Here is a 228,754-nt window from a genome sequence, read left to right as displayed (position 1 = left end):
CGGTCATGCCCGGCGGCACCACGTAACTGGCGACCAGGTCGGAGAAGTCGTAGTCGTCGCGCGACTGCGTGTAGACGTAGCTCTTCAGGTCCTTGTAGAAGATCGCCGCGGCCACGTAGGCCTTTTCGTCGAAGTATTTCTCGTACGACAGGTCCAGCGCGGTCGCGCGCCACGGATCCAGCAACGGGTTGCCGCCGCTGCCGCCGGGCCTGCCGGTGGAGGTGTCGACGCCGAATTCCAGGCCGGCGCGCATCTGGTCCACGCGCGGGCGCGCGACCTGCTTGGCGGCGGCGAAGCGCAGGGTCTGCTGGTGCGGGAACGTGAAGGCCAGGTTCAAGCTCGGCAGCCAGTCGTTGTAGGTCTTGCCGGAATCGATCGGCAGCACGTTCTGGCCGGCCGGGCGCGAACGGTCGAAATAGTTGGACTGCGAGCTCTGGTCGGTGTGCTGCATCTGCACGCCGATGTTGCCGCGCACGCTCACTTCGCCGATATCGGTATTGATGTTGGCGCGCAACCAGGCGGTGGTGATCTTCTCCTGCACGGTCCACGACTTCGGAATCAGGTAGTCGAGGTCGGTGACCGGGTCGAAGGTCATGTAGCGCCCGACCGCGGCCGGGACGTTCCAGGCCGGGATGTAGCCGATGCCGGCGAAGCCCAGGTTGACCGGGTCGTACTGCAGGTCGCCGGCGATGCTGGCGTCGCCCTGCGCGCCGAGCAGGATGTTGCCCTCGGCCTGGGTCTTCTGCTTGCGCCGGTCGGCGTAGTTCACGCCCACGTCGATATCCGAGAACCACGACAAGGCCTGCGGCGCGGGCAGCGTCGCCGACAGGCGGCCGCCCTTCAGGCGGTCCTCGATCTGCGGCACCTTGCCGTAGCCGGAGCCGTAGATGGTGTTGGTCAGGAACAGCGCATCGGGGTTGGAGTAATCCAGCCCGGGTGAGATCTGCGAGAAGCCGTTGGGGTTGACGGTGACGCCGACGGTATCCAGTTGCGGCATCGGGGTCAGCTGCAGGTTGTTCTCCAGGTTCAACTCGTCGCGGGTGGCCTTGGAATAGTTCAGGTCGGCGACGAGCCTGACGTCGCCGACGTTGATCTCGTTGTTCCAGCCGAACGCGTCGATCTTGTCCTTGCGCTTGTTGTACATGCCGCGCACCAGCGGATACACGCCGCTGGCGGTGCCGCCGGTGAAGGTGTTGTCGGCATTCAGCTGCGGATTGCCGATCAGCAGGCCGGGGGTGTAGTTGCCGTTGTAGTTGCTGAGGTTGACCTCGAACTGGTTGGCGGTGTCGATCTGCTCGGCTTCGGTGTGGAACGCATCGAAGGTGCTGGTCCAGGCGTTGGACGGGCGGAACTGCACGGTGGCCATCACGCCGTCGCGCTTGTTGTTGCCGGTGCGGCGCAAGGCCTTGATGCCGTCGGAGAAGTAGGTGCCTGGGGCCAGGCCGGGGCGGTTGCCGGCGTCGGTATGCTCAGTGGTCCACGGCTCGTACAGGCCGACCTGGTTCTCCTGGATCGGGTTGTCGCTGTGCGCGTAGCCGATCGAGATGCCCAGGGTCTTGTCGAGGAACTGGTCGATGTAGCTGGCGCTGAAGCGGTTGCCGTACGCGTCGACATCGGCCGCCTTGCCCAGCGAGGTCTTCTGCAGGCGGCCGCTGACCGCGATCACCCGGTCCGGGAAGCTCAACGGGCGCACGGTCTGCATATCGATGGTGCCCGACAGGCCCTGGCCGACCAGCGCCGCGTCCGGGGTCTTGTACACGGTCACGCCATTGACCAGTTCCGATGGGTATTGGTCGAACTCGACGCTGCGGTTGTCGCCGGTGCTGACCACCTCGCGGCCGTTGAGCAGGGTGGTGGCGAAGTCGGGCGACAGGCCGCGGACGCTGATCACCTGGGCGCGACCGGCCACGCGCTGCGCGGCCAGGCCGGGCAGGCGGCCCAGCGATTCGGCGATGCTCACGTCCGGCAGCTTGCCGATGTCCTCGGCCGAGATCGCCTCGACGATGGACGTGGCGTCCTGCTTGACCGCGATCGCGCTCTCGATGCCGCGACGGATGCCGGTCACCTGGACCTTGTCCAGTTCGGTGACCGGATTCTGCGCCGGCGCGGTGGCGGTGCCGGTCTGCGTTGCGGACTGTGCGGTAGCCAGCATCGGCGTCATGGCGATGGCCAACGCCAGCGTCAGCGCATTGCGCTTGTGGTTCAACATTTTCCCCTCCCAGGCAATGTTGTCTTGCGAATTTTCTGGCCCGGCCAAATCGCCGGATGTAGGTATCGCGCTGCCGACGATGCGGTAACGCGACTGCGACGTATGGTAGACACGGCAGTCCATCGCGAACGTCGGCTGCATACGTATTCACTGGGTTTCATCACGGTGGAATCGATTCCACGATTGCGATGTCTTGTTCGCGATGGCCACGCGCATGCGTGCTCGGTATCGCAGGGTCGTCATGCGGAAGGTGCCATCGCCAGGTCGCGGTCCAGGCGTCCGTCGCGCAACTGGAAGCCCAGCCTGGAATCGCCGATCACCGGGTCGCCGAGGCGCTGCACGCGGTAGCTCGGCTTGCCGTCGTCCAGCTGCAGCGCGACCTGCAGCACCTTGCCCGGGGAGTTCACGCTGGCCACGGTCCTGGATTCTGCGCGCAGCAGCGGTGCAACGCACAACAACGCCGCTGCAAACAGGAGCGGCAGGCACGGCGCGCGGCGCACGCGTGGCATGGCATGAAGCTGCGGCATATCCCCTCCCAAGGCGGCCGTGGCACGTGCGGCGACTATAGCGAGGCACTGCGGCGCCACTGCGGCGCGGGCGATGAATACGTATGCAGATGTGCGCGCCACGGTGCGGCGCGTCTACCATGTCTGCAGCGCTTCTCGAAGAAGAGGCCGCGACCGCGGCGCCGGCATGCCGGTGCTGCGAACCCACAATGCAGGCAAAGAGGGAGGGAGGCCGACGGGCGCGAGCCGGTCCGCCGCTTCGATGCTGAAGATGATCTGCTTGGCCGCCACCTTGGGTGCCGCGGTGTCGGCGTCTGCGTGGCAGACGTCGTTGCAATGGCGCGGCCAGACTGCGCAGGCCGCGGCCGCTGCCGACGGCGGCTTCGTGCTGACCTCGGCGCAGGGCACGCGCACGCTGGTGGCGCAGCCGCTGCGCAGCGAAACCGCCAGCCCGCTGTTCGATGCGCTGTTCGCGCTGGCGCAGCAGGAACTGCGCGACGACCAGGTGGACGCGATCCGCGATCCGGCCTTCGACCACGGCAAGCCGTTGCCGTGCGATTGCTATCAGACCGGCGAACGCTGGCCCTATGTGTGGACCCGCGACGTCAGCTACGCGGCCGATCTCGCGCTGGCGCGGCTGGACCCGGAGCGTACCCGGCGCTCGCTGCGTTTCAAGCTTTCGGCGATGCGCGGCGCGGACGCGCGGCCGGGCCTGTTCGTGGCCCAGGATACCGGCTCCGGCGGCAGCTGGCCGGTGAGCAGCGACCGCGTGGTCTGGTTCCTAGCCGCGCGGCATCTGCTCGACGACGCGGCGTTCGCCGCCGAGACCCGTGCCGCGCTCGCGGCGACCCTGGCGCAGGACCGCGAATTCGCATTCGATTCGCGGATCGGCCTGTACCGCGGCGAGACCTCGTTCCTGGACTGGCGCGAACAGACCTATCCGGCCTGGACCCGCAACGACGTGCGCTTCATCGCCGAGTCGTACGCGCTGTCCACCAACGTGCTGCACTATCAGGCGCTGCGCCTGGGCGAGCGGCTGGCGCGCGAGCAGGGCGACGACGTGCCCGCGGCGCGCTACGCCGGCTGGGCTGACGCGCTGAAACAGGCGATCGCGCAGCGCTTCTGGCGCGAGGACCGCGGCACCTACGTCAGCTATCTCGGCAGCGCCGCGCATCCAGTCGCCTACGAGAGCTACGACCTGCTCGGCCTGTCGCTGGCGGTGCTGGCCGACGTGCTGCCGCGCGAACGCGCGCGCCAGGCGCTGGCGCGCTATCCGGCGGTCGAGGCGGGTAGCCCGGTGGTGTGGCCGCAGCAGCAGGACGTGCCGATCTACCACAATCGCGCGATCTGGCCGTTCGTCAGCGCTTATGCGCTGCGCGCGGCGCGGCATACCGACGACAGCGCGCGCATCGCCTTCGAAGTGCGCTCGCTGCTGTGTGGCGCCGCATTGGCCGGTTCGAACATGGAGAACTACGAATTCCTGAGCCAGGCCGCACATGTGGACGATGGCCCGCTCAGCGGACCGGTGGTCAATTCGCCGCGCCAGCTGTGGTCGGTGGCCGGCTATCTGGCGATGGTGATCGAAGGCGTGTTCGGCGTGGAGGACGATGGCCAGGTCGCGCCCAAGCTGCCGGTGAGCCTGGTGCCGATGCTGTTCGGCGAGCGCGACGAGATCGCGTTGCAACTGCGCGACCGGCGCATCGTGCTGCGGCGGCCGGCGCAGGCGCAGCTGCACGGCGACCTGCTGGTAGCTGGCGACACGCGTACCGCTGACGGCGTGACCACCGTGCAACTGGTCGCGCGCGACACGGCGAGTGCGCCGGTGCCGCTGCTCGCGGCCAAGGATGCATTCGCCCCGCTGACGCCACCGGCGCCGCGCGTCGACCGCGACGCGCAGGGCTGGCGCGTCGCGGCGGCCGCCGACACGGTGCTGTACGTCGATGGCCAGCGCCAGCCGGGCGCTGCCGACGGTGCGCGCTTGCCGCTGCGCGAGCAGGTGCAGTGCCTGAGCCTGACCCGGCGCGGCGCGCAGTGGGAGTCATTGCACAGTCCCAGCGTCTGCGTCGGCGACGAGGTGCGCCTGGCCGGTGGCGACGATTGGCGCTGGACCACGCCGCGCGATGGCGACTACCGGCTGAGCCTGCGCTACGTCAATGCGCATGGCCCGATCAATACCGGCGTCACCGCCGCGGTGAAACAGTTGCAGCTGCAGTGCGGCGACGCCGCGCCGCAACGCATGCCGGTGGTGATGCCACACAGCGTCGGCGAACAGGAGTCCACTACGGCGGTGTTCGCGCTGAAGGCCGGGCAGGCCTGCCGCATCCGGGTGGTGCCTGCGGCGAACATGAGCGCGCTGCAGCACTTCGCGCGCTACACCGGCGGCCAGGGCGGCGCCGACGGCGTGGTCAACGCCGCAGACGTCGCCGCACTGCTGATCGCGCCGGCCGGCGCAGCGCAGGTGCGCCGATGAGCGCCATGCCCATGCCGCGCGCCAAGCCGGCGCTGTCGTTCTGGCAGATCTGGAACATGTGCTTCGGCTTCCTCGGCATCCAGTTCGGCTTCGCGCTGCAGAACGCCAATGCCAGCCGCATCTTCCAGACCCTGGGCGCGGACATGGAGCAGGTGCCGGGCTTGTGGATCGCCGCGCCGCTGACCGGCTTGATCGTGCAGCCGATCGTCGGCCATCTGTCCGACCGCACCTGGAACCGCTTCGGCCGGCGCCGCCCGTACTTCATGGTCGGCGCGCTGTTCACCACGCTGGCGTTGCTGGCGATGCCAAACTCGCCGGCGCTGTGGGTGGCCGCGGGCACGCTGTGGATCCTGGATGCGTCGATCAATATCTCGATGGAGCCGTTCCGCGCCTTCGTCGGCGACCAGTTGCCGCAGCGCCAGCGCGCCAGCGGCTATGCGATGCAGAGCTTCTTCATCGGCGTCGGCGCGGTGGTGGCGAGCATGCTGCCATGGCTGCTGGCGCACTGGGGGGTGAGCAATACCGCCGCGCCCGGCCATGTGCCGGCCACGGTGCGCTATGCGTTCTACCTGGGCGGCGCGGTGCTGTTCCTGTCCATCGGCTGGACCGTGCTGCGCACCCGCGAGTATCCGCCCGAGACCTTGCAGGGGTTCGACGATGCAGCGCCACCGCTTGTCGCCGAGCATGCGGCGACCATGCCGCGTTCCGATGGCGTCGCGGCGCTCTGGTTCGCGCTCGGCCTCGCCGGCGCGGCGGCGATCTTCTGGAGCGGCGGCGACCGCATGCTGTACGTGCTGGCAGGATTGTTCGTCGGCTATGGGCTGTTGCAATGGCTGGCGCCGCGGCTGCGCCCCGAGCACATGCTGGCGGCGATCATGCGCGACGTGCAGGCGATGCCGCAGGCGATGCGGCGCCTGGCCTGGGTGCAGTTCTTCTCGTGGTTCGCGCTGTTCGCGATGTGGATCTACACCACCGCGGCGGTGACGCAGACGCACTACGGCGCCAGCGACGTCACCTCAGCAGCGTACAACGACGGCGCCAACTGGGTCGGCGTGCTGTTCGGCGCGTACAACGGCTTCGCTGCGCTGGCGGCGATCGTCATCCCGCTGCTGGTGCGCGCGTTCGGCCTGCGCGTCAGCCACCTGCTCAACCTGTGCCTGGGCGCGGCCGGCCTGCTGTCGTTCCTGTGGATCCGCGATCCGCAGTGGCTGCTGCTGTCGATGCTCGGCGTCGGCTTCGCCTGGGCCTCGATCCTGTCGCTGCCGTACGCCTTGCTGTCTGACAGCGTGCCGGCGGCGAAGATGGGCGTGTACATGGGCATCTTCAATTTCTTCATCGTGATCCCGCAGCTGGTCGCGGTCAGCGTGCTGGGCTTCGTGCTCAGCCACTGGCTCGGCGGCCGGCCGCTTTACGCGCTAGGCATCGGCGGCGCCAGCCTGCTGCTGGCGGCGCTGTGCGTGCTGCGGGTTCCCGCCGAACATGGAGCAAGGCAATGACCTATCGGATGTCGCTGCTGGCGCTGGCCCTGCTGGGCGCCTGCGCGCAACCGGCGCGGGCGCAGTCGGCGGAGTACTACGGCACGCTGGAGCCGTTCGCCAGCGAGGCGGTGTATTTCGTGGTCACCGACCGTTTCGTCAACGGCGATCCCGGCAACGACCATCGCGACCAGGGCGGCGCGCACCGCACCTTCGACATCCCGCTGCCGGCGCCGCCGGGCGAGAGCGACAACATCGGCTACCTGGGCGGCGACTTCAAGGGCGTGGTCGACAATGCTGGCTATATCCGCGGCCTGGGCTTCGGCGCGGTGTGGATCACGCCGATCGTCGACAATCCGGACGAGGCCTTCACCGGCGGCAAACCGATCACATGGGGCAGCAACCTGAGCGATCGCGGCAAGACCGGCTACCACGGCTACTGGGGCGTCAATTTCTACAGGCTGGACGAGCACCTGCCCAGCCCAGGCCTGGATTTCGCCGGCTTCACCCAGGCGATGCATGCGCAGCGCCTGAAGGTGGTGCTGGACATCGTCGGCAACCACGGCTCGCCGGCCTATTCGATGCCGAAGCGGCAACCGCTGTTCGGCCAGGTGTTCGATCGCGACGGCAAACTGGTCGCCGACCACCAGAACCTGCCACCGGCCAAGTTGGATCCGGCGCACAACCCGCTGCATGCGTTCTACAACACCGGCGGCGGCCTGGCCGAACTGTCGGACTTCAACGAACGCAATCCGGCGGTGATGGAGTATCTGGTCGGCGCCTATTCGCAATGGCTGGGGCAGGGCGCCGACGCCTTCCGCATCGATACCATCGGCTGGATGCCGGACAGCTTCTGGCATGAATTCGTGCGCCGCATTCGCGCGCAGCGGCCGGGCATGTTCATGTTCGGCGAGGCCTTCGATTACGACGCGCGCAAGATCGCCGGACACACCTGGGCGCGCAATGCCGGGGTCAGCGTGCTGGATTTCCCGCTGAAGCAGGCGCTGGCCTCGGTGTTCGGGCATGCGCGCGGCGGCTTCGAGCAGTTGCAGACGCCGCTGTACCTGGAGCGCGGCCCGTACGCCAATCCGTACGAGTTGATGACCTTCTACGACAACCACGACATGGCGCGGCTCGACGCCAGCGACGCCGGCTTCATCGATGCGCACAACTGGCTGTTCACCGCGCGCGGCATCCCGGTGATCTACTACGGCTCGGAAACCGGCTTCATGCGCGGCCGCGCCGAGCATGCCGGCAACCGCAACTACTTCGGCCAGGAGCGGATAGACGCCGCGCCGCAGGGCCCGATCTTCGCGCCGTTGCAGCGCATCGCGCAGCTGCGCCAGCGCAGCCCGGCATTGCAGCGTGGGCTGCAGCTCAACCTGCGCCTGGCCGGCGACGAAGCGGTGTTCTATCGCGTGTACCAGCATGCGGGCAGCACCCAGACCGCGCTGGTGCTGCTGAACAAGAGCGATGCGCCGAAGACGCTGGAGGCGAGCCGCTACCTGCAGCCTGGCACCTGGCGCGACGGCTTCGACGGCAGCGCGATCGAGGTCGCGGACGCCTTGCGTGCCGAAGTGCCGGCGCATGGCGTGCGGGTGTTCCTGTCCGATGCGCCGATCGTGCGCCCGGATCTGCGCGCGCGGCTCGCTTGGCTGATGGCGGCCAAGGACGGCGTGGCGCCGCCGCAGTAGCTTGATGCTTGCCCTCGTAGGAGCGGCTTTAGCCGCGACACTCCATCGGGTAGAGCGTCACGGCTAAGCCGCTTCTACGAGAAGCCGGGCACTGCAGGAGAGCTTGAGCCTCGATGCAGATTGCCGCATCGCTGTGGTCTCCGACTCCGTTCGTCGCGATTGAAGTCGCTCCCACAGTGACTTGCGGCGAGCTCGCTGGGTGCACTGTGGGAGGGACTTCAATCCCGACTGCTCCAAAACTGGATAACAGGACTGGCCGTTCATCGCGGCGAATACGAACGGCATGCGCGGGTCTGTCAGGCACGCCAGAGCGGGACGCCACGGGGCCTGCCTGCCCGCAGGCCGCCATGCCGTCAACTGCGCAGCGACGAGCCGCGCAACGCCAGCGTCACCGGCAGGGTGCGGCTGTCGACCGGCTGCCCGGCGATCTGCGCCAGCAGGGTCTCGACCAGCACCGCGCCGGCCAGCTTGGTGTCCTGCTGCACGGTCGATAGCGCCGGCGCCACGCAGGCGGCGATGGGGATGTCGTCGAAGCCGGCCAGGGCCACGTCCTCGGGCACGCGCAGGCCGTGTTCGCGCAACGCCTTCAGCGCGCCGATTGCGATCAGGTCGCTGGCGGCGAACACCGCGTCGAAGCGTTCGCCGCCGCCCAGCAGCGCCTGCGCCGCCTCGTAGCCGGATTGCTCGGTGGTGATTGCGTCCACCTGCAGCCCGGGCACGAGGTCCGACCCGGCCGCGCGCAGGGCCTGGGCATGGCCGCGGTAGCGCTCGAGGAATTCGGGATAGTGGTTCGAGGCGTCGCCGAGGAAGGCGACGCGCCGGCAGCCCTGCTCCAGCAGGTGCGCGGTGATGTCGTGGCCGCCCTGGAAGTTGTCGCTGCCGATCGACACCCCAGGCTGTCCGGGCAGCACCGCGCCCCAGCGCACGAAGTGGGTGCCTTGCTCGACCAGATGCTGCAGCCGCTGCTGCGCCTGCAGGTAGTCGCCGTAGCCGAGCAGGATCAGGCCGTCGGCCTTCTGGCTGTCGCCGTAGTCGGCGCGCCAGTTGTCCGACAGCTGCTGGAACGACACCAGCAGGTCGTAGCCGTGGCGCGCGCAGGCGCGGGTGATCGAGCCCAGCATCGCGTGGAAGAACGGGTTGATCAGCGAATCGTCGGTGGTCGGGTCTTCGAAGAACAGCAACGCCAACGTGCCGGCATTGCGCAGGCGCAGGCTGGAGGCGTGCTTGTCGACCTTGTAGTTCAGCTCGTTGGCGATCGCCAGGATCTTGCGCCGGGTCTGCTCGTTGACCGCCGGGCTGCCGCGCAGGGCGCGCGACACGGTGGGCTGCGACACGCCCGCCAGATAGGCGATATCGAGCGATGTGGCCTTGCCTTTGATGACGGCGCTCGCATTGCAGGGAAACAGTCCGAAGCATGCCATGGCGTACGGGATAGCACTTGCTGCGGCGCAGCGTTGGGGCGAGACCAGGGATCAGGGACCGGGGACCCGGAAGAGCGCAGTGCATGCAACTTTCGTTGTTGCCGTGCTGGCAGGCTTTCAATCGATTGCCATGCACACCGTCAGCCACAGCCAAGCGCTTGTCCGGGTCCCCGGTCCCCGGTCCCGACACCAAGCGTCCAGCCCGCCAAATCCCCAACGCCGCCGAATTGGTTTACCATTCCACAACTATTCAACGCGGAATGACGGGTGGCCCGCGGCAACGCCGGCCGAGCGTGCGACATGAGCACTACCATCGCCCCAGCATGAAACCCGCCCAAGGCTGTCCGAGCAGGCGCCCTTGTGGCGCCTTCTTTGTATCCCGCGCCTAGCGCCGCCGGCTTCCGGCGCGCGGCGGGAAACGCCCGCTCCGCATCGCTTTCCTTCTTGCCGACTCCCATGATCACGATCACGCTTCCCGACGGCAGCCGCCGCGAATTCGAACACCCCGTCAGCCCCATGGACGTGGCCCAGTCCATCGGCCCGGGCCTGGCCAAGGCGACCATCGCCGGCCAGGTCGACGGCCGCCTGGTCGACGCCAGCGACCTGATCGACCACGACGCCAGCCTGCGCCTCATCACCGCCAAGGACGCCGAGGGCGTGGAGATCATCCGCCACTCCTGCGCGCACCTGGTCGGTCACGCGGTCAAGCAACTGTACCCCGAGGTCAAGATGGTGATCGGTCCGGTCATCGCCGAAGGCTTCTACTACGACATCTACAGCGAGCGCCCGTTCACCCCCGAGGACATGGCGGCGATCGAGCAGCGCATGCAGCAGCTGATCGCGCAGGACTACGACGTGGTCAAGAAGGTCACTCCGCGCGCCGAGGTGATCGAGCTGTTCCGGCAGCGCGGCGAGGACTACAAGCTGCGCCTGATCGAGGACATGTCCGACGACATCACCGCGATGGGCCTGTACTACCACCAGGAATACGTGGACATGTGCCGCGGCCCGCACGTGCCCAACACGCGCTTCCTCAAGGCGTTCAAGCTGACCCGCATCTCCGGCGCCTACTGGCGCGGCGACGCCAAGAACGAGCAGCTGCAGCGCATCTACGGCACCGCCTGGGCCGACAAGAAGCAGCTCGACGCCTACATCCTGCGCATGGAAGAGGCCGACAAGCGCGACCACCGCAAGATCGGCAAGGCCCAGGACCTGTTCCACCTGCAGGAAGAGGCGCCCGGCCTGGTGTTCTGGCACCCCAAGGGCTGGTCGCTGTGGCAGGTGGTCGAGCAGTACATGCGCAAGGTCTACCGCGACAGCGGCTACGGCGAGGTGCGTTGCCCGCAGATCCTGGACGTGTCGCTGTGGCAGAAGTCCGGTCACTGGGACAACTACCAGGACGCGATGTTCTTCACCGAGTCGGAGAAGCGCACCTACGCGGTCAAGCCGATGAACTGCCCCGGCCACGTGCAGGTGTTCAACCAGGGCCTGCACAGCTACCGCGACCTGCCGATCCGCTATGGCGAGTTCGGCGCCTGCCACCGCAACGAGCCCTCCGGCGCGCTGCACGGCATCCTGCGCGTGCGCGGCTTCACCCAGGACGACGGACACGTGTTCTGCCTGGAGTCGCAGATCGAGGCGGAGGTCACCGCGTTCCATCAGCAGGCGCTGGCGGTGTACGCCGCGTTCGGCTTCGACGACATCCAGATCAAGATCGCGCTGCGCCCGGAAAAGCGCCTCGGCGACGACGTGACCTGGGACAAGGCCGAGGCGGCGCTGCGCAGCGCCCTGGGCGTGTGCGGGGTGGAATGGCAGGAACTGCCGGGCGAGGGCGCCTTCTACGGCCCCAAGATCGAGTACCACCTGAAGGACGCGATCGGCCGCACCTGGCAGCTGGGCACGATGCAGGTGGACTTCATGATGCCTGGCCGCCTCGGCGCCGAATACGTGGACGAGAACAGCCAGAAGAAGCACCCGGTCATGCTGCACCGGGCCATCGTCGGCTCGATGGAGCGCTTCATCGGCATCCTGATCGAGCACCATGCCGGCGCGTTCCCGGCCTGGCTGGCGCCGGTGCAGGCGATGGTGATGAACATCACCGATGCCCAGGCCGACTACGTAGACAGCGTGCGGAAACTCCTTGCAAATCAAGGCTTCCGCATCGAGGCCGATTTGCGGAACGAAAAAATCGGCTATAAGATTCGCGAACACACGCTGCAGCGGGTGCCGTACCTGTTGGTGGCGGGCGACCGCGAGAAGGAAAACGGCGCCATTGCAGTACGCACGCGATCGGGGGAGGATCTGGGAACCATGTCGGTTGCCGCCTTCGCCGAACGGCTGCTCGCCGAGCAGCTGGCGTAAGACAACCCCGATGCGGGCGGAGCCTCCGTCCGCGTCGGTCCGATTCCCCTGGGAGATTGCAACATCAGTACCCCTGACAACAAACAGAACCGCAAGAACCAAGAGATCCGTGTCCCGCGCGTTCGCGTGATCGGCAAGGACGGCGAGATGGTCGGCGTGCTGACGCGCGACGAAGCGTTGGCGCTGGCCGAAGAGGATGGGCTCGACCTGGTCGAGATCCAGCCGCAGGCCGATCCGCCGGTCTGCAAGATCATGGACTTCGGCAAGTTCAAGTTCGAGCAGCAGAAGAAGGCGAACGAAGCCAAGAAGAAGACCAAGCAGGTCGAGATCAAGGAAATCAAGTTCCGTCCGGTCACGGACGAAGGCGATTACCAGATCAAGCTGCGCAACATGCGCCGCTTCCTCGAAGAGGGCGACAAGGTCAAGGTCAACATCCGCTTCCGTGGCCGCGAAATGAGCCACCAGGAACTCGGGCGCGAAATGGCGTCGCGGATCGAAGCCGACCTCGGCGAAGACATCGTCATCGAATCGCGTCCGCGCCTGGAAGGCCGGCAGATGGTGATGATGATCGCGCCGAAGAAGCGCTGACCGCAGCAGCTCAGGATCGCGCCCCCGCCCATGTGCGGGAGCGCGGCCGCTGCCGGGCGCCTGCTGGCGCCCTTCGCGTTTTCCGATGTCGCTTGCCGCCGCCGTCAGGCGGTGGAGGTGCGTGGCTGCCCGCTGTCCAGAGTAAGTCGCCTGCTGCGCCCATCGGGTGTCGCGCGCAAGGCGGGGCCAGTATCCGCTCGAGACAGCAGCGCACTGCGAGCGCTCCCTGTCCGATGGTGCGCAAGCACCCGCCGATGCCGCAGCCTTTCCGAATCCCGAATCCCGAATCCCGAATCCCGGCGCGCCAGCGCCCAGATCGAAATGCATGATTTGCAAGGCATTCCAAGCCCTGGCATAATGCGCGGCCCAGTGCATCGGGTTTGCCGTGAAAGCGGCAATAGGACCCGCCCTGATTCTTTGAGGATCAAGGGCTTACAAGCCGGTACGGGCACGGATGGAAAGCGTGGCGCAAGCCACCGCCCTGACCAGTGACAAAACACCATCAAGGACATTGCAATGCCCAAGATCAAGACCAACCGGGCGGCGGCCAAGCGTTTCCGCAAGACCGCCTCCGGCAAGTACAAGTGCGGCCACGCCAACCGTAGCCATATCCTCACCAAGAAAGCGACCAAGCGGAAGCGCAACCTGCGGCAGACGAACCATGTTCGTGCCGAGGACGCTGGCCGTCTTGACCGTATGCTGCCTTACCTCTGAGGACTGAACCATGGCTCGAGTAAAACGTGGCGTCCAGGCACGCCGTCGTCACAAGAAAGTTCTGAACCTGGCCAAGGGCTACTACAACGCCCGTCGCAAGGTCTTCCGCGTCGCCAAGCAGGCGGTGATCAAGGCGCAGCAGTACGCCTACATCGGCCGCAAGCAGAAGAAGCGCGTGTTCCGTTCGCTGTGGATCACCCGCATCAATGCGGCGGCCCGCATCAACGGCCTGAGCTACAGCCGTTTCATGAACGGCCTGCTCAAGGCCGGCATCACCCTGGACCGCAAGGTGCTGGCGGACATCGCCGTGCACGACGCGCAGGGCTTTGCCGCCCTGGCGGAGAAGGCAAAGGGCGCGCTGGCGGCATAATGCAGGTCCCTCTGCAACGGCCCGCACATCCATGTGCGAACTGTTGAACAACAGCAGGGAAATAGCAGACATGCAGGGGAAGGGCGCGAGTCCTTCCCCTTTTTGCGTTTTGTGCATCCCGATAGCGAGTGTTGCGCGCGATCGGGTGTCTCCCGAGCGCCGTATCCGGATCGGGTGGTCGGCTGAATTGAGGCGCGAGTGCAATGAGTGAAATCCAATCCCTGAGCGAGCAGGCGCTGGCGGACATCGCCGCCGCGCAGAGTCCCGAAGCGCTGGAGCAGCTGCGGGTCGCGCTGCTGGGCAAGAGCGGCAGCATCACCGCGCAGCTGAAGCAGCTCGGCGCATTGCCGCCGGAGCAGCGCAAGCTGGCCGGCGAGGCGATCAACCAGGCGCGCGATGCGGTGTCCGCGGCGCTGGCCGAACGCCGCGCGCTGCTGGAAAACGCGGCGCTGGACGCGCGCCTGGCGGCCGAGCGCATCGACGTGACCCTGCCGGGCCGGCGCGGCGAGCGCGGCGGACTGCATCCGGTCACGCGCACGCTGGAGCGCATCACCGAGATCTTCGCGCGGCTGGGCTACGAGCTGTCCGACGGCCCGGAGATCGAGGACGACTGGCACAACTTCGAGGCGCTGAATTTTCCGCCGCACCATCCGGCGCGGGCGATGCACGACACCTTCTACTTCGGCGACGGCCGCCTGCTGCGCACGCATACCTCCGGCGTGCAGGTGCGCTACATGGCCGAGCATGCGCCGCCGCTGCGCATGATCGCCGCCGGCAAGGTCTACCGCAGCGACAGCGACCAGACCCATTCGCCGATGTTCCACCAGGTCGAAGGCCTGCTGGTCGACGAGCATTCGACCTTCGCCGACCTCAAGGGCACCTTGTCCGAGTTCGTGCGCGCGTTCTTCGAGCGCGATTTCGAGATGCGCTTCCGTCCCAGCTACTTCCCGTTCGTCGAACCCGGCGCGGAAGTGGACATCGCCTGGCAGCAGCCCGACGGCAGCACCCGCTGGCTGGAAGTGCTCGGTTGCGGCATGGTCCATCCGAACGTGCTGCGCAGCGTCGGCATCGATCCGGAACGCTACACCGGCTTCGCCTTCGGCATGGGCGTGGAGCGCTTCGCGATGCTGCGCTACGGCGTCAACGACCTGCGCGCGTTCTTCGAGAACGATGTGCGGTTCCTCAGGCAGTTTGCCTGAGGGCCGGGATTGGGGATTCGGGATTTGGGATTCGCGAAAGCGGGTCCGTCCTGGTTTCTGGTCCCGCATGAAGCCGCTGTTACGAATCTCCAATCCCGAATCCCCAATCCCGGCCTCTCAATGAAATTCAGCGAAAACTGGCTGCGCAGCCACGTCCCCACCCAGGCCTCGCGCGACGAACTGGCCGCGACCCTGACCGCTATCGGTCTTGAAGTCGAAGAGGTCACGCCGCTTGGCGAGTCGCTGCAGCAGGTGGTGGTGGCGCGCATCGTCGAAGCGGCGCGGCATCCGGAGGCCGATCGGCTGCAGGTATGCCAGGTCGATGCCGGGCAGGGCGGCTTGCTGCAGATCGTCTGCGGCGCGCCGAACGCGCGCGCCGGGTTGGTCGCGCCGTTGGCGCTGGTCGGCGCCCAAGTCGGCGGCATCGCGATCAAGGCGGCCAAGCTGCGCGGCGTGGAATCCAACGGCATGCTGTGCTCGGCCAAGGAACTGGGCCTGGACAGCGATGCGTCCGGCCTGTTCGAACTGCCCGGCGACGCGCCGATCGGCCAGGCGCTGGCCGAGTACCTGGGCCTGCCCGACGCCAGCATCGAGATCAAGCTGACCCCGAACCGCGCCGATTGCTTCGGCGTGCGTGGCATCGCCTACGACGTGGCCGCGGCCTGCGCCAGCGAAGTGCTGCCGTTCGCGGCCGAGCCGGTCGCGGTGACCAGCGAGCGCTGCCTCCAGGTGCGCCTGGACGCCGGCGGCGATGCGCCGCGTTATTGCGGCCGCGTCGTGGAGGATCTGGACCCGGCGGCGAAGACGCCGCTGTGGATGGCCGAGCGCCTGCGCCGCAGCGGCGTGCGCCCGGTGTCGCTGCTGGTCGACGTCACTCAGTACGTGATGCTGGAACTGGGCCAGCCGATGCATGCCTTCGACCTGGACACGCTGCACGGCCCGGTCGGGGTGCGCCGTGCGCGCGCCGGGGAGACGCTGAAGCTGCTCGACGGCCGCGACGCGACGCTCGACGACGGCTTCCTGGCCGTCACCGACGGCGACCGCGTGGTCGCCCTGGCCGGCCTGATGGGCGGCTACGATACCCGCGTCACCGAGGCGACGCGGCACGTGTTTCTGGAAGCGGCGCATTTCGCGCCGGCGGCGATCATGGGCCGCGGCCGCAAGCTCGGCCTGCACACCGATGCCGGCCACCGCTTCGAGCGCGGCGTGGATCCGGCGTTGCCGCGGCAGGCGCTGGAACTGGCGACGCGGCTGGTGCTGGAATTGGCCGGCGGCCGTGCCGGTCCGGTGGTCGAGGCCGAGCTGCCCGACTACCTGCCGGCGCCGGCGCCGATCGCGCTGCGCCGGGCGCGCATCGTGCGCGTGCTCGGCATCGAGATCGCCGACGCCGAAATCGAGCGCATCCTGCGCGCGCTGGGCATGGCCGTCGTTGCCGCCGCCGACGGCTGGCAGGTCACCGCGCCGAGCCGCCGCTTCGACATCGCCCTGGAAGAGGACCTGATCGAGGAACTGGCGCGCATCCACGGCTACGACCGCGTGCCGACCACGCTGCCGGGCGGCGCGTCGCGCATCGCCATGGGCAGCGAGACGCAGCTGGACGAACTGAGCGTGCGCCGCCAGCTGGTCGCGCGCGAGATGCTGGAAACCATCAACTACGCCTTCGTCGATGCCGGCCTGCTGGACCAGTGGGGCCTGGACGCCGGGCGCGTGGCGCTGGCCAATCCGCTCAGCGCCGAACTGGCGGTGATGCGCCCGGCGCTGCTGCCCGGGCTGGTCGCGGCGCTGGGCCGCAACGCCGCGCGGCAGGCCGGGCGCGTGCGCCTGTTCGAGCTGGGCAAGGCGTTCGAGGCGGCCGCGGCGGCCGGCGCGGCGCCAGCCGAGACCCAGCGCGTGGCCGCGGCGGTGTGCGGCGATGCCGACGCGCTGCAGTGGGGCCTGCCGGCGCGCAAGGTCGACTTCCACGATCTGAAGGGCGACCTGGAGGCGCTGGCCAGCGCCGCCGGCGCGCGCCTGGACTACCGTCCGTCGGCGCGTTCGTTCGCGCATCCGACCCGCTCGGCCGACGTGTATCGCGACGGTGCCCTGATCGGTTGGATCGGCCAGCTGCATCCGCGGGTGCTGCAGGCGATGCAGATCGACGTGGACGTACTCGGGTTCGAGCTGGATTTGGCGCCGCTGGCCGCGCGCGCGCTGCCGCGTGCCGCCGAGTTGTCGCGGTTCCCGTCGGTGCGTCGCGACCTGGCGTTCCTGGTGCCGGAGGCGGTGGACTGGTCGGCGCTGGCCAGCAGCGTGCGCGGCGCGGTCGGGCCGCTGCTGCGCGAGGTGGTGCTGTTCGACCGCTACGTCGGGCCGGGGGTCGAGGCGGGTTTCAAGAGTCTCGCTATGGGCTTGATTTTGCAGGACAACTCGCGCACTCTGACGGATCGCGATGTGGATGCCGTGGTCGCCGATGCGGTGGCGGCGCTGGCGCGCGAACACGATGCGCGGATTCGCGGCTGAGACGTACGGGGATAGCAGGGCAATGGCGTTGACCAAAGCGGAAATGGCCGAACGGTTGTTCGACGAAGTCGGGCTGAACAAGCGCGAGGCCAAGGAATTCGTCGATGCTTTCTTCGATGTGCTGCGCGATGCGCTGGAGCAGGGACGGCAGGTGAAGCTGTCCGGCTTCGGCAACTTCGATCTGCGCCGCAAGAACCAACGGCCCGGTCGCAATCCCAAGACCGGCGAAGAAATTCCGATCTCGGCACGGACGGTGGTGACCTTCCGCCCGGGACAGAAACTCAAGGAGCGAGTGGAGGCTTATGCTGGACCCGGGCAGTAACCGCGAACTTCCGCCGATTCCGGCCAAGCGCTACTTCACCATCGGTGAGGTCAGCGAGTTGTGCGACGTCAAGCCGCACGTGCTGCGCTACTGGGAAACCGAGTTCCCCAGCCTGGAGCCGGTCAAGCGCCGCGGCAACCGCCGTTACTACCAGCGCCACGACGTGTTGATGGTGCGGCAGATCCGCAGCCTGCTGTACGAACAGGGCTATACCATCGGCGGTGCGCGGCTGCGCCTGGAAGGCGAGGGCGCGCGGCAGGAGTCGGCGCTGAGCAACCAGATCATCAAGCAGGTGCGGCAGGAACTGGAAGAAGTGCTGCAGTTGCTGCGGCGGTGAGCGCAGCGGCGCGACCGGCTAGGAATGGCCGCGCCAATCCCGCTATAATCGCCAACTCGCCGCGAGGCGGGACCGCCGCAACGGCGGACGTTTTTACCGGGGTATAGCGCAGCCTGGTAGCGCACTAGTCTGGGGGACTAGTGGTCGTCGGTTCGAATCCGGCTACCCCGACCATCTTCGAAGGCCCATGTCAGCGACATGGGCCTTTTTCGTTTTGCGCCCATTCGGCGTCCCGCCTTGTTCTGAACATTGGCCATGGCCTCAGCGAGCGGATGAACGGTAGGCCGGAGGGGTATGTGCCGCAGTGCAGCGCCGAATCTGCGCGCCGGAATGGCCGTCGCGGACGCTGTGGCGCTGGGGAGCAGGCCGGGTGCGATACGTTTTCGGTCAGGCGTGTCGCGACTGAAGCCGCTTCCGCAAAATGGGCCGATGGCCGGCGCAGGGCACTGCCGCGGCTGGAATCGGGCGGCGGTGTAGACAAATGCGCCGACGCCGGTTCAATTTCGGCTCATCCAATCCACGCACCGGGAAGGCAGACTGTCGGCGACGCCGGGAAGCTGGCGCGGAAGTGCGAAGGAGGGCTGTCAAGGCTTTGACACGCGTCACGTTAACGTCGTGTCTTTTGCTGCACTGCGTCGTTCGCATTGCTGAATATCCGGACATGTAGTTGAATCCCTCCGGTATGGCGTCAAAAAAATGTCGGATGACGTCTTGGTGAGGGCAGACAGCTGTGCCATAGTGCACTGCAACACGAGGCTTCACTGTTGGCCCGGGCAGTCGCCCGAGGCTGGAAATGACACTGCAATCGTCTTACCCGACCGGTGATGGAGCATCGGCCGGTGGGGAGAGTGCGGCGTTCTCAAAACCACTCGACAGAGGGCATCGGCATCGCGCATGGGTAAACTTTTCGGCACGTTCAACTGGGCACTGTGCTTGGCCCTTTCCTGTCTGGTCTTCCTGTCCGCCTGCAGTAGCGGACCGAAGCTGCGGACGGACTTGCCTCCAGGCGATCCGCTGGCAGGTTCGATGGGACAGCCGGAATACCTGCTCGGCCCCGGCGATCTGCTGACGGTCAAGGTATTCCAGATCGACGACCTGGAACGCCAGGTGCGGGTCGACAACGAGGGCCGCATCTCGCTGCCGCTGATCGGCGACGTCAAGGCGGCCGGGCTCAGCGTCAACGCATTGCAGAAGGACATCGCCCAACGCTATCGCAACGGCTATGTGCAGAACCCGCAGGTGTCGGTGCTGGTCGACGAATTCACCGGCAACCGGGTCACCGTGAGCGGCGCCGTCACCGAGCCGGGCATCTATCCGATCGCAGGTTCCGCGCTGACCCTGCAGCAGGCGCTGGCGCTGGGCAAGGGCGTCAACAACGTCGCCAGCCGCGGCAACGTGGTGGTGTTCCGCAACGTCGGCGGGCAGAAGATGCTGGCGCGGTTCGACCTCGGCGATATCGAGAAGGGCGCATCCCCCGATCCTGAAATCTACGGCGGCGACATCGTCGTGGTGTACCGCTCCGATGCGCGCCTGCTGTTGCGCACGTTGGTGGAACTGACGCCGTTCGTGATGATCTGGCGGGCCTACCGATGAGTACCCACGGCATGCATCACCGCTCCTCCTCGGCATCGGCACCGCTGAGCCCGGCCGACATCAGTCTGCTGGACTACTGGAACGCCCTGTACCGGCAGCGCTGGTTGATCGTCGGCATCACCGCCGCGGTCGTGCTGCTGGCGCTGCTGGTCACCTTGCTGATGACGCCCAAGTATCGCGCCACCAGCGTGCTGCAGATCGAGCGCGAGGCCTTGAACGTCACCAACGTGGCGAACCTGATGCCGGTGGAATCGCCGCAGGATCGCGATTTCTACCAGACCCAGTACGAGCTGCTCGGCAGCCGTTCGCTGGCCCGCGCGGTGATCCGCGAGGCGCGGCTGACCCAGGAGCCGACCTTCAAGCCGTTGGTCGACGAGGCGCTGGAGAAGCTGCAAGGCAATGGCGATGGCCGCGCGCCGTCGCCGCAGGCGCGCGCCACCGCGGCCGAGAACGCGCTGGTCGGGCCGGTGCTGGACGCGCTGCAGATCGAGCCGGTGCGCGACTCGCGGCTGGTGCGGATCAACTTCGATTCGCCCGACCGGGCGCTGGCCGCGCGCGTGGCCAACACCTACGCGAAGATGTTCATCGCCTCGACCCAGGAGCGGCGCCTGCAGGCGTCCTCGTTCGCGTCCAAGTACCTGTCCGAGCGGCTGGAACAGCTGCGCGACAAGGTCGAGGAGTCGGAGAAGAACACGGTCGACTACTCCAGCAAGGAGCAGATCGTGTCGCTGGGCGACGACAAGCCGTCGCTGCCGACGCAGAACATGAGCGAGCTCAACGTGCGCCTGGCGGCCGCGCAGGATGCGCGGATCAAGGCCGAGTCGGCCTGGCGCCAGGCCGGGATCGGCGACGGCCTGGGTCTGCCGCAGGTGATCAGCAGCCCGCTGATCCAGAACCTGCGGACCGAACAGGTGAGGCTGGCGACCGAGTACCAGCAGAAGCTGGCGACCTTCCAGCCCGGCTATCCGGAAATGCAGCGCCTGCAGAACCAGATCGCGGAGACCAAGCGGCAGATCGCCAACGAGATCGCCAACATCCGCACTGCGCTGAAGAACGACTACGAGGCGGCGCGGCAACAGGAGACCTTGCTGTCCGAGCGCATCTCCAGCCTGAAGAACGAAGAGCTGGATCTGCAGACCCGCAGCATCCGCTACAACATGCTCAAGCGCGAAGCCGACACCAACCGCCAGCTCTACGACGCGCTGCTGCAGCGCTACAAGGAGATCGGCGTGGCCGGCAACGTCGGCACCAACAACGTGTCGATCGTGGACCGGGCCGACGTGCCGGGCCGGCCGAGTTCGCCCAAGACCTTGCTGAACCTGGCGCTGGCCTTCGTGTTCGGCCTGTTCATGGCGATCACGATCGCCCTGATCCGCTATTTCCTGCGCGAAGCCAATGCGGCGGCCGCGGCATGAACGGCCCGGCGCGATGCGGCAGCGTGACCGCGATCGCGGTCGATGCGCCGATGCAGGCACACGTCATTTTTTCTACGCAAATTCTTCAGCGAGGTGATACGTGATTCAGCTAAGAACCAAGGCGATCGATTATTTTCCTGACCGGTTGTACGCAGTCGTCGTTCTGTTGAAGTAACACGGGCTGCCGTGGACCTGGGGTCGGTGAGGAAGGCACCGCAGCGGTCCACTGGCAGATGAGATCGAGGCTCGACGACGTCGCATGTTCCCCCGCATGCCACCGACCCGAGTTTGGATGGGAATCCCGACCATGCTTTTGGCAGACCTGAGTAGCGCCACCTATACAACTTCGTCCCCCCGCCTGCTGTCCAAATATGCGGCCGCGGCGGATATCGTGCTCCGCGTTTCGGATCTGACGGTCATCGTCGCCGCGGCGCTGGTCAGCCACCGCCTGCTGTTCGGCAACTGGCTGCCGGAAGCGTCCTACCGGGTCGCGATCGGCACCACGCTGCTGTACGCGGTGATCTGTTTCGCGCTATTCCCGCTGTACCGCAGTTGGCGCGGACGCGGCCTGTTGCGCGAAATGATGGTGCTGGGCCTCGCCTGCAGCGGGGTGTTCGCGCTGTTCGCGGTGCACGCTTTCGTGGTGCAGTTCGGACAGCAGGTCTCGCGGCTGTGGATCGGGCTGTGGTTCACCAGCAGCCTGGCGACGTTGCTGGTCTCGCGCACCATGGTCCGCGGCGTGCTCAACCACCTGCGCTCGGAAGGCGTGGACGTGCAGCGCGTGGTCGTGGTCGGCCTGCGCCACCCGGTGGTCAAGATCCACAACTACCTGAGCCGCAACCCATGGGTCGGCATGCAACTGGTCGGCTATTTCAGCAGCGACTACGACCTGTCGGTGGCCGACCATCCGAAGAAGCTGCAGTGCCTGGGGGCCGGCACGCCGGAATCGCTGATCGAGTACCTCAACAACAACGAGGTCGAGCAGGTGTGGATCTCGCTGCCGCTGGGCGAACGCGACCACATCAAGCAGCTGCTGCAGCAGATGGACCGTTATCCGATCCAGGTCCGGCTGATTCCCGACCTGTTCGACTTCGGCATGCTCAACCAGTCCGGCGACCAGATCGGCAACGTGCCGGTGATCAACCTGCGCCAGGGCGGGGTGGACCGCAACACCTACTTCGTGGTCGCCAAGGCGCTGCAGGACAAGGTGGTGGCGCTGGCGGCGCTGGCGGTGCTGTGGCCGGTGATGCTGGCGGTGGCGCTGGGGGTGAAGCTGAGTTCGCCGGGTCCGGTGTTCTTCCGCCAGCGCCGTCACGGCCTGGGCGGGCGCGAGTTCTACATGTACAAGTTCCGCTCGATGCGCGTGCAGCAGGAGCCCAGCGACGTGGTGGTGCAGGCCAAGCGCGGCGACAGCCGGGTCACGCCGTTCGGCGCGTTCCTGCGCCGCACCAGCCTGGACGAGTTGCCGCAGCTGTTCAACGTGCTCGGCGGCAGCATGTCGGTGGTGGGGCCGCGTCCGCATGCGGCGCAGCACAACACCCACTACGAGAAGCTGATCAACCATTACATGCAGCGGCACTACGTCAAGCCGGGCATCACCGGCTGGGCCCAGGTCAACGGGTTCCGCGGCGAAACGCCGGAGCTGCGGACGATGAAGAAGCGCATCCAGTACGACCTTGACTACATCCGGCGCTGGTCGCTGTGGCTGGATACGCGGATCATCGTGCTCACCGCGGTGAAGGTGCTCGGGCAGAAGACCGCCTACTGATGCGCCCGATGTACCGTTACTCCGCCGACCGTCCCCGCTGCCGGCGCCGCCCCGTCGTCGCCGTCGGCAGCGGGGACGGCGGCGGCCGGGGCGCATGCCGCCGCGCGATGAGGGCGGTGGCCGGTCGTCGCGTGCGTGGTCGCCGCGCCGTCGTTGTGCCGCTTTCTGCCGTCTCGCGAGGCAGTGCGTGCTGACCGCGCCCGTGATGACGCTGCGCGAGCGGCGCCGCAACCTGCTGATCGAGCTGTTGCTGTTGTTCGCCATCGGCTACAACTTCCTGCTCGCGCTGGTGAACGCCAAGGTGTTCCGGGTCAGCCCGGCCATGACCTATGTCGCCGAACTGGGGGTCTACGGCGCCTGCTTCGTGATCGGCCTGTGGGCGCTGGACCGCAAGCGCACCGCGCTGGTGTTCACCGGGCTCGCGGCGATCGTGCTGCTGATGCTGGCGCGGCTGTTCCTGGTCTGGTCGATCGATCCGAAGTTCTTCCGCGATGCGCTGATCCCGTTCGCGTTCCTGGTGCTGGGCGCGGCCTATACCGGGTCGCTGCCCAAGCTGTTCCTGCGCATGGCGCTGATTGTGTCGCTGGTGGCGCTGTTCGAGCTGGCGCTGCCCAAGCTGTACGGCGACGTGGTCAATCCGAAGAGCTACTTCGTCAATGCGCGCGGTGCCGCGGCGTCCAGTTTCTGGAACGCGGACAGCAACCTGTTCGTCAGCGCGACGCGGCCGGGCGCGCGCAACTTCCTGCCGTCCTCCAACCTGCCGCGCGCCTCCTCGGTGTTCATCGAGCCGGTGACGATGGGCAACTTCATCATCTTCTTCACCGCGATCCTGCTGACTTTCTGGCGCTGGATGCGGCCGCTGGCCATCGCTGCGTCGGTGGCGATGATCGGTTTCCTGATCGTGGCCTCGGACGGACGCCTGGCCGCCGGCACCTGCGTGATGATGGTGCTGCTGACCCCGCTGCTGCGGCGCATGGATCAGCGCCTGGGCTTTCTGATCTTCTTCGGCGTGCTGCTGGGCGCGTGGCTGATGGTGTGGGCGTCCGGCATCCAGAGCTACGAGGACACCACCCTCGGGCGGGTGTTCTTCACCGTCTATTCGATCCGCAACATGACCCCCGAATCGTGGCTGGGCCTGGATGCCCAATCGCCGTACACGTATTTCGACAGCGGCATCGCCTATTTCATCTCCTCGCAGTCGGTGGTGATGGTGCTGGCGTTCCTGGTCGCCTATTCGTTCGCGATGCTGATGCGCACGATCGAGGGCCAGCTGTTCAAGAACCTGCTGATCTTCGCGTTCGCGCTGAGCCTGCTGGTGTCCAACGGCTATTTCTCGATCAAGACCGCGGCGCTGTGGTGGTTCGTCTGCGGCTGCCTGTGGCAGATGGTGCCGCGGCGGCGCGAACTGGACGTGCTACCGCCGGCCACTGATACGCAACGACCTGAGGCGGTGGCGACATGAGCGCAGCGACGCAGCCGTTGCAGACGGTGCTGGCCGAGGAGCCGACCAAAACCGGTGTGCGCGGGACCCGCGCCGCGCGCGATGCGCGCATCGACGCGGCCAAGGCGCTGGCGATCCTGCTGGTGGTGTTCGGCCATGCCAAGGGCATCCCGCAGGCCTATGTGATCCTGGCCTACAGCTTCCACGTGCCGATGTTCTTCGTGCTGTCCGGCTGGGTCGGGGAGGCGTTCGGCAAGCGGCCATTGGGCGTGGCGACCTGGACCAAGCTGGCGCGCAGCCTGCTGTTGCCGTACCTGGCGTTCTTCGTGGTCGCGTACGCGTACTGGATGCTGACCCGCAACATCGGGTCCAAGGCGCAGCTGTGGGGCGACCGGCCATGGTGGGAACCGTTGCTGGGCCTGGTCAGCGGCATCGGCCCCAAGCTCTACGTGATGCCGGCGCTGTGGTTCCTGCCGGCGCTGTTCGTGACCACGCTGGCCTATCTGTACCTGCGCCGGCGCCTGTCGCTGGACGTGCTGGCGCTGCTGTCGCTGCTGCTGGCCTGGGGCTGGGCGATCTGGTTCCCGACCCAGGACTACCGGCTGCCGTTCGCGCTGGATGTGCTGCCGGTGGCGTTGTGCTTCTTCGCGGTCGGTGCGGCCGCGGCCAAGCGCAGCGCGCGCCTGCCGTGTAGCCGAATGGGCAATGCGCTGGCGGCGTTGCTGCTCGGCGCGGCATGGTTCGCGATCGCCTGGAACAACGGCCGGGTGGACGTGAACATGATGAAGTTCGGCCATTCGCCGCTGGCGTTCCTGGCGGCGAGCCTGCTCGGCAGCGCGATGGCGCTGTGCGCGGCGCGACTGGTGCAGGAATGGGCCTGGGTGCAGTGGATCGGGCGCAATACCTTGCTGATCCTGTGCACGCATACGCTGCTGTTCTCGGTCATGGCCGGTGTCGCCAGCCGCACCGGCCTGGTCCGCGGCGATGCCTGGGGACTGGCCTGGGCGGTATCGGTGGGTGTGCTCGCGGTGATCGCCAGCGTGCCGATCCGCGCGGTGATCGTGCGCGTGGCGCCGTGGATGATCGGGCTGCGCCGCGAACCGGCCAGACAGGAGGCGCCCTGATGGCGCCATCGCAACAACGCTGTGCGCTGTCGCACGGGAGCGCTCAATGAAAGTGGTACATGTCGTGCGCCAGTTCCATCCGTCCGTGGGCGGCATGGAGGAGGTGGTGCTGAACATCGCGCGGCGGCATCTGCAGCAGGGCCGAGATCAGGTCGAGGTGGTCACCCTGGACCGGGTCTTCACCCGGCCGCAGGAGCGGTTGGCGCGACACGACGTGTACCAGGGCGTGCCGATCGTACGCGTGCCGTTCCGCGGCTCCTCGCGCTATCCGTTGGCGCCGCAGGTGCTGGCGACGCTGCGCGGCGCCGACCTGGTGCACGTGCACGGCATCGATTTCTTCTACGACTTCCTGGCCTTGACCCGCCTGCTGCACGGCACGCCGATGATCGTGTCCACCCACGGCGGGTTCTTCCACACCACCTATGCCTCGCGGCTGAAGATGCTGTGGTTCAAGACGCTGACCCGGGCCTCGGCCTGGGCCTACGCGCGGATCGTGGCGACCAGCGAGAACGACGGCCAGGTGTTCTCCGCGGTGGTCGCGCCGCAGCGCCTGCGGGTGATCGAGAACGGCGTGGACGTGAGCAAGTTTGCCGGGCAGGGCAGCGCCTCGCCCGGACGCACGCTGATCTATTTCGGGCGCTGGTCGGTCAACAAGGGCCTGCTGGAGACGCTGGACCTGCTGCGCGCGCTGGCGGCGCAGGATCCGGCGTGGCGGCTGATCGTGGCCGGGCGCGAGTACGACTTCACCCATGCCGACCTGCTGCAGGCGATCGCCGAGCGCGGCTTGCAGGAGCGCGTGCAGCTGCACGTGGCGCCGTCGCAGGAGGAACTGGCGCAGCTGCTCGGCAGTGCGCAGTATTTCGTGTGCCTGTCGCGGCACGAGGGCTTCGGCCTGGCCGCGGTCGAGGCGATGAGCGCCGGCCTGCTGCCGGTGTTGAGCGACATCCCGCCGTTCGCGCGGTTGGTGCGCGAATCGGCGCAGGGCGTGCTGGTGGACCCGGCCGACGCGCAGCGCGCCGCCGACGCGGTGCAGGCCTATGCGGCCGCCACCGACGCTGCGTTCGCCGCGCAGCGGCAGGCGGCGATGGCCTATGCGCAGCGCTACGACTGGGAGCAGGTGGTCGGCGCGTACCTGGACGAGTACCGCGCGGCGCTGGGCACTGCGGAGGGCGTGCGATGAGCGTGGAACCGCGCTGCAGCGGCGATGCGCGCGTCCCCGGTCCGCCGATCACCGTGTTGCTGTCGACCGAACGGCCGGCCGCGACCACCAACCCGTACCTGACCCAGCTGTACGCCGCGTTGCCGCAGCAGGTGCAGCTGCGCTTCTTCTCGATGCGCGCGGCATTGCTGTCGCGCTACGACGTGCTGCACGTGCACTGGCCGGAATACATGATGCGGCACCGCAGCGGCCTGGGCACGCTGGCCAAGCAGGCGTGCATGGCGCTGCTGCTGCTGCGGCTGTGGCTCACCGGCGTGCCGCTGGTGCGCACGCTGCACAACGTGGCCCCGCACGAGGACAAGGGCTGGCGCGAGCGCCAGCTGCTGCGCTGGACCGATCGGCTGACCGCGCGCTGGATCCGCATCAACGCGACCACGCCCGAGCGCGCGCCGGCCACCGACACCATCCTGCACGGCCACTATCGCGACTGGTACGCGGCGATGCCGCAGCCGCCGCGGGTACGCGGGCGGCTGCTGCATTTCGGCCTGCTGCGCCCGTACAAGGGCGTGGAAACGCTGGTGGCGACGCTGCAGGCCTTGCCCGATCCGACGCTGAGCCTGCGCATCGCCGGCAATCCGATCAATCCGCAGATCCGCGCCGTGGTCGAGCAGGCCTGCGCCGCCGATCCGCGGATCAGCGCGCGCCTGCAGTACGTGGAGGACGAGGTGCTGGCGCGCGAGGTCGGCGAGGCCGAGCTGGTGGTGTTGCCGTACCGGCAGATGCACAACTCCGGCACGCTGTTGCTGGCCTTGTCGCTGGCGCGGCCGGTGCTGGCGCCGTGGAACGAAGCCAATGCGGCGATCGCCGCGGAGGTCGGGCCGCAGTGGGTGCTGCTGTACCGGGGTGAGCTGGATGCGGCGCAGCTGGCGGACGCGCTGGCGCAGGCGCAGCGGCTGCCGGCCGATGCGACGCCGGACCTGTCGCGGCGCGACTGGAGCGCGATCGGCGTGCAGCATTACCGCAGCTATCTGGACGCGCTCGGCCAGCGCGTCGAGGCGCTGGCATGAGCGTGGCCGGAGCGCCGCCGCCGGCCGCGCCGCCGGAACGCAGCCTGGGGTCGCGCGCGGCCGGCGGCGCGGCGGTGACGATGGCCGGGCAGCTGGCCAAGATGGTGGTGCAGTTCGGCGGCATCGTGTTGCTGGCGCGCTTGCTCACGCCCTACGACTACGGCCTGATGGCGATGGTCACCGCGATCGTCGGCATGGCCGAGATCCTGCGCGACTTCGGCCTGTCCTCGGCCGCGATCCAGGCCAAGCACGTCAGCCGCGAGCAGCGCGACAACCTGTTCTGGATCAACAGCGGCATCGGCCTGGTGCTGGCGGTGGTGGTGTTCCTGTCCTCGTCGTGGATCGCACACTTCTATCGCGAACCGGCGCTGCTGGGCATCTCGCAGGCGCTGGCGGTGACCTTCCTGCTCAACGGCATGACCACCCAGTACCGCGCGCACCTGAGCCGCGGGCTGCGATTCGGCCAGGTATCGCTGAGCGACGTCGGCGCGCAGGTGCTGGGCCTGATCGCCGGCGTCGGCGTGGCCCTGGCCGGCTACGGCTACTGGGCGCTGGTCTGGCAGCAGGTGGTGCAGGCGCTGGTCAACCTGGCCATCGCCGGCGCCTGCGCGCGCTGGCTGCCGCGCGGCTACCGCCGCGATGCGCCGATGCGCGCGTTCCTGAGCTTCGGCTGGAACCTGATGGCCGCGCAGCTGCTCGGCTACGCCAGCCGCAACGTCGGCCAGGTGATCATCGGCCACCGCATCGGCGCCGAGGCGCTGGGCCTGTACAACCGCGCGTTCCAGCTGCTGATGATGCCGCTGAACCAGATCAATGCGCCGGCCACTTCGGTGGCGTTGCCGGTGCTGTCGCAGCTGCAGGACGATCCGCCGCGCTTCGGCAGCTTCCTGCTGCGCGGGCAGACGGTGATGGTGCACCTGATCGTGGCGCTGTTCTCCTTCGCCTGCGCGCTGGCGCTGCCGCTGATCGTGCTGGTGCTCGGCGAACAGTGGCGGCCGGCGGTGCCGCTGTTCCAGGTGCTGACCCTGGGCGGCATCTTCCAGACCGCGTCCTACGCCACCTACTGGGTGTTCCTGGCGCTGGGCCTGATGCGCCAGCAGCTGGTGTATTCGGTGGTCGGGCGGGTGATGCTGATCGCCTGCATCTTCGCCGGTTCGATCTGGGGCGTGATGGGGGTGACCGTCGGCTACACCCTGGGCCTGCTGGTGATGTGGCCGCTGTCGGTGATCTGGATCGCCAAGGTGGCGCCGCAGGTGCCGGCGCTGGAGCTGTTCAACAACGGCCTGCGCGCGATCCTCGGCTATGGCGCCTGCGGCGTGGCGGCGTACTTCGCCGCGCAGCAGTGGGGCGGCGGCTCGCTGTGGCAGCAACTGGCGGTGGGCAGCGCGGCGATGGCGCTGGGCTGCGTGCTGGTGTTCGCGCTGTGGCCGGCGTTCCGCCGCGACGTGATGGCGATCCTCAACATGCGCACGCTGCTGCGCGATGCCAGGGCCAAGCGATGACCCGCGGCCAAGCGACATTTCCCGAGACCCCTTCCCGCAAAGGAGCGATGCCATGAGCGATTCTTCCGCGTCGGCGACGCTCGCCGCGGCACCGGCCGCGGCCATTGCCGGACGCCCGCCGTGCTACCTGGTGCTGTCGGCGCACGACTACCGCACGCCGCGCCGCGCCAACATCCATTTCATCGCCGACGAGCTGGCCAAGCGCGGCACCACGCGTTTCTTCTCGCTGCGCTACAGCCTGCTGTCGCGGCTCAAGGGCGACCTGCGCCTGCCGCTGGACGCCACCGCCAACACGGTGGTCAAGCACAACGGCGTGGACTGCTACCTGTGGCGCGCGCCGCTGCACCCGTTCAACACCCGGCGGCGCTGGCTGCGGCCGCTGGAAGACCTGATGTTCAAGCTGTACGCGGCCAAGCCGCCGGCCACGCTGCTGCGCTGGATGCAGGAAGCGGACGTGATCGTGTTCGAGAGCGGCATCGCGGTGGCCTTCATCGAACTGGCGGCGCGGATCAATCCGACCGCGCGCAAGGTCTACCGCGCCTCCGACGGACTGAGCACGATCAACGTCGCCGACTACATCGAGCGCGAGTTCGAGCGGGTGGCGCCGAGCCTGGACGTGATCGCGCTGGTGTCGCCGGCGATGGCCGACGAGATCTCCAGCCGCCACAACGTGTTCCACGTCGGCCACGGCGTGGATCACAACCTGGACACGCTTGGCGATCCGTCGCCGTACGCCGAGGGCATCCATGCGGTGGCGGTCGGCTCGATGCTGTTCGATCCGGACTTCTTCGTCGCCGCCAGCCGCTCCTTCCCGCAGGTCACCTTCCACGTGATCGGTTCGGGCATGGGCCGCGCGCCGGGCTACGGCGACAACGTGGTGGTGTACGGCGAGATGAAGCACGCCGAGACCATCCGCTACATCAAGCACGCGCGCTTCGGCATCGCCCCGTACGCCTCGGAACAGGTGCCGGTATACCTGGCCGACAGTTCGATGAAGCTGCTGCAGTACGATTTCTTCGGCCTGCCGGCGGTGTGCCCGAACGCGGTGGTCGGCCGCTATCCGTCGCGTTTCGGCTACACGCCGGGCGACGAGGCCTCGATCGTCGCCGCGATCGGACAGGCGCTGCAGGCGCCGCACGAGCGCCATCGCCAGTGCCTGAGCTGGTCGGACACCACCGACCGCGTGCTCGACCCGGCGGCCTATCCGGAAACGCGGATGTTTACAGATAGCCCGGCCTGAGACGCCGGCAGTCCGCCACTACCGAACGAATACCGTATGCGCATCTGGAGGAGGAGCCCGCATGTCCGCATTGCAAAAATGGATTGACTACGAAGAACGGCGTGCGCTGTTCTGGTGGAAACCGAAGAACGGGGAGATCAATGTCGGCGATCACCTGTCCAAGATCATCGTTTCCAATGTCCTCGGCCAGCGCGACCGCACCCTGCTGGACAAGCGCGACAAGCGCAAGCGCCTGATCGCGATTGGCTCGGTGCTGCACTTCGCCAGGGATGGCGACACGGTGTGGGGCAGCGGCATCAACGGCAAGATTCCTGCCGACCGGCATACCTTCCGCAGCCTCGACGTGCGCGCGGTGCGCGGCCCCAAGACCCGTGCGTTCCTGCGCGAGCGCGGGCTGGAGGTGCCGGAGATCTACGGCGATCCGGGGCTGCTGATGCCGCTGTTCTTCCCGCGCGAGGCGCTGGCGCCGCCGGCCACGCGGCAGCCGTTCCTGATCGTGCCGCACTTCAACGAACCATCGGACAAATATGCGCGCTACAAGGACCAGCTGGTGTTGCCGAACCGGCAACCAGCCACGTTCGTGCGGCAACTGCTGGGCGCGGAACTGGTGGTGTCCAGTTCCTTGCACGGCCTGATCCTGGCCGAGGCCTACGGCGTGCCGTCGGTCTACCTGGATTGGGGCAATGGCGAGGACCGGTTCAAGTACGACGATTACTACCACGGCACCGGACGCATGCAGTGGCATGCCGGCCACAGCGTGGAGGAGTGCCTGGCCTTGGGCGGCAACGCGGGTTTCGATCTGGACAGCGTGCAGCGCGGTCTGTTGGACAGCTTCCCCCATGACCTCTGGTGACCGCCAGCCCGAAACCCAGGAGGTGATGGCGCTGGGCGGCTATCCGATCCTGCGCACCACCGAAGCGGCGTTCGCGCATGCGCTGTTCCAGGCGCGCGCGCGCGGCGAGCAGCGGCAGGTGTTCTTCGCCAACACCAACTTCGTGGTGCAGTGCCAGGCGTTGCGCGCGCGGTTGCGCGCGCCGGACGTGCGCATCGTCAACGACGGCATCGGCATGGACCTGGGCGCGTTGCTGGTGCACGGCCGGCGCTTCGCCGGCAACCTCAACGGCACCGACCTGATCCCGTACCTGTGCCGGCACAGCCAGCGGCCGCTGCGCTTCTTCCTGCTCGGCGGCCGTCCGGGCGTGGCCGAGTCCGCCGCGCAGATGCTGCGGCAGACGCTGGGGCAGGACGTGGTCGGCACCTGCGACGGCTACGCCGAGTTCGCCGCCGCCGGCGCCGGGTTGACCGATCGCATCAACGCCAGCGGCGCCGACGTGGTGCTGGTGGCGTTCGGCAATCCGCTGCAGGAAACCTGGATCCTCGACAATGCCGCGCAGCTGCGCGCGCCGTTGCTGTTCGGGGTCGGCGCGTTGCTGGATTTCCTGTCCGGCAAGGCGCAACGCGCGCCCGAATGGGTGCGGCGGCTGCACATGGAGTGGATGTACCGGTTGCTGCGCGAGCCGCGCCGCCTGCTCAAGCGCTACAGCTGGGACCTGCTGGTGTTCTTCGGCGTGTGCCTGCGCAATGGCCGGCGCCTGGATCAGGGGACGGCGGTGCCGGAAATCCAGCGCACGCCCTGAACCGCGCCGCAGCGATCACGCATCGGCGCGTGCACGGAAGGAAGTGCCGGTGCGTGCGGCCGGATCGGGCCGGCACACAGTGCCGCGTGCGATCGGTTGGCACAGCACGATGGGCCACGCGACCGTGCGCAATGGCCTATTCCAATCGCGCTGGCGAACCCTAGACTGACGCATGGCCACCGCATCCTCTTCCCGTATCCAGACCCTGCTGCGCGACCTGTCGCTGCAGCCGCATCCCGAAGGCGGGCACTATGCCCGCGTGCATACCTCCACGCTGCAGGTCCAGCACGAGGGCACGACGCGTCCGGCCTGCACCGCGATCCGCTTCCTGTTGGTGCACGGCGAACACAGCGACTGGCACCGGATCGATGCCGACGAGACCTGGCAGTGGGAGGAGGGCGGCGCGCTGGAACTGCTGAGCTTCGATCCGCAGCACGGCCTGCAACGCCATCGGCTGGACGCCAGCGAACGCGGCGGCCTGCCCGCCGCGGTGATCGCCGCCGGCAGCTGGCAAGCGGCGCGGCCGCTGGACGACTATTGCCTGGTGCGCTGCGTAGTGGCGCCGGGCTTTCTGTGGGAACGCTTCGAACTGCTGTCCGCTGCCGATCCGTTGGCCGCGACACTGCCCACGCTGGCAGTCTGAACAACGTCGCGCCGGGTTCGGCGCCGATCCAATTGCTGGAGTGTGGCCGGATGCGTTTGGCGAATGCGGTACGAGGCGGCTGTGCCGCGGTGTTGCTGGCATGCGCGGCGCTGGCCGCGGCGCAGCCGGGTCCGCCGCCGGCAGTGCAGGCCGCCGCGCCGCCGGTGGTCGACCTGGATGCGGTGCTGGTGACCGGCCGCCAGCCTGGGCCCGGGCTGTGGCAGGTGCGCCGTGGCGAGCATGTGCTGTGGATCCTGGGCACGGTGTCGCCGTTGCCCAAGCGCATGCAGTGGGAATCGGGCGAAGTGGAGCGGGTCATCGGCCAGTCGCAGCAGGTCATCGCCGCGCCGACGCTGTCGCTGTCCTCCGATCTGGGCGTGTTCCGCAGCATGCTGTTGCTGCCGTCGCTGCTGAAGGCGCGGCGCAACCCGGACGACAAGACCCTGCAGCAGGTGCTGCCGGCGGATCTGTATGCGCGTTGGCTGCCGCTGAAGGCGCGCTACCTGGGCCGCGACGGCAGCGTGGAAAAATGGCGGCCGGTCTTCGCCGCGCAGGAGCTCTACGAGGCGGCGATGCGCAAGTCGGGGTTGAGCATAGCCAGCGTCACCGAGCCGGTGATCGCGCGCGCGGCCAAGCGCGCCAAGGTGCCGATCGTGCCGGTGGTGGTGGAAGTGAAGGTGCCCGACGCCAAGCGCGCGCTGCAGGAATTCCGCGCCACCTCGTTGAACGACAGCCGCTGTTTCGCGCGCACCCTGCAGGTCATCCAGGGCGACCTGGAGACGATGCGCCAACGCGCCAATGCCTGGTCCGAAGGCGATCTGGACGCGCTCTCCGGGTTGCCGGGCAACGACCAGTACCGGGTGTGCGTGGATGCGGTGAGCGAAGCGGCGATCGCGCGCAGGCTGGGCCTGGGCGACGTGCGCGGGCGTGTGCGGGACAAGTGGCTGGAGACGGCAGAGCGGGCGCTGGCGCAGCACCGTTCCAGCTTCGCGGTGTTGTCGATGCAGACCTTGCAGGAGGCCGACGGCCCGCTGGACCGGCTGCGCGCGCGCGGCTACGAGGTGATCGCGCCCTGATGCGCCGACGTGCGGCGCACGCTACTGGCCGCGCCGCACCTGCCGCTCCCGGCATGCCGACCCTCGCCGGCGGTCAGCCGGCCGCGGTGCGCGGCGTGCTGGCGCCGGCGGCCAGTTGCGGCCAGCGCGCCAGCACCGCGGCGCGGATGCCGGCGGCGTCGATGCCGGCTTCGGTCAGCAACTGCTCGCGGCTGGCGTGGTGCTGGAAGGCGTCGGGCAGGCCCAGGTGCAGCACCGGGCGCAGCACGCCTTCCGCATTGAGCAGTTCGGCCACGCCGGAGCCGGCGCCGCCGGCCACCACGTTGTCCTCGATGGTCACGAAGCCGTCGTGGCTGCGCGCCAGTTCCAGCAGCAGTGCGCGGTCCAGCGGCTTGACGAAGCGCATGTTGACCACGCTCAGGCCCAGTTCGCGGCCGACCTGTTCGGCCGCCGCCACGGTCGCGCCGAACGCCAGCAGCGCCAGCGTGGCGCCCTGCAGGCGCAGCTGCGCCTTGCCGATCGGCAGCGTGTCCAGCGCCGTGCCGGGCGCCACGCCGGGGCCGGTGCCGCGCGGGTAGCGCACCGCGGCCGGGCCGGCATGCTGCAGGCCGGTGCTGAGCATCTGCCGGCACTCGGCCTCGTCGGCCGGCGCCATCACCACCAGGTGCGGCACGCAGCGCAGGAAGCTCAGGTCCAGGTTCCCGGCGTGGGTGGCGCCGTCCGGGCCGACCACGCCGCCGCGGTCGATCGCGAACAGCACATCGAGTTTCTGCACCGCCACGTCGTGCACCAGCTGGTCGTAGCCGCGCTGCAGGAAGGTCGAGTAGATCGCCACCACGGGTTTGGCGCCCTGGGTGGCCATGCCCGCGGCCAGCGTCACCGCGTGCTGCTCGGCGATCGCCACGTCGAAGTAGCGCTGTGGGTATTCCTTGCTGAAGCGCACCAGGCCCGAGCCCTCGCGCATCGCCGGGGTGATCGCCAGCAGCGCCGGTTCGGCGGCGGCCATGTCGCAGATCCACTCGCCGAACACGTCGGTATAGGTCGGCGCCTTGGCCCCCGGCTTGGACACCAGGCCCTTGCTCGGGTCGAACGGGCCGACCGCGTGGTAGCCGATCTGGTCGCCCTCGGCCAGTTCGTAGCCCTTGCCCTTGGTGGTGATCACGTGCAGCAGCTGGGGCCCCTTCAGCGTCTGCAGGGTCTTCAGTGCGCCGATCAGCGCCGGCAGGTCGTGGCCGTCGATCGGGCCGGTGTAGTGGAAGCCCATCTCCTCGAACAGCGTGGACGGCACGAACATGCCCTTCCAGTGCTCTTCCCAGCGGCGCACGAAGCGCGCGGTGGGATTGCTCTTCTTGTCGCCGAGGATCTTCTTGCCGCCCTCGCGGATCGCATTGAGGGTCTTGCTGCCGCTCATGCGGCCGAGCATCTTGGTGACCCCGCCGACCGCCTCGGAGATCGACATGCGGTTGTCGTTGAGGATCACCAGCAGGTTCGGCTCAGGCTCCATGCCGCCGGCGTGGTTCAAGGCCTCGTAGGCCATGCCGGCGGTCATCGCGCCGTCGCCGATCACCGCCACCACCTTGCGTTCGTCGCCGGCGCGCTGCAGCGCGATGGCCATGCCCAGCGCCGCGGAGATCGAGGTGGAGGAATGGCCGACGCCGAAGGTGTCGTAGTCGCTTTCCTCGCGCTTGGGGAACGGCGCCACGCCGTCGGCCTGCTTGACCGTATGGATCTGGTCGCGGCGCCCGGTCAGGATCTTGTGCGGGTAGGTCTGGTGGCCGACGTCCCACACCAGCTGATCCACGGGGGTGTCGTAGAGGTAGTGCAAGGCGACGGTGAGTTCGATCACGCCCAGGCCGGCGCCGAAATGGCCGCCACTCTTGCCGACGCACTCGATCAGGTAGGCGCGCAGCTCCTCCGCGATCGCCGGCAGCTCGGATTCCTCGAAGCGGCGCAGTTCGGCGGGGATCTGGATGCGCGAGAGGCGCGGATAGCGGGTGGGATCGATCATCGGAATCTGGATTCAGCGGACCGATCATTTTCCTCCCCATTCCGAAGACGGGCAAGCAAACCGGTTCAGCTGGGCGCAGCGCGGGCCGTTGCGGGGACCGGGTGCGGCAATCCGTCGCAGGCAAGGGCGCCGACTGCGCCGCCGTGGCGGGTCAGACCGACAGCTTGGAGCGCTTGGGCAGTTGCGCCTTCAGGAACGACATCTGGTCGGCCAGGATGTTGCGGTTGGACAGGATCAGGTGCTCGATCCAGCTCGGCCGGTAGGGCACCGCCAGCAGCGGCATCGACGCCTGCTGCGGGGTGCGGTTGCCCTTGCGCGAGTTGCAGTGGAAGCACGCGGTGACCACGTTCTCCCAGGTGTCGCGGCCGCCCTTGGACACCGGCAGCACGTGGTCGCGGGTCAGTTGTGGGCGGCTGAACTGCTGGCCGCAGTACAGGCACAGCTGCGCGTCGCGGGCGAACAGCGCGGTGTTGGTCAGGGTCGGGGTGGGGTCGAGCGCGCGCGAACGGGCATGGCCGCGCGCGGCGATGATCGGATGCAGGTGCAGCACGCTGCGCTCGCCGCTGGCGCGCGACATGCCGCCATGGATGTGCATGCACGGCTCGCCCAGGGTCCAGGCCACCGCGCCGCGCGCATACAGGCAAGCGGCCGATTGCCAGTTGATCCAGTCCAGCACCCGGCCGTGCGCGTCGAGCGACAGCAGGCGGACCGAAGGCAGGTGGGCGGGGGGCGGCGGCAACGACGCGCCGCCGGCCGAAGCGGCGAAGGCTCCGGTATCGATCAGACCAAGCGTTGTTGTGTCTGTCTCCATCGGGAAAACAGCTTATACCCGATTGTTGACGATTTGTGTATCGCACCGGGACGGATCTGCGCGACCGGCGCATGCGCTGCCGGTCGCGCCTTGCGCAGGGTTCAGAAGTGCGCGTCGGCCATCGCCATCAGCGGTTCGGCGCCGGCCTCGATCACCGCGGCGTGGGTCAGCGTGCGCGGCAGCAGCTTGGCGTAGTAGAAGCGCGCGGTCTCGCGCTTGGACTGCTTGAACGCCTCGCTGTGCGCCGATGCCTCGGCCGCGGCGACGCTGCGCGCCCACCAGTAGGCCAGCACCACGTAGCCGGAATAGAACACGTAGTCGTAGCTGGCCGCGCCCAGCTCGTCGGCATTGCCGGCGGCGCGCTGCAGGATGCGCTTGGTCAGCGCCGCCCATTCGCCGGCCTTCTCGCGCAGCGGCGCGATGAACTCGGCCACCGCCGGATTGTCCGCGTGCTCGCCGGCGAAGGCCTCGATCTGCGCCAGGAACAGCTTCAGCCCGGCGCCCTGGCTGGACGCGGTCTTGCGCCCGATCAGGTCCAGCGCCTGGATGCCGGTGGTGCCTTCGTACAGCGTGGTGATGCGCGCATCGCGCGCCAGCTGCTCCATGCCGTGCTCGTGGATGTAGCCGTGGCCGCCGAAGCATTGCAGCGCGTGATAGGTGTTCTCTACGCCCCATTCGGTCTGGCAGGCCTTGGAGATCGGGGTCAGGAAACTGACCAGCACGTCGGCCCGCTCGCGTTCGGCCGGGTCCTGCGCATGGTGGGCGACGTCGATCAGGGTCGCGGCGTGCAGCGCCAGCAGGCGGCTGCCTTCGGTCAGCGCCTTCACCGTCAGCAGCATGCGGCGCACGTCCGGATGCACCAGGATCGGGTCGGCCGGCTTGTCCGGCAGCTTGGCCCCGGTCAGCGAGCGCGACTGCAGGCGCTCGCGCGCATAGCGCAGGGCGTTCTGGTAGGCGCGCTCGGACAGGCCGATGCCTTGCAACCCAACGCCCAGGCGTGCGGTGTTCATCATCGTAAACATGGCCTGCAGGCCCTTGTGCGGCTGGCCGACCAGGTAACCCTGCGCGCCGTCGAAGTTCATCACGCAGGTGGCCGAGCCGTGGATGCCCATCTTGTGCTCCAGCGAGCCGCAGCGCACCGCGTTGCGCTCGCCGACGCTGCCGTCGCGGGCGACCTTGAACTTGGGCACCACCAGCAGCGAAATGCCCTTGGCCCCGGCCGGCGCGTCCGGCAGCCGCGCCAGCACCAGGTGCACGATGTTGTCGGTGAAGTCGTGCTCGCCGGCGGTGATGAAGATCTTGGTGCCGCTGACCGACCAACTGCCGTCGGCGTCGGGTTCGGCGCGGGTCTTGAGCAGGCCCAGATCGGTGCCGCAGTGCGGTTCGGTCAGGCACATGGTGCCGGTCCAGCGGCCGTCGACCAGCGGCTTCAGGAACACCTCCTGCTGCCAGGCCTCGCCGTGCTGCTTCAGCGCCTCGACCGCGCCATGCGACAGCAGCGGGAAGTTGCCCCAGGCCAGGTTGGCGGCGTTGACCATTTCGTTGAGCGGCACGCCCAGCGTGTGCGGCAGGCCCTGGCCGCCGAATTCGACCGCGGCGGTCAGGCCGGTCCAGCCGCCGTCGGCGAACTGCCGGTAGGCCTCGCGGAAACCGGGTGCGGTGGTGACCGCGCCGGTGGCCGCGTCCAGCGTGCAGCCATGCTCGTCGCCGACCCGGTTCAGCGGCGCCAGCACCGTGCCGGTGAAGCGCGCGGCTTCCTCCAGGACGGCATCGACCACGTCGGCGGTGGCGTCGGCGTAGCCCAGGCGGGCGAACAGGGCCTCCACCTGCAGCACGTCGTGCAGCGCGAAGCGCAGGTCGGTCAGCGGGGCTTGGTAGGTGCTCATGCGGTCGCTCGGAACAGAGGCCGCGGCGCGGCCGAGATGCGCAGGATACTACGGCGTATGGATGTGGGGCCGGATTGGGGATTGGAGATTCGGGATTCGTAACGGCGATCGCGCGGTGTGGATGGATCGAGGCCCGCAGCTGGCTTTTACGAATCCCCAATCCCGACTCCCCAATCACGGCTTTCCATGCACCGTGACTGTCGCAGTCATGCCCGCGGCCAGGATGGTGCCCTCCGGCACGCTGGCCGGGTCGATGCGCACCCGCACCGGCACCCGCTGCGCCAGGCGGATCCAGTTGAAAGTTGGGCTGACGTCGGCGAGCAGCGAGGCGCTGGTCGGGTTGTCGCTGTCGGCGATGCCGCGGGCGATGCCTTCGACCCGTCCATGCAGCAGCACCCCGCCGCTCATCAGGCGGATGTCGGCGCGATCGCCGACGTGCACCTGCGGCAGTTTGGTCTCCTCGAAGTAGCCGTAGACCCACATCGCGTCGTCGCGCACCAGCGCCAGCCGCGCGCCGCCGGCCTGGGCGTAGTCGCCGACGCGCACGTCCAGGTTGGTGACGTAGCCGTCGGCGGTGGCGCGGACCTGGGTGCGCTGCAGGTCCAGCGCGGCCAGGTCGACCGCGGCCTGGGCCTGCTCCACCGCCGCCAGCGCCTGCGCCTGTGCGGCGCTGGCCTGGCCGCGCACGGCGGCGGTGCGGTGCACGTCGGCCTGCGCCGAGCGCGCGGTGGCCTCGGCGTCGGAGCGGGCCTCGGCCGAGATCACCGCCGCGGCGCGGGCGCGGCGTTCGGCCTGCGCGCGGCGCATCTGGAATTCGGCCTCGCTCGCCGCCTGGCTGGCGGCCGCGGCGGAGATGCTGGCGCCGGCCGAGCGCGCCTGCGCCTGCGCCGCGGCCAAATCGGCGCGGGCCTGCGCCAGGGCCAGCTCGAAGCGCCGCCGATCGACGCTGAACAGCACGTCGCCGCGCTTGACGTGCTGGTTGTCGGTCACCGCGACCGCATCGACCAGGCCGGACACGTCCGGGGCGATGCGCACCACTTCGGCGCGCACGCGGCCGTCGCGGGTCCACGGCGACAGCATGTAGTGGCGCCACAGCGCATGCGCGAGCAGGGCGGCGATCAGCACGACCGCGGCGGTCAGGGCGAAACGGATCAGGGCAGGGGTCTTCATGGCGGGACTCACGGCAAAAGGAGCAGGCCGCACGCGGCGAACACGGCGACGTACAAGGCCAGGCGGAACAGCGGCGGGTGCCAGGCGTAGCGGTACAGCCCGGCGCGGCCGGCCAGCGCGTCGACCGCCCAGGCGGCGAACAGCAGCAGCACCGCCAGCACCAACAGGCCGGGCACGTACACGCCGGCGATCGAGATTTCAGCGGGCAGCGACATCGGCGGCTCCTGGCGAGGGCGGGGCGGGCGGGTGCCCGCTGGCGAGTGCGGCAAGCACCGAGTCGGCATCGAGCAGAGCGCCGCGCAGCAGGTGCAGGTGCTCGCGGGTGCGTTTCCAGCGCAGCGGCACCTGGCCGTCGACCCGGCTCGCGGCCAGCGCCGCGTCGATGCGCTGCAGCGCCAGGCGGTGCCGTGCCGGCGAGGGCGCCAGGTACAGCGCGGCCAGCGCCTGCACCGCGGCGTCCACGTCGGCCGCCAGCGCGGCCGGCAGGTCGCCGTCGGCGGCGTCGCGGCGCAGCTCGACCAGGGTGCGCCCGGTCTCGTGCACCGACAGCGCCCAGCCGAGCAGGTCGCGCAGTTCGTCGCTGCCCGGCGGGGTATGCGCGACGATCTGCTGGAACAGGTCGCGGTTGACGCTTTCCAGGCGCAACTGCAGGCCGGGCAGCGGCGCGCGCGCGGCCAACGTGGTCTGCCGCCGCAGCTGTTCCAGCAGGCGCCGGCGATGCCAGCGAGTGCCGATCACCGGCGGCACGAACACGAACGCCACGCTTACCGCCAGCGTGCCCAGCAGCAGCGGCACCACGCTGTTGAAGGTGGCGACGGCATCGAAGTGCGGCGTGGGCTGCACCGCCAGGATCGAGATGAAGGCCAGGTTGGTGCCGGTGGCGAAGCCGAACAGCGCCGGCTTGGAGGCCAGGTACAGGGTCAGCAGCAGGAACGGTGCGGTGCCGGCGACGAACAGGACGTAGCCGTCCATCTGCGGCAGCACCAGCAACTGGCAGACCGCCCCCAACGTGGCGCCGAACACGAAGCCCTTGAACAGCGAGCGCGCCGCCGCCGGCGCGTTGGCGCTGGACGACAGGATCGCGCTCAACGCCACCGCCTGGAACACCGCGGTGGCGCCGCTGATCCAGCCGGCCTGGATCCACAGCCAGCACATCGCCGCCACCAGCAGCGCGCTGCGCAACGCGGTCAGCGCCGCCGCCGCGTAGTCGTTGCCGCGCAGGAACACCGCGGTGTCGCCGCCGGCCTGCGGCGTGCGCCACTGCTGCGGGGCGACCAGCGCGGCTTCGGCGGCGACGTAATCGTGCAGCTCGCCGAAGAAGCGCCGCAGCAGCGACACGCCGGTATCAAAATCCTCATAGCGCGCGCTCGGCAGGGTGTCGCGTACCGCGGCGGCGCGAGGTGCCAGCGCGTCGCGGCACTCGGCCAGCCGGCGCGCGGTCTCGGCGGTGCGCTCGCGGCCGCCGCGCTCGCTCAGCGCCGCCTTCAGCGGCCGGTACAGGCCGATCAGCGCATCGGCGACCTCGCCCTCGGCCTGGCGCAGCAGGCGGTTGATGTAGTGGTGCAGCGACTGGAAGCTGGTGGACACGGCCATGAAGCGCTGGTTGAGCAGGCGCAGGCGGCCGCTGCGCACGCGCGCCTCCGGGTCTTCGAACACCACCGAGCTGCGCAGGTCCTCGATCTCCACCGCGTCGCGGACGAAGCGCAGGTGCGCCTGCTCCATCGCCGCGCGCGGCAGCTGGCCGCCGGTGGCGTCGCGGACGAAATCGAGGAAGCCGTCGTAGGCGCGGCGCACGGTGTCGCGCAGGGTCTGGCGCAGGCGGCTGGGGAACACCACGTCGCTGACCACGCCGGTCACCAGCAGCCCCAGCAGCACCTCGGTCACGCGCGCGACCACCAGCGTGAACACGTTCTCCGGCTGGTTCACCGCCGGCAGCGCGATCAGCGCCACGGTATAGCCGGACAGCACGAACGCGTACGCCTTGAAGTTGCGGTACAGCAGCGCGCCACCGGTGCACAGGCCGATCCACAGCGCCAGCGCCAGCACGAACAGCACCGGCTCCTGCGGAAACAGCGCGACCATCGCCAGCGCGGCGACGCTGCCGATCAGTGTGCCCAGCACGCGATAGAACCCCTTGGCGAACACCATGCCGGTCTGTCGGTGCATCACCACCACCACGGTGATCATCGCGGTCATCGGCGAGGACAGGTCCAGGCGCAGCGCGATCCAGCCGGCGAGGTAGATCGACAGCAGCGTGCGCAGCACGAACAGCCAGGCGTCGCCTTCGCCGCGCAAGGCCTCGGCCAGCAGCGTGCGCAGGCGCTGCGGCGCCGCGCCTGCGGGCGCGCCGGTGCCGGCATCGGCGCGGTGCGCGCTCATGCGTCGCGCTCCACGCCGCGCAGCAATGTCTTCAACAGGGCTTCCAGTTGCGCCAGTTCGGCGCGCTGCAGGTGCTGCGCATAGCCGCTGAGCTGCGCGAACACGTCGGGCATGAACGCTTCGATCAGGCGCTCGCCCTCGGCGGTCAGGCGCAGCAGCAACATGCGCCGGTCCTCGGCGCTGGGGCTGCGCTGGATCAGGCCCTTGTCGACCAGGTGGCTGGTCAGGCGGGTGATGTTGGCCGATTTCTCGCTGGCCGCGTCGCTCAGCTGCGACGGGCTCAGGGTTCCGTCGGGACTGGCGTCGATCATCATCAACACGTTGTATTCGGAGTAGTTCAGGCCATAGGCGCGCAGCAGGTCGTTGCCCTGGTCCAGGATCAGCTTGTGCAGCAGCTTGATCAGGCGCACGACCGTGGCCGCGTCGCGCGGGAAACCCGGATGCTTGCGGCCGGTGACGTCCAGGCGCTGTTCGGTGGCACCGAAGCGGCTCATGCGTAGCTGCCTATTTCGTACATATGTATATATTACATTTATGTAGTAATTTGGCGGTAATGGCAGCTGAACGTGCCCAGGTTCGTGTGGAGCGTTGAGGTTTTCCGGCTCGTCGATGCTCCGGTGCTGGCGCGATGGCGGAGACCCGCCGAAGGCTGGACATGGGGCAGGTGGGGCGCTGGCGATGGCCAGTACAGCAGCGGGCCCGCGAAGGTCGTGGCTGCGATCGGTGAAGCGCCGGTCGACGGCATGGCGTCGACCGGCGAGGTTCTGGGCGAGTTGCTGGCTCGGTGATGGCGCGCTTGGCGCAGTGCGAGCCGGCAGGTTGCCGGTTCAGCTAAGGTCTTGGCGATGTAGATACAGCGCCAGCCGCAGCGCTTCGCCGCGCTATGCCGTGCAATCGCTGCAGAGCAAGTTCAAGCTATTTCTTTATCAAGGAGACATTCTGCCCAGGACGCAGGCCGGCGCAGGTCGCATGCCGAATACCGGTAATACCGCAGTGCCCGCGCTGCAGCGCCGGCAGCGCGGTGGTTGGCGTCAACGCAGGACGCCGTCCAGTCCAGGCGCCGGGCTGAGCATGTTGCGGGTGTCGATCTCGAAGTTGCGCTGCTTCTTCTCTTCCGGCGTCGCATCGATGCTGCCCTTGAGCGTGTACTCGAGGCTGCGGCGACCTGCCAGCGCGTCGGCGACGGCGATGCGGGCGGCCGAACTGGGGCGCAGCGCGATGCTGACCACGTCCGCCGTTTCCGGTCCGATCGAGATCCCGGGCGCGGTCTGCACGGTCCCGGCGGCTTCGCCGCCCACGCCCAGTTCCAGGCGCACGGTGTCGTAGCGCATCGGGATACTGCTGTAGTTCTGCAGGCGCAGGTCCACCTTCCAGCTGCCGTCCATGTTGACGGTGAGCTGCTGCACGCTGGCGGCTGGGTCGGACACGCGGCGCACCATGCCGTCGCCGCAGGCAGCCAGCAGCGCAGTGCACAACACGAGCAAGCCGAAGCGAAGCCGCTGACCCATGACCGGATTCCAGGACGTGAAGATCGGCGAAGAATACTACGGCGCCTGGGCACTGCGTGGTGGGGCGGGCACGCCGAAGGCGTGCGCGTGGACGCTGGACATTCCTGTCGGCAGGAGGTTCCGGCAGAGGCTCGCCGTCTCGTGGCGTCCCGTCGCCATGCGCGCCGTGTCGCGGTACCGCAGCGCAGCCATGCCGGGCGCGGTCTCGATCGGCGGCGCGCGCTACAGCATGGGCGGGCAGATCGGCGCCGCAGGCTCGCTGCACCTGCACCTGCACCTGCGCGAACTCGTCGGCTTGGTCAGCGCCGCAGCGCTGGTCGCAGCGCCACCGCTCCTGCGAACCGGTAGCGCGGCACCCGCATGTGCAGTGCGATCCCACCTGCAAGGCAGATCATGCGTCTCCGGTAGCAGATGCGGCAGTAGTCCTTCATAGCGCGCCGGCTGAAACAAAGGATCTGACGTGCCACCGCCAGCGGCACAGAACGCTCCGGTGGCAGAGGCTTAGACGCCGGTGGCGCGGGATCCTTCCACGTCGCGCTGTCCTCGGCGACCTGGTCCATGACCATTGCCAGCGGCATCCGTGCCGTGCATGGACCAGGCACCGAGGACGCCCGCAGCATGGCGCGCGCCGCCGTCCGGCACAGTCGGCGCACGCCCTGCCGTGCGGTAGGGAAATTCCGGAAACACCACACTTGCCCAATTCCGACAGCATCGCTATGATGCGCGTCCTCGCACCGGTCCTGCCGCGTTGCGCAGTGGCCGAGTAGCTCAGTTGGTAGAGCAGGGGATTGAAAATCCCCGTGTCGGCGGTTCGATTCCGTCCTCGGCCACCATTACACCAAGGGCCTGCAGAAATGCAGGCCCTTTTCTTTGCGGCAAGCGCTGCCGCACGATTGCGTCGTGCCGCCGCATACGCGCCGAGGGCTGCGACCGCGTTGCCCGGGCTTCCGCGGTACATGCCTGCGCGGGCGCCAGCGCTGAGCGACACGATATGCCGATTTCCGCACGTCACTCATGTTTTGTCCGATGCCGTTGCCCCGCCTTTCTGCCTCAGACGCGACCATTTACAGGACGTCGCACGTACGGGGGCGCATGTTCACGCGCCGTAGACAAATGATGGGATGCGGCCTTTTTTCGGGATATACCGCTCAACTACTGGCCGCGGCTGTCGCAATCATTGGGTACATGGCCAACAGGGGAAGCCAATGAACAGCGGATTGTTGCGGTTTTGCTTGTGTGTCATGGCCTGGGCGTTTGCGGGAGCTGCGAGCGCCGCTGCAACAGCGGATGTTTCCGATGCGGATGCCGCCTCCCAGGCGGGTGTCGGCAACGGCGCGCCGTACATCGAGCAGATCGGTGCCGAATGCGTGCAGGTCAACGTGTACCTGCATCACCGCGATGGTGTCGCCGAGCAGGTCGTCCTGCGCGAGCCGGTGGAGTGCGGCGGCCACAGCGAGGATCTCGCAGTCGCCGATCTGTTCCCCTGACGCCTGGTGGCGCGTCGATTCTGAGTTCCGGTCCGGCGCCAGCGGTTCAAACAGCGCCAGCGTCTGCCGGTCCGTCGCGCTGAGCTAGCGGCGCCAGCGCGACCCACCCGGATGCCATGGCGTGCGGAAGGCGCGCACGCATCGCGCGCGCAGTCGCAGCGGACAACGCGCGCATGGCAACTTTGCGCCGCGGCCAATCGCCTGCCGCATCGCCGCGCGCGGTCGCGCCGCGGCTTTACATCGTTGCCGCGCTGCTGCATAAGGCTGTCTTCTCCCCTTGCTGGATCGCGCATGCGTCATTCATCGATCGCGATGCTGCTGGCCTGTGTGCTGTGCCTGGCGCTGCCGGCGCGGGCCGCGCAGCCGGTGAGCTCGGTCGCCGAGTTCGACCTGGGCCGCTACGCCGGGCAATGGCACGAAATCGCGCACCTGCCGGTGTCGTTCCAGAAGAAATGCACCGGCGACATCACCGCCGCCTACATGCTGCGCGACGACGGACTGGTCGGCGTGCGCAACGCCTGCCGGACCGGCAAGGACGGCGTGCTCGCCGCCGAGGGCGTGGCACGGCGGGTCCAAGGCCATCCCGGACGGCTGCAGGTGCGTTTCGCGCCCGATTGGCTGGCCTGGGTGCCGATGGTCTGGGCCGATTACTGGGTGATCGCGCTGGATCCGGACTACCAGTGGGCGCTGATCGGCGAACCGGACCGCAAATACCTGTGGGTGCTGTCGCGTTCGCCGCGGATGCCGCGCGCGCTGTTCGAGCAGATCAAGGCCAGGGCGGTGGCGATGGGCTACGACCTGGATCCGTTGCTGGTCGTCGCGCCGCTGGACTGAGCCCGCGCGCCGGTCCGCGGGCGACTGCGCGCGGCACATCGCCGCTAAGCGGCGAAGGCCACGCGGGCTGCGGCGAGCAGCCGGGCGCTGGCGCCGTCCTGCAGCAGCTGACGCGGCGTATGGCCGTCGAGCTGCGCGTGGCGGCCGTTCAACCACTGCGACAGCGCGGCATGGTCGCCACCGCAGCCGTTCCAGACGATGCAGATGGTCTCGCCGACATCGGCCAGGTGTTCGGCACGCAACTGCGGCAGCGTGTGCGCATCGCGCGCCAGCCAGTCGATCACGCGCTGCGCGTCGCCGGCGGAGCCGTAGGTGGCGCCGCCGATCAGGGAGAGCGTGTCGTTCGTGCGCGACAATTGGCCGGCCCTGTCGCGCTCGGCGCGGCGCATGCCTTGCAGCACCGCCTTGATGCGTTGCTCGTTGGAAGTCTGTTGTGGCATGAGGGGGGCAACGATGAGCAACGGTCGCGACAGGTTGCCGCAGTCATTCTGTACGTAGCGTCACCTCACCGTCGGCCAGCCGCGCGCGCAGGCGGTCGCCGGGCGCGAGTTGCGTGGTCGAGCGCACCAGCGTGCCGTCGTCGACCCGGGTCAGGATCGTGTAGCCGCGCGTCACCGTGGCCAGCGGGCTGACCGTTTCCAGCGCGCGGGCCAGCGCGCGCAGGCGTTGCGCGTCGGCCTGCAGCTGGCGCGCCATCGCCGCTTGCGGGCGCCTGCCGAGCGCCAGCAGGCGCTCGCGCAGGGCCGCCAGGCGCCGTTGCGGTTGCGCCGTGCGCAGCACCGCGGCGGCATGGCGCAGGCGCGCGCCGCGGCGTTCTTGCTGCTGCCGCCACAGCGCCAGCAGGCGGCGCGCGGCATCCTGCTGGCGCCGTCGCAGCAATTGCAGCTGCGCTTGCGGGCTCTGCGCCTGCAGCCGCAGCAAGGCGCGATCGGCGCGTTGCATCGCCTGGCGCAGGCGGTGCTGCTGCCACTGCAGCAGCCGCGCGTGCTGGCCGCGCAGGCGCGCGGCGAGATCGCGCTGGTCGGGGGCGAGCAGTTCCGCGGCGACCGACGGCGTCGGCGCGCGCAGGTCGGCGGCGAAGTCGGCCAGGGTCACGTCGGTCTCGTGGCCGACCGCCGACACCACCGGCGTGGCCGCGGCGGCGATCGCCCGCGCCAGGCGTTCGTCGTTGAACGCCCACAGGTCTTCCAGCGAGCCGCCGCCGCGGGTCAGCAGGATCGCGTCGTAGCGGCCGCTGGCATCGGCGCGCTGCAGCAGCGAGGTGAGTTGCGCCGCGGCGCTGTCGCCTTGCACCAGGCTCGGCAGGATGTCCACCTGCAGCAGCGGCAGGCGCCGGCCGAGCACGCTCAGCACGTCGCGCACCGCCGCGCCGCTGGGCGAGGTGATCACCGCCAGGCGGCGCACGAAGGCGGGCAGGGCGCGCTTGCGCTCGCTGGCGAACAGGCCTTCGGCGGCCAGTCTGGCCTTGAGTTCCTCGAAGGCGCGGCGCAACGCGCCTTCGCCGGCTTCCTCCAGATGATCCAGCACCAACTGGTAGTCGCCGCGCGCCTCGTACAGGGTCAGGCGGCCGCGCGCGAGCACGCGCAGGCCCTCGCGCGGCACGAACTTCAGCCATTGGCTCTTCGGCTTGAACATCGCGCAGCGCACCTGCGCCCGCGCGTCCTTCAAGGTGAAGTACAGATGGCCGGACGAGGGCCGGGTGACGTTGCCCAGTTCGCCTTCCACCCAGGCCAGCGGGAACGCGCTTTCCAGCAGATCGCGCGCCAGCGTGTTGAGCTGGCTGGGGCTGAGGATCTGGTCGTCGCGATCGGGCATGCGGGCGTTGCGATGGGTGCGGGCGTCTATCGTCGCACGTCGGCGTGATCGGCCGGTCGCGGCGTGGCGCCGTCGCTTGTGGACGCTGCGTCTGCATGCCGCGCCAGCGCCCATTGCACATGCTCGCGGACCAGCGGCGAAGCGTGCTGTGCGCGCGCGCCGAGCGCGGCCAGCACCTGCGGCGTGGTAGGCGCATTGCCCAGCGCCACGGCCAGGTTGCGCAGCCAGCGCTCGTGGCCGCTGCGGCGGATCGCGCTGCCTTCGGTGCGGCGCAGGAACTCGTCTTCGTCCCAGGCGAACAGCTGCGCCAGCGTGGCCCGATCGAGGTCGTTGCGGGCGCGGAAGTCGGGTTCGTCGCTGCGCTTGGCGAACTTGTTCCATGGGCACACCAGCTGGCAGTCGTCGCAGCCGAAGATGCGGTTGCCGATCGCCGGGCGCAGTTCCTCGGGAATCGCGCCGTCGTGCTCGATGGTCAGGTAGGCGATGCAGCGGCGCGCGTCCAGCCGGTACGGCGCGACGATCGCCTGGGTCGGGCACACGTCGATGCAGCGCGTGCAAGTGCCGCAATGCGCGCTGGCCGGCGGGTCGATCGGCAGCGGCAGGTCGACGTAGATCTCGCCGAGGAAGAACCAGGAGCCGCCGTTGCGGTCGATCAGGCAGGTGTGCTTGCCGATCCAGCCCAGGCCGGCGTCGCGCGCCAGGGCGCGCTCCAGCACCGGCGCCGAATCGACGAACACGCGATGGCCGAAGCGGCCGATCTCGGCCTGGACGCGCTCGGCCAGCTTCTGCAGGCGGTTGCGCATCAGCTTGTGGTAGTCGCGGCCCAGCGCGTAGCGGGCGACGTAGGCGCGCTCGCCGTCGCGCAGCGTGTCCCAGGCCGAATCGTCGTCGTTGCGGCCGTAGTCCAGACCGACCGAGATCACCCGCAGCGTGCCCGGAATCAGTTCGGCCGGGCGCGCGCGCTTGTCGCCATGCTGCGCCATCCACTGCATCGTGCCGTACAGGCCTTGCGCCAGCCAGTCGCGCAGATGTGCCTCGTCCTGTTGCAGCTCGATCCCGGCGATGCCGCAGCGCTGGAAGCCGAACTCGCGCGCGAGCGCGCGAATGCGCGCGGCGGCGGCATGGGGATCGACAGGAGCAACGTTGCTGGACATGGTGCAAGTATAGAATCTGGCGCATGCCCGACTCGTTCGATCTCTACGCCACCGCCGCCGCGCGGCGCCTCGACGCGCAGGCCACGGCCTTGCTAGGTGGCGACGGCTACACGCTGATGCAGCGTGCAGGCCAGGCCGCCTGGCAGGCGCTGCTGCAGCATTGGCCGCAGGCGCAGCGCATCCTGGTGGCCTGCGGCACCGGCAACAACGGCGGCGACGGCTACGTGCTGGCGCGGCTCGCGCATTGCGCCGGACGCCGCGTGCGCGTGCTGCATCTTCCCGGGCGCGGCCCGCAATCGGCGTTGGCGCAGCGCGCCTGCACCGACTACATCGGCGTCGGCGGCCGCATCGAGGTGTTCGATGCCGCGCTGGACCAGGCCGACGTGGTCGTCGACGCGCTGCTCGGCATCGGCCTCAATCGCGCACCCGACGCCGAACTGGCCGCCTTGCTGGGCGCACTGGCCGGGCTCGGTGCGCCGGTGTTGGCGCTGGACGTGCCCAGCGGCGTGGATGCCGAGCGCGGCAGCGTGCCCGGCGCGGCCTTGCCGGCGACGCTGACCGTGCAGTTCATCGTCGCCCATGCCGGATTGCACACCGGTGCGGCGTTGAACCATGTCGGCGACGCCACCCTGGCGACGCTGGACGTGCCGGCCGCCGCGTTCGACGGCTGCACGCCGCAGGCGCAGGCCTGGACCGCCGCGGCGCTGGGCACGCGCTTGGCGCCGCGCCGGCGCGACAGCCACAAGGGCGATTCCGGCCACGTGCTGTGCATCGGCGGCAACCTCGGCAGCGGCGGCGCGGTCATGCTCGCGGCCGAAGCGGCGTTGCGCGGCGGCGCCGGCCTGGTCAGCGTGGCGACGCGCGCACCGCATGTGGCGCCGCTGCTGGCGCGGTGTCCGGAAGCGATGGCGCACGCGGTCGAGGACGGCGCCGCGCTGGCGCCGCTGCTGCGCAAGGCGAGCGTGGTCGCGCTCGGTCCAGGTCTGGGCCAGGACGAGTGGGCGCAGGGCCTGTGGCGGCTGGCGCTGGCGGCGGAGTTGCCGATGGTGATCGATGCCGATGCGCTGAACCTGCTGGCGCAATCGCCGCGCGCATTGCCGGACGCGGTGCTGACCCCGCATCCGGGCGAGGCCGGGCGCCTGCTCGGCATCGCCACCGCCGAGGTGCAGCGCGACCGCTTCGCCGCCGCCGCGGCGCTGGCCGAGCGCTACCAGGCGACGGTGGTGCTGAAAGGCGCCGGCAGCATCGTCGCCGCGCCAGGGCGAGTGCCGCGGGTCATCGCCGCCGGCAATCCGGGCATGGCGGTTGGCGGCATGGGCGATCTGTTGACCGGGGTGATCGCCGCACTGCGCGCGCAGGGTCTGGACGCGTTCGACGCGGCCAGCGTTGGTGCGCTGCTGCATGCCGCGGCCGGCGATCGCGCCGCCGCCGCCGGCCAACGCGGCTTGCTGCCGTCCGACCTGCTGCCGGCGCTGCGCCACCTGGCCAATCCGGAGGCGGAGCGATGATGCATCTCCATCTGCACGACAGCGACGCCACCGAGCGCCTGGGCCAGATCTTGGCCGCCACCCGCCCTGCGCTGGCGACGGTACACCTGCATGGCGATCTGGGCGCCGGCAAATCGACCCTGGCACGGGCGCTGCTGCGCGCGCTGGGGGTGCAGGGCGCGATCCGCAGCCCGACCTACACCCTGGTCGAGCGCTATCCGCTGTCCGACGGCGAAGCCTGGCATCTGGACCTGTACCGCATCGGGGCCGCCGGCGAACTGGATTTCTTGGGGCTCGACGAAGCCGCGGCGACGCTGTGGCTGGTGGAATGGCCCGAACGCGGCGGCGACATGCTGCCGCCCGCCGATCTGGCCGTGGCGCTGGCACTGCACGATGCCGGACGCTCGGTGCAGTTGCGGACCGGCACCGCGGTGGGCGAGGCGTGGCTGGCGCGGGTCGCAGAACGGGACGACTTGCACGGTCTTTCTGTCGGCTGACACTAGGAAGTGCAGGCAGGTTATGGATTATTAAGGGAAAACCGCTTGTGTTTATGGCGCGGTGATGCTTGAATCGCCCCCATGCGCCTGGGGATCCGATTTTTCGCCTGTTCCGCCATCGCCGCAGGCTGGTGCCTAGCGGCGCAATCGGCGTTTGCGGGCCAGGTGCAGGCGGTGTCGGTCGGCAATGGCGCCACCGGCACCCGCGCCGAGATCCGGCTGCAGGGCAGCGGCGGCTTCACCACGCTAACCCTGGCCAATCCCAACCGGCTGGTCGTCGATCTGCCCGAATCCTCGGCCGCGCAAGGCCTGAAGCTGCCCGCCGGCAACGGCGTTGTCACCGCCGTGCGCACCGGCCATCCGGTTCCCGGCACCTTGCGCATCGTGTTCGACCTGAGCAGCCCGGTGGTGGCGTTCAAGCCGCAGATGCAGACCGTCGGCGGCAGTTCGGTGCTGGTGATCGAGTGGCCGGGCGATGCGTCGTCGGCCAAGCCGGTGGTCAGCGCCAGTGCCGCCGCGCCGGCATCGACCGCGTCCAGCAATCCCCAGCCTGCCGCCGCCGCGGATGCGGTCGCGGCCAAGCCGACGCCCGATCCACGCCAGGAAGCGGCACGCGCGACCGCGGCCTTGACCTCGTCGGTGGTGCAGCGTGCGGCGCCGGCGCCCGCACCGGCACCCACGGCGCCGTCCAGCGCAGCGCCGACGCCGGCGCCGATGGCCGGTGCGATGGCGGCACCCGCTGCGGCCCAGGCCGCGGTGGCGGCGACCGGAACTCTGGTGCCGGCCCCTTCGACCAGCAGCACCGTGCCTGGCCAGCAGGGCGTCGCGGCAGCGCCGGGGCCGGCGAAGCCCGATGCCGTGGCCAGCGCCGACGACGCGGCCGTGGCTGCCGCGGCCGAAGCGCGCCCGGTGATGCCGAGCGCGCCGTCGCGGGTGGCGATGAAGCCGGGCATGCGGCCGTTGATCGTGGCTATCGATCCCGGCCACGGCGGCCAGGATCCCGGCGCCACCGGCCCGACCGGCAAGCGCGAGAAGGACGTGACCCTGGCGATCGGCCGCGAACTGGCGCGGCAGATCAACGCAACGCCAGGCATGAAGGCCTACATGACCCGCGACAGCGACGTGTTCATCCCGCTGCCGATGCGCGCGCAGAAGGCGCGCGCGGCCAAGGCCGACATCTTCATCTCGATCCACGCCGACGCCGCCGAGAACCGCAGCGCGACCGGCTCCTCGGTCTACGTGCTGTCGACCAAGGGCGCCTCCTCGCAGCGCGCACGCTGGTTGGCGGACAAGGAAAACGCGGCCGACCTGGTCGGCGGCGTGCGCCTGCAGAAGACCGACAGCACCCTGGCCAGCGTGTTGCTGGACCTGGCCCAGAGCGGGCACATGAAGGCCTCCGAAGACGCGGCCGGACACGTGCTGGGCGGGCTCAAGCGGATCGGCAACAACCACAAGCCGGAACTGGAGCGCGCCAACTTCGCGGTGCTGCGCACCTCGGACATGCCGGCGATGCTGGTCGAGACCGCCTTCATCTCCAATCCGGACGAAGAGCGTCGGCTGACCGATCCGGGCTACCAGCGGCGCCTGGCCGGCGCGGTGCTGGACGGGGTCAATACCTTCTTCACCCGGCAGCCGCCGCCGGGCACGCTGTTCGCGGCGCGCGCGCAGGCCGAGGCCGAAGCCGCCAGCACCGTCGCCGGCGGCAGCCGCTGAGGCGCTCGGCTATCATCGCCGGCTGATCCTCATGACGGCGTCCGCGCCGTGAGCCGTGCCGATGTTCCGTAACCGTTGCTGTTCTCCCGTTTCCGAATCCGGCGCGATCGCGCGGCGTCTGCATTGCGCGTGCGCGCCGCAGTGCGCGCAGGAGCCGACATGAGCATCCGCCAGTTGCCCGACATCCTGATCAACCAGATCGCCGCGGGCGAGGTGGTCGAGCGTCCCGCCTCGGTGGTCAAGGAACTGGTCGAGAACGCGCTGGATGCCGGCGCACGCCGCGTCGACATCGACCTGGAAGAGGGCGGCGTGCGCCTGATCCGGATCCGCGACGACGGCGGCGGCATCGCGCCGGAGGAATTGCCGCTGGCGGTCTCGCGCCACGCGACCAGCAAGATCGCCTCGCTCGACGACCTGGAGTCGGTCGGCACGCTCGGTTTCCGCGGCGAGGCGCTGCCGTCGATCGCCTCGGTCAGCCGCTTCACCCTGGCCTCGCGGCGTCCCGGCGACGAACATGGCGTGGCGCTGCAGGTCGACGGCGGCAAGGTCGGCCAGGTGCAGCCGCGCGCGCAGGCGCCGGGCACCACGGTCGAGGTGCGCGAGCTGTTCTACAACGTGCCGGCACGACGCAAGTTCCTGCGCGCCGAGCGCACCGAGCTGGGCCACATCGAGGAATGGCTGCGCTCGCTGGCGCTGGCGCGCCCGGACGTGGAGCTGCGCGTCTCCCACAACGGCAAGCCGTCGCGGCGCTACAAGCCCGGCGACCTGTATTCGGATGCGCGGCTGGGCGAGACCCTGGGCGAGGATTTCGCGCGGCAGGCGCTGCGCGTGGACCACAGCGGCGCCGGGCTGCGCCTGCACGGCTGGATCGCGCAGCCGCACTATTCGCGCGCCAGCGCCGATCAGCAGTATCTGTACGTCAACGGCCGCTCGGTGCGCGACCGCAGCGTCGCGCATGCGGTGAAGATGGCCTACGGCGACGTGCTGTTCCATGGCCGCCAGCCGGCGTACGTGCTGTTCCTGGAACTGGAGCCGTCGCGGGTCGACGTCAACGTGCATCCGGCCAAGCACGAGGTGCGCTTCCGCGATGCGCGGCTGATCCACGACTTCGTCTATCGCACGTTGCAGGACGCGCTGGCGCAGACCCGCGCCGGCAGTACGCCGACCGCCGGCGATGCCGCGCAGGCGCCGCCGATGGCGTATGCCGGCGGCGCGCTGCCGATGTCCGGCGCGGTGGGCAGCGGCACCGGGGGCGGCGGCTACGGCGCGCAATGGCGCCCGGCGCAATCGCCGCTCGGCCTGCGCGTCAACGAGGCCCCGGCCGCCTACGCGGCGCTGTATGCCGCGCCCGCGGGGAGCGCCGATGGGGCGGCGGCGACCCTGCCGCTGCAGGCCCAGGATGCGGCCGGCGGCCTGCCGCCGACCTCGCCCGACAGCGGCGTGCCGCCGCTCGGCTATGCGATCGCGCAGCTGCACGGCATCTACATCCTGGCCGAGAACGCCGAAGGCCTGATCGTGGTCGACATGCACGCCGCGCACGAGCGCATCGGCTACGAACGGCTGAAGAACGCGCACGACGGCATCGGCCTGCATGCGCAGCCGCTGCTGGTGCCGATCACCCTGGCGGTGGGCGAGCGCGATGCCGACACCGCCGAGCGCGAGGCGGACACGCTGGCCGCGCTGGGCTTCGAGATCACCCGCAGCGGCCCGCAGTCGCTGCACGTGCGCAGCATCCCGGCGCTGTTGGCCCAAGCCGAACCGGAAGCTCTGCTGCGCGACGTGCTGACCGACCTGCGCGAGCACGGCCACAGCCGCCGCGTCGCCGGCGCGCGCGACGAACTGCTGTCGACGATGGCCTGCCACGGCGCGGTGCGCGCCAACCGGCGCCTCACCGTGCCGGAAATGAACGCGCTGCTGCGCGACATGGAAGCCACCGAGCGCTCCGGGCAGTGCAATCATGGACGCCCGACCTGGGCGCGCTTCACGCTGGGCGAGATCGATCGATGGTTCTTACGGGGGCGCTGATGGGCAAGTGGGGAAGAACGACGGCGCTGCTCGTCGCGCTGCTCGCGTTGGGCGCATGCGGCAAGCAGGCGCCGGCACCGGCCGCGCCGGCGCTCGCCGACAAGGCGTTCCTGGCCGATCAGCAGCGCTGGCGCGAACAGCGCAGGCAGGAACTGCAGGCGCCCGACGGCTGGACCAGCCTGGTCGGCCTGCACTGGCTGGAACTGAAGGAACACTACATCGGCAGCGGTCCCGGCAGCGGCATCCGCCTGGCGGTGGGACCGGCGCGGATGGCGCTGGTGTCGCGCGTGGACGGGCAGGTGTTCCTGACCCCGGAGCCCGGCGCGGCGCTGCGCATGGACGGCAAGCCATTGCAGCGGCGCACGCGCCTGTACAGCGACCACGACGCCACGCCCAGCGTGGTCGAGTTCGACGACGGCAAGGGCAAGCTGAGCCTGATCGCGCGCGGCGGCCGCTATGCGCTGCGGGTCAAGCACGCCGACGCGCCGACCCGGCTCGGCTTCGCCGGGTTGAGCGACTGGCCGCCGGCCGAATCCTGGCGCATCCGCGGCCGCTTCGTGCCCAACGCGCCGGGCAAGACCCTGCCGATCGTCGACATCATCGGCGTCACCACCGAATCGCCCAATGCCGGCGCGCTGGAGTTCGAGCGCGACGGCAAGCGCCTGCGCCTGGAAGCGATCGGCGAACCCGGGCGCCCGCTGTTCGTGGTGTTCGCCGACCGCACCAGTGGCCGCGGCAGCTATCCGGCCGGTCGCTTCCTGGACGTGCCGGCGCCCAACGCCGACGGCAGCGTGGTGCTGGATTTCAACCGCGCCTACAACCCACCGTGCGCGTTCACCCCGTTCGCGACCTGCCCGCTGCCGCCGCCGGAGAACCGGCTGGACCTGGCGGTGGAGGCCGGCGAGAAGAGCTACGCCGCCGCGCACTGACTGACCCGAGACTCCGATGACGCCGATTCCGCGCCTGCTGCGCAGCCTGTTGTTGTGCCTGACCCTGTTCGCCGCCGTACCGGCGCCGGCGCGCGCACCGCTTCCCGTCGCCACGCCCAGCGCCACGCCCGCGCCGCCGACGCCGCTGCTGTGGAAGGTCGACGGGCCGCGCGGCGCGCTGTACCTGCTCGGCTCGTTCCATCTGCTCAAGCCCGACGATTACCCGCTGGCGCGCGAGGTCGATGCGGCGTACGCGGCGTCGCCGCGGCTGCTGTTCGAACTGTCGCCGCAGGACGTGGACGCGCCGCAACTGGGCGCGCAGATGCTGCAGGCGGCGCAACGCCAGGACGGAAAGCGCCTGCAGGACGACCTGGATGCGGCCACCTGGCAGCGCCTGCGCCGCTACGCCGACGGCCACGGCCTGCCGCTGCAGCAGATGGGCGGATTCGAACCGTGGTTCGTCGGCCTGAGCATCAGCATCGCCGAGATGAAGGCGCAGGGCCTGCAGGCCGACGCCGGCCTGGACCGGCATTTCATGGATATGGCGGTGCAGGCCGGAAAGGCCGTGGAAGGCCTGGAAACCGCGCAGACGCAGATCGCGATGCTCGACGGCATGGAGCCGCTCGAGCAGCGGCAGATGCTGATCGAAGCGCTCGACGATGCCGAACAGGGCGCGGCGCAGACCCGGCGCCTGCACGACACCTGGCGCCGCGGCGACGAGCGCCAGCTGTGGCAGGAGATCGGCGTGGAGATGAAGCGCGACTATCCGCGCCTGTACCAGCGCATCAACGTCGATCGCAACCAGGCCTGGCTGCCGCGGCTGGAACAGCGCCTGCGCGATGGCCAGGGCGACACCTTGGTGGTGGTCGGCGCCTTGCATCTGCTCGGCCCCGACGGCGTGGTCGAAGCGCTGCGCGCGCGCGGCTACAAGGTCGAGCGGATCCGGGCGTCGCCAGCGCCGCGTTCGCGCTGAGCAGCGACAACAGGATTGCAGCGCCGAGCCAATGCAGCGCCGTGTGCGCCGGTTAGGAGTAGGGACATTTTTGTAGGAGCGGCTTCAGCCGCGACAGGCATTGTCAGTAAAGCCTGTCGCGGCTGAAGCCGCTCCTACAAGGTGCGAGCGGCGATGCGCTCTACGGGACGCCTCAGCGCGCCCGCGACTTCGGTGCGGCACCGGCGGCCGGCGGCTCGCTCGGCTTGGCGGCGCCGGCGGCGGGGCGGCCGAAACCGGTGCCGAGGTTGCGCTGGAATTCCTGCCACAGCTCCATGTTGCGCTCGGTCAGCTGGTTCATCATGGTCCACGGCGTCTGCCCGAGCAGATTGCCCATCTGCTGGCGGAACTGCTGCTGCTGGTCCAGGAACACCTGCATGCTGCGCTCCAGGTAGTTGCCCATGAAGCCCTGCAGCGAATCGCCGTAGAAGCGGATGATCTGGCTGAGCAGCTGGGTGGACAGCATCGGTTCGCCGTCCTGTTCCTGGTCGGCGATGATCTGCAGCAACACCGCGCGGCTCAGGTCTTCGCCGGTCTTGGCGTCGCGGACCTCGAATTCTTCGCCGTCGATGATCAACTGGCGGACGTCTTCGATGGTGATGTAACTGGAAATCTCGGTGTCGTAGAGGCGGCGATTGGGGTACTTCTTGATGATGCGGATCTCAGCCATGAAGCGGTCGCTCTTGACGGTAGGCGCGCAGCATGGCGCAGCGCAGCAGGGCTTGCAACCGCCGCAAGCCCCTGAACTCGGGGCCGGCGGCAAAAAAAATGCTGCGCAGCATGCGCGCGGCGCCGATGCGGGACACGCGATGCCAGCTGCAGCATTTTCGGTAGCGTTACCTCGACTGTGCCGCTGCCGACCTGAGCGGTTCAGTCGCCATCGCTACCAGCCCATGTGGTGGCCGCCGTTGATGTCCAGGTTGGAACCGGTGATCCAGGCCGCTTCCTCGGCGACCAGGAACGCCACCGCGTAGGCGATCTCTTCCGGCCTGCCCAGGCGCCCGGTCGGGATGTCGGCGATGATCTTGGCGCGCACTTCTTCCGGCACCGCCATGACCATGTCGGTGGCCACGTAGCCCGGCGAGACGGTGTTGACGGTGATGCCGTAGCCGGCGTTCTCGCGCGCCAGGGAAATGGTGAAGCCGTGCATGCCGGCCTTGGCCGCGGCGTAGTTGGCCTGGCCGTACTGGCCCTTCAGGCCGTTGATCGAGCTGATCTGGATGACCCGGCCCCAGCGCTGCTTGCGCATGCCTTCGATCACCGGGCGGGTGACGTTGAACACCGAGTTGAGGTTGGTGTTGATGACCTCGTGCCACTGCTCGGCGGTCATCTTGTGGAAGGTGGTGTCGCGGGTGATGCCGGCGTTGTTGACCAGCACCTCGACCGGGCCGAGCTGCCGCTCCACCTCCTGCACCAGCGCCTGCGCGTGGTCGGGCGAGGCGACGTCGCCGGCGACGATGGCGATCTCGTGGCCGCGGTCGCGCATGCGCTGCTGCCAGGCGCGCGCCTTGGGCTCGTCGCGGTAGTTGCTGGCCACGCGGTGGCCCTGCGCGGCCAGCCGCTCGCAGATCGCAGTGCCGATGCCGCCGGTACCGCCGGTGACCAGCGCAACGCGTGATGTCATGGATTCGCTCCGGATAGGGAAGAGGGGAGAGGGCCGCGTTGCGGCCGAAACCTCGATTCTAGTCAGCCTTGGTGTCGCTGGGGATACCGGCCGCGTCGCGCGGCGTCCGATCCTGCGCCGGCAGCCGCGCCGGCTCGAAGCCGCGCAGCGCCGCCGCCAGCAGCGCGGCCACCGAGCCGGCGCCGGCCAGCGCTGCCGGAACCTGGCCCAGCAGCGCCCAGGCCAGGCGCAGCGCGGGCAGCGGATCGGCGTCGTCCAGCGGCAGCGCGGCGTGCGACTTGGACAGCTTGCGGCCGTCGGCGCCGAGCAGCAGCGGCAGGTGCAGGTAGTTCGGCGTCGGCAGGCCCAGCGCGCGCTGCAGCAGGATCTGCCGCGGCGTGGAATCGAGCAGGTCGGCGCCGCGCACCACGTCGCTGATGCCCTGCGCGGCGTCGTCGACCACCACCGCCAGCTGGTAGGCCCAGCAGCCGTCGGCGCGCAGCAGCACGAAGTCGCCGACTTCGGCGTACACGTCCTGGGCGACCTCGCCGCGCACGCCGTCGCGAAACGCGACCACGCTGTGCGGCGCCACCCGCAAGCGCAGCGCCGGCTGCGGCCGCGGCTGCGTCGCCACGCAGCGATGGTGCACGCCGCCCTGTGCGGCCAGCTCGCTGCGGCTGCAGCTGCACGCGAACGCCAGTCCGGCCTGCAGCAGGCGCTGCGCCGCGGCCTGGTAGACCGCGCCGCGCTCGCTCTGGCGCAGGATCGGCGCGTCCGCTTCCAGGCCGCAGGCGCGCAGGCTGGCGAGCTGGCGCTCGGCCGCGCCGGGCACGCTGCGCGGCCGGTCCACGTCCTCGATGCGCAGCAGCCACTCGCCGCCGGCATGGCGCGCCAGCAGCCAGCTGCCGAACGCGGCGAGCAGCGAGCCCAGGTGCAGTGGGCCGGTGGGCGAGGGCGCGAAACGGCCGCGGTAGGGAGGCGAGGGCATGGGCAAGCTGAATCGTCGGTCAGGTGCGCGCTTGAATTCAAGCTGTCCGCGCCGCAGATTCGAGGCAGTCCTTCATTTTCCCGGTGCGGAGTCCACGCCTACATGTTCAATCGAATCGCCCTGTTCCTCATCACCAATCTGGCGGTGCTGGTGCTGGCCGGCATTGTCATGTCCGTGTTCGGCATCAATCCCAATCAGATGGGCGGGCTGCTGGTGATGGCCGCGCTGTTCGGCTTCGGCGGCTCGCTGGTGTCGCTGCTGCTGTCCAAGTTCATGGCCAAGCGCGCCACCGGCGCGCAGGTGATCACCGAGCCGCGCAACCACACCGAGCGCTGGCTGCTGGAGACGGTGCGGCGGCAGGCGCAGGCCGCCGGCATCGGCATGCCCGAGGTCGCGGTCTACGACGGGCCGGAGATCAATGCCTTCGCCACCGGCGCCAACCGCAACAATGCGCTGGTCGCGGTCTCCACCGGTCTGCTGCGGAACATGACCGAGGACGAGGCCGAGGCGGTGCTCGCCCACGAGATCAGCCATGTCGCCAATGGCGACATGGTGACGATGGCGCTGCTGCAGGGCGTGCTGAACACCTTCGTGATCGTGCTGGCGCGGGTGGTCGGCGGGATCGTCGACGGGTATCTGTCCGGCAATCGCGAGGGCGGCCGCCGTGGTCTGGCCTACTACGCGATCGTGATGGTGCTGGAGATGGTGTTCGGCCTGTTCGCGACGATGATCGCGATGTGGTTCTCGCGCTACCGTGAGTTCCGCGCCGACGCCGGCGGCGCCAGCCTGGCCGGTCGCGGCAAGATGATCGCGGCGCTGCAGCGGCTGGAACTCAACCACGGGCAGAGCACGCTGCCGTCGCAGGTGCAGGCGTTCGGCATCGCCGGCGGCCTCGGCCAGGGCCTGCGCAAGCTGTTCATGAGCCACCCGCCGCTGTCCGAGCGCATCGCCACCCTGCGCGCCTCGCACGTCAACGCGACGGTGAGCTGAGCGCCCGCTCGAACCAGTCGGGGCGGGAAGGATCCCGCCCCACACCATCACCGCGTCCGTTCGCGCGCTTTTCCGGGTCCCGAGTCCCGAGTCCCGCGTCCCGGCTCTTCAAGCAAAATCGAACGTCATCCCCGGCGCCGCCAGGCCCACGAACTCGCCCTGCACGTAGTCGACGCCGGCGCTGAACAGCAGGCTCATCGAGGTGGCGTCGGCGACGAACTCGGCGATGGTGCGGATCCCGGCCGATTGCGCGCGCTCGGTGATCTCGCGGATCTTTTCCTGGTGTTCGCGGGTCTGCGCCAGGTCCTGGGTGAAGCCGCGGTCCAGCTTCAGGAACGAGGGCTGGAAGTGCGCCAGCAGCTGGAACGAGTCCAGGCCCGAGCCGAACTGCTCCAGCCCGACCTTGCAGCCCAGCCCGGTGGCATGGGCGAGGAACTGCTGCGCGTTGCGCAGGTGGGTGAACACCTTGGCCTCGGGCGTCTGCAGCCACAGGCGCTCGCCGGGCACCCCGTGCGCGGCCAGCTCGCGCCGGATCAGCTCCACCATCTGCGGGTCGGCGAAGGCGTCCGGGCTGATCTTGACCAGCAGGCTGGTGGCATGGCCGGCGCGCTGGCGCTCGCCGATCACCGCGATCGCGCGCGCCACCACCCAGCGGTCGATGTCGGCCATCAGCCCGTGCTCGGCGGCGATGCCGAGGAAGGTGGTCGGTCCGATGATCTCGTCGTTGCGTTCCAGGCGCAGGTAGGCCTCGTACAGCTCGTGCGGCTCGCCCTGCAGGTTCAGCACCGGCTGGTAGTGCAGCAGGAAGCCGTCGCCGGCCAGCGCTGCGCGCAGGTGCTGCACCCAGCGCTGGATGCGCTCTTCCTCGACCCGGTCGGCCGCGCCGGGGTCGAAGATCTTGCAGGCGTTGCCGCCCAGCTCGATCGTGGCCTGCACGTTCTCGCTGGCGCGGGCCAGGACCTGGCCGACGGTGGCGATCTTCTCGCCGATCTGCACGCCGCCGATGCTGACGGTGACCGTGGCCGAGCGCTCGCCGACGCTGAACACGTGCGCGGCGTAGGCATTGAGCAGGCGCTCGGCCAGCGCCGCGGTGCGGGCATAGTCGCCCTGCAGCAGCAGCGCGAAGTTGTGCTCGCCGAAGCGCGCGGCCTGCACATCGCCGTCGATCGCCGCGGCCAGGTGCTGGGCCAGCGCCGCCACCAGCGCGTCGGCCGAGTCCAGGCCGATGTCGGCCAGCAACCGCGCGTAGTGGTCGGGCTCGACCAGCAGGAAGCCGTAGTGGCCGTCGCCGCGGCCGACCTGGGCCACCGCGTTCTCCAGCGCCAGCATGAAGGTCGGGCGGTTGAGCAGGCCGGTGACCTGGTCGCGCTGGCGCAGGTCCTCGACCTCGCGCGCCAGTTCCGGATCGAATTCCTCGCGGCGGCGGAACACCACCTGCACGCAGGCCTCGCCCTCGTAGCTGGCGGTGGCGAACTCCATCGTCGCCGGGAAGCTCTCGCCGGCCATCGTGCGCGCGTCGACCTGGTATTGCGCCGGCGGCGGCTCGCCCTTGCCCAGCGCCTTCAGCAGCTGCTTGAACTCCTCCACGTGCTGCGGCGCGACCATGTCCAGCAGCGAGATGCCTTCGACGTCGTCGAACGAGTCGAAGCCGAACATCTCCAGGTAGGCCTCGTTGGCGCGGATGTGCATGCCTTCGTGGATGTAGGCGATCGGATCGCGCGAGGAGGCGATCAGCGCGTCGCAGCGGCGCTCGGTCTCGCGCATCTGCGCCTCGATCCGGCGCAGCCCGCGGCGCGCCTGCAGGTCGGCCCAAGTGTTGCGCAGCACCGCCAGCAGGTGTTCGGGGCGTTGGCGCAGCGCGATCGCGCGCGCGCCGCCGGCCACCGCCTCGATCCATTCGTTCTCGTCGATGCTGTCGGCGAGCAGGATCACCGGGATGTCCTTGCCGCTGGCGCCCACGCGCTGCAGCACCTGCGGCAGCGGGATGGCCTGCGAGCGCGCGCTCAGCACCAGGTCGATCGGCTGCGCGGCGAGCATCGCGCCCAGCTCCTCCGCGTGCTGCGGCCGCGACGGCCGCACCGCGATGCCGCTGTTGCGCAGGCTGCTGACGATCGCCTCGGCGTCTTCACCGCTGTCGTCGACGATCATCAGCCGGAGGGTGGTGTCTTTGCCTGTCTGCATGGAGCCTCCCGGGGACGGGGTTTAATACACGATGCCCGCTGCGGCGTCCATGTGTGTGGGGCCGGGATTGGGAATTCGGGATTGGGGATTGGCAAAAGCAGGCTGCGATGGTTGCACCCAGCCTCGCGCAGCCCGCGAACCCTCAGGCATTGTGAGCCGCTTTTGCCAATCCCCAATCCTGAATCCCCAATCCCGGCCGTCAGGCCACCCCGCCAGCGGCATGGCCCGAGGCCCAGGCCCACTGGAAGTTGTAGCCTCCCAGCCAGCCGCTGACGTCCAGTACCTCGCCGACGAAGTACAGGCCGGGGACTTGGCGCGATTCCATGGTCGCCGACGACACCTGGTCGGTGTCCACCCCGCCCAGGGTGACCTCGGCGGTGCGGTAGCCCTCGGTGCCGCTGGCCACCAGCGGCCAGGCGCCGAGCAGCGCCGCCGCCGCGCGCAGCTGCGGTTCGTCCAGCTGGCGCACCGGCTTGTCCGGCAGCCAGACCTCGCACAGCCGCTGCGCGAAGCGGCGCGGCAGCGCCTCGCCCAGCACCGTGCGCAGTTCCGCGGCGCCGCGCAGGCGCTTGTGCTCGCGTAGCCACGCGGCCGCGTCCTGCCCGGGCAGCAGGTCCAGGCGCAGGTCGTCGCCCGGCTGCCAGTACGAGGAGATCTGCAGGATCGCCGGGCCGCTGACGCCGCGGTGGGTGATCAGCATGAAGTTGCGGAAGCTGGCGCCGTTGCAGCTGGCCTCGACCGGCAGCGCCAGCCCGGACAGGTCCTGCAGGCGTTCCTGGTGCTTGCCGCTGAGGGTCAGCGGCACCAGCCCGGCGCGGGTCGGCAGCACGCCGTGGCCGAACTGGCGGGCCAGGTCGTAGCCGAAGCCGGTGGCGCCCAGGCTGGGGATGGACAGTCCGCCGCTGGCCACCACCAGCGAGGCGGCGTGCACCGGGCCGTCGTCGGTGGCGATGCGGAACCCCTCGCTGCCGCGCTCCACGCCGCGCACCGCGCACTGGGTGCGGATGGTCACCCCGGCCGCGTCGCATTCGTCCACCAGCATGCGCACGATCTGCTTGGAGGAGATGTCGCAGAACAGCTGGCCCAGTTCCTTCTCGTGGTAGGCGATGGCGTGGCGTTCGACCATCTCGATGAAGTCGGCCGGGCGATAGCGGGCCAGCGCCGACTTGCAGAAGTGCGGATTGGCGGACAGGAAATTGCCCGGGCCGGTGCCGGTGTTGGTGAAGTTGCAGCGCCCGCCGCCGGACATCAGGATCTTCTTGCCGACCTTGTTGGCGTGCTCGATCACCCGCACGCTGCGCCCGCGGCGGCCGGCGGTCAGCGCGCACATCAGCCCGGCGGCGCCGGCGCCGATGACCGCGACGTCGACCCGGATGGGCTCGGCGCGCGCGTTCATGCCGCGGCTTTGCGCACCGTCGGGGTGAAGGTGACGCTGCTCTCGTCGCCGAGCAACTGCACTTCGCCGTCCTGGATCACCACGTCGAAGCGCATGCTGCGCTGGATAAGTTCGGCCGCCGAGGCGACCGCGTCGCCGGGCAGGTCGATGACCTGCAGCGGCTTGAGCTTGAGCAGGCCGGAGGCGTTCTTCTCCCACCAGATGTCGGCGACGCGGCCGCCGTAGTTGACCACGACCACCTCGCGGGCGCGGCCGCAGGCCTTGCGGATGCGCGACTCGTCGGGCTGGCCGACCTCGATCCATTGCTCGATGGCGCCGGTGTAGTCCATCCGCCACAGGTCCGGCTCGTCGTCGCTGCTCAGGCCCTTGCCGAACAGCAGGCGTTCCTCGGCGAACAGGGCGAAGGTCAGCAGCCGCGCCATCAGCCGCTGGTCGGTCTCGGACGGGTGCTGGGCCAGGGTCAGCGCATGCGCCGCGTAATAGCCGCGGTCCATGTCGGAAATCTGCAGGTCGGCCTTGCGAAGGGTGGCGGTGAGGGCCATGCGGCTACCGGGATCAAAGGGCGGCCATGATAATGCGTGACGATGTCCGATCCCCGCCCGCCGTCCGCCTTCGTTCCGGCCCCGAGCCGTTGGCAACTGCCGCCTGGGCCGTGGCCGACCCTGCTGGACGGGCTGTGCGCGCGCTTCCCGCGGGTGTCGCGGGCGCAGTGGCAGGATCGCTGCGAGCGCGGCCGGGTGCAGGATGCGCACGGCCGGCCGTTGCCGGCGGCGCTGCCGTACCGGGTCGGGCTGGAGGTGCGCTATTTCCGCGAGGTCGCCGACGAAGCGCCGATCGCCGGGGTGGAGCGCATCGTCCACGCCGATGCGCACCTGGTGGTGGCCGACAAGCCGCATGGGCTGCCGGTGACCCCGTCCGGGCGCTTCGTGCGCGAGACCCTGCTGGCGCGGCTGGTGGCGCGGCTGGGCAATCCGGCGCTGGTGCCGCTGCATCGTCTGGACCGCGCGACCGCCGGATTGGTGCTGTTCTCGGCCGATCCGGGCAGCCGCGCCGCGTACCAGGCGCTGTTCCGCAAGCGGCGCATCGCCAAGGCCTACCAGGCGCTGGCACCGGCCTTGCCGGGGCACACGTTCCCGCTGCTGCGCGCCAGCCGGGTGGTGCGCGGCGAGCCGTTCTTCCGCATGACCGAGACCGCCGGCGAGGCCAACAGCCTGACCCGGATCACCGTGCTGGAGGCGCGAGACGGGCCGCTGTGGCGCTATGCGCTGGCGCCGGTGACCGGGCGCAAGCACCAGCTGCGCGTGCACATGGCCGCGCTGGGCGCGCCGATCCTGGGCGATCCGCTGTATCCGCAGTTGCGCGCGGAGGGGGAGGGGGCCGCTACCGACACGCTGCACTTGCTGGCCTGCGGCCTGGAGTTCGACGACCCGCTTAGCGGGCAGGCACGCCGCTTCGCCAGCGCGCAGACCCTGGCTTGGCCGTCGGCATAGTGCCCGTAACCTCTAAGACAGCGAGACGCTTCGCGCCGCACCCTCACCCCAACCCCTCTCCCGGTGGGAGAGGGGCTAGGTTGCTCCCCTTCTCCCATCGGGAGAAGGTGCCCCGCAGGGGCGGATGAGGGTACGGGCGCAGCCTCGTGCATCCAGATCGGCGAGACGCTTTCGCGCCGGACCCTCACCCCAACCCCTCTCCCGGTGGGAGAGGGGCTCTCTCTAGTGGCATAGTGCGCAATGATCGAGGTGCGCCAGCGCCGCAGACGGCTGAATGCGCGGCCAGGGCAGCGAGCCTGCGCACTTTGCGCAAAACGGCAGGCGTATCGGCCGCGCCGGCGTGAACTTTAGGCCTGGGTTCAGCTTCTTTGTGGGTCATCTCGGTTTGTCTACACAAACTTGTCGCTTTTTGCGGACGACCCGCGTATGGTTGGCCCCACTGTGTTTGCTAGGGTCACCGTGAATCGTGGCCTGGTGCAGTTGATCTCGCGATCCGCTTCATCGTTCCGCTTTACCAACGCCTGCAACTCAGTCTCGGCCCCGATACCCGGTGGCTGCGATATTTTTCAATTCAATGTTTCAGGAGTTAGTAAATGAGCGATCGTCAGCAAGGTACCGTGAAGTGGTTCAACGATGCCAAGGGCTTCGGCTTCATCACCCCGGAAAGCGGCCCGGACCTGTTCGTGCACTTCCGTGCCATCCAGGGCACCGGCTTCAAGTCGCTGCAGGAAGGCCAGAAGGTGACCTTCGTCGCCGTGCAGGGCCAGAAGGGCATGCAGGCTGACCAGGTGCAGGCCGTCTAATTTAGACGCCAGCCACCGTAAGGTTGCCAGAACGCCGGAAGCGCAAGCTTCCGGCGTTTTTATTTGTGCGTTATTTGTGCGCACCGCCCGCCGTTGCGGGTTGCTGGGCGCCTGCAGAGGTATCCGCAGCAGCCAAGCGTCGGCCCGGCCTGATCGGGGGCGGCGCCGCTGCGCGCGCCGGCAGTGATGGTCATGCAGCAGCAGTCGCGGCCGGGCCGGCTACCATGGTCGGCCCGCGTCTCCGGAACCGCCGCCATGATCACCGTCCATCACCTCAACCAGTCCCGTTCGCAGCGCGTGCTGTGGCTGCTGGAGGAACTGGCGCTGCCGTACCAGGTGGTCAAGTACCAGCGCGACAGGCAGACCATGCTGGCGCCGCCGGAACTGCGCGCGATCCATCCGCTGGGCAAGTCGCCGGTGCTGGTCGACGATGGCCACGTGCTGGCCGAATCCGGCGCGATCCTCGATTACCTGGTGGAGCGCTACGACACCGAGCGCGCGCTGTCGCCGTCACCGCAGCCGCTGGACGCACCCGAACGCCTGCGCTACCGCTACTGGATGCATTACGCGGAGGGCTCGGCGATGCCGCCGTTGCTGATGAGCCTGGTGTTCGGGCGCATCCGTTCGGCGAAGATGCCGTTCTTCGCGCGGCCGATCGCCCGCGCCATCGTCGACAAGGCGATGCACAGCTTCATCGGCCCGCAACTGAAGCTGCACCTGGACTGGATGGAGCGCGAGCTGGCCACGACCGGCTGGTTCGCCGGCGACCGCTTCACCGCCGCCGACGTGCAGATGAGTTTTCCGGTGCAGGCCGCGGCGGCGCGCGCCGGCCTGCAGGCCTATCCGAACCTGGCCGGCTTCGTGCAGCGTATCGAGCAGCGCCCGGCCTACCAGCGCGCGCTGCAGCAGGGCGGGCCGTTCGAGTTGCTCGGCGGCAGCAAGACCGATTGAGGACTGTCCGAGCGGCTTCGGTTCGCTGTCGCCGGGCGAGCGCGGCGCACCGCCCCGTTCACGGCAACGGCGCGCGCGCCGGGCACTGCCGCACGAAGGCGATGCTGTCGGCCATCACCGGCAGCGCCGGATCGTCCTTGCGCAGCGCCAGCGCCAGGCGCAGATGGCCGACGCCGGGATAGATCTTCAGTTCGACCGGCACGCCGGCACGTTGCAGCGCGGCCTGCAGCGATCGGCTTTCGCGCGGTGCGACCACCCGGTCGGCGCCACCGTGCAACAGCAGCATCGGCGGTTCGTCGCCGTCGACGAAGGCGATCGGCTGCGAGCGCCGCTGCTGCGCCGGGTCGCGGCCGAACATGCCGATCAGGTCGGTTTCGGTCAGCGGTAGGAAGTCGTAGGCGCCGGCCAGGCCGACCAGCCCGCACAGCTGCCGCGGCGATATGCCCTGCGCCTGCAGCCAGCGGCCGTCGCTGGCCAGCAACGCGGCCATGTGCGCGCCGGCGGAATGGCCCATCAGCACCAGCCGGCGCGGGTCGCCGCCGTGCTCGGCGGCATGGCGCTGGCTCCAGGCCACCGCGGTGGCGGCGTCGCGCATGAAGCCGTCCAGGGTCACATTCGGGTATTTGCGGTAGTCCGGCACGATCGCGACCACGCCGTGCCGCGCCAGCGCTTCGCCGGCCCAGCGGTACTGCTGGCGGTTGCCGGTCTGCCAGGTGCCGCCGTGGAAGAACACCACCACCGGCGCGTCTTGCGCCGCGGCCGGGCGGTAGACGTCGAGCTTCAGGCCGTGCGCCGCATCGAACACGATGCCGCGCTGTTCGCTCAGCCCCTGGCGCGCGGAGCCGGCATTTAGGCCGCCGAAGAACAGGCTGCTGCAGGCGGAGACCAGCAGCGAGGACAGCGCGACCAGCAGGTGGCGGGGCCAGCGCGGCGGCAGCGGCGAAGCGTCGGACATGTGGGGTTATCTGCAGAAAGGAGCGGGAGCATGCCGCATGCTTGTGTCGGCAGCGAGTGCATGACGCGTCGGCGAGCGCTTCGCGCCGTACCCTCACCCCAACCCCTCTCCCGGTGGGAGAGGGGCTAACGCGGGCCGCGGGGGCGGATGCGGGTGCGGGCGCAGCGTCGTGCACCCTTGGTCGACAAGGTGTTTGGCACCATGTTCGCCCTCTCCAGGTCCTAAGCTGGCGTCCATGCCTCCATTGCGCTTCGACAACCGTTTCACCGCCGAGCTGCCCGGTGATCCCGAGCACGGCCCGCGCCTGCGCGAGGTGCTGGGGGCGTTGTGGTCGGAGGTCGCGCCGACCCCGGTCGCCGCGCCGCAGCTGCTGGCCCATTCGCGCGAGGTTGCGGCCATGCTCGGGCTCTCGGAACAGGAGGTGCTGGCCCCGCAATTCGCCGAGGTCTTCGCCGGCAATGCGCTTTACCCGGGCATGCGGCCGTACGCGATGAACTACGGCGGCCACCAGTTCGGGCATTGGGCCGGGCAACTCGGCGACGGTCGCGCGATCGCGCTGGGCGAGGCGCTGGGCGCGGACGGGCGGCGCTGGGAACTGCAGCTCAAGGGCGCCGGGCGCACGCCGTATTCGCGCGGCGCCGATGGCCGCGCGGTGCTGCGCTCGTCGATCCGCGAATTCCTGTGCAGCGAGGCCATGCATCATCTCGGCGTGCCGACCACGCGCGCGCTGAGCCTGGTGGCCACCGGCGAGCGCGTGGTGCGCGACATGTTCTACGACGGCCATCCGCGCGCCGAACCCGGCGCGGTGGTGTGCCGGGTAGCGCCGTCGTTCGTGCGCTTCGGCAGTTTCGAGTTGCCGTCCTCGCGCGGCGACGACGCCTTGCTGCGGCGCCTGGCCGACTTCGTGATCGACCGCGATTTCCCCGAGCTGCGCGGGCGCGGCGCGACGCGCTATGCCGACTGGTTCGGCGAGGTCTGCGCGCGCACCGCGACGATGGTCGCGCAGTGGATGCGGGTCGGCTTCGTGCACGGGGTGATGAACACCGACAACATGTCGATCCTGGGCCTGACCATCGACTACGGCCCGTATGGCTGGATCGACGACTACGATCCGGACTGGACCCCCAACACCACCGATGCGCAGGGCCGCCGCTATCGCTTCGGCACCCAGCCGCAGGTCGCGTACTGGAATCTCACGCGGCTGGCGCAGGCGCTGGCGCCGCTGTTCGATGACGTCGCGCCGCTGCACGCCGGCCTGGAGCGCTTTCGCGAAACCTCTGCGCAGGCCGAGCGCGACAACACGGCCGCCAAGCTCGGCCTGGCGGCATGCGAGGAGGCCGACCTGGCGCTGATGCAGGACCTGCTGCAACTGCTGCAGCAGGGCGAGGTGGACATGACCCTGTGGTTCCGCGGATTGAGCGCGCCGCAGGTGCCGGCGCTGGCGGATCTGGCCGAGGCGTTCTACGACCCGGCCAAGCTGGCCGCGCAGGCGCCGGCGTTCGAGGCCTGGCTGGCGCGCTATGCGCAGCGGGTGGACGCCGATCCGCTGCCGGCGGCCCAGCGCGCCGCGAAGATGCGTGCGGCCAACCCGCGCTACGTGCTGCGCAACTACCTGGCGCAGCAGGCGATCGACCGCGCCGAGCAGGGCGACATGGACGGCGTCGCCGAACTGCTGGAGGTGATGCGCCGCCCCTACGACGATCAGCCGGGCCGCGAGGCGTTCGCGGCGCGGCGCCCGGACTGGGCGCGCGAGCGCGCCGGGTGCTCGATGCTGTCGTGCAGTTCCTGAGGGCTCAGCTGTGTGCGGCTGGGTGATCGCGGAATATGCGACCGCTGGACGTTGTGTCGCGCGCGGCGGCCATCGATGGCGCCGGCAATGCGCGGTCAGCGTGCCGGGTCGGCGCGATAGGCCCAGGCGGCCAGGAAGCTCGTCACCACTTCCGCCGCCAGCGCCTGCTGGGTGTCGCGGCCCGGTGCCTGCCCGTTGAGCATCGCGCCGGGGTAGGCATAGCCGATCGCCGCGCCGATGAAGGCGGTGGCGGCCAGGTGCGGGGAGGCCACGCGCACGTCACCGCACGCATCCAGCCTCTGCAGCAGGTCGCTCAGGCGTTGGCGCAGGCGCCCGGTGCGGCGCTGGTGCAGCGACTGCAGCAGGTCCGGCATCTGCGCGCTGGCCTGTACCAGCAGGCGGTGCAGGCGCAGCGAGGAGGGTGCGTACAGGTGCGCCTGCACGGTCAGTGCGATTTGCTGCAGGGCGCGCGGCAGGTCCTGCGAGGCGGCGTCGCCGATGTTCTCCAGCTGCGCCTGCAGTTCCTCGCTCAACGCCTCGAACACCTGCATCAGCAGGTCGGCCTTGCTGGAGAAATGGTTGTACAGGCTCTGTCGGGTCAGCCCCGCATGCAGCGCGATCTGCTCCAGCGAGACTTCCAGGCCGTGCTCCAGCAGCAGCTCGCGGGCGGCGCGCAGCAACCGCGGCCGCGCCAGCGCCGGCCGCCCGCGCTGGCGGCCGGTCGGCGCAACCGCGCCTGCCTCGGGCGTCGGCCGGGTGACGCGGGGCCGCGCGGCGCGGGCGGTTGTGCGATCCTTCATGCTTATTTATTTGTCTTTAAGTAAATTAAATGATCCTCCCCCCAGCTTCCAGGATCAAGCGCATGCCCGCGCCCTTCGCCCAGCGTTCTCGCCGCACGCTGTCGCTGCTGCTGTGCCTTTCCTTGCTCGTGCTTGCCGGCTGCAGGGGCGACCGCGCTGCGCCGGCGGCGCAGCCCAGGACCGTCGGGGTGGTGACGCTGCAGCCGCAGAGCGTGCCGTTGAGTGCCGAGTTGGCCGGGCGCACTGCCGCGTCGGAGGAATCGGAGGTGCGGCCGCAGGTCGGCGGCATCCTGCGCAAGCGGCTGTTCGAGGAGGGCGCGATGGTGCGCGCCGGGCAGCCGCTGTTCCAGATCGAGTCGACCCTGTACCAGGCCGCGGCCAACGAGGCGCAGGCCAATCTGGCCACCGCCGAGGCGGCGCTGGTCACCGCGCAGCTGCGCGCCGAACGCTATCGCGAACTGGGCAAGACCCGGCTGGCCGCGCAGCAGGACGTGGACGACGCGCAGGCGACCTACAAGCAGGCGCTGGCCAGCCGCGACGCCAACCGCGCTGCGGTGGAGACCGCGCGCACCCAACTGCGCTTCGCCACCGTGGAGGCGCCGATCAGCGGCCGCATCGGCCGGGCGCGGGTGACGCCGGGCGCGCTGGTCACCGCCAGCCAAGCCGATGCGATCGCCAAGATCCAGCAGCTGGACCCGATGCACGTGGACATCACCCAGTCCGGCAGCCAGTTCCTGGCGCTGCGCCGCGCGATCGCCGGCGGCGGGGTGCAGCCGGCCACCGCAGAGGTGCGCCTGAAGCTGTCCGACGGCAGCGACTATCCGTTGCCGGGCACGCTGGAGTTCGCCGATATCGACGTGGAGGAGACCACCGGCAGCGTGACCCTGCGCGCGCGCTTCCCCAACCCCGACGCGCAGTTGCTGCCGGGCATGTACGTGCGCGCGATCGTCGGCCAGGGCACCCGCCAGCAGGCGCTGCTGGTGCCGCAGGCGGCGGTGGACCGCACCCCGCGCGGCGACGCGCAGGCCTGGGTGGTGGGCGCGGACAACATCGTGCGCCAGCGCCAGTTCACCACGCTGCGCGCGGTCGGCGATCGCTGGCTGGTCGGCGACGGGCTCAAGCCCGGCGAGCGGGTGGTGGTGGAGGGCCGGCAAGGACTCAGCGACGGCGCCAAGGTGACGGTCAAGCCAGCTGCGGCCGCCGCCGGCCAGGGCTGAGCCGGCATGCTCGCGCATTTCTTCATCCGCCGCCCGATCTTCGCCTGGGTGCTGGCGATCTGCATCATGGCCGCCGGCGCCATCGCCGTGTTCACCCTGCCGGTGGAGCAGTACCCCGACATCGCCCCGCCCGGGGTCACCGTCACCGCCACCTACAACGGCGCCTCGGCGCAGACGGTGGAGGACAGCGTCACCCAGGTGATCGAGCAGCAGATCAAGGGCATCGACCACCTGCTGTACTTTTCCTCGACCAGTTCCTCGTCCGGGCAGGCGCGGATCAGCATCACCTTCGACCAGGCCGCCAATCCCGACATCGCCCAGGTGCAGGTGCAGAACGCGGTCAACCAGGCGCTCAACCGCCTGCCGCAGGAAGTGCAGCAGCAGGGCGTGACCGTGGCCAAGTCGCAGGGCGACAGCCTGATGGCGGTGGCGCTGTACGACAGCACCGACCGGCTGGACAACGTCGACATCTCCGACTACTTGATCAGCACCTTGCAGGACCCGATCAGCCGCATCAACGGTGTCGGCGAGATCAACGTGTTCGGCGCGCAGTACGCGATGCGCATCTGGATGGACCCGCACAAGCTCAACGCCTACAGGCTGATGCCCGGCGACGTGCGCAGCGCGATCGAGGCGCAGAACACCCAGGTCACCGCTGGCGAACTCGGCGCGCTGCCCACCGGCGCCGACCAGGAGCTCAACGCCACGGTGACCGCGCAGTCGCGGTTGCAGACCGCCGAGCAGTTCCGCGCCATCATCCTGGCCACCCAGCCCGACGGTTCCAGCGTGCACCTGGGCGACGTGGCGCGGGTGGAGATCGGCGCGGAGAACTACCAGAACAGCGCCACGCTCAACGGGCATCCGGCGTCCGGCTTCTCGGTGACGCTGTCCTCCGGCGCCAACGCGGTGGCCACCTCCGACGCGGTGCGCGCCACCATCGAGCGGCTCAAGCCGACCTTCCCGCCGGGCATGGAGGTCGCCTACCCGCGCGACAGCACGCCGTTCGTGCGGATCTCGATCGAGGGCGTGGTGCATACGCTGATCGAGGCGATCGTGCTGGTGGTGGTGGTGATGTTCCTGTTCCTGCAGAACGGCCGCGCCACGCTGATCCCGGCGATCACCGTGCCGGTGGTGCTGCTGGGCACCTTCGGCATCCTCGCCGCGGCCGGTTTCACCATCAACACGCTGACCCTGTTCGCGATGGTGCTGGCGATCGGCCTGCTGGTCGACGATGCGATCGTGGTGGTGGAGAACGTCGAGCGGATCATGCACGAGCAGCACCTGCCGCCACGCGAGGCCACCGAGCAATCGATGGGCGAGATCACCGGCGCGCTGGTCGGCATCACCGTGGTGCTGGGCGCGGTGTTCCTGCCGATGGCGTTCTTCGGCGGCTCCACCGGCATCATCTACCGGCAGTTCTCGATCACCATCGCCTCGGCGATGGCGCTGTCGGCGCTGGTCGCGCTGACCCTGACCCCGGCGCTGTGCGCGACCCTGCTCAAGCCGGTGGAAAAGGAACGCCAGCCGGGGCGCTTCTTCCGCTGGTTCAACCGGGGCGTGGAGCGCAGCCAGCAGGCCTACCAGCGCCGGCTCGGCACGCTGTTGCGGCAGCCGCGGCGCTGGATGGCGCTGTACGCGGTGATCGTGCTGGCGATGGCGGCGCTGTACGCGCGCATGCCGACCGGCTTCCTGCCGGTGGAGGACCAGGGCCAGGTGCAGATCCAGTTCACCACGCCCGAAGGCACGCCGCTGGCCAAGACCGAGGCGCTGGGGCGGCGCATCAGCGATTACTTCATGCAGCACGAGAAGGACAACATCACCGCGGTCTTCATGGTGATCGGACGCAACAACGCAGGCACCGGGCAGAACGCCGGCCAGGCCTTCGTTGCGCTGCGGCCGTGGGGCGAGCGCAACCGCGACAACACCGCGCAGGCGATCATCGACCGCGCCAACGCGCATTTCCGCGGCACCGCCGACGCCAAGATCAGCGTGCTGTCGCCGCCGGCGGTGCGCGGCCTGGGCCAGTCCAGCGGCTTCGAACTGTGGATCCGCGACAGCGACGGCGCCGGCCGCGCGGCGCTGCTGAAGGCGCAGCAGCAGGTGCTGCAGGAGGCGGGCGACGATCCGCAGCTGACCGCGGTGCGGCTCAACGGCCTGGGCGACAAGGCGCAGTTGCAGGTCGACATCGACCAAGCCCAGGCCAGCGCGCTGGGCCTGGCGCAGAGCGACATCAACGCCACCCTGTCCACTGCGTGGGGCGGCAGCTACGTCAACGATTTCCTCGATCGCGGCCGGGTCAAGCGCGTCTACGTGCAGGGCGATGCGCCGTACCGCTCGCTGCCGGAGGACATCGGCCAGTGGTACGTGCGCGGCAAGGACGGGCAGATGGCGCCGTTCGCCAGCTTCGCCAGCACCCGCTGGACCCGCGGGCCGCAGCTGCAGCAGCGCTTCAACGGCCTGGCGGCGGCGCAGATCCAGGGCGGCGCGGCCGCCGGCGGCAGTTCCGGCGAGGCGATGCAGCGGATGCAGGCGCTGGTCGCCAAGCAGGAGGGGTTCGACCTGCAGTGGAGCGGCCTGTCCTACCAGGAGCAGCTGTCGAGCAACCAGACGCTGTGGCTGTACACCGCCTCGATCCTGTTCATTTTCCTGTGCCTGGCGGCGCTGTACGAGAGCTGGTCGATTCCGGTGGCGGTGCTGCTGGTGATCCCGTTGGGCGTGCTCGGCACGGTCACCGCGACCAGCCTGGCCGGCTTCGTCAACGACATCTACTTCCAGGTCGGCCTGCTGACCACGATCGGCCTGTCGGCGAAGAACGCGATCCTGATCGTGGAGTTCGCCGAGGCCCAGCAGAAGGCCGGGCGGCCGCTGCTGGAGGCGGCGCTGGAAGGCGCGCGGCTGCGCCTGCGGCCGATCGTGATGACCTCGCTGGCGTTCGTTGCCGGCGTGCTGCCGCTGGCGCTGTCCACCGGCGCCGGCGCGGCCAGCCGCCGCGAGATCGGCATCAGCGTGATCGGCGGCATGCTCTCGGGCACGCTGCTGGCGGTGCTGCTGGTGCCGCTGTTCTTCGTGCTGGTGCGGCGCCTGCTGCACGGGCCGGCGGCCAACGCGCAGGCCACGCCGACCGCGTGAGCGCGGTGAACGGGTCAGGGCGCGGCGCTGCATGGCCGCGCCCTGCGCCTAGAATGGGCGTCTTTCCTCCGCCTCGATGCCCCGATGAACGAGTCTTCCTGCTGCGACGCGCCCGCCGACGCACACGCCCACTGGTCCGGCCGCATCCGCGATGTCGCCGATTTCCCCAAGCCGGGCATCATGTTCAAGGACATCACCCCGCTGCTCGCCGACGGCCCGGACTACGCCTCGGCGATCGACGCGATGGTGCAGCCGTGGCGCGGTACGCCGCTGGACGCGGTGCTGGGCATCGAATCGCGCGGCTTCATCCTGGGTGCGACGCTGGCGCACGAACTGCGCGTGGGCTTCGTGCCGGTGCGCAAGCCGGGCAAGCTGCCGACGGCGACGATCGGCCAGGACTACGGCCTGGAATACGGCCGCGACCGCATCGAGATCCATGTCGACGCGCTGCAGCCGGGCGCGCGCGTGCTGATCGTCGACGACGTGCTGGCCACCGGCGGCACCTTGCTGGCCGCGCTGGCGTTGGCGCAGCGGCTCGGCGCCGAGGTGGTGGCGGCCACGGTGATGGTGGAACTGACCGCGCTGGGCGCGCGTGCGCGCTGGCCGGCGGACATCCCGCTAACCGCGTCGCTGCGCTACTGATGCGCAACGGTCTTTGGATCGAGGAAGGCTTATCTTTCCAAGGACTATAAGCGAGGGAGATATATGCTGATTCTGGAAATTGCGGTTTTTTCAGCAGCGTTCTTGGCGGTTAGTCTGCTGGCGGTTCATCAGATCGTCGTACAGGTCAGGGAATGCCGCTTTTATAAGAAGAATGGCGGGGATTTTTCGGTTGATAGCGGCATGGATGACGTGAAGCTCGATAAGCGGATTTTTATCTATGATCCTGGCCTTACAAGCTGGCAACGTTTCTATATTTTCCGCCCGCTGTACATTATGCTGCTCATTGTCTTCGCAGGTATGATGATCTTCTCTCTGTTCTGAGAGGCGAACCGACAGGACCTGGCCGCGCGCGGCTCAGTGCGGGTAGACGGCCTCTTCCAGGCCGGAATCGGCGCAGGCGTCGCATGGTGCGGATTGCCGTCGAACGGGCCGATCCTGCAGATCCGCTGTCGTGCGCGAACACCCCGCTGCAGCCCGTGCTCGGGACCCCAATCGCCGTTGCATTCCAGGATGCTGCGGACGCGGCCGTCGCGGTAGCGGCTGGCGTAGGCTTTCAAGCCGAAATGCACGTATTTCCATATTGCGCGGGGCCGTGGATGCGCGGCGAGGGCGTGCCGTTTCTTCGTGCAAGGCATGCATCGCCGGTAGCAGGCGAACACCTGCGCCGCGGGGCATCGAGCACTGACGGGTCGACGCACAGGAACGCTTCGATGGCCGCGGCGGAATCGGCCGGCGCCGGATCGGCGGCATGGTCCTGGAGGATGAAGCGCAGCCGCCTTGCATCCAGCGCACCGGCACCGCCTCGCTCCAGGCGTTGCCGTCCGCGTCGTGCGCCAGCGATTCCAGTGGCTGTTGCAACCCGTCTAAAGCTTGCTGACCCGGAACCGGCGGCCCTTGATCTTGCCTGCCTGCAACTGGCCCAGCGCCCGGCCGGCGTGCTCGCGGGCGACGGCGACGTAGGAGCGGGTGGGGTAGATCGCGATCTTGCCGATCGCCGCGCCGGACAGACCTGCGTCGCCGGTCAGCGCACCGAGGATGTCGCCGGCGCGCAGCTTGTCGGTCTTGCCGCCGTCGATGCGCAGCGTGGTCATCGCCGCCTGCGGCAACTGCGCCGGGCGCGCGGTGGCCAGCGGCGCGCGCGACCAGCGCAGCGGCTGGCCCTGTTCGGCTTCCAGCGCCTGCGCGCGCGCCACTTCGCGCGGCGCCACCAGGCTCAGCGCCAGGCCGCGCTTGCCGGCGCGCGCGGTACGGCCGATGCGGTGGCGGTAGGTCTCGGTGTCGGTCGGCAGTTCGTAGTTGAGCACCGCCGCCAGGTCCTCCACGTCCAGCCCGCGCGCGGCCACGTCGCTGGCGACCAGCACGTTGCAGCTGCGGTTGACGAAGCGCACCAGCACCTCGTCGCGGTCGCGCTGTTCCATGTCGCCATGCAGCGCCAGCGCCGAAAAGCCGAATTGCTGCAGCGAGCCGGCCACCTCGTCGACTTCCTTGCGGGTATTGCAGAACACCACGCTGGATTCGGGGGTGAAGCGCAGCAACAGCCCGGCCACCGCCTTCTGCCGGTAGGTCGGGTCGACTTCGAAGAACTGCTGCTCGATCTCCGGCGCGCTGTCGGCGCCCTCGATGGTGATTTCGGCCGGTTCCTTCAGCAGTTCGCGCGCCAGGGTGCGGATCGCGTCGGGGAAGGTGGCCGAGAACAGCAGGCTCTGGCGGTGCTTGTCGCAGCGGCTGGCGATCTCGCGAATCGGCTCTTCGAAGCCCATGTCGAGCATGCGGTCGGCCTCGTCCAGCACCAGCGTGCGCACCCCGCCCAGGTGCAGCGCGCGCTTGCGGGCGAGCTCCTGGATACGGCCGGGCGTGCCCACCACCACCTGCGGGTCGTGCGCCTCCAGCGAGGCCAGTTGCGGACCCAGCGGCATGCCGCCGGTCAGCACCACCAGCTTCATGTTGGGAATGCCGGTGGCCAGCTTGCGCAGCTGCTTGCCGACCTGGTCGGCCAGTTCGCGGGTCGGACACAGCACCAGCGCCTGCGCGCGGGTCAGCGCCGGGTCCAGCTTCTGCAGCAGGCCCAGGCCGAACGCCGCGGTCTTGCCGCTGCCGGTGGGCGCCTGCACGATGACGTCGTGGCCGGCCAGGATCGGCGGCAGGCTCTGCGCCTGCACCGGGGTCATGGTGGTGTAGCCGAGCGCGTCGATGCCCGGCGCCAGCGCCGGGGAGAGGGACAGGGTGTCGAAATCGTTCATGGTCTATTTTAACCGGGACCGGGGACCCGGGACCGGGGACCCGGAAAAGCCCGGCTCAGCCGGCCTCCAGGCGCCATGCAGACTGACGCGCAGGAGCTCAGGCAGGGCCGCGATCGTCGACCGCCGGGTCCAGCCCCAACGCCGCGACGCGGCGCACGAACTCGCCAAAGCAGACCTCGGACACCCCGGCGGCCAGGCCTGCCTGCTCGGGCCCGAGATCGGCCGGGCCGTCGTACAGGTGCAGCACGTAGCGATGGAACCAGGGATTGGGATGGCTGGCGTCGACATCCGCGTCCACCCGGTAGCCGCCATCGCCGCAGCATTCGCGCAGCAGGTCGATCAGTGCGTCGTGGGCGTCGTCGAAGTTGCCGGCGCCGAAGCGTGCCTGGAGAAGGTCCGGGGCGATGCGCAGCGAACGGCGGCGATGGCCGTCGCGCACGGCCGGGGCGGCGTTCGGGTTCGGTGACGGGCGCATCCACGTACAATAGCGTATGCCTCTCATAACCTTGCAGAACGTCGACTACAGCGTCGGCGGCCCCTTGTTGCTGGAAAAGACCGAACTGACGATCGAGCCGGGCGAGCGCATCGCCCTGATCGGCCGCAACGGCGCCGGCAAATCGACCTTGATGAAACTGATCGCCGGCGAGCTCAAGCCCGACGACGGCGAGATCCGCGTCCAGCAGGGCGTGCGCATCGCGCGGCTGGAGCAGGAGGTGCCGCACGGCGCCGCCGGCAGCGTGTTCGACGTGGTCGCCGACGGCCTGGGCGAGCTCGGCCACTGGCTGGCCGAGTTCCACCGGCTCAGCCATGCTGCCGAGTTCGACGGCGATGCGCTGGGCGCGGTGCAGTCCAAGATCGACGGCGCCAACGGCTGGGCGCTGGACCAGCGGGTCAACGAGACCCTGACCCGGCTCGACCTGGACGGCGACGCGGAGTTCGCGCGGCTGTCCGGCGGCATGAAGCGGCGCGTGCTGCTGGCGCGCGCGCTGGTGTCGGCGCCGGACCTGCTGCTGCTCGACGAGCCGACCAACCACCTGGACATCGAGGCGATCGACTGGCTGGAACTGTTCCTGAAAGGCTGGAACGGCAGCGTGGTGTTCGTCACGCACGACCGGCGCTTCCTGCGCGCCCTGGCTACGCGCATCGTCGAGATCGACCGCGGCCAGGTCACCAGCTGGCCGGGCGACTGGGCCAACTACGAGCGCCGCCGCGAGGAGCGGCTTAACGCGCAGGCGCAGGAGAACGCGCGCTTCGACAAGATGCTGGCGCAGGAAGAGATCTGGATCCGCCAGGGCATCAAGGCGCGGCGTACCCGCGACGAAGGCCGCGTGCGGCGCCTGGAATCGATGCGCAACGAGCGCACCCAGCGCCGCGAACTCGGCGGCAACGTGCGCATGGAAGCGGCGCAGGGCGAGTCCTCGGGCAAGAAGGTGATCGAGGCCAAGGAGCTGAGCTTCGCCTTCGGCGCGCGGACCATGGTGCGCGATTTCTCCAGCACCATCCTGCGCGGCGACCGCATCGGCTTGATCGGCCCCAACGGCAGCGGCAAGACCACGCTGCTGAAGCTGCTGCTGGGCGAACTGACCCCGGCCAGCGGCGAAGTGCGCACCGGCACCAACCTGCAGGTGGCCTATTTCGACCAGTACCGCGCCACCTTGCGCGAGGACTGGAGCGCGATCGAGAACGTCGCCGAGGGCCGCGACTTCATCGAGGTCAACGGCAAGCGCAAGCACGTGCACGGCTATCTGCAGGATTTCCTGTTCACCCCGGAGCGCGCGCGCGCGCCGATCACCCGCCTGTCCGGCGGCGAGCGCAACCGGCTGCTGCTGGCGCGGCTGTTCGCGCAGCCGTCGAACCTGCTGGTGATGGACGAACCGACCAACGACCTGGACGTGGAGACGCTGGAGCTGCTGGAAGAGCTGCTCGGCGACTACACCGGCACCTTGCTGCTGGTCAGCCACGACCGCGACTTCATCGACAACGTGGTGACGTCGACCATGGTGATGGAAGGCGACGGCCGCATCGGCGAATACGTCGGCGGCTACAGCGACTGGGTGCGCCAGCGCGCCGCGCCGCCGGCCAGCGCGATGGCGGTGGCCAAGGCTTCGGCGACTGCGGCCGCCACTGCGCCTGTCGCGACAGCGGCGGCCGTCGCGGCGCCTGCGGCCAAGCGCAAGCTCAGCTACAAGGATGCGCGCGAGCTCGAGCAGCTGCCGGCGCGGATCGAGACGCTGGAGCAACAGGTCGCGGCGTTGACCGCGGCGATGACCGAAGCCTCGTTCTACCAGCGCGATGCGGCGGCGGTGAGCGCGCATACCCAGGCGCTGACTCAGGCCCAGGCCGAACTGGACGCGGCCTATGCGCGCTGGAGCGAATTGGACGCGTAGCGGCGCAAGCTGAAGCGCTTTCTCCTCTACAGGCGCTTGTGCTGGCTGGCAGGGTGCATTGTGGGAGGGCTTCAGTTCCGATGCTGTGTGGTTGTGGCGAGTCCACGGCTTCGCTCGTCGCGACTGAAGTCGCTCCCACAAGGGGCCTGCGGCGAACTGGCAGGGTGCGCTGTAGGAAGGACCTAAGTCATGCGGCTTTCCGGTCGCGGCAAATCCACGGCTTCGCTCGTCGCGGCTGAAGCCGCTCCTACAGGGGCAGAGAGCTTGCTGCCAACTGGCTGGGTGTAGTTTGGGAGACTTCAGTCCCGACACCGTCCGGTCGCGGCGACTCTGCAGCTTCGCTCGTCGCGACTGAAGTCGCTCCCACAAGGGGCTTGCGGCCAACTCGCTGGGTGCGCTGTGGGAGGGCTTCAGTCCTGCCGCTTTCCGGTTGCGGCAATCCACCGCTTCGCTCGTCGCGGCTGAAGCCGCTCCTACAACGGCGGCGGCTAACTGGCTGGGTGCACTGTAGGAGGGACTTCAGTCCCGACACCGTCCGGTCGCGGAGACTCTGCAGCTTCGCTCGTCGCGACTGAAGTCGCTCCCACAAGGGGCTTGCGGCCAACTCGCTGGGTGCGCTGTGGGAGGGCTTCAGTCCTGCCGCTTTCCGGTTGCGGCGACTCCACCGCTTCGCTCGTCGCGGCTGAAGCCGCTCCTACAGATGCAGAGGGCTTGCGGCCACCTGGCTGGGTGCACTGTGGGAGGGACTTCAGTCCCGACGCTGTGCGGTTGCGGAGACTCCGCCGCTTCGTTGGTCGCGGCTGAAGCCGCCGCAGCAAGCGGCATCGTTTGATCGAGACGGCGCTAGCCGTGCGACCACGCAGGCGGCGGTCGCTCAGCGCGAAGCAGCGTCTTCTTCGTCTTCGTCTTCGTCATCCAGATCGTCGGCCTGGCTGCCGTGGTCGTCGTCTTCGGCTTCGTCGCCGGCGAGCAGGCCGACGAAGGCGACGAAGGCGATGCCGTCCTGGGCCCATTCCTTGGCCACGTCGTCGAGCAGTTCCAGCAGCACGTCGAAATCCTTCTTCGCCACCGACTGCAGTTCGGCGGCGTCTTCCAGCAGCAGCGCGTAGCCGCCCTTGGCCGGCAGCCACGACAGGTCGCGCAGGCCGTCCATCAGCGCATCCCAGTTGCGGCCGAAGCCGATCGGGAAGTCCAGTTGCGCGGCCATGCGCATCAGCAGCATCGGCTTGCTGCTGCAGCCGCGCAGGTCGATCCGGCACAGCCGCAGGCCGGCATCGCGGCCTAGCGCGGCGATGCTGTCGAGGTCGCTGTTGGCGACGCGGTAGACGCCGGATGCGGCCGGCTCGGCCAGGTTCAGCGAAAAGTTGAAAGTGTTCATGGCGACGGCCTCCCGGAGGCGATGCTGAAACTGCGGAAACTGGCGTAGTGGTCGTCGCTGTAGTACCAGACGTCTGGCGGGTCGCCGCCGGTGACGATGCGCCGCGTCCCGCGGTGCTCCAGCCCCGGCGTGTCGACGGTGTATTCGCGATAGTAGCCGCGCGGGCGTGACGGCAGCCGGTTTTCGCGGTTGCCGAACACGCTGCCGTCCTGGCGATGCGGGAACGGACCGCCGCGCTGGATCAGGGCGATGGTGGCGCGCGCCTCGGGCGGCAGGAACGGCGGCAGCGGGTCGCTGCTGGCCGGCGGCGTCGGCGGACGTGGCGCAGGCGCAGGCGGCGCGGCGGGATTGGTGAGCGCGGGCGCGAACTGCGGATGCGGCGGTTGCTGCAGTGCGCGGATGCCCCACAGGCCGGCGGCGAGCAGCACGATCGCGGCGATCAGTAACACGGGCTTGCGCATCGGCGGCGGCTCCAGTGAGGACGGTGCTGCGGCGTCTTGCGGACGCGGCAACGGCACAGTATGGGCGAGCCTGGCTGTTCGTGCTCTGAAGATCGGTCGCCCGTCCTGGCGGGACGCGTCGGATCGGTCGTCCTGGAAGCGGTTCACCGCGGTCGGGCAGTCGGATTCGGCACTCGGTTCCGGCGATGGGTCCGTATCTCGTCGCGATGTGCACGATGCGCTCCACGCCAGCGGGCGCAGGCCTGCCTGCGCGGGCGGGTGCGGCAAAGGTCAACGCGCGTCGGCATTGCGCGTGGATGCTCCGCAGCGGATGTCCTGCGTTCGACCGCGCAAAACAGCCGCGTGGCGCGCTCCGTCATGCAATTGCCACACGCATCGTTGCAGTGCCGGCCAGGCCGATTCACATGCGACTAACCGGGTGCTGGCGCATCGTAGCCGCCGGATCCGCGGCGTCGGCCGACCCCGCCACCGCACGATGGGACGATGTTTCCCCCACGCCGGCCTTGGTAAGGACGCCGGTCGTCCCTACCATTCATCACGCAACGTCCGTCCTTCCGGCGGACGAAAGTCCAGGAGAACCGCATGGCCTACACCCTCCCCAAGCTGCCCTACGCCTACGACGCGCTGGAACCGCACATCGATGCGCAGACGATGGAAATCCATCACACCAAGCATCACCAGACCTACATCAACAACGTCAACGCCGCGCTGGAAGGCACCGAGTACGCCGATCTGCCGATCGAGGCGCTGGTGTCCAAGCTCAAGTCGCTGCCGGAGAACCTGCAGGGTCCGGTGCGCAACAACGGCGGCGGCCACGCCAACCACTCGCTGTTCTGGACAGTGATGGCGCCCAACGCCGGCGGCACCCCGGTCGGCGACGTCGCCAAGGCGATCGACAGCGAACTGGGCGGTTTCGACAAGTTCAAGGAAGCCTTCACCAAGGCCGCGCTGACCCGTTTCGGCAGCGGCTGGGCGTGGCTGAGCGTGACCCCGGACAAGAAGATCGTGGTCGAAAGCACCGCCAACCAGGACAGCCCGCTGTTCGAGGGCAACACCCCGATCCTGGGCCTGGACGTGTGGGAACACGCCTACTACCTGAAGTACCAGAACCGCCGTCCGGACTACATCGGCGCGTTCTTCAACGTGGTCGACTGGAACGAAGTGGAGCGTCGCTACCACGCCGCGATCGGCTGATCGCGCCAGCCGCGCCGTCGATCGAAAGGCCGGGCTCGCGCCCGGCCTTTTCTTTTGGCCGATCGGTGCCTAGACCGCCGGCAGGCATAGCGTGACGGTGGCGAGCGGGCGTTCGGCGCCGCCGTCGGCCGCGACCGGCGCAGCCCCCGGCGCGTCGGCCCCGGCGATGTCGCGGTTGTGCCGGGCATACCAGCCCGGCGTGGCGCCGGTGACGCGGCGGAAGCTGTTGACGAAGTGGCTCTGGTCGAAGAAGCCGAGTTCGTAGGCCACGGTGCTGACCGAGTGGCGTCCGCTCAGCAACAGTTGCCGGGCGCGTTCGATCCGTCGTTGCAGCAGGTATTGCATCGGGCTGTGGCCGGTGCTCAGGCGGAACATGCGCGCGAAGTGGTAGCGGCTGACGCAGGCGGCATTGGCGATATCGGCCAGGCCGATACGCTCGGCGAGATGGTGGTCGATGTAGTGCTGGGCACGGGCCAGCGCGGACGGACGCAGGCCCTTGCTGGCTGCGCCGGCGACGCGGGGGCGTTCGGCGGCGGTGGAACGGGAGGCGGGTGCGTGGGGGCGGGGCATGGCGTGTCTCCTGGGAAGCGCCGGAAACGCACGCGCGGGATCTGCGCTGGCGCCTGTGGCATGCGCGTGGACATCGTCTCCGGGACGGTGTCCATGCTGGTGCCGGGCGCGTGCAGCGGCCACCCCATTCCGGCAGAGCGGATGCTCACTCGTTCGGGGGATTCCGCTGCGGCGGCGACTGCGGGCCGCGCGGCAACACCAGCAGGCGCCGGCCGAAACAGCGCGCGTCAAGCGAGTAGGCGCCGGGCCCCAGCAGCGCCAGCGCCAGCGCCGGCAGCGCCGCCAGCAGCGCGCCGCCCGCGGCCGCGGTGCCGTGCCACAGCGCCAGCCCCGGCACTGCGCAGGCCAGCACCGCCACCAACGGGGTGAGCGCGCCGGCGGCCGCCAGCAGCGCCAGCGCCATCGCCGCGAACCGCCACGGCGGCGGCAATGCCCACGCGCCGCTGGCGGCGGCCGGCCACAGGCTCAGCGCCAGGAACAGGCGCAGGGCCAGCAGCCCGAGTCCCGCGCTGCCGCCGGGAAACATGGAGTAAAGTCGTTGCATGGCACTCAGGCTAAGACCGGCGCGGCAGGTCGGCCTAGCCGTATACGAGGCAGTGGAACATCCCTCGATCGGGGTGTTGGCGGTATCCGCGCTGCTGCCGAAAATCCGGTTTTTCCCTTTTTTGCGAGGCAGAGGAAGCGCAGTGCGAAGTCTGCGAAGACGGCGTTGGGCATGCGCTCTGTGGGTGCTCGGCCTGGTCTTCGCGGCACCGCTTGCCGCCACCACGCCGCCGCCAGCGACGCGGCCGACGCCGCTGCACAACACTGCCTGGCGGGTGGAGCAGGGCGCGCCGGCGGACGTGTGGGCGCTGGCGCAGTCGGCCGACGGCTATCTGTGGATGGCCACCGGTTTCGGCCTGTACCGCTTCGATGGCGAACGCTTCGAACGGCGCGAGCCGCTGCATGGCGCGCGCCTGCTGTCGCAGAACGTGACCGCGCTGACGGTGTTGCCGGACGGACGCATGTGGCTGGGCTACTTCGACGGTGGCGCCAGCATGCTGCAAGGCGGCCGGCTGCTGCAGTACGGCGCGGCCGAGGGCTTCCCGGCCGGGCCGGTGGCGCGCCTGGAAGCGGACGCGCAGGGCACGCTGTGGGCCGCGACCTGGGAGGGCCTGGCGCGGTTCGACGGCCGCCGCTGGCAGCGGATCGGTGCCGACTGGGGCTATCCCGCTGCGCGCGCCGACTGGCTGCTGCGCGATAGCCGCGGCGTGCTGTGGGTGAGCAGCGGCGACAGCGTGTTGCGGCTGCGCCCGGGCGCGCGCCGCTTCGAGCCGACCGGCATCGCCACCGCGCTGTACGCAGTGCTAGCCGAAAGCCCGGACGGCCGCATCTGGCTGTCGGACCGACGCGGCGGCACCCGCGCCATCGCCGCCGCCGGCGGCACGCTGCTGCCGCCGGCCGCGCAGCTTGCCGCGCCGGCGCTGCGCACGCTGGCGGCGCGGCGCATGGGCTTCGCCCGCGACGGCAGCCTGTGGCTGTCCGACTTCCAGGCGCGCGGTGCGGTGCGGGTGGTCCTGGACGATCCGCGCGCGCCGCGGCTGGAGTATTTCCGCCGCAGCAACGGCCTGGCCTCGGACTTCGCCGCGCCGGTGCTGGAAGACAAGGAGGGCAACGTCTGGATCGGCAGCACGCTCGGCCTCAACCGCTACCGCCACCGCAATGTGATGGCCTTGCCCGGTCAGCCCGGCGCCGAGGCCGGCGAGGTCGAGGTGCATGCGCAACCCGACGGCAGCGTGCTGGTCACCGATACCCAGGGGATGTTCCGCGCCGATGCCGCCACCGCCGCGCGGCTGCTGCGCGGCGAACCGCTGGCACAGGAATACGCGCGGCTGCGCGACAGCGGCTGGGTGCTGGGCGACGCCAGCATGGTGCGCATGCAGCAGGGGCGCCGCATCGAGGTGGCGCTGCCGGCCGCGCTGCAAGCGCGGCAGGTGCGCGCGTTCCTGTCCGACCGCGGCGGCGACGCCTGGGCGGCGGTGGCCGAACACGGGGTGTACCGCTACCACGCAGGACAGTGGACGCGGCAGGCGCGCCTGCCGGCGGACACCTGCACCGCGATCGCCGAGGACGCGCAGGGCCGTTACTGGTTCGGCTATCCGTCCGGCCAGGTGCGGCAGCTGCACGGCGAGCGGGTGCGCGTGTTCGCGGCCGGCGACGGCCTGCAGGTCGGCCGGGTCACCACCATCCATGCCGGCGCCGGGACGCTGCTGGTCGCCGGCGAACTGGGCATCGCGCAGTGGCGCGGCGCACGTTTCGCCACGCTGTCGCCGGCGCGCGCGCCGGGCCTGCGCGGCGTCACCGGCATCGCCCAGACCGACGACGGCGAACTGTGGCTCAACGGTGCCGCGGGCGTGGCGCGGATCGCGCGAAGCCGGCTCGATGCGGCGTTCGGCGACGCCGACGTGGCGCTGCAGCCGGTCTATTACGATGCCGCCGACGGCCTGCCGGGGCTGGCGGTGCAGGCCAACCTCGACAGTACCGCGGCGCGCGACGCCGATGGCGTGGTATGGCTGGCCACCAGTCAGGGCCTGGCCTGGATCGACAGCCGGCGCCTGCGGCGCAACCCATGGCCGCCGCAGGTGTTCGTGCGCGCCCTGTTCGCCAACGAGCAGCCGATGCCGCTGCGCGCGCCGCCGCTGCTGCCGAAGGGCACCACGCGGCTGCAGATCGCCTACACCGCGACCAGCCTGACCGCGCCCGAACGCGTGCGCTTCCGCTTCCGCCTGGAGGGCGTGGACGAGACATGGCGCGACGCCGGCGTGCGCCGCGAGGCGTTCTACACCAATCTGGGCCCGGGGCAGTACCGCTTCCAGGTGATCGCGGCCAACAACGACGGGGTCTGGAACCCGCGCGGCGCCACGCTGCGCTTCGGCATCGCGCCGCGCTTCGTGCAGACCCCGGCGTTCTGGCTGCTGTGCGTGCTGGCGCTGCTGTTGGCGCTGTCGGCGCTGTACCTGCTGCGCATGCGCCAGCTGGCCACGCGGCTGCGGCTGCGGCTGGAGGAGCGCTTCCGCGAGCGCGAACGCATCGCCCGCGAGTTGCACGACACCCTGCTGCAGGGTTACCAGGGACTGATCCTGCAGACCCATGCGGCGCTGGGCACGTTGCCGCCGGCGGCGCCGCTGCGGCGCGATCTGGAGGGCGTGCTCGATCGCGCCGAACAGGCGCTGGAGCAGGGCCGCGACCGGGTCGAGGGCTTGCGCGCCAGCGCCGGCCGCACCGAGCTGCTGCCGGCCGCCTTCGCCGCGATGCTCGAGGAGCTGGGCGCGCAGTCGCAGGTGCAGCGGCGGGTACTGGTCGAAGGCACGCCGGTGGCGCTGCAGCCGCTGGTCGACGACGAGCTGTACCAGCTCGGCCGCGAGGCGCTGCTCAACGCGTTCCGGCATGCGCAGGCAGGCAGCATCGAGGTCGAGATCGCCTACGGCCGCGATGCGCTGCGGCTGCGCTTTCGCGACGACGGCCGCGGCATCGAGCCGCAGGTGCTGGCCGCCGGCGGCCGCGCCGGGCATTGGGGGCTGACCGGCATGCAGGAACGCGCGCGGCGCATCGAGGCGCGGCTGGACGTGTGGTCGCGGCCGGGCATGGGCACCGAACTCAATCTGCGCCTGCCGGCGCGCCGCGCCTACCGCGAACCGGCGCGAAACCGGCTATGGTGCCGCCTGCGCCAGTGGCTGTCCGGAACCAAGTGAAGTGAGCGAAGTGTCGTCCGTGCCGATCCGCATCCTCGTCGTCGACGACCATCCGTTGCTGCGCGAAGGCATGGCCGCGGTGCTGGCTGCGCAGCCGGACCTGCACGTGGTCGGCGAGGCCGCCGACGGCTTGCAGGCGCTGCAGGCCTATCGCGCGCTGCGCCCGGACCTGGTGCTGCTGGACCTGCAGTTGCCCGGGCTCGGCGGGATCGAGGTGATCGTCGCCTTGCGCAAGGAATTCCCGCAGGCGCGGATCGTGGTGGTCACCGCCTCGCGCGGCGACGTGCAGGCGGTGCGTGCGCTGGAGGCCGGCGCCAGCGGTTACCTGCTCAAGAGCGGGCTGCGCCGCGAACTGGTCGACACGGTGCGCGCGGTGTCGCAGGGCCGGCGCCAGGTGCAGGCCGAAGTGGCGGCGGAGATCGCCGAGCACCTGCTCGGCGACAGCCTGTCGGCGCGCGAGATCCAGGTGCTGCAGAGCGTGGCCGCGGGCAACTCCAACAAGGCCATCGCCGCGCTGCTGTCGATCGCCGAGGAAACGGTCAAGGCGCACATGAAGAACATCCTGTGCAAGCTCGGCGCGCGCGACCGCACCCATGCGGTGGCGATCGCGGTCAAGCGCGGCATCATCGAGCTGTAGCGCCCCGCGGTCGGCGCGGGCTCAGGATCCCGGCAGCGGCGGTATGGCGTCTTCCGGCGGCGGATCCAGCGGCTGCAGCGCGACCAGCAGGCCGCGCGGGTCGGCGCCGCGCGCCGCGCCCGGCGCACGCGGCAGCAGCCGCGTGCTGCGCAGCGGGCGGAAGCGGCCGCGTTCGAAGAACACATGGTCGGCCTGCGCGGGGAGCGCGAACACGCGCGGGTCCAGCCCGTTGCGCGGCGCCTCCTCGGCGCGGGCGCCGCGCAGGCGTGCGTCGCTGTCGCCGAAGCGCGCCGCCAGCGGCGCCAGTTCCGGCGCGTCGGCGGCGGCGAAGAAACCGCCGGCCAGCAACGCCGGCACGCCCTCGGCGGTGGCGTCGATCCACGCCATCAGATCGTCGGCCTGTTCGCGCCGGTTGGCGCCGCCATCGCGCTCGGCATGCAGGCGGGTGAAATACAGGTTCACCGGCTGCCCGTGCAGGTCCACGCGCACCAGCCCGGCCACGCTGTAGTCCTCGAACGGATGCAGCAGGGTCTCCGCTTCCTCCAGCACCGGCAAGCGGGTCAGCAAGGCGTTGCCGCGGCGCTGCGGCCGGCTCGGCGGATCGGCGCTGATGAAATGGCAGTGGTAGCCGAGCTGCGCGGCCAGCCAGTGCGCCTGGTTCGGCAACTCGGGAGTCTGCAGCACTTCCTGCAGCGCGATCGCGTCGGGTTGCAGGCGGCGCAGCGCATCGACGATGCGCACGCGGCGCGCCGGCCAATCGTTGCGGTCCTGTTCGAGATTGAGGCTGACCACGCTGAGCGCGGCGCCGGGCGGCGTGGCGGGCGCCGCGGGCAGGCCGGCGGGCAGCGATTGCGCGCGCGCAGTCGCGACCAGGGCCAGCAGCAGCCAGCCCAGGCGATGCCATCGTCGTGTGGTCCCCATCATCCGCACGATGCTAGAGGCAGCGGCTTCAGCGTCGCGTGTAGGAACGTGCGGCGCTGCATGCGGCGTCGAACGCCGAGTGGATCGCTGCGGCGCGCGCATGCGGGAACGCGCCGGCCTCGTTCGCGAACCGCGTCATCGCTCTGGCGTGACGCGGTTCCAGGTTCGTGGTGTTGCAATGGCCCGTGCACGCGCCGCCGCGGCGCGCGCACGGGAGCCACCGGCGGTCAGTGCGGCAGCACGGTGTCCTGCAGCCGCAGCGGTGCGGTGGCCTCGGCCTGCGTCGCCGAGCGGCCCAGCACCAGTTCGTAGTCGCCGGCGGCGATGCGCCACTGGCGCTGCACCGGGTCGTAGTCGGCCAGGGTCTTGGGTTCGGCGACGATGCTGACGCGGCGGGTCTCGCCGGGCTTGAGCGTGAGCTTGTCCCAGCCGACCAGGCGGATCGGCGTGTGGTGGCCCTGCGGCAGGCGCAGGTACAGCTGCGGCACGTCGGCGCCTTCGCGCTGGCCGCTGTTGCGCACGTCGAAGCTGGCGACCACGTTGGCGCCGTCGGCCTGCACGCTCAGGTTGGCGTAGTCGAAGCGGGTGTAGGACAGGCCGTGGCCGAACGCGTACAGCGGATCCAGGCCGCGCGCGGCGAACCAGCGGTAGCCGACGTTGGCGCCCTCGATGTCGTAGTCGACATTGCTGCCGGCCGGTTGCGCCGGCTTGAAGCCCAGCCCCGGGATCGACGGCCGCGGCAGCTGCGCCACGTCGCGCAGCCAGGTCACCGGCAGGCGCCCGGACGGGTTGGCGTCGCCGAGCAGCAGGCGCGCCAGCCCTTCGCCGCCGCGGATGCCCGGGTACCAGGCTTCCAGTACCGCCGGCACCTGTTGCAGCCACGGCATCGCCACCGGGCCGTTGGTCTGCAGCACCACCACGGTGCGCGGGTTGGCCTTGGCCATCGCCGCGATCAGCGCGTCCTGCTTGCCGGGCAGGCGGATGTCGGGCAGATCCACCGATTCGGCCGACCACTGCGTGGCGAACACGATCACCGCCTCGGCGCCGCGCGCGAGCTTGGCCGCCACGGCCACGTCGTCGCCGCTGGCGTAGTCGATCCGCGCATCCGGCAGCGCCTTGCGCAGCGCCTGCAGCGGCGAGGACGGATGGAACATCACCGGGCCCGGCCAGGTGGTCGGGGCCAGCCCCGGCACCGCGTTGCCGCCGTTGACGGTGAAGCCGACCATCGACGAGCCGCCGCCGCCGATCACGCCCTTGTCGGCGTGGCCGCCGATCACCGCGATGCGGCGCAGCGTGCGTGGCAACGGCAGCGTGTCGCGCTCGTTGCGCAGCAGCACCGTGCCTTCCTCGACCACTTTCTGCACCGCGTCGCCGCCGGCGACGGCGTCGATCGGCTGCCGCTGCGGCGGATGGTCGAAGCTGCCGGTGGCGATGAACGCGCGCAGGATGCGCCGCACCATGTCTTCCAGGCGCGCCTGCGGCACCGTGCCGCCGGCCACCGCCAGGCGCAGCGGTTCGTCGAAATACACCGCCTTGTCGAACACTTCGCCGGCCGATTGCTGGTCCAGGCCGGCCAGCGCCGCCTTGGAGCCGCTGTGCACGCCGCCCCAGTCGGACATCACGTAGCCGGGGAACTTCCATTCCTGCTTGAGCACCTTGTTGAGCAGGTAGTCGTGCTCGCAGCCGTAGACGCCGTTGATGCGGTTGTAGGAACACATCACCGAGCCGGGCTCGCCGATCTGCAGCGCCAACTCGAACGCCAGCAGGTCCGATTCGTGCATGGCCTGCTCGCCGATGTCGGCGCTGTGGGTGTTGCGCCCGGTCTCCAGGTCGTTCATCGCGAAGTGCTTCATCGTCGACACCACGCGCTGGCTCTGCACGCCGCGGATCGACTCGCCGACCATGACTCCGGCCAGTAGCGGATCTTCGCCGGCGTACTCGAAGTTGCGGCCGTTGCGCGGATCGCGCTGCAGGTTGACGCTGCCGGCGAGCAGCACGTTGAAGCCCTGCTGCCAGGATTCGCGGCCCATCGTCGCGCCGCCGGCGTAGGCCAGTGCGCGGTTCCAGGTGGCGGCGGTGGCCGGGCCGGACGGCAGCGCGGTGGCGTAGTCGCCGGGGCGCACGTTGTCCGGATTGGTCACGCCGACGCCGGCGTCGGCCAGCTGCTGCGCGGCGATGCCCAGGCGCTCGATGGCCGGCACGAAACCGGCCGAACCGAGCGCGCCGGGCGGCCGCGGACCGCCGTCCTTGCCCAGGCCGAAGTAGCTGTGCAGCATCTGGAACTTCTCGTCCTGGGTCATCGCCTGCACCAGCAGCGCGGCGCGCCGGTCCGGCGCCAGGCCGCGATCGGTCCACGGGCGCTGCGCGTCGGCCGCGGCGCTGGGCGCCAGGCGGAAGGTGCTGAGCAGGCCGAAGTGGTCCGAGGCCCAGACGCCGTTCGCGTCCGGCTTGCGGAACAGGATGCGGCTGCTCACCGGTTCGAAGCGCTCGCGCTGGAAGAACACGTGGTCGATGCGCCGGGGCGGATTGAACTTCGGGTTCAGGGTGCTGTCGGCGCGGCCGTCCTTGGCGCCGTGCAGGCTGCCGTAGCTGTCGCCGAAACCGCTGCGCAGCGCAGCCAGTTCGGGCGCGTTGGCGCTGGCGTTGAAGTCGCCGGCCAGCAGCGACGGCGCGCCGTCGGCGGTGGCGTCGACCCAGGCCAGCAGGTCCTGCAGCTGGCGCTCGCGCAACGCGCCACCGGCCTCGGTCCAGTGCAGGTGGGTGACGTAGAGATTGACCACGCGGCCGTCCACGTCCAGGCGCAGGCGCCCGGCGGTGCGGCTGTCGTCGAGCGGATTGAGCCGGATCTGCTCGCGCGCCAGGATCGGGTGGCGGGTCAGCAGCGCATTGCCGTAGCGCTGCGCGGCGCCGGGCGGATCGACGCTGGTGAAGTACCACTGGTAGCCGAGCTGCTCGGCCAGCCATTGCGCCTGGTTGGGCAGCTTGTCGTGCTGAATCACTTCTTCCAGCGCGATCGCGTCGGGCCGCAGTTCGCGCAGGGTCTGCACGATCTGGGTGCGCCGCTGCGGCCAGTCGAGCTTGTCGTGGTACAGGTTCAGCGTGACCACGCTGAGCGTCGGTGCGTCCTTGTCGGTCGCGGGCGCAGGCGCGGCGAAGGCCGGCCAGGCCAGCGCGAGCGCCAGGCAAAGGAGTCCTGAAAACGTTTTCATAGCGGGGCGTGAGGCCTCTCTAGCAGCTGAAGGGATTGCGCATTGGGGGAGTAGGGGGGAGGGGAGAGCCGGTGAAGCGCTAGGACGGCGCTTCGTCGCTGCGCAGCACCGGATACAGCCGGTACTGCGCATCCCAGGAGGAATGGCGGCGGTGGAAGAACTCCAGCCGCGCATGCGGATCCTTGGCGAAGTCGGCGTCGTGCTCGAGCTTGCTCTCGAATTCGGCCTTCAGTGCCGGGTCGCTGGCCAGCATCTGCCGCGCCACGTCCTCGGCCACATAGTCTTCCATGTACTCGGTGCGCTCGAAGGCGCTGTTGAACTCGCCCCATTGCAGCAGCGAGTCCGGCGCCTGCGGCTCCAGCAGCGCCATCAGCAGCCGTGCCTTGGGCTGGGCGATCGGCACGAACAGCGCGCCGGTGCCGAGCGTGCGCGTTTCCGGCTGCCAGGCGCCCTTCACGGTGAGCCGCTGGTGGCCTTCGGACGAGCGCGCGGCGAAGCCGGCATCGTCGGCACGGAAGCTCTGCACCGGCAGCGTGGCGCCCGTCTCCAAGGTGCGGAAGGCGATGCCGTGCTGGCGCAGCTTGGCCGCGACCAGCGCGGCCTGCGCGGCCGGCACCAGATAGCCGGCGCGCGGCGCGACCACTTCGACGCTGGGCACGATCTGGTCGCGCAACGGCACCCGCCAGATCTGCGGCGTGCGCTCGTCGTAGCGGGTCATCAGCGCGCCGGACACCGGCGACAGCGTGCGGGTGTAGGCATAGCCGCGGAAATCCACCAGGCGCGACTGCTCGGTGGTGCGGTAGTCCAGCGCCACCGTCTTTCCGCCCAGCCGCTGCGTGCGCGCGTCGGCGGCCAGCGCATCGGCGCGCCAGCGGCTGCCGTTGCGCGCCACCTGCTGCAGCACCGAGACGATGGTGTTGCGGGTGATGCGCACGCGCTGCGGATACGGCTTCCACGAATGGGTTTCGACCAGCACGCCGAAGCGGTTGCGCAGCTGGAAATAGCCGTGCGAGAAGCGCGGCGTGGCCACGTCGTCGGCGAAGCCGGAGGCGGGGTCGTCGCTGACCACGAACGAGGGGTAGTAGGGCAGCGGCAGCGAGCCCTGCCGCTTCAGGTCGGCAAGTACGTTGTCGCGCAGGCGCAGGCCGTCGCCGCGCAGCGCGGCGTCGCCGGCGTGCAGCGGCTCGACCTGCACCGACACGTCGTGCTCGAACTGCGCGCCGTCGGTGACGTGCAGGTCCACGTACAGCAGCGGGTCCCATTGCTCGACCAGGCGCAGCATCGCCTGCATCTCCGGCGCGTCGGCCTTGACGTAGTCGCGGTTGAGGTTGAGGTTCTGCGCGGTGGTGCGCCAGCCCATCTGTTCCGGGCCGCGCTGGTTGGGGCGGTTCCAGGCGCCGAAGCGCTCGTGGCCGTCGACGTTGAACACCGGCACGAACAGCCACACCTGCTTGTCCAGCGCGCCGCGCGCGGCCTGGCCATCGAGCAGCTGGCGCAGCGCCAGGAAGCCGGCGTCCTTGCCGTCGATCTCGCCGGCGTGGATGCCGCCCTGGATCAGCACCACCGGCAACTTGCGCGCCTGCGCCGTCGCGGCGTCCAGCGCGCCGGAGGTGGACACCGCCAGCGCCTTCATCGGCCGGCCCTCGGGCGTGGTGCCGAAGTCGAAGCAACGCACCGCCTGCGGATAGCGCTGCGCGAACGCGTCGCACAGCGCGATGGTCTCCGCGTAGCGCCCGGTGCGTGCGAAACCGCTGCGTTCGGCCTCGGTGGTCAGGCCCGCATCGCTGGCCAGCAACGGCATGCTGCACAGCAGCATCGGCAGCAGGAGGGGGGCCAGCCAGGGTCGGATCATTGCGGCATCGTCTCGGGACAAGACCCCCATGATGCGTGCAGCGCGCCGTTTGCGAAAGCACCTGCACGTCATTGCGGGCACTGCGGGCGGTTCGATTCGCCTGGAACGATCGGGTAACCTTCTGAAAATTTTGCCTGGACGGTGCCTGTGACGAGCGAACCATCGACGAGGATCTGCGCATGAGCGCGGCGAACGGCCACGCCGGCGCGAAGATGCCGCGGCAGATTCCCTACATCATCGGCAACGAGGCCTGCGAGCGTTTCAGCTTCTACGGGATGCGCAACATCCTGGTGCAGTTCCTGATCACCTCGCTGCTGCTGCAGGAGATGACCGCGCCCGGCCGCGAGGCCGAGGCCAAGCACATCATGCACAGCTTCATGATCGGCGTGTTCTTCTTCCCGCTGCTCGGTGGCTGGCTGGCCGACCGCTTCTTCGGCAAGTACAACACCATCCTGTGGTTCAGCCTGGTCTATTGCGCAGGCCATGCCTGCCTGGCGCTGTTCGAAGGCAGCCGCGGCGGCTTCTTCCTCGGCCTGGGCCTGATCGCGCTGGGCGCGGGCGGGATCAAGCCGCTGGTGGCCTCGTTCATGGGCGACCAGTTCGACCAGTCCAACAAGCACCTGGCCAAGGTGGTGTTCGACGCGTTCTACTGGATCATCAACTTCGGCTCGCTGTTCGCCTCGCTGCTGATCCCGCTGGCGCTGAAGAACCTCGGCCCGGCATGGGCGTTCGGCATCCCCGGAATCCTGATGTTCGTGGCCACCCTGGTGTTCTGGGCCGGGCGCCGCCGCTACGTGCACGTGCCGCTGCCGCCGAAGGATCCGCACGGCTTCGCCCAGGTGGTGCGCAGCGCGCTGCTGCGGCGCGTGCCGGGGCAGGGACGTCCCGGTCTGGCGCTTGCCGTGGTCGCGGTGGCGCTGGCGCTGGGCAGCTTCGCGCTGCTGCCGACGCTGGGCATCGTGATCTGCCTGTGTCTGGCGCTGGTGCTGCTGCTGGCCGGGATCGGTGGCGGCACCTGGTGGCAGCTGGAGCGGGCGCGCGCGGTGCATCCGGACGCGGCGGTGGACGGGGTGCGCGCGGTGCTGCGGGTGCTGGTGGTGTTCGCGCTGGTCACGCCGTTCTTCTCGCTGTTCGACCAGAAGGCCTCGACCTGGGTGCTGCAGGGCCAGCGGATGCAGATGCCCGACTGGTTCAGCGCCTCGCAGATGCAGGCGCTGAATCCGGCGCTGGTGATGCTGCTGATCCCGTTCAACAACCTGGTGCTGTACCCGCTGCTGCGCCGCCGCGGCTACGAACCGACCGCGCTGCGGCGGATGACCGTCGGCATCGTCTTCAGCGGCCTGGCCTGGATCGTGGTCGGCACCCTGCAGGTGCTGATGGACGGCGGCGACGCGCTGTCCATCGCCTGGCAGATCCTGCCGTACGCGCTGCTGACCTTCGGCGAGGTGCTGGTGTCGGCGACCGGCCTGGAGTTCGCCTACAGCCAGGCGCCGCAATCGATGAAGAGCGTGGTGATGAGCTTCTGGAACCTGACCACCACGGTCGGTAACCTGTGGGTGCTGCTGTCCAACGCGGCGGTGCGCAACGACACCGTCACCGCGCACATCGGTAGCACCGGGCTCAGCGAAACCGCGTTCCTGATGTTCTTCTTCGCCGCATTCGCCCTGATCGCCGCGTTGCTGTTCGGCCTGTACGCGCGCCGCTACCGCATGGTCGACCACTACCGTCCCGCCTGAGGCCCCCCATGCCGTCCGTCACCCCCGTCAACCTGATCCTGATCGCCCTCACCGTGCTGGTGTCGTGGGTGGCGTTCAACAACCGCAAGCTGCTCGACCGGCTGATCCTGTGGCCGCCGGCGATCGACCGGCACAGGCAGTACGACCGCCTGGTGACCCACGGCTTCATCCACGCCGATTTCCCGCATTTGCTGTTCAACATGATCACGCTGTACTTCTTCGGCGGTCCGATCGAGACGTTGATGGAGCGGCAGACCGGCAGCATGCTGACCTATCCGCTGTTCTACCTGGCGGCGCTGGTGGTGGCGATCCTGCCCAGCTACCTGAAGAACCAGAAGAACCCGAACTACTTCAGCCTGGGCGCCTCGGGCGCGGTGTCGGCGGTGCTGTTCGCCTACATCCTGCTGGCGCCGTGGACCGGGATCTACTTCTTCTTCATCCCGATCCCGATCCCGGCCATCCTCTACGCGCTGTTCTACGTCGGCTACAGCATCTGGATGGACCGCCGCGGCGGCGACAACGTCAACCACAGCGCGCACCTGGCCGGCGCCGCGTTCGGGGTGATGTTCCTGCTGATCATGGAGCCGTCGGTGCTGCAGCACTTCCTCGACCAGCTGGCGCAGCCGCGCTTCGGCCGCGGCTAGGACGCGGCGCGCGACTTGTCGCGGCTGGATCCCGTCGCGGCCGGCCAACGGCGGCGGTGCGAGGGGAGGGAGGACTTCGGGAATCGGGCCGCCAGCGTGGCCGGCGTGCCATGGCGGCGATCGAGACCGCCCGGGCGGGCGGTGGCTCCGGCCTGCGCGGCGCGGACCGGAGCGCGGCGTTCAGCCGCTCAGGCGGCCTCTTGGCCGCGCAACTGCACCTGAGCGCTGCCGATGCCGGCGTGCGCGTAGGTTTCCTTCAGCCGGTCGTAGACCTCGCTGTTGAGCTGGTCGAATTCCCAGCCCTGGGTGTGGCCGCTGACCACCAGCTGGTACAGCCCTTCCAGCAACGACGCATCGTGGTCGCCATGGATCTGTTCGTTGTCGCTCATACGTATCGCCCCTGTTCGATGACATCGTGATGGAATCCGCAAGTCGCATGCCAGGTTTCCACGCTGCTGCACGCTTGGTAGCGGCCGCGTGCGGCGGGACTTTAGGGCGCAGGCCCAGATGCGGGCAGCCGCAGGGCGGTACGGGCGCCGACCGGGTCATGCCGGGGCGTGGCGAGGGCGCCTCCCAGGCCGGAAGTGACGCAATGCGTCGGCCGCGGGTGACGCAGCGCGGCGCGCGGCTTCACATCGTCGCGGCGCGCGGCCGACCAGACTGCGCGTTCCATCGCACGAATCTGGCCATGAACGCCGCGTCCCTCCCGCCGATCGAGCACGACCCGCAGCGGCAGCGTTTCGCGCTGCAACTGGACGGCCACGAGGCCGCGCTGGACTACCTGCTGCAGGACGGGCGCCTGGTCATCACCCATACCGGCGTGCCGGCCGCGATCGGCGGCCGCGGGCTGGCGGCGGGGTTGGTGACGGCGGCGTTGGCGCATGCGCGGGCGCAGGGACTGAAGGTGGTCCCGGCCTGTTCGTATGCGGCGACATTCTTTCAGCGCCATCCCGAATACGCCGATTTGCTCGGCTGAGTGCGCACGACGCGGCGACGGCGCGATAATCCGTCATCACACAAACGCAGGACACAGGGGCAGTGGACGTGAGGGACAGGGCACAGGCAGGACCGAACAATCGATGGCGGTGGACGGCGTTGGCATTGGCGACGACGCTGGCCGTGGCAGGGTGCAAGCGCGAGGCGGCCACGCCCGCCGCCGAACCGGCGCCGGCCGCTGCGCCCGCCGTAACGGCAGCGCCGGCCGCGGCCGCGCCGGCGGAGCTGAAGGACGTGATCGAGCACAGCCCCAGCTACGTCGTCGGCATCACCTTCCCGCCGGCGCTCAACCGCTATCCGGGCCTGGCCGAGGCGGTCGGGCGCTATGCGCAGGCCGCGCGCGAGGAATTGATGCAGGCGGTCGGCGGCCTCGGCAACGACCGTCCCAGCGCGCCCTACGAACTGTCGCTGCAGTTCGAGATGCTGCTGGAGCGGCCCGAGCTGGTGGCCGTGGCGGCCGACGGCAGCCGCTATACCGGCGGCGCCCATGGCGAGCCGCTGGTGGCGCGCTTCGTATGGCTGCCGCAGCAGCAGCGCATGCTCACCGCCGAGACACTGATCCCCGATCCCAAGGGCTGGACGCAGGTGGCCGACTACGTCGCCGCGCAACTGCGCCAGGCGGTGCAGGCGCGGGTGGACGCCGAGCAGCTGCCGCCGGAGGACCACGACGAACAGGTGCGCAGCGCCGACAAGATGATCGCCGAAGGCACCGAGCCGCAGGCGCAGAACTTCAGCCAGTTCCAGCCGCTGGTCGATGCCGCCGGCAAGATCGTGGCGTTGCGCTTCGTGTTCCCGCCCTACCAGGTGGGACCGTATTCCGATGGCACGCAGTCGGTGGATGTCCCGGCCAGCGTGCTGCGCGGCCTGGTCGCGCCGGAATACGCGGAGCTGTTCGCGGCGTAGCGGGGTGCTGCGGGCATGGCCGGGCCGCTGCAGCGTCGTGTCGTCGATCTGCTCGCCGGTGCCGACGTGCGGATCGACGGCCAGCGACCGCACGACCTCCAAGTGCACGATCCGCGCTTCTACGCGCGGGTGCTGGCGCAGGGGTCGCTGGGCCTGGGCGAAAGCTACATGGACGGATGGTGGGATGCGCCGGCGCTGGACGAGACGCTGGCGCGGCTGATCGGTGCCCGCCTGGACCAGCGCGTGCACGGCATCGCCGACCTGGCCTATGCGCTGCGCGCACGCATGTTCAACCTGCAGCGCGGGCGCCGCAGCTACGAGGTCGGACGCCGCCACTACGATCTGGGCAACGACCTGTACCAGGCGATGCTCGGTCGCCGCCTGGTCTACAGCTGCGGCTACTGGGCCGCGGCCGACGACCTGGATGCGGCGCAGGAGGCCAAGCTGGATCTGGTCTGCCGCAAGCTGCGGTTGCGACGGGGCATGCGCGTGCTGGACATCGGCTGCGGCTGGGGCGAGGCGCTGAAGTTCGCCGCCGAGCGCTATGGCGTGGCCGGCGTCGGCGTCACCGTGTCGCAGGTCCAGGCAGAGTACGCGCGGCAGCTGTGCCGCGGCCTGCCGGTCGAGATCCGCCTGCAGGACTACCGCGCGGTGGACGAACGTTTCGATGCGATCTTCTCGATCGGCATGTTCGAGCATGTCGGCGACAAGAACTATCGCACCTATCTCGCCCAGGCGCGGCGCTGCCTGCATCCGGACGGGCTGTTCCTGCTGCATACCATCGGCAGCAACCTATCGCGGCACCGTACCGATCCGTGGATCGCGCGCTACATCTTTCCCAATTCGATGCTGCCCTCGGCCGCGCAGATCGCGGTGGCGCTGGAAGGCCGCTTCGTATGCGAGGACTGGCACAACTTCGGCGCCGACTACGACCGCACCTTGCAGGCCTGGCGCGACAACGTCGAGGCGGCCTGGCCGCGGCTGGACGCGCAGCGCTACGACGCGCGCTTCCAGCGCATGTGGCGCTTCTATCTGGCCGGGTCGATGGCGACCTTCCGCTGCCGCCGCGCGCAGCTGTGGCAGTTGCTGCTGTCGCCGGAAGGTGTACGCGGAGGGTATCGCGCACCGCGTTGAGCGGCGTGCGGCCGCCGTTGCGGCGCGACACTGGGTAGCATGGGCGGCTTCGACCCACATGCGATCCCGATCCCCCATGGGAAGTTTCGATCAGACCGAGCGCCGCGTTGCACATACCTGCGAGCGCTACCCCGCGTTTCCCCGCGAACCGGCCATCCTGGTCAGGCTGGTCAAGCACCTGTACAAGCGCGTCCATGCCAATGCCTGCGTGCTGCTCAAGGCGCACGGCATCAGCCCGCCGGAGTACGAGATCCTGATGATGCTGTACGGCACGCCGGGGCAGAGCATCACCCCCACCGAGATGGCCGAGGCGGCGAGCGAGAAGCCGGCCAACATCACCCGCCTCACCGACAGCCTGTGCGCCAAGGACCTGCTGCTGCGCTCGGCCAGCCCCGAGGACCGGCGCAAGATCACCCTGACCCTGCAGCCGGCCGGGATCGCGCTAATCGAAGGCATGCTGCCGAGTGTGTGCGGCTTCCTGGAAGAGGAGACCGCCGGCCTCGACGAGGCCGAGCAGGTGCAACTGGAGACGCTGCTCAAGAAGATGCTCGCCGGCATCGACGACGCCGGCTGACCCACGGCGTCCGCCTGCCGCGGCGGCGCCGTAAACGAAAACGCCGCCCGCGAGCGGACGGCGTCGGACGCATTTCGCGCTGGCTCAGTCCTTGCCGGCCGGCGTCTGCGGCAGGGCGCCGTCGCCGCCGCCCGGGGTCAGGCCGCGCTTTTCCAGCAACGGCTCGATCTTCGGCGCGTGCCCGGCGAAGTCCTGGAACAGCTGCATCGCATCGACGCTGCCGCCGCGCGAGAGCAGGGTCTGGCGGAAGCGGTCGCCGTTGGCGCGGCTGAGCCCGCCGTGCTGCTTGAACCACTGCTGGGTGTTGGCGTCGAGCACTTCGGACCAGATGTAGGCGTAATAGCCGGCCGCGTAGCCGCCCATGATGTGGCTGAAATAGGGCGTGCGGTAGCGCGGCGGCACCGGCGCGTAGGCGATGCCGTCGGCGGCCAGGGCCTTGGCCTCGAAGTCCATCACCCCCGATGCCGGCGGCACCTGGCCGGCGCCGAGCTGGTGCCAGCGCTGGTCCAGCATCGCCGCGCCCAGGTACTCGGTGGTGGCGAAGCCCTGGTTGAACTTGGCCGCGGCCACCACCTTGTCCAGCAAGGCCTGCGGCATTGCCGCGCCGGTCTGGTAGTGCTTGGCGTAGTGCTTGAGGATGGCCGGGTCGTCGGCCCACATCTCGTTGACCTGCGACGGGAACTCGACGAAGTCGCGCGGCACGCTGGTGCCGGAGAAGTACGGGTACTTCACGTTGGAGAACATGCCGTGCAGTGCGTGGCCGAACTCGTGGAACGCGGTGGTGACCTCGTCCCAGGTCAGCAGGGTCGGTTGCCCGGCCGGCGGCTTGGGGATGTTGAGGTGGTTGGCGACCACCGGCTTGTAGCCGGTCAGCGCCGACTGCGACACGTAGGAGTTCATCCACGCGCCGCCACGCTTGGATTCGCGCGCGTACATGTCGGCGATGAAGATCGCCAACTGGGCGCCGTCGGCGTCGAACACGTCGTAGACCAGCAGGTCGTCGCGGTAGGTCGGCAGGTCGGTGCGCTGCTTGAAGGTCAGCCCGTACTCCTGGTTGGCGGCGTAGAACACGCCGTTCTCCAGCACGTTCTTCAGTTCGAAGTACGGCTTGAGCTGGCTCTCGTCGAAATCGTACTTGGCCTGGCGCACCTTCTCGGTGTAGTAGGCCCAGTCCCAGGCGGCGAGCTTGAAGCTCGGCTTGCCGGCGGCTTTTTGTTCCTTGTCGATCATCGCCTGCAGGTCGGCGGCCTCGCGCTTGGCGTTGGCCACCGCGGCCGGGGCCAGCTTGCCGAGCATTGCGTTGACCGCCTCGGGCGTCTTGGCGGTCTGGTCTTCCAGCGAATAGGTGGCGTGGTTCGGATAGCCCAGCAGCTTGGCGCGGTCGGCGCGCAGGCTCATGATCCGCGACACCAGGGCGGTGTTGTCGTACTGGCCGCCGTGGCTGCCGCGCGACACCGAGGCTTCGTAGATCTTCTGCCGCAGCGCGCGGTCCTTGAGCTGGGTCAGCGGCGGCTGGCCGGTGGTGTTGAGCAGCGCGATCACGTACTTGCCGTCGAGCTTGCGCGCCTTGGCCGCTTCGGCCGCCGCGGCGATCTGTTCGTCGGACAGGCCGTCGAGCTGCTTGACGTCGTCCACCACCACGGCGGCGGCGTTCACTTCGGCCAGCACGTTCTGGCTGAACTGGGTGCCGAGCTTGGCCAGCTCGGCGTTCATCGCCTTGAGCTTGGTCTTGTCGGCATCGCCGAGCTTGGCGCCGTCGCGCACGAAATCGCTGTAGTACTTCTCGACCAGGCGCACGCCCTGCGCGTCCAGGCTGAGCTGGTCGCGGGTGTCGTACAGCGCCTGGATGCGCGCGAACAGCTTGGGATTGAGCGAGATGGTGTCGCGGTGCGCGGCGAACTTGCCCGAATAATCGGCCTGCAGCTGCTTGCGCGCGTCGTTGGTGTCGGCGCCGACCAGGTTGAAGAACACGGTGGTGGCGCGGTCCAGCACCTGGCCGCTCTTCTCCATCGCCACGATGGTGTTGTCGAAGGTCGGCTTGGCCTTCTGGTTGGCGATCGCCTCCACTTCCTTCAGCTGCTGCGCCATGCCGGAATCGAAGGCCGGGGCGAAGTCGCTGTCCTTGATCCGGTCGAACTGCGGGTAGTGCAGCGGCAACGGGCTTTCGGCGAAGAACGGGTTGCCCTGGGTGGCCGCCTGCGAAGCGGCGGGCGTGGCGGCGTTGGCGTAGGCAGGCATGGCGAGTCCGAGCGTGGCGGCGAGCGCGAGGGCGAGGCGGGTGGTCATCAAGCGGCATCCAGCGATAAGGCGGACCATGCAGGCTACCCCAGCATGGCGCATGTGGCCTGTGACTAAAGCCATGGGTGCCAGGCGCCAGGCCCGGCGCATGCTGCGGCTGCGCTTGCCTTCGCCGCGGCGGCGGCGTCATATAGCGCCAGACCGATGCAGACCACTGCCATTGCGTGAAGACGGCCCAAGGCCGCGGGGAGAACCGATGAAAGCGATGTTCGGCTTGTGCGTGGCCGCGTGCGCGGCATGGGCGGCGCCGGCGTGGTCGGCGCAGACGTTGCGCTACGTGGCGCTGGTGGACGGCGGCACGCAGGCCGGGCAGCAGACCGTCGAGGTCGGCGACGACGGCGTCACCCGCGTGGACTTCGTGTTCAAGGACAACGGCCGCGGCCCGGAACTGAAGGAGCAGTACACGCTGGCGGCCGACGGCACCTTCAAGACCTACCAGGTGCAGGGCACCTCGACCTTCGGCGCGCCGGTGGACGAGCGCTTCAGCCGCGACGGCGAGCGCGTGCACTGGAAGACCGCGTCCGACCAGGGCGAGCGGCGCGTGGCCGGCAGCGCCCAGTACTGGCCGCTCGGCGGCACGCCGGCGGCGACCTCGGTGGCGGTGAGTGCGCTGGTCCGCCGCAGCGACGGTAAGCTGCCGCTGATCCCCAGCGGCACCCTGACCCTGCGCAAGCTGGTGCAGGCGCAGGTCGGCCGCGGCAACAGCGCGCGTGAGGTGCAACTGGTGGCGCTGACCGGGGTCGGCTTCACGCCCACCTTCGCCTGGCTCACCACTGGCGCCGCGCCGCGCCTGTTCGCGTTCATCGCGCCGGGCTGGATGCAACTGATCGAGGCCGGCTACGAGAAGGACGCCGACGCGCTGGAAGCGGCGCAGAAGCAGGCCGAGGCCACCGCCCTGGTCGACCTGCAGCAGCGCCTGGCGCATCCCTTGCCCGGCACCACGTTGATCCGCAACGCGCGCGTGTTCGACAGCGAGCACGCCACGCTCGGCGCCGCCTCCGACGTGCTGCTGCGCGACGGCAAGATCGTCTCGGTGGCAGCCACCGGCGCCGCGCCGGCGAAGGCGCAGCAGGTGATCGACGCGCAGGGGCGGGTGCTGCTGCCCGGCCTGTTCGACATGCACGGGCATGTCGGCCGCTGGGACGGCGGCCTGCACCTGGCTGCCGGCGTCACCACGGTGCGCGACATGGGCAACGACAACGCCACGCTGCAGCAGGTGATGCAGGAAGAACGCGCCGGCCAGCTGCTGATGCCGAGCCTGGTCGCCTGCGGGTTCCTGGAGGGCGAGAGCCCGATGTCGGCGCGCAACGGCTTCGTGATCAGTACCCAGGCGCAGGCCAACGAGGCCGTCGACTGGTATGCGACGCACGGCTACGTCGGCATCAAGATCTACAACTCGTTCCCGCAGGCGCTGGTGCGCGACACCGCGGCCTACGCGCACGCCAAGGGCCTGCGCGTCAGCGGGCACATCCCCGTGCACATGCTCGCGCACGAGGCGGTGGAGCAGGGCTACGACGAGATCCAGCACATCAACCAGGTGCTGCTGAACTTCTACGCCACCCACGACACCGATACGCGCACGCTGGAGCGCTTCTACCTGCCGGCCAAGCGCACCGCCGACCTGGATTTCGACTCTGCGCCGGTGCAGGCCTTCGTGCAGGAGCTGGCCAAGCGGCAGACCGTGATCGATGCGACCGTGGCCACCTTCGACTTCATCCGCCAGCGCCCGGGGGAACTGTCGCAGGCCTACGCCGCGGTCGCCGAGCACCTGCCGCCGGACGTGCAGCGCGGGCTGCGCAGCGCCGAGTTCGACATTCCCGACGACGCCACCGCGGCGCTGTACACCCGGTCCTACGACAAGATGGTGGGCTTCGTCGGGCGCCTGTACCGGGCCGGCGTGCCGCTGGTGGCCGGCACCGACGCCACGCCCGGATTCACCCTGCAGCGCGAGATCGAACTGTACGTGCAGGCCGGGCTGACTCCGGCGCAGGCGCTGCAGGTGGCGACCTGGAACGGCGCCAAGTACTCGCGCACCCTGGACAGCCGCGGCTCGATCACCCCGGGCAAGCGCGCCGACCTGATCCTGGTCGACGGCGACCCGACCCGCGACATCGCCGACCTGCGCAAGGTCGCGCTGGTGGTCAAGCAGGGCACCGCCTACTACCCCAGCGAAGTGCATGCCGCGCTGGGCATCGAACCGTTCGCCGCGCCCGCGCGCATCGCCACCGTCGAGGATTGAATGGACACGCCGACCACCGCTTTCGCCTTCACCGCCACCGACATCGACGGCCGCCCGCAACCCTTGGCCGATTACGCGGGCAAAGTGCTGCTGATCGTCAACGTCGCCTCCAAGTGCGGCTTCACCCCGCAGTACGCCGGGCTGGAAGCGCTGTGGCGGCAGTACCGCGAACGCGGGCTGGTGGTGCTCGGCTTCCCGTGCGACCAGTTCGGCCACCAGGAACCCGGCGACGCCGAGGAGATCAAGCGGTTCTGCGCGCTGACCTACGAGGTCGACTTCCCGATGTTCGCCAAGGTGCAGGTCAACGGCGACGCGGCGCATCCGCTGTGGCAATGGCTCAAGCAGCAGAAATCGGGGCTGCTCGGCATCGCCGCGATCAAGTGGAACTTCAGCAAGTTCCTGGTCGGCCGCGACGGCCAGGTGCTGGCACGCTATGCGCCGACCGACAAGCCCGAAGCGCTGGCCGCGGACATCGAGCGCGCGCTGGGCTGAGTGCAAGCGGTGCGCGATGTGAGGGGCTTTTCTGTAGGAGCGACTTCAGCCGCGACAGGCTCTACGGAGAGCAACTGTCGCGGCTGAAGCCGCTCCTACAAAAGCGCGCCGCGGTTGGCCGGCGCAGGTATCGCGGTCGCCGGTTACTTCTCGACGAACGCCCGTTCGAACACGTAATGGCCCGGCGTGCCGATCCGCGAGGAGGCGACGAAGCCGCGCGCGTCCAGGGTCTGGCGCAGGTCGGCCAGCATCTGCGGGCTGCCGCAGATCATCGCCCGGTCGTGTTCCGGATCCAGCGGCGGCAGGCCCAGGGTCTGCTGCATCTGCCCGTTCTCGATCAGCTCGGTGAGGCGGCCGCGGTTGCGGAAGTCCTCGCGGGTCACCGCCGGGTAGTACAGCAGCTTCTCGCGGATCGTGTCGCCGAGGAACTCGTGCTGTGGCAACTCGTTCTCGAAGTAGTCGCGGTAGGCCAGGTCTTTTTCGAAGCGCACGCCGTGGGTCAGGATCACCTTGTCGAAACGCTCGTAGGTCTCCGGGTCCTTGATCACCGACAGCCACGGCGCCAGGCCGGTGCCGGTGCCGAGCAGGTACAGGTGCCGGCCCGGGTGCAGGTCGCTGATCAGCAGTGTGCCGGTGGGCTTCTTGCCGACCAGCACCGAGTCGCCCGGCTTGATGTGCTGCAGGCGCGAGGTCAGCGGGCCGTCCGGCACCTTGATGCTGAAGAACTCCAGCCGCTCTTCCCAGTTGGCGCTGGCGATGGAGTAGGCGCGCAGCAGCGGCCGCGTCTCCGTCTCCAGGCCGATCATCACGAACTGGCCGTTGTCGAAGCGGAAACCTTCGTTGCGGGTGGTGGTGAAGCTGAAGTAGTCGTCCGTCCAGTGACGGACTTCGAGCACCGTTTCGGGGCCAAAAGCAGAGGACATGCCGTTGATCGTTATGGGGAAGGAGCTGCGGCCATTCTACCCCATGTCGACTCAAATGAGAGGCGATCTCATTTGGGCCAGTCCATCCCGCCGCGCGTCACTTCGTGAACGACAGCTCGTAGGACAGGTACAGCGGCGCCTGCGGCGGGGCCAGCAGCGGGCGCTGGCGCAGAAAACGCTCCAGGCACAGCGCCAGCGGCGTGGTGCCGTTGCGCCAGCTCGCAGCGACGCTGCCGTCGGCCTGCAGCTGGACCACGATGGCGAACGGCGCGGTGTCCGGCCGCGGCGTGGCGCAACTGGCCACGCCCTCGTCCAGCGCCGCGCGTTGCAGCGCCTGCAGGCGCTCGGCCAACGCGCTAGGCAGCGCGGCCTCGTCGCGGTCGGCCAGCGCCTTGGCCGCGGCGTAGTCCGAGGGCGCGGGGACCGGGTCGGCCGCGGCAGCGGGGAACGCTACGGCGGCGGCGAGCAGGCAGGGCAGGAGGCGTCGCGGCATGGCGGGTCCGAAAGGGCAGGCGAGGCTCAACGATACCCAGCGGCCTGCAGTTCGAACAGCTCCGCGTAGCGCCCGCCCTGCGCCATCAGTTCGGCGTGGGTGCCGCTGGCCTCGATCTGGCCGCCGGCCAGGACCAGGATGCGGTCGGCCATGCGCACGCTGGAGAAGCGGTGCGAGATCAGCACCGCGGTGCGGTTGTCCGACAGTTCCTTGAAGCGCTGGAACACCTCGAACTCGCTGCGCGCGTCCAGCGCCGCGGTGGGCTCGTCGAGGATCATCACCTGCGCATCGCGCATGTAGGCGCGCGCAATCGCGATCTTCTGCCACTGCCCGCCGGACAGGTCCACGCCGGTCTTGAAGCGGCGTCCGATCAACTGCTCGTAGCCGTGCGGCAGGCCTTCGATCAGTTCGCTGGCCATCGCCCGCTGCGCGGCGGCACGGATCCGCGTCGTATCGGCCATCGAATCGACCCGGCCGACGCCGATGTTCTCGCCGGCGCTGAGGTGGTAGCGCACGAAGTCCTGGAAGATCACCCCCAGGTTGGCGCGCAGGTCGTCCAGGTCGTAGTCGCGCAGGTCGCGGCCATCGAGCAGGATGCGGCCCTCGTCCGGGTCGTACAGCCGCGCCAGCAGCTTGACCAGGGTGGTCTTGCCGGCGCCGTTCTCGCCGACCAGCGCCAGCACTTCGCCGGCGTGCAGGGCGAAGTCCAGGTGTCGCACCGCCCACTGCTCGGCGTCCGGATAGCGGAAGCCGACGTTCTCGAACACGAAGCCGCGCGCGATCGGCCGCGGCACCGGCACCGCGCCGGGCCGGGTGCGGATCTCCGGCACGATGCGGAAGAACGAATACAGGTCGTCCAGGTACAGCGCCTGCCCGGCCACCTGCGAAAAACCGATCAGCAGCCCCTCCAGCAACTGGCGCAGGCGCAGGAAACTGCCGGCCAGGAAGGTCAGGTCGCCGATGCTGAAATCGCCGCGCACCGTGCGCCAGGCGATGTAGCCGTAGGCGGCGTAGTAGCCCAGCGTACCCAGCGCCGCCAGCAGCGTGCCCCACAGCATGCGCTTGCGCGCCAGCGCGCGGTTGGCCTGGAAGAAGCGGTCGGCCAGCGCGCGGTAGCGCCCGATCAGGAAGCTGTGCAGATTGAAGATCTTCACTTCCTTGGCGGTCTCGACGCTGGCGCCGACCTGGCGCAGGTAGTCGAGCTGGCGCCGCTCGGCGGTCCACTGGAAGTTCAGCGAATAGCCCAGCGCGTTGAAATGCGCCTCGCCGACGAACGCCGGGATCAGCGCCACGGCCAGCAGCAGCATCAGCCACGGCGCATAGACCACCAGGCCGATCGCGAAGCTGACCACCGTGATCGCGTCCTGCACCTGGCCGAACAGCTGGCTCATCAGGTTCATCCGGCCCATGGTCTGGCGCCGCGCGCGGTCGAGCTTGTCCTGCTGCTCCGGGTCTTCGAAATCCTCCAGGTCCAGCTGCGCGGCATGCTCCATCAGCTGCACACTGGTGACGTTGTTGAACAGCTCCGACAGCAGCGTGTCCGCATAGCTCACCAGCCGCCCGAGCAGGTCCGAGCCGATCGCCAGCGCCAGTTCCAGCGCCAGCAGTTCCAGCAACCGCTGCAGCCGCCCGCTGGCCAGCGCCTCGCCGAACGAGGTGAAGCCGGGCGACTGCCCGACCAGATGGATCGCCTCGTCGATGATCAGCTTGCCGATGTACAGCGAGGCCACCGGGATCAGCGCGCGCAGCACGCGCAGGCCGATGCTGGTCAGGGTCAGCCAGCGGCTGGTCTGCCAGATCTGGCGCAGGAACGGCGGCAGGTTGCGCATCGCGTCGAAGCGCTCGCGCAGGCTGGGGCCGGTGCGGGACGCGGCGGGCGCGGCACCGTGGGAAGGGGGAGAGGAGGCCATCGGTGCATTGTGCCGGGGCCGGGCGTGCGCGGGGAGTGTTTGGGCGGCGCGCAGAACTCAAGTCGGCGCGCGGGAGTGAGGGCTGGTCCGCGGTTGCGCCTGTCTGCGCTGCATTGGGCTTGGTCGGCAAGGCCCGTCGCGACTGAAGTCGCTCCCACAATGGGCTTGCCGAACGACTGCTACCACTCAGGCGACCCGCGATACTCCGGCGACGGCTGGCGGTGCCGGAATACTGTGGTCCACTGGCCAGACCTGTCGGCTTCGCTGTGGGAGCGACTTCAGTCGCGACGGGCCTTGCCGACCGTGTCCGCGTCTCAACCGATCGCCCTGGGCCAGCCGGCGCCGCCCCTATCGGAAAAAGCGCCGATCCAGCCTCACTCGTCCAGCCGCAGGGTCAGGCACTTGGCCGCGCCGCCGGCCTTGAGGAATTCGTCCAGCGGGGTCTGCACCACGCGGTAGCCGATTCGGGCCAGGGCCGCGCACAGTGCGGGCGAGGCGCGGTTGAGCAGCAGGTGCTGGTCAAGGTCCACCGCGTTGCAGGCGAAGGCGAGGGCATCGGCCTCGCTCACCGCAATGCGCCGTGCAGGCGGGATGCGGCGGGCGATCGCCTGCTGGGCGTAGTCGTCGAACGCGGCCGGGTAGTACAGCAGGTAGCCGTCGCGCAGCGGGCAGAAGCAGGTGTCCAGGTGATAGAAGCGCGGATCGACCAGGCGCAGCGGGATCACCTCGATGTCCAGCAGCGCGGCCAGTGCGTGCGCGGCGGCCAGGTCGCTGCGATGGCCGTGGCCCATCCACAAGCGGCGCGCGCCCCGGTCCAGCAGCGCATCGCCGGCGCCTTCGAAGCGCAGGTGCTCGGGCAGCATGCGGATGCGCAAGCCGGCGCGGCGGCACCAGTCGGCGAACAGCGCCTCCTCGCCGCGGCGCTCGGCATGGCGGAAACGGCTGGGCACGAAGCTGTCGCCGAGGACTAAGCCGGCGTTGGCGCTGAACACCATGTCGGGCAGGCCGGCGGCCGGAGCGATGCGCTCGACCCGGGCACCGGCCGCTTCGGCCGCGGCGACCAGCGCGTCCCATTGCGCCTGCGCGCGTTCGCGGCTGGCCGCGTGCACGTTGCCTTCCATCCATGGGTTGATCACGTAGTCCACCGCGAAGTGCTGCGGCGCGCACATCAGCAGGCGGTGGCCGTCGCGGGCGGTGGCCGGGGCCTGTGGCGCCGGTTCGGCCAGGGCCAGGTCCGCCTCGTCCTCGACTGCCGCACCCGCCAGGAATTTCTCGGTCATGCCCGCCTCGCTGTGCGCTGGTGATGCGCAGACGCTAGCGATGGCGTGTTGCGGAGACATGTCTGGGGCCGAGATCGGGAATTCGGGATTCGGGATTGCAGGGGCGCTGCAGCTGTGATGCGGCGGGGCGTACCGGCGGGAACCGGTACGCCGTTGCGCTTACGGCATGGCCGGTTGCAGGCCGACGCCGAGCCGGTTCCAGGCATTGATCAGCGCGATCGCCATGGTCAGCGCGCTGATGCCCTGCGCATCGAAATGCGCGGCCAGCGCGTCGTAGCACGCGTCCGCCGGCGCGCCGCCGGGCAGGGTGGTCAGCGCTTCGGCCCAGGCCAGCGCGGCGCGTTCGCGGGCGTCGAAGAAGCGGCTCTCGCGCCAGCCGGCCACGGTGTCGAGCTTGCGCGGCTCCACGCCGGCCTTGCGCAAGGCGGTGGCGTGCATGTCGATGCAGTAGCTGCAGCCGTTGAGCTGGGAGACGCGCAGGAACACCAGTTCGGCCAGTTCGGGGCCGAGCACGCCCTCGTGCACCTGCTGGCTGGCGCTCAGCAGGGCGCGGAAGGCGACGGGTTCGTGGCGGGTGTAGTCGATGCGATGGAAATGCACGTGCGTTGCTCCATGACGGCCGCAATGGCCGCCTTCGCAACAAGGACGCACCACGGTGCGCTGTCGTGACACCGCGCCGTGCGGGCTGCACGTCCGTCGCTGGCGGCGGCCGGCCCAAGTGACCTGCCAACCGCACCCTGGCCGACACCGCCATGCCACTTGTCCCGCCTGCGCTGCCGGTCAGCCGCGCGCGGCCAGCGCCGGCAGCTTGTCCGGATTCATCAGCGTCAGCACCTCGACGATGCGCTCGCCTTCGATCACCACCAGCACCGCCGAATGCAGCCGCGTGCCGCTGAAGCGCAGGATCGCCGGCTCGCCGTTGACCGTGCCGATCCGCGCCTGCAGGTCCAGGCCGCGCCGCGACACCGCCCAGTACAGCCGCGCGATGCGTTCGGCGCCGAGCAGCGGCCGCAGCGTGGCGGTGACCTTGCCGCCGCCGTCGGACAGCATCCGCGCGTTGGCGTCGAGCAGGGCCACGATCGCGTCGCGGTCGCCCTGCTGCGAGGCGTGCATGAAGCGCTCCAGCAGCTGCCGGTGGCGTTCCGGCGCCACCGCGAAGCGCGGCCGGCCGGCGGCGAGCCGTTCGCGCGCGCGGTGCACCAGCTGCCGGCAGTTGGCTTCGGCATGCCCGAGCAGTTGCCCGATCTGCGCGTAGTCGTAGTCGAACGCCTCCTTCAGCAGATACGCGGCGCGCTCGTCCGGGCCCAGCCGTTCCAGCAGCGCCAGGAACGCCACCGACACCTGCTCGGCGCGCGCATGGCGCTCGGCCGGATCGGCGTCCTCGGCGATCTCCAGCGGCTCGGGCAGCCACGGGCCGGTGTAGTGGACGCGGGCGCTGCGCGCAGCGCGCAGCCGGTCCAGCCCGAGCCGGGTGGTGGCGGTCACCAGCCAGGCTTCGGGATCGCGGATCGCGGCATGGTCGCTGGACTGCCAGCGCAGCCAGGCGTCCTGCAGCACGTCCTCGGCGTCCTGGCGGCTGCCGAGCAGGCGGTAGGCCAGGCCGAACAGCCTGGGACGCTGGGATTCGAAGGTCGGATCGGGGCTCATGGCGACCAGGACGGAACAGGGCGTGCCGGCGTGACAGCGGGCGAGGCGGCCACTTTGCCCTAAAATGGACCGGTTTCCCCCTCGCCAGCCGTAGAGCCAGCCGTGACCTCGATCAAGCAGGAAGACCTCATCCAGTCCGTCGCCGACGCGCTGCAGTACATCAGCTATTACCACCCGGTCGACTACATCAAGAACCTGGCCGCCGCCTACGAGCGCGAGCAGTCGCCCGCGGCCAAGGACGCGATCGCGCAGATCCTGATCAACTCGCGCATGTGCGCCGAAGGTCACCGCCCGATCTGCCAGGACACCGGCATCGTCACCGTGTTCCTCGAGATCGGCATGAACGTGCGCTGGGACGACGCCACGATGGGCGTGGAGGACATGGTCAACGAGGGCGTGCGCCGCGCCTACAACCATCCGGACAACAAGCTGCGCGCCAGCGTGCTGGCCGATCCGGCCGGCAAGCGCGCCAACACCAAGGACAACACCCCGGCGGTGGTCAACACCAAGATCGTGCCGGGCGACCATCTCGAGGTGATCGTCGCGGCCAAGGGCGGCGGTTCGGAGGCCAAGAGCAAGTTCGCCATGCTCAATCCGTCCGATTCCATCGTCGACTGGGTGCTCAAGACCGTGCCGACCATGGGCGCCGGCTGGTGCCCGCCGGGCATGCTCGGCATCGGCATCGGCGGCACCGCCGAGAAGGCGATGCTGCTGGCCAAGGAAGCGTTGATGGAGCCGATCGACATCGTCGACCTGCAGGCGCGCGGCGCGTCCAATCGCGCCGAGGAACTGCGCCTGGAGCTGTACGAGAAGGTCAACGCGCTGGGCATCGGCGCGCAGGGCCTGGGCGGCCTGACCACGGTGCTGGACATCAAGGTCAAGGACTACCCGACCCACGCCGCCAACCTGCCGGTGGCGCTGATTCCCAACTGCGCCGCCACCCGCCACGCCCACTTCACCCTGGACGGCAGCGGCCCGGTGATGCTGGAGCCGCCGTCGCTGGAAGACTGGCCCAAGCTCACCTACAACCCGAGCAACGCGCGCCGGGTCAACCTGGACACCATCACCCGCGAAGAAGTCGCCAGCTTCAAGCCGGGCGAGGTGGTCCTGCTCAATGGCAAGCTGCTGACCGGCCGCGATGCCGCGCACAAGCGCATGATCGACATGCTCAACCGCGGCGAGAAACTCCCGGTCGATTTCACCAACCGCTTTATCTATTACGTCGGCCCGGTCGACCCGGTGCGCGACGAAGTGGTGGGCCCGGCCGGCCCGACCACCGCCACGCGCATGGACAAGTTCACCCGGCAGATGCTGGAGCAGACCGGCCTGCTGGGCATGGTCGGCAAGTCCGAGCGCGGCGATGCGGCGATCGACGCGATCCGCGACAACAAGGCCGTTTACCTGATGGCGGTCGGCGGCTCGGCCTATCTGGTGTCCAAGGCGATCAAGGCCTCGCGCGTGCTGGCGTTCGAGGACCTGGGCATGGAGGCGATCTACGAGTTCGAGGTCAAGGACATGCCGGTGACGGTGGCGGTGGATTCCAGCGGCGAGTCGGTGCACAAGACCGGCCCGCGCGAATGGCAGTCGCGCATCGGCAAGATCCCGGTGGTGGTCGAACCGGCCTGAGCCGGCGGCAGATGGACGTCGGCGCAACGCCGGCGTCCGCGTGCTGGCCTTGCGCCGGCGGCGCATCGATAATCGGCGCTGGCTTCGCATCCTTGGGGAAAGCGCCGTGTCCATCGTCCTGTACGGCTCGCCGAGCACCGCCTCCTTCGTCGTCCACTGGTTGCTGATCGAACTGCAGGTCGATTTCGAGCTGCGCATGCTCGATTTCGACCGCCGGGAACAGAAAAGCCCCGAGTATCTGGCGCTCAACCCGCAGGGGCGGGTGCCGACATTGGTGCTGGATGGGCAGGTGCTGACCGAATCGGTCGCCATCGCCATGCACCTGGCCGACCTGTATCCGCGCGCCGGTCTGGTACCGCCGACGGGGACCCCAGAGCGCGCGTCGTACTACCGCTGGATGCTGTTCTGCGCCTACACCCTGATGCCGGCCTATCGCGACTGGTTCTATCCCGACGAACCGGCCGGTGCCGACAATGCCGAACGCGTGCGCGTCAGCGCCCGTGCGTCCCTGGAACACGCGTGGGACGAGGTCGCGACACATCTGCAGCAACACGGGCCGTACCTGCTGGGCGAACACTGCAGCGCCGCCGATTTTGTGCTGACCATGCTGATGCGCTGGTCGCGCAACATGCCGCGGCCCAGCGATACCTGGCCGGCGCTGCAGGCGCACGCGCAGCGGATGAAGGCGCGTCCTGCGTTCCAGGAAACCTACCGCCGCGAAGGCCTGACCGACTGGACCTGAGCGCGGCGGCAGTGGCGCGCGGCGGCCGAGCGCCGCCGCGCTGTCAACGACTCAGTACCACTCCAGCAGCGACACGCCCAGGCCCACGTAGGTGGCGCGATGGTTGTAGTCGATCATGCTCTCGCCGTAGCCGTCGAACACCTGCACGTGGCCGCGCAGCAGGTTGCTGATCGGGAAGCCCCAGTCCAGCTGCACCGCGCCGTGCGAACGGTCGCCGCCGCGCAGCGAATGCCGCGCCATCAGCGAGATTTCGTGGCCGCCGCGGTTGTAGGTCAGGGTCGCGTCGCCGCGGCCCATGTAGTCCTCGATGTCCGGGTTGTTGTCCTGGCGGTCGCTTTCCGGGAGCCGGTACCACGGGCGCAGCACCAGCGCCCAGTTCTCGCGGTCCAGGCCGACGTTGAGGATCGCCCGGTTCCAGCTGCGCGAGAACGGATCGCTGCGGCCGTTGGACTGGTGGTTGAGCTGGATCCCGGTCATCCGCCCCTTCCAGCCGAACAGGCTGTAGTTGTTGCGGAACACCAGCGCCAGTTCCGGTTCGTAGTTGGTCTCGCGGAACGGCCGCGACTGCTCGCTGTTGTAGACCTGCCAGCGCGAACTCTGGGTATAGGCGCCCCACAGGTCGCCGTTGTCGCCGAAGATATTCTCCACGATCTTGGTCTTGAAGCTCAGCTGGAACTTGGCCTCGAGGCTGTCCAGCGGCTCGGCGGTGGTCACCGTGTTGTTCGGGTTCGGCGAGGACGGCATCTCGTTCTTCTTGCTGGTCCAGAACGCCGGCAGCAGGTACACCGGCTTGTAGGCGCGCAGCTGGAAGTTGCCCAGCTTGGAATCCTTGGCCAGCTCCCAGCGGCTGTCCAGCAGCGAGCCCTTGCCGGCGTTGGCGATGGTGGCGTCGTAGCGGTCGTCCTTGAACAGCGAGGCGGTGCGCTGGCGGGTGCGCTCGGCCAGGCCGGCGTCCTGCGGGATCGACGCATCCAGCTGCTGTTTCTGGGTTTCGCTGGCCATCTTCGCCGCCGCGTCGGCGGCCTGCGGATCGGCGACCCGGCGCGACAGCGCCTGGTCGTAGCAGGACAGGCGCGCGGCGTCGCTGGAAATGGCCACGCACGCTTCCGGCGAGGCGGGAGTGGGCATCACTTCCTGGGCGTGGGCCAGCGGCATGGCCGCCAAGGACAGCAGCAACAGGGGACGGGCCGGGCGATGGGACATGCAGGGTTCTCTCGGAAACGGGCGGCGCGGGCGGATGGTGCGCTGCCGATGGGAATGGCCGGGTGCGAAAATACAGGAAGCCGCCGCAACGGCGTCGTCACACGTTCATCGCGCGCCGCGAACGGCAGGGCGTCAGAACAGCCACGCCGCGGCGAACAGGCCGACCATCGCCAGCGCCAGGGCGAGCTTGGCGGCGGTGCCCAGGACGATCCCCAGCCAGGTGCCCAGACCGACCTTGGTCGCCTGCTGCAGCTGGCGGCCGTGCCAATACTCGCCGGCCAGCGCGCCGACGAAGGGACCGACGAACAGGCCGATCGGCATGAAGAACAGTCCCGCCACGCTGCCCAGCACCGAGCCCCACAGCGCCTTGCGGCTGGCGCCGACGCGCTTGGCGCCGAACACCGTGGCCAGGAAATCGACCAGGAACGACAGCAGGGTCAGCACCCCGAGCACCGTCAGCATCAGCCAGCCCACGCGCTGGAAGCCGTCCGCCCAGGCCGCCAGCAGCAATCCGGCGAACAGCAGCGGCATCCCCGGCAGGGCCGGCAGCACCACCCCCGCCAGCCCGAGGAACACCAGCAGCCCGGCGATCATGTAGTAGATGAACGTAGGATCCACGCGGCTCACTCCGGGGGTAATTTGGGGGTTGACAGGCGGGTCGTTTTTGCTGATTGCATTTTCATTTTGGCCGGGGTAAGTTTTCAGCCGCTGCGTTTGCAAAGGTCACCGTGAATCGTGGCCCGATGCGGTAGATCCAACGATCCGCTACAGCGTTATACCTCGCTTCCTCCTTGCAACCAGCCGCCAACCCCCGGCGTACCCACCCCTGAGACGTGTTCCAAGGAGTAAGTCCATGACTGACGGCAATCGCGAAAACGGCACCGTGAAGTGGTTCAACGATGCCAAGGGCTTCGGTTTCATCAGCCGCGAGAACGGCGAGGACGTGTTCGTGCACTTCCGCGCCATCCAGACCCAAGGCTTCAAGAGCCTGAAGGAAGGGCAGAAGGTCAGCTTCACCGTGGTGCAGGGCCAGAAGGGCCTGCAGGCCGACGCGGTGCAGCCGGTCTGAATCGGGCGCGGCGCTCCGGCGCGATCCCGGCGCCGTTGCCGCGCCCAGCAAAAAGGCCCGCACTGCGGGCCTTTTTGCATTGTGGCGCAGCGCGACAGCGCGGCGCTTAGCGCGGCACCACGCGGCCGTTGACCACCCGTACGTAGGTGTTCTCGCGCACCCCGGCCAGGTCGCGCTGATTGACCACGATCACCCGGCCGTCGTCCATCTTCACGTGCACATCGTAGGTGTCGCTGGTGACGTTCTTCTGGATCTGGTTGCCGGCCAGGGCGCCGGCCGCGGCGCCGGCGACCGCCGACACGTTCTGGTTGCCCTTGCTGCCGCCGGTATGGTCGGAAATCTCATGGCCGGCGACCGCGCCGACGATGCCGCCGAGGATCGCGCCAGTGGCGGTGGGCGCGGTGCGGCCGGAGGCGACCGTGTCGATGCGGGTGACGATGCCGCAGTCGGCGCAGCGGTTGTCCGAATAGCCGCGCGAGGGCTGGCTGTAGCCGCCGCCGCCACCGCCATAACCGCCGCTGGGAGACGTGGCGCAGCCGGCCAATGCCAGCACGGCGACGGCGCCGGTGGCCAACAGATGGATCTTCATGGGTGCTCTCCGGTGAATGGGCGGCAGGGCCGCGTTCGTTACGCATCCTGTCCGCCACCGTGTGAATGCAACGCCAATCGAGGCCGTATGCGCCCTGTCGCGCAAGTGTGGGGTCAGGGGGAATTCATCGAAAGCGCGATGGCGGTCAGCGGAAATCGCGATGGCAGGCGTCGCAGCCGTCGTCGATGCGCTGACTGAGCCGGTCGAGCGCGGCGCAGCTGTCGGGCACCGCGACCTGCGCCGCGTCCAGGGTGGCCCGCAGCGCGCTGGCGTGCTCTTGGAAGCGGCTGTCGTCGGCGAGGGTGGGGAAGGCGGTGTCCAGGTCGCCGCCGAGCAGGCGCAGCGTATGCACGCGCGCCTGCAGCTCGGCGGCACTGCAGCGGTGCTGTGCATGGCTGCGCTGCAGCAGCGCCAGCTGCCTGTCCATCACCTGCATCAGCGCGCGCGGGAACGGATCCTGTCGCGCCTGCACGGCGCGCATCGCCATCACCGTGGCGACCAGGCCGATCAGCACGCCGGCGATCAGCACGAACAGGTAACGGGAGGCGGTGGAGGCGGGCGGGCTGGCCATATGGCGGGCGTACGAGGCGAGAGCGCGATAGTACGCCGCGCGCGCCGCCACCGCGTGGCGCAGCCGCCGCCGTGTCGCCGCCGATGAAATAAACTGCGCGGATGAACGAACAATTGCGTGAGCGCTTCGCCGGCATCGACCGGCTGTACGGGCGCGGGACCATCGAGCGCCTTTCGCAGTGCCGGGTGGCGGTGGTGGGCATGGGCGGGGTCGGCTCGTGGGTGGTGGAGGCCCTGGCGCGCTCGGCGGTCGGGCATCTGACCCTGATCGACGCCGACGACATCTGCGTCTCCAACACCAACCGCCAGTTGCCGGCGCTGGAAGGGCAGTACGGGCGCAACAAGGCGCGGGCCATGGCCGAGCGCTGCGTGGCGATCAATCCGGCGATCGTGGCGACCGCGGTCGAGGCGTTCCTGACCCCGTCCAACATCGCCGAACTGCTCGGCAGCGGCTTCGACCTGGTCATCGACGCCTGCGACAGCTTCCGGGTCAAGGTCGAGACCATCGCCTGGTGCCGCCGGCGCAAGTTGCCGCTGCTGACCGTGGGCTCGGCCGGCGGGCGCACCGATCCGACCCTGGTGCGTATCCGCGACGTGTCGCGCACCGAGCACGACGCGATGCTGGCGCTGATCCGCAAGAAGCTGCGCAGCGAGTTCAACTTCCCCAAGAACCCGCAGCGCTACTTCGGCGTGCCGGCGGTGTACTCGCTGGAGAACGTGCGCTACCCGCAGGCCGACGGCAGCGTCTGCGGGCTGCGGCCGCAGCTGGGGCCGGACGCGGCGTTGAACCTGGACTGCGGCGCCGGGCTGGGCGCGGCCACCCACATCACCGGCGCGTTCGCCTTCGCCGCGGCCGGCAAGGCGCTGGAGATGCTGCTGAAGCCCAAGCGCGAGCAGCCGGCGCTGGCGACGGCGCTGGAAACAGAGCAGCGCTCGGATTGAGGTGCTTGGCCCATGGGCCTGGCGACCGGTTCGCCGTTACCAGCCTGACGGGAGGCCGTCGTCGTCGACGACGGAGATGTCGGTGCGCGCCCTGAGACAGGCGAAGAGAGTGGACAGATCGGCTTCGATGCTGGGCGGATGGGCGGTGATTTCCATGAAGATGCGCTCCCTTTCAAGGAACAGGCGCACGTCGTGGCTCCAGCTTCCCGGATGTCTGGGTTCCGTGCCCAGCAATCGAAACTGGATGTCGTCGCGGCACTCGGCAAACGTCTTCAGGCCGGCGATCTGCTGCCGTAGCGCGTCCAGGTTGGCCGCGCGCCAGTTGTCGTCTTTGAAAAGCAGCATGAACTCTGATGACATGGAGTGGCCGCCTTTTCAGGCTTGCTTTTCCAAGTAGAACGCGAGGTACCTCCTAGGCCTCTCCTGGAAGGCTCTTGCCTTGCCATATCGGTAGGCTTCGTCGAAGTACGCGCGGGCTTGCGCATATTCTTCCAGCTCGAAGTGCGCCATTCCCATGGCGATCAATGGGCCGGTGTCGATCTCCGATTCGCGGGCATGCAGCGACTTTTGCGCCCACTGCTTGGCGGCAGCGAAGTCGGCGCTGTCGAAATGCAGGTTGCAGAAGGAGCCGGTGATCCACGCCGACAACGGCGGCCATTCCAGCTTCGGCTCAGGCAGCAGGTCCCAGGCCTGCTGGTAAGCGGATCGGGCAGCTTCCGTGTCGCCGCGCTCGTCCAGCGCGTTGCCGGACTCCATGATGCCCATTATGTCTTTTGCCAGCTCGGGGTTGCCGTCTGCCAGGTCTTTCATGCATTACCCGTGCGAACGGTCGAGGTCGAGGTCGTCAGTATATGGACTGCGGATGTCCATGGCCTTGGCTGGTGACGCGCGTGTGCAGGTCTGGTATTTGATCGCAGAACGCATGACGCGAATGGCAAGGATGGATCCCTGCCTGTGTCGTGCTCACTACGGTTCCCTGTCGACACGCTCTTCGTAGTCCGCGGGTTCTGCATCGAGTGCGGCGGGCAGCCACTTGCCATTGCTTCTGTTGTAGCTGCGTGCCCTGTGCGGATGGCGCGCGACGATTGCGGAAATTTCCTTCTGCAAATCGCGCTCCTCCTGCCAGGTGCTGCCACATTCGCCGCAGCCCCAGAACGGCGGCGACTCGGTGTCGATCCAGTCGACCCATCCTGTGCATCGTGGAAGCGGGCAGCGATAGCTTGCCTCGTGCTCATGCGGCTTGATGCCTTCGGCCGCCGTGACGTACTGGGTGGAAGCGCCGCAGCGCAGGCACTCGATCATGATGAAGGCCTGGCCTTTCGCCGGCAACGGCAGGACGAAAGCATGCTGCTGCGCGTCCAGGTCGAAGTGCGCCTTGCACAGTTGGCACTGCGCTTTCGCTGTGGATTTCATATCTGTTTCCCTGCAGGGCGCCTGTCGCACGCCGCTCCACTTCCGAGCCGTCACGCTGGCACGGCACTCGCATCCAGCCCAAACAGCTGCTGCGCATTGCGCGTGGTCTGTTCGGCGATCTCGGCGGCGGGCTGGCCACGCAGCGCGGCGATCGTGTCCAGGACCGTACGCAGCCGCGCCGGTTCGTTGCGCTCGCCGCGGATGGAGGCATCGGGTTGGTCCGGTGCGTCGGTTTCCAGCAGCAACTGCTGCAACGGCATCTTGGCCGCCAACCGGCGCAGGCGCTGCGCGCGGTCGTAGGTCACCGGTCCGCCGAGGCCGATCAGGAAATCCAGCGACTGCAGTTGCCGCGCCTGTTCCGGACTGCCGGCGAAGCTGTGCACCACGCCGCGCAGGCGCCCGACCTTGCGGATCGCCAGGATCACCGCGTCCACTGCGCGCCGCGCGTGCACGATCACCGGCAGGTCGAATTCGCGCGCCAGTTGCAGCTGGCCGGCGAAATAGCGCTGCTGCTCGGCGTGGTCCAGCCCCTCGACGAAGAAGTCCAGGCCGCATTCGCCGATCGCGCATGGGCGTTCGCGCGCGATCCATTCGCCGAGCAACGGCAGGTGCTCGGGCCGGTGCTGGTCCAGGAACAGCGGATGCAGGCCATAGGCCGGATACAGGCTTGCGGCCGCCGCGCAGACATCGCGCAGTTTCGGCCAGGCTGCCGCGGTCACCGCGGGCACGATCTGCACGGCGACGCCCGCGGCCTGCGCGCGGGCGATCACCTCGGCGCGGTCGCCATCGAATTCGTCCGCGTCGAGATGGCAGTGGCTGTCGACCAGACGCATCGGCGGTCAGCGCCGCATGCGCCGCGCGCTGGACGCGATCGGTGCCGGCTCGGCGGGCGTGCGGGTCTTCCAGTTGGCCAGCAGCAAGGCGCCCAGGCCGAACACGATCTCGTCGAGGAACGGAATCGGGTCCGGCAGCAGGAGGCTCACCGCGAACAGGCCGGCGGTCACCTTGAACAGCGTCGGGTAGCGCAATTTGCCGGCCCAGCGCAGCAACGGCAGCATGATCGGGTTGGGCATGGACACTTCTCCGGCCGGTGGGTGAAAACGCTAACACGCCTTGATATGGCGCCTTCCCGGGCGCCGCACCAGATCGCGCGGCGGATTTTTGCTGAATAGGGAACGGATCGGTTCAGCTTCGGCATGGTAATCACAGCAGCGTAGACAACGCGGCCCAGAACCGCAGGAGAGCAACGATGAAGAGCAATACGACAACCATTCTGGTCGCGGCGGGTGCATTGCTGGCCGGCGGCGTGGCCACCGCGGCGTTCATGAACAACCGCGACAAGCAGGAATTCGCCGGCAGCGGCGACGTGCGTCCGGCCGCGGACAGCACCGCCGGTGACGCGGTCGCCGGCAACGGCGTCGGCGGCAAGCTGGAATACGCCGACGTGGTCCGGGTCGATCCGATCACGCAGAAAGAGCAACGCTATGCCGAGGTGATCGGCACCGAGCCGCTGCGCGAGACCTCCACCACCACCACCCCGCGCGAGGTCTGCAACGACGTGGTGGTGCAGGAGCGCCTGCCCGAGCGCGACGGCAACGTCGGCGGCACCGTGGTCGGTGCGGTGGTCGGCGGCCTGCTCGGCAACCAGGTTGGCGGCGGCAACGGGCGCAAGGCCGCCACCGCGGCCGGCGCGGTGGCCGGTGGCTTCATCGGCAACCGGGTCGACCGCAACCATGTCGGCGGCCGCGTGGTCGACCGCACCGAGCGCCAGTGCCACACCGAGAACAGCACCGCCCAGTCGTCGCGGATCACCGGCTACAACGTGACCTACCGCAACGACGACGGCACCACCGGCACCATGCGCATGGACAGCAAGCCGGGCAGCCGCATCGCGATGGGCAAGGACGACGTGGTCAAGGGCTACGATGTCACCTACCGCTACGACGGCCAGGAAAAGACCGTGCGCATGGACGACAAGCCCAGCAGCGACCGCCTGCCGGTGCTCGACGGGCGCCTGGTCACGCAGACCGCGTCGGCCAGCGACGTGATCAGCCAGCGCTGAACGACACGCGGCAACCGCGAGCGAAGGCCGGCCCTGTGCCGGCCTTCGCTTTTTCCGGATGGCGTGGACGCCGATACAATGCGGCTTCCGCCCGTCCGAGTCCCGCCATGCCGTTGCCTTGCGACGATCTGTTCAACGTGGCTTCGCTGCTCAGCGAAGAGGAGCGCGCGATCCAGCAGGCGGTGGCACGCTTCGTCGACGCCAGGGTGCTGCCGATCATCGGCGCGGCGTTCGACCAGGCGCGGTTTCCGGCCGAACTGGTGCCGGAACTGGCGCAGCTGGGCCTGCTCGGCGCCACGCTGCCGCCGGCCGACGGCGGCGCCGGACTCAATGCGGTGTGCTATGGCCTGATCTGCCAGGAACTGGAACGCGGCGACAGCGGCATGCGCAGCTTCGTCAGCGTGCAGTCCTCGCTGTGCATGTATCCGATCCATGCCTACGGCAGCCAGGCGCAGCGGCAACGCTGGCTGCCGGCGATGGCCGCCGGCACCGCGATCGGCTGCTTCGGCCTGACCGAGGCGCAGGGCGGTTCCGATCCGGCGGCGATGCAGACCCGCGCGGTGCGCGATGGCGACGGCTGGCGCCTGAGCGGCAGCAAGATGTGGATCACCAACGGCAGCCTGGCCGACGTGGCGATCGTGTGGGCGCAGACCGAGGACGGCGTGCAGGGCTTCCTGGTCGAGGCCGGCACCCCCGGCTTCGGCGTGCAGGACATCGCGCACAAGATGAGCCTGCGCGCCTCGGTGACCTCGGCGCTGTTCCTGGACGACGTGCGCCTGTCCGATGCGCAGCGGCTGCCGGGCGCGCGCGGGTTGAAGGGGCCGCTGGGCTGCCTGACCCAGGCCCGCTACGGCATCAGCTGGGGCGCGATCGGCGCGGCCATCGCCTGCCTGCGCGAGGCGCTGGCCTATGCCAGCGAGCGCGTCCTGTTCGGGCGGCCGCTGGCGGCCACGCAGAGCGCGCAGATCAAGCTGGCCGACATGGCCCGGCGCATCGCCGCCGCGCAATTGCTGGCGCTGCAGCTGGGCCGGCTCAAGGATGCCGGCGCGTTGCAGCCGGCGCAGGTGTCGCTGGCCAAGTGGAACAACGTGCGCATGGCGCTGGACATCGCCCGCGAATGCCGCGACCTGCTCGGCGCCGCCGGCATCACCACCGAATACGGCGCCATCCGCCATGCCTTGAACCTGGAATCGGTGATCACCTACGAAGGCACCGAGACCGTGCACCAACTGGTGGTCGGCCGCGAGCTGACCGGCATCAATGCGTTCTGAGCGGCCGCGCCGGCGCCCTGGCGCGGCCGCAGCGACCAAGCGAGAGGAGGCGAGGGCATGAGCGTTTTCGATCTGCGAGTGGAAACCGAACGTTTGCTGCTGCGCCCGCCGAGCGCGGCGGATTTCGAGGACTTCGCGCGTTTCACCGCCGATGCCGAGGCGATGCAGCATCTGGGCGGCGTGCAATCGCCGCCGGTGGCCTGGCGCAGCCTGGCGGCCCTGGTCGGCAGCTGGCAGTTGCAGGGGTTCTCGATGTTCTCGGTGATCGAGAAGTGCAGCGGGCGGTGGATCGGCCGGATCGGGCCGTGGCAGCCGCATGGCTGGCCGGGCACGGAGGTGGGCTGGTCGATCGCGCGTTCGCATTGGGGCCACGGCTATGCGCCGGAGGCGGCGCGCGCGGCGATCGACTGGGCGTTCGCGCAGCTGGGCTGGACCGAGGTGATCCACACCATCGCCGCCGACAACGCCAATTCCAAGGTGGTGGCGGCCAAGCTCGGCTCGCGCTACCTGCGCCAGGATCGCCTGCCCGAGCCGTTGCAGGCGCACGAGGTGGAGGTCTGGGGACAGTCGCGCGCGGACTGGCAGGCGCGGCGCTGAGCGGCATGCGCGGCGTTCTGGACATTGCGACCGGCGACAGGAACCGATGATGGCCTTCGAACGTTTTCCGCTGACCGTGTACGGCATGGCGCTGTCCGGCAACTGCTACAAGGTGCGGCTGCTGCTGGACCAGCTCGGCTGCGGCTATCGCTGGGTCGAGGTCGACAGCGCCAATGGCGAAACCCGCACGCCGCAGTACCTGGCCAAGAATCCCAACGGCAAGGTGCCGCTGCTCGAGCGCGAGGACGGGCGCGTGCTGGCCGAGTCCAACGCGATCCTGTGCTGGCTTGCCGAGGGCACGGCCTACCTGCCGAGCGATGCCTGGCAGCGCGCGCAGGCGCTGAGCTGGCTGTTCTTCGAGCAGTACAGCCACGAGCCGTACGTGGCGGTGGCGCGCTTCGTGCGCGGCTGGACCGCCGCCGATTCGCCGCGCCGCGCCGAGCTGCCGCGGCTGCATGCGGCCGCGGCGCAGGCGCTGGCGGTGATGGAGCGGCACCTGCAGGCGCAGGCCTGGTTCACCGGCCCCGACTACGGCGTCGCCGATATCGCGCTGTTCGCCTATACCCATTGCGCCGAGGATGGCGGCATCGTGCTGGATGCCTATCCGCGCCTGTGCGACTGGCTGCAGCGGGTGCGCGCCACGCCAGGCTTCGTCGCCTTGCCGCCGCTGCCGGCCGAGGTGCTGGCGCGGCTGGCGCACCGCGACGCGTGAGGGCCGCGTTCACCTGGCCGCGCCGCGCGGGCGGCTAGGCTGCAAGCCCGGAACCGTCAGGAGCACGCCATGAGCCAGTACCGTATCGCCGTCTTCGTCGGCAGCCTGCGCAAGGAGTCGTTCAACCGGCGCCTGGCCCTGGCGCTGGAGAAACTCGCCGGCGACCGGGCGCGCTTCGAGTACGTGGAGATCGGCAACCTGCCGCTGTACGACCAGGACCAGGACCACGACTACCCGGAGCAGGGCAAGCGGCTCAAGACCCAGGTCAACGACGCCGATGCGGTGCTGTTCGTCACCCCCGAGTACAACCGCTCGATCCCCGGCGTGCTCAAGAACGCGATCGACCTGGGCTCGCGGCCCTATGGCGAGAACGCGTTCTCCGGCAAGCCGGCGGCGGTGTGCGGAGTGTCGCCCGGCACGCTCGGCACCGCGCTGGCGCAGCAGCACCTGCGCAACGTGCTGGCCTACCTGGACATGCCGGTGCTGGGCCAGCCGGAGGTGTTCGTGCAGTTCCAGGAGGGGCTGATCGAGGCCGACGGCAGCATCGGCAACGAAGACACGCGCAAGTTCCTGCAGGGCTTCGTCGACAAGTTCATCGCCTGGATCGACGAACTGCAGGCCTGACCGCCGGCGCAGGCGCGCCGCGCGAGGGCGCAGGCGAAGGCTGCCGCGGCGGTCGCAGCCGGCGCGACGCGGCGCGGCGACACTGCCGCTGCGGCCGTCGGCGAAGCGTTGCGCGGCGGGGCTCGGACGCAGTTCTCAACGGGTTGTCCACAGACTTGTCCCTAGCCGCGCCGCGCCGCGCTGACTAAGATGCCCGACCGGGTCGCGCCGTCGGTGCCGCCCGCCGACCGCGTCCCCCCAAACAGAGATATCCAGCCCATGTCCGCCCGTCCCGGCTACCGCGGCGACCGCAAAAGCGAGCGTGGCGAACGCAGCGAACCGCGCATCGACCAGCTGCGCGTGCCGCCGCATTCGATCGAGGCCGAACAGGCCGTGCTCGGCGGCCTGATGCTGGCGCCCGACGCCTACGACCGGGTCAACGACCAGCTCACCGACAACGATTTCTATCGGCGCGACCACCAGCTGATCTACCGCGCGATCCGCGAGCTGGCCGAGAAGGGCCGCCCGTTCGATGCGGTGACGCTGGGCGAATGGTTCGAATCGCAGGGCAAGCTGGAGATGGTCGGCGACGGCGCCTACCTGATCGAGCTGGCCAGCACCACGCCGTCGGCGGCCAACATCGCCGCCTACGCCGAGATCGTGCGCGACAAGGCGGTGCTGCGGCAGCTGATCGAGGTCGGCACCAACATCGTCAACGACGGCTTCCAGCCGGAAGGGCGCGAGAGCGCGGAACTGCTGGCCACCGCCGAGAAGGCGGTGTTCAAGATCGCCGAGGCCGGCGCGCGCGGGCGCAGCGACTTCGTGGCCATGCCCGGCGCGTTGAAGGACGCGTTCGAGGAGTTGCGCAGCCGTTTCGAGAACGGCGGCAACATCACCGGCCTGCCGACCGGCTACACCGATTTCGACGCGATGACCGCCGGCCTGCAGCCGACCGATCTGATCATCCTGGCCGCGCGTCCGGCGATGGGCAAGACCACCCTGGCGCTGAACATCGCCGAGTACGCCGCGATCAAATCGAAGAAGGCGGTGGCGGTGTTCTCGATGGAAATGTCGGCCTCGCAGCTGGCGATGCGCCTGATCTCCTCCAACGGCCGCATCAATGCGCAGCGCCTGCGCACCGGCCAGCTCGAGGACGAGGACTGGGCGCGGGTCACCGGCGCGATCAAGATGCTGAAGGAAACCAAGATCTTCATCGACGACACGCCGGGCGTGTCGCCGGAGGTGCTGCGTTCCAAGGCGCGACGGCTCAAGCGCGAGCACGATCTGGGGCTGATCGTGATCGACTACCTGCAGCTGATGTCGGTGCCCGGCAACAGCGAGAACCGCGCCACCGAGATCTCCGAGATCTCGCGTTCGCTCAAGGGCCTGGCCAAGGAACTGGGCGTGCCGGTGATCGCGCTGTCGCAGCTCAACCGCTCGCTGGAAACGCGTACCGACAAGCGCCCGGTGATGGCCGACCTGCGCGAATCCGGCGCGATCGAGCAGGACGCGGACATGATCGTGTTCATCTACCGCGACGACTACTACAACAAGGAAAATTCGCCGGACAAGGGCCTGGCCGAGATCATCATCGGCAAGCACCGCGGCGGCCCCACCGGGTCGTGCAAGCTCAAGTTCTTCGGCGAATACACCCGCTTCGACAATCTGGCGCACGACTCGGTGGGCGCGTTCGAATAAGCGCCACCGGCGCCACCGCCATGCCGGTCGCGATTGCTGCATTGCGGTAGATCCTGCGGCGATGTACGTGTTCATCCAAGCGTAGCGATACCTCTGTCACAGAGCGCCACGACCGCGCTCAACAGCCATGCGTGATGGTCGATACCGGAAGGACCCATCCGGAGATCCCACGCCATGTCGTTGGTCGTCACCCAAGCGGAAACCTCCGAACGCGACGCCGTCGCCGCGGTCGCGTCCTTGCGCGCGCAGCTCGGCGCCGCGCCGCTGGACGCCGTGCTGCTGTTCTGCGATGCCGAATACGACCTGGAGGCGCTGGGCCCGGCGATCAAGGCCGGTTTCGACTGCCCGGTGATCGGGTGCACGGCCGCCGGCCAGGTCGGCGCGCGCGGGTTCCAGAGCGACGGCATCCTGGTCGCCGGGCTGCGCGGCGGCGTGCTGCAGGCGCAGCCGTTGCTGATCGCGCCGCTGAGCGACCTGCAGGCGCAGGTGGCGGTGGTCGCCGAGGCGGTGCAGGCGGCGACCGTGGACAAGGCCGGGCAGTGCTTCTCGCTGCTGCTGGTCGATGGCCTGTCCACCTGCGAGGAATACCTGGCCGCGGCGCTGTACCGGATGATCGGCAACGTGCCGCTGCTCGGCGGCTCGGCCGGCGACAACCTGCGTTTCGAGCGCACCCAGGTCTACTACGACGGCCGCTTCCTGACCGATGCGGCGGTGCTGACCCTGTTCCACTCGAAGCACCCGTTCGTGGTGTTCAAGCTGCAGCATTTCGTCGCCAGCGAGGTCGAGCTGGTGGTCACCGAGGCCGACCCGGAGCGGCGGCTGATCCGCGAGATCAACGGCGAGCCGGCGGCGCTGGCCTACGCCGAGGCGATCGGGGTGCCGCTGGAGGCGCTGGATCCGCATGTGTTCTCCACCTACCCGCTGCTGCTGACGCTGAGCGGCGAGCCCTACGTGCGCTCGATCCTGCGCGTCAACGAGGACCTGTCGCTGACCTGCTACTGCGCGGTGGAGGAGGGCATGGTGGTCGCGGTCGGCAAGGCGGTGGATGTGATGGAGACGCTGCAGCAGGCGTTTGCCGAGGTGCACGAGGCGGTGCCCGATCCGGCGCTGGTGATCGGCTGCGACTGCATCCTGCGCCGCCTGGAATTCGGCCAGTCGCAGATGCAGCCGCAGGTCGGCGCGTTCATGGCGCAGCAGCGCGTGTTCGGCTTTTCCACCTATGGCGAACAGTTCAACGGGCTGCACGTCAACCAGACCTTCACCGGCGTGGCGATCGGGAGATGAGCATGAGCGCAGACGCAACGACGGTGGCGGCCACGGTGGGCGCCTCGGCCACTGGCTTCGAGAGCGGCGATGCGGTGCTGGTGGCCGAACTGCGCCGGCAACTGGCCGCGCGCGACAAGGTGATCGCGGTGCTGAAGAAACGCGTCGCCGCGCGCGACGATGCGGTGGCCTCGCCGCTGGCGACGCTGCAGCAGAACATCGCGCTGGGCAAGGTGGTGGCGCTGAAGACCCATGAACTGAACCGCGAGCGCCAGGAACTGGAACAGGCGCTGGCCGACCTGGGCAAGGCGCAGGTGGCGCTGCTGCAGGCGCAGAAGATGGAGTCGATCGGCCAGCTCGCCGCCGGCATCGCCCACGAGATCAACACGCCGGCGCAGTACGTGAGCGACAACCTGGCGTTCGTGTGCAAGGCCAAGCAGGTTCTCGACCATGTGTTCGACATGACCTTCGGCATCGTCGATGCGGCGCGTGCGCAGGGCGTGGCGCCGGAGTTGGTCGCCGCGCTCGACGCGCAGGTCAAATCGTCCAAGTTCCAGTACCTGCGCAAGCAGACGCCCGAGGCGCTGCAGCAGTCGCTGGAGGGGGTGGAGCGCATCACCAAGATCGTCGGCGCGATGAAGCGCTTCTCGCATCCGTCGGCCGGCGAGAAGGAACCGGTGGACCTGCGCGAACTGGTCGCCACCACCATCACCGTCGCCCGCAACGAATGGAAGTACGTGGCCGAGATCGAGACCGATTTCGCCGACGACGTGCCGCTGGTGCCGTGCCTGCGCGACGAGATCGGCCAAGTGCTGTTGAACCTGGTGGTCAACGCGGCGCATGCGATCGGCGACACGCTGGTGCCGGGCGAGCGCGAGCAGGGCCGGATCCGCATCGTCCTGCGCCGTGCCGGCGACAGCCACGTGGATCTGTGCGTCGGCGACGACGGCCCAGGCATTCCCGAGGCGATCCGCACCAAGGTGTTCGATCCGTTCTTCACCACCAAGCCGGTCGGCAAGGGCACCGGCCAGGGCCTGGCAATCGCCTATTCGACGGTGGTGGAAAAGCACCAGGGCCGGATCTTCTTCGAACCCTCGGCGGACCAGCGCGGCACCACGTTCGTGGTGCGGCTGCCGTTGAACGCAGTGGCGGGCTGAGCGATGCGCGTGCTGTTCGTGGACGACGAGAAGCAGGTCCTGGCCGGGCTGGAACGCACCATGTTCATGGCCGACCGCGACTGGGACGTGGCCTTCGCCGGCAGCGGCGCCGAAGCGCTGGTCGCGCTGCAGGCGCAACCGGCCGACGTGGTGGTCTCGGACATGCGCATGCCGATGATGGACGGTGCCGAACTGCTGCGCCGGGTGCGCGACAGCTGCCCGCGCACCATCCGCATCATCCTGTCCGGGCATACCGAGCAGGAAGCTGCGCTGCGTTCGCTGGATGTGGCCCATCAGTTCCTGGCCAAGCCCTGCGAGGGCGACGCGCTGATCGAGGCGATCGACCGCGCGGTGGCGCTGCAGCTGCTGCTGGACGATCCGGCGGTGCAGGCGGTGGCCGGACGCATCGGCGGGCTGCCGTCGGCGCCGCGCATGTTCGCCCAGCTCAACCGCCTGCTCGGCGACCCCGCCGCCGGCGTGGCGCAGGTGGCGGCGGTGGTGGAAGGCGATCCGGCGCTGGCGGCAAAAGTGTTGCAGCTGGCCAATTGCGCGTTCTTCGGCAACGGCCATCGGGTCGCCGAGATCAAGGACGCGGTCAACCGCATCGGCATCGGCCTGCTGCGCACGCTGGTGCTGGCCAGCGAAGTGTTCCACAGCGGCGCCGGCGATTCGGCCGACGCGCTGCGCGCCGATGCGGTGCGCGCCTCGCGATTGGCGGCAGTGGTCGGCAAGGGCCATGCCGCCGCGGACGTGGTGACCACCGCGGCGCTGCTGGCCAACATCGGTGCGCTGCTGCCGGACATTACGCAGCTGTGCCGCGACGCCGACCCGCAGGGCCGTGGGTTCCCGTCGCATGCGGAGATCGGCGCCTACCTGCTCGGCGTATGGGGGCTGCCCGGGGCGATCGTCGAGGCGGTCGCCCATCACCGCGCGCCGGGCCGGGTCGAGCACCGCCAGTTCGACGCGGTCGGCGTGGTGCACGTGGCGGTGGCGCTGGCGCATGGCGCGGAGCCGGACGAAGAATATCTGCGGTCGATGGGCGTGGCCGCGCAGCTGCCACAGTGGCAGGCGGCGTGCGCGCAGATTCGCGAAGCGGAGTGCGTGTCATGAGCGAACCGGAGCTGCCGCGCATCCTGTGCGTGGACGACGAACCCAACCTGCTGGCCGCGCTGGAGCGCAACCTGTTCGGCCAGTTCGACGTGGTCACCGCCGACGGCGGCGAGGCCGGGCTGGCCGCGATCGCCGCAGGCCCGCCATTTGCGGCCATCGTGTCGGACATGCGCATGCCCGGCATGGACGGCGCCGCGTTCCTGGCCGCGGCGCGTGCCCGCGCGCCGGACAGCGTGCGCCTGCTGCTGACCGGGCAGGCCGATGCGACCTCGGCGATCGCCGCAATCAACCAGGGGGCGATCTTCCGCTTCCTGTGCAAGCCGTGCCCGACCGAGGAACTGGTCGCCGCGCTGGAGCAGGCGGTGGCGCTGCACCGGGCCACGCTGCTGGAGCGCGAACTGCTGGAAACCACGCTGGCCGGCACCACGCGCATGCTCACCGAGGTGCTGTCGATGGTCGCGCCCTGGGCGTTCCAGCGTTCGGCGCAGCTGCAGGCCTGCGTGCGCCACGTCACCGACAAGCTGCCGTGGCCGAACCGCTGGATGGTGGAAGTGGCCGCGGCGCTGAGCCACATCGGCTGCGTCAGCGTGCCCGGCGACATCGTGCAGCGCGAGATCGCCGGCGACGCGCTGTCCGAGGAAGAACAGAAGCTGATCGACGGCCACCCGCTGGTCGCGCACCGCTTGCTGACGGCGATCCCGCGCATGCAGGCGGTGGCCGAGATCGTGCGCTACCAGGCGCTGCCGCCGCCGGCCGACGCCGCGCCGGACGTGGTCCGCGGCGCGCAGCTGCTGCGCGCCTCGCTGCTGCTGGTGCGCGGGCTGGCGCGCAAGCTGCCGCTGGCGCACGCGGTGCAGGAGCTGCGCAAGGCCGAGCCGCCGCTGCCGCGCGGATTGATCGACGCGTTCGCCGACCTGCAGCTCAATACCAGCAGCGGCATCCGCAAGGCCAAGGTCTGCGATCTGGTGCCGGGCTGGCGTCTGGAACAGGACGTGGTGTCCAAGCGCGGCATGATGCTGCTGGCGCACGGCACCGAACTGAGCCTCACCTCGATCCTGGCCTTGCGCAACCTGCAGGCGGCCGGAGCCATCGTCGAGCCGCTGCTGATCAGCTACGGCAGCGCGGAACAGACCGGCGCACCGGTCGCCGCCTAGCCGGCCGGGACGCCCTTGCCGCGCCGCGCGCGCTCACGCCGGCTGCGCGGCGGCCCCGCGTATTCTTGCGGGTCCTTTTTCCGGCCTGTCTTGCGCATGAGCTACGCCATCGTCTGGTTCCGGCGCGACCTGCGCCTGCAAGACCAGCCCGCGCTGCACGCGGCGCTGGCCGCCGGACACACGCCCGTGCCGGTGTACCTGCACAGTCCCGGCGACGAGGGCGCCTGGGCCGCCGGCGCGGCCTCGCTGAGCTGGCTGCAGCGCTCGCTGGCCGCGCTCGATGCGCAACTGCGCGCGCTGGGATCGCGGCTGATCCTGCGCCAGGGCCCGGCCGAGCGCGTGCTGCGCGAACTGGTCGCCGAATGCGGCGCGGTGGCGGTGTACTGGAACCGCCGCTACGAGCCGGCCACGCAGCCGCGCGACGCCCGGCTCAAGCGCGAGCTGCGCGAGCAGGGCCTGGAGGTGCACAGCCACAACGGCGCGCTGCTGTTCGAGCCGTGGCAGCTGGCGACCCAGCAGGGCGGGCCGTACAAGGTGTTCACGCCGTTCTGGCGCAGCGCCCTGCGCCAATGGCAGCTGCCGGCGCTGCTGCCCGCACCGACGACCCTGCCGCCACCGCCGCAGGCGCTGCGCAGCGAGCCGCTGCAGCGGCTCGGCCTGGCGCCGGCGCGCGACTGGGACCGCGGCTTCTGGGACGTGTGGCAACCGGGCGAAGCGGGCGCGCACGAAGCCCTGGAGGTGTTCCTCGACGGCGCCCTGCGCGACTACATCGAAGGCCGCGACCGTCCCGACCAGGTCGGCACCTCGCGCCTGTCGCCGCACCTGCATTTCGGCGAGATCGCACCGTGGCGGATCGTCGCCGAACTGGAACGGCAGCGCCGCGCCGCCACCGGTGCGGCGATCGACGGCTACATCCGCCAGCTCGGCTGGCGCGACTTCGCCCATCACCTGCTGCACCATTTTCCGAGCACGCCCGAGCACAACCTCAATCCGCGCTTCGACCGGTTCCGCTGGGCCACGCCGGATCCGGCGCAGCTGCAGGCCTGGCAGCGCGGCCGCACCGGCGTGCCGATCGTCGATGCCGGGCTGCGCGAGCTGTGGCACACCGGTTGGATGCACAACCGGGTGCGGATGATCGTCGCCAGCTACCTGTGCAAGCACCTGCGCGTGCACTGGTCCGAAGGCGCGCGCTGGTTCTGGGACACGCTGGTCGATGCCGACCTGGCCAACAACACGCTCGGCTGGCAATGGGTGGCCGGGACCGGGGCCGACGCCGCGCCGTATTTCCGCGTGTTCAATCCGGTGACGCAGGCGCAGAAGTTCGATCCGCAGGGCCGCTACATCGTGCGCTGGGTGCCGGAGCTGGCGGCGCTGCCGGCGGCCGAGCGCTTCGCGCCGTGGCTGTCGCCGCAGCGCCTGGCCGTCAGCGCGCCGCGCTATCCGCGGCAGCCGATCGTGGACCTGGCCGCCGGGCGCGACGCCGCGCTGGCCGCGTATCGCGCGACCGGCGGCGCGGCCTGAGCGCGGCTCGCATGCATCGCCGCCGCCTCGGCGGGCGTCGCGCCGCGGGGTGAACCGCGGCAGCGCGGCGGAGGCGCCGCGATTGACGCCCTTCGCCGCGCCATGATTCACTCCGGCCACGCACAGGGAGCATGCATGGCCACCAGCACAGCCCGCCGCAAGCCGCGGCGCGAACCGATGTCGCGTGTGGATACCGCCTGGTTGCGGATGGAGCGGCCGACCAATCCGATGATGATCACCGGCGTGCTGATGCTCGACGAGCCGCTGTCGCTGGCGCAGTTCAAGCAACTGGTGCGCAAGCGTTTCCTGTCGTTCCCGCGCTTCCAGCACAAGCCGGTGGACACCGCGACCGGCGCCTACTGGCAGCACGACGACGACTTCGATCTGGACTGGCACGTGCGCCTGACCGCCTTGCCTGGGCGCGGCGGCAAGAAGGCGCTGGAGCGCTTCGCCGGGCAGATGGCGTCCACGCCCTTGGACAAGACCAAGCCGCTGTGGCAGTTCCATCTGATCGAACGCTACGAAGGCGGTTCGGCGCTGGTGGCGCGCATCCACCACAGCTACGCCGACGGCATCGCGCTGGTGCAGGTGCTGCTGTCGCTGACCGATACGCAGCGCGTGCCGGAGCCCGCCGCGCAGCTGGGCCGCGCCTGGCTCAAGGACGACGGCAAGGAAGTGGTGCGCCGGGTCGGCGCCATCGACCGCTACCTGAAACTGGGCGGGCGCATGCTCGACAAGGGCCGCGAGATGTACCAGGACCCGAACCTGGCGCAGATGCTGGCCAAGGAAGGCGGCCTGATCGGCCGCGAACTGGCCAATGCGCTGCTGCTGTCCGACGATCCGCCGACGCTGCTGCGCGGGCGCCTGGGCGTCAGCAAGCGGGTGGCCTGGGCCGAACCGCTGGACCTGGACGAAGTGAAGGCGGTCGGACGCGCCTGCGACTGCACGGTCAACGACGTGCTGATGGCGACGATGGCCGGCGCCCTGCGCGACTACATGCTCGAGCGCGGCGAACAGCTGGACGGGGTGACCCTGCGCGCCACGGTGCCGGTCAACCTGCGGCCGCTGGAACACGCGCGCAAGCTCGGCAACCATTTCGGGCTGGTGTTCCTGGACCTGCCGGTCGGCGAGGCCAATCCGGTGCGGCGCCTGCAGCGCGTCGCCGAATCGATGCAACAGCTCAAGCAGTCGCGCCAGGCGATGGTGGTGTTCGGACTGCTGGCCGCGGTCGGTATGGCGCCGGCCGCGCTGCAGTCGCTGGCGCTGGACCTGTTCAGCCGCAAGGCGACCACGGTGGCGACCAACGTGCCGGGGCCGCAGCAGCCGCTGTACCTGGCCGGCAGCGGCGTGCGCGAGATGATGTTCTGGGTGCCGCAGACCGGCTCGATCGGGGTCGGCGTGTCGATCATGAGCTACAACCACCGCGTGCACTTCGGCCTGATCGGCGACGCGCGGCTGATTCCGGACCCGGATGCGGTGATGCGCCGGATCGGCGCCGAATTCGAGAAGCTGCTGTACCTGGCGCTGATGGGCGACTGGGAGCATCCGCTGCGCGCGGCGGACGCGGACGCGTTGCTGCCGCTTTCCTGAACGGGGCCGCATCCGCGCGCTGCGCGGGCCGTTTCGTTCATGCTGGTCTCGCAGGCCGCTGTTTATGCTTGCTCCCACTTCAATTCAGGTTCGGGAGAGAGCGATGAAACGCACCGTCATCCAAGGCATTTCCGTGGCGCTGGCCAGCGCACTGGTGTTGTCCGCCTGCGCCACCGGCGGTTCCTATGTGCAGCGCGACCAGTACGGCAATCAGACCGAGCAGCAGAACCGCACCGGCCGCGGCGCGCTGATCGGCACCGCGGTCGGCGTCGCCGCCGGCCTGCTCAGCGGCAGCAGCGCCACCGAGCGCCGCCAGCACGCGATGATCGGCGCCGGCATCGGCGCGCTCAGCGGCGCGGCGATCGGCAACTACCAGGACCGCCAGGAGCGCGCGCTGCGCGAGCGCACCGCCAACACCGGCATCGACGTGCGCCGCGACGGCGACAACATCACCTTGAACCTGCCCGACGGCATCACCTTCGACTTCAACCAGTCCACGCTCAAGCCGCAGTTCTATTCGGCGCTCAACGGCGTGGCTTCGACCCTGGGCGAATACAACCAGACCATGATCGAAGTGGTCGGGCATACCGACAGCATCGGCAGCGATGCGGTCAACCAGCGCCTGTCCGAGCAGCGCGCCGCCTCGGTGGCCGCCTACCTGACCGCGCAGGGCGTGCAGCGCGAGCGCATCGAGACGCTGGGCGCCGGCAAGAAGTACCCGATCGCCGACAACAACACCGAGGCCGGGCGCGCGCAGAACCGCCGCGTCGAGATCCGCGTGGTGCCGTTGCGTTCCTGAGCACGGCCACACCCGGTAAAACGCGAACGGGCCGCATGCAGCGGCCCGTTCGCGTTTCTGGCTCGGCCCGCGCAGAGCAGCGGGCGAGGATTGATCGTTGCAAGCGGCTGCGGCGGCGCAAGGCCGCTGCGCAGCGCCAGCGTCAGACCAGCGCTTCTTCTTCCAGTTCCGGCGCCGGTTCGGTGTCCGGCACCGGCACCGGCACGGTGGCCACTTGCGGCAGCGGCAGCGACTGGGTATTCATCGCCACGCCGCTGCACAGGGTGAACTCGGCGCCGCTGTCGGCCTGTTGCGTGGCCAGCTTGGCCGGGCACTGCGCCAGCATGTAGTTGACGTCGAAGTTGAGCTTGTCGACCAGGAAATCGACGAAGGCGCGCACCTTCGGCGACAGCATGCGCCCGCCCGGGAACACCGCGTTGAAATCCAGGTCCGGGCCGACCCAGCCGCCGAGCACGCGCCGCGCCTTGCCGGCCTCGATCAGCGGCTTGATCGTCGCATCGCTGGCCAGCACCAGGCCTTCGCCGCAGACCAGCCCGCCGATCAGCGCGGCCGAATCGTTGGCGACCAGGATCGGCTGGATCGCGAACTCGCCGCTCTGCTTGCCGTTGCGCAGCGGCCAGCTGAGCCGGTTGTTGCCGTTGCGGCCGTTGCTCAGCGCCAGCGTGCGGTGATGCTGCAGGTCGTCCGGGTGCAGCGGCTCGCCGTGGCGCTCGATGTAGTACGGACTGGCGAACACCTGGGTGCGGAAGGTGGCCAGCTTGCGCGCGACCATGGTCGAATCCAGCAGCGCGCCCATGTGCAGGGCCACGTCCACGCCCTCGGCGATCGGATCGACCTTGTCGCTGGTCATGACCATTTCCAGGCGCACTTCCGGGTGCTGCTTGTGGAATTCGCCCAGGATTGGCGCGACCCAGGAAATGCCGGCGGAGTAGGGCACGCTGAAACGCAGCCAGCCGCGCGGGCCGGCCTGCAGCTGCCCGACCGCGCTCTCGGCTTCCTCCAGCTCGCGGGCGATGCGCTGGCAATGCTCGTGATAGACCGCGCCGGCCTCGGTCAGCCCGAGGCGGCGCGTGGTCCGGTGCAGCAGGCGTGCGCCCAGCCGCGCCTCCAGGTCCTGCACCTTGCGGCTGACGGTGGTCTTGGGCAGGCCGAGCGCATTGGCCGCGGCGATGAAGCTGCCTTGCTCGACCACCTTGACGAAGATCAGGGTGTCGTTCAGATCGTGGGTCATGGCGGAGTTCCTGGAGGGTGGAGACGATTGGACCGGTGACGGGACGATTATTCCCCTTAATTCGGACTAATCAAGTGCGGCTTTGACGCCTAATTTGTACGCATTCGCCGCCACCCAGGCCATTTGCTCATGCTGTTGCGCACTCTGTTCCAGTTTTTCGTGGGCGCCCGTCGTCCGGATAGCCTCGATGGTACGCCCATCGACGCGCTGGAAACCGGTTATCTCAAGGCATTTCGCGAATTCACCCCGCCGCCGCGCAGCCAGAGCGGCAGCTCGATGCAGTTGGGCCAGCGCGGCAGCGGCCGGCTGGGCCGTATTGGGATTATCCCGTCAACGGGAGTAAAAGTCCCGTGAGCGGGACGTTGGACCCGGAGGTCCTGGTCCTCGGCGGCACCGGCACCGTCGGCCTCGGCGTGGTCCGCGCACTGCTCGAGGCCGGTAGCCCGGTGCTGGCGGTGGCGCGCGACCGTGGCCGCCTGCGCGCGCTGCGCGACCGCTACAGCGACGAACCGGCGCTGGACGTGCTGCAGGGCTCGGTCGCCAACGATGCCGGCGCCGCGACCCTGGCCGCGGCGGTGGCGCAACGGCCGCGGCCGCTGGCCGGCGTGGTCGCCAGCCTCGGGAGCCCGCTGCGCTGCGGGCGCCTGCTGGACCAGCCGCTGACCGCGCTGCGCCGGCGCCTGGACAGCGACCTGCTGCCGCACCTGGCCGCGGCCCGGCACCTGCTGCCGTTGCTGGCGCAGGCCGAGCGCGGCGGCCGCTACATCCTGCTCGGCAGTCCGTGCGCGCTGCGCGCCTGGGCCGGGCATGGCGACAGTTCGGTGGCGTCGGCGGCGATCCGCATGCTCGCCCAGGTCCTGCACGAAGAGGCCAAGCCGCTGGGCGTGCGCGTGCAATTGCTGTCGCTGACCCATCCGGTCTGCCGCAGCGAATCCGGCGCCGACGACTGCCCGGAGTGGTTCACCACGCTCAGCGTGGGCCGCGCCGCGGTGTCGCTGCTCGCCGACGGCGGCACGCCCGGCCAGGCCGTGGTCGATATCGACAAACACCAGTACGCGCATCCACGCACCTCGTTGATGACCGCATCGCATTTTTCTCCCTCCACTCACGAGGTCTCTCCATGAACCCGATTCCGATGTCCCTCCATTCCCCATCGCGCGCCCTGCGCCCGCTGGCGATCGCGCTGCTGGCCGTGGCCCTGGCCGCCTGCGGCAGCAAGGCCGACGGGCAGGGCGCGCCGCCGCCGCCGTCGGTCAGCGTCGCGCCCGCCCTGCAGAAAGAAATCAGCCAGTGGGACGAGTTCAGCGGCCGCGTCGAGGCGGTCGAGCATGTCGACCTGCGGCCGCGCGTGTCCGGCTACATCGACAAGGTCAACTACGTCGAAGGCCAGGAAGTGAAGAAGGGCGACGTGCTGTTCACCATCGACGCGCGCAGCTACCGCGCCGAGCTGGCGCGCGCCAACGCCGAACTGGCGCGGGCGCGGACCCAGGCCAAGCTCAGCGGCAGCGAAGCGGCCCGTGCCAAGAAGTTGTCCGACCAGCAGGCGATCTCCACCGAGAGCTGGGAGCAGCGCCACGCCGCCTCCGAACAGGCCCAGGCCGACGTGCTCGCCGCGCAGGCCGCGGTCGACACCGCGCGCCTGAACCTGGAATGGACCCAGGTGCGCGCGCCAATCGACGGCCATGCCGGCCGCGCCCAGGTCACCGCCGGCAACCTGGTCAGCGCCGGCGACAGCGCCAGCGTGCTGACCACGCTGGTATCGCTGGACAAGGTGCACGTGTACTTCGACGCCGACGAAGGCACCTTCCTGCGCTACGCGCAGATGGCGCGCAAGGGCGAACGGCCGAGCGAGCGCGACGGGCAGCTGCCGGTGCAGGTCGGGTTGGTCGGCGAGGACGGGTTCCCGCATGCCGGCAAGGTCGATTTCCTCGACAACCAGATCACCCGCAGCACCGGCACCATCCGCGTCCGCGCCCTGCTCGACAACGCCGATCGCAGCTTCACCCCGGGCCTGTTCGCGCGCGTGCGCCTGCTCGGCAGCGGCCGCTTCAATGCGCTGCTGATCGACGACCGGTCGGTGCTGACCGACCAGGATCGCAAGTACGTCTACGTGGTCGACAAGGACGGCAAGGCGCAGCGCCGCGACGTGCAGCTGGGGCGCGATGCCGAAGGCCTGCGCATCGTGCTGAGCGGACTCAACCCCGGCGACCGGGTCATCGTCGACGGGGTGCAGAAAGTGTTCATGCCGGGCATGCCGGTGCAGGCCAAGACCGTGGCCCTGGCCACGGCGACGCCGGCTGCCGCACGCAAGGCCGTCGCCCTCGACTGAGTCGCCCCGACTGACGCCAGGGGCGCGCGCAGCGTCGTAGACCGGTCGCGCTGGCGGCCGGTGCTTGCCGGCCGGGCCACCGTTGTGGCCCGGCGTCGCCGCCGCTTTGCCCGCATTCCTGTTCGGCCATCCGTTTCACCTTAGTTTCCAGGACCACCACCCATGGACTTTTCCAGATTCTTCATCGACCGGCCGATCTTCGCGGCCGTGTTGTCGATCGTCATCTTCGCCGCGGGACTGATCGCGATCCCGATGCTGCCCATCGGCGAATACCCCGACGTGGTACCGCCTTCGGTGGTGGTGCGCACGGTGTATCCGGGCGCCAACCCCAAGGTCATCGCCGAAACCGTCGCCACTCCGCTGGAAGAGGCGATCAACGGCGTCGAGGGCATGATGTACCTCAAGTCGGTGGCCGGCTCCGACGGCGTGCTGCAGATGACCATCACCTTCCGCCCGGGCATCGACGCCGACGATGCCGCGGTCAAGGTGCAGAACCGCGTGGCCCAGGCGCAGGCGCGCCTGCCCGAGGACGTGCGCCGGCAGGGCGTGACCACGCAGAAGCAGTCGCCGACCTTCCTGATGGTCGTGCACCTGACCTCGCCGAAGGGCAAGTACGACACGCTGTACCTGCGCAACTACGCGCGGCTGCACGTCAAGGACGCGCTGGCGCGAATCCAGGGCGTGGGCGACGCGCAGGTGTTCGGCGGCGGCGACTACGCGATGCGCGCCTGGCTCGACCCGGAACGCATCGCCGCGCGCGGCCTCACCGCCAGCGACGTGGTCACCGCGATGCGCGAGCAGAACGTGCAGGTCTCGGCCGGCCAGCTCGGCGCCGAGCCGATGCCCGACAGCAAGTTCCTGACCCTGATCAACGCGCAGGGCCGCCTGCGCAGCGAGCGGGAGTTCGGCGACATCGTGCTCAAGACCGGGGTCGAGGGCGAGAGCGTGCGCCTGGCCGACGTCGCGCGCCTGGAGCTGGGCGCCGGCGACTACACGCTGCGCTCGCAGCTGGACGGCAAGAACGCGGTCGGCATCGGCATCTTCCAAGCGCCGGGCGCCAATGCGCTGGAGATCCGCGACCAAGTGATCGCGTCGATGGACGAGCTCACCAAGCAGTTCCCGGCCGACGTCAAGTACGAGGCGGTGTACGACACCACGATCTTCGTGCGCGACTCGATCACCGCCGTGGTGCATACCTTGCTGGAAGCGGTGCTGCTGGTGGTGCTGGTGGTGATCCTGTTCCTGCAGACCTGGCGCGCCTCGATCATTCCGCTGATCGCGGTGCCGGTGTCGATCGTGGGCACCTTCGCCGCACTGTACGTGCTGGGCTTCTCGATCAACACGCTGACCCTGTTCGGGCTGGTGCTGGCGATCGGCATCGTGGTCGATGACGCGATCGTGGTGGTGGAGAACGTCGAGCGCAACATCGAGGAAGGGCTGGCGCCGCTGGCCGCGGCGCACCAGGCGATGCGCGAGGTGTCCGGTCCGATCGTCGCGATCGCGCTGGTGCTGTGCGCGGTGTTCGTGCCGATGGCGTTCCTGTCCGGCGTGACCGGCCAGTTCTACAAGCAGTTCGCGGTGACCATCGCCATTTCCACGGTGATCTCGGCGATCAACTCGCTGACCCTGTCGCCGGCGCTGGCCGCGCGCCTGCTGAAGGCGCACGACGCGCCCAAGGACGCTCCGTCGCGGCTGATGGACCGCCTGTTCGGCGGCTGGCTGTTCCGCCCGTTCAACCGCTTCTTCAACCGCAGTTCCGATCGTTACCAGGGCAGCGTGTCGCGGATCCTCGGCCGGCGCGGCGTGGTGTTCGTGGTCTACCTCGGCCTGCTGGTGGTCACCGGCGTGATGTTCAAGGCGGTGCCGGCCGGTTTCATCCCGACTCAGGACAAGATGTACCTGATCGCTGGCGTCAAGCTGCCCGAGGGCGCCTCGCTCGAACGCACCGACGCGATGCTGCGCAAGGTCACCACCATCGCCATGCAGACCGAAGGCGTGGAGCATGCGATCTCGTTCCCCGGCCTGAACGCGCTGCAGTTCACCAATACGCCCAATACCGGCGTGGTGTTCCTGACCCTGAAGCCGTTCGCTAACCGCCACCGCACTGCGCTGGAGATCAACGCCGAAATCAACCAGCGCATCTCCCAGCTGGGCGAGGGCATGGCCTTCGCGTTCATGCCGCCGCCGATCCTGGGCCTGGGCAACGGCAACGGCTACCAGCTGTTTATCGAGGACCGCGCCAACCTGGGCTACGGCGCACTGCAGAACGCGGTCAACGCGATGCAGGGCGCGGTGGCGCAGACCCCGGGCATGAGCTATCCGATCGGCACCTACCAGGCCAACGTGCCGCAGCTGGACGCGGAAGTCGACCGGGTCAAGGCCAAGGCGCAGGGCGTGGCCCTGACCGATCTGTTTGATACGTTGCAGACCTATCTGGGCTCGACCTACGTCAACGACTTCAACCAGTTCGGCCGCACCTGGCAGGTGATCGCCCAGGCCGATGCGCCGTTCCGCGAGAGCGTGGAGGACATCGCGCGGCTGCGCACCCGCAACGCCGCCGGCGAAATGGTGCCGATCGGCTCGATGGTGACGGTCAAGCAGTCGTTCGGCCCTGACCCGGTGCTGCGCTACAACGGGTATCCGGCGGCCGACCTGGCCGGTGAAGCGGATGCGCGCATGCTGTCCTCGGCCGAAGCGATGGCCAAGATCACCCAGATCGCCAAGCAGGTGCTGCCCAACGGCATGGAGATCGAGTGGACCGATCTGAGCTATCAGCAGGCCACCCAGGGCAACGCGGCGATGGTGGTGTTCCCGCTGGCGGTGCTGCTGGCGTTCCTGGTGCTCGCGGCGCTGTACGAAAGCTGGACGCTGCCGTTGGCGGTGATCCTGATCGTGCCGATGACGCTGCTGTCGGCGCTGTTCGGGGTGTGGTTGACCGGCGGCGACAACAACGTGTTCGTGCAGGTCGGCCTGGTGGTGCTGATGGGCCTGGCGTGCAAGAACGCGATCCTGATCGTCGAGTTCGCCCGCGAACTGGAGCTGCAGGGCAAGGGCATCGTGGAATCGGCGCTGCAGGCCTGCCGCCTGCGTCTGCGCCCGATCGTGATGACCTCGATCGCGTTCATCGCCGGCACCGTGCCGCTGGTGTTCTCGCATGGCGCCGGCGCCGAAGTGCGCTCGGCCACCGGCATCACGGTGTTCGCCGGCATGCTCGGCGTGACCCTGTTCGGCCTGTTCCTCACCCCGGTGTTCTATGTCGCCCTGCGCAAGCTGGCCGGGCGTCCGCTGGTGTCGCATGCGCCGGCGCACGCCGCCGATGCGCCGGCCCACGGCTGATCCATCCATTCCCCCTTTTAGGAAATCCGCATGACCACGACCCAGAAAATCGCCCTTGTCACGGGCGCCACCCGCGGCATCGGCCTGCATACCGTGCGCCAGCTGGCCGAGGCCGGCGTGCACACGCTGCTGGCCGGCCGCGATTCCACCCGCGCCAGCGCCGCCGCCCTGGAACTGCAGGGCGAAGGCCTGCCGGTGGAAGCGCTGACCCTGGATGTGACTGACGACGCCAGCATCGCCGCCGCGGTGGCCGCCGTGCAGGCGCGTCACGGGCGGCTCGACATCCTGGTCAACAACGCCGGCATCATCGTCGACGACTTCAAGCTGGCGGTCTCGCAGCAGAGCCTGCAGACCTGGCGCACGACCTTCGACACCAACGTGTTCGGCCTGATCGCGGTGACCCAGGCGTTCCTGCCGCTGCTGCGCGCCGCGCCGGCCGCGCGCATCGTCAATGTGTCCAGCCTGCTCGGCTCGGTCACGCTGCACAGCCAGCCCGGCTCGCCGATCTACGACTTCAAGGTGCCGGCCTACAACGTCTCCAAGAGCGCGGTCAACGCGTGGACCGTGCAGTTGGCCTACGAGTTGCGCGACACCCCGATCAAGGTCAACACCATCCATCCCGGCTACGTGAAGACCGACATGAACGCCGGCGAAGGCGAGCTGGAAGTGGCCGACGGCGCGCGCAGCAGCGTGATGATGGCGCTGCTCGATGCCGACGGCCCGACCGGCAGCTACACCCACGTGGGCCAGGTGCTGCCATGGTGATCCGCCCCGCGATCGGCGCGCTGGCGTTGGCGCTGCTCAGCGCCTGCGCCAGCGTCGGCCCCAACTACCGTGCGCCCGAACAGGCGCCGGTGACGCTGCAGGGCGCGGCGGCACCGGTGTTCGCGACCACGTCGCCGGTGGCGTCGTGGTGGGCGCAGTTCGACGACCCGGTGCTGGAGCAACTGGTGCACGAGAGCCTGGTCGCCAATCTCGACCTGCGCATCGCCCTGTCGCGGGTGCACGAAGCGCGCGCGGTGTTTGCCGAGCGGCGCCTGGACCAGGCGCCGCACGTCACCGCCGGCGGCGACTACAGCCGCGGCAAGGCGCCGGACGCGAACGCCGGCGGCGCGCGCGTGCTGACCGAAAGCTACAGCCTGGGCTTCGATGCCGGCTGGGAGCTGGACCTGTTCGGACGCCAGCGCCGTGCCAGCGAGGCGGCGCGTGCCGACCTGGAAGCTGAGCAGGCCGGCATGGCCGATGCGCAGGTGACGGTGGCCGCGGAAGTGGCGCGCAACTACTTCGAACTGCGTGGCGCGCAGAAGCGCATCGCGGTGGCGCGCACCACGCTGGACAACCTGCGCGACACCCAGCGCCTGACCGAGACCCGCCTGCAACTGGGCGCCGGCAGCGAGCTGGACGTGCAGAGCAGCCGCGCCCGGCTGAAGGCGATCGAGGCCGACATCCCGTTGCTGGAAGTCAGCGAAGCGCAGGCCCGGCATCGCCTGGCGGTGCTGCTGGGACGCACTCCCGGCGCACTGGACGAGCTGCTGGCGCCACGCGCGACGCCGGCCTACGCCCGTGCCTTGCCGCTGGGCGATACCACCCAGTTGCTGCGCCGGCGCCCCGACGTGCGCATCGCCGAGCGCCGATTGGCGGCATCGACGGCGCGGGTCGGCGTGGCCACCGCCGATCTGTTCCCGCGGATCAGCCTCAGCGGCTTCGTCGGCTTCCTGTCCGGCGATGCCGGCTCGCTGCTGCAGGGCAGCAGCAAGGCCTGGTCGCTGACCCCGTCGATCAGCTGGGCGGCGTTCGATTTCGGCACCGTGCGGGCGCGGCTGCGCGCCAGCGAGGCGCAGGCCGACGGCGCCGCCGCCGACTACGAGAAGGCGGTGCTCGGCGCGCTGGAAGACACCGAGAACGCCTTGACCGCCTACGCCAAGCAGCAGGCGCGGCTGGCGATCGTGGTCGATCAGGCGCAAGCGGCGCGGCGCGCCGCAACTTTGGCGGAGATCAGCTATCGCGAAGGCTCGGAGGATTTCCTGACCCTGCTCGACACCCAGCGCACGCAACTGGCCGCCGACGATGCCCTGGCCGAGGCCGAGGCATCGGTGAACGTCGGCGTGGTGCGGGTGTACAAGGCGCTCGGCGGCTGGGGCCAGGATGCGGTGTTGCCGCAGGACGTGGCGCTGGCGCCGCTGCCGGCGCCGGCTTCGCGCTGATCGCGGCCTGACGGCAGGCGAGGGCGCTGCGGCCGGAATGCCGCAGCGCCCGCTACGCCAGAAGCGGCGCGCGTGGCCGCAACATCGGCTGCATGTCGCTGCGTCACCGCGACGCATACCGGCGACACGCTGCCTGCGCCCGCACGGCGCGGCCGCTCACTCCTGTTTCTGCAGCGACTGCTCGTGGACCAGATCCTCGGCCACCACGTACGTGTCGCGGCCGCCGTTCTTGGCCTGGTACAGCGCCGCGTCGGCGCGCGAGAACCAATCTTGCCAGTGCAGCTCGTCGCACAGCATGGCCGCGCCGAGGGACACGGTGACGCTGCCGTTGGGACCGCGCAACGCCTCGCGCATGACCTGGTGCAGGCGCTTGCTGAAACGGACCAGCTCGCTGCGCGACTGCAGGCGCGCCACCACCACGAATTCCTCGCCGCCGAAGCGGAACACCTCGTCCGGCGCACGCACCTCGAAACGCAGCAGCGCGGCCAGTTCGGCCAGCGTGCGGTCGCCGGCTGCGTGCCCGTAGAGATCGTTGACCACCTTGAAGTGATCGATGTCCAGCACGACCAGCCCATGCCGGCGCGTGTTGCGGCGCGGATCGGTCACGCGCTGCGACAGGCTGCGCTCCAGCATGCGCCGGTTCGGCAGCCCGGTCAGCGCGTCGTGCGAGGCCAGCTGTTCCAGGCGCAGGCGATCGTCCTCCAGGCGCAGCGACAGCACGTAGCCCAGGCCGGTGATCAGCAGCGACACGGCGGTCAGCGAGAAGGTGTGCTCGGCGCCGAGCGCGGTCTCCGCGCTGCTCGAGGTGACCAGCATGATCACGATCAAGGTGGCATTGCAGGCCAGCCCGACATTGCGCGAGACGACGAAGAAGTTGCTCATCATCACCAGGTACAGCCACGGGATCGCGGCCTGATGCAGCGCGTGGCTGGCCAGCGCGCTGCCCAGCAGCCAACTCAGGGTCAGCAGCGCGTCCATGCGGCTGTCGCCGCGGCGCAGCGCCAGCCAGGTGGCCAGCGCCGCCAGCGCGGCCAACGCCATGCCGGCGGCGGCCACCCACGGCTGCGCCTTCAGCAACTGGTACATCCCGAACAGCAGCAACAGCACGGCGGTGGTCGGCCCGAGAATCCTGATCAGGCCGAGCCGGAAGTCGTGGCGCATCGGAACGCTCACGGTTGCGCGACGCTTCGCGTGGCGCGCGGTATCTGCCTGGCAACGACGGGCTGGGGACGGAGAAGGACGTGCATGCGGACATCGCGCTGCGTTAGGGTCGCATCGTAGTAGCAAATTCTGGGCCGTCCGCCGCATTGGCTGCGTGATTGCGGCAGGGCGGGCAGAACGCCGGTCAGATGTCGCCTAGGGCGATGCTACGTGCAGATCCGCCATGCCCCCTATTTGCGGCGTGAGCCGGTGCAGGGTGGGCGTCGCAGTCGCGTCACTCGCGCGGAGGCATGGGCGCCGCTGCTGCGAGACCGGCGTCGGCGACGCGGCCATGTGCAGCTTGGCGGTCTGGCTCTAGTCGGCCGCCGGCCGTGGGCAGTCGTGGCGGAACGTAGCCTGCGGCAGGCATTCGGCCAGGAAATCCACGAAGCTGCGGATCGCCGGCAGCAGGCCGCGGCGGCTCGGGTAGACGAAATGCAGCAGGCCCTGGGCGGTGCTGTAGTCCGGCAGCACGCATTCCAGCGTGCCGTTGGTGAGCAGGGGGGCGCAGAATTCCTCGGGCAACAGCGCCACCCCGCAGTCCTGCACGGCAGCGGCCAGGAGCACCGAGAAATCGCCGCTGACCAGCCTCGGCGTGACCTCCACCGCGGTCTTGTTGCCGTCGCCGTCGAGCAGCTCCCACAACTGCGCGCCCTCGTGTTCGAACATCGACAAGGCCGGCAGCTGGGCCAGCTCCTGCAGCGTCTGCGGACGGCCATGCGCGTCCAGGAACGCGCGGCTGGCCACCAGCATGCCGCGCGCATGGCCGATGCTGCGCACCACCAGGGTGGCATCGGTATCGAGCTTGTCGCGCACCCGGATCGCCACATCGTAGCCTTCGCCGATCACATCCACGCGGCGGTTGGTCGCGGTGAGCCGCACCCGCACCTTGGGGTGTTGCAGCAGGAATGCCGGCAGGATCGGGCCCAACACGTTCTGGGCCAGCGGTACCGGGCAACTGACCCGGACCACGCCGCGCGGCTCGATGCGCAGTTCGTCGACCGCATCCTGCGCGGCGCGCGCTTCTTCCAGCACCGCGCGGCAGTGCTGGTAGAAGCGCATGCCGACCTCGGTGACCACGAAGCGTCGCGTGGTCCGCTGCAGCAGGCGCACGCCGAGCCGTTCCTCGAGCTGGGCGACGCGCTTGCTCAGCCGCGACTTGGGCAGGCCCAGCGCACGCCCGGCGGCGGAAAATCCGCCGTGTTCGACCACCGAGGCGAAGAAATACAGATCGTTGAGGTCGTGCAGTACGCCGTCCATCGTCAAGATCATCGTTTCTCTTTGCGAACGATCAGTCTACTTCATGTGGGCTAATCGCTTGATTGTTTCGCGCGTATCGTCTTTTCCATGCCGCTAAGCGGTCAACGCAAAGGGAACCTCCATGAAACTCCTGCACATCGACAGCAGCGCGCTCGGCGCGCATTCCGTCTCGCGCGGGCTGACCGCGGCCATCGTCGCCGAGTTCGTCGCCGCGCATCCGGGTGTGGACGTCGCCTACCGCGACGTGCATGCCGCGCCGTTGAGCCACTGGGCGCCGCCGGCCGGCGATGCCGATCCGGCGGCCATCGAAAACAGCCAGGTGCTGGAAGAGTTCCTGGCCGCCGATGTCGTCGTGATCGGCGCGCCCATGTACAACTTCGGCATCGCCAGCTCGCTGAAGGCCTGGATCGACCGTCTCGCCGTGGCTGGGAAGACCTTCCGCTACGGCGCCGCCGGTCCGGAAGGCCTGGCCGGCGGCAAGCGCGTGATCGTCGCGTCCTCGCGCGGTGGCATCTACAGCCCGGGCAGCCCGGCGGCGGCGAACGATTTCCAGGAAACCTACCTGCGCGCGGCGTTCGGCTTCTTCGGCATCACCGAGATCGAGTTCGTTCGCGCCGAAGGCGTGGCGATGAGCGACGACCACCGCACCCAGGCGATCGGCGGCGCGATCGCCGGCATCGGCGGCCTGTTGCGCGAAGCGGCCTGATCCGCGGCGGCCCGGGGTCCCGCGTCTCTCCGCGAGGCGCCTTGGCAGGGCAGGGTTACCGCGCGAGCGCTACAGCGCACGCCAGGATGCTGCGGCAGGCATCGCCTGCTCTCCAGCCGCTGCCGATCGCGGCGACACCGGCACTTGCCTTGCGGAACGTTCGGACGCGCGCCGGAACGCCAATGGGAGCGATGCCTGGGATTGTTATGCAACGATCGCCGCCAGCATTTGTCCCGGCAGACGCTAGCCGAACCGGCGCTATGGCGCTTCGTCGTCGACCAGTTGCAGGCCCTCGGGTTTCAGGGCGATGTCTCCATCTTCGCCCTGTGCGGCATAGCCTTGCCGCACCGCCCAGTTCGCCTCCTCCTCGCTGACCGGCTTGGTGTCGTGGATGTCCTGCAGGATGCGCAATTGTTCGCTGGTCAGTGGCATGGCACACCGTTGTCGGGAATCGATGGCATCACCGTACATGCCATGCGTGATGGGCATGTCGCCGGGGCAGCGCATCGGGGCCTCAAGCCTCGGTTGCCGGTCGCGTCCCGGCATGGCAGGGCAGGGCAGGAAGCCCTGATCGCCTCGTCGCAAGTTTGGAAGCATCCTCTTACCGGTGCGACCTTCACCGGCGAGAAAGACAGCGACTTCAGCTACTTCAAGCCGGGGATGTCGGGATCCGTGACGCAGAACCAGAAGGATCCGCGCTGAGTGCGCGCGTCGTTCCGACTGCGGCGAGGACATGGTCGTAACAGTCCCGGTCGCATGCTCGCGTCACCAGCTGTGCGGCCGTAGGTAAATCTCGGGGCTGCTTCAAGGGTGCAGGTATCCGCGGCTGGACCATCTTCGTTTTGACGTGTTGTGGCTGCCCCCACTGCCCGGGGCAGCCTCGCACGCTTCAGCTGCGCCGTGCGCTACGGCGCTGCTCGCACCGACTGGCAGCCCCTCGATCCGCTCATGTGCAGCGTCAAACCGACGCGGTGACGATGATGTTCGCTGCAAAGGCTGCCGTCGCGATCATTCCGCGGTATGCCAACCCAATTTCGAAGGCGCCCGCAGGCGTATCACTGTGCCGGTGAGGCGAGCCATCGTCGATGGCGGGCACAAACAAAAAGGGCCGGATTGCCCTGGAATCCAGGAACATCCGACCCTTGTCGTACGTCCGCGAACCGCTGCGAACGTTCATATGGTGGAGGTGGGCGGAATCGAACCGCCGTCCGAAGGCACTCCATCCCCGGCACTACATGCTTAGCTCATCGTTGGATCTCGCCCCGGGACAGCACGATGTGCGAAGCGCATCCCGGGACCAGCCTGCTTCATTTAGCCAATGGTTGACAGGCAGCCACCATCGGCGATTCCGTGATAATGACCCTACGTCGCGAGCACGGACACAAGCGATTTCGGGGCTAGGCCTTAAGCGGCCAGTGCGTAGTTGTCGTCGTTGGCAACTATAAGTTTGCTGCTGGATTTACGAGGAAAGCGGCCCCCTCGGCATGCGCCAAGCGATTTTGCAACCCCCGTCGAAACCAGTGCACCCCCGGGGAAAACGTAAAACGCTGACCTACACAGTGTAGGGATCGGGGAGGGCAGTCACAAGCCTTGCGACAAAGGCGGCTTAAGCTGGCTTCACTCGGCGCGGCAACTGGCGGTATGCGCCGACGGATCTCCCCCAGGCATGGAGCACCGCGATGGCAACCAGGCAACAGCGTGCGCGCGACGGCGGGCGCGACCGGAAGCGAGCACCCGCTACGGCGCCCGCGGCAAAACCGGCAGAAGCGACCCCGCCGGCCGGCCGCGCGCCCACGAAGCGCGGCGTTTCGGCAAAAAAGGTGGTGCCCAAGAAAACTGCACCGAAGAAGGCCGGTGCGAAGCGGGCCCGGGACCTGGTCGCCGAACAGGCCGCCGCCGGACCGGGTAGGCGGGTCCGGCCCGTCCCAGCGAAGCCATTGGCGAGCTCCAAGCCCGTAGCAGGCAAGTCCAGAACGGCCGAGACAGACAAGACGGCCAAGGCGGCCAAGACAGCCAAAGCAGCCAAAGCAGCCAAAGCAGCCAGCCGCCAGCCGCCCTCTCCTGACGGTGGACCTGTCGCCGCTGCCGCGTCCGTGGCGCCCCCACTCACGCTCCGGCCCAAGGCCACCGGCGAAGGCTCGCTGGCGCAGGGGCGGGCGCGGACGGTCGTCTACATCCATGGCATCGGCAACAAGCCGCCGGCCGAGGTGCTGCGCTGCCAGTGGGATCGCGCCTTGTTCGGCCGGGAGATGGGCGAGCGCACGCGCCTGGCGTACTGGGTCAGCCGCGAGCGCTATCCGTCGCCGGAGCCGGGCAGCTGCCAGGACCAGGATCGCGGCCCGGCGCTGAACCAGGCCGAGCAGCGCGTGCTCGGTGCGCTGGGCGTGGTGCCGCAGATGGCCGATCTGCGCCAGTTGGCCGAGACGCTGGCCGGCAGCGATGTGGAGCGCGCATTCCTGCAGCAACTGCTGGACGAAGTGCAGACCGCCGCGCCCGACGCCACCGGCATCCATGCGCAGGGGCCGATCGACGTGCTGAACCGGATGCTGCTGAAGCTGATCTCCGCGGCGCTGCTGCAGGACGTGCACGATTTCTTCTTCGTGCCGGCGCGGCGCGAGCAGATGCGCGAAAGTCTGCTGCAGCGCATGCGTGCCGGCGGCGGTCCGTTCGTGGTGGTCGCGCACAGCCAGGGCTCGCTGATCGCCTACGACGTGCTGCGCGAGTTCGAAGCCGAAGGCTGCGAGGTGTCGCTGCTGCTGACGCTGGGCTCGCCGCTGGGCCTGCCGGTGGTGCGCAGCATGTTCAAGCAGTGGACCGGCACGCCGAAGCTGCCGTTCCCGGCCTGCGTGAAGCGCTGGGTCAACGTCGCCGAGCGCCGCGATCCGGTGGCGCTGGACGGTGATCTAAGCGACGACATCGCCGACGCGCAGGGGCGCTTCCACAACATCGCCGGGTCGCGGATCAATCCGGATTGGCAACGCAACCCGCATTCCGGCTCCGGCTACCTGTCCATTCCCGAGGTCCGCGCCGAGGTGCGGCGCGCGGTCGGCGTGGGCTTCGACCAGCCGATTGCGCACCCGGTGCTGATCAAGGACCTGTCCGACCAGTTGGAGGCGCATGCGCCGGACTATCGGCACGAGGTGCTGATCGAACTGGACCGCCTGCCGGGCGAGCGCGAGCCGGCGCAATTGAAGCACGAACTGGTCGCCGCGCTGCGCGAGCTGACCCAGGCCTCCACCGGGCTGAACGGCGATGCGTTGGACGCGGCGATCGAGCTGGAGGACACGCTGCAGCGCTACGTGTCGGCGCGCCTGACCCGGTTCGAGATCGAGAGCCTGCGCGACCGCTATCGCACGCTGAGCCTGAAACGGCTGTGGCGCGATGCCGGCAAGCGCGCCTTGATCTACCAGTCGCGCAGCACTGTGCAGGCCGACGCGGCGCAGGTGGCGTATCGCGCGCTCGGCGCCGGCATCGGCTGGGCGGTGCTGGACAGCGGCATCGCCGCGGCGCATCCGCATTTCCAGCAGCCGGGCCTTGCCGAAACGGTGCTGGCGCAGTGGGACTGCACCCAGCGCGGCCGCGCCCGCGAACTGCGCCGCCGCGACGGCGCCGGCTTCGCCACCCTGGACGGCAACGGCCACGGTACCCACGTGGCCGGGATCATCGCCGGGCAGTGCGAGGCGCCGCTGCCCGGGGTGGCGCCGGCCACGCCGCTGCGTTTCGCCGGCATGGCGCCGCAGGCGCGGCTGTACGGACTGAAGGTGCTGGACGACGACGGCAACGGCCGCGACTCGTGGATCATCAAGGGCGTGCAGCAGGTCGCCGAGATCAACGAGCGCGCCGGTGAGCTGGTCATCCACGGGGTCAACCTGAGCCTGGGCGGCTATTTCGATGCGGAAAGCTACGGCTGCGGCTTCACCCCGCTGTGCAACGAACTGCGCCGGCTATGGCGGCAGGGCGTGGTGGTGGTGATTGCGGCCGGCAACGAAGGCCTGGCCTGGCTGATGCAGAACGACGGGCAGGCCTATCCGTTGAACCTGGACCTGAGCATCGGCGATCCGGCCAACCTAGAGGAGGCGCTGGCGGTGGGTTCGGTGCACAAGAGCAGCCCGCACAGCTACGGCGTGTCGTATTTCTCCTCGCGCGGGCCGACCGCCGATGGCCGGCACAAGCCGGACCTGGTGGCGCCGGGCGAGAAGATCGTCTCGGCCCATCACCGCTACGACGCTGGCGACCCCAGCACCTGGATGGTGGAGATGAGCGGCACCAGCATGGCCGCCGCGCACGTGTCCGGGCTGATCGCCGCGTTCCTGTCGGTGCGCCGCGAGTTCATCGGCTTCCCGGACCGGGTCAAGCAATTGTTGCTGGCGCAGTGCCTGGACCTGCAGCGCGATCCGTACATGCAGGGACGGGGGTTGCCGAGCCTGATGCGGATGTTGGGGGCGACGTGAGGGTTGTTGCCGGGACTCGGGACTCGGGACTCGGGACTCGGGATTTTCGCAAGTTCGCAGCTTTTTTGCGCTTTTCTGTAGGAGGGGCTTCAGCCCCGACGCTTTACCGGTAAGGCGTCGGGGCTGAAGCCCCTCCTACAGAAAAGCGGTTGGGCTAGAGCCAAAAAAAGGGCCGCTTTTCTTTAAAAAAAACGGCCCTTTTGCATCAAATCGCTTGACAGCGACTTGTCCCGGGACATCATCCTGCAGTCCCGAGTCCCGAGTCCCGAGTCCCGAGTCCCGAGTCCCGAGTCCCGAGTCCCGAGTCCCGAGTCCCGAGTCCCGAGTCCCGAGTCCCGAGTCCCGAGTCCCGAGTCCCGAGTCCCGAGTCCCGAGTCCCGAGTCCCGAGTCCCGAGTCCCGAGTCCCGGCCTCACGCGTTCTTGTTGTGCCGCCGCATGATCCGCTGCTTGTCGCGGGCCCAGTCGCGGTCCTTGGCGGCGTCGCGCTTGTCGTGGTCCTGCTTGCCCTTGGCCAGCGCGATCTCGAGCTTGATCTTGTTCTTGCTCCAGTACATCGCGGTGGGCACCAGGGTATAGCCGTCGCGCTCGACGCGGCCGATCAGCTTGTCGATCTCGCTCCGGTGCAGCAGCAGCTTGCGGGTGCGGCGGTCGTCGGCCACCACATGGGTGGAGGCCTGGATCAGCGGGGTGAACTGCGCGCCGAACAGGAACAGCTCGCCCTGGCGCACGAACGCGTAGCTCTCGCCGATGTTGGCGCGGCCGGCGCGGATCGACTTGACCTCCCAGCCCTGCAGGGCCAGGCCGGCTTCGTAGCGGTCCTCCAGGTGGTATTCGTGGCGCGCACGCTTGTTCAACGCGATGGTCTTGGTGGCCGTCGCGCCGTTTGCTTTATCCTTGGCGGGTTTCTTGCTCATCTTGCTATTGTCTCCGATTCGGGGTCCTCCCGAACGTCTTGGTCTACTTCCCCGCACCGAATGCCTATCATCCGCCGCAGCGCCCTGGTCGAACACCCCGCAACGCGCATGTTCGACCTGGTCAATGATGTCGCCGCCTATCCGCGCCGCTTCGCCTGGTGCGATGCGGCGCATGTGCTCGAGCACAGCGACCAGTTCCTGGTGGCGCGGCTGGACCTAGGCCTGGGCTCGTTCCGGACCTGGTTCACCACCGAAAACCGGCTGCAGCGCCCCGACCGCATCGATATGCTGCTGCGCGACGGCCCGTTCAAGCGGTTGCAGGGCCAGTGGGAGTTCCAGGGCTTCAACGACCACGCCAGCAAGGTCAGCCTGATGCTCGATTTCGAACCGGCCTCGCGGCTGCTGGGGCCGGCGCTGGCGCTGGGTTTCCAGAGCCTGGCCGACCGCATGGTCAACGACTTCGTCCGCGTCGCCGACCGCGAAGACGCGTGAGCGGGGTGCGGGTCGAGGTGGTGCTGGCCTGGCCGGAGCGCTTCGTGGCGCGCACGCTGCAGTTGCCTGAAGGCGCCACCGTCGCCGATGCCGTGGCGGCCGCCGACCTGGCCGAAGCCACGCCGGGCATGCCTTGTGCGGTGCATGGCAGCGTGGCCGCACCGAGCCAGCCCTTGCACGACGGCGACCGGGTGGAGCTGCTCAGGCCGTTGCTGGCCGATCCGAAGGAAGCCCGGCGGCGCCGCGCGAAACCGCGCTAGCGCCACCTGGGGTGTCGCCGTGCGCGCTTATTCGCCGCGGCGCTGCTTCTTCTTGTCCTTGGCCAGGTTGCGGCCGAACTGGCGCACGCTGTTCTTGGCCAGTTCCGAATCGCGGTCCGGGAAATACTCGCCTTCCCAGCGGGTCACCGTGTCGTTCTCGAAGTACACGACGAAATTCTTGATTTCGGTCTTGCCGACGCGATCGACGCGCTCGCTGGAGGTGTAGTCCCAGCGCTGGGCGTGGAACGGATCTGGGATCGACGGAGTGCCCAGCAATGCGCTGACCTGCTGCTTGTTTTGCCCGACCTTGAGTTGGTCGACGGCCGCCTGCTTGATCAGGTTGCCTTGATAAATGGGCTGCTTGTAGATGATCCCGCAGCCAGCGGTGGACAGGGCAACAACGGCGACCAGCAAGAGATTGCGCATCGGGGACAGTACTGAGGGAAATCAGGTCGATGATACACTTCTGACGACCGCCGCGACCCATCCCGAGGCAGCTGGCGCTAAACCAGCTATGAACGGAGACGCCATGGAATCCCACGATCTGCGCAAAGTCGGCCTGAAGGTCACGCATCCCCGGATGCGCATCCTGGAGCTGCTCGAGCAGAAGTCGGCGCGCCACCACATGACCGCCGAGGAGATCTACCGCCAGCTGCTCGACCACGGCGACGAGATCGGCCTGGCCACGGTGTACCGGGTCCTGACCCAGTTCGAGGCGGCCGGGTTGGTGCTCAAGCACAATTTCGAAGGCGGCCAGGCGGTGTACGAACTGGACCGCGGCGGCCACCACGACCACATGGTGGACGTGGACACCGGCAACGTCATCGAGTTCGAAAGCGCCGAGATCGAAGAGCTGCAGCGCAAGATCGCCGCCGATCACGGCTACGAGCTGGAAGAGCATTCGCTGGTGCTGTACGTGCGCAGCAAGCGCCCGGCGGGCAAGAAGGGCTGAGTTCCGAGGGGCAGGGCAGGCTCGGCATCGGCAGGATGGATGCGGCGCTGGGAGCGTAGTCACTTTTTGTGTGTTGCCTGCTTCGTATGTTTTTTGCTGTAGGCAGGGGATCGGTGCCCTGAACCATCGACGGGGTGCTGTCTGACACCGGGTGCTGCCTGAAGCCGTCGAATCCATTGCTCCGCGCGTCGCGACTGAAGTCGCTCCCACAGGGACTTGCGGCGCGTTGCCTGTGACCTGTGGGAGGGCTTCCATGGCCTGCGGCAACAATAGAGTCATCCGTCCCGACTGCTTACGCAGCCGGTGAGCTGGATGGCTCCGTTCATCGCCGTTAATGGCCCGAGGCCACCCGGAACCGCTCCTTCAGGGGCTTGGGCCGACTCGCTGATGCACTGTGGGGACTTAAGCCCCACGCGCGTGTACCGGTCGGGTGCTGACTTCGTTCGTCGCAGGTCACGGTTGAAACGGCTCCTGCAGGGCTTCGCGGGACCGACTGGGTGCACTGTGGGAGGGGCTTCAGCCCCGACCCGGCCGATCCGAACGCTGCGGGCTTCCTGCGCTCGTCGCGCCAATGCCCGAAGCCATCTCCACCAGCGTCCATTCTGCTGCGGCGATCCGGGGTACCAGTTCCGGAGCCCGGGCGGCCGGCAGGGCGAATTTTGCGGCCGGTCCTTGAAAGGGCGCCGGCCAGCACCGGCAATACCCGCTGGAAAAAGCCCCGCACGCTGCACCGCCGCTGACAGGATCTCAGCCAGCAGCGCTCTGCAGCAGGCGCTTGGCCGCGGCGCGGGCTTCCTTGCTGACCTCGACCCCGCCCAGCATCCGCGCCAGCTCTTCCTCGCGCTGGCGCGGCGCCAGCAGCTCGACCGAGCTCTGGGTCATGCCCTCGACCGGCGCCTTGCTGACCCGGTAGTGGGCGTGGCCCTGCGCCGCGACCTGCGGCAGGTGGGTCACGCACAGCACCTGGCGCTGTTCGCCGAGCGCGCGCAGCTTCTTGCCGACGATGTCGGCGACCGCGCCGCCGATGCCCGAGTCCACTTCGTCGAACACCATGGTCGGCACCGCGTCCAGGCCCAGCGCGGCGACTTCGATCGCCAGCGAGATGCGCGACAGTTCGCCGCCGGAGGCGACCTTGCGCAGCGCGCGCGGCGGCTGCCCGGCGTTGGCCGCGACCAGGAACTCGACGCGCTCGGCGCCGGCCGGGTCGGGGCGCTCGGCCTCGTGCGGTTCCAGCTGGATCTCGAAGCGCCCGCCGCCCATGCCCAGTTCGCCGATCAGCGCGGTGGTGTCGCGCGACAGCGCCTGCGCGCCGCGCGCGCGGGTGCCGGTGAGCGCCGCCGCGGCGTCGCGCCAGGCCTGCGCGGCACGGGCGATCTCCGCGTCGAGCACGTCCAGCCGCTCGCCGGCGCCACGCAGGCCCTCGACCTCGGCCAGCAGCGCGTCGCGGTGTTGGCCCAGCGTGTCCGGGGTGACCCGGTGCTTGCGCGCCAGGTCGTGCAGCCGGCCCAGCTTGCGTTCCATGTCCTCGAACTGCGCGGGGTCGGCATCGAGGTCGTCGCGGACGCGGTCGACCAGCGCCAGGGCTTCTTCCAGCTGGATCGTGGCGCTGTCGATCAGCGCCTGGACCTCGCCCAGGCGCGGGTCGTACTCGCCGACCTTGCCGAGGTCGTGGCGGGTCTGCTGCAGCAGTTCCAGCACCGCCGGCGCCTCGTCGCCGTTGAGCCGCTGCGCCGCGCCCTCGCAGGCGCCGATCAGCGCGGCGGCATGGGCCTGGCGGCGATGGTTGGCGTCCAGCGCGGCGATCGCCGCCGGCTCCAGGTCCTCGCGCTGCAGCTCGGCCAACTGGTGTTCGAGGAAGCCGATGCGGTCGGACACGTCGCCCTGCGCCATCAGCGCGTCGCGTTCGGCCAGCAGCGCCTGCCAGCGCGTGGCGGCGGTGCGCACCGCGGCGCGTTCGGCCTCGTTGCGGGCGTAGGCGTCGAGCAGGCCGAGCTGGCTGCCGCGCGACAGCAGCGCCTGGTGTTCGTGCTGGCCGTGGATCTCGACCAGGTGCCCGGCCAGTTCGGCCAGCTGCGACAGCGTCACCGGGCGGCCGTTGATCCAGGCGCGCGAGCCGCCGTCGGCGCGGATCACCCGGCGCAGCTGGCATTGCGCGTCGTCGTCGAGCTCGTTCTCGCGCAGCCAGGCGCGCGCTGGAGCGGCCTCGGGCACGGCGAACTCGGCCGACAGCTCGGCGCGGTCGGCGCCGTGGCGGACCACGCCGCTGTCGGCGCGCAGCCCGGACAGGAAGCCGAGCGCGTCCACCATCAGCGACTTGCCGGCGCCGGTTTCGCCGGAGACCACGGTCATGCCAGGGCCGAATTCCAGTTCGGTACCGCGTACGACGGCGAAATCCTTGATCGAGAGATGTCTGAGCATGGGGGTCGCAAATCCAGGGCCGCGCAACGCTAGCATGCGCGGGTAGGTGGGCCAATGACTTGCCAAGCCGGCATGCAGCCATTATCTAGTGTCCAGTCTCACGGATTGATTCCATGCGCGCCTCCCCGGTCCATTCCTCGCTCGACCCGCGTGCCCGGCAGCTGCTGCGCACGTTGATCTCGCGCTATATCCGCGACGGCGAACCGGTCGGCTCGCAGACCCTGGCCCGCCACGCCGGGCTGGACGTGAGCCCGGCGACGATTCGCAACATCCTTGCCGACCTGGAGGACGCCGGCCTGCTCAGCTCGCCGCATACCTCGGCCGGGCGCATTCCCACCGCCACCGGCTACCGGGTGTTCGTCGACAGCCTGGTGCAGATGCGCCCGCCCGGCGAGGGCGAGGTGGCGCGGCTGCGCGCGGAGATGAGCAGCGCGGCGGGCACCCAGGCGTTGCTCGGCAGCGCCTCGGAGCTGCTGTCGGCGATGACCCATTTCGTCGGCGTGGTCAGCGCGCCCAAGCGCGAGCAGTTCGCGTTCCGGCACATCGACTTCGTGCCGCTGGACGCGCGCCGGGTGCTGGCGATCCTGGTGTTCGCCGACAACGAGGTGCAGAACCGGGTCATCGAGCCGCGCAAGACCTACGAACCGGCCGAGCTGGAGCGCGTGGCCAATTACCTGAACGCGCATTTTGCCGGGCGCGGGCTGGCCGACATCCGCGCCAGCCTGGTGCGCGACCTGCGCCACGCGCGCGACGAGATGGAGCTGCTGCTGGCGCACAGCGTGGAACTGGCCGAGCAGGCGCTGGCCCCGGCCGGCGACGACATGGTGCTGGCCGGGCAGACCAAGCTGATGGGCGTGCAGGACCTGTCGGACCTGGAGCGGCTGCGCGAGCTGTTCGAGATCTTCGCCAGCAAGCGCGAGATCCTGCAGCTGCTGGAGCGCACCATCCAGGCGCCCGGCGTGCGCATCTTCATCGGCGAAGAGACCGGCGTGGTGCCGCTGGAGAGCGTGTCGCTGGTCACCGCGCCGTACATGGCCGGCGGCCAGGTGCTGGGCGTGCTGGGGGTGATCGGCCCCAAGCGCATGGACTACGACCGGGTGATCCCGCTGGTCCAGACCGCCGCCGAAGTGCTGGGCGCCACCCTGGACCCGACCCCGCCAAGCGAACGCTGACTGCCGCGCCGCCCCGAGTCGCATCCGCCACGTTTCGTCAGTCAGCCAAGCTCCGGAACCGTATCGCCCGGGTCCCTGGTCCCCGGTCCCCGGTCCCGAAAAACGCAACACAGCATCTTGAATCCGCCCCACACCACCCACATAGGTGGTCCGGTAGGGCGGGTGCATCTCCCGCCAGGGAACCGGAAATGAACCAAGAGCACCCCGAATTCGATTCTGAACACCTGTCCGAAGCGCAGCAGCCGGCGACCGACCCGCTGCAGGCGGAGATCGAGACGCTGCGCAGCGAGCTGGCGTTGGTCAAGACCGACACGCTGCGCGAGCGCGCGGATCTGGAAAACCAGCGCAAGCGCATCGCCCGCGACGTCGAGCAGGCGCGCAAGTTCGCCAACGAGCGCCTGCTCGGCGACCTGCTGCCGGTGTTCGACAGCCTGGACGCCGGCCTGACCGCCGCCGGCAGCGAGCCCAGCCCGCTGCGCGACGGCCTGGAGCTGACCTACAAGCAACTGCTCAAGGTCGCCGCCGACAACGGCCTGACCCTGCTCGATCCGACCGGGCAGCCGTTCAATCCGGAACACCACCAGGCGATCAGCCAGGCCGAGGCCGACGGCGTCGCCCCCGGCCACGTGATCCAGGTGTTCCAGAAGGGCTACCTGCTCAACGATCGCCTGCTGCGGCCTGCGCTGGTCGTGGTCGCCAAGCACGACTGAGGCGCGGCGCCGGCCGCCCGCGCCTGAATCGGGCGCGGCTGCGGCGGAACGCTAATTTGCGGTGATGGCTTGAATGAACGGCGGCCATCCCTATATCCGAACCAGACCCCGGCAGCGGCCGGACACCAGAAATTTTCAGGAGTCATCCAATGGGCAAGATCATCGGCATCGACCTGGGCACGACCAACTCGTGCGTGGCGATCATGGACGGCGGCAAGGCCCGCGTCATCGAAAATTCCGAAGGCGATCGCACCACGCCCTCGATCGTCGCCTACACCAAGGACGGCGAAGTGCTGGTGGGCGCCTCGGCCAAGCGCCAGGCGGTCACCAATCCGAAGAACACCTTCTACGCGGTGAAGCGCCTGATCGGCCGCAAGTTCACCGACGCCGAAGTGCAGAAGGACATCGGCCTGGTGCCGTACGGCATCGTCCAGCATGACAACGGCGACGCCTGGGTGGCCACCGCCGACGGCCGCAAGCTGGCCTCGCAGGAAATCTCAGCGCAGGTGCTGGAGAAGATGAAGAAGACCGCCGAGGCGTTCCTGGGCGAGGTGGTCACCGAGGCGGTCATCACCGTGCCGGCGTACTTCAACGACAGCCAGCGCCAGGCGACCAAGGACGCCGGCCGCATCGCCGGCCTGGACGTCAAGCGCATCATCAACGAGCCGACCGCCGCGGCGCTGGCCTACGGCCTGGACAAGGGCCAGGGCGGCGACCGCAAGATCGCGGTGTACGACCTGGGCGGCGGCACCTTCGACGTGTCGATCATCGAGATCGCCAACGTCGACGGCGAGAAGCAGTTCGAAGTGCTGGCCACCAACGGCGACACCTTCCTGGGCGGCGAAGACTTCGACAAGCGCGTCATCGACTACCTCGTCGACGAGTTCAACAAGGACCAGGGCATCGACCTGCGCAAGGATCCGCTGGCGCTGCAGCGCCTGAAGGACGCGGCCGAGCGCGCCAAGATCGAGCTGTCGACCTCGCAGCAGACCGAAGTCAACCTGCCGTACGTCACCGCCGACGCGTCGGGCCCGAAGCACCTGAACATCAAGCTGACCCGGGCCAAGCTCGAGGCGCTGGTCGAGGACCTGGTCAAGCGCACCATCGAGCCGTGCCGCACCGCGCTCAACGACGCCGGCCTGCGCGCCAGCGACGTGACCGAGGTGATCCTGGTCGGCGGCCAGACCCGCATGCCGAAGGTGCAGCAGGCGGTGTCCGAGTTCTTCGGCAAGGAGCCGCGCAAGGACGTCAACCCCGACGAGGCCGTGGCGCTGGGCGCCGCGATCCAGGGCGGCGTGCTGGCCGGCGACGTCAAGGACGTGCTGCTGCTCGACGTGACTCCGCTGAGCCTGGGCATCGAGACCCTGGGCGGCGTGTTCACCAAGATCATCGAGAAGAACACCACGATCCCGACCAAGGCCTCGCAGACCTTCTCCACCGCCGAGGACAACCAGTCCGCGGTCACCGTACACGTGCTGCAGGGCGAGCGCGAGCAGGCCCGCTACAACAAGTCGCTGGCCAAGTTCGACCTGTCCGGGATCGAGCCGGCGCCGCGCGGCCTGCCGCAGGTGGAGGTGTCCTTCGACATCGACGCCAACGGCATCCTGCACGTGTCGGCCAAGGACAAGAAGACCAACAAGGAACAGAAGGTCGAGATCAAGGCCGGCTCGGGCCTGTCGGACGACGAGATCCAGCGGATGGTCGCCGACGCGGAAGCCAACCGCGAGGAAGACAAGAAGTTCCATGAGCTGGTGCAGGCGCGCAACCAGGCCGACGGCCTGATCCACGCCACCCGCAGCGCGATCACCGAACACGGCAGCAAGGTCGGCGGCGATGTGATCGGCAAGGTCGAGTCGGCCCTGGCGGACCTGGAAACGGCGATGAAGGGCGACGACAAGGGCCAGATCGAGGCCAAGACCAAGGCGCTGGAAGAGGCCGGTCAGTCGCTGTACGCGGCCGCGGCCGCCGGCGAACAGCAGCCGGGCGCCGCCCCGGGCGGTGCGCAGGCCGCCGGCGACGACGTGGTCGACGCCGAGTTCACCGAGGTCAAGGACGACAAGAAGTAAGCCGGGATTCGGGATTCGGGAGTAGGGATTCGAAAGGCCTTCGCCTCTCGGCTTCCCGTTCCCGATACCCTGTCCGTAGCGCTCGCAAAAGCGGACGAGTTAGCGCTCTCCGCTTTTGCTTTACACGAATCCCGAATTTCGAATCCCCAATCTCCGCCCTATGAGCAAACGCGACTATTACGAAGTGCTGGGCGTGGCCCGTACCGCCAGCGACGAGGAACTGAAGAAGGCCTATCGCCGTTGCGCGATGAAGCACCATCCCGACCGCAATCCGGGCGACCATGCCGCCGAGGCCGCGTTCAAGGAGTGCAAGGAGGCCTACGAGGTCCTGTCCGACGGCAACAAGCGGCGCATGTACGACGCGCACGGCCATGCCGCGTTCGAGCACGGCATGGGCGGGATGGGCGGCGGCGGCGGCCCTGGCGGCCCGGACATGGGCGACATCTTCGGCGACATCTTCGGCAACATCTTCGGCGGTGCCGGCGGCGGTGGCCGCGCGTCGCGGCGCGGCGCCGACATCGGCTACGTGCTGGAGCTAGACCTGGAAGAAGCGGTGGCCGGGATCGAGCGGCGCATCGAGATCCCGACCCTTGGCGAATGCGAGCACTGCCACGGCAGCGGTTCGGAAGACGGCAAGGTCGAGACCTGCACGACCTGCCAAGGGCGCGGCCAGGTCCGCATCCAGCGCGGCATCTTCGCGATGCAGCAGAGCTGCCCGCATTGCGCCGGGCGTGGCCAGATCGTGCAGAACCCGTGCGGCACCTGCCACGGCGCCGGTCGCGTCGAGGAGACCAAGGTGCTGTCGGTGAAGATCCCGCCGGGCGTGGACAACGGCGACCGCATCCGCCTGTCCGGCGAGGGCGAGGCCGGTCCTGCCGGCACCCCGCCTGGCGACCTGTACGTGGAAGTGCGGGTGCGCGAGCACGCGATCTTCCAGCGCGACGGCGACGACCTGCATTGCGAAGTGCCGATCCGCATCTCCCAGGCCGCGCTCGGCGACACCGTGCGCGTGGCCACGCTGGGCGGCGAGGCGGAGATCCGCATTCCCGCCGAGACCCAGACCGGCAAGCTGTTCCGGCTGCGCGGCAAGGGCGTACGCTCGGTGCGCAGCCGCAGCGAAGGCGACCTGTACTGCCGCGTGGTGGTGGAAACCCCGGTCAACCTCACCCCCGACCAGCGCAAGCTGCTGGAGCAGTTCGAATCCACCTTCACCGGCGAGGACGCGCGCAAGCATTCGCCCAAGTCGGCGACCTTCATCGACGGGGTGAAGGGGTTCTGGGATCGGATGACGTCGTGAGGCCGGGATTGGGGATTCGGGATTGGGGATTCGCAACGGCGGATTCCTAGTGCCCGGTGGACCCCGTGTTGGCAGGACCAGGCACGTGTGAGGCGCGATTTTGGCGCCGGGCACGTGCTTTTTTAGTTGCGGGGATTGGGGATTGGGGATTGGGGATTCGTAACGGCGGACTCCTGGTGCCGGTAGGTCTCGTGCTGGGCGGGAAGAGGCACGTGTGGGGCGCGATTGGCGCCGGGTACGTGCCTTTTTAGTTGTGGGTGGAATTGGCATTCGTAACGGCAGATCCTGGGTCCGGGAGTTCTCGTGTCGGACAGAAAGGCGCTTGCGCGGCGCATTCGGCGTCTGCGGGTGCCGCTTCCAGTGGAAGGAGTTGGAATTCGCAACACCGGCGCTTCATTGCTCGGCGAGGCATGCAGACGGCATGTGTCGGTTGCTGGGGCCGTGTGGCATGCCCGGGAGTCTGCCGTGGCGAACCCCGAATCCCCAATCCCAGCCCTTAAACTACGGCGATGACCGCATCCGCCGAAAGCCACCTGATCCACGGCCGTCGCCAGCGCCCTGACGGGCCGGTGCCGGTCGATGTCATTTCCGTACAGTCGCAATTGGTCTACGGCCACGCCGGCAACAGCGCGGCGATGCCGCCGATGCGCGCGTTGGGCCTGCGCGTGGCGGAGATCCCGACCACGCTGTTGAGCAATGCGCCGTTCTACGACACCTTGCGCGGCAAGGTGCTGCCGTCGGACTGGTTCGCCGATCTGCTGCTCGGCGCCAGCGAGCGCGGCCTGCCGCAGCGCGCGCGCATGCTGGTGTCCGGCTATTTCGGCAGCGTCGGCAACGGCACCGCATTCGCCGACTGGCTCGACAGCACGCTGCCGCAGTGTCCGACGCTGCGCTACTGCCTGGATCCGGTGATCGGCGATACGCATACCGGACCCTACGTCGAGCCAGGGCTGGAGACCGTGTTCGCCGAGCGCCTGCTGCCGCAGGCGTGGCTGGTCACGCCGAATGCGTTCGAACTCGGACGCCTCACCGGCATGCCTGCCTTGGCCCAGGACGATGCCATCGCCGCGGCGCAGGCGTTGCTGGCGCGCGGGCCGCAGTGGGTGCTGGCGCACAGCGTGAGCGGCGATGCCGGGCAGCTGGTGACGCTGGCGGTGAGCCGCGAGGCGATCTACCGCTGGCGCTCGCCGCTGTTGCCGGTGGACGTGGCCGGCACCGGCGACGTACTGATGTCGCTGCTGGTCGCGTTCCTGCTGCGCGGCGACGCCTTCGAACTGGCAATCGGCCGCGCCATCGCCGGCGTGCACGCGGCGCTGGAAGCGACCCTGGCCGCGGACTACGAGGAACTGGACGTGCTTGCCGCCGCGCCCGCGGCGCTGGCCACGCCGCTGCGCTTCGCCGCCGAGCGCCTGGCGTGAGCCAGCGTCCGGTGGTCGGCATCGTCGGCAGCGCCGGCGCCTATGGCCGCTGGCTGGACCGGTTCTTCCGCGAGCGCATGCAGCTGGAGGTGGTCGGCCACGACCCGGCCGATCCGCAGTCGCTGGATCCGGACGCGCTGCTGCAGCGTGCGCAGGTCCTGATCTTCTCCGCGCCGATTCGGCATACGCCGGCACTGATCGGCGACTACGTGCGCCGCGCCGCCGGGCGCGAACGCGCGCAGCTGTGGCTGGACGTGACCTCGGTCAAGCGCGAGCCGGTGGCGGCGATGCTGGCCTCGCAGGCGGAGGTGGCCGGGCTGCACCCGATGACCGCGCCGCCGAAGTCGCCCACGCTCAAGGGACGCGTGCTGGTGGTGTGCGAAGCGCGGCTGGCGCACTGGCAGCCGTGGCTGCAGCAGCTGTGCGCGGCGCTGGAGGCCGAGTGCGTGCGTACCACGCCCGACCACCACGACCGGGTGATGGCGTTGGTGCAGGCGATGGTGCATGCCAGCCACCTGGCCCAGGCCGGCGTGTTGCGCGAGCATGCGCCGACGCTGGGTGCGTTGGACGCGCTGCTGCCGTACCGCTCGGCCTCGTTCGAGCTGGATACGGCGATCATCGCGCGCATCCTGGCGCTGAATCCGGCCATCTACGAAGACATCCAGTTCGGCAATCCCTACGTCGGCAGCGTGCTCGACGGATTGATCGCGCAGCTGTCGCGGTTGCGCGACCAGGTCGGCCGCGGCGACGACGCGGCGCGTGCGCAGTTCCGCGCCGATTTCCTCGACGCCAATCGCCAGGCGCTGGGCGAGGCGACGATCGCGCACGGCAACTACAGTTACGAGCGGGTCGGCTATCTGCTCGCCGATCTGACCGAGCCGCTGACCCTCAGCGTGTATCTGCCGGAAGACCGCGCCGGATCGTTGCGGGCCCTGCTGTACGTGTTCGAGCGCCACGGCGTCAGCCTGACCTCGATCCATTCCTCGCGCACGCCGGCAGGCGAGCTGCATTTCCGCATCGGCTTCGATCCTGCGACCGCTGCGGCCGCGTTGCAGGCGGCGGCAACCGAGATCGACGCCAGCGGCATCGGCCGGGTGTTGCCGCGCTGAGCTGGTGGTTTGCGCGTGGCTACCCTTTCAGCGAACTCCCCTGTAGGAGCGGCTTCAGCCGCGACCGGACCTTACCGGTAACGCCCCGTCGCGGCTGAAGCCGCTCCTACAGGGTATGCGTGTACAGGGTGTGCCTGCGGGACCGATGCCGATTCCGAAAATGCAGGCAGCGCATTCATCCACAGGCGGTGTGGATGAAACGCGCGCAAACATGTGGATAAGTGCCGGGTCGCCTTGCGCGGTGGGCGTGTCAAGAGGCATGGTCAATAATTGACCACTGCGGCGCATGCATGACGTACCAGCCGCGCTGCCGCAATGCGTCGCGGCGGACTGCGCGGTGCGGCGGAGCGATCTCAGACCGCGGTCAAGGTCAGCTCGCCGCCGGTGGTGGTGAACTGCTGCCCGCGGCGGATCAGCTTGCGTCCGTCGGCCAGTTCGTAGCGCAGCGCCGGGACTGAGCGCGCATCCTGCTGGGCCTGCTGCTGATGCTGCGCTTCGTCCTGGAACTCGGTGATCAGATAGGCCTCGCCGTCGGGGCCGAGGGCGGGTAGTTGGCGAAAGGACATGGCGTGTCTCCTGTCGAAGGCGATTCGTCGAACCGGATTGCGCCGGAAACGATGCCGGCGCCTTGCGCCGCCGCTGCGTGGGGCGCAGCGGGACCGTAGCCCCGCCGGCGTTAGCGCGGCGTGGTCAGTCGATGAATTGCAGCCGCGCCAGTTCCGCGTACAGGCCGCCCTGCGCCAGCAGCTCGGCATGGGTGCCCTGGGCGACGATGCGGCCATGGTCCATCACCACGATGCGGTCGGCCTTGAGTACGGTCGCCAGGCGGTGCGCGATCACCAGCGTGGTGCGTCCGGCCATCAGCCGTTCCAGCGCCTGCTGCACGGCATGTTCGCTCTGCGCGTCGAGCGCGCTGGTGGCTTCGTCCAGCAGCAGGATCGGCGCGTCCTTGAGCAAGGCGCGGGCGATGGCGATGCGCTGCTGCTGGCCACCGGACAGGCGCGCGCCACGCTCGCCCAGTTCGCTGGCGTAGCCGCCCGGCAGCTGGCGGATGAAGGCATCGGCCTCGGCCGCCTGCGCCGCGGCCTCGACCTCGGCCTCGCTGGCCTCGAGCCGGCCGTAGCGGATGTTGTCGGCGGCACTGGCGGCGAACAGGGTCGGATGCTGCGGGACCAGGCCGATGCCTTCGCGCAGCTGCGCCGGGTCCAACTCGCGCAGGTCGGCGCCGTCCACCCGTACCGTACCGGCCTGCGGGTCGTGGAAGCGCAGCAACAGCGACAGCACGGTGCTCTTGCCGGCGCCGGACGGGCCGACCAGGGCCACGCTCTCGCCGGGCCGCACGTGCAGGTCGAAGCCGTCCAGCGCCGGATGATCGGGCCGCTGCGGGTAGCGGAACACCACGTTCTCGAAGCGCACCTCGCCGCGCAGCGGCTGCGGCAGCGCCTGCGGCGCGGCCGGCGCCACCACCTCGGGACGTTCGGCGAACAGTTCGGCGATGCGGCCCATGCCGCCGGCCGCGCGTTGCAGGTCGTTCCAGACTTCGGCCAGGGACGCCACCGAGCCGCCGCCGAACATCGCATACAGCACGAACTGGCCGAGCGCGCCGGCGCTCAGTTCGCCGGCTGCCACCTCGTGCGCGCCGGACCACAGCACCAGCACGATCGCGCCGAACACCAGCACGATCGCGGTGGCGGTGATCAGCGCCTGCGCGCGCACCCGGCGCCGCGCCACGTCCACCGACAGCGCCAGCGCCTGGCCGAAGCGGCCGCGCTCGTAGGGTTCGCGCGCATGCGCCTGCACCGTGCGCACCGCGCCCAGGGTCTCGGCGGCCAGCGTGTTGGCGTCGGCGACGCGGTCCTGGCTGGCGCGCGAGATCTTCTGCAGGCGGCGCGCGCCGAGCACGATCGGCAACACCGCCAGCGGGATGCCGAGCAGTGCATAGGCGGCCAGGTGCGGACTGGTCACGAACAGCATCACGATGCTGCCGACCACCGTCACCGTGCTGCGCAGCGCCACCGACATGGTGCTGCCGATCACCCCGCGCAGCAGTTCGCTGTCGGCCGACAGCCGCGACACCAGTTCGCCGCTGCGGTTGCGGTCGTGGAAGCCGGCGTGCAGGCCGATCAGGTGCGCGTACAGCCGCCCGCGCAGGTCGGCGACGACTTTCTCGCCGAGCAGGGACACGAAGTAGAAGCGCAGCGCGGTGGCGATCGCCAGCACCACCGCCACCGCGAACAGCAGCGCGAAGGACTGGTTGATCCTGCTGCCGTCGCTGAAGCCGTGGTCGATCATCTGCCGCACCGCCACCGGCAGGCTCAGCGTCGCGCTGGAGGACACCGCCAGCGCGAACAGCCAGGCGCCGAACAGGCCGCGCTGGCGCTGCACGAACGGCCACAAGGTGCGCAGGCTGCCGAGCTTGCGCAGCGACTTGGCCTGGTCGGCCGACGGATCGTTCATGCGGGGGAGGTTTCCGAGCAGCGGACCCTGTTCCGAGTGGCGTCGCGCAGCCGTGTTTTCAAGGTGTCCACGCGATCGCTGGGCAGGCGCAGGCGCAATTCGGCGCCCTCGGCGTCGAAACGTTCATCGAGTTTTTCGGCAGCGCAGGCGCTCAGCGTCGCGTGCACGATGCCGAGATCGTCGAACCCGCAGTGCACGGTCAGCAGGCTCAACGCCAGCAGCGGTTGCCGCGGCGCCAGCCGCAGGCACTCGGCGGCGCTGCCGCCGTAGGCGCGGACCAGGCCGCCGGCGCCGAGCTTGATGCCGCCGTACCAGCGCGTGACCACCACCGCCACGCGGTCGAAGCCCTGGCCGTCGATCGCCGCCAGGATCGGCCGGCCGGCGGTGCCGGCCGGTTCGCCGTCGTCGCTGGAGCGGTAGTCGTCGCCGAACCGGTAGGCCCAGCAGTTGTGGGTGGCGTCGGCCACCGCGACCTGCTGCACGAACGCCAGCGCCGCGCCGGCGTCGGCGATCGGCGCCGCGTGGGCCAGGAAGCGGCTGTGCTTGATGTCCACGCTGTGGCTGACGGGGTGGGGAAGCGTATCGGGCATCGGCGCCATTCTAGACGAGGCGCCGCGGCGGACTGCGGATGCCGCCGATCAGTCGATGTCGGTGCGGTTCGGGTGTGTGATCGGATGCTGCAGGCAATGCGCGCTATTCAAGCATCGTGCTCAGCGGTGCTCGTCCACCGCTGCGGGCGCAGCGAATTCGGGCGCGGGCGCGGGAAATGCCGGCGCGGCGAACGCTACCGGGTCCAGCGCCGCTTCCGCCGGCAGGGTGCGGGTGTCGCCGTCGCGCAGGAACGCGTAGACCTTGGCGGCCAGGTCCGGCCGGCTGCGCAGCAGCGCGAAGGTGCCATTGTGCTGCGCGCGATGCAGCAGCAGCGTGCGGCTGTTGGGAAAGTAGGGCAGCAGCGCCAGGGTGTTCTCCAGCGGCGTGGAGGTGTCCCAGTCGCCCTGCACGAACAGCACCGGGGTCGGATCCAGGACTGGTGCGCGCATGGCGTCGCCGGCGTCGGCGGTGGCCCATTCGCCCTTGGTCGCCAGATACGCGGCGAAGTTCCAGCGCCCGAGCAGCGGCAGCGCCGGGTCGCTCCACAGCAGGCGCTTGCGCGGCGCGCTCATGTCCAGGCCGATATTGATCAGCGGATTGATCAACGCGCGCTTCTCCGGCGCGCGCCAGGCGATGGCGTCGCGCGCCCAGTCTTCGTAGTGGCCGTGGTAGGCCGAGAGCACGAAGCGCGGGAAGGTGGCGGCGTTCGCGGAGTAGGTGATCAGCGCGAGTTGGTAGTCCTCCAGCCCCAGTACGACCTGCTGCCGCATGCCGTCGTGCTCGACGTCTACACGGATCGGACCGGCGGCGAAACGCTGGCGCGTCGCCTGCAGCGCCGCGATCGTGCCGCCGGCGGGCAGGTATGGGGCCAGCGCGGGCGATTGGTCGGCTTCCGCGGCGATGCGCTGGAACGCGGCGAACACCTGCGACGGTTGGTCGTAGCCGGCGTCCAGCGGTTCGGTGGCGGAGATCACCGCGCGCGCCACGCGTCCGGGATGGCGCTTGAGCACCGCGAACGCCCACTGCGAGCCGAAGCTGGCGGCGACCAGGCTGATCCTGTCGTAGCCCAGCGCATGGCGCAGGTCGTCGACGTCGTCGGCGATCTGCGCGATCGAATAGCCGGAGAGATCGGCCTGCGGATAGGCGGCCTGCGCGCGCCGCGCCAGGCCGCGGGTGATGGCGATGTCCTGCGCGGTGGTCATCGGCTGGTCCAGCGGCAAGGCCGGCGTGTCCAGTTCCATTTGTTCGCCGCGCAGGGTGTAGCCGCGCTGCTCGACCACCACCAGGTCGGCGACCTCCGCATACGCCTGCCAGGCTTTGACGCGGCGCCTGGCGGTGTCGTCGCGATCGAGCACGATGTCGAGCATCGTCGTGCCCGGTCCGCCCGCCAGCAGGAAGATCGGCGGTGCACCGCTCGGGTGGCGCGCCTTGACCCGGGCGAAGCCGACCTGGATCGGGCGGCTATCCGGTTTGTCGCGGTTCTCCGGCACCGACAGGGTGCCGATGTCGTAGGGCATCGACGAGCCGTCGATCGCAGTGGCGACCGCGTGCTCCATGGCGATGCGCGCAGGTGGCGCGATCGTCTGCGCGTGGCCGGTCAACGCCCAGCCGAGCGGGAGCGCGAGCAGTGCGAAACGGGCAATCGGGCTGCTGCGCATGGCGGGGCGTCGCTCTGGACAGAGCGGCAACATCGGTCGGCGCTCGGCAGCTGTCAAGCGGCTCGCCGGGACTGGCGACGTCGCGGGATGCGGTGGTCGCTTGCCGGGCAGATTGTTCGGCGCCAGCGGGTGGATGGGGCGCTACGCATCCGAGGGCTTTGCGGTTGCGGAGGCTTCACGGATCCCGGCGGACTCGTGGTCAGCTGGGCCCACTCGCCTGGCACGTGCAGCCAGCGGCGACGCGCTCAGCTCAGTCGAGCAGGGCGCGCAGGTCGTCGGGGATGCGCGTGTGCGGATGCTCGCGCTGGAACCGCTGCAGGCTGGCGCGCGCAGTCGCGTGGTCGCCTGCGTCGCGGCGCTCGCGGATGCGGTGCAGCCATTGCCGCCGCGACAGTCGGGCATCCGCATCCGCGGCGGCCTCAAGAGTCGCGTCGGCGGGGGCCGCGGTCGCGGCGACCGGAATCATGTTTTCGGCGATCGGCGCGGCGGGCGCGGCGGGCGCCGGCGCGGCCATCAGCCCGCCCTCTATGCGTGCGTCGGATGCAGCCGTCTTCGCCTGCGTGCGGGCCAGTGCCTCCCGCCGCGCGCGCAGTGGCTGGCCGCGATCCTGCACGGCGGAGCGCTGTTCATCCTGTGCCGCCGACTCCTGCTGCGTGCGCGCTGCCGCGGCGTCGGCAAGCGCCTCCTGCGCGTCGGCTGCGGGCGCGGACATCGGCGCGGGTGGCGCAGGCGGTGCCGGAGGCGCGACCATCCGCGGTGCCGGCTTCGCTGCGACGACAGGCGCCGGTTCGGCGACGACCTGTGCCGGTGCCGACGCCGCTGTCGGCACGATTTCCTGCATGGGAGGAGTGCTTGCCGATGGCGGCGGTGGCGCGGGCTCTGGCTGTGCCACGTCCGTACGCGCAGCGGCGTCGGCCGGCGGGGCGGAGCTGGCAGGCGCCGGTGCTGGCGCCGCGGACTCTGCCGTCTCCGCTGCCGCCGGCGCCGGCGCTGCGGCCGGCATCGGTACCGGCGGAGGTGGCGTCCGCAGTTGCCAGGCGATGCCGACCGCCAGGCTCAGCGACGCCGCCAGTCCCGTCCAGGCCGGCCACCGCGTGCGACGCCTGGCGACGATGGGCGGTGTTTCGCGCGCCAGCTGCGGCGCGGCGGCGATCGGCGCCGGCTGCACGGCATCGGTATGGGGTTCGGGTTCGGCGCGCGCATCCACTGGCGGCGTGGCCGCCGGCGCTGACGCCACCGCCGCGCGCGCCGCGGCCAGGATCGCCGCGTCCAGCGCTGACGACGGCTGCGCCTGCCGGCCCAGGCGCAGGCGTTCGGCGAGGGCGCGTTCTTCCGGGGTCAGCGGCTCGTCGGCGTTCATTCGCCCAGCCTCGCGCGCAGTTTGTCCATCGCATAGCGCAGCCGCGACTTGACCGTCTCGCGGCCGACCCCGGTGATCTGTCCGATCTCCTCCAGGCTCAGTTCCTGTTCCAGGCGCAGCAGCAGCACTTCGCGTTGATCCTCCGGCAAGTCGTCGAGCGCCAGCTGCAGCTGGCGCCGCTGTTCGAACGCGGACAGCTGCCGTTCCGGGGTATCCGGATCCGGCACGCTGGCGGTGCGTAGATCGGCGTCGGCCGGCGCGGCCGGGCGGTGCTTGGCCGCGCGCCAGTGATCGCCGAGCCGATTGTGGGCGATGCGCAACAGCCAGGTACTGAACGCCGCCTGCGGCTGCCAGCCCTGGCGCGCGGCGATGACCCGCTGCCACACGTCCTGGAACATTTCCTCGGCCAGCGCCACGTCGCGCAGCTGGCGCAGCAGGTAGTGATAGAGGCGGCCGCGGTGGCGCGCGTACAAGGTTTCGAACGCGCCGGCGTCGCCGGCCGCATAGGCCAGCATCAGGGCTTCATCGCTCGTTTCGACCAGGGCATCCACGGCGGCAAGCCTAAGCGTTCGCCGGCCCGGCGCATAGCGTGGCGTGGGCGAGGCGGCGGCGGGCGAGGGCGGGAAGGCAGCAGGCATCGTAGACAGTGAACGCGCCAGCACCGCGCACGGGGTCATTGCGCGTGCGCCCCTTCAGGTAAAAGGTATGCTGGCGGCAGGGGGAGACGTGGGGCAGGTCCGACGTCATGTAGGAGTTGTTGTCGATGTTCAAGCCGTCCGCGATCGCCCGCCAGGATCAACCCGACGGCCAGGCTTGCGAACAGACCGCGGCCATGCTGTGCGGCTTGCTGCCGCCGGGCAGCGACCTGGCCATCGCCTGTGGCGACGGCGCGGTCGGGCGCCTGTTCGGCGCCACGCCGCATGCGCCGGCCTGGCTGCCGGCGCTGGTCCGGCGCAGCCTGGTGGAGACGGTGACCGCGCCTGCGCAGGCGCTGCTGCACGTGCTGAAGACGCCGGACGGCGCCTGCGTGGCCGTGGCCGCGCGGCTGGAACAGCCGCTGGCCGCGCCGCAGCGTGCGGCCTGGTGCGAGATGGCGGCCGCGTTCGGGCTGGCGCTGCTGGACACGGAGCGGATGCGCGCGCGCATCGAGGGCCTGGAGAAATCCAAGCAGCTGCAGCAGGCGCTGTACGAGATCGCCGACCTGGCCGGCGCGGACCTGGAAATGGGGCAGATGCTGCAGCACGTGCATTCGGTGCTGGCCTCGCTGATGTACGCGGAGAACTGCTACATCGTCGAGTACGACGAAGAGCAGCAGAGCATGCGTTTCCTGTATTTCTGCGACAAGCACGACGACTTCGTCGCCGACCCGGAGCAGCTGTACTTCCAGCGCGACATGCCCAGCAGCCTCACCTTCGCGCTGCTGCGCCACGGCCAGGCGGTGCGCGGGCCGTCCGAGCAGGTGCGCGAGCGCCTGCGGGTGGGCTACGACCGCAGGCATGGGCCGGACAGCAAGGACTGGCTGGGCGTGCCGATGCTGCGCGAGGGCCGCGTGTGCGGCGCGATCGTGGTGCAGAACTACGACCGTGCGCTGCACTACACCGACGCCGACCGCGCGCTGCTGGCCTACGTCGCCCAGCACGTGCTGACCGCGATGGACCGGCGCCATGCGCAGGTGCAGCTGGAGCGGCGCGTGCAGCTGCGCACGCAGGAACTGCAGCGCGCCAACCACGACCTGCAGGACGAGATCCTGGAGCGCAAGCGCGCCGAAACCTTGCAGCTGGCGTTGTTCCGCATCGCCGAGCTGGCGATCCGCTCGGAGAGCCTGCAGCAGTTCTACGCCGAGGTGCATGCCATCGTCGGCGGGCTGATCGATGCGCGCAACCTGTACATCGCGTTGCTGTCCGACGACGGCAAGATGCTGGAATTCGTCTACTCGGTGGACGAATACAGCCCGCGGCGGCCGCTGCGGCGCCGCGGCAAGGGGCTGACCGAATACGTGATGCGCAAGCGCCAGCCGTCGCTGCTGGAACTGGCGGACATCGAGGCGCTGGTGGCGCAGGGCGAGGTGCAGGAGTACGGCACGCGCTCGCACAGCTGGCTCGGCGTGCCGCTGTTCGACGAGGGCGAGGTGGTCGGCGCGATCGTCGTGCAGAGCTATACCACCCAGGTGCGGTTCACCGAATACGACCAGCGCCTGCTGACCTTCGTCGCCCACAATGTCGGCGGCGGCCTGGCGCGGCAGCGCGCGCAGGAGCGGCTGCAGCTGGCGCATGCCGAGCTGGAGCAGCGGGTGGCCGAGCGCACCCGCGAACTGGCCGAGGTCAACCAGCAGTTGCTGGCGCAGATCGCCGAGCGCTGGCGCGCCGAGCAGCGCTTGACCCACCAGGCGCTGCACGACGCGCTGACCGGGCTGCCGAACCGTTCGCACCTGCTGGACCGGCTCGGCGAAGCGATCAACCGCGCGCGCAATGGCGACGGCATGGCCTTCGCGGTGCTGTTCCTGGATCTGGATCGGTTCAAGCTGGTCAACGACAGCATCGGCCATGCCGCCGGCGACGAGATGCTGGTGGAGGTGGCCAAGCGCATCGTCTCCACGATCCGCAGCGACGACGTGGTCGCGCGCCTGGGCGGCGACGAATTCGCGATCCTGGTGCAATGCGAGGATGGCCTGGACGGCGTGCGCGAACTGGCGCAGCGCCTGCTCGGCGTGCTCGGTCAGCCGATGTGGGTGGCCGGCCGCGAGCTGTTCCCGTCCGGCAGCCTGGGCATCGCCGCCTGGCATCCGCGCTACAACAGCGGCGAGGAGCTGCTGCGCGACGCGGACGCGGCGATGTACCGGGCCAAGGCGCAAACCCAGGACCGCTGCGCGGTGTTCGACGAGGCGATGCGCGAGGCGGCGCTGCGCAGCCTGGACCTGGAGGCGGACCTGCGGCGGGCGATCAAGAGCGGCGATTTCGAGCCGTTCTATCAGCCGATCGTGCGCCTGATCGATGGCCAGGTGGTCGGCCACGAGGCCTTGCTGCGCTGGCGCCACGAGAGCCGCGGGCTGTTGGTGCCGAGCCAGTTCATCGATCTGGGCGAGGACAGTGGGCTGATCGAGCAGGTGGACTGGCTGCTGTACGAGCAGGTGATCCAGCGCCTGGCGCGGGGCGGCGACGGTTACGTGTCGGTCAATGTGTCGCCGCGGCATTTCCGTTCGCCGGATTTCACCGATCGGTTGTTCGGCTTGATCGATACCGCCGGTGCCGATCCGCAGCGGTTGCGGGTGGAGATCACGGAGGTGGCGCTGCTCGACGATGCGCCGCGGACGCTGACGATTCTGCAGGCGCTGCGCGATCGTGGGGTGTTGGCGCAATTGGACGATTTCGGCACGGGGTTTTCGGCCTTGTCGTATCTGCATCGGTTTCCGATCTCGGCGCTGAAGATCGATCAGAGTTTCGTTGCCGGGTTGCATGGGGACAGTGGCACCGGCAGTTATGCGCTGGTGCGCAGCATTCTGGCGCTGGCCAGTACGCTGGGGATCGAGACGATTGGCGAGGGGATCGAGACGGAGCAGCAGTTGGATACATTGCGCGAATTGGGTTGCGATTATGGGCAGGGGTATCTGTTGGGGCGGCCTGCGCAGCACGATTGAGGTGCGTGCACTTGGTTCCGAGGGATCGCTTGTGCCGGTTCGATGCTATGCGGATAGCGCCGTTTTTTTGTCGTTCGTTAGCGCTAGTCTTCTCTCCGATCGTCATGCGCGGAGAGGCGCGTGCGGTCGCCATCGGTGTCGTGCGCTGGGCTTTGCTCTTGCATGTGCCTTGTTTGGTTGCTTTGGCTTACAAGCAAAGCTTCCGCGATTGGCGCGGGTCACTTTTCTTTGCTCGTGCAAAGAAAAGTAACCAAAAGAAAGCACGCCCTGCCTTGCGCCCTCCGCGCTGCGCGCTCCAGGTCCGCGTCCATGTCGGGGATTCGCGGAAGGGGCATCCTGCCCCTGCCGCGAACGGCGCACATCCCTGTGCGCGCCCTTCGGGTTTTTCCCCGCCATGGCCGCCGCTGCGGAAGGGAACCCGGTAAATCAACAGCAATAGCCAGAGCAACAGCAACAGCAAGATCAATAGCCAGAGCAACGGCTAGAGCAACGGCTATAGCAACAGCCGAACAGCCGAACAGCCGAACAGCCGAACAGCCCAGAGCAACGGCCCAGAGCAACGGCACTAGCCTGTGACGGGCTGCTGCCGTTGAATCAGCCTCGCTACGCTTCAATGACGATGCATGGTGTTTCAACGCGACGAAGACCAGTTCGTGTTCCATCCGCGTTGCATGGAGGAAGCACAGGAATGCTGGGGCACGCGTCGTCATACGTCGAAGCTTGTCGCTGGGTAGGGAGAGTCCCGACGCACAGTGAAGGCATGCGGGGCTGCAGTTGTGGCGCCCAGGTGTTGCTGGCAGACGTGGCGAAATTCAGCGCCGCGCGCCGCGGCGTTCTTCATCGATCCGCACGCGCACAACGAATGGGTCGGAGATATGCCGACCAGCGTCTGGAAGTCCCCCTGTGGGAGCGACTTCAGTCGCGACGAACGCAGCGGGAGATCTCCAGGCGTCGATTCAGCCGGGCAGGGGCTGAAGCCCCGCAGCGCACCGACTAGCGCTCCGAAGTTCCTGTAGGAGCGGCTTCAGCCGCGACCAGCGTTGCCCGCACGCGGCAGACTGTGCGCCTTCTCGGGACTGAAGCCTCTGCGGGATGGTAGGCGCGTCGCCGCGCGCCCTGGGGTTGCGGCTGGTTAAGTGCGGTGGGTTTCAGCGCAGCGCGTTTTGGCGCTTTTCGTCGATCCACTTCGACGCTTGCGCCGGGGTGTAGTCGTGCATCCAGGCCAGCATGGTGTCGATGTCGTTGCCGTACCACAGGTCGGCGCGCTGGTCCGGGTGCAGGAAGCGTTCGGCGACCATGCGGTCGATCATGCCGATCAGGGGGGCATAGAAGTCTTCCACGTCCAGGAATGCGCAGGGCTTGTTGCCGATGCCGAGCTGGCGCCAGGTCAGCATCTCGAAGATCTCTTCCATGGTGCCGAAGCCGCCGGGCAGGGCGACGAAGCCGTCGGACAGGTCGAACATGCGCGACTTGCGCTCGTGCATCGAGCCGACGATTTCCAGTTCGGTCAGACCGCGGTGCGCGACTTCCCAGTCGGCCAGCTGCTTGGGGATCACGCCGGTGACCTGGCCGCCGGCAGCGAGCACCGCGTTGGCCACGGTGCCCATCAGCCCGACATTGCCGCCGCCGTAGACCAGGCGCAGGCCCTGCTCGGCGATGCGCGTGCCCAGCGCAGTGGCGCGTTCGACGTAGGCGGGTTTGTTGCCGGCGTTGGAGCCGCAGTAGACGCAGATGCTTTTCATGGGATTGGGGATTCGGGATTGGGGATTCGTAACAGCCGGATGTTGCATGGGTGAGCGTTCACGGTGCGAGGAGCAGGACATGTGTCGTGGATCAACTGATTCGGCGATCCGCAAAGCACAACGCCGGGCTTTCGCCCGGCGCTACGCCATTGCCGGAAAGATGTGGGATGAGGCCGCCGCTGTTGCGAATCCCCAATCCCGACTCCCGGCTTCAATTGGCCTTGTGGATCGCCCGCTTGCTCACCGCCATCGCGGCATCGTGGATCGCCTCGGACAGGGTGGGGTGGGCGTGGCAGATACGCGCCAGGTCGTCGGCCGAGCCGTTGAACTCCATCGCCAGCACGCCTTCGTGGACCAGCTCGGAGACGCCGACGCCGACCAGGTGCAGGCCGAGCACGCGGTCGGTCTCGGCATGCGCGATGACCTTGACGAAGCCGGCCGGTTCGCCCATCGCCACCGCGCGGCCGATCGCCGCGAACGGGAAGCTGCCGGTCTTGTACGGCACGCCCTCGGCCTTGAGCTGCTGCTCGGTCTTGCCGACCCAGGCGATCTCCGGCTCGGTGTAGATGACCCACGGGATCGTGTCGAAGTTGACGTGGCCGGGCAGGCCGGCGATCAGTTCGGCGACCGCGATGCCTTCCTCGAAGCCCTTGTGCGCCAGCATCGGCCCGCGCACGCAGTCGCCGACCGCCCACACGCCGTCGACGCCGGTGTGGCAGTGTTCGTCGACCTCGATCTGGCCGCGTTCGTTGACCTTCACGCCGGTGCCGTCGGCCAGCAGGCCCTTGGTGGCGGCGCGGCGGCCCACGGCCACCAGCAGCTTGTCCACGGTCAGGCTCTTCTCGCCTTCGCTGTCGGTGTAGGTGACGACGACTTCCTTCTTCTTGCCCTTGCCGCTGACCTCGGTCTTGGAGACCTTGGCGCCGAGATGGATGTCCAGGCCCTGCTTCTTGAACTCCTTCAGCGCGGTCTTGGCCACTTCGGCATCGGCCAGGGACAGGAAGTCCGGCAGCGCCTCGAGGATGGTGACCTCGGCGCCCAGGCGCTTCCACACGCTGCCCAGTTCCAGGCCGATCACGCCGGCGCCGATCACCGCCAGGCGCTTGGGCACTTCGGTGAAGTCCAGCGCGCCGACGTTGTCGACGATGGCGTCGCCGTCGAACTTGGCGAACGGCAGTTCGATCGAATCCGAACCGGCGGCGATGATCACGTTGGTGCCCTTGAGCTCGACCTCGCTGCCGTCGTGCTGCTTGACCTTGACCACGTTGCCGGGTTGCAGTTCGCCGAACCCGTAGTACGGGGTGATCTTGTTCGCCTTGAACAGCATCGCGATGCCGCCGGTGAACTGTTTGACGATCTTGTCCTTGCGCCCGACCATCGCCTCGACGTCGATCTTGGCGTCCTTGAAGCTGATGCCGTGCTCGCCGAACAGGTGGCCCATGTTCCAGAACTGGCGCGAGGAATCCAGCAGCGCCTTGGACGGGATGCAGCCCACGCGCAGGCAGGTGCCGCCCAGCGCCGGCTTGCCGTCCTTGCCCAGCGCCGCGTCGATGCAGGCGGTCTTCAGACCCAGCTGGGCGGCGCGGATTGCAGCGTGATAACCGGCCGGACCGGCACCGATGACGACGACGTCGAAGTTTTCAGCCATTTCAGATTCCTTTGCCTTTCCCTTCTCCCGTCGGGAGAAGGTGGCGCGTAGCGCCGGATGAGGGTGCGGCGGAGCGGAGCGAGCTGCCGGGGTGCTTTGAGGGTGGGCGCTGGGCGATGTCCAGTGCGGTCGTACCCTCACCCCAACCCCTCTCCCGGTGGGAGAGGGGCTTCAGGCGCTTACAGGCCGAACAGCATCCGGCCCGGGTTTTCCAGCTGGTTCTTGATGTCGACCAGGAACTGCACCGAGTCCTTGCCGTCGATGATGCGGTGGTCGTAGGACAGCGCCAGGAACATCATCGGCGCGATCACGACCTGGCCGTTCTCGGCGATCGGACGCTCCTTGATCGCGTGCATGCCCAGGATCGCGCTCTGCGGCGGGTTGATGATCGGGGTCGACAGCAGCGAGCCGAAGGTGCCGCCGTTGGTCACGGTGAAGGTGCCGCCCTGCAGTTCTTCCAGGCTCAGCTTGCCGTCGCGCGCCTTCTTGGCGTAGTCGGCGATGCCCTTCTCGATGTCGGCGAACGACTGCCGCTCGACGTTGCGCAGCACCGGCGTGACCAGGCCCTTCTCGGTCGACACCGCGATCGAGATGTCGCTGTAGCCGTGATAGATGATGTCTTCGCCGTCGATCGAGGCGTTGACCAGCGGGAAGCGCTGCAGCGCGTTGGCGGCGGCCTTGACGAAGAAGCTCATGAAGCCGAGCTTGATGCCGTGGGCCTTCTGGAACTCGTCCTGCAGCTCCTTGCGCGCGGCCGAGACCTTGGCCAGGTTGACCTCGTTGAAGGTGGTCAGCATCGCGGTCGAGTTCTTCGACTGCATCAGGCGCTCGGCGATGCGCTTGCGCACGCGGGTCATCGCCACGCGCTCTTCCGGACGCGCGCCGGCGGCCTTGCCGGCGCCGCCGTTCTTGGCGTAGTTGAGGATGTCTTCCTTGGTCACCGCGCCGCGGCGGCCGGTGCCGTCGACCTGGGCCGGATCCACGCCTTCGGTGATCGCCGAGAAGCGCGCGCCCGGGGGCAGGCTGGAGACGTCGCCGGCGGCCTTGGCCGACTCGACCTTGGCCGCCTTCGGCGCTTCGGCAGCGGCGGCCTTCGGGGCGTCCGGCGTCGGTGCGTCGGCGACCTTGGCCTCGGCCGGAGCCGCCGCGGCGGTAGCGCCTTCCTCGATGATCGCCAACAGCTGCGAGCTGGTCACGGTGGCGCCGGCCTCGAACTTGATCTCCTTCAGCACGCCGTCGACCGGGGAGGGCACTTCCAGCACGACCTTGTCGGTCTCCAGGTCCACCAGGTTCTCGTCGCGCTTGACCGCGTCGCCGGCTTTCTTGTGCCAGCTGGCGATGGTGGCATCGGATACGGATTCGGGCAGTACCGGAACTTTGACTTCGGTGGCCATTGCAGAGGGCGTCCTAGTGGGGTCTTTTGGAAGGTGAAGAGGTTTATTCAGCGACTTGGTCGTTGAACGGATTCAATAGCGCGTCGGCGACCAGCTTCAGCTGCTCTTCCAGATGCTCGGCGAAATGGCCGGCAGCGGGAGACGGCGAGCGCGGACGGCCGGCGTAGTGCAGGCTCTGCCCGTCGGCCAGGCAGGCCTGCAGGTGGTGCTTGATCTGGTACCAGGCGCCCTGGTTCTGCGGTTCTTCCTGACACCAGACCAGGTCGGTGGCGTTGCTGTAGCGCTTCAGTTCCGCGGCCAGCAGCTCGCGCGGGAACGGATACAGCTGTTCCACGCGCAGGATGGCGACGTCGTCCTGGCCGCGCTTAGTCTGGTCCTCGAGCAGGTCGTAGTAGACCTTGCCCGAACAGGCCACCACGCGCTTGACCTGCTTCGGATCGGCCTTCGCATCCGGGATCAGGTGCTGGAACTCGCCGTCGGCCAGTTCCTCCAGCGTCGACACCGCCAGCTTGTGGCGCAGCAGCGACTTGGGCGTCATCACCACCAGCGGCTTGCGCGTGGTCATGCGCATCTGCCGGCGGATCATGTGGAAGCACTGCGCCGGCGTGGTCGGCACGCAGACCAGCATGTTCTCCAGCGCGCACAGCTGCAGGAAGCGCTCCAGGCGCGCGGAGCTGTGCTCCGGGCCTTGCCCTTCGTAGCCGTGCGGCAGGAACAGCGACAGGCCGCTGATGCGTCCCCACTTGGCTTCGCCGGCGGCGATGAACTGGTCGATCACCACCTGCGCGCCGTTGGCGAAATCGCCGAACTGCGCTTCCCAGATGCACAGCGCATTGGGATCGGTGGTCGAGTAGCCGTACTCGAAGCCCATCACCGCTTCCTCGCTGAGCAGCGAGTCGATCACGGTGGCGTCTTCCGGGTTCTCGACCAGCTGGCGCAGCGGCAGGTAGTAGCTGTCGGTCTTCTGGTCGTGCAGGATCGCGTGGCGGTGGAAGAACGTGCCGCGGCCGGCGTCCTGGCCGACCAGGCGCAGCTTGTGGCCCTCGCCGAGCAGGGTGGCGTAGGCCAGGTTCTCGGCGAAGCCCCAGTCGCCCGGCAGGTCGCCGGCGGCCATCTTCACCCGGTCCTCGTAGATCTTGGCCACGCGCGGGTGCAGCTCCACGCCGGCCGGGATCGTGGTGATGATCTTGGCCAGCTGGTCCAGGGTCTTGCGCTTGACCGTGGTGTCGACCTTGTCGGCGAGCTTGCCGGACAGGTAGTTGCTCCAGTCGATGGCGAAGTCGTCCGGCTTGCGGGTCGCCAGCTCGGTGGTGTACTCGCCCGAATCGAGCTTGTTGCGGTAGCTGTCGACCAGCGCCTGCGCCTCGCCCGGCTGGATCACGCCTTCGCTTTCCAGCTGCGCGGCGTACAGCTCGCGGGTGGTCTTGTGCTTGCGGATGGTCTGGTACATCACCGGCTGCGTCGCCGCCGGCTCGTCGGCCTCGTTGTGGCCCCAGCGGCGGTAGCAGACCAGGTCGATGACCACGTCCTTCTTGAACTGCTGGCGGAAGTCGTAGGCCAGGTTGGCCACGAACGCCACCGCGTCCGGATCGTCGCCGTTCACATGGAACACCGGCGCGCCGATCATCTTCGCCACGTCGGTGCAGTACAGCGTGGAGCGGGCGTCGTCGCGGGCGCTGGTGGTGAAGCCGATCTGGTTGTTGATGACGATGTGCACGGTGCCGCCGACCGCGAAACCGCGCGCCTGCGACATCTGGAACAGCTCCATCACCACGCCCTGGCCGGCGAACGCGGCGTCGCCGTGGATCACCACCGGCAGCACCGTCTTGCGCGCGGCATCGCCGTAGCGCTCCTGGCGCGAACGCACGCTGCCGACCACGACCGGGTCGACGATTTCCAGATGCGAAGGGTTGAACGCCAGCGCCAGGTGCACCGAGTTGCCGTCGGCCACCGCCACGTCGGCGGAGAAGCCCATGTGGTACTTGACGTCGCCGGTGTGGGCGCGGTCGTCGTGGGCGTGCTCGAACTTGCCTTCGAACTCGTCGAACAGCTTGCGCGGGTTCTTGCCCAGGGTGTTGACCAGCACGTTGAGGCGGCCGCGGTGGGCCATGCCGACCACGATGTCCTTGACCGCATCGGCGCCGGCGCGGCGCACCACCACGTCCATCATCGGAATCAGCGCATCGCCGCCTTCCAGCGAGAAGCGCTTCTGGCCGACGTACTTGGTGTGCAGGTAGCGCTCCAGGCCTTCGGCGGCGGTGATCCGCTCCAGCGTGCGGCGGCGGCTGTCGGCGTCGCCGGCGATGTTGCCGCCGGCGGTCTCCAGCCGTTGGTAGATCCACTGGCGCTGCTCGAATTCGGGGATGTGCATGAATTCGCTGCCGATCGACCCGGTGTAGGTCGCCTTCAGCCGCGCCAGCAGGTCGCGCAGCTTCATCCGCGGCTGGCCGCCGAGGCCGCCGGTGCTGAACTCGCTGCCCAGGTCGCTTTCCGACAGGCTGTGGAACGGCAGGCCCAGGTCCGGCGGATTGATCGGCGGGGTCAGCCCCAGCGGATCGAGCCGGGCGCCGAGGTGGCCGCGCGAGCGGTAGGCGGTGATCAGCCGGCCGACATGGCGCTCGCGCTCGTCGCCGCCGGGGCTGGTGCCGCTGTTGGCGGCCTGGCGCGCGGCGCTGGCGATGTGGGCGATGACCGCCGAGTGGGGAACGTCACCGGCATCGCGGCCCTGGAAGCCGTCGAAGTAGGTTTTCCACTTGGGGTCGATGCTGTCGGGAGAGACCAGGTACTGCTCGTACAGGTCTTCGATATAGGCGGCATTGCCGCCGGCGAGTTGCGATGACTGCGCAAACTGCTTTAGGAGATTGTCCACGATGGTGGGGTCGGGTCGCTTTGTGGGTTGGCTTGCGATAGGAACCGGCGGGCGCGTGGCCTGCACGGGCGTAATCAAGCGAAAAAATTATACCCCCATGAGCCAGCCGGGGTGTGCATTTCGGATACACAGGGGCTACGCAGGGTTCATCCGTTGCGCCATGGCGGCGACGGTACGGCGCTACCAGCCCAGCGCGCGCAGCTCGGTGCAGTCGCGCGAGCGCTCCCAGACCCGCGCGAACGCATCGCGCAGCTGGCGCGCGCGGCCGCCGCCGAGCAGGTCGGTCTCGCCGTCGTAACGGTGACCCAGCGCACGGAAGTAGTAGCCGCCGCCGTCGTTGACCAGGTAGGCCGCGGCGTAGCCCTGGTCGACCGGATCGACCACCTCGCGGAAGCGGAACACGCTGGGCAGGCGTTGCGCCAGGGCCAGCAGCGGCGCGGCGGCGCGCTGCGGGGCGGCCGCGTCGTGCAGCAGCACGCGCACCTGCTTGTCGCGCGCGGCCACGGCGAAGCGGCGCAACTGTTCCAGCACCGGCGCACTGTCCAGCAGGCCCGGATCCAGCGCGCGGCTGTAGATCAGCAGCTGGCGCCGGGCCTGCGCGACCAGCGCGGCGCTGGCCGCGATCGCCGCGGCCGCATCCTCCACCGCGGCGGCGCCGCCGAGGATGCGCCGCATCGGTTGCCGTTCGCCGCCGTGGACGTCGGCGACGCGCGCGCCGAGCGGCAGGAAGCCGTGCCGGGCGTAGAAGTCGAGCGCGGCCGGCGGCGCCTGCAGGTCCAGCCGTGGCCAGCGCCGGCGCTGCGCTTCCTCGATCAGCGCGGCCAGCAGTGCGCTGCCGACGCCGCGGCCGCGCCAGGCCGGCAGCACCGCCAGGCAGCCGATGCGCCGCTCGGGACTCAGCCGCGCACTGCCCAGCGGCTGCCCGTCGTCGGCGCGGGCCAGCACGTGGTGGCTCAGCGCATCCAGCGCGGCCTCGGCAGGCGCCTGCGGCGGCGGCAGGCCGGCCTGTTCGCGCAGCGCCCGCAGTTCGCCGGCCTGGCGGGCCGGGTCGAGCGTTTCGATGCGGAAACCGGGGGCGGCGGGCATGGCGGCGGCTCAGTCCTGCGTGTCGGCATCCTCGTCGCCGTGCTCGGTCTCGTCCAGCGGCTGGTAGAAGCCGGCCTCGACCAGTTGCAGCAGGGTCTGGCGGCCGGCGGCGGACAGCGCTGCGTAGTCGTCGCCGTCGATCCGCTCGGCCGCGGCCAGGCGCCGCGCGTCCTTCAGCGGCAGGGCGAACTCCAGGCCGCTGCAGAACAGGGTGGCGCCGCGCGTGGCCCGGCGCCAGGCCGACCGCGCCCAGGGGTGGCGCTGCAGGACCAGGCCCTGTTCCAGCGCGGCGGTCACTTCCTGCGGCGCCGGCGGATTGGCCGGCGGCAGGATCTCGCCGGCGGCGCGGTAGGTGGTGATGAAGCGGCCGAACCAGGCGCCGAGGCGGTCCGGATCGTTCATGCGCAGCGCGTTCAGCGCCTCGACCACGCGGCCCATCGCCGCCGCATCGATCTCGTACGGATCGGCCGGCACCTGCAGGTCCTCGTCGTGGTAGCGCAGCGCCTCGTCGGCGCCGTCGATCAGGGTGTCCAGGTAGTCGCCGATCAGCTCGGCCGAGGACGGCGCGCGCGTGCCCACCGAGAAGGTCAGGCAGGCGTCCTCGGCGACGCCGTGGTGCGGCACCAGCGGCGGCAGGTACAGCATGTCGCCGGGGCCGAGCACCCAGTCGTGGGTGGGGGCGAAGCTGCGCAGCAGCTTGAGTTCGACATCCTCGCGGAAGTCGGTCGGCGGCGCCTTGCGGCCCAGCGAGGCGCTGGCGTCGATCTGCCAGCGGCGGTGGCCGTGCGCCTGCAGCAGGAACACGTCGTAATGGTCCACGTGCGCGCCGACCGAGCCGCCCGGCGCGGCGAAGCTGACCATCACGTCGTCGACGCGCCAGCGCGGCAGGAAGCGGAACTGTTCGAGCAGGGCGCGGATGTCCGGGTCCCACTTGTCGACGTCCTGCACCAGCAGGGTCCAGTCGTGGTCGGGCATGCCGGGAAATTCGCTTTCCTCGAACGGGCCGCTGCGCACGCTCCAGCGGTCGGCGGCGCGGTCGTGCACGATCAGCCGCGACAGCGCGGCCTCCTCGCAGGCCAGCCCGGCCAGGTCGCCCGGCTCGATCGGCGAGACGAAGCCGGGGAAGGCGTTGCGGATCAGCAGCGGGCGCTTGTGCCAGTAGTCGCGCAGGAAGGTCGCGGCCGGCATGCCCAGCGGCAGCTGCCGGGTGGCGTCGATTTCGATCGGGAACGAGGTGGGTTTCTTCATGGGCGGGCGATCCGGCAGGGCGAGGCCGACTACGGCGCCGGCGATGCCGCCATTGTCGCCCAGCCCGGCGCACGATGCGTTGCGCGGGCGCATGGCGGTTGCGCCGGCGACGTGCTGCGACGTGCGCAACGGGCATGGGGGGCGCGTGTTCCGGTGCGCCTGCCGGTTTGACAAGCTCCCGCGGTCAGGCTGAAGTGCGCGCCTCGGACCCAGGGAGAAAAGGAATGCGCGGACTGCCGATACTGCTGTCGTCGATGCTGTTGGCCGGATGCGGCGCAGCGGACAAGCCCGGTGCGGAGGCCGTGCCGCCCGCGCCGGCAGCTGCGGCGCCATCGGCGGGCGCACCGGGCACGGCCGGCGTCGCGGCCGAGGCGGCGGTGTCGGAATTCCCCGCCATCCCGATGATCGTGATCCCGGAAATCCTCGGGGTGACGCCTGCGCAGCGGGCGCTGGAGGCGTCGATGAAGGACGCGCTGGATCCGATCCAGGGCGTCAGCATCGCGCCGGCGCGATGCGGCAGCGACGGCGGCCTGGTCAACGATGCCGGCATCACCTCGGTCGATGCGCAGGGCAATCTGCTGCGCAACGGCGAGGACGGTCTGTTCAAGATCAACGCCGATGGCAGCGGCACGGCCAACTTCGAGGGCGGGCTGGTACAGGTCAACGCCGACGGCAGCGGGACCATCAACGGCACGGTCGGCGAGGGCGAGGACGCGATCGTGCGCGTCGAGGCCGATGGGTCCGGCAGCTACAACGGCCCGGCCGGGCTGATCACGCTGGACGGCAAGGGCGCTGGCAGCTGGAACGGCGACAGCGGCCTGATCCGCAACAACGGCGACGGCAGCGGCACCTGGAACGGCCCCACAGGCCTGGTGACCATCAATGCCGACGGGTCCGGTACCTGGAACGGCGAGCGGGAAACGATCCGCAACCACGGCGACGGCACCGGCATGGTCGGCACGCCCGGGCGCACGGTGGCGATGGCGCCGCTGCCCAAGGTGCCGCCGGCCGGGCGCTTCCCGCCGCTGCGCAAGTTCGCGCCGCCCGGCGCGCCATGCGGCTACCTGATCACGCTGAACGACCGGGTGCTGTTCGACTTCGACAAGTCGCAGATCCGCGCCGATGCCGCGAAGGTGCTCGACACGCTGGCGGCCGCGCTCGGCACCGTGCAGGCGCGCGACATGGAAGTGGGCGGGCATACCGACAGCAAGGGCGGCGACGACTACAACCAGGCGCTGTCCGAACGCCGCGCCAACGCGGTGCTCGACGCGCTGCGCAGCCGCGGGCTGACGCTGCAGGCCGCGGCCAAGGGCTACGGGGAGGCGCGGCCGGTGGCGCCGAACCAGTTGCAGGGTGTGGACAATCCGGCAGGGCGGCAGTTGAACCGGCGCGTGGAGATCTTCGTCAGGACCTGAGCGCGCGCATGCCGCCGCCGTGTGCCGGGCTGAGGCGCCGGAAGCTGGGAAGGGAAGCGTCCAGGCTGTCGCACGTGACCGTGCAACAGCACTCGTGGCACGTCAACGACAGCGCCGGTCCAGCGCAAGCTCCGCCGGATCACGGATCACGGATCCCGAGTCCCGAGTCCCGAGTCCCGAGTCCCAAGCATGCGCCGCGCCGCTGCGCGTCAGTTGCCGGCGATCCTGTTGTCGCGGCCGTAGTCCTGCACCTTCGCGGTACCGCTTTGCTGGGTCAGTTCGTTCTTGTCGCCCTGCAGTGTCACCGCGCCGAGCGAGGTCGCGCGCAGCTGGTTTTCGTTGCCCGTCACCGTCAGCGTGTCGATGCGCCTCATCTGCAGGTTGCCGTGCCGGCCGAACAGTTCGACCTCCTTGGTATCGCTGGTCATGACCACCTGCGCATTGTTGCCGACCACGCGCACGCCGTCGGCATGCTCGATCTGCAGGCTGCCGTTGTCGCCCAGCAAGGCCACCGTGGCGCATTGGCCGCGCAGCACCAGCTTGGCGCCGCTGCCGACGATGTCCAGGTTGTGGCCGTCGCAGTCGATGGTGCCGGCGGTCGAGGTCACCATCAGCGTGGCGCGCTCGCCGTTCTCGCCGCCGGCCTGCGCTGCGCTGGCCGGGGCCGTCGCCGCAGTGGGCGCGCTGGGCGCTGCCGCTGCCGGCGGCGCCGTTGCGGCTGGAGCCGCCGCGGGCGCCGGCGTGCCGGCCGCGGGCTCGCCGCCAGCCGGCGCCTGCTGTTGCGCGCAGGCGCTCAATGCCAGCAAGGGCAGGCAGAGAAACAGATTCCGTGTCATCGCAGATCTCCTGTTGGGCGGACAGCATGGTGCCGCGGGAAAGCTCGGTGGCGCGGCCTCGCTCAGATCGCGCGCGCCAGGCGCTCGGCCAGGCCGGTATAGCCGCCCGGGGTCAGCGCGCGCAGGCGTTGCTTGGCGTCCTCGGGCAGCTCCAGGGTCTCGACGAAGGCCTGCATCGACGCGGCGGTGATGCCCTGGCCGCGGGTCAGCGCCTTGAGCTGCTCGTACGGGTTGGGCAGGCCGTGGCGGCGCATCACCGTCTGCACCGCTTCGGCCAGCACTTCCCAGGCGGCGTCGAGGTCGGCATCCAGGCGCTCGGGATTGACGGTCAGCTTGCCCAGGCCCTTGGCCAGCGAATCCAGCGCCACCTGGGTGTGGCCGAACGCGGTGCCGAGCGCGCGCAGCACGGTGGAATCGGTGAGGTCGCGCTGCCAGCGGCTGATCGGCAGCTTGGCGCTGAAGTGCTCGAACAGCGCGTTGGCGATGCCGAAGTTGCCTTCGGCGTTCTCGAAATCGATCGGGTTGACCTTGTGCGGCATGGTCGAGGAGCCGACTTCGCCTTCCTTGAGCTTCTGCTTGAAGTAGCCAAGCGAGATGTAGCCCCAGATGTCGCGGGCCAAGTCGACCAGGATGGTGTTGGCGCGGCGGGTGGCATCGCCGAGTTCGGCGACGTTGTCGTGCGGCTCGATCTGGGTGGTGTACGGGTTGAACACCAGGCCCAGGCCCTCGACGAAGCGCTGCGCGAAGGCCGGCCAGTCCACGTCCGGATAGCTGGCGACGTGCGCGTTGTAGTTGCCGACCGCTCCGTTGATCTTGCCGGTCAGTTCGACCGCGGCGATCTGCCGGCGCTGGCGCTCCAGGCGCGCGACGACATTGGCGATTTCCTTGCCCAGCGTGGTCGGTGAGGCGGTCTGGCCGTGGGTGCGCGACAGCATCGGCTGCGCGGCCTGGGCATGGGCCAGCGCGCGCAGCGAGGCGACGACGCCGTCCAGCGTCGGCAGCAACACCTCGCGCCGCGCCTGCTCCAGCATCAGCCCGTAGCTGAGGTTGTTGATGTCCTCGCTGGTGCAGGCGAAATGTACAAACTCCAGCGCCGGACCGAGTTCGGCGTCGTCCTTGAGCTGCTCCTTGATGAAGTACTCCACCGCCTTGACGTCATGGTTGGTGGTGCGCTCGATCTGCTTGACCCGCGCCGCGTGCTCGACGCCGAAGCCGTCGGCCAGCGCGCGCAGCCGCTGCGTGGCCGCGGCCGAGAATGGCGCCAGCTCGGCGATGCCCGGCTCGGCGCCCAGCGCCAGCAGCCATTCGATCTCCACCTTCACCCGCGCCTTGATCAGGCCATATTCGGAAAAGATCGGCCGCAAGGCATCGACCTTGCCGGCGTAGCGGCCATCGAGCGGGGACAGGGCGAGCAGGGCGGAATCCGACATGGGCAGGGGCAGGGCGGCAGCGGTGGGGCGGATATTCTACGCCGGCCGGGCACCGGCCAGGCCCGCGACGGGGCCGCCGGGCGTCGCGAATAACCGCGCGCGCGGTGGCCGTTTGCAGCGAGGCCGGACCTGTTTCCCGGACTGCGCTTGTCGCGACATCACCGGCACGCGTTGCTAGAATGCGCGGCTGTAATCGTTTTCAACAGGGACGTGTTCCTATGCCATCCTCCTTCCGCCTGGCCGCGCTGGCCGCTGCCGTGTCCATGTTCCTGGTCGCCTGCGGCGGCAAGCCGTCGGCTACGCCGGCCGCCCAGGACGCCGCCACCAAGGCGCTCGCCGACCGCGCGCCGAGCGATGCGCACGAGGCGCTGACCCGCAAGCTCAACGCGTACATCGAGTGCTTCAACCAAGTCGATGCGGACATCCACCGCGGCGCGCAGTCCTACGTCCGCTGGATGGACGATCCCGAGGCCGGCCCGACCGGCAAGGAAACCAGCGTGTACGGGCCGGCTCAGATCGACCAGTACGACATGAAGGTCTGCGACGCACCGATGACCCAGGCGGCCGCGGCCAAACCCACGCTGCCGGCGCTGGATGCGGCCGCCAAGCGCTATACGGCGGCACTGAAGACGCTGCAGCCGATCGGCAACCAGGTGCGCGACTACTACGAGCGCGAGGACTATCAGGACGACGGCTTCGCCAAGGGCAAGCAGCTGCATGCGCCGCTGATGGCCGCCCTGTCCGAGTTCGCCGACGCCAGCCAGGCGTTCAGCGACGAACTGGACGCGCAGAACGATGCCGCGCAGCGCGAGCAGCTGAAGGCGATGGAGCAGGCTGAAGGCCGCACCAGGGAGTTCTACCGGCTGTCGATGATGCTCGAGGCCAAGGAGGTCGTCGCCCTGCTGCAGGAGGACGCGTTCGATACGGCCAAGGCCAACGCATTGCTCGCCGGCTTCAACACCTTGTCCGACGAGGCGCACGCCAAGGTCGCCGATCAGGAACCGGGCAAGCTGGATTGGAACGGGTTCGAGACCGCGGCGGAGAACTTCCGCAAGGAAGGCAAGGCGCGGATCAAGCGGGTGGTCGAAAAGACCCCGTACAGCCGCATCGAACAGGGCTGGCTGGACAGCCCAACGCTGGCACCGGCGGGCTCGCCGGGGCGGCTGCTGAAGGCGTACAACGACCTGGTCTTCCAGAGCAACCGGCAGCAGTAACCGGAGCGTCCGGCGGCCGGCCGCGAGGTCGCTGCCGCTGCCTTGGATCGAGAGCCCCGGCGGCGCAGCGACGTCGCGCCGGGTGGGGTCGCGGTCGCCGCGGCACTGGCGCCACTGACCGATCGGTCCGGCGATCCAGCCGCACGTGCGTCAGGCGCTTGCACGTGGCCAACCAACATCACCACGACCCGCCGCCATCATCAGCGTGGCGTGTCCACGACGTCGCTCTGCGTGCGTCGCGCAAGCCGGCAACGGCATGACTGCCGCAGACGGGGCGTGCCTCGGCGCGTCGCCGCATAGCTACGCTAGGTCGATGCAGGCGGATCGCATCGCGTCGCCGGGCATCGCCGCGGCCGCCAGGTCTGCCTCCAGGCATTGCTAACATCCGTTGGCGCACACTGCTGACGCCGGGCGCTGCGCCGCGGATAATGCGCGCGCCAGCCGCAGCTCCGCCAGCCTGCCTTCCCGGACGTCGCTCACGACAGCGCCGGGTGAATTCCTCTTTTTGCAGATGCGGAGATTGCGCAATGAGTGACAACTTCAGGGTCGAGCACGACAGCATGGGCGAGTTGCAGGTGCCGGCCGAGGCGCTGTGGGGCGCCCAGACCCAGCGCGCGGTGCAGAACTTCCCGGTGTCCGGGCAGCCGATGCCGCGCGGCTTCATCCGTGCGTTGGGCCTGATCAAGGCCGCCGCGGCCGGCGTCAACGCCGAGCTGGACCTGCTGCCCAAGGCGGTGGCCAAGGCGGTGCAGGCGGCGGCGCTGGAGGTGGCCGGCGGCAAGCACGATGCGCATTTCCCGATCGACATCTACCAGACCGGCTCGGGCACCTCGTCCAACATGAATGCCAACGAGGTCATCGCCACGCTGGCCTCGCGCGCGGCCAAGCCGGGCGCGCCGGCGGTGCATCCCAACGACCACGTCAACCTCGGCCAGAGCTCCAACGACGTGGTGCCAACCGCGATCCGCGTCTCCGCCCAGTTGGCCACGCAGGAACAGTTGCTGCCGGCGTTGAAGCACCTGCGCAAGGTCATCGACAAGCGCGCCAAGCAGTTGGACAAGGTGGTCAAGACCGGGCGCACGCACCTGATGGATGCGATGCCGCTGACCTTCGGCCAGGAGTTTGGGGCATGGTCGGCGCAGCTGGCCTCGGCACAGGAGCGTCTGCAGGACAGCCTCAAGCGGCTGCGCCGGCTGCCGCTGGGCGGCACCGCGATCGGCACCGGGATCAATGCCGACCCGCGCTTCGGCGGCAAGGTCGCCAAGGCCTTGTCCACGCTCACCGGCTGCAAGTTCGACAGCGCCGACAACAAGTTCGAAGGCCTGGCCGCGCAGGACGATGCGGTGGAACTGTCCGGCCAGCTCAATGCGCTGGCGGTGGCGCTGATCAAGATCGCCAACGACCTGCGCTGGATGAACGCCGGGCCGCTGGCGGGGCTGGGCGAGATCGAGTTGCCGGCGTTGCAGCCGGGCAGCTCGATCATGCCGGGCAAGGTCAATCCGGTGATTCCCGAGGCCACGGTGATGGTCTGCGCGCAGGTCATCGGCCACCACACCGCGATCACCGTGGCCGGGCAGACCGGCAATTTCCAGTTGAACGTGGCCCTGCCGCTGATCGCGGCCAACCTGCTGGACTCAATCAACCTGCTGGCCAACGTGTCGCGGCTGCTGGCCGATTCGGCGATCGCCGGGCTGAAGGTGCGCGAGGAGCGGGTGCGCGAGGCGCTGGGCCGCAATCCGATCCTGGTCACCGCGCTGAATCCGATCATCGGCTACGAGAAAGCGGCGGCGATCGCCAAGCGCGCCTACAAGGAGAACCGCCCGGTGCTGGAGATCGCGATCGAGGACAGCGGCCTGGGCGAGGCCGAGCTGCGCAAGCTGCTCGACCCGGCGGCGCTGACCAGGGGCGGCATCCACGCCGGCGCGGGCGGCGGCGGCTGAGGCGTGGTGCCCTGCGTGGTGCGGCGGGTGCCGTGCCATGCGGGGCGATGTATCGCGTTGGCGAGTCCAGTGAGCTGAAAGGCCACTGCGGGCTTGCCAAGTCCTGCGTGGAGGAGGGGGCGTGTGCTCTTGACGCCGGGTCTGGCGCCGAGCGTTTGATGGCTGGGTTGGTCGCGACTGATGGCCAAAGCCGCCAGGAGCCGCTGACGGACTTTCGGTAGATCGGCCATCAGCCCAGACCGGTTCCTGCACCGTCATGGTTTCGCGCGTCGCGACTGAAGTCGCTCCCACAACTGAGCTACGGGAGATCGCCCTGCTAATGCACTGGGGGAGTGACTTCAGCCCCGACAAGTATCCGAAACCGGAACCTTCGCTACTACGCTCGTCGCGGCTGAAGCCGCTCCTACAGGAGATGCGCAATGGAGTGTCTGGGTGCACTGTAGGAGGGGCTTCAGCCCCGACAGGATCCGGGGTTGCAGGCCCATCGCCATTGCAGCGGTCGCGGCCGATGCCGCTTCTGCGGCGCGCGTCGCCTCAGCGCCGCTCGGCCTGCAGGTTGCCGAAGCTCTCCCGGTACGGCTGCAGCGACGGGATGTCGCGCAGCACCGCGCCCTGCAGGGCGTCGATCTCCGGCGTGGTCGCAAAGCCGACCGAGCGCATGTTCGGGTCGGGCGGGGCGGTTTCTAGGGTGCGCTGGCGCTGCATCTGCAACTGCATGAACAGCTGTTGCAGCTGGCTGCGCTGGGCCTGCGGCAGCGGCAGCTCGATGTCGTCGATTCTGAGGCTGCCGTCGGGGCCGATCGAGGCATTGGCGGCCGGCGCGCGGCGCAGCATCACGGTCATGCTGTCCACCGCCACGCGCGGCTTGCCGCGCTCGGCACGCGAGGAGGTCGACGCGCCGTCGCGCGCGCCGCACGCCGCCAGCAACAGGCACAGCGCGATCAGGGAAAACCAGGCGGCTAGCGTCTTCTTCATCGATCGATTCAAAGCAGGGGGTCCCGGCCATTTTAGGCCGGGACCGCCGCAATTACTTGACCGAATTGTCGCAGTCGCTGATGTCGCTGGCGTCGAGGCTGGCATAGGGGCGGAATGCCGGCAGTTTCTGCGCCAGCGTGTCCTGCGCCTGGCGCAGCGTCGCCACCTGCCCGCAGATCTTCAACGCTTCCTGCTTGAGTTTCTCGGCCTGCGCCTCGATGTGCTCGCCGACGTGCTCGGTGTTGCCGCTGATGACCCCGGCCAGCGCGTCGCCGGCGGCCTTCACGCCTAGCGCGGCGCCTTGCTTGCCGACCTCCAGGCCTTGGGTGCCGATCGCACCGAGCTGCTCGCGGTAGGCCACCAGCAGGGCGTGCTGCTCGGCGCTGACCGCGACCTGCTTGCCGTCGATCAGCAGGTCGCCGCTACGGGTGATGGTCGCCGGCGGCTGGCCGGACACCTTCAGGGTGATGTCGCCGTTGTCGAAGCTCAGGCTGCGCGCGCTGGGCGTGTTGCTAGTGGTCCGGTCGGACTGCGGCGTGGAGGGTTGGCAGGCCGCCAGGGCCAGCAGCGCCGTCAGGGCGACGCCGGCCAGTGCCAGGGAACGATGCTGCATGGGTGTGTCCTCGATCGAAGCGAAGGGGGGCGCCGCGGGTCAGCGCGGCTTGGGCACGTTGACGCTGCCGCGCACGCCGCTGTGGTTGACGTCGCCGCTGCCGACCCGCTGCACGCTGAGGTTGCCGCCGACGCCGCTGACCTCCAGGTCGCCGGAGCCGATCGACTGCAGCGCCACGTTGCCGGTCACGTCGCGCAGCTGCGCATCGCCGGAGCCGATGCTGCCGATCTGCACGGCGCCGCGCACGCCGTGCACGGTCAGGTCGCCGGAGCCGACGGTGCCGATCTTGACGTCGCCGCCGACCTGGCTGGCCTTGGCGTCGCCCGAGCCCAGCGACGGCAGGCTGAGGCTACCGATGTCGCGCAGATCGATGTCGCCCGAGCCCACTGTAGCGCTGACCGCGCCGCGCACGCCGTGCACGTGCAGGTCGCCGGAGCCGACAGCGGCGTCGAGCGCGGCCACGCCGCCGATGTCGGCGTCGCCGGAGCCCAATCGCAGTTGCACTGGCAGGTTGCTCGGCACGCTGCCGGCGACGTCCAGGTAGGCGTAGCGGTTGCCCAGGCTGATGCCGCGCAGCGTGCCCTCGTGCTCCAGGGTCACGGTCAAGGTGTCGCCGTCGCGGCGCTGGCGCAGGGTCAGCTGCTTGAGCATGTCCGCGTCGGAGGCGCAGGCGCGGCCGCGCAGTTCGAACGCGCTGCCGCTGGCGCCGGTCAGCTTGAGGTTGTTCTGCTGCGCGTCGAACACCACGCGCTTGACGCCTGCCAGGTCCAGTTTCAGGTTGCGCGGCTCGGAATGCTTGCAGTCGTCGGCCAGGGCCAGGCCCGGCACCAGCAGCAGCGCACACAGCGCGAAGGTCTTGCGCATCATCGGAAACTCCTTGCAGAAAGAGGAAAGGGTGAGGGCGTCACGCGGATCAGGCTTCGTCGCGCCAGCGGCGCAGGTAGATCGCCGCGACGATGAAGGCCACGCCGATCGCCGCGCCGATCCAGATGTCGGCGCTCTGGAAGATGCGCCAGGCGTCGCTGAGCTGGATCGCGTTGGCCAGGTCCTGCGGGCCGTCGATCTGCGCCGGCGGCGCGGTCTCGCTGAGCACCGGCAGCCAGGTGCCCGGCAGCATGCTCAGCAGGCCGCGGTAGACCACCGTGTACCAGACCAGTTTGTGGTTCACGTGCAGCATCGGCAGGATGGCCATCATGCTCGCCATCACGCAGCCCAGGATCGGCAGCAGCACTGCCCACAGGAACGGCTTGGTACGGGCCCAGGCCGAGCAGAACATCAGCCAGCCGATGGTCGGCAACGCCCACATCACGTAGATCGGCACGTTGGACAGCACCCCGCCGATGATGCGCAGCGGATGCGAATGGGTGAACACCGCGCTGCTCTGGGTGATGCCGTTGACCGAGACGGTCAGTGCGGTGACCACCCACAGGGCCACGCCGATCAGCAGGCCGACGCCGATCGCCACGATCGGCGCCAGCAGCAGCGCCCAGACTGCCTTGGACAGCACCGTGCTCACGTCCGACACCGGCAGCGACTTCCAGAACAGCACGCTGCGGTCGCGGCGGTCGTCGTACAGCGAACCCAGCGCGTAGAAGAACACCACGAAGCCGAGCACGATGCAGGCCAGGACCACGCCGGCGAGCATGGTGCCGTCGCCGACCGCGCCGACGATCTCGTGCAGCTTCTCCGGCCCGCCGTCGACGTTGATGCCGTTGCTGTCGTTGCCGCCTCCGGCGATGGTGCCGATCAGCGCCAGCACCGCGTACAGCACGGTGATCACCGCGCCGGCGATGACCGGCGCCCACAGGAAACCGCCGCGGTGTTCCCAGAATTCACGCTTGAGCAGCCACTTGAAGGTGGACAGCGGCGAGATGGACTTGGCGGGTGCGTTCATGCGTAGGTCCCCTTCATGATGGCGACGAACAGGTCGGCCAGGCCGGGATTGCGGGTTTCGCCCAAGGCCGCCAGCTGCGCCTGCGGCACGCCGTCGTACAGGAACACGGTCTTGCCGAACGGCAGGCCGCGCTCGTCGATCGGCTGCAGCGCGCGCGCCGCGTCGATGCGCTCGGCCGGCACCAGCAGTTCGGTGTAGCGGGTGGCCATGTGCTCCATGTCGGCGCTGAGCACGATGCGGCCGTCGCGGATGAACAGCACGTCGGTGAGGATGTGCTCGATCTCCTCGACCTGGTGGGTGGTGATGACGATGGTCTTCTGTTCGTCGAAGTAGTCTTCCAGCAGGCGCTGGTAGAACTCCTTGCGGTACAGGATGTCCAGGCCCAGGGTCGGCTCGTCGAGCACCAGCAGGCGCGCGTCGATGGCCATCACCAGCGCCAGGTGCAGCTGCACGATCATGCCCTTGGACATCTCGCGCACGCGCAGCTTGGGCGTGAGCTTGGTATTGGCCAGGAAGCGCTCGCACTTGGCGCGGTCGAAGCGCGGGTGCACCCCGGCGACGAAGTCGATCGCCTCGCGCACCCGCATCCAGCGCGGCAGCACCGCCACGTCGGCGATGAAGCACACGTCGTTCATCAGCGCGTCGCGCTGCTTGCGCGGGTCCATGCCCAGCACCCGCAGCTCGCCCTCGACCGAGGTCAGGCCGAGCAATGCCTTCAGCGCGGTGGTCTTGCCGGCGCCGTTGGGGCCGATCAGGCCGACGATGCGGCCCGGCGCGATCGCGAAGGAGGCATCGGCCAGCGCCGGCTTGTGGTTATAGGTCTTGCGCAGCGAGCGCGCGGAGACGACGGATTCGGATGCGGCGACAGCGGCAGTCATGGTGTTTTCCCCGGTGGCAACAAGTCTTCCAGTGTCAGGCCCAGGCGCTGGATCCGTTCCAGCACCAGTGGCCACTCTTCGTTGAGGAAGCGGTCGCGCTCGCTGCCGCGCAGCTTCTTGGCCGCTTCCTCGGTCATGAACATGCCCAGCCCGCGGCGCTTCTCGACCAGGGCCTCGTCGGCCAGTTCCTGGTAGGCGCGCGAGACGGTGATCGGGTTGAGCTGGTATTCGGCGGCGACCTGGCGCACCGAGGGCAGCGCGTCGCCGGGCTTGATGATGCCGTCCAGCATCATCGCGATCACGCGATCCTTCAGCTGGCGGTAGATCGGAGCGCCATCGCTCCATTGGATATCGCTCATGGTCAGCTCCGTGGGCGCAGCGTGTGCGCGAAGGAGAAATAGGGCATCGACAGCGATGCACGCATCCGCCGCACCGGCGCGGCCGTGGCGGGAGGGGCGTGGCTGTGTTCCTGCGGCTCGCTGGCGCCATAATCGGGCGACCGTCCCTGGTTGCGCTGGGCGCCGACCCAACTCACCGAGAGCAGGGCGCCGACGATGACCAGGGCCGGAAGGCTGCGCTGCATGCGTTGGAGGTTCATCGTGTCCCCTGCTCTGGATGAGTGGTGTTGTATTTAACTATAACACCGTCACACGTCATGTCAACACGATGACCGACCCAACTCATGGCCTAGCGCCTGCACGTTCCCCTTCCTACTTCCGGTGCCCCGATGAAACTGTCCAAACGTTTGTTTTTCCTCGCGATCCTGGCCGCTGCCGGCACCGTCGGCAGCGCCTGGGCGGCCTCGCTGCTGGACCTGGACTACCGTCCGCTGGCCGGCAAGGACAAGGTGAACCTGAACAAGACCTACGGCGGCAAGGTGCTGCTGGTGGTCAATACCGCCAGCAAGTGCGGCTTCACCCCGCAATACGACGGCCTGGAACAGCTGCAGCAGCGCTATGCCGCGCAGGGCTTCAGCGTGCTCGGTTTCCCGTCGAACGACTTCAAGGGCCAGGAGCCAGGATCGGAGAAGCAGATCCAGGAGTTCTGCACGCTGACCTACGGGGTCAAGTTCCCGATGTTCGAGAAGGTGCATGTGCTCGGCGCCGAGGCGACGCCGCTGTACAAACAGTTGACCCAGGCCACCGGCGTGGCGCCGGGCTGGAACTTCCACAAGTATCTGATCGCGCGCGACGGACGCGTGGTCGCGCAGTTTCCCAGCAAGGTCGCGCCGGACGATGCGGCCTTGCGCGCGGCCATCGAACGCGAACTGAAAGCGCAGCCGGCATCACATTGAAACCGGGTCGATATCCTTGCCGCGCATGCGACAATGCGGCCTCTGCGCCATCGCGGCGCCTCTAGTTCACTTCCAGGAAAGTAGCGAATGAAGATGGGAATGCGTGGCGCCGCGGCGTCGCTGTTGATGGGGATGGCGGTGGTCGCGGGCAGTGCGTTCGCGCAGGCGCCGGCGGCGCCGGCTGCGGCCAAGCCGGCGGCACTGACCAGCGAGAAGCAGAAGATCAGCTATGCGATCGGCATGGACGTGGCGCGCTCGTTCGAGCCCATCGCCCAGGACATCGACCTGGCGGCCATGCAGCGCGCGATCGAGAACGCGTTCAAGGGCGGCAAGCCGCTGCTGTCCGACGAGCAGACCCAGGCCACCGACACCGCGTTGCGCACCCAACTGGCCGCGCGCAGCGGCCAGCCGCTGCCGGGCATGGCGCCGGGCAGCCAGCCGCCGCCGGTGTCCAAGCAGAACGTGGGCCTGATGCTCGGCGATCGCGCGGTCGGCCCGTCGCTGGCGCGGATCCAGAACGACATCGATCTGCCCACGCTGCTGGGCGCGGTGCGTACCGTGTTCGCCAAGGGCGAGACCGCGCTGACCCAGGAGCAGGCGGCCGCCATGCTGCAGGCCTTCGGCGCCTCCAAGCAGGCCGCCTCCGCCACCGAGAACCGCGAGAAGGGCAACGCCTTCCTGGCCCAGAACAAGACCCAGAAGGGCGTGGTCACCACGCCGTCAGGTTTGCAGTACATGGTGTTGCGCCAGGGCAGCGGCGAGCGGCCGATGCCGACCAGCAAGGTGCGGGTGAACTACGAAGGCAAGCTGCTCAGCGGCGAAGTGTTCGACAGCTCGTACAAGACCGGCCAGCCGGCCGAGTTCTCGCTCAGCCAGGTGGTGCCGGGCTGGAGCGAAGGCGTGGCGTTGATGCCGGTCGGTTCCAAATACCGTTTCTGGATTCCGTCGAATCTGGGCTATGGCCCGCAGGGCACGCCGGGCGGCCCGATCGGCCCGGATTCCATGCTGACGTTCGACGTGGAACTGTTGGGCATCCTTCAATAACCGATAGGAGATTACATGCGCGTAGCGATATTCGGCACCGGCTATGTCGGGCTTGTCACCGGAACCTGTCTGGCCGAGGTCGGCCATCACGTGGTGTGCGTGGACATCGACCAAGCCAAGGTGGATGGGCTCAACAAGGGCGTGGTCCCGATCTACGAGCCTGGCCTCTCGCCGATGGTCAAGGCCAATCACGCCGCACGGAGGCTGTTCTTCACCACCGACGCGGCCAGCGCCATCGCGCATGGAGATATCGTGTTCATCGCCGTCGGCACGCCGCCGGACGAGGACGGTAGCGCCGATCTGCAGTACGTGCTGGCGGTGGCCCGCACCATCGGCCAGCACATCCAAGGGCCGACCGTGGTGGTCAACAAGTCGACGGTACCGGTCGGGACCGCCGACAAGGTGCGCGCGGCGATCGCCGCCGAGCTGGACAAGCGCGGCGAGACGATCGAGTTCGACGTGGTGTCCAATCCGGAATTCCTGAAGGAAGGCGACGCGGTCGCCGACTGCATGCGCCCGGACCGCATCGTGATCGGCAGCAGCAAGCCGGGCACCGCCGCGCGCCTGCGCCGCCTGTACGCGCCGTTCAACCGCAACCACGACCGCATCGTGGAGATGGATGTGCGTTCGGCCGAGCTGACCAAGTACGCGGCCAATGCGATGCTGGCGACCAAGATCAGTTTCATGAACGAGATCGCCAACATCGCCGAGCGGGTCGGCGCCGACGTGGAGAAGGTGCGCCAGGGCATCGGCTCGGATCCGCGCATCGGCTGGCATTTCATCTATCCCGGCGCCGGCTACGGCGGCTCGTGCTTCCCCAAGGACGTGCAGGCGCTGGCGCGCACCGCGCAGCAGTACGGCCACGACCCGAAGCTGCTGGATGCGGTGGAAGCGGTCAACGAGGCGCAGAAGGGCCATCTGTACGAGCTGATCCAGCGCCACTACCGCGGTCAGAGCGTGGCCGGCAAGACCTTCGCGGTGTGGGGCCTGGCGTTCAAGCCCAATACCGACGACATGCGCGCCGCGTCCAGCCGCCGCCTGCTGGCGCAGCTGTGGGAGGCCGGGGCCAAGGTGCGTGCCTACGATCCGGAGGCGACCGAGGAAGCCAAGCGCATCTTCGGCGAACGCGACGACCTGAGCTTCTGCGAGGACGCCTTCGCTGCGCTGGAAGGCGCCGATGCATTGGTCGTGGTCACCGAGTGGAAGCAGTTCCGCAGCCCGGATTTCACCCGGATGAAGGAACTGCTCGGCGACGCGGTGGTGTTCGACGGGCGCAATCTCTACGATCCGCCGGAAATCGAGACCTTCGGCCTGGCTTACTATGGCATCGGCCGCGGGCGTTCGATCAGTGAAGCATGACTTCTCCACCCAGGATCGATTGCTGGAGAACCGGTTGATCGAGCTGGAGACGCGCCTGTCCTTCCAGGAACAGGCGCTGTCCGAAGTGAGCGATGCGTTGGCCGAGGCGCGTGCCGAAAGCCAACGCAACGCCGTGCTGCTGCGCCACCTGCTGGAAGACCTGGGCAAGGTGCGCAGCACGCTGTATGCCGATCCCGCCGACGAACCGCCACCTCCGCATTACTGATGCACGAACCGATCCCGATCCTGACACGATGAGCGATACCCTCCGCGACCAGCTGCTCGGCCTGGGCTTCAAGCCCGTGCCGAAACCCGAACGCCCAGAGCGCAATGCCACGCCCGCGCAGCCCTCGCGAGGGAGGCCCGGACAGCATCCGGCGCACGGCCACAAGCCGGCGGGCGCGCGTGGCGAACGTCCGCACGCCGCCGGCAAGCCCGGTGGCGCGCGCGCGCATGACGGCGCCGGTCGTCCGCGTGGCGACGGCGCCGGTCGTGCGCACGCGGCGGGCGACGGCCGCGGCCGCCCGCAGGGTGCGGGCAGGCCGCAAGGCGCTCCTGGCCAGCAGCCGGCGCGGCCGCATGGCGCACGGCCGCCGCGCACGCGCGAGGACATCGATCTGGCCAAGGCCTATGCGATCCGTGCGCAGCGCGAGAAGGACGAACGCATCGAGGCCGAGCGGCTGAAGCAGGAACAGGCCCGGCTGCGCCGCGAAGCGCGGGCCAAGCTCGACGAACTGCTCAAGGACCAGGCGCTGAACCACGCCGAGGCCGACATCGCCCGCCATTTCCCCTATGGCGGCAAGATCAAGCGCATCTACGTCACCGCCGACCAGCTCAAGGCGCTCAACGCCGGCGAGCTGGGCGTGCTGCAGCAGAACGGGCGCTACCTGCTGGTGACGGCGGCGCTGCTCGACCAGGCCGAAGCGATCTTCCCGGCGTCGGCGGCGCTGCGGGTGGACCCGAACGCCAGCGCCGAGGAAGATCCCTACGCCGATCCCAAGTACCAGATCCCCGACGACCTGATCTGGTAAGCGCCATGGGTCCAGGGACGGAGACGGCAGGCTCCGCGCAGCTGCGCTCCGCGCCGTCCGCGCACGCGGCGGGCGGCTATCTGCCCTACATCGACGGGTTGCGCGCGATCGCGGTGGTGGCGGTGATCGCCTATCACCTCGATCCGGCCTGGCTGCCGGGCGGGTTCACCGGCGTCGATGTGTTCTTCGTGATCTCCGGCTTCGTGGTCAGCGCCTCGCTGCAGCGCTTGCCGGCGGCCGGCAGTTGGGGCGTGTTCGCGCAGTTCTACGCACGCCGCATGCGCCGCATCGCGCCGGCGCTGGTGGCCTGCCTGTTGGCGACCGGCGTGGCCAGCGGCCTGTTCATCCCCGAGTCGTGGCTGAGCGAGACCAGCGCCAAGACCGGGCGCATGGCCTTCGTTGGCCTCAGCAACTGGGTGCTGGCGGCCACCGGCAACGATTATTTCTCGCCGAAGGCCGAGTTCAATCCGTATACGCATACCTGGTCGCTGGGCGTGGAGGAGCAGTTCTACCTGCTGTTCCCGTTGCTGTTCCTGGCCTGGAACCGCGGCGGCCGCGGCCGCGTGTGGTCGACGCTGCTGGTCGCGCTGGCGTCGGCCACGTCGCTGGGCTACGCGTGGCTGCGCAGCCGCGGCGGCGGCGAGGCCGGCGATGCGTTCTACCTGACCACCGCGCGCTTCTGGCAGCTCGGCAGCGGCGTGCTGCTATACCAGGCGCTGGCGCTAGGCGGGCGCTTCGATGGCGCCGTGGCGGCGGCGCCGCGGGCGGCCTGGAGCTGGCGTTCGCCGCTGCTGGCGCTGGCCCTGGCCGCGGTCGGCTACGGGCTGTGGCGCGCGCGTCCGGGGCATTCGCCGTGGCCCGACGGCCTGTGGCCAGTGCTGGGCACGCTGGGCCTGCTGGGATTGCTGCACGGCGCGCCCTCCGGCTGGACCAAGCGTGCGTTGTCGCAGCGCGCGGTGGTGGCGATCGGCCGCGTCTCCTATTCGCTGTACCTGTGGCATTGGCCGGTCTTCGTGCTGTTCCGCTGGACCGTCGGTCTGGAGTCGGCGCTGGCCAAAGCGTCGGCGCTGGCGCTGGTGGTGGCGCTGGCGCTGGCGTCGTACCGCTGGGTGGAACGGCCGTGGCGCAGCGGTCGCATCGGCAGGACGCGCACCCCGGCGCGGACCATCGCCGCCGGGCTGGGGCTGATCGTGTTGGCCGCCGGCGTGCATGCACTGCTGCTGGACACGCAGCGCTACTACTCGCTGAGCACGGTGAGCCGGCATCCGCTGGACTGGTATGCCTACGCCAAGGATCTGCGCAAGGACTTCCCGCGCTGCACGCTGAAGACCGGGCGGGTGGACGTGCAGGTCGGCAGCGCCAAGCTGTTCGAGCGCGGCGACTGCGACCTGCGCAACCGCGATGGCGGACAGCTGTTCGTCGCCGGCGATTCGCATGCGCTGGCCTACAACGAACTGCTGCGCCGGTTCGCGCTGCAAAGCGGCGTCGCGGTCCGCCTGTACGGCGTCGGCGGCTGTCCGATCGTCGGCCTGCAGGCCTGGCAGGCGACGCATGCCGGGTGCCAGGCCTACGAACGCAGCACCCTGGACGACGTCGCCGCGCATGCGCGCGCCGGCGACGTGCTGTTCCTGCCCGCCCTGCGGCTGCTGCGCCTGGCCGAGCAGACCGAGCTGTTTGACGAGGCGGCGGTGATGGCCGAGCAGGGCGGTGCGCCGGCGCAGGCGGTACGCGCCGCCGGTGAGGACGCGGCGGTCGCGCTGCTGCAGCCGCTGGCGCAGCGCGGCGTGCGCATCGTGTTCGAGGCGCCGAAGCCGCTGCTGCGCGCGCCGCCGTACCGCTGCTCGGACTGGTTCAACCGCGGCAACGCGATCTGCGCGCGCGGCACTCAGATCCCGCGCGCGACGATGGAAAGCTACCGTGCGCCGGTGCTGCAGAGCCTGCAGCGGATCGCCGCGCGGCTGCCGCATGCGTCGGTCTGGGATCCGTTGCCGGAGCTGTGCGAGCCCACCCGCTGCGCCGGCATGCGCGACGGCCGCCCGCTGTTCTTCGATGCCGACCATCTCAGCGGCTACGGCAACCGCGTGCTGCTGCCGGGCTTCACCGCGCACTTCAAGGCGGTGCAGGCCGAAGCGGGGGCGACGCCGTAACGGCGGCGTCGCGCAATGGACCGGGAGCAGGGCATGACCACGGACAATTCTGCGATGGCGCCACGTGCGAACGTTCGCGCCCATGGTGGCTGCGCGACGCGCGGTCCGGATGTCCGTAGCGGGAGCAGCGCCGGCCTTGTCGCAAGACGCACCGGCTTCCCGTTTATGCGCGGCGTGCTGGTCTTGGGCGCGCTGGGCGCATCGGGCGCCGCCTGCGCCGCCGACGCGCCGGCCTTCGACCGCCCCGGGATCGGCTTCGCCTCGCAGACCCTGCCGGCCGGCGGCGTGGCCTGGGAACAGGCCGTGTCGGATGTGACCTACGATCGCAGCGGTGGCGTGCGCAGCACCGAATACGTGGCCGACAGCCGGCTGCGGATCGGCATCAGCGCGCAGGCGGAACTGCAGGTGGCCATCGACAGCCAGGTCTGGCAGCGCGTGCGCGGTGCCGGCCAGGACGTGCGCGGACATGGCGGCGGCGATGCCAGCGTCGGTTTGAAATGGGCGTTGCCGAGCACGCGCGATACGTTTTCCTGGGCCGTGCTCGGCACCGCCGCTTTGCCGGTGGGGCGCGCGCCTTACGGCGACGACGGGCACCGTTACGATCTCGGCGTCAGCGCCGGCTGGGACTTGGACGGCGGGCGCAATGTCGCGCTGTACGCCAACCTCAGCGACAGCGACGGCGGCCACGGCTGGACCGTGTCGCCGAGCTATACGTTCTACGCGCAGGGCAACCTCAGCGCCTATGCCGAAGCCGGCATCGGCGGCGGCGAGGACGAGATGCGCGCGCTCGGCACCGGACTGACCTGGTTGCTCGCCGGGCGCGTGCAACTGGACCTGTCGGTGCTGCGCGGCCTGTCCGCGCCATCCTCGGATTGGCAGGGCGGCCTCGGCGTGTCGGTGCTGCTGCGCTGAGCGTCGGTTTTAGCCCTTCTCCCATCGGGAGAGGGGTTGGGGTGAGGGTACGGCCCAGGCGCATTGGTAGGCGAGGCACTGCGCAGCGGTCGCACCCTCATCCGCCCCTTCGGGGCACCTTCCCCCGAAAAGGGCCATGGTCCCGGAGGGAGAAGGGAGGCGCTCGGCAGGAATGGCGCTGCCATGCTTAGCCCCTCTCCCATCGGGAGAGGGGTTGGGGTGAGGGTACGGCCCAGGCGCATTGGTGGGCGTGACACTGCGTGACGGACGTACCCTCATCCGCCCCTTCGGGGCACCTTCCCCCGAAAAGGGGGCCATGGCCCCGGAGGGAGAAGGATTCGCTTCGGTTGTCCAGGTCCGAGGCTGGCCCGCGCTCGCTCTGCAGCAGTGGCGCACTCCTGCCGACGCGCGCTCACTCGCGCGCGGGCATGCCGTCGCCGGGCGGCAGGATCTCCGGGACGTGCTGGTCGTACTGCGCCAGCACCTCCTCGAATCCGTAGCGCGGTCGCCAGTCCAGCGCCTGCATCGCCCGCTGCGCCGAATAGACGCGGTCGATCCGCGTCGGCAGCCGCCAGCGCCGCTGACGGAAGGCCTCGACCAGCAGCGGCGCGCGTCGCTCCAGCAGCGCCTGCGGTTCGCGATGCAATGCCTGGCAGTCCTCGCGCAGGAACGGTGTGGCGCCGGAGACGACGAAGGTCGCCTCGGCCGGTCCGGCATGGACCAGCGCCGCGGCATGCGCGTCGGCCACGTCGCGCGCATCGATGCCGCGATGCAGGCGGAACACCGCCATCAGATTGGCCGGTTCCGGAAAGCAGCGCGACATGCGCAGGATGCGCACGCTCGGCCCGCCCTGGGCGGCGGCCTCGCGCAGCAGGGCTTCGGCTTCCAGCTTGGTGTGGTGGTAGATGGTCTGCGGCTGCGGCGGCAGCGTTTCGTCGACCCAGGCCGCGGTGTCGCCGGGGCTGGCCGCGCTGCCGTAGAGCGCGGTGGTGCTGGTGAAGACGATGCGGCGCACGCCGGCGGCGGCGGCCGCATCCAGCACGCGGCGGGTGCCGTCGACGTTGACCTGGCGGAATCTCGCAGCCGAGACATGCGGCACGTGCGGCGCGTGCAGCGCCGCCGTATGGATCACCGCGTCCGCGCCCTGCAGCGCGCGCGCCAGAAGCGCGCCATCGTCCAGGTCGCCGACCCAGGCGCTGGTGGAGGAGGGCGCGCTGTCGAAGCCGGCGACGCGGTGCTGCCGCGACAGACGGACATGGATCGCGCGGCCGATGCGGCCGCTGCTGCCGGTGACCACGATGTTCATGCGTGCCGCTCCGATGTCATGCTGCGAACCGCGCCGGCTCCTTCGCTGCCGGGCCGACGCTGCCGCTGCGCGGCGCGCGTCCGGCACGGCTCATTCCGGGTCGTAGTCCAGGTTCGAGGCCAGCCAGCGTTCGGCCTGCAGCAGCGGCACGCCCTTGCGCCGCGCGTAGTCGGCGACCTGTTCCTTGGTCAACCGCCCGACCACGAAATACTGGCTCTGCGGATGGCTGAAGTAGTAGCCGGACACCGCCGCGGTCGGCAGCATCGCGAAACTCTCGGTCAGCGACATGCCGGCGTTGCGTTCGGCATCGAGCAGCGCGAACAGGGTCTTCTTCTCGCTGTGCTCGGGGCATGCCGGATAGCCGGGGGCAGGGCGGATGCCACGGTACTTCTCGGCGATCAACGCGTCGTTGTCCAGCGCCTCGTCATCCGCATAGCCCCAGAATTCCCTGCGCACGCGCTGATGCAGGCGCTCGGCCAGGGCCTCGGCCAGGCGATCGGCCAGCGCCTTCAGCAGGATCGCGTTGTAGTCGTCGTGCGCGGCCTCGAACCGCGCCACGTGCGGCTCGATGCCGATGCCGGCGGTGACCGCGAACGCGCCGATCCAGTCCTGCTTGCCGCTGTCCCTGGGCGCGATGAAATCGGCCAGGCAGAAATCGGGGCGCTCGATGGGTTTGTCGACTTGTTGGCGCAGGAAGTGCAGGAGATGTCGGGACTCGGGACTCGGGACTCGGGACTCGGCAGATGCATCCGCTGTGGGCGCGGCCGAGGAGGCAAGCGCTTCCGAGTCCCGAGTCCCGAGTCCCGAGTCCCGCCCCAGCACCACTTCCACATCGTCGCCCACCGCATTCGCCGGCCACAGCCCGAACACCGCCTTGGCGGTCAGCCATTTCTCGCCGACGATGCGCTTGAGCATCGCGCGCGCGTCGCGGTACAGCTCGCTGGCCTGGCTGCCGACAACCGCGTCGCTGAGGATCGCCGGGAACTTGCCGGCCAGTTCCCAGGCCTGGAAGAACGGGGTCCAGTCGATCAGCGGCAGCAGTTCCTCGAGCGGGTAGTCGTCGAACACGTGCAGGCCGGGCTGGCGCGGCGCCGGCGGGGTGTACGCGTCCCAGCCGTCGTCGAAGCGCTGCGCGCGCGCCTTCTCCAGCGACACCAGGCGCTTGGCGTCGCCGCGGTTCTTGTGGCGCTGGCGGATCTCGGCGTAGTCGGCATCGTTGGCGGCGACGAACGCGGCGCGCAGGTCCTTGGAGATCAGCGATTGGGCCACGCCGACCGCGCGCGAGGCGTCCTTGACCCACACCGTCGGCGCGCCGTAGTGCGGGTCGATCTTCAGCGCGGTGTGCGCGCGCGAGGTGGTGGCGCCGCCGATCAGCAGCGGCATCGAGAAGCCCTGCCGCTGCATCTCGCGGGCGACGTGGCTCATCTCTTCCAGCGACGGGGTGATCAGCCCGGACAGGCCGATGATGTCGGCGTTCTCGGCGCGGGCGCGGTCGAGGATGGTCTGGGTCGGCACCATCACGCCGAGGTCGATCACGTCGAAGTTGTTGCAGGCCAGGACCACGCCGACGATGTTCTTGCCGATGTCGTGCACGTCGCCCTTGACCGTGGCCATGACGATCTTGCCGTTGGACTTGCCGGTGTCGCCGGTGCGCAGCTTTTCCGCCTCGATGTATGGCAGCAGGTAGGCCACCGCCTTCTTCATCACCCGCGCCGACTTCACCACCTGCGGCAGGAACATCTTGCCGGCGCCGAACAGGTCGCCGACCACGTTCATGCCGTCCATCAGCGGGCCTTCGATCACGTCCAGCGGACGCGTGGACTGCTGCCGCGCTTCCTCGGTGTCCAGTTCCACGTAGGCGTCCACGCCGTGCACCAGCGCATGCGCCAGCCGCGCGCGCACCGGTTTTTCGCGCCAGGCCAGGTCCTCGACGCTGCTCTGGCCCTTCTTGCCCTTGTAGCGCTCGGCGATCTCCAGCAGGCGCTCGGTGCCGTCGCGGCGGCGGTTGAGGATCACGTCCTCCACGCGCTCGCGCAGGTCCGGGTCCAGGTCGTCGTAGATCGGCATGCCGCCGGCGTTGACGATGCCCATGTCCATGCCCGCGGCGATCGCGTGGTACAGGAACACCGAGTGGATCGCCTGGCGCACGGTCTCGTTGCCGCGGAACGAGAACGACACGTTGGACACGCCGCCGGACACGTGGCAGTGCGGCAGGGTCTTGCGGATGATGCGAGTGGCCTCGATGAAGTCGACCGCGTAGTTGTCGTGCTCCTCGATGCCGGTGGCCACGGCGAAGATGTTCGGATCGAAGATGATGTCTTCCGGCGGGAAGCCGACCTGCTCGGTCAGCACCCGGTAGGCGCGGGTGCAGATCTCGACCTTGCGCGCGCAGGTGTCGGCCTGGCCCTGCTCGTCGAACGCCATCACCACCGCGGCGGCGCCGTAGCGCAGCACCTTGCGCGCGTGCTCGACGAACACCGCCTCGCCTTCCTTCAGCGAGATCGAGTTGACCACGCTCTTGCCCTGCAGGCACTTCAGCCCGGCCTCGATCACGCTCCACTTGGAAGAGTCGACCATGATCGGGATGCGCGCGATGTCCGGCTCGGACATGATCAGGTTGAGAAAGCGGGTCATCGCCTTCTCCGAATCGATCAGGCCCTCGTCCATGTTGACGTCGAGGATCTGCGCGCCGCTGGCGACCTGCTGGCGCGCGACCTCCACCGCTTCCTCGTAGCGCTCTTCCTTGACCAGCTTGCGGAACTGCGCGCTGCCGGTGACGTTGGTGCGTTCGCCGACGTTGACGAACAGCAGGTCCGGGGTGAGCAGCAGCGGCTCCAGGCCGGACAGGCGGGTAATGCGGACGGACATGGGCTCAGCCTTCCAGAATCGTTGCCGTGGATGCGCGCGCGCGATCGGCGCGTGCGCTGCGCTGCGCGTGCAGCGCGACTGCCTGGCGTGGCAGTGGATGCGTGGTCATCATCGTCAGGCGGCCTGTGCCTGCGCGGCCAGCGGCACGCGCGGGCGCAGCCCGCGCACCGCCTCGGCGATCGCCTGGATGTGCGCCGGGGTGGTGCCGCAGCAGCCGCCGACCAGGTTCAGCAGCCCGGATTCGGCGAACTCCTTCAGCGTCGCGGCCATTTCCTCCGGGGTCTCGTCGTACTCGCCGAAGGCGTTGGGCAGGCCGGCATTGGGATGCGCGCTGACGTAGCCGTCGGCGATCCGCGCCAAGGTCTCCACGTGCGGGCGCAGATCGCTGGCGCCGAGCGCGCAGTTCAGCCCCACCGACAGCGGCCGGCCATGCGCGACCGAGGCGTAGAACGCTTCGGCGGTCTGCCCGGACAGGGTGCGCCCGGAGGCGTCGGTGATGGTGCCGGAGATCATCACCGGCAGGCGCCCGCCGCGCGCGTCGAACACTTCCTCGATCGCGTACAGCGCCGCCTTGGCGTTGAGCGTGTCGAAGATGGTCTCCACCATCAGCGTGTCGGCGCCGCCGTCGATCAAGCCCTCGACCGCCTCGCGGTAGGTGCCGCGCAATTCGTCGAAGCTGGTGTTGCGGAAGCCCGGATCGTTGACGTCGGGACTGATCGAGGCGGTGCGGCTGGTCGGGCCGAGCACGCCGATGACGAAGCGCGGCTTGTCCGGGGTGAGCGCCTCGACCGCGTCGCAGCAGTCGCGCGCGACCCGTGCGCCGGCCTTGTTGAGTTCGTAGACCAGGTGCTCCAGGTGGTAGTCGGCCTGGCTCACCGAGGTGGCGTTGAAGGTGTTGGTCTCCAGCAGGTCGGCGCCGGCGTCGAGGTAGGCGCGGTGGATGCCGGCGATCACCTCTGGCCGCGACAGCAGCAGCAGGTCGTTGTTGCCCTTCAGGTCGTGGCCCTGCGGCGCGTGGTCGCAGCCGGGGCCGTGTACGTGCGCGCTGTCGTAGCCGGCGGCGAAGCGCTCGCCGCGGTAGTCGGCCTCCTGCAGGTCGTGGCGCTGGATCATGGTACCCATCGCACCGTCGATGATCAGGATGCGTTCGGACAGGGCCTGCAGGAGTTTCTGCGTGCGCTGGGGGTGGAGCCAGGGGGCCGGGACCGGGGACCGGGGACCGGGGACCGGGGCAGCGATGTCTGTGCTCATGTTTTTGCTCCTGTTTTTGCCTGCCCGGGTCCCTGGTCCCCGGTCCCCGGTCCCGCCGACTTCACCGCGATCAACGAAATCACCTCGAAATGCGGCGGCCGCTTCTCGCGGGTCACGGTTTCCAGGCTGGACACGTCCAGGCCGGCCTTGTCGACGAACTTGCGCAGCTCCTTGGAGGCGAAGCCCAGGTTGACGTGGCCGTAGGCCTGCACCGCGGCCTTGTGTTCGTGGCGGGCGAGGCTGCACAGCAGCAGGCGCCCGCCGGGGCGCAGCACCCGCGCCGATTCCGCTACCGCCTGCGCCGGCTTGGCCGCGTAGGTCAGCGCATGCATCATCACCACCAGGTCGAAGCTGGCGTCGGCGAACGGCAGCGCGTGCATGTCGCCTTCGCGCACTTCCACGTTGCCCAGCCGGCGCAGGCGTTCGCTGGCCGCGGCCACCACCCGTGCGCTGGTGTCGATGCACACGTAGCGGCGCGCATGCGGGGCGACCAGTTCGGCCAGCACGCCGTCCCCGGAAGCAATGTCGAGTACGTCGCCGGTTTCCAGCAGCGGCAGCGCGGTGCGCGCCAGCGCTTCCCAGGTGCGCCCGGGCGAGTAGTGGCGTTCCATGTCGCCGGCCACCGAATCGGCCCAGTTCTGGTCGGCGGCGCGGTTGGCCAGCACCGCGGCCACGCGCTCGGCGTCCTGGCGCAGCAGCGGGTCGTCGCTGCCGGTGCTCAGCGCCAGCCACAGCGCGCGCTGCGCCGGGTCCAGTTGCGCCTCGTCGAAGCGGTAGTAGGCCGACACGCCGGCGCGGCGGTCGCGCACCAGCCCGGCTTCCTTGAGCTTGGCCAGGTGGGTGGAGACGCGCGGCTGCGCCAGCCGGGTGATCGCCGACAGCTCGGCCACGGTCAACTCTTCCTGCTCCAGCAGCGCCAGCAGGCGCACGCGGGTGGCATCGGCGAACACCTTGAGCCGGGTCGACCAGTCCTCCAGATCCATTAATATCTTCCCATCGCGATATAGAGATATTCTGGTCCCGCGGGCGCACCGGGTCAAGTCGTGCACACGCCTGCGTATGGTCTGGGTGGCTACAATGGCGCACCAGACAGCCCGGGAGGGGTTCTACGTGGATTTCAGCTTTACTGAAGAACAATTGATGATCCAGGACGTGGCGCGACGCATCGCCCAGGAGCGGATCGCCCCGAGCGCCGAGCATCACGACCGCACCGGCGAATTCCCGCTGGAGAACATCCGCCTGCTCGGCGAGAACGGGCTGATGGGCATCGAGGTGCCGGAGGAATACGGCGGCGCCGGCATGGACCCGATCTCCTACGTGTTGGCGATGGTCGAGATCGCCGCCGGCGACGCCGCCCATTCCACCATCATGTCGGTCAACAACTCGCTGTTCTGCGCCGGCATCCTGAAGAACGGCAACGAAGCGCAGAAGCAGACCTACGTGCGCGCGATCGCCGACGGCAGCCAGATCGGCGCGTTCGCGCTGACCGAACCGCAGTCCGGCTCCGACGCCACCGCAATGCGTTGCCGGGCGGTCCGCCAGGACGACGGCAGCTTCGTGATCAACGGCAAGAAGAGCTGGATCACCTCCGGCCCGGTCGCCAAGTACATCGTGCTGTTCGCGGTCACCGATCCGGAGCAGGGCTCGCGCGGCATCACCGCGTTCGTGGTGGACACCGACAAGCCCGGCTTCCACCGTGGCAAGACCGAGCCCAAGCTCGGCATCCGCGCCTCGGCGACCTGCGAGATCGAGTTCCAGGATTACGTGGCGTCCCCGGACGAGGTCCTGGGCGCGCCTGGCGAGGGTTTCAAGATCGCGATGAGCGTGCTCGACGCCGGCCGCATCGGCATCGCCTCGCAGGCCATCGGCATCGCCCGCGCCGCCTACCAGGCGACCCTGGACTACGTGAAGGAGCGCAAGGCGTTCGGCTCGCCGATCGGCGCGTTCCAGATGACCCAGGCCAAGATCGCCGACATGAAGTGCAAGCTCGACGCGGCGCTGCTGCTGACGCTGCGCGCGGCATGGGTGAAGGGGCAGGGCCAGCGCTTCACCACCGAGGCCTCGGTGGCCAAGCTGACCGCCTCGGAAGCGGCGATGTGGATCACCCACCAGGCGGTGCAGATCCACGGCGGCATGGGCTATTCGAAGGAAATGCCGCTGGAGCGCTACTTCCGCGATGCCAAGATCACGGAAATCTACGAAGGCACGTCTGAAATTCAGCGATTGGTGATTGCGCGGAATGAGACGGGGTTGCGGTGAAGCCGGGACCGGGGACCGGGGACCAGGGACCCGGAAAAGCCTGAGCAAAAGCAAACAAAAAAGCGGCCGAAAGGCCGCTTTTCTGTTTACCAGCCGGAAGGTTCGTGGCAACCCCGGGGCCGTGACCCCCGGGTCCCGGGTCCCCGGTCCCGGGTCCCGGCTTCATCACCGATCCGGCTGGTTCCGGTTCTGCCCTTCCTGCTGCAGCGCCGCGTACTCCTTCGACGGCTCGTCCAGCTTGTCGCCGAGCATGCGCCGCACCACCACGAAGAACAGCGGGATGAACAGCACGCCGAGCAGGGTGGCGAACACCATGCCGCCGATCACGCCGGTGCCGATCGAGTGGCGTGCGTTGGCGCCGGCGCCGGTCGAGATCGCCATCGGCAGCACGCCGAGGATGAACGCGAACGAAGTCATCAGGATCGGGCGGAAGCGCAGGTGCGCCGCCTCGGTGGCCGCCTCGCGCAGGGTCTTGCCGGCCGCGCGCTGCTCAACTGCGAACTCCACGATCAGGATCGCGTTCTTCGCCGCCAGGCCGATCACCGTGATCAGGCCGATCTTGAAGTAGATGTCGTTGGGCAGACCGCGCAGCAGCGAGAAGGTGATCGCGCCGAGCACGCCGATCGGCACCACCAGCAGTACCGACACCGGGATCGACCAGCTCTCGTACAGCGCCGCCAGGCACAGGAACACCACCACGATCGACAGCACCAGCAGCAGCGTGGCGGTATTGCCGGCGATGATCTCCTGGTAGGACATGCCGCTCCAGTCGAAGCCGAAGCCCGGCGGCAGGTCGGTGTTGACGATCTCCTCCATCGCGCTCATCGCCTGGCCGGAACTGCCGCCCGGGGCCGGGTTGCCGACCACGTTGACCGCCGAATAGCCGTTGTAGCGGCTCAGCGACGGCGAGCTGTAGATCCAGTCCGACTTCACCACCGTGCTCAGCGGGATCATCTGCGGCAGGCCGTTGCTGTCGGTGGCGCTGCTGCTGGGCACGTAGAAGTTGCGCAGCGACTCCGGACCGGTGCGGTATGCCGCGTCGGCCTGCAGGTTGACGCGCTTGATGCGGCCTTCGTAGAAGAAGTCGTTGACGTACACCGGCGCCAGCATCATCTGGATCGACTGGTAGATGTCGCTGACCGACAGGCCCATCGACTGCGCCTGCACGCGGTCCACGCTCAGCTGCAGCTGCGGTGCGTTTTCCAGGCCGTTGGGGCGCACGCCGGCCAGCGCGTCCTGGCGCTCGGCGGCCTTGCCGAGCAGGATGTTGCGCGCCTGCAACAACGCCTCTTCGCCGGCGCCGGTACGGTCCTGCAGCCACATGTCGAAGCCGCCGAACTGGCCCAGGCCCTGCACCGTGGGCAGGTTGACCACGAAGATCTGTGCGCCCTTGATGCCGTAGAACGCGCCGTTGAGCTGGCCGATCAGGTCCGCGGCGGTGACGTCGCGGTCGGCCCAGGGCTTGAGCCGGATGAAGCCCATGCCGACGTTCTCGCCACGGCCCAGGAAGCTGAAGCCGGCGACCTGCAGCATGCCTTCCACGGCCGGTTGATTCGCGAGCACGCCGCGCATCTGCGCGAACACCTCGTTGGTGCGGCCGACCGTGGCGCCCGGCGGCAACTGCACGATCGCCAGGGCGAAGCCCTGGTCTTCCTCGGGCAGGAAGCTGCCCGGCATGCGCGTGAACAGGAAGCCGCACAGCACCACCAGCAACGCGAACACCGCCATCCAGCGCGGCGCGCGGCGGATGGTGCCGCCGACCGCGCCGACGTAGCGGTGCGCCAGCTTGTCGTAGTACTTGTTGAAGGTGCGGTAGATCCAGTTCGGGTTGTCGTTGTGGGTCGGCTTCAGGAACGCCGCGCACAGCGCCGGGGTGAAGCTCAGCGCCAGGAACGCCGAGAACGCCATCGACATGGCGATGGTGATCGCGAACTGCTTGTAGATCGCGCCGGCCGCGCCGGGCTGCATCGCCGAGGGGATGAACACCGCCGCCAGCACCACGGTGATCGCCACCACCGCGCCGGTGATCTGGGTCATCGCCTTCTGCGTGGCCGCCTTCGGCGCCAGGTGCTCTTCGGACATGATGCGTTCGACGTTCTCGATCACCACGATCGCGTCGTCGACCACGATGCCGATCGCCAGCACCATCGCGAACAGGGTCAGCTGGTTGATGGTGAAGCCGATCAGCCACATGCCCAGGAACGTGCCCAGCAGCGCCACCGGGATCACCAGGGTGGGGATGATGGTGGCGCGGAAGTTCTGCAGGAACACCAGCATCACCAGGAACACCAGCACGATCGCCTCGATCAGGGTCTTGACCACTTCCTCGATCGAGATCCGCACGAAGGTGGTGCTCTCGTACGGGGTGAACCAGCTCACGCCCTGCGGGAAGCTGGGCTGCAGCTCGTCCATCTTGGCCTTGACCGCCTCGGACACGCTCAGCGCGTTGGCGCCCGGCAGCAGCTGGATCGCGAACGCGCCGGTGGGCTTGCCGTTGTACTGGGTATCCAGGCCGAAGCTGGTCGGGCCGAACGCGACCCGCGCCACGTCCTTCAGCCGCACCACGGTGCCGTTGCCGTCCGCGCGCAGGATGATGTCCTCGAACTGCTCGGGCGAGCTGAAGCGGCCCTCGGCCGAGACCGTGGCGGTGAACGACTGCCCGCTGGGCGCCGGATCCGAACCGATCGAGCCGGCCGCGAACTGCACGTTCTGCGCGCTGATCGCGTTGTACACGTCCGCCGCGGACATGTGGTAGCCCTGCAGCTTCTCCGGGTTGAGCCAGATGTCCATCGCGTATTCGGCGCCGAACTGCTGGGTGCTGCCGACGCCGGGCACGCGCGAGATCTGCTCCAGCACGCGCGAGCCGACGATGTCGTTGAGCGCGCTGCGGTCGACCGACGGATTCTCCGAGCGCAGCGCGAACACGGCGAGGAAGCCGGCGTTGGCCTTGGCCACCACCACGCCCTGCGCGGTCACTTCCGAGGGCAGGCGCGGCGTCGCCAGCGACACCTTGTTCTGCACCTGCACCTGCGCGATGTCGGCGTTGGTGCCGGTCTCGAAGGTCAGGGTGATGGTGGCGGTGCCGCTGGAGGACGAGGAGGAGTTGAAGTACAGCAGGTGATCGATGCCGGTCAGCTGCTGCTCGATCACCTGGGTGACCGCGCGTTCGGTGGTGCTGGCGCTGGCGCCGGGGTAGGTCGCGGTGACCGTGACCTGCGGGGGCGCGATCGAGGGATAGGACTCGACGCCGAGGTTGAGGATGGCGATCACGCCGCTGAGCGAGATCAGGATCGCCACCACCCAGGCGAAGACCGGGTGTTCGATGAAGAACTTAGGCATGGTGGGGGTCCGTTACTGCTGCTCGGGCTTGGAATCGGCCGCGGCGGCCGGCGTGTCGCCGTTCGCTGCGCCCTGCGGTTTGCCGGCGGCCTGGCCCTGCGGCGCTGCGGCCTGGCCCTGGCCCTGCGGCGCGGCAGCGCCCTGGCCCGGTGCGGCGCCCGGCGTCCACGGCGTGGCCTTGGCCGGTGCCCCTTCCTTGGCCTTCTGCAGGCCGCTGACGATCACCTGGTCGCCCGCCTGCAGGCCGGAGGTGATGATCCACTTGCCTTCCTGCTGGCCGGCCGTGGCCACGTCCTTGCGCGCCACCTTGCCGTCCTTGCCGACGACCAGCGCATAGGCGCCCTTGGCGTCGCGCAGCATCGCTTCCTGCGGGATCAGGAAGGCGTTGTTGCGCTGGCCCAGGTTGGCGGCGAAGGTGACGAACGCGCCGGGCAGCAGCACCCGGTCCGGGTTCGGCAGCAGCGCGCGCAGGGTGACCGAGCCGGTGCTCGGGTCGACCGCGGTGTCGGAGAAGTCCAGGGTGCCGGGCTGGGCGTAGGTGCTGCCGTCGCCGAGCTTGACCTGCACGGTCGACTTGCCTTCCTCGTTGAGCGCCACGCTGCCCTGGGTCTGCGCCTGGCGCAGCTGCGCCATTTCGTCCGAACTCATCGAGAAGTTCACGTACAGCGGATCGAGCTGGTCGATCGTGGTCAGCAGGGTGGTGTCGCCCTGGCCGACCAGCGCGCCCTCGGTGACCTGCTGCTTGCCGGCGCGGCCGGCGATCGGCGCGGTGACGGTGGCGTAGCCCAGGTTGATGCGCGCGGTTTCCACCGCCGCGCGCGCCTGCTGCACCGATGCGGCCGAGGTGCGCTCGGTGGCTTCGGCAGCATCCAGGTCGGACTTGGACACGTAGGACTGCGGGGCGAGGCTACGCGCGCGGCCGGCGGCGACCTTGGCGTTGGCATAGGTCGCCTCGGCCGCGGCCAACTGGCCCTGCGCCGAGGCCAGCGAGGCGCGCAGCGGCGCCGGATCGATCTGGAACAGCGGCTGGCCTTCCTTCACGTCGGTGCCTTCGGTGTACAGGCGCTTCTCCAGCACCCCGGCCACGCGCGCACGCACGTCGGCGCTGCGGTACGCGGACAGGCGTCCGACCAGTTCGCGCTGCAGCGGCAGCGACTGCGGCTTGGCTTCCAGCACGCCCACTTCCGGCGGCGGCATGGCTTGCTGTTCCTCTTTCTTCTTGCAGGACGCCAACACCACCACGACGGCGCAGGCCAGGGCGAGGGAACGCAACGGGGAGGTCATCGGGTGGTACTCCGGTCTGGTGTTGAAAACGAAAGGGAAGGGGGCGCGGCGAACGCGCGCAGAAAACCGTCGACGGCGAATTCGGCCCATGCGCGCTGCGCGGCGGCGTCGCTGCGATGGGCGGTGTGGAAGCGCTGCCGCTCGAAATCCATGCCGACGATCATGCTCAACAGCAGTTCGGCCATGAAGTGCGGATCGTCATGCCGCAGCTGGCCGGCGGCCACCGCCAGCTGCAGGCGTTCGCCCAGGCGCTGCATCAGCGTCTCGGCGCTGTCGCGGAACAGGGCGCGGGCCTGGTCGGGGAAATGCCGCGATTCGGCGGAGATCAGCTGGGAACTCTGCAGCACGCGCGGTTCGGACAGCAGCTCCAGGTGTTCGCAGGCGAAGCGCAGCAGGCTGCCGCGCAGATCGCCCTGGGCCGGACCCAGGTGGGTGATGCTCAGTTCCATGTGGTTCTGCATCACCCGCTGCAGCAGGTCTTGCTTGCTGCGGTAGCGGCTGTACAGGGTCTGCTTGGAACAGCCGGCGCGGGCGGCCACCGCGTCCATGCTCAGGCGCATGCCTTCCTCGGCCAGCAGTTCGCGCACGGCGTCGTACACGCGCTGATCGCGCGCCTGACGCAGGGAGGCGGGGGCCGGGGAGATGCTCATCGAATGTGGACTATACCGTCCAGTTTAGAATTAGAACAGCCTTGACAGCGGCGCGCCGATCGCGACAGCGCGCGGCAGCGGCGACGCTCCGCGGGTGGGAGTTACGGCGGCGTGACGAAGCGCTCGCGCCGCTTTGCACGATATGGCGCGTCGCGGCGCCGTGCGGCCCGGTTTGCGCCATGCAGCAAGGTAGTTGAACGCGCCACCGGTACAATTCCGGCTTTCCCAACGAGCATCGTTGTTGCTCCCCGTCATGAAACCCAAACAAGACGCCTCCCGTTCCAGCAAATCGTCGGCCGGATCCTCCAGCAAATCCGCGTCCAAGCCCGTCGCCAAGCCCGCGTCCACCGCTTCCAAGCCCGCTGCCAAGCCTGTGGCCGGCAAGGCCAAGGCCGCGCCGGTCGCGCGCAAGCGCGCCGCGCAGGCCGCGACCAACTCGCGGATGATCGATGCCGCACCGGCCGCCGCCGCGACCGGTTTCAGCCTGGAGCCGGTGTACGCGGCGCTGCGCAAGCGCTATCCGAGCGCGCGCCAGGACGAGGCGCAGGCGTTCGCCGAGGAGTTCTACCGGCGCATGGAGGAGGACGAGTTCCCCCACCACAGCGCGCAGGAGTGGGCGGCGCTGGCGGCGTCGACGCTGGAATTCGCACGCAAGCGCAAGCCGGGCACGGTCAACGTGCGGGTGTTCAATCCGAACCTGAAGGACGACGGCTGGGAGTCTTCGCGCACGGTGCTGCAGATCGTCAACGACGACATGCCGTTCCTGGTGGACTCGGTGAGCATGGCGCTGTCGGAACTGGGCATCGGCGTGCACGTGCTCGGCCACCCGGTGCTGCGCATGAGCCGCGACAAGGGCGGCAAGCTGGAGGCGGTGGGCGAGGGCAAGCCGGAATCGCTGATGCTGCTGGAGATCGACCGCCAGCCGCCGGAGGACATGCCGCGGGTGGACGCGGCGATCCAGCGCATCCTCGGCGAGGTGCGCAACATCGTCCGCGACTGGAGCGGCATGCGCGAAAAGATGCTGGCGCTGGCCGACGACCTGACCACGCGGCGCCTGCCGGTGGACGACAAGGGCCGGCGCGAGGCGCAGGAATTCCTGCGCTGGGCCGCGGCCGACCACTTCACCTTCTTCGGCTACCGCGAATACCGGGTTGAGAAGCAGGGCGGCGAAGACGTGCTGGCGCCGCTGGAGGACAGCGGCCTAGGCCTGCTGCGCGGCCACGACAAGTCGCCGGCGCGGCCGGTGCGCACGCTGGCTGCGCATGGCCTGAGCGAGTCCGGAATCAAGGACGCGCTGATCCTGACCAAGACCAACGCGCGCTCGCGCGTGCACCGCAGCGGCTACATGGACTACATCGGCGTGCTGGAGTTCGATGCCAAGGGCCGCATCGTCGCCGAGCAGCGCTTCCTCGGCCTGTTCACCTCCAGCGCCTACAACCGCCGGCCGTGGGAGATCCCGCTGGTGCGCGAGCGCTACGACTACGTGATGCGCAAGTCCGGGCTGACCCCGAGCAGCCACAGCGGCAAGGCGCTGCGCCACATCCTGGAGACGCTGCCGCGCGAGGAGCTGTTCCAGTCCAACGAGGAAGAGCTGTACCGCACCGCGATGGGCATCCTCGGCCTGCAGGAGCGGGTGCGCAGCCGCCTGTTCCTGCGCCGCGACAAGTACGGCCGCTTCATCTCCGCGCTGGTCTACATCCCGCGCGAGCGCTTCAACACCGACGTGCGGCTGCGCATCGAGGCGTTGTTGAAGGACGCGCTGCACGGCGAATACATCGACTCCAGCGTGGTGCTGGGCGAATCGCCGCTGGCGCAGCTGCACCTGATCGTGCGGCCCAAGCCCGGCGAAGCGCTGGAATTCGACACCACCGAACTGGAAACGCGCCTGGCGCACCTGCTGCGCAACTGGCAGGACGACCTGCGCGAGGCGCTGGTCGCCAGCCGCGGCGAGCGCGACGGCCTGCGCCTGTCGGCCAGCTACGGCCGCGCGCTGCCGGCCGGCTACATCGAGGAATCGACCGCGCAGATCGCCGCGCGCGACGTCGAGCGCCTGGCCGCGCTGCGCGGTCCCGACGACCTGCACCTGAGCCTGCAGTCGCTGCGCCGCGACGGTGCCGACAGCCTGCGCCTGAAGCTGTACCGCCAGCGCGACGACCTGCCGCTGTCGGACGTGCTGCCGATGATGGAGAACCTGGGCCTGCGGGTGATCTCCGAACGCCCGTACCGGCTCACCGTGGACGGCACCGTGCTGTACATCCAGGACTTCGAAGTGGAGCCGCTGGCCGGCAGCATCGACGTAGAACGCGCCGACGCGCCGCTGTGCGAAGCGTTCGTGCGCATCTGGCGCGGCGATGCCGAGAACGACGGCTTCAACCGGCTGATCGTCGGCGCCGGGCTGGACTGGCGCCAGGTGGCGATCCTGCGCGGTTACTGCAAGTACCTGCTGCAGACCGGCGTGCCGTTCTCGCAGGCCTACGTGGAAGAGACCTGCAGCCGCTATCCGCTGCTGGCGCGGCTGTTGGTGGAACTGTTCGAGGCGCGCTTCGATCCGGCCACCGGCAACGAGAGCAAGGCGCAGATCGCCGACGGCCAGGCTGCGCTGTCGGCGCAGCTGCGCCTGCTGGCGGGCGGCGATGAGGCCGCGCTGAGGGCGCTGCAGCCGGTGATCGACGCGCGCGGCGGCAACCGCGATGCGCAGCTGGAGGCGACCACCGCGGCCATGCTGAAGCTGTTCGACCAGGTCGCCAGCCTCGACGAGGACCGCATCCTGCGCAGCTTCAAGGGCGTGATCCAGGCCACTCTGCGCACCAGCTACTACCAGACCGGCAAGGACGGTCAGCCGGGCCACTGCATCAGCTTCAAGCTCGATTCGGCCAAGGTGCCGGAGCTGCCCAAGCCGCGCCCGTACCGCGAGATCTTCGTATACGGCCCGCGCGTGGAAGGCGTGCACCTGCGCTTCGGCGCGGTGGCGCGCGGCGGCCTGCGCTGGTCGGACCGGCGCGAGGATTTCCGTACCGAGGTGCTGGGCCTGGTCAAGGCGCAGATGGTCAAGAACACGGTGATCGTGCCGGTCGGCGCCAAGGGTGGCTTCTTCTGCAAGCGCCAGCCCGCCGGCGGCGACCGCGACGCGGTGCTGGCCGAGGGCATCGCCTGCTACAAGCTGTTCATCCAGGGCCTGCTCGACATCACCGACAACATCGTCGGCGGCAAGATCGTGGCGCCGCCGCAGGTGGTGCGCCACGACCAGGACGATCCGTACCTGGTGGTGGCCGCCGACAAGGGCACCGCCACGTTCTCCGACATCGCCAACGGGCTGGCGCTCGACCACGGCTTCTGGCTCGGCGACGCGTTCGCCTCCGGCGGCTCGGTCGGCTACGACCACAAGGGCATGGGCATCACCGCGCGCGGCGCCTGGGAGTCGGTCAAGCGCCACTTCCGCGCGCTGGGCCGTGATTGCCAGAGCGAGGACTTCAGCGTGGTCGGCATCGGCGACATGTCCGGCGACGTGTTCGGCAACGGCATGCTGCTGTCGCGGCACATCCGCCTGCTGGCCGCGTTCGACCACCGCCACATCTTCCTGGATCCGACGCCGGATGCGGCCGCCTCGTTCGCCGAGCGCGAGCGCCTGTTCAAGCTGCCGCGCTCCAGCTGGGCCGACTACGACGCCAAGCTGATCAGCGCAGGCGGCGGCATCTATCCGCGCACGCTGAAGTCGATCGAGATCAGCGCGCCGGTGCGCGAGGCGCTGGGCCTGGAGGCGAACGTCAAGCAGCTCTCGCCGAACGAACTGATGAACGCCATCCTCAAGGCGCCGGTGGACCTGTTCTGGAACGGCGGCATCGGCACCTACGTCAAGGCCGCCAGCGAGACCCATGGCGACGTCGGCGACCGCGCCAACAACGGCCTGCGCGTGAACGGCGGCGAGCTGCGCTGCAAGATCGTCGGCGAGGGCGGCAACCTGGGCCTGACCCAGCTCGGCCGCATCGAGGCCGCGCAGGTCGGCGTGCTGCTCAACACCGACTTCATCGACAACTCGGCCGGCGTGGACACCTCCGACCACGAGGTCAACATCAAGATCCTGCTCAACGACGTGGTGCAGGCCAAGAAGCTGACCGTGGCGGCGCGCAACACGCTGCTGGCGTCGATGACCGACGAGGTCGCCGAGCTGGTGCTGTGGGACAACATCCGCCAGAACCAGGCGCTGAGCCTGATGGAGCGGATGAGCGTCAAGCGCCTGGGCTCCAAGCAGCACTTCATCCGCACCCTGGAAGCGCAGGGCCTGCTCGACCGGCAGATCGAATACCTGCCCTCGGATGCGGAGATCTCCGCGCGCAAGGCCCGCGGCCAGGGCCTGACCCGGCCGGAGCTGGCGGTGCTGCTGTCGTACTCCAAGCTGGTCGCGTTCCAGCAACTGCTGGAATCGGACATCCCCGAGGACCCGTACCTGTCCAAGGAGCTGCAGCGCTACTTCCCGCAGCCGCTGCAGAAGAAGTACGCCGATGCGATGGAGCGGCACCGGCTCAAGCGCGAGATCATCGCCACCGCGGTCACCAACACCACCATCAACCGCATGGGCGCGACCTTCCTGATGCGTATGCAGGAAGACACCGGGCGCAGCATCGGCGAGGTGGCCAAGGCGTACACGATCAGCCGCGAGACGCTGGACGCGCGCGCGCTGTGGACGCAGATCGACGCGCTGGACGGGCAGGTGCCCGAGTCGGTGCAGATCGATGCGCTGGAAGTGATCTGGAAGCTGCAGCGCGCGTTCGTGCGCTGGCTGCTGTTCCGCCCCGGCCCGATGCCGGGCATCACCGCGGCGGTGGACCGCTACCACGAGCCGTTCAACGACATCCGCGTCGCCTCCGGCGTGCTGTCGGACTCGCAGCGTCCGCTGTACGAGGCGCTGGTGCAGGAATGGCAGGACAAGGGCCTGCCGGCGGCGCTGGCGCAGCAGCTGTCGGAACTGCGCTTCCTGGAGCCGGCGTTCGACATCATCGAGATGGCGCGCACCCGCAAGCTCAAGCCGGTGGAGGTATCGAAGGTGCACTTCCGCCTCGGCGAGGCCCTGCAGTTGCCGTGGCTGTTCGAGCAGATCGACGCGCTGGAGGTCAACGGCCGCTGGCATGCGGTGGCCCGCGGCGTGCTGCGCGACGAGCTGGCCAAGCACCACAGCGCATTGGCCGGGCAGGCCCTGGCGCTGCCGGGCGCCAATGCCGTGGCCAAGGTGCAGCAGTGGCTGCAGCGCGACGACAGCAGCCTGCGCTTCACCTTGAACATGCTGCAGGAACTGGCGGCGCAGAAGGCGCTGGACTACCCGACCGTGTCGGTGGCGGTGCAGCGGCTGGGCCAGTTGGCGGCGCACGGGTTGTAACCCCGTGGTCGGGCCCGCTCTGCGGGCCTGGCCCAAACGTTTGCGATGCAAACGTTTGGCACCGCCCGGCTATTTCGCCTATCCCCCGCGGGTGTCGCCGCGCCCCCCTTAACAGAAGGGGGGCTTTGCTCCAGAGGCATTGCGTGAGCCGAGTTCGCTCGGCTCACCTGTTTCGCGTATGCGGGCGAGGGCGCGTCGTAACGGTGTGCCGGGTATGATCGGGCCATGAATGCTCCCGTGCTGCCGTCCGCTCCCCGCATCTGTTTTCTTGCCAGTACCACGCCGCCTGCGCTGCAGGCGCGCGATCAGCTGATCGCGCGTTATGGCGACCACGCGCCTGCCGATGCGGATGTGCTGTGCGCGCTCGGCGGCGACGGGTTCATGCTGCAGACCCTGCATCGCCACGGCGGGCTGGGCAAGCCGGTGTTCGGGATGAAGCTGGGCACGGTCGGGTTCCTGATGAACCAGTTTCGCGACGACGATCTTCCCGTGCGCCTGGCGCAGGCCGAGCCGGCCAAGCTGCGGCCGCTGGAGATGCTGGCGCAGACCGAATCCGGCACCAGCACCGGCTCGCTGGCCTACAACGAGGTGTCTCTGCTGCGGCAGACCCGCCAGGCCGCGCACGTCAGCATCGACCTCAACGGCCAGACCCGGGTCGACGAACTGATCTGCGACGGCGTCATGGTCTCCACGCCCGCCGGCAGCACCGCCTACAACTATTCCGCGCATGGCCCAATCCTGCCGCTGGGCTCGCACACGCTGGCACTGACCCCGATCGCCCCGTACCGCCCGCGGCGCTGGCGCGGCGCGATCCTCAAGGCCGACACCGAAGTGCGCTTGCGCGTGCTCGACCACTACAAGCGCCCGGTCAGCGTCACCGCCGACTCGCACGAGACCCGCGACGTGGTCGAAGTCACCATCCGCGAATCGCGCGACCGCCTGGTCACGCTGCTGTTCGATCCGGAACACAATCTGGAAGAGCGGATATTGAGCGAGCAATTTATGGTTTGAAAGCGGGGATTGGGGGGGCGGGATTGGGGATTCGCAACAGCGGGTCGGTCTTTCCGCCATTTCACTCTTTTGCGTTCCGATCCAGTAGGCCGCTTTTTGCCAATCCCGAATCTCCAATTCCGAATCACCGCCCGATTGGAAGCGGGGAGTCGGGATTGAGGATTCGTAACGGCGGGTCTGCCGCTCCGACGATTACTCTTTACGTTCCGATCCAGCAAGCCGCTTTTGCCAATCCCGAATCCCCAATTCCGAATCCCTGCTCCCATGTCCGACAACGCCCCCCGCCTGCTCACCGTCGCCATCACCTCGCGCGCCCTGTTCGATCTGGAAGAGGGCCATGCCCTGTTCGAGCAGCAGGGGGTGGAGGCGTATAGCGCCTATCAGCGCGAGCGCGAGGACGATGTGCTGGCGCCGGGGGTGGCGTTTCCGGTGGTGCGCAAGCTGCTGGCGCTGAACCAGGGCACGCCGCCGGAGACGCCGCCGGTGGAGGTGATCCTGTTGTCGCGCAATTCCGCCGATACCGGGCTGCGCATCTTCAATTCGATCCAGCACTACGGGCTCGGCATCGTCCGCGCCACCTTCACCTCGGGCGAGCCGACCTGGCCGTACGTCAAGCCGTTCGGCACCGACCTGTTCCTGTCGGCGAATCCGGATTCGGTGCGGCGCGCGCTGAGCCACGGCATCGCCGCGGCGACGATCCTGCCCAAGCCGCCGGGCGAACGCGCGCAGGAGGCGGCCGCGGCGGCCGGGGCGATCGATTCCGAGCGCCTGTCCACGCAGCTGCGCATCGCCTTCGACGGCGATGCGGTGATCTTCGGCGACGAAGGCGAGCGCTTCTCGCGCGAGCAGGGCGTGGAGGCGTTCGGCCGCTACGAGCGCGAGAACGCGCGCGAGCCGCTGACCGGCGGGCCGTTCCGCAACTTCCTGTCCGCGCTGCACGCCCTGCAGGCCGCGTTCCCGGCCGGCGAGGCCTCGCCGATCCGCACCGCGCTGGTCACCGCGCGCTCGGCGCCGGCGCACGAGCGGGTGATCCGCACGCTGCGCGAGTGGGGCGTGCGCCTGGACGAGGCGCTGTTCCTCGGCGGCCGCCACAAGGGGCCGTTCCTGCAGGCGTTCGGCGCCGACATCTTCTTCGACGACTCGCAGCACAACATCGACAGCGCCGCACGCGAGCGCGTGGCCGCCGGGCACGTGCCGCACGGCGTGGCCAACGTCATCGCCAAGCCGTGAGCGCGGGCTCCGCGGGAAACCGCGGCGGTGGCCGCTGGGCCACGCTGCGCCGGCTGCTGCGGCCGGACGGGTCCGAGACGCGCGTGCTTCCCGGGCGGCCCTACGTGGAGCGCGGCTGGCGCTACACCAGCCTGCAGTTCAAGGGCGAAGTGACCCAGAGCCGGATGCTCACCTGGTGGCCGCAGGTGCTGGAGGTGGGCTATACCCGCAGCATGCTCGGCGCGCTGCTGCTGCGGCCGCAGCCGCGCTGCATCGGCATCGTCGGCCTGGGCGGCGGCTCGCAGGCCAAGTTCTGCCATCGGCACCTGCCGCAGGCGCGGATCGAGGCGATCGAGGCCGATGCCGACGTGCTGGCGCTGCGTGACGCCTTCGATATTCCGGCCGACGACGCGCGCTTCCAGGCGCTGCACGGCGACGGCGCGCGCCTGCTGCCGCAGCGCCGCGGCCGCTACGACCTGCTGCTGCTCGATGCCTACGATGCCGACGGCATCCCGGCCGCGTTGCGCACCCGCGGTTTCTACGACGACTGCCATGCTGCGCTGGCGCCCGGCGGCGTGCTGGCGGTGAACCTGTACGACACCGACACCCGCCAGCACCTGGCGCACCTGCGCAAGATCTTCGGTGGGAGCGTGCTGCGCATGGACGAACCGGAGATGGACAACCACATCGTGTTCGCCTGGACCGGCGCGTTGCCGGCGCTGGACGCGCGCGCCGCGCTGGCACGCCTGCCGTGGTCGGCACGCTGGCAGTTGCGGCCAACGTTCCGGCGCCTGCAGCGGGCATTCGAGACGACCGCCTGGCGCCGCTGAGCGGCGCCGCTGCGACATGCCGCCGGTCACGGTGGGAGCGGCTTCAGTCGCGACCAGCGGCGACAGATAGCATCTTGGTGGGCGGATGCATCGAGCAGTCGGGACTGAAGTCCCTCCCACAGTGCAGCCAGCCGGCTTGCCGCAAGTCCTTGTGGGAGCGACTTCAGTCGCGACGAGCAGAGGCGGATACCCTCCTGGCTCAGGCACCTCATCGGGCGGATGCATCGAGCGGTCGAGACAGAAGTCCCTCCCACAGTGCACTCAGCCGGCTTGCCGCAAGTCCTTGTGGGAGCGACTTCAGTCGCGACGAGCGGAGGCGGATATCGTCTTGGCTTCGGTACTTTATCGGGCGGATGCATCGAGCAGTCGAGACTGAAGTCCCTCCCACATTGCACCCAGCTGGCTTGCCGCAAGTCCTTGTGGGAGCGACTTCAGTCGCGACGAGCGGAGGCGGATATCGTCTTGGCTTCGGTACTTTATCGGGCGAATGCATCGAGCAGTCGGGACTGAAGTCCCTCCCACAGTGCACCCAGCCGGCTTGCCGCAAGTCCTTGTGGGAGCGACTTCAGTCGCGACGAGCGGAGGCGGATATCGTTTTGGTTTCGGTACATTATCGGGCGGATGCATCGAGCGGTCGGGACAGAAGTGCCTCTCACAGTGCACTCAGCTGGCTTGCCGCAAGTCCTTGTGGGAGCGACTTCAGTCGCGACGAGCGGAGGCGGATATCGTCTTGGCTCCGGTACTTTATCGGGCGGATGCATCGAGCAGTCGGGATTGAAGTCCCTCCCACAGTGCGCTCAGCCGGCTTGCCGCAAGTCCTTGTGGGAGCGACTTCAGTCGCGACGAGCGGAGTTGGAAGCCGCTATGTTTTGGCCATCTGTGGGGTGGGTTGAAGCCTTCGCCCTCCGAGTTGGTCGCAAGGTTCCTGTAGGGACTTTGGGTGGCCTCGGGCCATCAGGGCGACTGAAGATTTCCTCCGCACCGATGTCGCGGCTGACGGCCCGAGGCCACGTAGAGCCGCTCCTACAACGGCAGCAGGATATTGCTGAGCTTCCAGCGCAGTCCGTCGCGGGTGAAGACGCAGGGTACCGCGGTGCCGTCGGCGGTGTGCAGGGTGGCGACGAAGCGCGAGGTCGATTCGAAGCGGTGCTCGGCCTGCCGCAGCGGTTGTACCGGGCGCGGCGCGGCATAGGTGTCGCCGCCGACGGTGTCGCCGCTGGCGCGTTTCCACAGCGCATCGCCCTGCAGCAAGGCGCCAATCCCGGCCGGGGTGACCATCGCATCCACGCCGATGCCGCTGACGCTGCCGGCCAGCGACAGCAACGCGCCGCCGAACAGGCCGGACTGCAGCTCCGGCCCGGCACGGCGCAGCAGCGCATCGTCGACCTGCGCCTTCAGGTTCACGCGCAGGGTGGGGAAGTCGACGTAGCGCTCCAGCGCCGCGGCATCGCGCTGTTCCAGCGCCTGGCTGATCCCGCGGATCGCCAGGTATGGCCCGGCGACGACGTAGCCGCCGAGGGCGAGCAGGGCGAGGAACAGCAAGGCCAGCCATTTTTTCATCGTGTGCCTCTTCGGTAGCAAGCTTTTGTAGGAGCGGCTTTAGCCGCGACAGGCAGCATCCGTAGCACCTGTCGCGGCTAATGGCCCAAGGCCACGTAGAGCCGCTCCTACAGGGAGCGTTGCATCTTCAGAATTCCAGATCCAGCGCCGCGCACAAATAGTCCACGAACGGCCCCAGCGTCTGCAGGTCGGCGGCGATCAGCGCGCGCAGCTTCGGCCCGGTCATGGTGGCGTCGTCGAGTTGGCGCCAGAACACCCAGTTCTTGTGCTTGAGGTCGTCGATGAACTCGAACTCGGCCGGGAACCCGCGCGGCGGCCGCACCAGCACTTCGGTCTGCTCCAGTTCGAAGCGCCGGCGCAGCTTGGGCGCGTGCGCGGCGGCCTTCCAGCTGCCCGGGTTGTCGAAGATGAACTGGCGCACCTTGCGCTGCGTGTCCGGTTCCGGATGCCACAGGCCGGCGCCGACGAAGCTCTCGCCCGGCTGCAGGTGGATGTAGAACGACGGCGCCGGCACCTGCTTGCGCCGCTCGTGGAATAGGCGCGCGCCCTGCCAGGTCTTGTACGGCGACTTGTCGTGGGAGAAACGCGCGTCGCGATGGATGCGGAACAGCGAGCCGCCGACGCCGCGCGGGTCGGAGCGGAAATGCTCGCTGACCTGGGCCAGGTCAGGCTGCAGGTCGGTGATCAGGCGCAGGAACGGCTGGCGCACGTGCTCTTCGTACTTGTGCCGGTTGTCGTTGAACCAGGCCTTGTCGTTGTGCCGCGCCAGGGCACGCAGGAACTTGAAGCTGGCGTCGCTGAAATAGCTGGTCATAGGGTGCGTTGCAGGTCTTGGCCCCAGGCGGCCAGCTGGTCGAGCAGAGCCTGCTTGGTAGCATCGTTGGGGTGAGTCAGGCGTAAATCGGCCAGTTGTGCGTAGTAGGCGTCGAAGTTCAGCTCGGACAGGCCGCTGTCGTCGACCAGGCGCCGGCGCCGGTAGTCGTCCCAGCGGCTCTGCTCGACAATGGACAGCGTCTGCGGCCAGTTGCGCGCGCGGTAGCGGAACAGCAGCTCGGCCAGGCGCGGGTCGCGGAAGCTGGATTCCAGCGGCGCCAGCTGGGTCGGCGGACTCGCGCGCACCTGTGCCATCGCGCGCTTGTCGGCGTCGGCCAGGAAACCGTCGTACAGCGACGCATCCGCGTCGGCCGGGGCCGAGGCGCGTTCGTTGCCGAACACGCGGCGGACCTTCTCGGCCAGCTCCGGCCCGGCCTCGCGCAGGCGCGCGGCCTTGGCCTGGACCTGCGCCGGATCGATCTGCAGGCGGGCGAAGTCGGGCTCGCGCAGGTGCGACCAGGCGACCAGCGCCGGCGCCTTGTTCAGGTGCACTTCCTTCAGCGGGATGCGCTGCTCGCCTTCGGGCAGGTCGGCCTGCGGCGTGTACAGGCGGTCGGCGATCTGCTCCGGGCTGTAGTGCAGCAACGGCTCGATGTCGCCTTCCAGGTCGAACACCAGCACCCGGCTGTCGATGCGCGGATGCCGCGCCAGCGGCAGCACCGGCGCCGCGCACAGGCGCGCGGCCGGATAGCGCATCGACACGTGCAGCACCGGCTGCATCGCCACCACGTCGAGCAGGCCGCCGCAGAAGCGTTTGTCGCGCAGCTTCAGCGCGTAGTCCCACAGCCGCGGCTGGCGCTCGCGGAAATGCCGGGCCATGCCGATGGTGGCGTAGACGTCGGACAGCGCCTCGTGCGCGTCGCCGTCGCGCACGCCATTGGCCAGCGCCAGCTGTTCCAGCTTGAACGAGGTGGCGCCGTCCTCGCGCTGCGGCCAGACGATGCCCTCCGGGCGCAGCGCGTGCATCAGCCGCAGCATGTCCAGCAGGTCCCAGCGCGAATTGCCGCCGCGCCACTCGCGTTCGTAGGGGTCGTGGAAATTGCGGAACAGGCCGTGGCGCACGAACTCGTCGTCGAAGCGCAGCGAGTTGTAGCCCAGGGTGCAGGTCTGCGGCCGCGCCATCTGCTCGGCGATGCGCGCGAACGCATCGGCCTCGTTGACCCCGTCGCGCAGCGCCTGCTGCGGGGCGATGCCGGTGATCAGGGTGGCGATCGGCGAGGGCAGCAGGTCGTCGGCCGGCTGCACGAAGAAACTGATCGGCTCCTCGACCACGTTCAGTTGCGCATCGGTGCGCACCGCCGCGAACTGGGCGATGCGCGTGCGCCGCGGATCGGCGCCGAAGGTTTCCAGGTCGTAGAACAGAAAGCTGTCGGGCATGGTCGGACCAGAGCGGTGTGGGGTCGTGCGCGCCGGCCGCGGATGCAAACGCGCGGGCTCGCTTTTGTAGGAGCGGCTTCCGCCGCGACCAACGCTACCGGTAATGCCGGTCGCGGCTGAGGCCGCTCCTACAGGGTAAGCCAAGATCGGCTCAATGCGCGCCCTCCAGCGGTGCCAGGCGTTCGTGCACGATCCGCTGCAGCCAGGCCCAGTCGATCCGCGACAGGTCGCGATGGCCCTGCGTGGCCTGCACCAGGATGTCGCGCTGGATTTCGCTGCGCCGCAGCGCCAGCGCGTACGGCGTGCGCAGGAAGGTGACCATCGTGTAGTGCGGCACGAAGCGGGTCGGGTGGCGCTCCTGCAGCGCCTGCTC

Annotated in this window: 192 protein-coding genes, 2 tRNA genes, 1 other RNA gene and 2 pseudogenes (2 of these 197 running past the window's edge); 107 read left to right on the top strand and 90 right to left on the bottom strand. The window is 69.2% G+C overall.

Going from position 1 to position 228,754, the window contains the following annotated elements:
- Both NUG20_RS13110 and NUG20_RS21855 read right to left on the bottom strand, forming a co-directional pair.
- Window positions 1-2,209, bottom strand: partial view of a TonB-dependent receptor gene (locus tag NUG20_RS13110; protein ID WP_263394904.1) — the 5' portion only. It extends 554 nt beyond the left edge of the window; only the first 2,209 of its 2,763 coding nucleotides appear in the window; its start codon is at window positions 2,207-2,209; its stop codon lies beyond the left edge, outside the window.
- A gap of 254 nt (window positions 2,210-2,463) precedes the next feature.
- A pseudogene (locus NUG20_RS21855) lies at window positions 2,464-2,718 on the bottom strand (glycoside hydrolase family 97 N-terminal domain-containing protein); the annotation flags it as partial.
- A 259-nt stretch (window positions 2,719-2,977) separates the two neighbouring features.
- On the opposite strand from NUG20_RS21855, the gene NUG20_RS13100 reads away from it, so the two are divergent.
- From NUG20_RS13100 to NUG20_RS13090, 3 genes are read left to right on the top strand one after another with little or no spacing between them, the layout of a single operon-like run.
- Window positions 2,978-5,185, top strand: a complete 2,208-nt coding sequence (locus NUG20_RS13100; protein WP_263394902.1) for an alpha-L-rhamnosidase-related protein — start codon at window positions 2,978-2,980, stop codon at window positions 5,183-5,185.
- Complete coding sequence (locus NUG20_RS13095) at window positions 5,182-6,681, top strand: MFS transporter (protein ID WP_263394901.1); 1,500 nt, start codon at window positions 5,182-5,184, stop codon at window positions 6,679-6,681. Before NUG20_RS13100 ends, NUG20_RS13095 begins: the two co-directional genes overlap by 4 nt.
- The gene (locus NUG20_RS13090) at window positions 6,678-8,354 is read left to right on the top strand and encodes an alpha-amylase family glycosyl hydrolase (protein WP_263394900.1); all 1,677 of its coding nucleotides are present in this window, start codon (window positions 6,678-6,680) and stop codon (window positions 8,352-8,354) included. Before NUG20_RS13095 ends, NUG20_RS13090 begins: the two co-directional genes overlap by 4 nt.
- 353 nt (window positions 8,355-8,707) lie before the next feature.
- Here NUG20_RS13090 and NUG20_RS13085 read toward each other — a convergent pair whose 3' ends face one another.
- Window positions 8,708-9,775 carry a LacI family DNA-binding transcriptional regulator gene (locus NUG20_RS13085; RefSeq protein WP_263394899.1) on the bottom strand — a complete coding sequence of 356 codons (1,068 nt, stop codon included), beginning with the start codon at window positions 9,773-9,775 and terminating at the stop codon, window positions 8,708-8,710.
- 456 nt (window positions 9,776-10,231) lie between these two features.
- Between NUG20_RS13085 and thrS the strand changes: the two genes are divergently transcribed.
- From thrS to NUG20_RS12975, 22 genes are all read left to right on the top strand, one after another.
- Window positions 10,232-12,136 (top strand): threonine--tRNA ligase, encoded by a 1,905-nt coding sequence (gene thrS, locus NUG20_RS13080; RefSeq protein ID WP_263394898.1) that lies wholly within the window; start codon window positions 10,232-10,234, stop codon window positions 12,134-12,136.
- Window positions 12,137-12,199: 63 nt separating this feature from the next.
- Window positions 12,200-12,724 carry a translation initiation factor IF-3 gene (gene infC / locus NUG20_RS13075; RefSeq protein WP_074375534.1) on the top strand — a complete coding sequence of 175 codons (525 nt, stop codon included), beginning with the start codon at window positions 12,200-12,202 and terminating at the stop codon, window positions 12,722-12,724.
- Window positions 12,725-13,240: 516 nt separating this feature from the next.
- On the top strand, window positions 13,241-13,438 hold the full coding sequence (rpmI, locus tag NUG20_RS13070; RefSeq protein ID WP_002811096.1) for a 50S ribosomal protein L35: 198 nt from the start codon (window positions 13,241-13,243) through the stop codon (window positions 13,436-13,438).
- A gap of 10 nt (window positions 13,439-13,448) precedes the next feature.
- Window positions 13,449-13,808: a 50S ribosomal protein L20 gene (gene rplT / locus NUG20_RS13065; RefSeq protein WP_003466653.1), complete on the top strand. Its 360-nt coding sequence runs from the start codon at window positions 13,449-13,451 to the stop codon at window positions 13,806-13,808.
- Window positions 13,809-14,011: 203 nt separating this feature from the next.
- Window positions 14,012-15,007 (top strand): phenylalanine--tRNA ligase subunit alpha, encoded by a 996-nt coding sequence (gene pheS / locus NUG20_RS13060; RefSeq protein ID WP_263394897.1) that lies wholly within the window; start codon window positions 14,012-14,014, stop codon window positions 15,005-15,007.
- Window positions 15,008-15,127: 120 nt separating this feature from the next.
- Window positions 15,128-17,506 (top strand): phenylalanine--tRNA ligase subunit beta, encoded by a 2,379-nt coding sequence (gene pheT, locus NUG20_RS13055; RefSeq protein ID WP_263394896.1) that lies wholly within the window; start codon window positions 15,128-15,130, stop codon window positions 17,504-17,506.
- 22 nt (window positions 17,507-17,528) lie between these two features.
- Window positions 17,529-17,828 carry an integration host factor subunit alpha gene (locus NUG20_RS13050; protein WP_003466661.1) on the top strand — a complete coding sequence of 100 codons (300 nt, stop codon included), beginning with the start codon at window positions 17,529-17,531 and terminating at the stop codon, window positions 17,826-17,828.
- Window positions 17,809-18,165 (top strand): MerR family transcriptional regulator, encoded by a 357-nt coding sequence (locus NUG20_RS13045; protein ID WP_009597860.1) that lies wholly within the window; start codon window positions 17,809-17,811, stop codon window positions 18,163-18,165. The genes NUG20_RS13050 and NUG20_RS13045 overlap by 20 nt, the downstream gene beginning before the upstream one ends.
- Before the next feature lie 97 nt (window positions 18,166-18,262).
- Window positions 18,263-18,339, top strand: a tRNA-Pro gene (locus tag NUG20_RS13040).
- A gap of 720 nt (window positions 18,340-19,059) precedes the next feature.
- Window positions 19,060-19,758, top strand: a complete 699-nt coding sequence (locus NUG20_RS13035; RefSeq protein ID WP_263394895.1) for a polysaccharide biosynthesis/export family protein — start codon at window positions 19,060-19,062, stop codon at window positions 19,756-19,758.
- On the top strand, window positions 19,740-21,173 hold the full coding sequence (locus NUG20_RS13030) for a GumC family protein (RefSeq protein ID WP_263398477.1): 1,434 nt from the start codon (window positions 19,740-19,742) through the stop codon (window positions 21,171-21,173). The genes NUG20_RS13035 and NUG20_RS13030 overlap by 19 nt, the downstream gene beginning before the upstream one ends.
- 307 nt (window positions 21,174-21,480) lie before the next feature.
- Complete coding sequence (locus NUG20_RS13025; RefSeq protein WP_263394894.1) at window positions 21,481-22,941, top strand: undecaprenyl-phosphate glucose phosphotransferase; 1,461 nt, start codon at window positions 21,481-21,483, stop codon at window positions 22,939-22,941.
- A 205-nt stretch (window positions 22,942-23,146) separates the two neighbouring features.
- The gene (locus NUG20_RS13020; protein WP_263398476.1) at window positions 23,147-24,403 is read left to right on the top strand and encodes a polysaccharide biosynthesis protein GumE; all 1,257 of its coding nucleotides are present in this window, start codon (window positions 23,147-23,149) and stop codon (window positions 24,401-24,403) included.
- Complete coding sequence (locus NUG20_RS13015; RefSeq protein WP_263394893.1) at window positions 24,400-25,506, top strand: acyltransferase family protein; 1,107 nt, start codon at window positions 24,400-24,402, stop codon at window positions 25,504-25,506. The genes NUG20_RS13020 and NUG20_RS13015 overlap by 4 nt, the downstream gene beginning before the upstream one ends.
- 46 nt (window positions 25,507-25,552) lie before the next feature.
- Entirely contained in the window at window positions 25,553-26,686 is a 1,134-nt protein-coding gene (locus tag NUG20_RS13010) for a glycosyltransferase family 4 protein (RefSeq protein ID WP_263394892.1), read from the top strand.
- Complete coding sequence (locus NUG20_RS13005) at window positions 26,683-27,732, top strand: glycosyltransferase (protein WP_263394891.1); 1,050 nt, start codon at window positions 26,683-26,685, stop codon at window positions 27,730-27,732. The genes NUG20_RS13010 and NUG20_RS13005 overlap by 4 nt, the downstream gene beginning before the upstream one ends.
- On the top strand, window positions 27,729-29,234 hold the full coding sequence (locus NUG20_RS13000; RefSeq protein WP_263394890.1) for a lipopolysaccharide biosynthesis protein: 1,506 nt from the start codon (window positions 27,729-27,731) through the stop codon (window positions 29,232-29,234). The genes NUG20_RS13005 and NUG20_RS13000 overlap by 4 nt, the downstream gene beginning before the upstream one ends.
- A gap of 52 nt (window positions 29,235-29,286) precedes the next feature.
- Window positions 29,287-30,474, top strand: coding sequence for a GumK N-terminal domain-containing glycosyltransferase (locus tag NUG20_RS12995; protein ID WP_263394889.1), 1,188 nt, complete (start codon window positions 29,287-29,289; stop codon window positions 30,472-30,474).
- 61 nt (window positions 30,475-30,535) lie between these two features.
- The gene (locus tag NUG20_RS12990) at window positions 30,536-31,327 is read left to right on the top strand and encodes a polysaccharide pyruvyl transferase family protein (RefSeq protein ID WP_263394888.1); all 792 of its coding nucleotides are present in this window, start codon (window positions 30,536-30,538) and stop codon (window positions 31,325-31,327) included.
- Window positions 31,314-32,111 carry a WecB/TagA/CpsF family glycosyltransferase gene (locus NUG20_RS12985; protein ID WP_263394887.1) on the top strand — a complete coding sequence of 266 codons (798 nt, stop codon included), beginning with the start codon at window positions 31,314-31,316 and terminating at the stop codon, window positions 32,109-32,111. Before NUG20_RS12990 ends, NUG20_RS12985 begins: the two co-directional genes overlap by 14 nt.
- Window positions 32,112-32,283: 172 nt before the next feature.
- A complete protein-coding gene (locus NUG20_RS12980) occupies window positions 32,284-32,754 on the top strand; it encodes a cupin domain-containing protein (protein WP_263394886.1) in 471 nt (156 codons plus the stop codon).
- Between the two features lie 89 nt (window positions 32,755-32,843).
- A complete protein-coding gene (locus tag NUG20_RS12975) occupies window positions 32,844-33,830 on the top strand; it encodes a TraB/GumN family protein (RefSeq protein ID WP_263394885.1) in 987 nt (328 codons plus the stop codon).
- A 73-nt stretch (window positions 33,831-33,903) separates the two neighbouring features.
- Here NUG20_RS12975 and dxs read toward each other — a convergent pair whose 3' ends face one another.
- The 8 genes from dxs to NUG20_RS12935 all read right to left on the bottom strand — a co-directional run bounded on the left by dxs (window position 33,904) and on the right by NUG20_RS12935 (window position 43,571).
- Complete coding sequence (gene dxs, locus NUG20_RS12970; RefSeq protein WP_263394884.1) at window positions 33,904-35,817, bottom strand: 1-deoxy-D-xylulose-5-phosphate synthase; 1,914 nt, start codon at window positions 35,815-35,817, stop codon at window positions 33,904-33,906.
- Window positions 35,818-35,968: 151 nt separating this feature from the next.
- A complete protein-coding gene (locus NUG20_RS12965) occupies window positions 35,969-36,628 on the bottom strand; it encodes an HNH endonuclease (protein WP_263394883.1) in 660 nt (219 codons plus the stop codon).
- 101 nt (window positions 36,629-36,729) lie between these two features.
- Window positions 36,730-38,514, bottom strand: a complete 1,785-nt coding sequence (locus NUG20_RS12960; protein WP_263394882.1) for an acyl-CoA dehydrogenase C-terminal domain-containing protein — start codon at window positions 38,512-38,514, stop codon at window positions 36,730-36,732.
- A 174-nt stretch (window positions 38,515-38,688) separates the two neighbouring features.
- Entirely contained in the window at window positions 38,689-39,684 is a 996-nt protein-coding gene (locus NUG20_RS12955; RefSeq protein ID WP_263394881.1) for an HlyD family secretion protein, read from the bottom strand.
- A gap of 8 nt (window positions 39,685-39,692) precedes the next feature.
- Window positions 39,693-39,893, bottom strand: a complete 201-nt coding sequence (locus NUG20_RS12950; protein WP_263398475.1) for a DUF1656 domain-containing protein — start codon at window positions 39,891-39,893, stop codon at window positions 39,693-39,695.
- Complete coding sequence (locus tag NUG20_RS12945) at window positions 39,883-42,063, bottom strand: FUSC family protein (protein ID WP_263394880.1); 2,181 nt, start codon at window positions 42,061-42,063, stop codon at window positions 39,883-39,885. The genes NUG20_RS12950 and NUG20_RS12945 overlap by 11 nt, the downstream gene beginning before the upstream one ends.
- Window positions 42,060-42,557: a MarR family winged helix-turn-helix transcriptional regulator gene (locus NUG20_RS12940; RefSeq protein WP_263394879.1), complete on the bottom strand. Its 498-nt coding sequence runs from the start codon at window positions 42,555-42,557 to the stop codon at window positions 42,060-42,062. The genes NUG20_RS12945 and NUG20_RS12940 overlap by 4 nt, the downstream gene beginning before the upstream one ends.
- Before the next feature lie 537 nt (window positions 42,558-43,094).
- Complete coding sequence (locus NUG20_RS12935) at window positions 43,095-43,571, bottom strand: LEA/WHy family protein (protein ID WP_263394878.1); 477 nt, start codon at window positions 43,569-43,571, stop codon at window positions 43,095-43,097.
- Between NUG20_RS12935 and NUG20_RS12930 the strand changes: the two genes are divergently transcribed.
- The 4 genes from NUG20_RS12930 to NUG20_RS12915 all read left to right on the top strand — a co-directional run bounded on the left by NUG20_RS12930 (window position 43,570) and on the right by NUG20_RS12915 (window position 45,892).
- Window positions 43,570-44,004, top strand: coding sequence for a hypothetical protein (locus NUG20_RS12930; RefSeq protein WP_263394877.1), 435 nt, complete (start codon window positions 43,570-43,572; stop codon window positions 44,002-44,004). The two genes, NUG20_RS12935 and NUG20_RS12930, sit on opposite strands and share 2 nt — an antisense overlap.
- Window positions 44,005-44,328: 324 nt before the next feature.
- Window positions 44,329-44,404, top strand: a tRNA-Phe gene (locus tag NUG20_RS12925).
- 372 nt (window positions 44,405-44,776) lie between these two features.
- Window positions 44,777-45,058, top strand: coding sequence for a hypothetical protein (locus NUG20_RS12920; RefSeq protein WP_263394876.1), 282 nt, complete (start codon window positions 44,777-44,779; stop codon window positions 45,056-45,058).
- 291 nt (window positions 45,059-45,349) lie between these two features.
- Window positions 45,350-45,892: a lipocalin family protein gene (locus tag NUG20_RS12915; protein ID WP_263394875.1), complete on the top strand. Its 543-nt coding sequence runs from the start codon at window positions 45,350-45,352 to the stop codon at window positions 45,890-45,892.
- Window positions 45,893-45,936: 44 nt separating this feature from the next.
- Here the strand turns inward: NUG20_RS12915 and NUG20_RS12910 are convergent, their stop codons facing one another.
- From NUG20_RS12910 to queG, 3 genes are read right to left on the bottom strand one after another with little or no spacing between them, the layout of a single operon-like run.
- Complete coding sequence (locus NUG20_RS12910) at window positions 45,937-46,332, bottom strand: hypothetical protein (RefSeq protein WP_263394874.1); 396 nt, start codon at window positions 46,330-46,332, stop codon at window positions 45,937-45,939.
- Window positions 46,333-46,375: 43 nt separating this feature from the next.
- Window positions 46,376-47,707, bottom strand: a complete 1,332-nt coding sequence (xseA, locus tag NUG20_RS12905; protein ID WP_263394873.1) for an exodeoxyribonuclease VII large subunit — start codon at window positions 47,705-47,707, stop codon at window positions 46,376-46,378.
- A gap of 26 nt (window positions 47,708-47,733) precedes the next feature.
- Window positions 47,734-48,861, bottom strand: coding sequence for a tRNA epoxyqueuosine(34) reductase QueG (gene queG / locus NUG20_RS12900; protein ID WP_263394872.1), 1,128 nt, complete (start codon window positions 48,859-48,861; stop codon window positions 47,734-47,736).
- A gap of 23 nt (window positions 48,862-48,884) precedes the next feature.
- On the opposite strand from queG, the gene NUG20_RS12895 reads away from it, so the two are divergent.
- The 6 genes from NUG20_RS12895 to NUG20_RS12870 all read left to right on the top strand — a co-directional run bounded on the left by NUG20_RS12895 (window position 48,885) and on the right by NUG20_RS12870 (window position 56,485).
- Window positions 48,885-50,369: an NAD(P)H-hydrate dehydratase gene (locus tag NUG20_RS12895; protein ID WP_263394871.1), complete on the top strand. Its 1,485-nt coding sequence runs from the start codon at window positions 48,885-48,887 to the stop codon at window positions 50,367-50,369.
- Window positions 50,366-50,845 (top strand): tRNA (adenosine(37)-N6)-threonylcarbamoyltransferase complex ATPase subunit type 1 TsaE, encoded by a 480-nt coding sequence (gene tsaE / locus NUG20_RS12890; protein WP_263394870.1) that lies wholly within the window; start codon window positions 50,366-50,368, stop codon window positions 50,843-50,845. The genes NUG20_RS12895 and tsaE overlap by 4 nt, the downstream gene beginning before the upstream one ends.
- An 81-nt stretch (window positions 50,846-50,926) precedes the next feature.
- Window positions 50,927-52,558 (top strand): N-acetylmuramoyl-L-alanine amidase, encoded by a 1,632-nt coding sequence (locus NUG20_RS12885; RefSeq protein ID WP_263394869.1) that lies wholly within the window; start codon window positions 50,927-50,929, stop codon window positions 52,556-52,558.
- 159 nt (window positions 52,559-52,717) lie between these two features.
- Window positions 52,718-54,583: a DNA mismatch repair endonuclease MutL gene (mutL, locus tag NUG20_RS12880; RefSeq protein ID WP_263394868.1), complete on the top strand. Its 1,866-nt coding sequence runs from the start codon at window positions 52,718-52,720 to the stop codon at window positions 54,581-54,583.
- Window positions 54,583-55,512, top strand: a complete 930-nt coding sequence (locus NUG20_RS12875) for a DUF1684 domain-containing protein (RefSeq protein WP_263398474.1) — start codon at window positions 54,583-54,585, stop codon at window positions 55,510-55,512. The genes mutL and NUG20_RS12875 overlap by 1 nt, the downstream gene beginning before the upstream one ends.
- Window positions 55,513-55,528: 16 nt before the next feature.
- On the top strand, window positions 55,529-56,485 hold the full coding sequence (locus NUG20_RS12870; protein ID WP_263394867.1) for a TraB/GumN family protein: 957 nt from the start codon (window positions 55,529-55,531) through the stop codon (window positions 56,483-56,485).
- Window positions 56,486-56,657: 172 nt separating this feature from the next.
- Here NUG20_RS12870 and phaR read toward each other — a convergent pair whose 3' ends face one another.
- The 4 genes from phaR to gluQRS all read right to left on the bottom strand — a co-directional run bounded on the left by phaR (window position 56,658) and on the right by gluQRS (window position 59,094).
- Complete coding sequence (gene phaR / locus NUG20_RS12865; RefSeq protein WP_263394866.1) at window positions 56,658-57,173, bottom strand: polyhydroxyalkanoate synthesis repressor PhaR; 516 nt, start codon at window positions 57,171-57,173, stop codon at window positions 56,658-56,660.
- On the bottom strand, window positions 57,166-57,309 hold the full coding sequence (locus tag NUG20_RS12860; RefSeq protein WP_263394865.1) for a hypothetical protein: 144 nt from the start codon (window positions 57,307-57,309) through the stop codon (window positions 57,166-57,168). Before NUG20_RS12860 ends, phaR begins: the two co-directional genes overlap by 8 nt.
- Window positions 57,310-57,386: 77 nt before the next feature.
- Complete coding sequence (locus tag NUG20_RS12855; protein ID WP_263394864.1) at window positions 57,387-58,127, bottom strand: beta-ketoacyl-ACP reductase; 741 nt, start codon at window positions 58,125-58,127, stop codon at window positions 57,387-57,389.
- A 58-nt stretch (window positions 58,128-58,185) separates the two neighbouring features.
- Window positions 58,186-59,094 (bottom strand): tRNA glutamyl-Q(34) synthetase GluQRS, encoded by a 909-nt coding sequence (gene gluQRS, locus NUG20_RS12850; protein WP_263394863.1) that lies wholly within the window; start codon window positions 59,092-59,094, stop codon window positions 58,186-58,188.
- A gap of 102 nt (window positions 59,095-59,196) precedes the next feature.
- On the opposite strand from gluQRS, the gene htpX reads away from it, so the two are divergent.
- Window positions 59,197-60,084, top strand: a complete 888-nt coding sequence (gene htpX / locus NUG20_RS12845) for a protease HtpX (protein ID WP_263394862.1) — start codon at window positions 59,197-59,199, stop codon at window positions 60,082-60,084.
- A gap of 108 nt (window positions 60,085-60,192) precedes the next feature.
- Here the strand turns inward: htpX and NUG20_RS12840 are convergent, their stop codons facing one another.
- The 3 genes from NUG20_RS12840 to NUG20_RS12830 form a co-directional block, all read right to left on the bottom strand.
- Complete coding sequence (locus NUG20_RS12840) at window positions 60,193-62,265, bottom strand: GGDEF/EAL domain-containing response regulator (RefSeq protein ID WP_263394861.1); 2,073 nt, start codon at window positions 62,263-62,265, stop codon at window positions 60,193-60,195.
- A 199-nt stretch (window positions 62,266-62,464) separates the two neighbouring features.
- Complete coding sequence (locus NUG20_RS12835) at window positions 62,465-63,661, bottom strand: BaiN/RdsA family NAD(P)/FAD-dependent oxidoreductase (RefSeq protein ID WP_263394860.1); 1,197 nt, start codon at window positions 63,659-63,661, stop codon at window positions 62,465-62,467.
- On the bottom strand, window positions 63,658-64,203 hold the full coding sequence (locus NUG20_RS12830; RefSeq protein ID WP_263394859.1) for a YaeQ family protein: 546 nt from the start codon (window positions 64,201-64,203) through the stop codon (window positions 63,658-63,660). The genes NUG20_RS12835 and NUG20_RS12830 overlap by 4 nt, the downstream gene beginning before the upstream one ends.
- Before the next feature lie 42 nt (window positions 64,204-64,245).
- Between NUG20_RS12830 and NUG20_RS12825 the strand changes: the two genes are divergently transcribed.
- The 3 genes from NUG20_RS12825 to NUG20_RS12815 all read left to right on the top strand — a co-directional run bounded on the left by NUG20_RS12825 (window position 64,246) and on the right by NUG20_RS12815 (window position 66,905).
- On the top strand, window positions 64,246-65,151 hold the full coding sequence (locus NUG20_RS12825) for a pseudouridine synthase (protein WP_263394858.1): 906 nt from the start codon (window positions 64,246-64,248) through the stop codon (window positions 65,149-65,151).
- Window positions 65,152-65,744: 593 nt separating this feature from the next.
- On the top strand, window positions 65,745-65,954 hold the full coding sequence (locus NUG20_RS12820; protein WP_017356920.1) for a cold-shock protein: 210 nt from the start codon (window positions 65,745-65,747) through the stop codon (window positions 65,952-65,954).
- Between the two features lie 255 nt (window positions 65,955-66,209).
- Window positions 66,210-66,905 carry a glutathione S-transferase family protein gene (locus NUG20_RS12815; RefSeq protein ID WP_263394857.1) on the top strand — a complete coding sequence of 232 codons (696 nt, stop codon included), beginning with the start codon at window positions 66,210-66,212 and terminating at the stop codon, window positions 66,903-66,905.
- Window positions 66,906-66,963: 58 nt separating this feature from the next.
- Here the strand turns inward: NUG20_RS12815 and NUG20_RS12810 are convergent, their stop codons facing one another.
- Complete coding sequence (locus tag NUG20_RS12810) at window positions 66,964-67,860, bottom strand: alpha/beta hydrolase (RefSeq protein WP_263394856.1); 897 nt, start codon at window positions 67,858-67,860, stop codon at window positions 66,964-66,966.
- A 235-nt stretch (window positions 67,861-68,095) separates the two neighbouring features.
- Here NUG20_RS12810 and NUG20_RS12805 point away from each other — a divergent pair, with 235 nt between their 5' ends.
- Window positions 68,096-69,649, top strand: a complete 1,554-nt coding sequence (locus NUG20_RS12805; RefSeq protein ID WP_263394855.1) for a protein adenylyltransferase SelO — start codon at window positions 68,096-68,098, stop codon at window positions 69,647-69,649.
- Between the two features lie 95 nt (window positions 69,650-69,744).
- Here the strand turns inward: NUG20_RS12805 and NUG20_RS12800 are convergent, their stop codons facing one another.
- Window positions 69,745-70,449: a TetR/AcrR family transcriptional regulator gene (locus NUG20_RS12800; RefSeq protein WP_263394854.1), complete on the bottom strand. Its 705-nt coding sequence runs from the start codon at window positions 70,447-70,449 to the stop codon at window positions 69,745-69,747.
- A 62-nt stretch (window positions 70,450-70,511) separates the two neighbouring features.
- Here NUG20_RS12800 and NUG20_RS12795 point away from each other — a divergent pair, with 62 nt between their 5' ends.
- The 4 genes from NUG20_RS12795 (at window position 70,512) to NUG20_RS12780 (ending at window position 75,779) form a co-directional block, all read left to right on the top strand.
- Window positions 70,512-71,666: an efflux RND transporter periplasmic adaptor subunit gene (locus tag NUG20_RS12795; protein WP_263394853.1), complete on the top strand. Its 1,155-nt coding sequence runs from the start codon at window positions 70,512-70,514 to the stop codon at window positions 71,664-71,666.
- 6 nt (window positions 71,667-71,672) lie between these two features.
- Window positions 71,673-74,795 carry an efflux RND transporter permease subunit gene (locus NUG20_RS12790; protein ID WP_263394852.1) on the top strand — a complete coding sequence of 1,041 codons (3,123 nt, stop codon included), beginning with the start codon at window positions 71,673-71,675 and terminating at the stop codon, window positions 74,793-74,795.
- An 84-nt stretch (window positions 74,796-74,879) separates the two neighbouring features.
- Window positions 74,880-75,437, top strand: coding sequence for an adenine phosphoribosyltransferase (locus NUG20_RS12785; RefSeq protein ID WP_263394851.1), 558 nt, complete (start codon window positions 74,880-74,882; stop codon window positions 75,435-75,437).
- A 63-nt stretch (window positions 75,438-75,500) separates the two neighbouring features.
- On the top strand, window positions 75,501-75,779 hold the full coding sequence (locus NUG20_RS12780) for a hypothetical protein (protein WP_263394850.1): 279 nt from the start codon (window positions 75,501-75,503) through the stop codon (window positions 75,777-75,779).
- Window positions 75,780-76,321: 542 nt separating this feature from the next.
- Here the strand turns inward: NUG20_RS12780 and dbpA are convergent.
- Both dbpA and NUG20_RS12770 read right to left on the bottom strand, forming a co-directional pair.
- Window positions 76,322-77,698, bottom strand: a complete 1,377-nt coding sequence (gene dbpA, locus NUG20_RS12775; protein ID WP_263394849.1) for an ATP-dependent RNA helicase DbpA — start codon at window positions 77,696-77,698, stop codon at window positions 76,322-76,324.
- A gap of 97 nt (window positions 77,699-77,795) precedes the next feature.
- Window positions 77,796-78,173 (bottom strand): hypothetical protein, encoded by a 378-nt coding sequence (locus NUG20_RS12770; protein WP_263394848.1) that lies wholly within the window; start codon window positions 78,171-78,173, stop codon window positions 77,796-77,798.
- Window positions 78,174-78,189: 16 nt separating this feature from the next.
- Here NUG20_RS12770 and NUG20_RS12765 point away from each other — a divergent pair, with 16 nt between their 5' ends.
- Window positions 78,190-80,085 (top strand): ATP-binding cassette domain-containing protein, encoded by a 1,896-nt coding sequence (locus tag NUG20_RS12765; RefSeq protein WP_263394847.1) that lies wholly within the window; start codon window positions 78,190-78,192, stop codon window positions 80,083-80,085.
- Window positions 80,086-80,959: 874 nt separating this feature from the next.
- Here NUG20_RS12765 and NUG20_RS12760 read toward each other — a convergent pair.
- Window positions 80,960-81,463, bottom strand: coding sequence for a barstar family protein (locus NUG20_RS12760; RefSeq protein ID WP_263394846.1), 504 nt, complete (start codon window positions 81,461-81,463; stop codon window positions 80,960-80,962).
- Window positions 81,460-81,924 carry a guanyl-specific ribonuclease gene (locus NUG20_RS12755; protein WP_263394845.1) on the bottom strand — a complete coding sequence of 155 codons (465 nt, stop codon included), beginning with the start codon at window positions 81,922-81,924 and terminating at the stop codon, window positions 81,460-81,462. Before NUG20_RS12755 ends, NUG20_RS12760 begins: the two co-directional genes overlap by 4 nt.
- 582 nt (window positions 81,925-82,506) lie before the next feature.
- Here NUG20_RS12755 and NUG20_RS12750 point away from each other — a divergent pair.
- Window positions 82,507-83,118: a superoxide dismutase gene (locus NUG20_RS12750; RefSeq protein ID WP_263113224.1), complete on the top strand. Its 612-nt coding sequence runs from the start codon at window positions 82,507-82,509 to the stop codon at window positions 83,116-83,118.
- Window positions 83,119-83,187: 69 nt separating this feature from the next.
- Here the strand turns inward: NUG20_RS12750 and NUG20_RS12745 are convergent, their stop codons facing one another.
- Both NUG20_RS12745 and NUG20_RS12740 read right to left on the bottom strand, forming a co-directional pair.
- Entirely contained in the window at window positions 83,188-83,688 is a 501-nt protein-coding gene (locus NUG20_RS12745; protein WP_263394844.1) for a helix-turn-helix domain-containing protein, read from the bottom strand.
- 145 nt (window positions 83,689-83,833) lie between these two features.
- A complete protein-coding gene (locus tag NUG20_RS12740; RefSeq protein ID WP_263394843.1) occupies window positions 83,834-84,232 on the bottom strand; it encodes a hypothetical protein in 399 nt (132 codons plus the stop codon).
- Window positions 84,233-84,416: 184 nt separating this feature from the next.
- On the opposite strand from NUG20_RS12740, the gene NUG20_RS12735 reads away from it, so the two are divergent.
- Both NUG20_RS12735 and NUG20_RS12730 read left to right on the top strand, forming a co-directional pair.
- Window positions 84,417-87,419: a sensor histidine kinase gene (locus tag NUG20_RS12735; RefSeq protein WP_263394842.1), complete on the top strand. Its 3,003-nt coding sequence runs from the start codon at window positions 84,417-84,419 to the stop codon at window positions 87,417-87,419.
- Between the two features lie 70 nt (window positions 87,420-87,489).
- Window positions 87,490-88,056, top strand: a complete 567-nt coding sequence (locus NUG20_RS12730; protein WP_263398473.1) for a response regulator — start codon at window positions 87,490-87,492, stop codon at window positions 88,054-88,056.
- 21 nt (window positions 88,057-88,077) lie between these two features.
- Here NUG20_RS12730 and NUG20_RS12725 read toward each other — a convergent pair whose 3' ends face one another.
- The 3 genes and pseudogenes from NUG20_RS12725 to NUG20_RS12710 form a co-directional block, all read right to left on the bottom strand.
- Window positions 88,078-88,980, bottom strand: coding sequence for an endonuclease/exonuclease/phosphatase family protein (locus NUG20_RS12725; protein WP_263394841.1), 903 nt, complete (start codon window positions 88,978-88,980; stop codon window positions 88,078-88,080).
- Between the two features lie 224 nt (window positions 88,981-89,204).
- Window positions 89,205-92,186 (bottom strand): glycoside hydrolase family 3 C-terminal domain-containing protein, encoded by a 2,982-nt coding sequence (locus NUG20_RS12720; protein WP_317852719.1) that lies wholly within the window; start codon window positions 92,184-92,186, stop codon window positions 89,205-89,207.
- Between the two features lie 79 nt (window positions 92,187-92,265).
- Window positions 92,266-93,960, bottom strand: a pseudogene (locus NUG20_RS12710) (M14 family metallopeptidase); the annotation flags it as partial.
- Between the two features lie 257 nt (window positions 93,961-94,217).
- Between NUG20_RS12710 and NUG20_RS12705 the strand changes: the two are divergent.
- Window positions 94,218-95,774 carry a POT-type proton-dependent oligopeptide transporter gene (locus tag NUG20_RS12705; RefSeq protein WP_263394840.1) on the top strand — a complete coding sequence of 519 codons (1,557 nt, stop codon included), beginning with the start codon at window positions 94,218-94,220 and terminating at the stop codon, window positions 95,772-95,774.
- A gap of 8 nt (window positions 95,775-95,782) precedes the next feature.
- The gene (locus NUG20_RS12700; protein ID WP_263394839.1) at window positions 95,783-96,418 is read left to right on the top strand and encodes a rhomboid family intramembrane serine protease; all 636 of its coding nucleotides are present in this window, start codon (window positions 95,783-95,785) and stop codon (window positions 96,416-96,418) included.
- A gap of 188 nt (window positions 96,419-96,606) precedes the next feature.
- Here NUG20_RS12700 and NUG20_RS12695 read toward each other — a convergent pair whose 3' ends face one another.
- Window positions 96,607-96,807: a hypothetical protein gene (locus tag NUG20_RS12695; protein WP_263394838.1), complete on the bottom strand. Its 201-nt coding sequence runs from the start codon at window positions 96,805-96,807 to the stop codon at window positions 96,607-96,609.
- A 299-nt stretch (window positions 96,808-97,106) separates the two neighbouring features.
- On the opposite strand from NUG20_RS12695, the gene NUG20_RS12690 reads away from it, so the two are divergent.
- From NUG20_RS12690 to NUG20_RS12675, 4 genes are all read left to right on the top strand, one after another.
- Window positions 97,107-97,394, top strand: coding sequence for a GNAT family N-acetyltransferase (locus NUG20_RS12690; protein ID WP_263394837.1), 288 nt, complete (start codon window positions 97,107-97,109; stop codon window positions 97,392-97,394).
- A gap of 119 nt (window positions 97,395-97,513) precedes the next feature.
- Window positions 97,514-98,317, top strand: a complete 804-nt coding sequence (locus NUG20_RS12685; protein ID WP_263394836.1) for a PdaC/RsiV family protein — start codon at window positions 97,514-97,516, stop codon at window positions 98,315-98,317.
- A 15-nt stretch (window positions 98,318-98,332) separates the two neighbouring features.
- Window positions 98,333-99,451: a cyclopropane fatty acyl phospholipid synthase gene (gene cfa / locus NUG20_RS12680; RefSeq protein WP_263394835.1), complete on the top strand. Its 1,119-nt coding sequence runs from the start codon at window positions 98,333-98,335 to the stop codon at window positions 99,449-99,451.
- Window positions 99,452-99,527: 76 nt separating this feature from the next.
- Window positions 99,528-100,025: a MarR family winged helix-turn-helix transcriptional regulator gene (locus NUG20_RS12675; RefSeq protein WP_263394834.1), complete on the top strand. Its 498-nt coding sequence runs from the start codon at window positions 99,528-99,530 to the stop codon at window positions 100,023-100,025.
- Between the two features lie 84 nt (window positions 100,026-100,109).
- On the opposite strand, the gene NUG20_RS12670 is transcribed toward NUG20_RS12675, so the two are convergent.
- Window positions 100,110-102,311 carry a M3 family metallopeptidase gene (locus NUG20_RS12670; protein WP_263394833.1) on the bottom strand — a complete coding sequence of 734 codons (2,202 nt, stop codon included), beginning with the start codon at window positions 102,309-102,311 and terminating at the stop codon, window positions 100,110-100,112.
- 208 nt (window positions 102,312-102,519) lie between these two features.
- Between NUG20_RS12670 and NUG20_RS12665 the strand changes: the two genes are divergently transcribed.
- Together NUG20_RS12665 and NUG20_RS12660 are read left to right on the top strand one after the other, a co-directional pair.
- The gene (locus NUG20_RS12665) at window positions 102,520-104,562 is read left to right on the top strand and encodes an amidohydrolase family protein (protein ID WP_263394832.1); all 2,043 of its coding nucleotides are present in this window, start codon (window positions 102,520-102,522) and stop codon (window positions 104,560-104,562) included.
- Window positions 104,563-105,054, top strand: coding sequence for a glutathione peroxidase (locus NUG20_RS12660; RefSeq protein ID WP_263394831.1), 492 nt, complete (start codon window positions 104,563-104,565; stop codon window positions 105,052-105,054). It begins immediately after the preceding gene.
- 143 nt (window positions 105,055-105,197) lie between these two features.
- Here NUG20_RS12660 and NUG20_RS12655 read toward each other — a convergent pair whose 3' ends face one another.
- The 6 genes from NUG20_RS12655 to NUG20_RS12630 form a co-directional block, all read right to left on the bottom strand.
- On the bottom strand, window positions 105,198-105,977 hold the full coding sequence (locus NUG20_RS12655; RefSeq protein WP_263394830.1) for a ferredoxin--NADP reductase: 780 nt from the start codon (window positions 105,975-105,977) through the stop codon (window positions 105,198-105,200).
- Between the two features lie 97 nt (window positions 105,978-106,074).
- Window positions 106,075-106,470 (bottom strand): hypothetical protein, encoded by a 396-nt coding sequence (locus NUG20_RS12650; protein ID WP_263394829.1) that lies wholly within the window; start codon window positions 106,468-106,470, stop codon window positions 106,075-106,077.
- Between the two features lie 26 nt (window positions 106,471-106,496).
- Window positions 106,497-108,380 carry an ABC transporter ATP-binding protein gene (locus NUG20_RS12645; protein WP_263394828.1) on the bottom strand — a complete coding sequence of 628 codons (1,884 nt, stop codon included), beginning with the start codon at window positions 108,378-108,380 and terminating at the stop codon, window positions 106,497-106,499.
- A gap of 374 nt (window positions 108,381-108,754) precedes the next feature.
- Window positions 108,755-109,660, bottom strand: a complete 906-nt coding sequence (locus NUG20_RS12640; protein ID WP_263394827.1) for a dimethylarginine dimethylaminohydrolase family protein — start codon at window positions 109,658-109,660, stop codon at window positions 108,755-108,757.
- A gap of 159 nt (window positions 109,661-109,819) precedes the next feature.
- Entirely contained in the window at window positions 109,820-110,260 is a 441-nt protein-coding gene (locus NUG20_RS12635; protein WP_263394826.1) for a carboxymuconolactone decarboxylase family protein, read from the bottom strand.
- Between the two features lie 180 nt (window positions 110,261-110,440).
- Window positions 110,441-111,307, bottom strand: coding sequence for an RNA polymerase sigma-70 factor (locus tag NUG20_RS12630; RefSeq protein WP_263394825.1), 867 nt, complete (start codon window positions 111,305-111,307; stop codon window positions 110,441-110,443).
- Between the two features lie 102 nt (window positions 111,308-111,409).
- On the opposite strand from NUG20_RS12630, the gene NUG20_RS12625 reads away from it, so the two are divergent.
- Together NUG20_RS12625 and NUG20_RS12620 are read left to right on the top strand one after the other, a co-directional pair.
- On the top strand, window positions 111,410-112,933 hold the full coding sequence (locus tag NUG20_RS12625; RefSeq protein ID WP_263394824.1) for a fumarate hydratase: 1,524 nt from the start codon (window positions 111,410-111,412) through the stop codon (window positions 112,931-112,933).
- 106 nt (window positions 112,934-113,039) lie between these two features.
- Window positions 113,040-113,675 carry a glutathione S-transferase family protein gene (locus NUG20_RS12620; protein ID WP_263394823.1) on the top strand — a complete coding sequence of 212 codons (636 nt, stop codon included), beginning with the start codon at window positions 113,040-113,042 and terminating at the stop codon, window positions 113,673-113,675.
- A 51-nt stretch (window positions 113,676-113,726) separates the two neighbouring features.
- Here the strand turns inward: NUG20_RS12620 and NUG20_RS12615 are convergent, their stop codons facing one another.
- The gene (locus NUG20_RS12615) at window positions 113,727-114,878 is read right to left on the bottom strand and encodes a phospholipase A (RefSeq protein ID WP_263394822.1); all 1,152 of its coding nucleotides are present in this window, start codon (window positions 114,876-114,878) and stop codon (window positions 113,727-113,729) included.
- A 132-nt stretch (window positions 114,879-115,010) separates the two neighbouring features.
- Complete coding sequence (locus tag NUG20_RS12610; RefSeq protein ID WP_263394821.1) at window positions 115,011-115,496, bottom strand: DUF456 domain-containing protein; 486 nt, start codon at window positions 115,494-115,496, stop codon at window positions 115,011-115,013.
- Window positions 115,497-115,731: 235 nt separating this feature from the next.
- On the opposite strand from NUG20_RS12610, the gene NUG20_RS12605 reads away from it, so the two are divergent.
- The gene (locus NUG20_RS12605; protein WP_046979462.1) at window positions 115,732-115,947 is read left to right on the top strand and encodes a cold-shock protein; all 216 of its coding nucleotides are present in this window, start codon (window positions 115,732-115,734) and stop codon (window positions 115,945-115,947) included.
- 106 nt (window positions 115,948-116,053) lie between these two features.
- Here NUG20_RS12605 and NUG20_RS12600 read toward each other — a convergent pair whose 3' ends face one another.
- Together NUG20_RS12600 and NUG20_RS12595 are read right to left on the bottom strand one after the other, a co-directional pair.
- Entirely contained in the window at window positions 116,054-116,536 is a 483-nt protein-coding gene (locus NUG20_RS12600; protein WP_263394820.1) for a glycine zipper 2TM domain-containing protein, read from the bottom strand.
- A gap of 145 nt (window positions 116,537-116,681) precedes the next feature.
- A complete protein-coding gene (locus tag NUG20_RS12595) occupies window positions 116,682-117,107 on the bottom strand; it encodes a hypothetical protein (protein WP_263394819.1) in 426 nt (141 codons plus the stop codon).
- A 101-nt stretch (window positions 117,108-117,208) separates the two neighbouring features.
- On the opposite strand from NUG20_RS12595, the gene NUG20_RS12590 reads away from it, so the two are divergent.
- Window positions 117,209-118,048, top strand: a complete 840-nt coding sequence (locus tag NUG20_RS12590; protein WP_263394818.1) for a tRNA threonylcarbamoyladenosine dehydratase — start codon at window positions 117,209-117,211, stop codon at window positions 118,046-118,048.
- A gap of 36 nt (window positions 118,049-118,084) precedes the next feature.
- On the opposite strand, the gene NUG20_RS12585 is transcribed toward NUG20_RS12590, so the two are convergent.
- From NUG20_RS12585 to NUG20_RS12565, 5 genes are all read right to left on the bottom strand, one after another.
- Window positions 118,085-118,408, bottom strand: coding sequence for a hypothetical protein (locus NUG20_RS12585; protein ID WP_263394817.1), 324 nt, complete (start codon window positions 118,406-118,408; stop codon window positions 118,085-118,087).
- Between the two features lie 15 nt (window positions 118,409-118,423).
- On the bottom strand, window positions 118,424-118,858 hold the full coding sequence (locus tag NUG20_RS12580) for a hypothetical protein (protein WP_263394816.1): 435 nt from the start codon (window positions 118,856-118,858) through the stop codon (window positions 118,424-118,426).
- A 156-nt stretch (window positions 118,859-119,014) separates the two neighbouring features.
- Window positions 119,015-119,461, bottom strand: coding sequence for a hypothetical protein (locus NUG20_RS12575; RefSeq protein WP_263394815.1), 447 nt, complete (start codon window positions 119,459-119,461; stop codon window positions 119,015-119,017).
- A gap of 50 nt (window positions 119,462-119,511) precedes the next feature.
- A complete protein-coding gene (locus tag NUG20_RS12570; protein ID WP_263394814.1) occupies window positions 119,512-120,294 on the bottom strand; it encodes a TatD family hydrolase in 783 nt (260 codons plus the stop codon).
- A gap of 6 nt (window positions 120,295-120,300) precedes the next feature.
- Window positions 120,301-120,534, bottom strand: coding sequence for a DUF6116 family protein (locus NUG20_RS12565; RefSeq protein ID WP_263394813.1), 234 nt, complete (start codon window positions 120,532-120,534; stop codon window positions 120,301-120,303).
- A 176-nt stretch (window positions 120,535-120,710) separates the two neighbouring features.
- Here NUG20_RS12565 and NUG20_RS12560 point away from each other — a divergent pair, with 176 nt between their 5' ends.
- The 13 genes from NUG20_RS12560 to NUG20_RS12500 all read left to right on the top strand — a co-directional run bounded on the left by NUG20_RS12560 (window position 120,711) and on the right by NUG20_RS12500 (window position 134,998).
- The gene (locus NUG20_RS12560) at window positions 120,711-121,523 is read left to right on the top strand and encodes a glycine zipper 2TM domain-containing protein (RefSeq protein ID WP_286038033.1); all 813 of its coding nucleotides are present in this window, start codon (window positions 120,711-120,713) and stop codon (window positions 121,521-121,523) included.
- A 107-nt stretch (window positions 121,524-121,630) separates the two neighbouring features.
- Window positions 121,631-122,794: an acyl-CoA dehydrogenase family protein gene (locus tag NUG20_RS12555; protein WP_263394812.1), complete on the top strand. Its 1,164-nt coding sequence runs from the start codon at window positions 121,631-121,633 to the stop codon at window positions 122,792-122,794.
- Between the two features lie 57 nt (window positions 122,795-122,851).
- Window positions 122,852-123,391, top strand: coding sequence for a GNAT family N-acetyltransferase (locus tag NUG20_RS12550; RefSeq protein WP_263394811.1), 540 nt, complete (start codon window positions 122,852-122,854; stop codon window positions 123,389-123,391).
- Window positions 123,392-123,440: 49 nt separating this feature from the next.
- The gene (locus NUG20_RS12545; protein ID WP_263394810.1) at window positions 123,441-124,103 is read left to right on the top strand and encodes a glutathione S-transferase family protein; all 663 of its coding nucleotides are present in this window, start codon (window positions 123,441-123,443) and stop codon (window positions 124,101-124,103) included.
- Between the two features lie 69 nt (window positions 124,104-124,172).
- Window positions 124,173-124,727, top strand: a complete 555-nt coding sequence (locus NUG20_RS12540) for an NADPH-dependent FMN reductase (protein ID WP_263394809.1) — start codon at window positions 124,173-124,175, stop codon at window positions 124,725-124,727.
- Between the two features lie 258 nt (window positions 124,728-124,985).
- Complete coding sequence (locus NUG20_RS12535) at window positions 124,986-126,404, top strand: replicative DNA helicase (protein WP_263394808.1); 1,419 nt, start codon at window positions 124,986-124,988, stop codon at window positions 126,402-126,404.
- A gap of 174 nt (window positions 126,405-126,578) precedes the next feature.
- Window positions 126,579-127,688, top strand: coding sequence for an FIST N-terminal domain-containing protein (locus NUG20_RS12530; protein WP_263394807.1), 1,110 nt, complete (start codon window positions 126,579-126,581; stop codon window positions 127,686-127,688).
- A 2-nt stretch (window positions 127,689-127,690) separates the two neighbouring features.
- On the top strand, window positions 127,691-128,824 hold the full coding sequence (locus tag NUG20_RS12525) for a sensor histidine kinase (protein ID WP_263394806.1): 1,134 nt from the start codon (window positions 127,691-127,693) through the stop codon (window positions 128,822-128,824).
- Window positions 128,825-128,827: 3 nt separating this feature from the next.
- The gene (locus NUG20_RS12520) at window positions 128,828-129,934 is read left to right on the top strand and encodes an HDOD domain-containing protein (RefSeq protein ID WP_263394805.1); all 1,107 of its coding nucleotides are present in this window, start codon (window positions 128,828-128,830) and stop codon (window positions 129,932-129,934) included.
- On the top strand, window positions 129,931-131,088 hold the full coding sequence (locus NUG20_RS12515) for an HD domain-containing phosphohydrolase (protein WP_263394804.1): 1,158 nt from the start codon (window positions 129,931-129,933) through the stop codon (window positions 131,086-131,088). Before NUG20_RS12520 ends, NUG20_RS12515 begins: the two co-directional genes overlap by 4 nt.
- A gap of 96 nt (window positions 131,089-131,184) precedes the next feature.
- Window positions 131,185-132,609, top strand: coding sequence for a cryptochrome/photolyase family protein (locus tag NUG20_RS12510; protein WP_263394803.1), 1,425 nt, complete (start codon window positions 131,185-131,187; stop codon window positions 132,607-132,609).
- Window positions 132,610-132,744: 135 nt separating this feature from the next.
- Window positions 132,745-134,199, top strand: coding sequence for a WS/DGAT/MGAT family O-acyltransferase (locus NUG20_RS12505; RefSeq protein WP_263394802.1), 1,455 nt, complete (start codon window positions 132,745-132,747; stop codon window positions 134,197-134,199).
- A gap of 103 nt (window positions 134,200-134,302) precedes the next feature.
- Window positions 134,303-134,998 carry a YiaD family glycine zipper/OmpA-like lipoprotein gene (locus tag NUG20_RS12500; protein WP_263394801.1) on the top strand — a complete coding sequence of 232 codons (696 nt, stop codon included), beginning with the start codon at window positions 134,303-134,305 and terminating at the stop codon, window positions 134,996-134,998.
- A gap of 142 nt (window positions 134,999-135,140) precedes the next feature.
- Here NUG20_RS12500 and NUG20_RS12495 read toward each other — a convergent pair whose 3' ends face one another.
- Window positions 135,141-136,229: a LysR family transcriptional regulator gene (locus NUG20_RS12495; protein ID WP_263394800.1), complete on the bottom strand. Its 1,089-nt coding sequence runs from the start codon at window positions 136,227-136,229 to the stop codon at window positions 135,141-135,143.
- Window positions 136,230-136,358: 129 nt separating this feature from the next.
- Here NUG20_RS12495 and NUG20_RS12490 point away from each other — a divergent pair, with 129 nt between their 5' ends.
- From NUG20_RS12490 to NUG20_RS12465, 6 genes are all read left to right on the top strand, one after another.
- A complete protein-coding gene (locus NUG20_RS12490; protein WP_263394799.1) occupies window positions 136,359-136,583 on the top strand; it encodes a hypothetical protein in 225 nt (74 codons plus the stop codon).
- Complete coding sequence (locus NUG20_RS12485; protein ID WP_263394798.1) at window positions 136,580-137,353, top strand: SDR family NAD(P)-dependent oxidoreductase; 774 nt, start codon at window positions 136,580-136,582, stop codon at window positions 137,351-137,353. Before NUG20_RS12490 ends, NUG20_RS12485 begins: the two co-directional genes overlap by 4 nt.
- Before the next feature lie 11 nt (window positions 137,354-137,364).
- Window positions 137,365-138,558, top strand: a complete 1,194-nt coding sequence (locus tag NUG20_RS12480) for an efflux RND transporter periplasmic adaptor subunit (protein ID WP_263394797.1) — start codon at window positions 137,365-137,367, stop codon at window positions 138,556-138,558.
- 162 nt (window positions 138,559-138,720) lie between these two features.
- Window positions 138,721-141,894, top strand: a complete 3,174-nt coding sequence (locus tag NUG20_RS12475) for an efflux RND transporter permease subunit (RefSeq protein ID WP_263394796.1) — start codon at window positions 138,721-138,723, stop codon at window positions 141,892-141,894.
- 30 nt (window positions 141,895-141,924) lie between these two features.
- Window positions 141,925-142,659, top strand: a complete 735-nt coding sequence (locus tag NUG20_RS12470) for an SDR family oxidoreductase (protein ID WP_263394795.1) — start codon at window positions 141,925-141,927, stop codon at window positions 142,657-142,659.
- A complete protein-coding gene (locus NUG20_RS12465) occupies window positions 142,653-144,098 on the top strand; it encodes an efflux transporter outer membrane subunit (protein WP_263394794.1) in 1,446 nt (481 codons plus the stop codon). Before NUG20_RS12470 ends, NUG20_RS12465 begins: the two co-directional genes overlap by 7 nt.
- 156 nt (window positions 144,099-144,254) lie before the next feature.
- Here NUG20_RS12465 and NUG20_RS12460 read toward each other — a convergent pair whose 3' ends face one another.
- Together NUG20_RS12460 and NUG20_RS12455 are read right to left on the bottom strand one after the other, a co-directional pair.
- Window positions 144,255-145,271, bottom strand: a complete 1,017-nt coding sequence (locus NUG20_RS12460; RefSeq protein WP_263394793.1) for a GGDEF domain-containing protein — start codon at window positions 145,269-145,271, stop codon at window positions 144,255-144,257.
- 342 nt (window positions 145,272-145,613) lie between these two features.
- Window positions 145,614-146,570 (bottom strand): LysR substrate-binding domain-containing protein, encoded by a 957-nt coding sequence (locus tag NUG20_RS12455; protein WP_263394792.1) that lies wholly within the window; start codon window positions 146,568-146,570, stop codon window positions 145,614-145,616.
- Window positions 146,571-146,679: 109 nt separating this feature from the next.
- On the opposite strand from NUG20_RS12455, the gene NUG20_RS12450 reads away from it, so the two are divergent.
- Complete coding sequence (locus tag NUG20_RS12450) at window positions 146,680-147,264, top strand: FMN-dependent NADH-azoreductase (protein ID WP_263394791.1); 585 nt, start codon at window positions 146,680-146,682, stop codon at window positions 147,262-147,264.
- 258 nt (window positions 147,265-147,522) lie between these two features.
- Here NUG20_RS12450 and NUG20_RS12445 read toward each other — a convergent pair whose 3' ends face one another.
- Window positions 147,523-147,696: a hypothetical protein gene (locus tag NUG20_RS12445; RefSeq protein WP_263394790.1), complete on the bottom strand. Its 174-nt coding sequence runs from the start codon at window positions 147,694-147,696 to the stop codon at window positions 147,523-147,525.
- 9 nt (window positions 147,697-147,705) lie between these two features.
- On the opposite strand from NUG20_RS12445, the gene NUG20_RS12440 reads away from it, so the two are divergent.
- Window positions 147,706-147,966, top strand: coding sequence for a hypothetical protein (locus tag NUG20_RS12440; protein ID WP_263394789.1), 261 nt, complete (start codon window positions 147,706-147,708; stop codon window positions 147,964-147,966).
- Window positions 147,967-148,222: 256 nt separating this feature from the next.
- On the opposite strand, the gene NUG20_RS12435 is transcribed toward NUG20_RS12440, so the two are convergent.
- Both NUG20_RS12435 and ssrA read right to left on the bottom strand, forming a co-directional pair.
- Window positions 148,223-148,399 carry a hypothetical protein gene (locus NUG20_RS12435; protein ID WP_263394788.1) on the bottom strand — a complete coding sequence of 59 codons (177 nt, stop codon included), beginning with the start codon at window positions 148,397-148,399 and terminating at the stop codon, window positions 148,223-148,225.
- Window positions 148,400-148,442: 43 nt separating this feature from the next.
- Window positions 148,443-148,794: a transfer-messenger RNA gene (gene ssrA, locus NUG20_RS12430) on the bottom strand.
- Between the two features lie 563 nt (window positions 148,795-149,357).
- Here ssrA and NUG20_RS12425 point away from each other — a divergent pair.
- Window positions 149,358-151,715 (top strand): S8 family serine peptidase, encoded by a 2,358-nt coding sequence (locus tag NUG20_RS12425; RefSeq protein ID WP_263394787.1) that lies wholly within the window; start codon window positions 149,358-149,360, stop codon window positions 151,713-151,715.
- A 411-nt stretch (window positions 151,716-152,126) separates the two neighbouring features.
- Here the strand turns inward: NUG20_RS12425 and smpB are convergent, their stop codons facing one another.
- Window positions 152,127-152,630 carry an SsrA-binding protein SmpB gene (gene smpB, locus NUG20_RS12420; protein WP_263394786.1) on the bottom strand — a complete coding sequence of 168 codons (504 nt, stop codon included), beginning with the start codon at window positions 152,628-152,630 and terminating at the stop codon, window positions 152,127-152,129.
- A 60-nt stretch (window positions 152,631-152,690) separates the two neighbouring features.
- Between smpB and NUG20_RS12415 the strand changes: the two genes are divergently transcribed.
- Together NUG20_RS12415 and NUG20_RS12410 are read left to right on the top strand one after the other, a co-directional pair.
- Entirely contained in the window at window positions 152,691-153,122 is a 432-nt protein-coding gene (locus tag NUG20_RS12415; protein WP_263394785.1) for a type II toxin-antitoxin system RatA family toxin, read from the top strand.
- A 5-nt stretch (window positions 153,123-153,127) separates the two neighbouring features.
- The gene (locus tag NUG20_RS12410; RefSeq protein ID WP_263398469.1) at window positions 153,128-153,382 is read left to right on the top strand and encodes an RnfH family protein; all 255 of its coding nucleotides are present in this window, start codon (window positions 153,128-153,130) and stop codon (window positions 153,380-153,382) included.
- A 27-nt stretch (window positions 153,383-153,409) separates the two neighbouring features.
- Here NUG20_RS12410 and bamE read toward each other — a convergent pair whose 3' ends face one another.
- Complete coding sequence (bamE, locus tag NUG20_RS12405; RefSeq protein WP_263394784.1) at window positions 153,410-153,808, bottom strand: outer membrane protein assembly factor BamE; 399 nt, start codon at window positions 153,806-153,808, stop codon at window positions 153,410-153,412.
- A gap of 103 nt (window positions 153,809-153,911) precedes the next feature.
- Between bamE and fur the strand changes: the two genes are divergently transcribed.
- A complete protein-coding gene (gene fur / locus NUG20_RS12400; protein ID WP_179565169.1) occupies window positions 153,912-154,334 on the top strand; it encodes a ferric iron uptake transcriptional regulator in 423 nt (140 codons plus the stop codon).
- 747 nt (window positions 154,335-155,081) lie between these two features.
- Here fur and recN read toward each other — a convergent pair.
- Window positions 155,082-156,752, bottom strand: coding sequence for a DNA repair protein RecN (recN, locus tag NUG20_RS12395; protein WP_263394783.1), 1,671 nt, complete (start codon window positions 156,750-156,752; stop codon window positions 155,082-155,084).
- A 113-nt stretch (window positions 156,753-156,865) separates the two neighbouring features.
- On the opposite strand from recN, the gene hrcA reads away from it, so the two are divergent.
- From hrcA to NUG20_RS12365, 6 genes are all read left to right on the top strand, one after another.
- Window positions 156,866-157,924 (top strand): heat-inducible transcriptional repressor HrcA, encoded by a 1,059-nt coding sequence (gene hrcA, locus NUG20_RS12390; RefSeq protein ID WP_263394782.1) that lies wholly within the window; start codon window positions 156,866-156,868, stop codon window positions 157,922-157,924.
- A gap of 188 nt (window positions 157,925-158,112) precedes the next feature.
- The gene (grpE, locus tag NUG20_RS12385) at window positions 158,113-158,634 is read left to right on the top strand and encodes a nucleotide exchange factor GrpE (protein ID WP_263394781.1); all 522 of its coding nucleotides are present in this window, start codon (window positions 158,113-158,115) and stop codon (window positions 158,632-158,634) included.
- 149 nt (window positions 158,635-158,783) lie between these two features.
- Window positions 158,784-160,700 (top strand): molecular chaperone DnaK, encoded by a 1,917-nt coding sequence (gene dnaK / locus NUG20_RS12380; protein WP_263394780.1) that lies wholly within the window; start codon window positions 158,784-158,786, stop codon window positions 160,698-160,700.
- 160 nt (window positions 160,701-160,860) lie between these two features.
- Window positions 160,861-161,997, top strand: coding sequence for a molecular chaperone DnaJ (dnaJ, locus tag NUG20_RS12375; RefSeq protein ID WP_263394779.1), 1,137 nt, complete (start codon window positions 160,861-160,863; stop codon window positions 161,995-161,997).
- 509 nt (window positions 161,998-162,506) lie between these two features.
- Window positions 162,507-163,415 (top strand): pyridoxal kinase, encoded by a 909-nt coding sequence (gene pdxY / locus NUG20_RS12370; RefSeq protein WP_263394778.1) that lies wholly within the window; start codon window positions 162,507-162,509, stop codon window positions 163,413-163,415.
- Complete coding sequence (locus tag NUG20_RS12365) at window positions 163,412-164,524, top strand: prephenate dehydrogenase (RefSeq protein ID WP_263394777.1); 1,113 nt, start codon at window positions 163,412-163,414, stop codon at window positions 164,522-164,524. The genes pdxY and NUG20_RS12365 overlap by 4 nt, the downstream gene beginning before the upstream one ends.
- A 353-nt stretch (window positions 164,525-164,877) precedes the next feature.
- Here NUG20_RS12365 and NUG20_RS12360 read toward each other — a convergent pair whose 3' ends face one another.
- The 6 genes from NUG20_RS12360 to NUG20_RS12335 all read right to left on the bottom strand — a co-directional run bounded on the left by NUG20_RS12360 (window position 164,878) and on the right by NUG20_RS12335 (window position 171,141).
- Window positions 164,878-165,090: a hypothetical protein gene (locus NUG20_RS12360; protein WP_263394776.1), complete on the bottom strand. Its 213-nt coding sequence runs from the start codon at window positions 165,088-165,090 to the stop codon at window positions 164,878-164,880.
- A 124-nt stretch (window positions 165,091-165,214) separates the two neighbouring features.
- A complete protein-coding gene (locus tag NUG20_RS12355) occupies window positions 165,215-166,981 on the bottom strand; it encodes an ABC transporter transmembrane domain-containing protein (RefSeq protein ID WP_263394775.1) in 1,767 nt (588 codons plus the stop codon).
- On the bottom strand, window positions 166,978-167,571 hold the full coding sequence (locus NUG20_RS12350; protein ID WP_263394774.1) for an IMPACT family protein: 594 nt from the start codon (window positions 167,569-167,571) through the stop codon (window positions 166,978-166,980). The genes NUG20_RS12355 and NUG20_RS12350 overlap by 4 nt, the downstream gene beginning before the upstream one ends.
- A 120-nt stretch (window positions 167,572-167,691) precedes the next feature.
- The gene (locus tag NUG20_RS12345; protein ID WP_263394773.1) at window positions 167,692-169,230 is read right to left on the bottom strand and encodes an alpha/beta hydrolase; all 1,539 of its coding nucleotides are present in this window, start codon (window positions 169,228-169,230) and stop codon (window positions 167,692-167,694) included.
- A 250-nt stretch (window positions 169,231-169,480) separates the two neighbouring features.
- Window positions 169,481-170,590, bottom strand: a complete 1,110-nt coding sequence (locus NUG20_RS12340) for a hypothetical protein (RefSeq protein WP_263394772.1) — start codon at window positions 170,588-170,590, stop codon at window positions 169,481-169,483.
- Complete coding sequence (locus tag NUG20_RS12335; RefSeq protein ID WP_263394771.1) at window positions 170,587-171,141, bottom strand: RNA polymerase sigma factor; 555 nt, start codon at window positions 171,139-171,141, stop codon at window positions 170,587-170,589. Before NUG20_RS12335 ends, NUG20_RS12340 begins: the two co-directional genes overlap by 4 nt.
- A 212-nt stretch (window positions 171,142-171,353) precedes the next feature.
- On the opposite strand from NUG20_RS12335, the gene NUG20_RS12330 reads away from it, so the two are divergent.
- Complete coding sequence (locus NUG20_RS12330; RefSeq protein ID WP_263394770.1) at window positions 171,354-174,224, top strand: bifunctional diguanylate cyclase/phosphodiesterase; 2,871 nt, start codon at window positions 171,354-171,356, stop codon at window positions 174,222-174,224.
- 1,148 nt (window positions 174,225-175,372) lie between these two features.
- On the opposite strand, the gene NUG20_RS12325 is transcribed toward NUG20_RS12330, so the two are convergent.
- From NUG20_RS12325 to NUG20_RS12300, 6 genes are all read right to left on the bottom strand, one after another.
- Complete coding sequence (locus NUG20_RS12325; protein WP_263394769.1) at window positions 175,373-175,966, bottom strand: LOG family protein; 594 nt, start codon at window positions 175,964-175,966, stop codon at window positions 175,373-175,375.
- 211 nt (window positions 175,967-176,177) lie between these two features.
- A complete protein-coding gene (gene lpdA, locus NUG20_RS12320) occupies window positions 176,178-177,614 on the bottom strand; it encodes a dihydrolipoyl dehydrogenase (protein ID WP_263394768.1) in 1,437 nt (478 codons plus the stop codon).
- Between the two features lie 179 nt (window positions 177,615-177,793).
- On the bottom strand, window positions 177,794-179,008 hold the full coding sequence (gene sucB, locus NUG20_RS12315) for a dihydrolipoyllysine-residue succinyltransferase (protein WP_263394767.1): 1,215 nt from the start codon (window positions 179,006-179,008) through the stop codon (window positions 177,794-177,796).
- Window positions 179,009-179,051: 43 nt separating this feature from the next.
- Window positions 179,052-181,877, bottom strand: a complete 2,826-nt coding sequence (locus NUG20_RS12310; RefSeq protein WP_263394766.1) for a 2-oxoglutarate dehydrogenase E1 component — start codon at window positions 181,875-181,877, stop codon at window positions 179,052-179,054.
- A 180-nt stretch (window positions 181,878-182,057) separates the two neighbouring features.
- On the bottom strand, window positions 182,058-182,963 hold the full coding sequence (locus NUG20_RS12305; protein WP_263394765.1) for a GNAT family N-acetyltransferase: 906 nt from the start codon (window positions 182,961-182,963) through the stop codon (window positions 182,058-182,060).
- A 9-nt stretch (window positions 182,964-182,972) separates the two neighbouring features.
- The gene (locus NUG20_RS12300) at window positions 182,973-184,211 is read right to left on the bottom strand and encodes a ribosomal protein uL16 3-hydroxylase (RefSeq protein ID WP_263394764.1); all 1,239 of its coding nucleotides are present in this window, start codon (window positions 184,209-184,211) and stop codon (window positions 182,973-182,975) included.
- A 224-nt stretch (window positions 184,212-184,435) separates the two neighbouring features.
- Between NUG20_RS12300 and NUG20_RS12295 the strand changes: the two genes are divergently transcribed.
- The gene (locus NUG20_RS12295) at window positions 184,436-185,626 is read left to right on the top strand and encodes an OmpA family protein (protein WP_263394763.1); all 1,191 of its coding nucleotides are present in this window, start codon (window positions 184,436-184,438) and stop codon (window positions 185,624-185,626) included.
- A gap of 209 nt (window positions 185,627-185,835) precedes the next feature.
- Here the strand turns inward: NUG20_RS12295 and NUG20_RS12290 are convergent, their stop codons facing one another.
- Both NUG20_RS12290 and purB read right to left on the bottom strand, forming a co-directional pair.
- Window positions 185,836-186,462: a DUF3060 domain-containing protein gene (locus NUG20_RS12290; RefSeq protein ID WP_263394762.1), complete on the bottom strand. Its 627-nt coding sequence runs from the start codon at window positions 186,460-186,462 to the stop codon at window positions 185,836-185,838.
- Between the two features lie 62 nt (window positions 186,463-186,524).
- Window positions 186,525-187,892, bottom strand: a complete 1,368-nt coding sequence (purB, locus tag NUG20_RS12285) for an adenylosuccinate lyase (protein WP_263394761.1) — start codon at window positions 187,890-187,892, stop codon at window positions 186,525-186,527.
- 218 nt (window positions 187,893-188,110) lie between these two features.
- Here purB and NUG20_RS12280 point away from each other — a divergent pair, with 218 nt between their 5' ends.
- Both NUG20_RS12280 and NUG20_RS12275 read left to right on the top strand, forming a co-directional pair.
- Window positions 188,111-189,106: a YiiG family protein gene (locus NUG20_RS12280; protein ID WP_263394760.1), complete on the top strand. Its 996-nt coding sequence runs from the start codon at window positions 188,111-188,113 to the stop codon at window positions 189,104-189,106.
- 527 nt (window positions 189,107-189,633) lie between these two features.
- On the top strand, window positions 189,634-191,046 hold the full coding sequence (locus tag NUG20_RS12275; protein ID WP_263394759.1) for a class II fumarate hydratase: 1,413 nt from the start codon (window positions 189,634-189,636) through the stop codon (window positions 191,044-191,046).
- 534 nt (window positions 191,047-191,580) lie between these two features.
- Here the strand turns inward: NUG20_RS12275 and NUG20_RS12270 are convergent.
- Genes NUG20_RS12270 through NUG20_RS12240 form a run of 7 tightly spaced genes read right to left on the bottom strand, consistent with a single transcriptional unit; the run spans window position 191,581 to window position 196,004 of the window.
- A complete protein-coding gene (locus tag NUG20_RS12270; RefSeq protein ID WP_263394758.1) occupies window positions 191,581-192,021 on the bottom strand; it encodes a hypothetical protein in 441 nt (146 codons plus the stop codon).
- A 52-nt stretch (window positions 192,022-192,073) separates the two neighbouring features.
- Window positions 192,074-192,634, bottom strand: a complete 561-nt coding sequence (locus NUG20_RS12265; RefSeq protein ID WP_263394757.1) for a DUF2884 family protein — start codon at window positions 192,632-192,634, stop codon at window positions 192,074-192,076.
- Window positions 192,635-192,673: 39 nt separating this feature from the next.
- Entirely contained in the window at window positions 192,674-193,498 is an 825-nt protein-coding gene (locus tag NUG20_RS12260) for a DUF4097 family beta strand repeat-containing protein (protein WP_263398468.1), read from the bottom strand.
- Window positions 193,499-193,547: 49 nt separating this feature from the next.
- On the bottom strand, window positions 193,548-194,528 hold the full coding sequence (locus NUG20_RS12255; protein ID WP_263394756.1) for an ABC transporter permease: 981 nt from the start codon (window positions 194,526-194,528) through the stop codon (window positions 193,548-193,550).
- Window positions 194,525-195,406, bottom strand: coding sequence for an ABC transporter ATP-binding protein (locus tag NUG20_RS12250; RefSeq protein ID WP_263394755.1), 882 nt, complete (start codon window positions 195,404-195,406; stop codon window positions 194,525-194,527). Before NUG20_RS12250 ends, NUG20_RS12255 begins: the two co-directional genes overlap by 4 nt.
- A complete protein-coding gene (locus NUG20_RS12245; protein ID WP_046980357.1) occupies window positions 195,403-195,765 on the bottom strand; it encodes a GntR family transcriptional regulator in 363 nt (120 codons plus the stop codon). Before NUG20_RS12245 ends, NUG20_RS12250 begins: the two co-directional genes overlap by 4 nt.
- 2 nt (window positions 195,766-195,767) lie before the next feature.
- A complete protein-coding gene (locus NUG20_RS12240; protein ID WP_263394754.1) occupies window positions 195,768-196,004 on the bottom strand; it encodes a hypothetical protein in 237 nt (78 codons plus the stop codon).
- Window positions 196,005-196,133: 129 nt separating this feature from the next.
- Here NUG20_RS12240 and NUG20_RS12235 point away from each other — a divergent pair, with 129 nt between their 5' ends.
- From NUG20_RS12235 to NUG20_RS12205, 7 genes are all read left to right on the top strand, one after another.
- Window positions 196,134-196,700 carry a glutathione peroxidase gene (locus NUG20_RS12235; RefSeq protein WP_263394753.1) on the top strand — a complete coding sequence of 189 codons (567 nt, stop codon included), beginning with the start codon at window positions 196,134-196,136 and terminating at the stop codon, window positions 196,698-196,700.
- A gap of 87 nt (window positions 196,701-196,787) precedes the next feature.
- Window positions 196,788-197,744 (top strand): FKBP-type peptidyl-prolyl cis-trans isomerase, encoded by a 957-nt coding sequence (locus NUG20_RS12230; protein WP_263394752.1) that lies wholly within the window; start codon window positions 196,788-196,790, stop codon window positions 197,742-197,744.
- A gap of 15 nt (window positions 197,745-197,759) precedes the next feature.
- Window positions 197,760-199,103, top strand: a complete 1,344-nt coding sequence (locus NUG20_RS12225; RefSeq protein ID WP_263394751.1) for a UDP-glucose dehydrogenase family protein — start codon at window positions 197,760-197,762, stop codon at window positions 199,101-199,103.
- Window positions 199,093-199,329, top strand: a complete 237-nt coding sequence (locus tag NUG20_RS12220; protein WP_263394750.1) for a SlyX family protein — start codon at window positions 199,093-199,095, stop codon at window positions 199,327-199,329. The genes NUG20_RS12225 and NUG20_RS12220 overlap by 11 nt, the downstream gene beginning before the upstream one ends.
- A gap of 28 nt (window positions 199,330-199,357) precedes the next feature.
- Window positions 199,358-200,134, top strand: coding sequence for a DUF2058 domain-containing protein (locus tag NUG20_RS12215; protein WP_263394749.1), 777 nt, complete (start codon window positions 199,358-199,360; stop codon window positions 200,132-200,134).
- A gap of 5 nt (window positions 200,135-200,139) precedes the next feature.
- Window positions 200,140-202,281 carry an acyltransferase family protein gene (locus NUG20_RS12210; RefSeq protein ID WP_263394748.1) on the top strand — a complete coding sequence of 714 codons (2,142 nt, stop codon included), beginning with the start codon at window positions 200,140-200,142 and terminating at the stop codon, window positions 202,279-202,281.
- Window positions 202,282-202,446: 165 nt separating this feature from the next.
- Window positions 202,447-203,193, top strand: coding sequence for a transporter (locus tag NUG20_RS12205; protein WP_263394747.1), 747 nt, complete (start codon window positions 202,447-202,449; stop codon window positions 203,191-203,193).
- A 412-nt stretch (window positions 203,194-203,605) separates the two neighbouring features.
- Here NUG20_RS12205 and NUG20_RS12200 read toward each other — a convergent pair whose 3' ends face one another.
- The 4 genes from NUG20_RS12200 to NUG20_RS12185 form a co-directional block, all read right to left on the bottom strand.
- On the bottom strand, window positions 203,606-204,499 hold the full coding sequence (locus NUG20_RS12200) for an NAD-dependent epimerase/dehydratase family protein (RefSeq protein ID WP_263394746.1): 894 nt from the start codon (window positions 204,497-204,499) through the stop codon (window positions 203,606-203,608).
- Window positions 204,500-204,589: 90 nt separating this feature from the next.
- Complete coding sequence (metH, locus tag NUG20_RS12195; protein WP_263394745.1) at window positions 204,590-207,367, bottom strand: methionine synthase; 2,778 nt, start codon at window positions 207,365-207,367, stop codon at window positions 204,590-204,592.
- A gap of 114 nt (window positions 207,368-207,481) precedes the next feature.
- Window positions 207,482-208,618, bottom strand: coding sequence for a homocysteine S-methyltransferase family protein (locus NUG20_RS12190; RefSeq protein ID WP_263394744.1), 1,137 nt, complete (start codon window positions 208,616-208,618; stop codon window positions 207,482-207,484).
- Window positions 208,615-209,601, bottom strand: a complete 987-nt coding sequence (locus tag NUG20_RS12185; RefSeq protein WP_263394743.1) for an ArsR/SmtB family transcription factor — start codon at window positions 209,599-209,601, stop codon at window positions 208,615-208,617. The genes NUG20_RS12190 and NUG20_RS12185 overlap by 4 nt, the downstream gene beginning before the upstream one ends.
- A gap of 94 nt (window positions 209,602-209,695) precedes the next feature.
- On the opposite strand from NUG20_RS12185, the gene NUG20_RS12180 reads away from it, so the two are divergent.
- A complete protein-coding gene (locus tag NUG20_RS12180; protein WP_263394742.1) occupies window positions 209,696-210,877 on the top strand; it encodes an acyl-CoA dehydrogenase family protein in 1,182 nt (393 codons plus the stop codon).
- Between the two features lie 165 nt (window positions 210,878-211,042).
- Here the strand turns inward: NUG20_RS12180 and NUG20_RS12175 are convergent, their stop codons facing one another.
- Genes NUG20_RS12175 through NUG20_RS12165 form a run of 3 tightly spaced genes read right to left on the bottom strand, consistent with a single transcriptional unit; the run spans window position 211,043 to window position 216,150 of the window.
- Window positions 211,043-214,216, bottom strand: coding sequence for a multidrug efflux RND transporter permease subunit (locus NUG20_RS12175; protein ID WP_263394741.1), 3,174 nt, complete (start codon window positions 214,214-214,216; stop codon window positions 211,043-211,045).
- A gap of 12 nt (window positions 214,217-214,228) precedes the next feature.
- Window positions 214,229-215,500, bottom strand: coding sequence for an efflux RND transporter periplasmic adaptor subunit (locus NUG20_RS12170; protein WP_263394740.1), 1,272 nt, complete (start codon window positions 215,498-215,500; stop codon window positions 214,229-214,231).
- The gene (locus NUG20_RS12165; protein WP_263394739.1) at window positions 215,497-216,150 is read right to left on the bottom strand and encodes a TetR/AcrR family transcriptional regulator; all 654 of its coding nucleotides are present in this window, start codon (window positions 216,148-216,150) and stop codon (window positions 215,497-215,499) included. Before NUG20_RS12165 ends, NUG20_RS12170 begins: the two co-directional genes overlap by 4 nt.
- A gap of 442 nt (window positions 216,151-216,592) precedes the next feature.
- Here NUG20_RS12165 and NUG20_RS12160 point away from each other — a divergent pair, with 442 nt between their 5' ends.
- The 4 genes from NUG20_RS12160 to NUG20_RS12145 all read left to right on the top strand — a co-directional run bounded on the left by NUG20_RS12160 (window position 216,593) and on the right by NUG20_RS12145 (window position 224,571).
- On the top strand, window positions 216,593-221,521 hold the full coding sequence (locus tag NUG20_RS12160) for an NAD-glutamate dehydrogenase (protein WP_263398467.1): 4,929 nt from the start codon (window positions 216,593-216,595) through the stop codon (window positions 221,519-221,521).
- A 240-nt stretch (window positions 221,522-221,761) separates the two neighbouring features.
- Window positions 221,762-222,532: an NAD kinase gene (locus NUG20_RS12155; RefSeq protein ID WP_263398466.1), complete on the top strand. Its 771-nt coding sequence runs from the start codon at window positions 221,762-221,764 to the stop codon at window positions 222,530-222,532.
- Between the two features lie 264 nt (window positions 222,533-222,796).
- Entirely contained in the window at window positions 222,797-223,762 is a 966-nt protein-coding gene (locus tag NUG20_RS12150) for a 5'-nucleotidase (RefSeq protein ID WP_263394738.1), read from the top strand.
- Window positions 223,759-224,571 carry a spermine/spermidine synthase domain-containing protein gene (locus tag NUG20_RS12145; RefSeq protein ID WP_263394737.1) on the top strand — a complete coding sequence of 271 codons (813 nt, stop codon included), beginning with the start codon at window positions 223,759-223,761 and terminating at the stop codon, window positions 224,569-224,571. The genes NUG20_RS12150 and NUG20_RS12145 overlap by 4 nt, the downstream gene beginning before the upstream one ends.
- Before the next feature lie 1,023 nt (window positions 224,572-225,594).
- Here NUG20_RS12145 and NUG20_RS12140 read toward each other — a convergent pair.
- The 4 genes from NUG20_RS12140 to NUG20_RS12125 form a co-directional block, all read right to left on the bottom strand.
- Entirely contained in the window at window positions 225,595-226,131 is a 537-nt protein-coding gene (locus tag NUG20_RS12140; protein ID WP_263394736.1) for a DUF2939 domain-containing protein, read from the bottom strand.
- Between the two features lie 127 nt (window positions 226,132-226,258).
- Window positions 226,259-226,945, bottom strand: a complete 687-nt coding sequence (locus NUG20_RS12135) for a DUF2461 domain-containing protein (protein WP_263394735.1) — start codon at window positions 226,943-226,945, stop codon at window positions 226,259-226,261.
- Window positions 226,942-228,381, bottom strand: coding sequence for an exodeoxyribonuclease I (gene sbcB / locus NUG20_RS12130; protein WP_263394734.1), 1,440 nt, complete (start codon window positions 228,379-228,381; stop codon window positions 226,942-226,944). Before sbcB ends, NUG20_RS12135 begins: the two co-directional genes overlap by 4 nt.
- Before the next feature lie 151 nt (window positions 228,382-228,532).
- Window positions 228,533-228,754, bottom strand: the end of a protein-coding gene (locus NUG20_RS12125) for an FAD-dependent oxidoreductase (RefSeq protein WP_263394733.1). 1,143 nt of this gene lie beyond the right edge of the window; only the last 222 of its 1,365 coding nucleotides appear in the window; its start codon lies beyond the right edge, outside the window — the gene reads right to left on this strand; it ends in the stop codon at window positions 228,533-228,535.

This window comes from Xanthomonas sp. CFBP 8443, from assembly GCF_025666195.1.
Taxonomy (GTDB): domain Bacteria; phylum Pseudomonadota; class Gammaproteobacteria; order Xanthomonadales; family Xanthomonadaceae; genus Xanthomonas_A.
The sequence above is the reverse complement of the archived record's forward strand: the minus strand, read 5'-3'. Positions and strand labels throughout refer to the sequence as shown.

Coding starts and splice junctions, on each gene's coding strand:
- NUG20_RS13100 (WP_263394902.1), top strand. CDS start 2,978: ATGCTGAAGATGATCTGCTTGGCCGCCACCTTGGGTGCCGCGGTGTCG.
- NUG20_RS13095 (WP_263394901.1), top strand. CDS start 5,182: ATGAGCGCCATGCCCATGCCGCGCGCCAAGCCGGCGCTGTCGTTCTGG.
- NUG20_RS13090 (WP_263394900.1), top strand. CDS start 6,678: ATGACCTATCGGATGTCGCTGCTGGCGCTGGCCCTGCTGGGCGCCTGC.
- NUG20_RS13085 (WP_263394899.1), bottom strand. CDS start 9,775: ATGGCATGCTTCGGACTGTTTCCCTGCAATGCGAGCGCCGTCATCAAA.
- thrS (WP_263394898.1), top strand. CDS start 10,232: ATGATCACGATCACGCTTCCCGACGGCAGCCGCCGCGAATTCGAACAC.
- rpmI (WP_002811096.1), top strand. CDS start 13,241: ATGCCCAAGATCAAGACCAACCGGGCGGCGGCCAAGCGTTTCCGCAAG.
- rplT (WP_003466653.1), top strand. CDS start 13,449: ATGGCTCGAGTAAAACGTGGCGTCCAGGCACGCCGTCGTCACAAGAAA.
- pheS (WP_263394897.1), top strand. CDS start 14,012: ATGAGTGAAATCCAATCCCTGAGCGAGCAGGCGCTGGCGGACATCGCC.
- pheT (WP_263394896.1), top strand. CDS start 15,128: ATGAAATTCAGCGAAAACTGGCTGCGCAGCCACGTCCCCACCCAGGCC.
- NUG20_RS13050 (WP_003466661.1), top strand. CDS start 17,529: ATGGCGTTGACCAAAGCGGAAATGGCCGAACGGTTGTTCGACGAAGTC.
- NUG20_RS13045 (WP_009597860.1), top strand. CDS start 17,809: ATGCTGGACCCGGGCAGTAACCGCGAACTTCCGCCGATTCCGGCCAAG.
- NUG20_RS13035 (WP_263394895.1), top strand. CDS start 19,060: ATGGGTAAACTTTTCGGCACGTTCAACTGGGCACTGTGCTTGGCCCTT.
- NUG20_RS13025 (WP_263394894.1), top strand. CDS start 21,481: ATGCTTTTGGCAGACCTGAGTAGCGCCACCTATACAACTTCGTCCCCC.
- NUG20_RS13020 (WP_263398476.1), top strand. CDS start 23,147: ATGACGCTGCGCGAGCGGCGCCGCAACCTGCTGATCGAGCTGTTGCTG.
- NUG20_RS13015 (WP_263394893.1), top strand. CDS start 24,400: ATGAGCGCAGCGACGCAGCCGTTGCAGACGGTGCTGGCCGAGGAGCCG.
- NUG20_RS13010 (WP_263394892.1), top strand. CDS start 25,553: ATGAAAGTGGTACATGTCGTGCGCCAGTTCCATCCGTCCGTGGGCGGC.
- NUG20_RS13005 (WP_263394891.1), top strand. CDS start 26,683: ATGAGCGTGGAACCGCGCTGCAGCGGCGATGCGCGCGTCCCCGGTCCG.
- NUG20_RS13000 (WP_263394890.1), top strand. CDS start 27,729: ATGAGCGTGGCCGGAGCGCCGCCGCCGGCCGCGCCGCCGGAACGCAGC.
- NUG20_RS12995 (WP_263394889.1), top strand. CDS start 29,287: ATGAGCGATTCTTCCGCGTCGGCGACGCTCGCCGCGGCACCGGCCGCG.
- NUG20_RS12990 (WP_263394888.1), top strand. CDS start 30,536: ATGTCCGCATTGCAAAAATGGATTGACTACGAAGAACGGCGTGCGCTG.
- NUG20_RS12985 (WP_263394887.1), top strand. CDS start 31,314: ATGACCTCTGGTGACCGCCAGCCCGAAACCCAGGAGGTGATGGCGCTG.
- NUG20_RS12980 (WP_263394886.1), top strand. CDS start 32,284: ATGGCCACCGCATCCTCTTCCCGTATCCAGACCCTGCTGCGCGACCTG.
- dxs (WP_263394884.1), bottom strand. CDS start 35,817: ATGATCGATCCCACCCGCTATCCGCGCCTCTCGCGCATCCAGATCCCC.
- NUG20_RS12965 (WP_263394883.1), bottom strand. CDS start 36,628: ATGGAGACAGACACAACAACGCTTGGTCTGATCGATACCGGAGCCTTC.
- NUG20_RS12960 (WP_263394882.1), bottom strand. CDS start 38,514: ATGAGCACCTACCAAGCCCCGCTGACCGACCTGCGCTTCGCGCTGCAC.
- NUG20_RS12955 (WP_263394881.1), bottom strand. CDS start 39,684: ATGAAGACCCCTGCCCTGATCCGTTTCGCCCTGACCGCCGCGGTCGTG.
- NUG20_RS12945 (WP_263394880.1), bottom strand. CDS start 42,063: ATGAGCGCGCACCGCGCCGATGCCGGCACCGGCGCGCCCGCAGGCGCG.
- NUG20_RS12940 (WP_263394879.1), bottom strand. CDS start 42,557: ATGAGCCGCTTCGGTGCCACCGAACAGCGCCTGGACGTCACCGGCCGC.
- NUG20_RS12930 (WP_263394877.1), top strand. CDS start 43,570: ATGACCGGATTCCAGGACGTGAAGATCGGCGAAGAATACTACGGCGCC.
- NUG20_RS12935 (WP_263394878.1), bottom strand. CDS start 43,571: ATGGGTCAGCGGCTTCGCTTCGGCTTGCTCGTGTTGTGCACTGCGCTG.
- NUG20_RS12920 (WP_263394876.1), top strand. CDS start 44,777: ATGAACAGCGGATTGTTGCGGTTTTGCTTGTGTGTCATGGCCTGGGCG.
- NUG20_RS12915 (WP_263394875.1), top strand. CDS start 45,350: ATGCGTCATTCATCGATCGCGATGCTGCTGGCCTGTGTGCTGTGCCTG.
- NUG20_RS12910 (WP_263394874.1), bottom strand. CDS start 46,332: ATGCCACAACAGACTTCCAACGAGCAACGCATCAAGGCGGTGCTGCAA.
- xseA (WP_263394873.1), bottom strand. CDS start 47,707: ATGCCCGATCGCGACGACCAGATCCTCAGCCCCAGCCAGCTCAACACG.
- queG (WP_263394872.1), bottom strand. CDS start 48,861: ATGTCCAGCAACGTTGCTCCTGTCGATCCCCATGCCGCCGCCGCGCGC.
- NUG20_RS12895 (WP_263394871.1), top strand. CDS start 48,885: ATGCCCGACTCGTTCGATCTCTACGCCACCGCCGCCGCGCGGCGCCTC.
- tsaE (WP_263394870.1), top strand. CDS start 50,366: ATGATGCATCTCCATCTGCACGACAGCGACGCCACCGAGCGCCTGGGC.
- NUG20_RS12885 (WP_263394869.1), top strand. CDS start 50,927: ATGCGCCTGGGGATCCGATTTTTCGCCTGTTCCGCCATCGCCGCAGGC.
- mutL (WP_263394868.1), top strand. CDS start 52,718: ATGAGCATCCGCCAGTTGCCCGACATCCTGATCAACCAGATCGCCGCG.
- NUG20_RS12875 (WP_263398474.1), top strand. CDS start 54,583: ATGGGCAAGTGGGGAAGAACGACGGCGCTGCTCGTCGCGCTGCTCGCG.
- NUG20_RS12870 (WP_263394867.1), top strand. CDS start 55,529: ATGACGCCGATTCCGCGCCTGCTGCGCAGCCTGTTGTTGTGCCTGACC.
- phaR (WP_263394866.1), bottom strand. CDS start 57,173: ATGGCTGAGATCCGCATCATCAAGAAGTACCCCAATCGCCGCCTCTAC.
- NUG20_RS12855 (WP_263394864.1), bottom strand. CDS start 58,127: ATGACATCACGCGTTGCGCTGGTCACCGGCGGTACCGGCGGCATCGGC.
- gluQRS (WP_263394863.1), bottom strand. CDS start 59,094: ATGCCCTCGCCTCCCTACCGCGGCCGTTTCGCGCCCTCGCCCACCGGC.
- htpX (WP_263394862.1), top strand. CDS start 59,197: ATGTTCAATCGAATCGCCCTGTTCCTCATCACCAATCTGGCGGTGCTG.
- NUG20_RS12840 (WP_263394861.1), bottom strand. CDS start 62,265: ATGCAGACAGGCAAAGACACCACCCTCCGGCTGATGATCGTCGACGAC.
- NUG20_RS12835 (WP_263394860.1), bottom strand. CDS start 63,661: ATGAACGCGCGCGCCGAGCCCATCCGGGTCGACGTCGCGGTCATCGGC.
- NUG20_RS12830 (WP_263394859.1), bottom strand. CDS start 64,203: ATGGCCCTCACCGCCACCCTTCGCAAGGCCGACCTGCAGATTTCCGAC.
- NUG20_RS12825 (WP_263394858.1), top strand. CDS start 64,246: ATGTCCGATCCCCGCCCGCCGTCCGCCTTCGTTCCGGCCCCGAGCCGT.
- NUG20_RS12820 (WP_017356920.1), top strand. CDS start 65,745: ATGAGCGATCGTCAGCAAGGTACCGTGAAGTGGTTCAACGATGCCAAG.
- NUG20_RS12815 (WP_263394857.1), top strand. CDS start 66,210: ATGATCACCGTCCATCACCTCAACCAGTCCCGTTCGCAGCGCGTGCTG.
- NUG20_RS12810 (WP_263394856.1), bottom strand. CDS start 67,860: ATGTCCGACGCTTCGCCGCTGCCGCCGCGCTGGCCCCGCCACCTGCTG.
- NUG20_RS12805 (WP_263394855.1), top strand. CDS start 68,096: ATGCCTCCATTGCGCTTCGACAACCGTTTCACCGCCGAGCTGCCCGGT.
- NUG20_RS12800 (WP_263394854.1), bottom strand. CDS start 70,449: ATGAAGGATCGCACAACCGCCCGCGCCGCGCGGCCCCGCGTCACCCGG.
- NUG20_RS12795 (WP_263394853.1), top strand. CDS start 70,512: ATGCCCGCGCCCTTCGCCCAGCGTTCTCGCCGCACGCTGTCGCTGCTG.
- NUG20_RS12790 (WP_263394852.1), top strand. CDS start 71,673: ATGCTCGCGCATTTCTTCATCCGCCGCCCGATCTTCGCCTGGGTGCTG.
- NUG20_RS12785 (WP_263394851.1), top strand. CDS start 74,880: ATGAACGAGTCTTCCTGCTGCGACGCGCCCGCCGACGCACACGCCCAC.
- NUG20_RS12780 (WP_263394850.1), top strand. CDS start 75,501: ATGCTGATTCTGGAAATTGCGGTTTTTTCAGCAGCGTTCTTGGCGGTT.
- dbpA (WP_263394849.1), bottom strand. CDS start 77,698: ATGAACGATTTCGACACCCTGTCCCTCTCCCCGGCGCTGGCGCCGGGC.
- NUG20_RS12770 (WP_263394848.1), bottom strand. CDS start 78,173: ATGCGCCCGTCACCGAACCCGAACGCCGCCCCGGCCGTGCGCGACGGC.
- NUG20_RS12765 (WP_263394847.1), top strand. CDS start 78,190: ATGCCTCTCATAACCTTGCAGAACGTCGACTACAGCGTCGGCGGCCCC.
- NUG20_RS12760 (WP_263394846.1), bottom strand. CDS start 81,463: ATGAACACTTTCAACTTTTCGCTGAACCTGGCCGAGCCGGCCGCATCC.
- NUG20_RS12755 (WP_263394845.1), bottom strand. CDS start 81,924: ATGCGCAAGCCCGTGTTACTGATCGCCGCGATCGTGCTGCTCGCCGCC.
- NUG20_RS12750 (WP_263113224.1), top strand. CDS start 82,507: ATGGCCTACACCCTCCCCAAGCTGCCCTACGCCTACGACGCGCTGGAA.
- NUG20_RS12745 (WP_263394844.1), bottom strand. CDS start 83,688: ATGCCCCGCCCCCACGCACCCGCCTCCCGTTCCACCGCCGCCGAACGC.
- NUG20_RS12740 (WP_263394843.1), bottom strand. CDS start 84,232: ATGCAACGACTTTACTCCATGTTTCCCGGCGGCAGCGCGGGACTCGGG.
- NUG20_RS12730 (WP_263398473.1), top strand. CDS start 87,490: ATGGCCGCGGTGCTGGCTGCGCAGCCGGACCTGCACGTGGTCGGCGAG.
- NUG20_RS12725 (WP_263394841.1), bottom strand. CDS start 88,980: ATGATGGGGACCACACGACGATGGCATCGCCTGGGCTGGCTGCTGCTG.
- NUG20_RS12720 (WP_317852719.1), bottom strand. CDS start 92,186: ATGAAAACGTTTTCAGGACTCCTTTGCCTGGCGCTCGCGCTGGCCTGG.
- NUG20_RS12705 (WP_263394840.1), top strand. CDS start 94,218: ATGAGCGCGGCGAACGGCCACGCCGGCGCGAAGATGCCGCGGCAGATT.
- NUG20_RS12700 (WP_263394839.1), top strand. CDS start 95,783: ATGCCGTCCGTCACCCCCGTCAACCTGATCCTGATCGCCCTCACCGTG.
- NUG20_RS12695 (WP_263394838.1), bottom strand. CDS start 96,807: ATGAGCGACAACGAACAGATCCATGGCGACCACGATGCGTCGTTGCTG.
- NUG20_RS12690 (WP_263394837.1), top strand. CDS start 97,107: ATGAACGCCGCGTCCCTCCCGCCGATCGAGCACGACCCGCAGCGGCAG.
- cfa (WP_263394835.1), top strand. CDS start 98,333: ATGGCCGGGCCGCTGCAGCGTCGTGTCGTCGATCTGCTCGCCGGTGCC.
- NUG20_RS12675 (WP_263394834.1), top strand. CDS start 99,528: ATGGGAAGTTTCGATCAGACCGAGCGCCGCGTTGCACATACCTGCGAG.
- NUG20_RS12670 (WP_263394833.1), bottom strand. CDS start 102,311: ATGACCACCCGCCTCGCCCTCGCGCTCGCCGCCACGCTCGGACTCGCC.
- NUG20_RS12665 (WP_263394832.1), top strand. CDS start 102,520: ATGAAAGCGATGTTCGGCTTGTGCGTGGCCGCGTGCGCGGCATGGGCG.
- NUG20_RS12660 (WP_263394831.1), top strand. CDS start 104,563: ATGGACACGCCGACCACCGCTTTCGCCTTCACCGCCACCGACATCGAC.
- NUG20_RS12655 (WP_263394830.1), bottom strand. CDS start 105,977: ATGTCCTCTGCTTTTGGCCCCGAAACGGTGCTCGAAGTCCGTCACTGG.
- NUG20_RS12650 (WP_263394829.1), bottom strand. CDS start 106,470: ATGCCGCGACGCCTCCTGCCCTGCCTGCTCGCCGCCGCCGTAGCGTTC.
- NUG20_RS12645 (WP_263394828.1), bottom strand. CDS start 108,380: ATGGCCTCCTCTCCCCCTTCCCACGGTGCCGCGCCCGCCGCGTCCCGC.
- NUG20_RS12640 (WP_263394827.1), bottom strand. CDS start 109,660: ATGACCGAGAAATTCCTGGCGGGTGCGGCAGTCGAGGACGAGGCGGAC.
- NUG20_RS12630 (WP_263394825.1), bottom strand. CDS start 111,307: ATGAGCCCCGATCCGACCTTCGAATCCCAGCGTCCCAGGCTGTTCGGC.
- NUG20_RS12615 (WP_263394822.1), bottom strand. CDS start 114,878: ATGTCCCATCGCCCGGCCCGTCCCCTGTTGCTGCTGTCCTTGGCGGCC.
- NUG20_RS12605 (WP_046979462.1), top strand. CDS start 115,732: ATGACTGACGGCAATCGCGAAAACGGCACCGTGAAGTGGTTCAACGAT.
- NUG20_RS12600 (WP_263394820.1), bottom strand. CDS start 116,536: ATGAAGATCCATCTGTTGGCCACCGGCGCCGTCGCCGTGCTGGCATTG.
- NUG20_RS12595 (WP_263394819.1), bottom strand. CDS start 117,107: ATGGCCAGCCCGCCCGCCTCCACCGCCTCCCGTTACCTGTTCGTGCTG.
- NUG20_RS12590 (WP_263394818.1), top strand. CDS start 117,209: ATGAACGAACAATTGCGTGAGCGCTTCGCCGGCATCGACCGGCTGTAC.
- NUG20_RS12585 (WP_263394817.1), bottom strand. CDS start 118,408: ATGTCATCAGAGTTCATGCTGCTTTTCAAAGACGACAACTGGCGCGCG.
- NUG20_RS12580 (WP_263394816.1), bottom strand. CDS start 118,858: ATGAAAGACCTGGCAGACGGCAACCCCGAGCTGGCAAAAGACATAATG.
- NUG20_RS12575 (WP_263394815.1), bottom strand. CDS start 119,461: ATGAAATCCACAGCGAAAGCGCAGTGCCAACTGTGCAAGGCGCACTTC.
- NUG20_RS12570 (WP_263394814.1), bottom strand. CDS start 120,294: ATGCGTCTGGTCGACAGCCACTGCCATCTCGACGCGGACGAATTCGAT.
- NUG20_RS12565 (WP_263394813.1), bottom strand. CDS start 120,534: ATGCCCAACCCGATCATGCTGCCGTTGCTGCGCTGGGCCGGCAAATTG.
- NUG20_RS12560 (WP_286038033.1), top strand. CDS start 120,711: ATGAAGAGCAATACGACAACCATTCTGGTCGCGGCGGGTGCATTGCTG.
- NUG20_RS12555 (WP_263394812.1), top strand. CDS start 121,631: ATGCCGTTGCCTTGCGACGATCTGTTCAACGTGGCTTCGCTGCTCAGC.
- NUG20_RS12550 (WP_263394811.1), top strand. CDS start 122,852: ATGAGCGTTTTCGATCTGCGAGTGGAAACCGAACGTTTGCTGCTGCGC.
- NUG20_RS12545 (WP_263394810.1), top strand. CDS start 123,441: ATGGCCTTCGAACGTTTTCCGCTGACCGTGTACGGCATGGCGCTGTCC.
- NUG20_RS12540 (WP_263394809.1), top strand. CDS start 124,173: ATGAGCCAGTACCGTATCGCCGTCTTCGTCGGCAGCCTGCGCAAGGAG.
- NUG20_RS12535 (WP_263394808.1), top strand. CDS start 124,986: ATGTCCGCCCGTCCCGGCTACCGCGGCGACCGCAAAAGCGAGCGTGGC.
- NUG20_RS12530 (WP_263394807.1), top strand. CDS start 126,579: ATGTCGTTGGTCGTCACCCAAGCGGAAACCTCCGAACGCGACGCCGTC.
- NUG20_RS12525 (WP_263394806.1), top strand. CDS start 127,691: ATGAGCGCAGACGCAACGACGGTGGCGGCCACGGTGGGCGCCTCGGCC.
- NUG20_RS12520 (WP_263394805.1), top strand. CDS start 128,828: ATGCGCGTGCTGTTCGTGGACGACGAGAAGCAGGTCCTGGCCGGGCTG.
- NUG20_RS12515 (WP_263394804.1), top strand. CDS start 129,931: ATGAGCGAACCGGAGCTGCCGCGCATCCTGTGCGTGGACGACGAACCC.
- NUG20_RS12510 (WP_263394803.1), top strand. CDS start 131,185: ATGAGCTACGCCATCGTCTGGTTCCGGCGCGACCTGCGCCTGCAAGAC.
- NUG20_RS12505 (WP_263394802.1), top strand. CDS start 132,745: ATGGCCACCAGCACAGCCCGCCGCAAGCCGCGGCGCGAACCGATGTCG.
- NUG20_RS12500 (WP_263394801.1), top strand. CDS start 134,303: ATGAAACGCACCGTCATCCAAGGCATTTCCGTGGCGCTGGCCAGCGCA.
- NUG20_RS12495 (WP_263394800.1), bottom strand. CDS start 136,229: ATGACCCACGATCTGAACGACACCCTGATCTTCGTCAAGGTGGTCGAG.
- NUG20_RS12490 (WP_263394799.1), top strand. CDS start 136,359: ATGCTGTTGCGCACTCTGTTCCAGTTTTTCGTGGGCGCCCGTCGTCCG.
- NUG20_RS12480 (WP_263394797.1), top strand. CDS start 137,365: ATGTCCCTCCATTCCCCATCGCGCGCCCTGCGCCCGCTGGCGATCGCG.
- NUG20_RS12475 (WP_263394796.1), top strand. CDS start 138,721: ATGGACTTTTCCAGATTCTTCATCGACCGGCCGATCTTCGCGGCCGTG.
- NUG20_RS12470 (WP_263394795.1), top strand. CDS start 141,925: ATGACCACGACCCAGAAAATCGCCCTTGTCACGGGCGCCACCCGCGGC.
- NUG20_RS12465 (WP_263394794.1), top strand. CDS start 142,653: ATGGTGATCCGCCCCGCGATCGGCGCGCTGGCGTTGGCGCTGCTCAGC.
- NUG20_RS12455 (WP_263394792.1), bottom strand. CDS start 146,570: ATGATCTTGACGATGGACGGCGTACTGCACGACCTCAACGATCTGTAT.
- NUG20_RS12450 (WP_263394791.1), top strand. CDS start 146,680: ATGAAACTCCTGCACATCGACAGCAGCGCGCTCGGCGCGCATTCCGTC.
- NUG20_RS12445 (WP_263394790.1), bottom strand. CDS start 147,696: ATGCCACTGACCAGCGAACAATTGCGCATCCTGCAGGACATCCACGAC.
- NUG20_RS12435 (WP_263394788.1), bottom strand. CDS start 148,399: ATGTTCCTGGATTCCAGGGCAATCCGGCCCTTTTTGTTTGTGCCCGCC.
- smpB (WP_263394786.1), bottom strand. CDS start 152,630: ATGAGCAAGAAACCCGCCAAGGATAAAGCAAACGGCGCGACGGCCACC.
- NUG20_RS12415 (WP_263394785.1), top strand. CDS start 152,691: ATGCCTATCATCCGCCGCAGCGCCCTGGTCGAACACCCCGCAACGCGC.
- bamE (WP_263394784.1), bottom strand. CDS start 153,808: ATGCGCAATCTCTTGCTGGTCGCCGTTGTTGCCCTGTCCACCGCTGGC.
- fur (WP_179565169.1), top strand. CDS start 153,912: ATGGAATCCCACGATCTGCGCAAAGTCGGCCTGAAGGTCACGCATCCC.
- recN (WP_263394783.1), bottom strand. CDS start 156,752: ATGCTCAGACATCTCTCGATCAAGGATTTCGCCGTCGTACGCGGTACC.
- hrcA (WP_263394782.1), top strand. CDS start 156,866: ATGCGCGCCTCCCCGGTCCATTCCTCGCTCGACCCGCGTGCCCGGCAG.
- grpE (WP_263394781.1), top strand. CDS start 158,113: ATGAACCAAGAGCACCCCGAATTCGATTCTGAACACCTGTCCGAAGCG.
- dnaK (WP_263394780.1), top strand. CDS start 158,784: ATGGGCAAGATCATCGGCATCGACCTGGGCACGACCAACTCGTGCGTG.
- dnaJ (WP_263394779.1), top strand. CDS start 160,861: ATGAGCAAACGCGACTATTACGAAGTGCTGGGCGTGGCCCGTACCGCC.
- pdxY (WP_263394778.1), top strand. CDS start 162,507: ATGACCGCATCCGCCGAAAGCCACCTGATCCACGGCCGTCGCCAGCGC.
- NUG20_RS12360 (WP_263394776.1), bottom strand. CDS start 165,090: ATGTCCTTTCGCCAACTACCCGCCCTCGGCCCCGACGGCGAGGCCTAT.
- NUG20_RS12355 (WP_263394775.1), bottom strand. CDS start 166,981: ATGAACGATCCGTCGGCCGACCAGGCCAAGTCGCTGCGCAAGCTCGGC.
- NUG20_RS12350 (WP_263394774.1), bottom strand. CDS start 167,571: ATGCCCGATACGCTTCCCCACCCCGTCAGCCACAGCGTGGACATCAAG.
- NUG20_RS12345 (WP_263394773.1), bottom strand. CDS start 169,230: ATGCGCAGCAGCCCGATTGCCCGTTTCGCACTGCTCGCGCTCCCGCTC.
- NUG20_RS12340 (WP_263394772.1), bottom strand. CDS start 170,590: ATGAACGCCGACGAGCCGCTGACCCCGGAAGAACGCGCCCTCGCCGAA.
- NUG20_RS12330 (WP_263394770.1), top strand. CDS start 171,354: ATGTTCAAGCCGTCCGCGATCGCCCGCCAGGATCAACCCGACGGCCAG.
- NUG20_RS12325 (WP_263394769.1), bottom strand. CDS start 175,966: ATGAAAAGCATCTGCGTCTACTGCGGCTCCAACGCCGGCAACAAACCC.
- lpdA (WP_263394768.1), bottom strand. CDS start 177,614: ATGGCTGAAAACTTCGACGTCGTCGTCATCGGTGCCGGTCCGGCCGGT.
- sucB (WP_263394767.1), bottom strand. CDS start 179,008: ATGGCCACCGAAGTCAAAGTTCCGGTACTGCCCGAATCCGTATCCGAT.
- NUG20_RS12305 (WP_263394765.1), bottom strand. CDS start 182,963: ATGCCCGCCGCCCCCGGTTTCCGCATCGAAACGCTCGACCCGGCCCGC.
- NUG20_RS12300 (WP_263394764.1), bottom strand. CDS start 184,211: ATGAAGAAACCCACCTCGTTCCCGATCGAAATCGACGCCACCCGGCAG.
- NUG20_RS12295 (WP_263394763.1), top strand. CDS start 184,436: ATGCGCGGACTGCCGATACTGCTGTCGTCGATGCTGTTGGCCGGATGC.
- NUG20_RS12290 (WP_263394762.1), bottom strand. CDS start 186,462: ATGACACGGAATCTGTTTCTCTGCCTGCCCTTGCTGGCATTGAGCGCC.
- purB (WP_263394761.1), bottom strand. CDS start 187,892: ATGTCGGATTCCGCCCTGCTCGCCCTGTCCCCGCTCGATGGCCGCTAC.
- NUG20_RS12280 (WP_263394760.1), top strand. CDS start 188,111: ATGCCATCCTCCTTCCGCCTGGCCGCGCTGGCCGCTGCCGTGTCCATG.
- NUG20_RS12275 (WP_263394759.1), top strand. CDS start 189,634: ATGAGTGACAACTTCAGGGTCGAGCACGACAGCATGGGCGAGTTGCAG.
- NUG20_RS12270 (WP_263394758.1), bottom strand. CDS start 192,021: ATGAAGAAGACGCTAGCCGCCTGGTTTTCCCTGATCGCGCTGTGCCTG.
- NUG20_RS12265 (WP_263394757.1), bottom strand. CDS start 192,634: ATGCAGCATCGTTCCCTGGCACTGGCCGGCGTCGCCCTGACGGCGCTG.
- NUG20_RS12260 (WP_263398468.1), bottom strand. CDS start 193,498: ATGCGCAAGACCTTCGCGCTGTGTGCGCTGCTGCTGGTGCCGGGCCTG.
- NUG20_RS12255 (WP_263394756.1), bottom strand. CDS start 194,528: ATGAACGCACCCGCCAAGTCCATCTCGCCGCTGTCCACCTTCAAGTGG.
- NUG20_RS12250 (WP_263394755.1), bottom strand. CDS start 195,406: ATGACTGCCGCTGTCGCCGCATCCGAATCCGTCGTCTCCGCGCGCTCG.
- NUG20_RS12245 (WP_046980357.1), bottom strand. CDS start 195,765: ATGAGCGATATCCAATGGAGCGATGGCGCTCCGATCTACCGCCAGCTG.
- NUG20_RS12240 (WP_263394754.1), bottom strand. CDS start 196,004: ATGAACCTCCAACGCATGCAGCGCAGCCTTCCGGCCCTGGTCATCGTC.
- NUG20_RS12235 (WP_263394753.1), top strand. CDS start 196,134: ATGAAACTGTCCAAACGTTTGTTTTTCCTCGCGATCCTGGCCGCTGCC.
- NUG20_RS12230 (WP_263394752.1), top strand. CDS start 196,788: ATGAAGATGGGAATGCGTGGCGCCGCGGCGTCGCTGTTGATGGGGATG.
- NUG20_RS12225 (WP_263394751.1), top strand. CDS start 197,760: ATGCGCGTAGCGATATTCGGCACCGGCTATGTCGGGCTTGTCACCGGA.
- NUG20_RS12215 (WP_263394749.1), top strand. CDS start 199,358: ATGAGCGATACCCTCCGCGACCAGCTGCTCGGCCTGGGCTTCAAGCCC.
- NUG20_RS12210 (WP_263394748.1), top strand. CDS start 200,140: ATGGGTCCAGGGACGGAGACGGCAGGCTCCGCGCAGCTGCGCTCCGCG.
- NUG20_RS12205 (WP_263394747.1), top strand. CDS start 202,447: ATGCGCGGCGTGCTGGTCTTGGGCGCGCTGGGCGCATCGGGCGCCGCC.
- NUG20_RS12200 (WP_263394746.1), bottom strand. CDS start 204,499: ATGAACATCGTGGTCACCGGCAGCAGCGGCCGCATCGGCCGCGCGATC.
- metH (WP_263394745.1), bottom strand. CDS start 207,367: ATGTCCGTCCGCATTACCCGCCTGTCCGGCCTGGAGCCGCTGCTGCTC.
- NUG20_RS12190 (WP_263394744.1), bottom strand. CDS start 208,618: ATGAGCACAGACATCGCTGCCCCGGTCCCCGGTCCCCGGTCCCCGGTC.
- NUG20_RS12185 (WP_263394743.1), bottom strand. CDS start 209,601: ATGGATCTGGAGGACTGGTCGACCCGGCTCAAGGTGTTCGCCGATGCC.
- NUG20_RS12180 (WP_263394742.1), top strand. CDS start 209,696: ATGGCGCACCAGACAGCCCGGGAGGGGTTCTACGTGGATTTCAGCTTT.
- NUG20_RS12175 (WP_263394741.1), bottom strand. CDS start 214,216: ATGCCTAAGTTCTTCATCGAACACCCGGTCTTCGCCTGGGTGGTGGCG.
- NUG20_RS12170 (WP_263394740.1), bottom strand. CDS start 215,500: ATGACCTCCCCGTTGCGTTCCCTCGCCCTGGCCTGCGCCGTCGTGGTG.
- NUG20_RS12165 (WP_263394739.1), bottom strand. CDS start 216,150: ATGAGCATCTCCCCGGCCCCCGCCTCCCTGCGTCAGGCGCGCGATCAG.
- NUG20_RS12160 (WP_263398467.1), top strand. CDS start 216,593: ATGATCGATGCCGCACCGGCCGCCGCCGCGACCGGTTTCAGCCTGGAG.
- NUG20_RS12150 (WP_263394738.1), top strand. CDS start 222,797: ATGTCCGACAACGCCCCCCGCCTGCTCACCGTCGCCATCACCTCGCGC.
- NUG20_RS12140 (WP_263394736.1), bottom strand. CDS start 226,131: ATGAAAAAATGGCTGGCCTTGCTGTTCCTCGCCCTGCTCGCCCTCGGC.
- NUG20_RS12135 (WP_263394735.1), bottom strand. CDS start 226,945: ATGACCAGCTATTTCAGCGACGCCAGCTTCAAGTTCCTGCGTGCCCTG.
- sbcB (WP_263394734.1), bottom strand. CDS start 228,381: ATGCCCGACAGCTTTCTGTTCTACGACCTGGAAACCTTCGGCGCCGAT.